At 36.0% G+C, this 230,686-nt stretch carries 208 protein-coding genes, 9 tRNA genes and 1 other RNA gene (2 of these 218 running past the window's edge); 90 read left to right on the top strand and 128 right to left on the bottom strand.

Annotated elements, in window-relative coordinates; all coding sequences use genetic code 11:
• Window positions 1-860 carry the 3' portion of a DNA polymerase IV gene (gene dinB, locus JOE44_RS20220; RefSeq protein WP_209786965.1) on the top strand. It extends 238 nt beyond the left edge of the window, so the window shows 860 of its 1,098 coding nt (coding positions 239-1,098); its start codon lies off the left edge, out of view; it ends in the stop codon at window positions 858-860.
• Between the two features lie 56 nt (window positions 861-916).
• A complete protein-coding gene (locus JOE44_RS20215) occupies window positions 917-2,377 on the top strand; it encodes an alpha-amylase (RefSeq protein WP_245169824.1) in 1,461 nt (486 codons plus the stop codon).
• Window positions 2,378-2,429: 52 nt separating this feature from the next.
• Here JOE44_RS20215 and JOE44_RS20210 read toward each other — a convergent pair whose 3' ends face one another.
• The 3 genes from JOE44_RS20210 to JOE44_RS20200 form a co-directional block, all read right to left on the bottom strand.
• Entirely contained in the window at window positions 2,430-2,597 is a 168-nt protein-coding gene (locus JOE44_RS20210; RefSeq protein ID WP_158521389.1) for a hypothetical protein, read from the bottom strand.
• Window positions 2,598-2,842: 245 nt separating this feature from the next.
• Entirely contained in the window at window positions 2,843-4,183 is a 1,341-nt protein-coding gene (locus tag JOE44_RS20205; RefSeq protein ID WP_209786963.1) for a carboxylesterase family protein, read from the bottom strand.
• A 293-nt stretch (window positions 4,184-4,476) separates the two neighbouring features.
• Complete coding sequence (locus tag JOE44_RS20200; RefSeq protein ID WP_105681590.1) at window positions 4,477-5,379, bottom strand: helix-turn-helix transcriptional regulator; 903 nt, start codon at window positions 5,377-5,379, stop codon at window positions 4,477-4,479.
• A gap of 105 nt (window positions 5,380-5,484) precedes the next feature.
• Here JOE44_RS20200 and JOE44_RS20195 point away from each other — a divergent pair, with 105 nt between their 5' ends.
• Window positions 5,485-5,664, top strand: a complete 180-nt coding sequence (locus JOE44_RS20195) for a hypothetical protein (protein ID WP_245169823.1) — start codon at window positions 5,485-5,487, stop codon at window positions 5,662-5,664.
• A gap of 16 nt (window positions 5,665-5,680) precedes the next feature.
• Window positions 5,681-6,733 carry an NAD(P)-dependent alcohol dehydrogenase gene (locus JOE44_RS20190; protein WP_209786962.1) on the top strand — a complete coding sequence of 351 codons (1,053 nt, stop codon included), beginning with the start codon at window positions 5,681-5,683 and terminating at the stop codon, window positions 6,731-6,733.
• Window positions 6,734-6,785: 52 nt separating this feature from the next.
• On the opposite strand, the gene JOE44_RS20185 is transcribed toward JOE44_RS20190, so the two are convergent.
• Window positions 6,786-7,214 (bottom strand): helix-turn-helix domain-containing protein, encoded by a 429-nt coding sequence (locus JOE44_RS20185; protein WP_209786961.1) that lies wholly within the window; start codon window positions 7,212-7,214, stop codon window positions 6,786-6,788.
• An 82-nt stretch (window positions 7,215-7,296) separates the two neighbouring features.
• On the opposite strand from JOE44_RS20185, the gene JOE44_RS20180 reads away from it, so the two are divergent.
• Complete coding sequence (locus tag JOE44_RS20180) at window positions 7,297-8,175, top strand: NAD(P)H-binding protein (RefSeq protein WP_209786960.1); 879 nt, start codon at window positions 7,297-7,299, stop codon at window positions 8,173-8,175.
• A gap of 92 nt (window positions 8,176-8,267) precedes the next feature.
• Here the strand turns inward: JOE44_RS20180 and JOE44_RS20175 are convergent, their stop codons facing one another.
• The 25 genes from JOE44_RS20175 to tuf form a co-directional block, all read right to left on the bottom strand.
• Window positions 8,268-9,551, bottom strand: coding sequence for an ectonucleotide pyrophosphatase/phosphodiesterase (locus tag JOE44_RS20175; RefSeq protein WP_209786959.1), 1,284 nt, complete (start codon window positions 9,549-9,551; stop codon window positions 8,268-8,270).
• A 110-nt stretch (window positions 9,552-9,661) separates the two neighbouring features.
• The gene (locus tag JOE44_RS20170) at window positions 9,662-10,507 is read right to left on the bottom strand and encodes a GNAT family N-acetyltransferase (RefSeq protein ID WP_209786958.1); all 846 of its coding nucleotides are present in this window, start codon (window positions 10,505-10,507) and stop codon (window positions 9,662-9,664) included.
• Between the two features lie 24 nt (window positions 10,508-10,531).
• The gene (locus JOE44_RS20165; RefSeq protein WP_209786957.1) at window positions 10,532-11,137 is read right to left on the bottom strand and encodes a GrpB family protein; all 606 of its coding nucleotides are present in this window, start codon (window positions 11,135-11,137) and stop codon (window positions 10,532-10,534) included.
• A gap of 132 nt (window positions 11,138-11,269) precedes the next feature.
• Complete coding sequence (locus JOE44_RS20160; RefSeq protein WP_209786956.1) at window positions 11,270-12,016, bottom strand: T9SS type A sorting domain-containing protein; 747 nt, start codon at window positions 12,014-12,016, stop codon at window positions 11,270-11,272.
• 1 nt (window position 12,017) lies between these two features.
• On the bottom strand, window positions 12,018-12,542 hold the full coding sequence (locus JOE44_RS20155; protein WP_209786955.1) for an ankyrin repeat domain-containing protein: 525 nt from the start codon (window positions 12,540-12,542) through the stop codon (window positions 12,018-12,020).
• A complete protein-coding gene (locus JOE44_RS20150) occupies window positions 12,539-13,084 on the bottom strand; it encodes a YceI family protein (protein WP_209786954.1) in 546 nt (181 codons plus the stop codon). The genes JOE44_RS20155 and JOE44_RS20150 overlap by 4 nt, the downstream gene beginning before the upstream one ends.
• Before the next feature lie 11 nt (window positions 13,085-13,095).
• A complete protein-coding gene (locus tag JOE44_RS20145; protein ID WP_245169822.1) occupies window positions 13,096-13,443 on the bottom strand; it encodes a hypothetical protein in 348 nt (115 codons plus the stop codon).
• A 1-nt stretch (window position 13,444) separates the two neighbouring features.
• Entirely contained in the window at window positions 13,445-14,287 is an 843-nt protein-coding gene (locus JOE44_RS20140; protein WP_209786952.1) for a DUF5777 family beta-barrel protein, read from the bottom strand.
• A 125-nt stretch (window positions 14,288-14,412) separates the two neighbouring features.
• A complete protein-coding gene (locus JOE44_RS20135; RefSeq protein ID WP_209786951.1) occupies window positions 14,413-15,063 on the bottom strand; it encodes a Crp/Fnr family transcriptional regulator in 651 nt (216 codons plus the stop codon).
• A 181-nt stretch (window positions 15,064-15,244) separates the two neighbouring features.
• Window positions 15,245-15,550 carry a DUF3467 domain-containing protein gene (locus JOE44_RS20130; protein ID WP_002976436.1) on the bottom strand — a complete coding sequence of 102 codons (306 nt, stop codon included), beginning with the start codon at window positions 15,548-15,550 and terminating at the stop codon, window positions 15,245-15,247.
• Window positions 15,551-15,637: 87 nt separating this feature from the next.
• The gene (rpoC, locus tag JOE44_RS20125) at window positions 15,638-19,903 is read right to left on the bottom strand and encodes a DNA-directed RNA polymerase subunit beta' (protein WP_105681603.1); all 4,266 of its coding nucleotides are present in this window, start codon (window positions 19,901-19,903) and stop codon (window positions 15,638-15,640) included.
• A gap of 122 nt (window positions 19,904-20,025) precedes the next feature.
• Entirely contained in the window at window positions 20,026-23,847 is a 3,822-nt protein-coding gene (rpoB, locus tag JOE44_RS20120) for a DNA-directed RNA polymerase subunit beta (RefSeq protein ID WP_105681604.1), read from the bottom strand.
• A 440-nt stretch (window positions 23,848-24,287) separates the two neighbouring features.
• Window positions 24,288-26,885 (bottom strand): T9SS type A sorting domain-containing protein, encoded by a 2,598-nt coding sequence (locus tag JOE44_RS20115; protein ID WP_209786950.1) that lies wholly within the window; start codon window positions 26,883-26,885, stop codon window positions 24,288-24,290.
• A gap of 31 nt (window positions 26,886-26,916) precedes the next feature.
• The gene (locus JOE44_RS20110; protein WP_209786949.1) at window positions 26,917-28,053 is read right to left on the bottom strand and encodes a hypothetical protein; all 1,137 of its coding nucleotides are present in this window, start codon (window positions 28,051-28,053) and stop codon (window positions 26,917-26,919) included.
• 904 nt (window positions 28,054-28,957) lie between these two features.
• A complete protein-coding gene (rplL, locus tag JOE44_RS20105; protein ID WP_076781873.1) occupies window positions 28,958-29,326 on the bottom strand; it encodes a 50S ribosomal protein L7/L12 in 369 nt (122 codons plus the stop codon).
• Window positions 29,327-29,372: 46 nt separating this feature from the next.
• The gene (gene rplJ, locus JOE44_RS20100) at window positions 29,373-29,969 is read right to left on the bottom strand and encodes a 50S ribosomal protein L10 (protein ID WP_105681608.1); all 597 of its coding nucleotides are present in this window, start codon (window positions 29,967-29,969) and stop codon (window positions 29,373-29,375) included.
• Between the two features lie 17 nt (window positions 29,970-29,986).
• A complete protein-coding gene (gene rplA, locus JOE44_RS20095) occupies window positions 29,987-30,679 on the bottom strand; it encodes a 50S ribosomal protein L1 (protein WP_076354938.1) in 693 nt (230 codons plus the stop codon).
• Between the two features lie 11 nt (window positions 30,680-30,690).
• The gene (gene rplK / locus JOE44_RS20090) at window positions 30,691-31,134 is read right to left on the bottom strand and encodes a 50S ribosomal protein L11 (protein ID WP_209786948.1); all 444 of its coding nucleotides are present in this window, start codon (window positions 31,132-31,134) and stop codon (window positions 30,691-30,693) included.
• 248 nt (window positions 31,135-31,382) lie between these two features.
• Complete coding sequence (locus JOE44_RS20085; protein ID WP_105681611.1) at window positions 31,383-32,051, bottom strand: hypothetical protein; 669 nt, start codon at window positions 32,049-32,051, stop codon at window positions 31,383-31,385.
• Window positions 32,052-32,058: 7 nt separating this feature from the next.
• Complete coding sequence (locus JOE44_RS20080; protein ID WP_209786947.1) at window positions 32,059-32,706, bottom strand: hypothetical protein; 648 nt, start codon at window positions 32,704-32,706, stop codon at window positions 32,059-32,061.
• 12 nt (window positions 32,707-32,718) lie between these two features.
• On the bottom strand, window positions 32,719-33,339 hold the full coding sequence (locus tag JOE44_RS20075; RefSeq protein WP_209786946.1) for a hypothetical protein: 621 nt from the start codon (window positions 33,337-33,339) through the stop codon (window positions 32,719-32,721).
• 426 nt (window positions 33,340-33,765) lie between these two features.
• Window positions 33,766-34,308 (bottom strand): transcription termination/antitermination protein NusG, encoded by a 543-nt coding sequence (gene nusG / locus JOE44_RS20070; protein WP_105681614.1) that lies wholly within the window; start codon window positions 34,306-34,308, stop codon window positions 33,766-33,768.
• A gap of 19 nt (window positions 34,309-34,327) precedes the next feature.
• Window positions 34,328-34,534: a preprotein translocase subunit SecE gene (gene secE, locus JOE44_RS20065; protein WP_002976410.1), complete on the bottom strand. Its 207-nt coding sequence runs from the start codon at window positions 34,532-34,534 to the stop codon at window positions 34,328-34,330.
• Window positions 34,535-34,546: 12 nt separating this feature from the next.
• Window positions 34,547-34,617 (bottom strand) — tRNA-Trp (locus JOE44_RS20060).
• 57 nt (window positions 34,618-34,674) lie between these two features.
• Window positions 34,675-35,886, bottom strand: coding sequence for an elongation factor Tu (gene tuf / locus JOE44_RS20055; protein ID WP_105681615.1), 1,212 nt, complete (start codon window positions 35,884-35,886; stop codon window positions 34,675-34,677).
• 325 nt (window positions 35,887-36,211) lie between these two features.
• Between tuf and JOE44_RS20050 the strand changes: the two genes are divergently transcribed.
• On the top strand, window positions 36,212-37,711 hold the full coding sequence (locus JOE44_RS20050; protein ID WP_209786945.1) for a DUF4394 domain-containing protein: 1,500 nt from the start codon (window positions 36,212-36,214) through the stop codon (window positions 37,709-37,711).
• 83 nt (window positions 37,712-37,794) lie between these two features.
• Here the strand turns inward: JOE44_RS20050 and JOE44_RS20045 are convergent, their stop codons facing one another.
• The 15 genes from JOE44_RS20045 to rpsU all read right to left on the bottom strand — a co-directional run bounded on the left by JOE44_RS20045 (window position 37,795) and on the right by rpsU (window position 48,240).
• Window positions 37,795-40,893: a CusA/CzcA family heavy metal efflux RND transporter gene (locus JOE44_RS20045; RefSeq protein WP_209786944.1), complete on the bottom strand. Its 3,099-nt coding sequence runs from the start codon at window positions 40,891-40,893 to the stop codon at window positions 37,795-37,797.
• Window positions 40,894-40,962: 69 nt separating this feature from the next.
• On the bottom strand, window positions 40,963-42,048 hold the full coding sequence (locus JOE44_RS20040) for an efflux RND transporter periplasmic adaptor subunit (protein WP_209786943.1): 1,086 nt from the start codon (window positions 42,046-42,048) through the stop codon (window positions 40,963-40,965).
• A 4-nt stretch (window positions 42,049-42,052) separates the two neighbouring features.
• Complete coding sequence (locus tag JOE44_RS20035; protein WP_105681619.1) at window positions 42,053-43,294, bottom strand: TolC family protein; 1,242 nt, start codon at window positions 43,292-43,294, stop codon at window positions 42,053-42,055.
• Between the two features lie 218 nt (window positions 43,295-43,512).
• A complete protein-coding gene (locus JOE44_RS20030; protein ID WP_209786942.1) occupies window positions 43,513-44,877 on the bottom strand; it encodes an ATP-binding protein in 1,365 nt (454 codons plus the stop codon).
• Entirely contained in the window at window positions 44,878-45,558 is a 681-nt protein-coding gene (locus JOE44_RS20025) for a response regulator transcription factor (protein WP_105681621.1), read from the bottom strand.
• 250 nt (window positions 45,559-45,808) lie between these two features.
• Window positions 45,809-45,880, bottom strand: a tRNA-Thr gene (locus JOE44_RS20020).
• A 42-nt stretch (window positions 45,881-45,922) separates the two neighbouring features.
• A tRNA-Gly gene (locus tag JOE44_RS20015) sits at window positions 45,923-45,995 on the bottom strand.
• Between the two features lie 86 nt (window positions 45,996-46,081).
• Window positions 46,082-46,162, bottom strand: a tRNA-Tyr gene (locus JOE44_RS20010).
• A 20-nt stretch (window positions 46,163-46,182) separates the two neighbouring features.
• Window positions 46,183-46,256, bottom strand: a tRNA-Thr gene (locus JOE44_RS20005).
• Between the two features lie 89 nt (window positions 46,257-46,345).
• Window positions 46,346-46,418: transfer RNA gene (locus JOE44_RS20000), tRNA-Gly, on the bottom strand.
• Window positions 46,419-46,506: 88 nt separating this feature from the next.
• Window positions 46,507-46,587: transfer RNA gene (locus JOE44_RS19995), tRNA-Tyr, on the bottom strand.
• A gap of 19 nt (window positions 46,588-46,606) precedes the next feature.
• Window positions 46,607-46,680: transfer RNA gene (locus JOE44_RS19990), tRNA-Thr, on the bottom strand.
• Between the two features lie 109 nt (window positions 46,681-46,789).
• Entirely contained in the window at window positions 46,790-47,080 is a 291-nt protein-coding gene (locus JOE44_RS19985) for an HPF/RaiA family ribosome-associated protein (protein ID WP_209786941.1), read from the bottom strand.
• Window positions 47,077-47,964, bottom strand: coding sequence for a tyrosine-type recombinase/integrase (locus JOE44_RS19980; RefSeq protein ID WP_209789263.1), 888 nt, complete (start codon window positions 47,962-47,964; stop codon window positions 47,077-47,079). Before JOE44_RS19980 ends, JOE44_RS19985 begins: the two co-directional genes overlap by 4 nt.
• 78 nt (window positions 47,965-48,042) lie before the next feature.
• Window positions 48,043-48,240 carry a 30S ribosomal protein S21 gene (rpsU, locus tag JOE44_RS19975; protein WP_045501128.1) on the bottom strand — a complete coding sequence of 66 codons (198 nt, stop codon included), beginning with the start codon at window positions 48,238-48,240 and terminating at the stop codon, window positions 48,043-48,045.
• Between the two features lie 269 nt (window positions 48,241-48,509).
• Here rpsU and ssrA point away from each other — a divergent pair.
• Window positions 48,510-48,911, top strand: a transfer-messenger RNA (tmRNA) gene (gene ssrA, locus JOE44_RS19970).
• Between the two features lie 164 nt (window positions 48,912-49,075).
• Here ssrA and JOE44_RS19965 read toward each other — a convergent pair.
• From JOE44_RS19965 to JOE44_RS19925, 9 genes are all read right to left on the bottom strand, one after another.
• Window positions 49,076-49,636: an HlyD family efflux transporter periplasmic adaptor subunit gene (locus tag JOE44_RS19965; RefSeq protein ID WP_209786940.1), complete on the bottom strand. Its 561-nt coding sequence runs from the start codon at window positions 49,634-49,636 to the stop codon at window positions 49,076-49,078.
• Window positions 49,626-51,833 (bottom strand): peptidase domain-containing ABC transporter, encoded by a 2,208-nt coding sequence (locus JOE44_RS19960; protein ID WP_209786939.1) that lies wholly within the window; start codon window positions 51,831-51,833, stop codon window positions 49,626-49,628. Before JOE44_RS19960 ends, JOE44_RS19965 begins: the two co-directional genes overlap by 11 nt.
• Window positions 51,834-51,842: 9 nt before the next feature.
• Window positions 51,843-53,072 (bottom strand): hypothetical protein, encoded by a 1,230-nt coding sequence (locus JOE44_RS19955; protein ID WP_209786938.1) that lies wholly within the window; start codon window positions 53,070-53,072, stop codon window positions 51,843-51,845.
• 285 nt (window positions 53,073-53,357) lie between these two features.
• Complete coding sequence (locus JOE44_RS19950) at window positions 53,358-54,191, bottom strand: GLPGLI family protein (protein ID WP_280895007.1); 834 nt, start codon at window positions 54,189-54,191, stop codon at window positions 53,358-53,360.
• Between the two features lie 216 nt (window positions 54,192-54,407).
• Window positions 54,408-55,592 carry a glycosyltransferase gene (locus tag JOE44_RS19945; RefSeq protein WP_209786936.1) on the bottom strand — a complete coding sequence of 395 codons (1,185 nt, stop codon included), beginning with the start codon at window positions 55,590-55,592 and terminating at the stop codon, window positions 54,408-54,410.
• Window positions 55,592-56,638 (bottom strand): grasp-with-spasm system SPASM domain peptide maturase, encoded by a 1,047-nt coding sequence (gwsS, locus tag JOE44_RS19940; protein WP_209786935.1) that lies wholly within the window; start codon window positions 56,636-56,638, stop codon window positions 55,592-55,594. Before gwsS ends, JOE44_RS19945 begins: the two co-directional genes overlap by 1 nt.
• Window positions 56,635-56,829 (bottom strand): hypothetical protein, encoded by a 195-nt coding sequence (locus tag JOE44_RS19935; RefSeq protein WP_105681630.1) that lies wholly within the window; start codon window positions 56,827-56,829, stop codon window positions 56,635-56,637. Before JOE44_RS19935 ends, gwsS begins: the two co-directional genes overlap by 4 nt.
• 7 nt (window positions 56,830-56,836) lie before the next feature.
• Window positions 56,837-57,823, bottom strand: coding sequence for a grasp-with-spasm system ATP-grasp peptide maturase (gwsG, locus tag JOE44_RS19930; RefSeq protein WP_209786934.1), 987 nt, complete (start codon window positions 57,821-57,823; stop codon window positions 56,837-56,839).
• Window positions 57,824-57,911: 88 nt separating this feature from the next.
• Entirely contained in the window at window positions 57,912-58,145 is a 234-nt protein-coding gene (locus tag JOE44_RS19925) for a hypothetical protein (protein ID WP_105681632.1), read from the bottom strand.
• A 1,290-nt stretch (window positions 58,146-59,435) separates the two neighbouring features.
• On the opposite strand from JOE44_RS19925, the gene JOE44_RS19920 reads away from it, so the two are divergent.
• Genes JOE44_RS19920 through pyk form a run of 5 tightly spaced genes read left to right on the top strand, consistent with a single transcriptional unit; the run spans window position 59,436 to window position 63,617 of the window.
• On the top strand, window positions 59,436-59,675 hold the full coding sequence (locus JOE44_RS19920) for an acyl carrier protein (RefSeq protein WP_002976354.1): 240 nt from the start codon (window positions 59,436-59,438) through the stop codon (window positions 59,673-59,675).
• A 34-nt stretch (window positions 59,676-59,709) separates the two neighbouring features.
• Window positions 59,710-60,954 carry a beta-ketoacyl-ACP synthase II gene (gene fabF / locus JOE44_RS19915; protein ID WP_209786933.1) on the top strand — a complete coding sequence of 415 codons (1,245 nt, stop codon included), beginning with the start codon at window positions 59,710-59,712 and terminating at the stop codon, window positions 60,952-60,954.
• A gap of 9 nt (window positions 60,955-60,963) precedes the next feature.
• Window positions 60,964-61,728 carry a ribonuclease III gene (gene rnc / locus JOE44_RS19910; protein ID WP_209786932.1) on the top strand — a complete coding sequence of 255 codons (765 nt, stop codon included), beginning with the start codon at window positions 60,964-60,966 and terminating at the stop codon, window positions 61,726-61,728.
• A complete protein-coding gene (locus tag JOE44_RS19905; RefSeq protein ID WP_209786931.1) occupies window positions 61,706-62,179 on the top strand; it encodes an IPExxxVDY family protein in 474 nt (157 codons plus the stop codon). Before rnc ends, JOE44_RS19905 begins: the two co-directional genes overlap by 23 nt.
• The gene (gene pyk, locus JOE44_RS19900; protein WP_105681637.1) at window positions 62,172-63,617 is read left to right on the top strand and encodes a pyruvate kinase; all 1,446 of its coding nucleotides are present in this window, start codon (window positions 62,172-62,174) and stop codon (window positions 63,615-63,617) included. The genes JOE44_RS19905 and pyk overlap by 8 nt, the downstream gene beginning before the upstream one ends.
• Window positions 63,618-63,737: 120 nt before the next feature.
• Here the strand turns inward: pyk and JOE44_RS19895 are convergent, their stop codons facing one another.
• The 3 genes from JOE44_RS19895 to hutI all read right to left on the bottom strand — a co-directional run bounded on the left by JOE44_RS19895 (window position 63,738) and on the right by hutI (window position 67,401).
• Window positions 63,738-65,030 carry an aldehyde dehydrogenase family protein gene (locus tag JOE44_RS19895; protein WP_209786930.1) on the bottom strand — a complete coding sequence of 431 codons (1,293 nt, stop codon included), beginning with the start codon at window positions 65,028-65,030 and terminating at the stop codon, window positions 63,738-63,740.
• Window positions 65,031-65,168: 138 nt separating this feature from the next.
• Window positions 65,169-66,089 (bottom strand): formimidoylglutamase, encoded by a 921-nt coding sequence (gene hutG, locus JOE44_RS19890; RefSeq protein ID WP_209786929.1) that lies wholly within the window; start codon window positions 66,087-66,089, stop codon window positions 65,169-65,171.
• Window positions 66,090-66,177: 88 nt separating this feature from the next.
• Complete coding sequence (gene hutI, locus JOE44_RS19885; protein WP_209786928.1) at window positions 66,178-67,401, bottom strand: imidazolonepropionase; 1,224 nt, start codon at window positions 67,399-67,401, stop codon at window positions 66,178-66,180.
• A 260-nt stretch (window positions 67,402-67,661) separates the two neighbouring features.
• Here hutI and ruvB point away from each other — a divergent pair, with 260 nt between their 5' ends.
• The 4 genes from ruvB (at window position 67,662) to coaE (ending at window position 70,877) form a co-directional block, all read left to right on the top strand.
• Window positions 67,662-68,684, top strand: a complete 1,023-nt coding sequence (gene ruvB, locus JOE44_RS19880; protein ID WP_105681642.1) for a Holliday junction branch migration DNA helicase RuvB — start codon at window positions 67,662-67,664, stop codon at window positions 68,682-68,684.
• Window positions 68,685-68,746: 62 nt separating this feature from the next.
• Entirely contained in the window at window positions 68,747-69,358 is a 612-nt protein-coding gene (locus JOE44_RS19875; RefSeq protein ID WP_209786927.1) for an FMN-binding negative transcriptional regulator, read from the top strand.
• A 13-nt stretch (window positions 69,359-69,371) separates the two neighbouring features.
• Complete coding sequence (locus JOE44_RS19870) at window positions 69,372-70,238, top strand: MBL fold metallo-hydrolase (RefSeq protein ID WP_209786926.1); 867 nt, start codon at window positions 69,372-69,374, stop codon at window positions 70,236-70,238.
• Window positions 70,239-70,247: 9 nt separating this feature from the next.
• A complete protein-coding gene (gene coaE / locus JOE44_RS19865) occupies window positions 70,248-70,877 on the top strand; it encodes a dephospho-CoA kinase (protein WP_209786925.1) in 630 nt (209 codons plus the stop codon).
• 138 nt (window positions 70,878-71,015) lie between these two features.
• On the opposite strand, the gene JOE44_RS19860 is transcribed toward coaE, so the two are convergent.
• From JOE44_RS19860 to lpxB, 12 genes are all read right to left on the bottom strand, one after another.
• Window positions 71,016-75,446: a GEVED domain-containing protein gene (locus JOE44_RS19860; RefSeq protein WP_209786924.1), complete on the bottom strand. Its 4,431-nt coding sequence runs from the start codon at window positions 75,444-75,446 to the stop codon at window positions 71,016-71,018.
• Between the two features lie 167 nt (window positions 75,447-75,613).
• Window positions 75,614-78,649, bottom strand: coding sequence for a reprolysin-like metallopeptidase (locus tag JOE44_RS19855; RefSeq protein ID WP_209786923.1), 3,036 nt, complete (start codon window positions 78,647-78,649; stop codon window positions 75,614-75,616).
• Window positions 78,650-78,829: 180 nt separating this feature from the next.
• A complete protein-coding gene (locus JOE44_RS19850; RefSeq protein ID WP_105681648.1) occupies window positions 78,830-79,495 on the bottom strand; it encodes a DUF6048 family protein in 666 nt (221 codons plus the stop codon).
• A complete protein-coding gene (locus JOE44_RS19845; protein WP_209786922.1) occupies window positions 79,461-79,937 on the bottom strand; it encodes a DUF6452 family protein in 477 nt (158 codons plus the stop codon). The genes JOE44_RS19850 and JOE44_RS19845 overlap by 35 nt, the downstream gene beginning before the upstream one ends.
• Before the next feature lie 31 nt (window positions 79,938-79,968).
• Entirely contained in the window at window positions 79,969-81,381 is a 1,413-nt protein-coding gene (rlmD, locus tag JOE44_RS19840; RefSeq protein WP_105681650.1) for a 23S rRNA (uracil(1939)-C(5))-methyltransferase RlmD, read from the bottom strand.
• A gap of 108 nt (window positions 81,382-81,489) precedes the next feature.
• Window positions 81,490-83,031, bottom strand: coding sequence for a TlpA disulfide reductase family protein (locus JOE44_RS19835; RefSeq protein ID WP_105681651.1), 1,542 nt, complete (start codon window positions 83,029-83,031; stop codon window positions 81,490-81,492).
• A 307-nt stretch (window positions 83,032-83,338) separates the two neighbouring features.
• Complete coding sequence (locus tag JOE44_RS19830) at window positions 83,339-84,106, bottom strand: succinate dehydrogenase/fumarate reductase iron-sulfur subunit (RefSeq protein WP_209786921.1); 768 nt, start codon at window positions 84,104-84,106, stop codon at window positions 83,339-83,341.
• Between the two features lie 24 nt (window positions 84,107-84,130).
• Window positions 84,131-86,143, bottom strand: coding sequence for a fumarate reductase/succinate dehydrogenase flavoprotein subunit (locus JOE44_RS19825; protein WP_209786920.1), 2,013 nt, complete (start codon window positions 86,141-86,143; stop codon window positions 84,131-84,133).
• A gap of 15 nt (window positions 86,144-86,158) precedes the next feature.
• Entirely contained in the window at window positions 86,159-86,821 is a 663-nt protein-coding gene (locus JOE44_RS19820; protein ID WP_105681654.1) for a succinate dehydrogenase cytochrome b subunit, read from the bottom strand.
• A 145-nt stretch (window positions 86,822-86,966) separates the two neighbouring features.
• Entirely contained in the window at window positions 86,967-88,739 is a 1,773-nt protein-coding gene (locus JOE44_RS19815; RefSeq protein WP_245169821.1) for a ComEC/Rec2 family competence protein, read from the bottom strand.
• 141 nt (window positions 88,740-88,880) lie between these two features.
• Window positions 88,881-89,972, bottom strand: a complete 1,092-nt coding sequence (locus JOE44_RS19810; RefSeq protein ID WP_209786918.1) for a glycoside hydrolase family 99 protein — start codon at window positions 89,970-89,972, stop codon at window positions 88,881-88,883.
• Between the two features lie 42 nt (window positions 89,973-90,014).
• Entirely contained in the window at window positions 90,015-91,118 is a 1,104-nt protein-coding gene (gene lpxB, locus JOE44_RS19805; RefSeq protein WP_209786917.1) for a lipid-A-disaccharide synthase, read from the bottom strand.
• A gap of 78 nt (window positions 91,119-91,196) precedes the next feature.
• Here lpxB and JOE44_RS19800 point away from each other — a divergent pair, with 78 nt between their 5' ends.
• The 3 genes from JOE44_RS19800 (at window position 91,197) to JOE44_RS19790 (ending at window position 92,840) form a co-directional block, all read left to right on the top strand.
• Entirely contained in the window at window positions 91,197-91,706 is a 510-nt protein-coding gene (locus tag JOE44_RS19800) for a DUF2480 family protein (RefSeq protein ID WP_209786916.1), read from the top strand.
• Window position 91,707: 1 nt separating this feature from the next.
• Window positions 91,708-92,088 (top strand): hypothetical protein, encoded by a 381-nt coding sequence (locus tag JOE44_RS19795; protein WP_209786915.1) that lies wholly within the window; start codon window positions 91,708-91,710, stop codon window positions 92,086-92,088.
• 95 nt (window positions 92,089-92,183) lie between these two features.
• Window positions 92,184-92,840, top strand: coding sequence for a DUF937 domain-containing protein (locus JOE44_RS19790; RefSeq protein WP_105681660.1), 657 nt, complete (start codon window positions 92,184-92,186; stop codon window positions 92,838-92,840).
• A 59-nt stretch (window positions 92,841-92,899) separates the two neighbouring features.
• On the opposite strand, the gene JOE44_RS19785 is transcribed toward JOE44_RS19790, so the two are convergent.
• Complete coding sequence (locus tag JOE44_RS19785; RefSeq protein WP_065119703.1) at window positions 92,900-93,019, bottom strand: 30S ribosomal protein THX; 120 nt, start codon at window positions 93,017-93,019, stop codon at window positions 92,900-92,902.
• Window positions 93,020-93,180: 161 nt separating this feature from the next.
• On the opposite strand from JOE44_RS19785, the gene JOE44_RS19780 reads away from it, so the two are divergent.
• Window positions 93,181-93,384, top strand: coding sequence for a hypothetical protein (locus tag JOE44_RS19780; protein ID WP_209786914.1), 204 nt, complete (start codon window positions 93,181-93,183; stop codon window positions 93,382-93,384).
• A gap of 121 nt (window positions 93,385-93,505) precedes the next feature.
• Here JOE44_RS19780 and JOE44_RS19775 read toward each other — a convergent pair whose 3' ends face one another.
• On the bottom strand, window positions 93,506-94,900 hold the full coding sequence (locus JOE44_RS19775) for an MATE family efflux transporter (protein WP_209786913.1): 1,395 nt from the start codon (window positions 94,898-94,900) through the stop codon (window positions 93,506-93,508).
• Between the two features lie 198 nt (window positions 94,901-95,098).
• Between JOE44_RS19775 and JOE44_RS19770 the strand changes: the two genes are divergently transcribed.
• From JOE44_RS19770 to JOE44_RS19745, 6 genes are all read left to right on the top strand, one after another.
• Entirely contained in the window at window positions 95,099-95,683 is a 585-nt protein-coding gene (locus tag JOE44_RS19770; protein WP_209786912.1) for a DUF2975 domain-containing protein, read from the top strand.
• 2 nt (window positions 95,684-95,685) lie between these two features.
• A complete protein-coding gene (locus tag JOE44_RS19765) occupies window positions 95,686-95,889 on the top strand; it encodes a helix-turn-helix transcriptional regulator (protein ID WP_077418859.1) in 204 nt (67 codons plus the stop codon).
• A 10-nt stretch (window positions 95,890-95,899) separates the two neighbouring features.
• Complete coding sequence (locus JOE44_RS19760; protein ID WP_209786911.1) at window positions 95,900-96,343, top strand: ankyrin repeat domain-containing protein; 444 nt, start codon at window positions 95,900-95,902, stop codon at window positions 96,341-96,343.
• Between the two features lie 144 nt (window positions 96,344-96,487).
• On the top strand, window positions 96,488-96,850 hold the full coding sequence (locus JOE44_RS19755; protein ID WP_123864430.1) for an ankyrin repeat domain-containing protein: 363 nt from the start codon (window positions 96,488-96,490) through the stop codon (window positions 96,848-96,850).
• Window positions 96,851-96,987: 137 nt separating this feature from the next.
• Window positions 96,988-98,742: an aspartate--tRNA ligase gene (gene aspS / locus JOE44_RS19750; protein WP_209786910.1), complete on the top strand. Its 1,755-nt coding sequence runs from the start codon at window positions 96,988-96,990 to the stop codon at window positions 98,740-98,742.
• Window positions 98,743-99,245: 503 nt separating this feature from the next.
• A complete protein-coding gene (locus JOE44_RS19745; protein WP_209786909.1) occupies window positions 99,246-100,577 on the top strand; it encodes a M12 family metallopeptidase in 1,332 nt (443 codons plus the stop codon).
• A gap of 73 nt (window positions 100,578-100,650) precedes the next feature.
• Here JOE44_RS19745 and JOE44_RS19740 read toward each other — a convergent pair whose 3' ends face one another.
• Together JOE44_RS19740 and JOE44_RS19735 are read right to left on the bottom strand one after the other, a co-directional pair.
• On the bottom strand, window positions 100,651-101,919 hold the full coding sequence (locus tag JOE44_RS19740) for an adenylosuccinate synthase (protein WP_209786908.1): 1,269 nt from the start codon (window positions 101,917-101,919) through the stop codon (window positions 100,651-100,653).
• Window positions 101,920-102,111: 192 nt separating this feature from the next.
• The gene (locus tag JOE44_RS19735; protein WP_209786907.1) at window positions 102,112-102,681 is read right to left on the bottom strand and encodes a Crp/Fnr family transcriptional regulator; all 570 of its coding nucleotides are present in this window, start codon (window positions 102,679-102,681) and stop codon (window positions 102,112-102,114) included.
• 146 nt (window positions 102,682-102,827) lie between these two features.
• Here JOE44_RS19735 and JOE44_RS19730 point away from each other — a divergent pair, with 146 nt between their 5' ends.
• The 4 genes from JOE44_RS19730 to JOE44_RS19715 all read left to right on the top strand — a co-directional run bounded on the left by JOE44_RS19730 (window position 102,828) and on the right by JOE44_RS19715 (window position 106,738).
• Window positions 102,828-103,613 carry a Ku protein gene (locus JOE44_RS19730; protein ID WP_209786906.1) on the top strand — a complete coding sequence of 262 codons (786 nt, stop codon included), beginning with the start codon at window positions 102,828-102,830 and terminating at the stop codon, window positions 103,611-103,613.
• Window positions 103,613-104,218, top strand: a complete 606-nt coding sequence (locus JOE44_RS19725; RefSeq protein ID WP_209786905.1) for a DNA polymerase ligase N-terminal domain-containing protein — start codon at window positions 103,613-103,615, stop codon at window positions 104,216-104,218. Before JOE44_RS19730 ends, JOE44_RS19725 begins: the two co-directional genes overlap by 1 nt.
• Before the next feature lie 71 nt (window positions 104,219-104,289).
• Complete coding sequence (ligD, locus tag JOE44_RS19720) at window positions 104,290-106,161, top strand: DNA ligase D (protein ID WP_209786904.1); 1,872 nt, start codon at window positions 104,290-104,292, stop codon at window positions 106,159-106,161.
• 31 nt (window positions 106,162-106,192) lie between these two features.
• Window positions 106,193-106,738 carry a hypothetical protein gene (locus tag JOE44_RS19715; protein WP_209786903.1) on the top strand — a complete coding sequence of 182 codons (546 nt, stop codon included), beginning with the start codon at window positions 106,193-106,195 and terminating at the stop codon, window positions 106,736-106,738.
• Between the two features lie 75 nt (window positions 106,739-106,813).
• Here JOE44_RS19715 and JOE44_RS19710 read toward each other — a convergent pair whose 3' ends face one another.
• The 5 genes from JOE44_RS19710 to JOE44_RS19690 all read right to left on the bottom strand — a co-directional run bounded on the left by JOE44_RS19710 (window position 106,814) and on the right by JOE44_RS19690 (window position 110,601).
• Complete coding sequence (locus JOE44_RS19710; protein WP_209786902.1) at window positions 106,814-107,659, bottom strand: mechanosensitive ion channel family protein; 846 nt, start codon at window positions 107,657-107,659, stop codon at window positions 106,814-106,816.
• Between the two features lie 306 nt (window positions 107,660-107,965).
• Window positions 107,966-108,700: an SDR family NAD(P)-dependent oxidoreductase gene (locus JOE44_RS19705; protein ID WP_209786901.1), complete on the bottom strand. Its 735-nt coding sequence runs from the start codon at window positions 108,698-108,700 to the stop codon at window positions 107,966-107,968.
• Window positions 108,701-108,814: 114 nt separating this feature from the next.
• Window positions 108,815-109,177 carry a preprotein translocase subunit YajC gene (gene yajC / locus JOE44_RS19700; RefSeq protein WP_209786900.1) on the bottom strand — a complete coding sequence of 121 codons (363 nt, stop codon included), beginning with the start codon at window positions 109,175-109,177 and terminating at the stop codon, window positions 108,815-108,817.
• A 10-nt stretch (window positions 109,178-109,187) separates the two neighbouring features.
• The gene (locus tag JOE44_RS19695) at window positions 109,188-109,694 is read right to left on the bottom strand and encodes a DUF1573 domain-containing protein (RefSeq protein ID WP_209786899.1); all 507 of its coding nucleotides are present in this window, start codon (window positions 109,692-109,694) and stop codon (window positions 109,188-109,190) included.
• Between the two features lies 1 nt (window position 109,695).
• The gene (locus tag JOE44_RS19690) at window positions 109,696-110,601 is read right to left on the bottom strand and encodes a transcription antitermination protein NusB (protein ID WP_209786898.1); all 906 of its coding nucleotides are present in this window, start codon (window positions 110,599-110,601) and stop codon (window positions 109,696-109,698) included.
• Window positions 110,602-110,692: 91 nt separating this feature from the next.
• Here JOE44_RS19690 and JOE44_RS19685 point away from each other — a divergent pair, with 91 nt between their 5' ends.
• Window positions 110,693-112,354, top strand: coding sequence for an ABC transporter ATP-binding protein (locus tag JOE44_RS19685; RefSeq protein WP_209786897.1), 1,662 nt, complete (start codon window positions 110,693-110,695; stop codon window positions 112,352-112,354).
• A 99-nt stretch (window positions 112,355-112,453) separates the two neighbouring features.
• Window positions 112,454-112,789 (top strand): DUF3276 family protein, encoded by a 336-nt coding sequence (locus tag JOE44_RS19680; RefSeq protein WP_034701927.1) that lies wholly within the window; start codon window positions 112,454-112,456, stop codon window positions 112,787-112,789.
• A gap of 219 nt (window positions 112,790-113,008) precedes the next feature.
• Here JOE44_RS19680 and JOE44_RS19675 read toward each other — a convergent pair whose 3' ends face one another.
• The 12 genes from JOE44_RS19675 to JOE44_RS19620 form a co-directional block, all read right to left on the bottom strand.
• Window positions 113,009-115,336, bottom strand: a complete 2,328-nt coding sequence (locus JOE44_RS19675; protein ID WP_209786896.1) for a VCBS repeat-containing protein — start codon at window positions 115,334-115,336, stop codon at window positions 113,009-113,011.
• A 256-nt stretch (window positions 115,337-115,592) separates the two neighbouring features.
• A tRNA-His gene (locus tag JOE44_RS19670) sits at window positions 115,593-115,668 on the bottom strand.
• A gap of 35 nt (window positions 115,669-115,703) precedes the next feature.
• Complete coding sequence (gene bshB1, locus JOE44_RS19665) at window positions 115,704-116,423, bottom strand: bacillithiol biosynthesis deacetylase BshB1 (RefSeq protein WP_209786895.1); 720 nt, start codon at window positions 116,421-116,423, stop codon at window positions 115,704-115,706.
• An 82-nt stretch (window positions 116,424-116,505) separates the two neighbouring features.
• Complete coding sequence (locus JOE44_RS19660; protein ID WP_209786894.1) at window positions 116,506-118,158, bottom strand: tetratricopeptide repeat protein; 1,653 nt, start codon at window positions 118,156-118,158, stop codon at window positions 116,506-116,508.
• Between the two features lie 89 nt (window positions 118,159-118,247).
• On the bottom strand, window positions 118,248-119,120 hold the full coding sequence (locus tag JOE44_RS19655) for a substrate-binding domain-containing protein (RefSeq protein ID WP_209786893.1): 873 nt from the start codon (window positions 119,118-119,120) through the stop codon (window positions 118,248-118,250).
• Complete coding sequence (locus JOE44_RS19650; RefSeq protein WP_209786892.1) at window positions 119,110-119,307, bottom strand: DUF308 domain-containing protein; 198 nt, start codon at window positions 119,305-119,307, stop codon at window positions 119,110-119,112. Before JOE44_RS19650 ends, JOE44_RS19655 begins: the two co-directional genes overlap by 11 nt.
• A 75-nt stretch (window positions 119,308-119,382) precedes the next feature.
• Complete coding sequence (locus JOE44_RS19645) at window positions 119,383-120,222, bottom strand: energy transducer TonB (protein ID WP_105681685.1); 840 nt, start codon at window positions 120,220-120,222, stop codon at window positions 119,383-119,385.
• A 28-nt stretch (window positions 120,223-120,250) separates the two neighbouring features.
• Entirely contained in the window at window positions 120,251-120,817 is a 567-nt protein-coding gene (locus JOE44_RS19640) for a biopolymer transporter ExbD (protein WP_209786891.1), read from the bottom strand.
• Between the two features lie 14 nt (window positions 120,818-120,831).
• Window positions 120,832-121,434 (bottom strand): biopolymer transporter ExbD, encoded by a 603-nt coding sequence (locus tag JOE44_RS19635; RefSeq protein ID WP_209786890.1) that lies wholly within the window; start codon window positions 121,432-121,434, stop codon window positions 120,832-120,834.
• A gap of 61 nt (window positions 121,435-121,495) precedes the next feature.
• A complete protein-coding gene (locus JOE44_RS19630) occupies window positions 121,496-122,359 on the bottom strand; it encodes a MotA/TolQ/ExbB proton channel family protein (protein ID WP_209786889.1) in 864 nt (287 codons plus the stop codon).
• 240 nt (window positions 122,360-122,599) lie between these two features.
• Complete coding sequence (gene leuS, locus JOE44_RS19625; RefSeq protein ID WP_209786888.1) at window positions 122,600-125,413, bottom strand: leucine--tRNA ligase; 2,814 nt, start codon at window positions 125,411-125,413, stop codon at window positions 122,600-122,602.
• Window positions 125,414-125,583: 170 nt separating this feature from the next.
• A complete protein-coding gene (locus JOE44_RS19620; protein ID WP_209786887.1) occupies window positions 125,584-126,060 on the bottom strand; it encodes a lipocalin family protein in 477 nt (158 codons plus the stop codon).
• Between the two features lie 145 nt (window positions 126,061-126,205).
• On the opposite strand from JOE44_RS19620, the gene JOE44_RS19615 reads away from it, so the two are divergent.
• The 3 genes from JOE44_RS19615 to JOE44_RS19605 are packed head-to-tail and all read left to right on the top strand — an operon-like array spanning window position 126,206 to window position 128,644.
• Window positions 126,206-127,237 carry an acyltransferase gene (locus JOE44_RS19615; RefSeq protein ID WP_209786886.1) on the top strand — a complete coding sequence of 344 codons (1,032 nt, stop codon included), beginning with the start codon at window positions 126,206-126,208 and terminating at the stop codon, window positions 127,235-127,237.
• Between the two features lie 22 nt (window positions 127,238-127,259).
• Window positions 127,260-128,018 carry a glycosyltransferase gene (locus tag JOE44_RS19610; protein WP_209786885.1) on the top strand — a complete coding sequence of 253 codons (759 nt, stop codon included), beginning with the start codon at window positions 127,260-127,262 and terminating at the stop codon, window positions 128,016-128,018.
• Window positions 128,018-128,644: a deoxyuridine 5'-triphosphate nucleotidohydrolase gene (locus JOE44_RS19605; protein WP_105681691.1), complete on the top strand. Its 627-nt coding sequence runs from the start codon at window positions 128,018-128,020 to the stop codon at window positions 128,642-128,644. Before JOE44_RS19610 ends, JOE44_RS19605 begins: the two co-directional genes overlap by 1 nt.
• On the opposite strand, the gene JOE44_RS19600 is transcribed toward JOE44_RS19605, so the two are convergent.
• The 5 genes from JOE44_RS19600 to JOE44_RS19580 all read right to left on the bottom strand — a co-directional run bounded on the left by JOE44_RS19600 (window position 128,636) and on the right by JOE44_RS19580 (window position 132,162).
• Window positions 128,636-129,874, bottom strand: a complete 1,239-nt coding sequence (locus JOE44_RS19600; protein ID WP_209786884.1) for a glycosyltransferase N-terminal domain-containing protein — start codon at window positions 129,872-129,874, stop codon at window positions 128,636-128,638. The genes JOE44_RS19605 and JOE44_RS19600 overlap by 9 nt on opposite strands.
• 5 nt (window positions 129,875-129,879) lie before the next feature.
• On the bottom strand, window positions 129,880-130,224 hold the full coding sequence (locus JOE44_RS19595) for a cupin domain-containing protein (RefSeq protein ID WP_209786883.1): 345 nt from the start codon (window positions 130,222-130,224) through the stop codon (window positions 129,880-129,882).
• The gene (locus tag JOE44_RS19590; protein ID WP_209786882.1) at window positions 130,221-130,688 is read right to left on the bottom strand and encodes a DUF1648 domain-containing protein; all 468 of its coding nucleotides are present in this window, start codon (window positions 130,686-130,688) and stop codon (window positions 130,221-130,223) included. Before JOE44_RS19590 ends, JOE44_RS19595 begins: the two co-directional genes overlap by 4 nt.
• Window positions 130,689-130,710: 22 nt before the next feature.
• Window positions 130,711-131,427 carry a C40 family peptidase gene (locus tag JOE44_RS19585; protein WP_209786881.1) on the bottom strand — a complete coding sequence of 239 codons (717 nt, stop codon included), beginning with the start codon at window positions 131,425-131,427 and terminating at the stop codon, window positions 130,711-130,713.
• A gap of 87 nt (window positions 131,428-131,514) precedes the next feature.
• On the bottom strand, window positions 131,515-132,162 hold the full coding sequence (locus JOE44_RS19580; protein ID WP_209786880.1) for an O-methyltransferase: 648 nt from the start codon (window positions 132,160-132,162) through the stop codon (window positions 131,515-131,517).
• 1,130 nt (window positions 132,163-133,292) lie between these two features.
• Between JOE44_RS19580 and JOE44_RS19575 the strand changes: the two genes are divergently transcribed.
• From JOE44_RS19575 to JOE44_RS19565, 3 genes are read left to right on the top strand one after another with little or no spacing between them, the layout of a single operon-like run.
• The gene (locus JOE44_RS19575) at window positions 133,293-133,886 is read left to right on the top strand and encodes a hypothetical protein (protein WP_209786879.1); all 594 of its coding nucleotides are present in this window, start codon (window positions 133,293-133,295) and stop codon (window positions 133,884-133,886) included.
• A 51-nt stretch (window positions 133,887-133,937) separates the two neighbouring features.
• Window positions 133,938-134,510 (top strand): hypothetical protein, encoded by a 573-nt coding sequence (locus JOE44_RS19570; RefSeq protein WP_209786878.1) that lies wholly within the window; start codon window positions 133,938-133,940, stop codon window positions 134,508-134,510.
• Between the two features lie 4 nt (window positions 134,511-134,514).
• On the top strand, window positions 134,515-135,468 hold the full coding sequence (locus tag JOE44_RS19565; protein WP_209786877.1) for an HTTM domain-containing protein: 954 nt from the start codon (window positions 134,515-134,517) through the stop codon (window positions 135,466-135,468).
• Between the two features lie 52 nt (window positions 135,469-135,520).
• Here the strand turns inward: JOE44_RS19565 and JOE44_RS19560 are convergent, their stop codons facing one another.
• Window positions 135,521-136,354, bottom strand: a complete 834-nt coding sequence (locus tag JOE44_RS19560; protein ID WP_105681698.1) for an OmpA family protein — start codon at window positions 136,352-136,354, stop codon at window positions 135,521-135,523.
• A gap of 87 nt (window positions 136,355-136,441) precedes the next feature.
• Between JOE44_RS19560 and tilS the strand changes: the two genes are divergently transcribed.
• The 8 genes from tilS to JOE44_RS19520 all read left to right on the top strand — a co-directional run bounded on the left by tilS (window position 136,442) and on the right by JOE44_RS19520 (window position 145,933).
• A complete protein-coding gene (gene tilS / locus JOE44_RS19555; protein WP_209786876.1) occupies window positions 136,442-137,794 on the top strand; it encodes a tRNA lysidine(34) synthetase TilS in 1,353 nt (450 codons plus the stop codon).
• Window positions 137,767-138,327, top strand: a complete 561-nt coding sequence (locus JOE44_RS19550) for a sigma-70 family RNA polymerase sigma factor (protein WP_209786875.1) — start codon at window positions 137,767-137,769, stop codon at window positions 138,325-138,327. The genes tilS and JOE44_RS19550 overlap by 28 nt, the downstream gene beginning before the upstream one ends.
• Before the next feature lie 79 nt (window positions 138,328-138,406).
• Window positions 138,407-139,366 (top strand): redoxin domain-containing protein, encoded by a 960-nt coding sequence (locus JOE44_RS19545; RefSeq protein WP_209786874.1) that lies wholly within the window; start codon window positions 138,407-138,409, stop codon window positions 139,364-139,366.
• Window positions 139,367-139,709: 343 nt separating this feature from the next.
• On the top strand, window positions 139,710-141,776 hold the full coding sequence (locus JOE44_RS19540; RefSeq protein WP_209789261.1) for a thioredoxin family protein: 2,067 nt from the start codon (window positions 139,710-139,712) through the stop codon (window positions 141,774-141,776).
• Window positions 141,777-141,912: 136 nt separating this feature from the next.
• Window positions 141,913-143,448, top strand: a complete 1,536-nt coding sequence (locus JOE44_RS19535) for a T9SS type A sorting domain-containing protein (protein WP_209786873.1) — start codon at window positions 141,913-141,915, stop codon at window positions 143,446-143,448.
• Window positions 143,449-143,638: 190 nt separating this feature from the next.
• Complete coding sequence (locus tag JOE44_RS19530) at window positions 143,639-144,163, top strand: biopolymer transporter ExbD (protein ID WP_209786872.1); 525 nt, start codon at window positions 143,639-143,641, stop codon at window positions 144,161-144,163.
• A 111-nt stretch (window positions 144,164-144,274) separates the two neighbouring features.
• Window positions 144,275-145,057, top strand: a complete 783-nt coding sequence (locus JOE44_RS19525; RefSeq protein WP_209786871.1) for an alpha/beta hydrolase — start codon at window positions 144,275-144,277, stop codon at window positions 145,055-145,057.
• Window positions 145,058-145,129: 72 nt separating this feature from the next.
• Window positions 145,130-145,933, top strand: a complete 804-nt coding sequence (locus tag JOE44_RS19520) for a patatin-like phospholipase family protein (protein ID WP_209786870.1) — start codon at window positions 145,130-145,132, stop codon at window positions 145,931-145,933.
• Between the two features lie 49 nt (window positions 145,934-145,982).
• On the opposite strand, the gene JOE44_RS19515 is transcribed toward JOE44_RS19520, so the two are convergent.
• Entirely contained in the window at window positions 145,983-146,987 is a 1,005-nt protein-coding gene (locus JOE44_RS19515) for a bifunctional oligoribonuclease/PAP phosphatase NrnA (protein ID WP_209786869.1), read from the bottom strand.
• Window positions 146,988-147,222: 235 nt separating this feature from the next.
• On the opposite strand from JOE44_RS19515, the gene rpmH reads away from it, so the two are divergent.
• Complete coding sequence (gene rpmH / locus JOE44_RS19510) at window positions 147,223-147,381, top strand: 50S ribosomal protein L34 (RefSeq protein WP_040997588.1); 159 nt, start codon at window positions 147,223-147,225, stop codon at window positions 147,379-147,381.
• 152 nt (window positions 147,382-147,533) lie between these two features.
• Complete coding sequence (locus JOE44_RS19505; RefSeq protein ID WP_105681706.1) at window positions 147,534-148,244, top strand: ATP-binding cassette domain-containing protein; 711 nt, start codon at window positions 147,534-147,536, stop codon at window positions 148,242-148,244.
• A 58-nt stretch (window positions 148,245-148,302) separates the two neighbouring features.
• Here JOE44_RS19505 and JOE44_RS19500 read toward each other — a convergent pair whose 3' ends face one another.
• The 3 genes from JOE44_RS19500 to JOE44_RS19490 are packed head-to-tail and all read right to left on the bottom strand — an operon-like array spanning window position 148,303 to window position 151,035.
• A complete protein-coding gene (locus JOE44_RS19500) occupies window positions 148,303-148,995 on the bottom strand; it encodes a methyltransferase (protein ID WP_209786868.1) in 693 nt (230 codons plus the stop codon).
• Complete coding sequence (locus JOE44_RS19495) at window positions 148,995-150,449, bottom strand: HAMP domain-containing sensor histidine kinase (RefSeq protein ID WP_209786867.1); 1,455 nt, start codon at window positions 150,447-150,449, stop codon at window positions 148,995-148,997. Before JOE44_RS19495 ends, JOE44_RS19500 begins: the two co-directional genes overlap by 1 nt.
• 1 nt (window position 150,450) lies before the next feature.
• The gene (locus tag JOE44_RS19490) at window positions 150,451-151,035 is read right to left on the bottom strand and encodes a riboflavin synthase (RefSeq protein ID WP_209786866.1); all 585 of its coding nucleotides are present in this window, start codon (window positions 151,033-151,035) and stop codon (window positions 150,451-150,453) included.
• A gap of 48 nt (window positions 151,036-151,083) precedes the next feature.
• On the opposite strand from JOE44_RS19490, the gene pdxA reads away from it, so the two are divergent.
• The 12 genes from pdxA to JOE44_RS19430 all read left to right on the top strand — a co-directional run bounded on the left by pdxA (window position 151,084) and on the right by JOE44_RS19430 (window position 162,474).
• A complete protein-coding gene (gene pdxA, locus JOE44_RS19485) occupies window positions 151,084-152,175 on the top strand; it encodes a 4-hydroxythreonine-4-phosphate dehydrogenase PdxA (protein ID WP_209786865.1) in 1,092 nt (363 codons plus the stop codon).
• 84 nt (window positions 152,176-152,259) lie between these two features.
• Window positions 152,260-152,790 carry a DUF177 domain-containing protein gene (locus tag JOE44_RS19480; RefSeq protein ID WP_209786864.1) on the top strand — a complete coding sequence of 177 codons (531 nt, stop codon included), beginning with the start codon at window positions 152,260-152,262 and terminating at the stop codon, window positions 152,788-152,790.
• Between the two features lie 67 nt (window positions 152,791-152,857).
• Window positions 152,858-153,061 (top strand): 50S ribosomal protein L32, encoded by a 204-nt coding sequence (gene rpmF, locus JOE44_RS19475; protein ID WP_002976251.1) that lies wholly within the window; start codon window positions 152,858-152,860, stop codon window positions 153,059-153,061.
• Between the two features lie 127 nt (window positions 153,062-153,188).
• Window positions 153,189-153,674 carry an acetyl-CoA carboxylase biotin carboxyl carrier protein gene (gene accB, locus JOE44_RS19470; RefSeq protein ID WP_209786863.1) on the top strand — a complete coding sequence of 162 codons (486 nt, stop codon included), beginning with the start codon at window positions 153,189-153,191 and terminating at the stop codon, window positions 153,672-153,674.
• Between the two features lie 94 nt (window positions 153,675-153,768).
• Entirely contained in the window at window positions 153,769-155,124 is a 1,356-nt protein-coding gene (gene accC / locus JOE44_RS19465; RefSeq protein ID WP_047385963.1) for an acetyl-CoA carboxylase biotin carboxylase subunit, read from the top strand.
• 326 nt (window positions 155,125-155,450) lie between these two features.
• Window positions 155,451-156,698: an ornithine--oxo-acid transaminase gene (gene rocD / locus JOE44_RS19460; protein ID WP_209786862.1), complete on the top strand. Its 1,248-nt coding sequence runs from the start codon at window positions 155,451-155,453 to the stop codon at window positions 156,696-156,698.
• A complete protein-coding gene (locus JOE44_RS19455; protein WP_209786861.1) occupies window positions 156,699-157,481 on the top strand; it encodes a glycosyltransferase family 2 protein in 783 nt (260 codons plus the stop codon).
• Window position 157,482: 1 nt separating this feature from the next.
• Complete coding sequence (locus JOE44_RS19450) at window positions 157,483-158,247, top strand: polysaccharide deacetylase family protein (protein ID WP_209786860.1); 765 nt, start codon at window positions 157,483-157,485, stop codon at window positions 158,245-158,247.
• 53 nt (window positions 158,248-158,300) lie between these two features.
• Window positions 158,301-159,047 (top strand): glycosyltransferase family 2 protein, encoded by a 747-nt coding sequence (locus JOE44_RS19445; RefSeq protein WP_105681716.1) that lies wholly within the window; start codon window positions 158,301-158,303, stop codon window positions 159,045-159,047.
• 4 nt (window positions 159,048-159,051) lie between these two features.
• Window positions 159,052-160,038 (top strand): hypothetical protein, encoded by a 987-nt coding sequence (locus tag JOE44_RS19440; protein WP_209786859.1) that lies wholly within the window; start codon window positions 159,052-159,054, stop codon window positions 160,036-160,038.
• A gap of 3 nt (window positions 160,039-160,041) precedes the next feature.
• Window positions 160,042-161,229, top strand: a complete 1,188-nt coding sequence (locus tag JOE44_RS19435; protein WP_209786858.1) for a glycosyltransferase — start codon at window positions 160,042-160,044, stop codon at window positions 161,227-161,229.
• Window positions 161,230-161,232: 3 nt separating this feature from the next.
• Window positions 161,233-162,474: a glycosyltransferase gene (locus JOE44_RS19430; RefSeq protein WP_209786857.1), complete on the top strand. Its 1,242-nt coding sequence runs from the start codon at window positions 161,233-161,235 to the stop codon at window positions 162,472-162,474.
• Between the two features lie 50 nt (window positions 162,475-162,524).
• Here the strand turns inward: JOE44_RS19430 and JOE44_RS19425 are convergent, their stop codons facing one another.
• From JOE44_RS19425 to JOE44_RS19405, 5 genes are all read right to left on the bottom strand, one after another.
• Window positions 162,525-163,790, bottom strand: a complete 1,266-nt coding sequence (locus tag JOE44_RS19425) for a glycosyltransferase (RefSeq protein ID WP_209786856.1) — start codon at window positions 163,788-163,790, stop codon at window positions 162,525-162,527.
• Between the two features lie 25 nt (window positions 163,791-163,815).
• On the bottom strand, window positions 163,816-164,469 hold the full coding sequence (locus tag JOE44_RS19420; RefSeq protein WP_209786855.1) for a glycosyltransferase: 654 nt from the start codon (window positions 164,467-164,469) through the stop codon (window positions 163,816-163,818).
• A 3-nt stretch (window positions 164,470-164,472) separates the two neighbouring features.
• Window positions 164,473-165,270, bottom strand: coding sequence for a hypothetical protein (locus tag JOE44_RS19415; RefSeq protein ID WP_209786854.1), 798 nt, complete (start codon window positions 165,268-165,270; stop codon window positions 164,473-164,475).
• 178 nt (window positions 165,271-165,448) lie between these two features.
• Window positions 165,449-166,846 carry an MAC/perforin domain-containing protein gene (locus tag JOE44_RS19410; RefSeq protein ID WP_209786853.1) on the bottom strand — a complete coding sequence of 466 codons (1,398 nt, stop codon included), beginning with the start codon at window positions 166,844-166,846 and terminating at the stop codon, window positions 165,449-165,451.
• A gap of 282 nt (window positions 166,847-167,128) precedes the next feature.
• Entirely contained in the window at window positions 167,129-168,559 is a 1,431-nt protein-coding gene (locus tag JOE44_RS19405; protein ID WP_209786852.1) for an MAC/perforin domain-containing protein, read from the bottom strand.
• Window positions 168,560-168,997: 438 nt separating this feature from the next.
• Between JOE44_RS19405 and gltX the strand changes: the two genes are divergently transcribed.
• Together gltX and JOE44_RS19395 are read left to right on the top strand one after the other, a co-directional pair.
• Window positions 168,998-170,506: a glutamate--tRNA ligase gene (gene gltX, locus JOE44_RS19400; RefSeq protein ID WP_209786851.1), complete on the top strand. Its 1,509-nt coding sequence runs from the start codon at window positions 168,998-169,000 to the stop codon at window positions 170,504-170,506.
• 49 nt (window positions 170,507-170,555) lie between these two features.
• Window positions 170,556-171,512, top strand: a complete 957-nt coding sequence (locus JOE44_RS19395; protein ID WP_105681726.1) for an acetyl-CoA carboxylase carboxyltransferase subunit alpha — start codon at window positions 170,556-170,558, stop codon at window positions 171,510-171,512.
• Window positions 171,513-171,573: 61 nt separating this feature from the next.
• On the opposite strand, the gene JOE44_RS19390 is transcribed toward JOE44_RS19395, so the two are convergent.
• Window positions 171,574-172,347: a DUF6759 domain-containing protein gene (locus tag JOE44_RS19390; protein WP_209786850.1), complete on the bottom strand. Its 774-nt coding sequence runs from the start codon at window positions 172,345-172,347 to the stop codon at window positions 171,574-171,576.
• A 144-nt stretch (window positions 172,348-172,491) separates the two neighbouring features.
• Here JOE44_RS19390 and tsf point away from each other — a divergent pair, with 144 nt between their 5' ends.
• The 8 genes from tsf to JOE44_RS19350 all read left to right on the top strand — a co-directional run bounded on the left by tsf (window position 172,492) and on the right by JOE44_RS19350 (window position 184,047).
• On the top strand, window positions 172,492-173,316 hold the full coding sequence (tsf, locus tag JOE44_RS19385; RefSeq protein WP_047385945.1) for a translation elongation factor Ts: 825 nt from the start codon (window positions 172,492-172,494) through the stop codon (window positions 173,314-173,316).
• A 314-nt stretch (window positions 173,317-173,630) separates the two neighbouring features.
• Complete coding sequence (locus JOE44_RS19380) at window positions 173,631-176,459, top strand: gliding motility-associated C-terminal domain-containing protein (RefSeq protein WP_209786849.1); 2,829 nt, start codon at window positions 173,631-173,633, stop codon at window positions 176,457-176,459.
• 250 nt (window positions 176,460-176,709) lie between these two features.
• The gene (locus JOE44_RS19375) at window positions 176,710-180,081 is read left to right on the top strand and encodes a T9SS type B sorting domain-containing protein (RefSeq protein ID WP_245169820.1); all 3,372 of its coding nucleotides are present in this window, start codon (window positions 176,710-176,712) and stop codon (window positions 180,079-180,081) included.
• A 190-nt stretch (window positions 180,082-180,271) separates the two neighbouring features.
• Complete coding sequence (locus JOE44_RS19370; protein ID WP_209786847.1) at window positions 180,272-181,066, top strand: hypothetical protein; 795 nt, start codon at window positions 180,272-180,274, stop codon at window positions 181,064-181,066.
• A 289-nt stretch (window positions 181,067-181,355) separates the two neighbouring features.
• Window positions 181,356-182,120 (top strand): DUF6759 domain-containing protein, encoded by a 765-nt coding sequence (locus JOE44_RS19365; protein WP_209786846.1) that lies wholly within the window; start codon window positions 181,356-181,358, stop codon window positions 182,118-182,120.
• Between the two features lie 96 nt (window positions 182,121-182,216).
• Window positions 182,217-182,894 (top strand): tRNA (guanosine(46)-N7)-methyltransferase TrmB, encoded by a 678-nt coding sequence (trmB, locus tag JOE44_RS19360; protein ID WP_209786845.1) that lies wholly within the window; start codon window positions 182,217-182,219, stop codon window positions 182,892-182,894.
• A 17-nt stretch (window positions 182,895-182,911) separates the two neighbouring features.
• Entirely contained in the window at window positions 182,912-183,610 is a 699-nt protein-coding gene (locus JOE44_RS19355) for a DUF6759 domain-containing protein (protein WP_245169819.1), read from the top strand.
• The gene (locus JOE44_RS19350; RefSeq protein WP_209786844.1) at window positions 183,607-184,047 is read left to right on the top strand and encodes a DUF6759 domain-containing protein; all 441 of its coding nucleotides are present in this window, start codon (window positions 183,607-183,609) and stop codon (window positions 184,045-184,047) included. The genes JOE44_RS19355 and JOE44_RS19350 overlap by 4 nt, the downstream gene beginning before the upstream one ends.
• A gap of 132 nt (window positions 184,048-184,179) precedes the next feature.
• Here the strand turns inward: JOE44_RS19350 and rpsB are convergent, their stop codons facing one another.
• From rpsB to rplM, 3 genes are all read right to left on the bottom strand, one after another.
• The gene (gene rpsB, locus JOE44_RS19345) at window positions 184,180-184,941 is read right to left on the bottom strand and encodes a 30S ribosomal protein S2 (protein WP_062675707.1); all 762 of its coding nucleotides are present in this window, start codon (window positions 184,939-184,941) and stop codon (window positions 184,180-184,182) included.
• A 187-nt stretch (window positions 184,942-185,128) separates the two neighbouring features.
• Complete coding sequence (gene rpsI / locus JOE44_RS19340) at window positions 185,129-185,515, bottom strand: 30S ribosomal protein S9 (RefSeq protein ID WP_002976218.1); 387 nt, start codon at window positions 185,513-185,515, stop codon at window positions 185,129-185,131.
• 6 nt (window positions 185,516-185,521) lie between these two features.
• The gene (rplM, locus tag JOE44_RS19335; protein WP_105681733.1) at window positions 185,522-185,977 is read right to left on the bottom strand and encodes a 50S ribosomal protein L13; all 456 of its coding nucleotides are present in this window, start codon (window positions 185,975-185,977) and stop codon (window positions 185,522-185,524) included.
• Between the two features lie 349 nt (window positions 185,978-186,326).
• On the opposite strand from rplM, the gene JOE44_RS19330 reads away from it, so the two are divergent.
• The gene (locus tag JOE44_RS19330; RefSeq protein WP_209786843.1) at window positions 186,327-187,439 is read left to right on the top strand and encodes a DUF3667 domain-containing protein; all 1,113 of its coding nucleotides are present in this window, start codon (window positions 186,327-186,329) and stop codon (window positions 187,437-187,439) included.
• Here JOE44_RS19330 and JOE44_RS19325 read toward each other — a convergent pair.
• The gene (locus tag JOE44_RS19325; protein WP_209789259.1) at window positions 187,436-187,768 is read right to left on the bottom strand and encodes a hypothetical protein; all 333 of its coding nucleotides are present in this window, start codon (window positions 187,766-187,768) and stop codon (window positions 187,436-187,438) included. The two genes, JOE44_RS19330 and JOE44_RS19325, sit on opposite strands and share 4 nt — an antisense overlap.
• A gap of 294 nt (window positions 187,769-188,062) precedes the next feature.
• Between JOE44_RS19325 and JOE44_RS19320 the strand changes: the two genes are divergently transcribed.
• The 4 genes from JOE44_RS19320 (at window position 188,063) to JOE44_RS19305 (ending at window position 194,179) form a co-directional block, all read left to right on the top strand.
• The gene (locus JOE44_RS19320) at window positions 188,063-188,461 is read left to right on the top strand and encodes a hypothetical protein (protein WP_209786842.1); all 399 of its coding nucleotides are present in this window, start codon (window positions 188,063-188,065) and stop codon (window positions 188,459-188,461) included.
• Entirely contained in the window at window positions 188,458-189,705 is a 1,248-nt protein-coding gene (locus tag JOE44_RS19315; protein WP_209786841.1) for a hypothetical protein, read from the top strand. The genes JOE44_RS19320 and JOE44_RS19315 overlap by 4 nt, the downstream gene beginning before the upstream one ends.
• A 258-nt stretch (window positions 189,706-189,963) precedes the next feature.
• A complete protein-coding gene (locus JOE44_RS19310) occupies window positions 189,964-193,311 on the top strand; it encodes a methylmalonyl-CoA mutase family protein (RefSeq protein ID WP_105681738.1) in 3,348 nt (1,115 codons plus the stop codon).
• Between the two features lie 157 nt (window positions 193,312-193,468).
• Window positions 193,469-194,179, top strand: coding sequence for a diphthine--ammonia ligase (locus JOE44_RS19305; RefSeq protein ID WP_209786840.1), 711 nt, complete (start codon window positions 193,469-193,471; stop codon window positions 194,177-194,179).
• Between the two features lie 38 nt (window positions 194,180-194,217).
• On the opposite strand, the gene JOE44_RS19300 is transcribed toward JOE44_RS19305, so the two are convergent.
• Window positions 194,218-195,627, bottom strand: a complete 1,410-nt coding sequence (locus JOE44_RS19300; protein WP_209786839.1) for a pyridoxal-dependent decarboxylase — start codon at window positions 195,625-195,627, stop codon at window positions 194,218-194,220.
• A gap of 173 nt (window positions 195,628-195,800) precedes the next feature.
• Between JOE44_RS19300 and JOE44_RS19295 the strand changes: the two genes are divergently transcribed.
• On the top strand, window positions 195,801-196,913 hold the full coding sequence (locus tag JOE44_RS19295; protein WP_209786838.1) for a serine hydrolase domain-containing protein: 1,113 nt from the start codon (window positions 195,801-195,803) through the stop codon (window positions 196,911-196,913).
• Between the two features lie 6 nt (window positions 196,914-196,919).
• Here the strand turns inward: JOE44_RS19295 and JOE44_RS19290 are convergent, their stop codons facing one another.
• Together JOE44_RS19290 and JOE44_RS19285 are read right to left on the bottom strand one after the other, a co-directional pair.
• On the bottom strand, window positions 196,920-197,639 hold the full coding sequence (locus JOE44_RS19290) for a hypothetical protein (protein ID WP_209786837.1): 720 nt from the start codon (window positions 197,637-197,639) through the stop codon (window positions 196,920-196,922).
• Window positions 197,636-197,959: a PadR family transcriptional regulator gene (locus JOE44_RS19285; RefSeq protein ID WP_209786836.1), complete on the bottom strand. Its 324-nt coding sequence runs from the start codon at window positions 197,957-197,959 to the stop codon at window positions 197,636-197,638. The genes JOE44_RS19290 and JOE44_RS19285 overlap by 4 nt, the downstream gene beginning before the upstream one ends.
• 82 nt (window positions 197,960-198,041) lie before the next feature.
• Between JOE44_RS19285 and JOE44_RS19280 the strand changes: the two genes are divergently transcribed.
• Window positions 198,042-198,566 carry a 2'-5' RNA ligase family protein gene (locus tag JOE44_RS19280; RefSeq protein ID WP_209786835.1) on the top strand — a complete coding sequence of 175 codons (525 nt, stop codon included), beginning with the start codon at window positions 198,042-198,044 and terminating at the stop codon, window positions 198,564-198,566.
• Between the two features lie 34 nt (window positions 198,567-198,600).
• On the opposite strand, the gene JOE44_RS19275 is transcribed toward JOE44_RS19280, so the two are convergent.
• A complete protein-coding gene (locus JOE44_RS19275; protein ID WP_209786834.1) occupies window positions 198,601-199,959 on the bottom strand; it encodes a M64 family metallopeptidase in 1,359 nt (452 codons plus the stop codon).
• A gap of 2 nt (window positions 199,960-199,961) precedes the next feature.
• Window positions 199,962-200,447: a hypothetical protein gene (locus JOE44_RS19270; protein ID WP_209786833.1), complete on the bottom strand. Its 486-nt coding sequence runs from the start codon at window positions 200,445-200,447 to the stop codon at window positions 199,962-199,964.
• A 100-nt stretch (window positions 200,448-200,547) separates the two neighbouring features.
• Here JOE44_RS19270 and ruvC point away from each other — a divergent pair, with 100 nt between their 5' ends.
• The 5 genes from ruvC (at window position 200,548) to JOE44_RS19245 (ending at window position 204,086) form a co-directional block, all read left to right on the top strand.
• Window positions 200,548-201,102 (top strand): crossover junction endodeoxyribonuclease RuvC, encoded by a 555-nt coding sequence (gene ruvC / locus JOE44_RS19265; RefSeq protein WP_209786832.1) that lies wholly within the window; start codon window positions 200,548-200,550, stop codon window positions 201,100-201,102.
• A 151-nt stretch (window positions 201,103-201,253) separates the two neighbouring features.
• Window positions 201,254-202,324 carry a DUF4407 domain-containing protein gene (locus JOE44_RS19260; protein WP_209786831.1) on the top strand — a complete coding sequence of 357 codons (1,071 nt, stop codon included), beginning with the start codon at window positions 201,254-201,256 and terminating at the stop codon, window positions 202,322-202,324.
• Window positions 202,325-202,497: 173 nt separating this feature from the next.
• Window positions 202,498-203,091 carry a tail fiber protein gene (locus JOE44_RS19255; RefSeq protein WP_209786830.1) on the top strand — a complete coding sequence of 198 codons (594 nt, stop codon included), beginning with the start codon at window positions 202,498-202,500 and terminating at the stop codon, window positions 203,089-203,091.
• 5 nt (window positions 203,092-203,096) lie between these two features.
• Window positions 203,097-203,789, top strand: a complete 693-nt coding sequence (locus JOE44_RS19250) for a T9SS type A sorting domain-containing protein (RefSeq protein ID WP_209786829.1) — start codon at window positions 203,097-203,099, stop codon at window positions 203,787-203,789.
• A gap of 99 nt (window positions 203,790-203,888) precedes the next feature.
• Window positions 203,889-204,086, top strand: a complete 198-nt coding sequence (locus JOE44_RS19245; protein ID WP_209786828.1) for a KTSC domain-containing protein — start codon at window positions 203,889-203,891, stop codon at window positions 204,084-204,086.
• Between the two features lie 53 nt (window positions 204,087-204,139).
• Here JOE44_RS19245 and JOE44_RS19240 read toward each other — a convergent pair whose 3' ends face one another.
• The 9 genes from JOE44_RS19240 to JOE44_RS19200 form a co-directional block, all read right to left on the bottom strand.
• Window positions 204,140-206,005: a GEVED domain-containing protein gene (locus JOE44_RS19240; protein WP_209786827.1), complete on the bottom strand. Its 1,866-nt coding sequence runs from the start codon at window positions 206,003-206,005 to the stop codon at window positions 204,140-204,142.
• Between the two features lie 332 nt (window positions 206,006-206,337).
• On the bottom strand, window positions 206,338-207,798 hold the full coding sequence (gene guaB / locus JOE44_RS19235) for an IMP dehydrogenase (RefSeq protein WP_105681751.1): 1,461 nt from the start codon (window positions 207,796-207,798) through the stop codon (window positions 206,338-206,340).
• Window positions 207,799-207,986: 188 nt separating this feature from the next.
• Window positions 207,987-208,160, bottom strand: a complete 174-nt coding sequence (locus tag JOE44_RS19230; protein WP_209786826.1) for a hypothetical protein — start codon at window positions 208,158-208,160, stop codon at window positions 207,987-207,989.
• Window positions 208,161-208,185: 25 nt separating this feature from the next.
• On the bottom strand, window positions 208,186-208,689 hold the full coding sequence (locus JOE44_RS19225; protein WP_209786825.1) for a DUF4252 domain-containing protein: 504 nt from the start codon (window positions 208,687-208,689) through the stop codon (window positions 208,186-208,188).
• A 12-nt stretch (window positions 208,690-208,701) separates the two neighbouring features.
• A complete protein-coding gene (locus JOE44_RS19220; protein WP_245169818.1) occupies window positions 208,702-210,030 on the bottom strand; it encodes a DUF4252 domain-containing protein in 1,329 nt (442 codons plus the stop codon).
• Window positions 210,005-210,688, bottom strand: a complete 684-nt coding sequence (locus JOE44_RS19215) for a hypothetical protein (RefSeq protein WP_209786824.1) — start codon at window positions 210,686-210,688, stop codon at window positions 210,005-210,007. The genes JOE44_RS19220 and JOE44_RS19215 overlap by 26 nt, the downstream gene beginning before the upstream one ends.
• The gene (locus JOE44_RS19210; RefSeq protein WP_209786823.1) at window positions 210,663-211,172 is read right to left on the bottom strand and encodes a sigma-70 family RNA polymerase sigma factor; all 510 of its coding nucleotides are present in this window, start codon (window positions 211,170-211,172) and stop codon (window positions 210,663-210,665) included. Before JOE44_RS19210 ends, JOE44_RS19215 begins: the two co-directional genes overlap by 26 nt.
• Window positions 211,173-211,272: 100 nt before the next feature.
• Complete coding sequence (locus JOE44_RS19205; RefSeq protein WP_209789256.1) at window positions 211,273-212,433, bottom strand: GlmU family protein; 1,161 nt, start codon at window positions 212,431-212,433, stop codon at window positions 211,273-211,275.
• A gap of 103 nt (window positions 212,434-212,536) precedes the next feature.
• The gene (locus tag JOE44_RS19200) at window positions 212,537-212,788 is read right to left on the bottom strand and encodes a type B 50S ribosomal protein L31 (protein ID WP_002976190.1); all 252 of its coding nucleotides are present in this window, start codon (window positions 212,786-212,788) and stop codon (window positions 212,537-212,539) included.
• A gap of 184 nt (window positions 212,789-212,972) precedes the next feature.
• On the opposite strand from JOE44_RS19200, the gene JOE44_RS19195 reads away from it, so the two are divergent.
• The 5 genes from JOE44_RS19195 to JOE44_RS19175 all read left to right on the top strand — a co-directional run bounded on the left by JOE44_RS19195 (window position 212,973) and on the right by JOE44_RS19175 (window position 218,155).
• Window positions 212,973-214,382 carry a hypothetical protein gene (locus JOE44_RS19195; protein WP_209786822.1) on the top strand — a complete coding sequence of 470 codons (1,410 nt, stop codon included), beginning with the start codon at window positions 212,973-212,975 and terminating at the stop codon, window positions 214,380-214,382.
• On the top strand, window positions 214,382-214,708 hold the full coding sequence (locus tag JOE44_RS19190; RefSeq protein ID WP_034692883.1) for a nucleotide pyrophosphohydrolase: 327 nt from the start codon (window positions 214,382-214,384) through the stop codon (window positions 214,706-214,708). The genes JOE44_RS19195 and JOE44_RS19190 overlap by 1 nt, the downstream gene beginning before the upstream one ends.
• Window positions 214,709-214,779: 71 nt before the next feature.
• Window positions 214,780-216,003, top strand: a complete 1,224-nt coding sequence (locus JOE44_RS19185) for a 3-phosphoshikimate 1-carboxyvinyltransferase (RefSeq protein WP_209786821.1) — start codon at window positions 214,780-214,782, stop codon at window positions 216,001-216,003.
• A 247-nt stretch (window positions 216,004-216,250) separates the two neighbouring features.
• Entirely contained in the window at window positions 216,251-216,931 is a 681-nt protein-coding gene (locus JOE44_RS19180; protein WP_245169817.1) for a hypothetical protein, read from the top strand.
• A 228-nt stretch (window positions 216,932-217,159) separates the two neighbouring features.
• Window positions 217,160-218,155, top strand: coding sequence for a phosphatidylinositol-specific phospholipase C (locus tag JOE44_RS19175; RefSeq protein WP_209786819.1), 996 nt, complete (start codon window positions 217,160-217,162; stop codon window positions 218,153-218,155).
• Between the two features lie 220 nt (window positions 218,156-218,375).
• Here the strand turns inward: JOE44_RS19175 and JOE44_RS19170 are convergent, their stop codons facing one another.
• The 5 genes from JOE44_RS19170 to JOE44_RS19150 form a co-directional block, all read right to left on the bottom strand.
• A complete protein-coding gene (locus JOE44_RS19170) occupies window positions 218,376-220,202 on the bottom strand; it encodes an alkaline phosphatase (RefSeq protein ID WP_209786818.1) in 1,827 nt (608 codons plus the stop codon).
• Window positions 220,203-220,326: 124 nt separating this feature from the next.
• Entirely contained in the window at window positions 220,327-221,835 is a 1,509-nt protein-coding gene (locus JOE44_RS19165; RefSeq protein ID WP_209786817.1) for a RagB/SusD family nutrient uptake outer membrane protein, read from the bottom strand.
• 25 nt (window positions 221,836-221,860) lie between these two features.
• Window positions 221,861-224,749: a TonB-dependent receptor gene (locus JOE44_RS19160; RefSeq protein ID WP_209786816.1), complete on the bottom strand. Its 2,889-nt coding sequence runs from the start codon at window positions 224,747-224,749 to the stop codon at window positions 221,861-221,863.
• Between the two features lie 294 nt (window positions 224,750-225,043).
• Entirely contained in the window at window positions 225,044-225,520 is a 477-nt protein-coding gene (locus tag JOE44_RS19155) for a hypothetical protein (RefSeq protein ID WP_209786815.1), read from the bottom strand.
• A gap of 1 nt (window position 225,521) precedes the next feature.
• Window positions 225,522-225,743 (bottom strand): hypothetical protein, encoded by a 222-nt coding sequence (locus tag JOE44_RS19150; protein WP_209786814.1) that lies wholly within the window; start codon window positions 225,741-225,743, stop codon window positions 225,522-225,524.
• A 254-nt stretch (window positions 225,744-225,997) separates the two neighbouring features.
• Here JOE44_RS19150 and JOE44_RS19145 point away from each other — a divergent pair, with 254 nt between their 5' ends.
• The 3 genes from JOE44_RS19145 to JOE44_RS19135 form a co-directional block, all read left to right on the top strand.
• Window positions 225,998-226,786 (top strand): SDR family oxidoreductase, encoded by a 789-nt coding sequence (locus tag JOE44_RS19145; protein ID WP_209786813.1) that lies wholly within the window; start codon window positions 225,998-226,000, stop codon window positions 226,784-226,786.
• A 145-nt stretch (window positions 226,787-226,931) separates the two neighbouring features.
• Window positions 226,932-228,536 (top strand): hypothetical protein, encoded by a 1,605-nt coding sequence (locus JOE44_RS19140; protein WP_245169816.1) that lies wholly within the window; start codon window positions 226,932-226,934, stop codon window positions 228,534-228,536.
• Window positions 228,537-228,844: 308 nt separating this feature from the next.
• Window positions 228,845-230,686 carry the 5' portion of a SusC/RagA family TonB-linked outer membrane protein gene (locus JOE44_RS19135; RefSeq protein WP_209786811.1) on the top strand. It continues 1,317 nt past the right edge of the window, so 1,842 of the gene's 3,159 nt are visible here — the first part of the coding sequence; the start codon lies at window positions 228,845-228,847; its stop codon lies beyond the right edge, outside the window.

The following is a 230,686-nucleotide window of genomic DNA, read 5'->3' as shown; positions in this document are numbered from 1 at the left end:
TTGCCCGATATAAAGAAATTTCAAAAAAAATCCGGGAAATTTTCTATGAGTATACAGATCTGGTAGAACCTTTATCTCTGGACGAGGCCTATCTGGATGTCACTGAAAATAAAAAAGGTATGGAATCTGCCAATCTGATTGCCAAAGAAATTCGTCAGAAAATTTTTGAACAGACGGGACTTACCGCTTCTGCAGGAATTTCAGTCAATAAATTTTTAGCTAAAGTAGCTTCTGATATTAATAAACCGAATGGCCAGAAAACCATTCATCCTGACAAAATGGAGCATTTTCTGGAAGAACTTCCGGTGGAAAAATTTTATGGTGTTGGGAAAGTTACGGCTAACAAAATGTTTAGTTTAGGTATTTATAAAGGAAAAGATTTAAAGAAGAGATCACTTGAAGATCTGGTAAGAATCTTTGGAAAATCTGGTCAGCATTATTATAATGTAGTACGTGGGATTCATACTTCTGAAGTAAAACCTCATCGGATCCAAAAAAGTGTGGCTGTGGAAAGAACTTTTTTTGAGGATCTTTTAGATGAGCAGCAGATCAATGAAAAGCTAGAAAGCCTTGCAGAGGAAATCCATCAAAGATTACAGAAAAATAATATTCTCGGAAGAACTTTAACCTTAAAAATAAAATATAAAGATTTCTCTCTTTTTACAAGAAGTATAACGAGAGAAGATTATTTTTCATCTCCGGAACAGTATTTCAATACCGGAAAAAAGCTCTGGGAACTTCGTCCCTTCGATAAGGCTGTACGCCTGCTCGGATTGTCTCTCTCTCAACTGAATACGGAAGAAAAAAAGCAGGTTTCCGTTCAACTAAAAATCCCGTTTGAAGAATTTGAAAATGAATAGGTCATATTTTTTTGCTAACTTGTATTGATCAAATCAGCAAATCTATGAACCCAACCATGATCCAATTTTTTCACTGGTATTCTGAAGGAGACGGAAAATTGTGGAAAGAAGCCGAAAAACAGGCCAAATATTTAGCAAAACTTGGGATTACTTCTGTATGGTTTCCTCCTGCCTACAAAGGAACAAATGGCGGTTACTCCATCGGATATGATGCCTATGACCTCTATGATCTTGGAGAGTTTGATCAAAAAGGAATTATTCCTACCAAATACGGGACTAAAAACGATTATACAAAAGCCATTAAAGCCTTAAAGAAACAAAATATACAGATTATTGTAGACATTGTTCTGGGACATAAAGCTGGAGGTGATGAACTGGAAAAATTCAAGGTCGTAAAAGTAGATGAGGAAAACAGAGAAAAAGTAATTTCTGATGTTATCGAAATAGAATCATATACCAAATTCACCTTTCCCGGAAGAGGAAAAAAATATTCTGATTTTGAATGGAACTTTACCTGCTTCAGCGGTGTGGATTATGCTGAAGGCATGGATTCTCATATCTATAAAATACAGTCAGAATATGGAAATGACTGGGAAGAAATGATTGATGATGAAAAAGGAAATTACGATTACCTGATGTATAATGACATTGAACATCGGAATCCTTTTGTACGGGAAGAGCTCAACAATTGGGCAAAATGGTATTTTGATCAGACAGATTTTGATGGGGTGAGACTGGATGCTTTAAAACATATTTCTTTTGATTTTTATAAAGAGTGGCTTTCTCTGCTTCGTTCCAATTCCGGAAAAAATATTTTCGCTGTAGGAGAATACTGGGCTCCGGGATATCTTCATCTGCTTCAAAAATATATTGAAGTGACGGAAGGCTGCATGAGTCTTTTTGACAGCTCCCTGCAGAACAACTTCCACAATGCCTCAAAAGAAGGCGGTTCTTATGATCTTCGAAGAATTTTTGATGAAACCCTTACTCAGGCAGATCCTATGCATGCTGTAAGTTTAGTTGCAAATCATGACACACAACCTCTGCAGGATCTTGAAGCTCCTGTAGAACCCTGGTTCAAACCTATTGCTTACGCCCTTATTTTGTTGAGAAAAGACGGCTATCCATGTGTATTTTATCCCGATCTCTATGGAGCTCATTATGTGGATAAAGACAGAGAAGGTAATGATCAGGAAATTTTCATGCCTAAAGTAGATGGCATTGAGGCGCTATTAAAAGCAAGAAAAGATCATGCGTATGGTGAGCAACATGATTATTTTGAAGATGCCAACTGCCTTGGCTGGGTACGTACAGGAGATGATCAACATACCGGATGTGCTGTTGTTCTAAGCAATAAAGAGTCTTACCATAAACCTATGGAAATGGGAACACTGTATGCCGGAAAAAAATTTAAAGACCTTTTGAAAAGATGTAAAGATAAAGTGATCATTGATGAAAACGGCTGGGGAAATTTCCCTGTTCCGGCAGGAAATGTAAGCGTCTGGATTTCTGAGTAAGAGCCTTGTCAAGGTTTAAAAAACCTTGACAAGGCTTTCTTTCAATAGAAAATTAACAATAAATATATCGGCAATTCCAGATATCTATGGCCCACTCGCAACATTGTCCGTCTTCGTTGGAAGTACAGCACACTTTGCCCCAGTTTAAGTCTCCGGCTTTTAAAGTCTTCAATTCCTCACGGTTAAGTTTTCTTACTTTGAACTCTTTTTTCGTTTTCATAGTGATTATTTTTTATGGTTTAGTTATTAAATATACATTAAAATTTACAATTATGAATAAATAATACACATCAATCACACGAATAAGCATACATAATTCATATAAAACAAACAGATATTAAAAGAGTGATAACCACCCCGTCAAAAATTCTTTGAATTTTTGCCACCCCTCCAAAGGATGGGAATGTTTATGCCTCCAGTTGGGATAATTGTTAAGATTAGAGATGTTATAAGCTTGCTGTATAACTACAATTTTCTGAGTTCCAGAATTTCCGGTCTTTCGGAGGTGTCAGCTATTTTTCCGGTACGGGCAAATTCCGCCCAGAGAGCTCTTAATTTTTTACCATGCTCATGAATACGGCTCCATGGAATATCTTTCAGCAGTTCGGATGATTTCCAGGCTGATTCATTTCCAAAAATCAAAGGAAGATCAATACAATGTGGTGCTCCGATAGGGTTGTCTTTCAATTTTGAATGAATTCTGAAGAGATAAACATTTCCTCCGGCATCAGAAATATTCTGAGCAAACTGTTTTGCCGGAGTTCCGTAAATCAATTCCGTAGTTTTCTCAACCGTTTTATCCATGATTTTTAAGCCCAATCCTTTTCCAAAATATTTGTTTAAAGCCTCGGAAGTTTTAAGGTAAAATGCAGTTTCATCATTATTAAACCCTATCAGTATATCATATTTTGGAGCATTCTTTTTCCACATGTCCAACGACTCTTCTTCTTTACATAAAGGGAAAAATCCATATTGGGTACCAAAGGGCATTGCTGCTTTCAAACCATACTTCATCACAGACGGTAAAAATTTTCCGTACTCATCCATCATTTTTAGAACATCGGTTTCATCTTTCAATACTTCTGTTTTTTTCAGAAATTCCGCAGACATTTTCTGTCTTTTATGACGAAGCCCTAACGGAGCACTCTGAATAATCACCCGCTGAAATAAATCTTCTATTCCTTCTGAAATCATAAGATGGGCAATGGCATCACCTCCTGAAGACTGGCCGAGAAGGGTAATATTATTTTCATCACCTCCTACCTCTTCGATATATTTTTTAATCCATCTCAATGCTTCAATCATATCCAGCAGTCCAAGATTAGCAGGTCTTTTTTCATTTCCTCCCAGAAAGCCAAAAAGCCCCAAACGATAGGAAACCGTAACTACGATGATATGTTGCTCTTTCACCCATTCGGCAGGATCGGCAGTAGCAAGATCACCACAGCCAATTTCATGAGAGCCTCCATGAATCCAGACTACAACAGGTAATTTTTCATTTTCAGATATGATTTCCGGACGGGTTATGGAAAGGTATTGCGTAGCTTCATCAGCCTCGAAACTTTCAACAGGAGTTGCTCCTATCATTTTTTCCACAAGCGGACTTAAAGACTGTGGACAGACCGGAGTTTTTTCAGGAGAGGTAATAAGTGATGATGAAGAATATTCTACAGGAACAGGTTTTTGAAACCTCTCAGAATAGGCATAGCGAATACTTTTAATTCTGATTATTCCATCATCTTTTAATGCAATAATTCTCCCGAAACGAGTCTCGAAAATAGTGGTGTTCTGCTGATTTGGTGTCATCTTTAGAATGGTGAAAACTTTTCTCTCTAAATTTAATTATTTAAACACAAATTTCACAATTAATATGGTCTTATTCATGTTAAGAATCTAAAAAAAGTTTAAACACAAATTGCACTAATGAAAACGCTAATGTCCACTAATTATTATAGTGTTATTTGTGAAATAATTGGTGTTATTCGTGTTAAGAATCCAAAAATAATTTAAACACAAATTGCACTAATGAAAACGCTAATGCCCACTAATTATTATAGTGTTATTTGTGACATAATTAGTGTTATTCGTGTTAAAAAAATTTAGTTCAGGATTTTATACTCACTCGGAGAAATTCCCACTTTGGTTTTAAAAAGTCTTGTAAAATGTTGTGGATATTTAAAGCCTAAATCATAAGAAATTTCGCTGATTGTTTTTGCCTGATCCAGAATCTGTTCTTTGGCGATATCAATAAGTTTGTTGTGAATAAATTCCTGAGCGGAAATTCCCAGTTCTTTTTTTATCAGATCTCCGAAATAATTGGCAGAAAGATTTAGTTTTTCTGCAAAGTAATTCACCATAGGAAAACCAATATTTTTGGGATTTTCAGATTTTAAATAATCATCTACAAGATTTTCAAATTTCCCAATAACTCCCTGGTTGATATGGTCTCTTGTAATAAACTGGCGGTCATAAAAACGCATGCAGTAATTCAGGAACAGTTCAATATTATTAACAATTAAAGATTTGCTGTGTTTATCAATAGCCTGCTCCAGTTCCAGTTTAATATTTTTAAAACAATCCAGGACAACTTCTCGTTCTTTTTCAGAGAGGTGGAGCGCTTCATGTACATCATAAGAGAAAAATGAATAGTCTTTCATATTCTTTCCTAAGTTGGTTCCTTTTATTAAATCCGGATGAAAAATTAATGCAAATCCTGCAGGCTGAACATGTCTGTCTTTATTATAAATTCCATAGGTCTGCCCCGGAGCAATAAAAACCAATGTCCCTTCCTGGTAGTCATAGCTATGTTTTCCATACTGCATGTCTCCGCACATTACATCTTTCAGGAAAACGGTATAAAACCCAAATTTTCTTTTATACTGACAGATAGGATCGGATTTGGAAAAATCAATCACACTCACCAAAGGGTGCAGCGTTTCATGATTGGCCATTTTATTATATTCCGAGACCGTATTATAGATTTCAACCTCCTGATTTTCCATGAAGTATATTTTTATTACTATTCAAAATTACCACTTTCATTTGTAATTAAAATGAGGTCTGTAAAATTGGTAAGTAATTCGGTAATCTGTATAAGTCTGGTTTAAGTGAAAGTTTCGACTTTTGTACCGTTATGGAAACTTTTAATACCAACATTTTTCAAAAGGCATGGAGCAGCTCCTGATAGTGCGTTTGCCCATATTGCCATCAATCCTAATACCCAAAGCGGAATCGTAGAATGGCTGCAGCCTGTAACAGATGAAGAATATAATAATTTATCAACCTAAATAAACTGAATATAAAATGAGTACAATCACAGTAAAAGCTTATGGTGCAGAGTCTACCACAGCAGATCTGAAAGAAATGAATATTGAAAGAAGAGAAGTAACCTCAAAGGATGTAGAGATTGAAATTCTATACTGCGGGGTATGCCACTCTGACCTTCATACAGCAAGAAACGACTGGGGCGGATCTTTGTACCCTGTAGTTCCGGGACATGAAATCGTGGGAAGAATCACAAAAGTAGGAAGCGAGGTTTCCAAATTTAAAGTGGGTGATCTTGCAGGAGTGGGATGTATCGTAGATTCGTGCGGGCATTGTGACAGCTGCCAGCATGATCTTGAACAATATTGCTTAAATGGTTTCACAGGAACATACAATGGAAAAGACAAGCATTTGGGAGGTCATACTTTTGGCGGATATTCTCAAAAAGTAGTTGTTGATTCCCACCACGTTTTAAAAGTACCTGAAAATCTTGACCTTGCTGGTGTAGCACCTCTCCTTTGTGCAGGTATCACGACATGGTCGCCTTTGAAACACTGGAATGTAGGTCCTGGTTCTAAAGTAGCTGTTGTAGGTTTGGGAGGTCTGGGCCACATGGCTATTAAATTAGCAAAAGGACTGGGAGCTGAAGTTACTTTATTCTCCAGAACTCCGGGAAAAACCGATGATGCTAAACAACTGGGAGCTGATCATGTTATTATTTCTACTGATGACGCACAAATGGATTCTGTAAAAGGAAAATTCGATGTGATCATTGATACGGTTCCTTATGTACATGATGTAAATCCGTATGTAGCCACTTTAAATATCAACGGAACGCATGTTCTTGTGGGATATCTTGGAGGTTTAGAACCTATCCTTAATACGGTTCCTATGATTATGGGAAGAAAATCTGTAGCAGGTTCAGTGATCGGTGGTATTGCTGAAACTCAGGAATTACTGGATTTCTGTGGGGAGCACAATATCGTTTCAGAAATTGAAATGATCAAAATGCAGGACATCAACGAGGCATATGAAAGAATGTTGAAAAGTGATGTGAGATACCGTTTCGTGATTGATATGCAGTCTTTATAATTCTTCTATAGAATAGTAACGGAAACAGGCTCTTCAGATCGAAGAGCCTGTTTTATTTTTTCAGATTTTGGCTAAAAGCATTCTGATCCTGATTCGTTATATATCTGTTTCCTTCGGCACATTGGTTATCATTTCTTTCCATGTCCTGAAAAGCCCATGCTGCCATGGCATCAATAACGGGAGCCAGTTCATTACCCGCTTCACTCAGTGTATAAGTTACATGAGGCGGTACTACAGGTTTTGCTGTCCTGATAATTAACCCGTCAGCTTCAAGCTGTTTTAGATGCTGGATGAGCATTTTTTCCGTTACGGCAGGAATTGCTTTCTTTAATTCACTGTATCTTTTTTCTCCTGTGGAAAGATTAAACAGGATGATTGGTTTCCAGAACCCGCCAATTCTTTCCATAACATACATTACAGGACAATCCTGCACTGTTTTTTTATTCTCCTGAATGGTTGAACTTTCTTTGATCGCTGTCATATCTACATACTTTAGGGTAAGTACTTGTATAAAAGTAAGTACAAATATAACTTTGTTCTCAGAAATAAAAAAATATTTACATATGAAAATTATAATCACAGGATCACTGGGAAACGTAGCTAAACCATTAGCACAACAATTAATTGCCGAAGGACACAATATTACAGTAGTAAGCAGCAGCGATGCCAGAAAACAGGATATTGAATCTCTGGGAGCAACGCCAGCTATAGGATCTATTACAGACGTCAATTTTTTAACGCAAACATTTGATGGAGCTGATGCTGTTTTTGTCATGACGCCTCCTGCAATAAGCCCGGATAAGATTGTAGAAAACACGACCAATGCAGGAAAAAATTATGCTGAAGCTTTAAAAAATGCCAATGTAAAAAAAGCTGTAATGCTAAGCAGTGTAGGAGCAGAATCGCCGGTAGAAAATGGCCCTATAGCAGGTCTTCATAATATTGAAAAATTATATAATGAAGTGGAAAATACCTCTTTTACTTTTTTAAGAGCCGGATATTTTTATAATAATTTTTTCAATGATATTCCTTTAATTCAAAATGCAGGAATTATTGGAGGGAATTATCCTGCAGGTATTGAAGTGCCTGTGGTACATCCCAATGATATTGCCAAAGCAGCCGCTGAAGAACTGGTAAAAGACGGAAATACCAATACAATCAGATATATTGTAAGTGATGTAAGAAAAGCTTCTGATTTTGCGAAGGTTCTGGGAACTTCTGTTAATAAGCCTGAACTTCCATGGGTAGAATTCTCTGATGAAGAGTCTTTAAACGGAATGCTTCAGGCAGGTTTACCTGAAGATATGGCCAAACTGTATGTTGAAATGGGACGGGGAATAAGAACTGGTGTGGTACAAAAAGATTTTATTGATCATGGTTCTCCCGTAACAGGAAACATCAAGCTAGAAGATTTTGCGAAGGAGTTTTCTTCTAAATTCTAATTTCTTTTGTCTTTTCAAGATTGATAAAAATAGAATCGGCGCACCTTTGGTGCGCCGATTCTATTTTTTAATATGATATCTTAAGTTTAAGATTATTTTTTATCCTTCAGGGTTTCTTTTAAAACTTTCAATTTTCCGTCAATGGGCTGATCTATTTTTAATCCTAAAACCTCAGCAACCAAAGGATAAACATTGATATTGGCAAATTCGTCGATCACCAGATTATTTTTAAATTCCGGTCCCCATGCAAAGAAAGTAGCTTTCATTTCCGGAACTACTTTAGAATTGTAACCGTGCTTTCCAACAGATGTTTTCTTTCCTTTTTCCAGGAAGATTTTTGGAGCTTTTGGAATCAGAAGAATCTGCCCTATTCTGTGGTACTGATCATCTCTTGTGGCAAAGTGCAGATATCTAGGCAGTTTTTTATCCAGATATACTTCGTAATCATCTGTTTTGTTAGCTTTCAGTTCTTTATAAACCGCTTTTACCTCTTCCGGATTTTTAACGTAAACTCTCAGTAAAGTCTGGGAATTGTAAATATCAAACCTGTTTTTATCCAAAAGAACAGCCGGAATTTCCAAAGGTGTACCTCCATCTACTTTGATCATTCCGTGGTCTGAAACAAAAATAAAGTTGACATTTTTTAATCCTAAATCATTTACTTTCTGAACAAGATCACCAATGGCCTGATCTATCAGATGAACAGCATTTTCCGTTTCTTTGGTATCCGGGCCATAATGATGCCCGCTTCCATCCACTTCCGGAAAATATAATGAAATAAAGTGAGGTCTTTTATCTTCCGGTAATTTCAGCCAGTTTACAACTTTTCCTACTTTTTCAGAAGGAGTAAATTTCTCGTGATACGGATAATAGTAAGTAGGTCTTATTCCTCCTGCATCGCTGGCAGATCCTACCCACATTAAAGAAGCAGAGATCATTCCCTGTTTTTCAGCAAGTCCCCAAAGCGGAGTTCCTCCATACCAGCTTCCGTCCTCAGCATTTTTTTTGTTGCTCATTGCATAGCCTTCCTTTCTCTTGTAATCGTAGAAAAAGTTATCAATCAGGCCATGGTGAGAAGGATAAAGTCCGGTGATTAAACTCCAGTGATTGGGGAAAGTAATACTGGGATAGCTTGGAATCATTGCTTCAGCCTTTACACCTCCATTAGCCAGCTTCAAAAGATTTTCAGCCTTGTATTTTTGGGCATAGTCATAACGGAAACCATCCGTAGAGATCATAATTACGTAAGGTTTTGCCTGGGCTTCCGTACTGTTTTGTCTTCCCGGTATAACAACCTGGGCTGTATCAATATTGACCTGTTGTGCAAAAGCTGTAAAGGAAATTAGCAGCAGTAAAAAATGGATTCCTCGCTTCATTATTTAAAAATTTTCGGCAAAGTTACATCCTATACTTCTCCCTGAAAAGTTTAAGAGATTAAAAGTATATTAAAACCTTCTTATTTTTTCTGAGTCAAAATTATACTCATTTAAATTGGACGTTTCATTTCAAATTGTGAAAGCCAGTTATTAAGACCTATTTTTTCGCTAAGGAATTTACTGGTGTTTTCTGAGGAGTCATCTACATTATTCAAGGCTATTGTCTGTCCGTTATTTTTTTCTCTAATAGCATTAAAAAGCATTGTCCCAATTCCACGGTTTCTATACTTCTTATCTACGGCAAACTGATATATTTTTTTTGCAGCAGGACCATAAACGATATATCCAGCCAGCTGATCTCCATCATAAGCTCCTAAAGTGATATAGTTTTCCGGTATTGGCTCTAATACGAATACAGATCCCTGCCAGGAAGGTTCAATATCCCAAAAAGAACATAACACATCCCATTGAAAGTCTTTGAGATCTTTTATCAATATTCCGGCATTTTCTTCTCCAGGCTTGATGTTTCCATTAAAGCAAAGCAGCCTTCTGACAATGCTGAATCCTAAGTTTTCATAGGCTCTGATTGCAGGCTGATTTCCTTCAATCACTTCAAGCAGTAATGTATTGGCATTTCTTTCTTTTAAAATGGGAATAATAAAATCATACATTTTTCTCACCAGCCCTTTCCCTCTGTTTTCCGGAACGACTCCTGTTCCGCCATTGTAAATAATCTTCTCCCCATTTTCCATTTTTTCAGCCTGAAGAATAAAGCCTACCAATTTTCCATTTTCAAATGATCCGGCAGAAAGATTCATATCCAATTTTTCGGCAGCTATTTTAGCAACAAGCACGTCTTTGGTTAAATGAAATGGGACTACATAATCAGAAAATGAATGGTTGAATACTGATAAAAGCTCATCAATTGTAATATTGGTTAAGGTTTTAAATTCCATAAATATTTAAAATTTATATAGTAATTACGCTTTGCTCTGTTGATTCAAATACCATTGAATGGCGTTACGTTCTTCTCTTTTTATAAATGGGTCTTTTTCCTGATTATAATCATTCCCGTCAAACCATTCTTTTTTACTCAATTCCTCTTTCAGTTTTTGATATTCTTCCTTTACCTCCGGATGAGTACGAAGATAATCCCTGAAAGCCAAATGGCGAAGCCAGTGTTCTGAAGAAGTTGGAATAACGTGAATATGAGCAATACGGAGATGATGATTGTGAATTCTCTCAGGAATTTCATCCTTTGAATAAATTACATCAGGAAATCCTAATGCATGGGCATTATCTGTAAGTTTAATAAAGAAACGGCGATATGGCATATCTTGATTATACTTTTCGTAATAGACATAATCTTTTCCTTCCAGTAAAGGAGGAACTTTATCAAGTTCTTTTTCATCCTTTACCCCAATCATAATATCAATAATTGGTTTTGCAGATAAACCTTCCACAGATGTGCTGCCAATATGTTCAATTTCCGGATTCAAAAAACCGATACAGTTCTCGAGTTCTTTTTTGATGGTTTCAAACTGTTTTTTCCAGAAAGGATTATATTTTTCAAAAGTAACTTTCATAGGTATCCAGATATTACACAAATATAAAAATTTTCTCAGCAAACTCCCTAGAATTAATACTTAACAAAAAATGACACCTCTGAAAAATCAGAGGTATCATTGCTAAATATTTAGGTGTGCTTTTTCTAAAAATTATTCTTTAATCAGTTTTTCGTAAGATGTGGTTCCATCTTTAAGCTGAATTTCAAGATAATAACTTCCTGATTTAAGGTCTTCAATATTGATACTTTCACCCTCCGGTTGTACTGATTTTATCTTTCTTCCGGTTGCTTCATAGATATCAACACTTCTAATTTTATCAAAGTTTTTGAAGTTTACCGTTGATTTCGCAGGATTCGGGTAAAGATTTACCTTCTTGCTATTGGAAGTAATTTCGTTAGTAGATAAACTCGCTGCTGTCATGGTTAAAGAAGCATATCCTCTTCCTGCATCATGATATCCTAAAGAAGTTCCGGTACTTTTACGGGAATAAAAGATATTGATTGTTCCGGCAGCATTGGCAATAGCAAAATCTCCTGCCCCACCTGAAAGGGATCTTGTTGCCACTACAGTTCTTGTACTTCCGGAAATGGTATTGGAAGTTTCCGTCCAGTCCTGAGAAGCATCTGCATTAGGTGTTGTCATCCCAATAAATGTATAATCTCTGTTCGCCGATGTATTATAAATAAACCCGTCTGATCCTGGAGCCATTCCTACAGTTCCAAAACCTATTCCCAACATAGAGTTGCTGTCACCTGTTACCGTAATAGTTACTCCGGTTGGAGTCGTATCTAATTTCACCGTCATAGCTGTACTGGGTAGATTTACAACGCCTGACGAAAACTGTGCCCATGCAAAATTAGCAAGAGCTAAACTAAGTACTAGTAAAGTTTTTTTCATATCAATTTTTAAAAAGGTTAATAATTTCTTTGTTGTTGGTTTGCAATGCATATTCAAAAGGAGTCATTCCCATTGAATCTTTTTTTGTTTTATCTGCTTTATATCTAAGCAGCTGTTCTATCAGTTCTTTATTTCCGGATTTTACAGCCCAGAATAAAGGAGTGTATCCCGTAGCATCCGCAATATTGGGATCCGCTTTTTTCTTTAACAGGTGTTCTACCAGATCTTTGTTGTATTTAATAGCAAGACCGGCAAGTGCTGTTCCTTCACGGCTTTTGTAGTTGACATCTTTTACGTTATCAATCAGAAAATCTGCAACGCCTGTATTTCCTCTGTAACATGCTAAAATAAGGGGTGAAAATCCGTTCTCATTAGTTTGATTAATGATATCCGGATTTTGTTTCATCAACTCCTGAACTTCAGTTACGGTTCCGCTTCTGGCAATATCAAATATTGATTTTGCCTTTTCCTGGGCAGAGATCAATGAACTCAGGAATAGTCCAAATAGTAAGATTAGCGGTCTCATTGTTTCACCATTACGTAGTTGTATTCAATATTGACATTTTCGGCCACTTTCTTAGTCACCATTTTAGGAATCGTAACTTTATAATCAGCAGGTCTGGCCATAAATCCACCCTGCATATAGATTTTTCCGTCTTTTGCATATAGAGTGGCTGCTGAAGCAACCGCTTTGTCTACACCGTGAAAGTTTAACGTTCCCTGAACGGTATATTTCTGAGGACTTGCCGTAAGTTTTGTTTTATCAAAGTTGACTATTTTCCCTTTGAAAGTTGTTTTCGGATATTTTGCAGATTCTGCATAGCTTTCATTGAAATGCTCTTCCATTAATTTGGTTTTAAAATGAAAGTTTTTAACGGTAGAAACGGATGCCATTTCGCCGTTATCTGCGTTCAGAATCACAATATTATTGTCATCCTGGGCAAAAATATCATCAAACAAAGGAACCGAAGCTTCAAAAGTCACTTTTCCTGTTTTAGAACTGTATTTTTGTGCTGAAGCATACCCTGCAGAAAAGAGTAATACGCTTAATAATGCTAATTTTTTCATATCAATTTTTTTTAATTTTCATTTAATCCGTCAGCTTTCCACTTGATGAAAATATTGATCTGGGTAGCAGACAAAGATCCTCCCTGTGGCATTTTTCCGGGATCACCGTTAGGTCTTTGGATACGGTCCAGAATTCCGTCTATATTATTTTTGACCTGATCATAAGTAACTAAGGGTTTAAAGCTTCCTGCAGAATGACAGCCTATGCAGCTGTTATCCACAATGGGTTTTACATCTGCTGTATATTTTACCGGAGCAGTGATTGGTGTGTTGTCAGAAATCTCTTCATAAGTTCTGCTGTCACAAGCCATCAGTATGATTGCTGATGACAATATCAATAAGGATGTTAGCTTTTTCATATTAAAAAACTCTATAAAGATTAAACCCAAAGAAAATATGTCCCTTTCCCCATGCTCCTGTGGCATTGGTAAGATATCCGATATCTGAATTTATCTGGGAGTTTGTTAGTAAAAGCTGGAACACGTGTCCTCCTGTTTCTATATCCACCCCTAATGATAAAGGATTTTTATAAAAACTGTGATCGTCAAAATTCACAAAGTACTCTGCATTCAGAGAAACTCTTTTTGAGATTTTGTAGCGTCCTCCCAAACCTGCCAGAAACTGGTTTTTGTTTTCAATAGTAGGTTCGTAAAGATTTTTGTGAACGAAGGAAGGGGTAAGCTGTACGGAAAGCTTATCACTGAACCTTCTCGAGATTAATGCCTGTGTAAGATAAGAAAGCCTGTCATTGAACTTCAGGTGTGGATACGTATCTTTATCCAGTTCAGTATTGGCACCCATTACATTGTACCCCACAATATCCACCGGAAAGTTTTCACTTTGTTTTATCAGTCTGTATTTCACTGCTCCTTCAAACGTTTTCATATTCGTTTCTCTGGAAAGGCTTACAGATACTGCATCCGAGATGCCATAGATAACACCTAATTTGGTGGAAGCATGATCCAGGCCAAAAAAGTCTTTAAATCCTGCGCTTATGTCTCCAAATCTGTGGGCAACAATAATGTACCATTCTTTTTTGGCAGCCAGTTTTGTAGATTGCCCTGTAACAATCTGAAGAGCTTTGAAGGCGGGTTGTGAGGTTTCTGTGTTGGTTTTCACCGTGTCAATATCTTTCAACAGATCTTCCTGTGCAAAGACAAGACCTGAAGAAAATACCGACAAAAATAAGAGAGTTTTTGTCATATACAATTTGAATTAAATTATGATATAACAAACTTATCGAGTTCTCAATTCAAAAATAGGTGATAAAAGTCACCACTCAAATTGTTTTTATCAATGATAGGAATAAACAATTCAAACAAATAAAATTAGATCATCCTAACATTTTCATTTACAGGAACTTTTATTCCTTCTTTGGTCTGAGCGATTTCACCTTCGCTTTCAATTTTTTTCAAAACTCTGCTCACAACTTCTCTTGAAGTTCCCAAACTGTTGGCAATTTCGCGATGGGTGATCTTAATAGGGTTGCTTCCTGTGGTTGAAATCTGTTGTTTAATATAATTCAGCACTCTCTTGTCAAGCCTGTGAAAAACGGCATCATTTACCATATTCATAACTTCTGAAAATCTGCGGTCATATTCATGATAAAACAGTTTATTGATTTCCGGAAATTTAATCAGCCATTCATGCATTATAGAAACAGGGATGAGAATAGCTTTTGAGTCTTCTTCTGCTACGGCATATACTCTGCTGATATAATCCGTCAAAATAGAAGAAAAGGTCATAAGGCAACTATCTTTAGGTTTAATATAATAGTAGATGAGTTCTCTTCCATCATTAAGGGTAAAAACCTTGATAGATCCTTTTATTAAGAAAGGGACAAACTTATTCTTCTGTCCTTCTCTTATAATTTCAGTTTTTGCTTTTATATCAATGGCAACAGCATGCTTTTCGAGCTCGGATAAAAAATCAGTGCCCAGAAAGCCAAATTTACTTACAGCGAACGAGTTATCAATCATATCTTATATTTTCTGCTTTTTCTTAAACAAAGATATAAAATTGCTATATCGTTACTATATATTTTTACCTTATTAAAGAAAATTAACAATTAAAAAGATTTTAATCTCCTTTACTTAGGGTGTAGAATAAAAAAATGCCCTGGAAAACCAGGGCATTCTTTATATTATTGTAAAAGAAATCTTACGCTTGAACGTTGTTTCCTCCTAATACGAAAGGCTCAACTTCTTTGATTTCTCCGAACTGCTGCTCGTAGTTAGCGATGTTCTGTTGAAGAGCGTTTAATACTCTTTTAGCGTGAAGTGGAGCAAGAATTACTCTTGATCTTACTTTAGCTTGCTGAACACCTGGCATCAACTGAATAAAGTCTACTACAAATTCAGATGGAGAGTGGTTTACTAAAGCTAGGTTAGCATAGATACCAGCAGCTACCATTTCGTTTAATTCGATGTTGATGTTTCCGTCTTGTGGATTTTGATTGTTGTCCATTGTTATAAATTATGTTTTTAAAATTCGAAATTTGAGATTGTGAAAATATAAAAATAATTTCAAATCCCAAATTTCAAATCATTAATTTTAGTTAAGGTCTTCGAATTCTTTCTTAGAACCAACAATAACGTTCTGGTACTCTTTAAGACCTGTACCTGCAGGGATTCTGTGTCCTACAATTACATTTTCTTTAAGACCTCCAAGATTATCTACCTTACCAGCAACTGCTGCTTCGTTAAGAACCTTAGTGGTTTCCTGGAACGATGCTGCAGACATGAATGACTTAGTCTGAAGGGCTGCTCTGGTAATACCTTGTAATACAGGTGTTGCTGTAGCAGGAAGAGCTTCTCTTACTTCTACCAAGTTTTGATCTTCACGTCTTAATTTAGAGTTTTCGTCTCTTAATTCTCTTGCGTTAATCATCTGACCTGGGCTGAATTCTTTAGAATCACCAGCATCTACAACTACTTTAAGACCGAATACTCTGTTGTTTTCTTCCAAGAAATCATACTTGTGCTCAAGAGCTCCTTCAAGGAACTGAGTATCACCTCCATCAACGATAGATACTTTCGTCATCATCTGTCTTACGATAATTTCGAAGTGCTTGTCGTCGATTTTTACCCCCTGTAGACGGTAAACTTCCTGAATTTCGTTTACTAAGTATTCCTGAACGGCAGTTGGACCTTTAATTCTTAAGATATCTTCTGGTGTAATAGAACCGTCAGAAAGTGGAGAACCTGCTCTTACGAAGTCATTCTCCTGAACAAGAATCTGGTTAGAAAGTTTTACCAAATAGATTTTTCTTTCTCCAGTTTTAGCCTCAACAATAAGTTCACGGTTACCTCTCTTGATTTTTCCGTAAGAAACTACCCCGTCGATTTCAGTAACAACCGCTGGGTTTGAAGGGTTTCTTGCTTCGAATAATTCGGTAACTCTCGGAAGACCTCCGGTGATATCCCCTGCTTTTGCAGATTTTCTTGGGATCTTGATTAAGACTTTACCCGCCTTAATTTTTTCACCATCGTTAACCATTAAGTGGGCTCCTACCGGTAAGTTGTAAGCTTTTTGCTCAATACCTTTAGAGTCTACCACTTTCAAGGTAGGTACGGCTTTCTTATTTCTAGATTCAGAGATTACTTTCTCTTCAAATCCTGTTTGTTCGTCAATTTCAAGCTGGAATGAAATACCCTGGATGATATCCTCGTATTCTACCTTACCTGAAGTTTCAGCAATGATAACCGCGTTATATGGATCCCATCTACAGATTGTATCTCCTTTCTTCACTTTATCACCTGGTTTCACAGATAATATAGATCCGTAAGGTACGTTAGCTACCATTAATGGAGTTCTTGACTCATTATCAGCAACTAATCTGAATTCTGTTGAACGAGAAACTACAACCTCAGCTGTATTACCGTTTTCATCTTCAGAAGTAATTGTTCTTACTTCGTCCATTTCAACGATACCATCTCTTCTTGCAACAATAGATGGGTTTTCTGATACGTTTCCGGCAGTACCCCCTTGGTGGAAAGTTCTCAACGTAAGCTGAGTACCTGGTTCCCCAATTGACTGTGCTGCAATTACACCTACCGCTTCACCCATGTGAATTACTTTACCTGTTGCCAGGTTTCTACCATAACATTTTGCACAGATACCTTTCTTAGCTTCACAAGTTAATGGTGAACGAACTTCAACAGCTTCTAATCCTGCTTCTTCAATTCTCTTAGCTAATTCTTCGATGATTACCTGATCTGCACTCGCAATAAGCTCGTCAGATTCCGGATCATAGATATTATGAAGGGATACTCTACCTAAGATTCTTTCAGAGATTCTTTCAACGATCTCGTCATTTTTCTTAAGTGCAGTAACTTCTGTACCTCTCAGCGTTCCACAGTCATCTTCTGTAACGATAACATCCTGTGCAACGTCTACCAATCTTCTCGTTAAGTAACCAGCATCGGCTGTCTTAAGAGCGGTATCCGCAAGACCCTTACGAGCACCGTGGGTAGAGATAAAGTACTCTAGAATCGAAAGACCTTCCTTAAAGTTTGCAAGGATCGGGTTTTCGATGATCTCCGCTCCGGTAGATCCGGCTTTCTGCGGTTTTGCCATCAAACCTCTCATCCCTGATAACTGACGGATCTGTTCTTTAGAACCCCTCGCTCCAGAGTCAAGCATCATGTATACAGAGTTAAATCCACCTTGGTCAACTTTCATTCTGCTCATGATCATTTCAGTTAATCCAGCGTTGGTATTTGTCCAAACGTCGATTACCTGGTTATAACGTTCTGTATCTGTAATTAGACCCATGTTATAGTTAGCTCTAATTTCGTCTACAGTTTCAATAGAAGTAGCAATCATCTGCTTTTTCTCAACAGGAACTACAATATCCCCTAGTGAGAAAGAAAGACCTCCTTTGAATGCATTTGAATACCCTAAGTCTTTCATTGCATCCAGGAACTTCACAGTTGTAGGGAAATCTGTATCAGCAAGAATCTTACCGATAACGTTTCTCAATGATTTCTTCGTAAGAAGTTCATTGATATATCCTACCTGCTTAGGTACAATCTGGTTGAATAGGATTCTACCTACAGAAGTTTCGATCAATCTTGTAACGATTTCACCATCTTCTTTGATAGGCAGTCTACATCTTACTTTAGCATTTAAAGATACTCTACCTTCAGCATAAGCGATTTCCGCTTCTTCAGGAGAATAGAATGCAAGACCTTCTCCTTTTACTTTCATCGTCTCAGTAGAGCTTAATTCTTTAGTCATGAAATAAAGACCAAGAACCATGTCCTGAGATGGTACTGTAATTGGAGAACCGTTTGCAGGGTTCAAGATGTTTTGAGAACCTAACATCAATAACTGAGCTTCAAGGATCGCTTCTGGTCCTAACGGCAAGTGTACTGCCATCTGGTCACCATCGAAATCGGCATTGAAGGCCGTAGTTACTAACGGGTGTAGCTGGATTGCTTTACCTTCGATCATCTTAGGTTGGAAAGCCTGAATACCCAATCTGTGAAGAGTAGGTGCTCTGTTCAATAGAACAGGGTGACCTTTCATCACGTTTTCAAGGATATCATAAACTACTGGTTCTTTTCTGTCGATAATTCTCTTTGCAGATTTTACTGTTTTTACAATACCTCTTTCAATTAGTTTTCTAATGATGAATGGTTTGTAAAGTTCAGCTGCCATATCTTTAGGAATACCACATTCGTGAAGCTGTAAGTTTGGACCTACAACAATTACCGAACGCGCAGAGTAGTCAACCCTTTTCCCTAGTAGGTTCTGACGGAAACGACCTTGCTTACCTTTCAATGAATCAGAAAGTGATTTCAATGGTCTGTTTGATTCAGATTTTACTGCAGAAGATTTTCTTGTGTTATCGAATAATGAATCTACTGATTCCTGAAGCATACGCTTCTCGTTTCTCAAGATTACTTCAGGAGCTTTGATCTCCAATAATCTTTTCAAACGGTTATTTCTGATAATAACTCTTCTATAAAGGTCATTCAAGTCAGAAGTTGCGAAACGTCCTCCATCCAATGGAACTAATGGTCTTAATTCTGGTGGGATAACAGGAAGTACACGCATGATCATCCACTCTGGTCTGTTGATCATTCTTGTATTAGCACCTCTTAATGCTTCTACAACGTTCAATCTTTTCAGCGCTTCAGTTCTTCTTTGTTTTGAACCTTCGTTGTGAGCTTTGTGTCTCAAGTCGAAAGACAATGCATCAAGATCAATTCTTTTTAATAGATCTTCAACAGCTTCAGCACCCATTCTGGCGATGAATTTGTTTGGATCAGAATCATCAAGATACTGGTTTTCTACAGGAAGAGTTTCCATGATATCAAGGTACTCTTCTTCTGTAAGGAATTCCATATTTTCAAAATCAGAACCGTCTAATTTTTTAGCAATACCCTGCTGAATCACTACATATCTTTCGTAGTAGATGATCATGTCTAATTTCTTAGAAGGAATTCCTAAAAGGTATCCGATTTTGTTTGGTAATGAACGGAAATACCAGATGTGTGCAATTGGAACTACAAGGTTGATGTGCCCGATTCTCTCTCTTCTTACTTTTTTCTCAGTAACTTCTACTCCACAACGGTCACACACAATCCCTTTGTAACGAATTCTCTTGTATTTACCACAAGCACATTCGTAATCCTTTACAGGACCAAAGATTTTCTCACAGAATAGCCCGTCTCTTTCAGGCTTGTGAGTTCTGTAGTTAATAGTTTCCGGCTTTAGAACCTCTCCTCTTGAGTCTTGCAAAATAGACTCTGGTGAAGCTAAACCGATGGTTATTTTATTAAATCTACTTGATTTATTTTTATTTGACATAATTTTTTTTAGATTTTAGATTTCAGATTTCAGATTTCAGACGAAATCATCATTCCAAATTCAAGGATTATAAAATTTTTAGAGTGCCATAGTCTGACATCTTGTGTCTGACATCTGATATCTTACTCCTCCAATCTTACGTCTAATCCAAGACCTTGTAACTCGTGAAGTAATACGTTGAATGATTCTGGAATACCTGGTTCAGGCATAGATTCACCTTTCGCAATGGCTTCATAAGTTTTTGCTCTACCAATCACGTCATCCGACTTCACAGTAAGGATCTCTCTCAGGATGTTAGATGCACCGAATGCTTCAAGTGCCCAAACCTCCATCTCTCCGAATCTCTGACCTCCGAACTGAGCTTTACCTCCTAACGGCTGCTGAGTAATCAATGAGTAAGGACCAATAGAACGTGCGTGCATCTTATCATCTACCATGTGTCCTAGTTTCAACATGTAAATGATACCTACTGTCGCAGCCTGAGTAAATCTTTCTCCGGTACCACCATCATAAAGGTGAGTGTGACCGAATTTAGGAAGACCTGCTTTCTCAGTATATTCAGTAATCTGATCAAGACTTGCTCCATCGAAGATTGGCGTAGCGAACTTCAATCCTAATTTTCTACCAGCCCATCCAAGAACGGTTTCGTAGATCTGACCGATGTTCATACGAGAAGGTACCCCTAGTGGATTCAATACGATATCTACTGGTGTTCCATCTTCCAGGAATGGCATATCTTCTTCACGAACGATTCTTGAAACGATACCTTTGTTACCGTGACGTCCTGCCATCTTATCTCCTACATTCAGTTTACGTTTCTTAGCGATGTAAACTTTAGCCAACTTCATGATCCCTGCCGGAAGCTCATCTCCGATTGAAATTGCAAATTTCTCACGGTTTTTAACTCCCTGGATGTCGTTATATTTGATTTTGTAATTGTGAATTAATTGTTTGATCAATTCATTCTTGTCAGCGTCAACTGTCCAGTCTGCACCGCTAACATTTACATAATCTTCAACTGAAGTTAATAACTTGTGAGTAAATTTCACACCTTTACCGATGATTTCTTCGTCAAGGTCATTTTGTACCCCTTGAGAAGTTTTACCGCTTACCAGTGTATTTAATTTTTCAATTAAAGTATTTCTCAACTCGTCAAATTTAGCCTTGTAAGTGTTTTCAATTTCTTCAAGTCTAAGTTTTTCTTCAGTTCTTTTCTTTTTGTCTTTAATGTTTCTAGAGAACAATTTCTTGTTGATAACAACTCCTCTTAATGAAGAGTCAGCTTTCAATGAAGCATCCTTCACATCACCAGCTTTATCACCGAAGATTGCTCTAAGAAGTTTTTCTTCAGGAGTAGGGTCAGATTCACCTTTTGGAGTAATTTTACCAATCATGATATCTCCAGGCTTCACTTCAGCACCGATTCTGATCATACCGTTCTCGTCAAGATCTTTAGTAGCTTCTTCAGATACGTTTGGAATATCTGCTGTAAGCTCTTCCATACCTAGTTTGGTATCACGAACTTCAAGAGAGTACTCATCTACGTGGATTGAAGTAAACCAGTCTTCACGTACAACTTTTTCGTTGATTACGATTGCATCCTCAAAGTTGTATCCTTTCCAAGGCATGAACGCTACCACTAAGTTTCTACCAAGAGCTAATTCTCCTTTTTCAGTAGCATAACCGTCGCAAAGTACCTGTCCTTTCTCCACTACATCACCTACTCTTACGTTTGGTCTTAGGGTAATGGTTGTACTCTGGTTAGTTTTTCTGAACTTAGTCAGTTTGTATGTTTTAGTAGCAGACTCAAATTGTACTAAATCTTCGTCTTCGCTTCTTTCGTATTTGATGGTAATCTTGTCAGCATCTACATACTCTACAGTACCTGTACCTTCAGCATTAATTAAGATTCTTGAATCTCTTGCAACTTGTTGCTCAAGCCCTGTACCCACGATTGGAGCCTGTGGCTTCAATAGAGGAACGGCCTGACGCATCATGTTAGATCCCATCAATGCACGGTTCGCATCATCATGTTCCAAGAATGGAATTAATGAAGCAGAAATACCAGAAATCTGGTTTGGTGCTACATCGATAAGGTTCACCTGAGCTGGTTCAACTACCGGGTAGTCACCATCTAATCTTGCAATAATTCTGTCTGTTAAGAAATCACCGTTATCGCTCAATTCAACGTTTGCCTGAGCAATTACCTTGTCTTCTTCGTCTTCTGCATTTAGATAGATAGGATCAGCGTTAAGATCAATCTTACCACCGTCTACTTTTCTATACGGAGTTTCAATGAAACCTAGGTTGTTGATTTTTGCATAGATCCCTAGAGATGAAATCAAACCGATGTTTGGTCCTTCCGGAGTTTCAATCGGACAAATTCTTCCGTAGTGAGTATGGTGAACGTCACGAACCTCGAAACCTGCTCTTTCTCTTGATAAACCACCAGGCCCTAGTGCAGATAATCTTCTCTTGTGAGTGATCTCTGATAGAGGGTTGGTTTGGTCCATGAACTGAGATAGCTGGTTGGTACCGAAGAATGAGTTGATTACAGATGTTAATGTCTTAGCATTTACAAGATCAAGCGGAGTAAAGATTTCATTATCTCTAACGTTCATTCTTTCCTTGATTGTTCTTGCAATTCTTGAAAGACCTACACCGAATTGTCCTGCCAATTGCTCACCAACAGTTTTAATTCTTCTGTTTGATAAGTGGTCAATATCATCCACATCCGTTTTTGAGTTTACTAACTCAATTAAGTGTCTTACGATTGCAATGATATCTTCCTTTGTAAGAACTTCAGTTGTAGTTGGGATGTTTAGACTTAACTTTTTGTTTAGTCTGTAACGTCCTACTTCACCTAAAGAGTATCTCTGCTCAGAGAAGAATAATTTTTCAATGATTCCTCTTGCCGTTTCCTCATCTGGTGGATCTGCGTTTCTTAACTGACGATAAATATACTCTACCGCTTCTTTTTCAGAGTTAGTAGGGTCTTTTTGTAATGTATTCTGAATGATTGAGAATTCGTTGCTGTTTTCTTTGTGAATCAAGATAGATTTCACTCCAGCATCCAGGATAAGATCTAAGTGTTCTTTTTCAAGGATTGTTTCTCTATCCAAGATGATCTCGTTTCTTTCGATAGAAACTACTTCACCTGTATCTTCGTCTACGAAATCTTCGAACCAAGTGTTCAATACTCTCGCAGCCAATGTTCTCCCTTCCACTTTTTTAAGGGCAGCTTTAGAAACTTTCACTTCTTCAGCAAGGTCGAAGATTTGAAGGATATCTTTATCAGATTCGTATCCGATAGCTCTTAATAAAGTTGTTAATGGTAATTTTTTCTTACGGTCGATATACGCGTACATTACGCTGTTGATATCTGTTGTAAATTCCATCCAAGATCCTTTGAAAGGGATAATTCTTGAATAGTAAAGTTTGGTCCCGTTCGCGTGGTAAGTCTGTCCGAAGAATACACCAGGTGAACGGTGAAGCTGCGTAACGATAACTCTTTCAGCACCATTGATGATGAAAGACCCACTTGGCGTCATATAAGGAACCGGACCTAAATATACATCCTGAACCACAGTTTGGAAATCTTCGTGTTCCGGGTCAGTACAATACAATTTAAGTCTAGCTTTTAGAGGAACTGAATAAGTAAGTCCTCTTTCCACACACTCATCAATTGAATAACGTGGAGAATCTACCAGATAGTCTAAGAATTCTAATACGAATTGGTTTCTTGAATCCGTAATTGGGAAATTCTCTTGGAAAGTCTTGTAAAGAGCTTCTGTCTTTCTGGCTTCAGGAAGTGTATCAAGCTGGAAAAATTCTCTGAAAGACTCAATTTGGATATCCAAAAAGTCTGGAGTGATAATTTTTCCTTTCGCTGATGAGAAATTAATTCTCGGATTTCCTTGAGTTGTTGATTTTGTTTTACTCATAAAACTTTTAAGAAAGGGTTAAAAAATATTTTGATTCATTAAAAAATATCAGAAAAGAACAAGAAACAAGGTAAAAGCAAAAGGTAAAAGTGTTTTTGGCGCTCACGAAGGACCTTAGAACTCTTTTAACGCTGTACTTGGCTCTTTCTAACTGCAACACTGGTATATCTTTTCACAGCGTAATGCAAAATATTTTTATTACTTTTGAGGCTATATTACCGCAATATCTATACACACGAAATCCCCTTCATGTTTTACACAATGAAAGATTTGATTTTCAGTATTTTATAAATTTACAAACAATTTTTCGCGCCAAAAGAGGGGCAAAGATACAAAAAGTTATCCACAATAACAAATAAATCCTCTCATTTTGAGACTCTTAAAATAAGAGAGACTGCCCAAAATGAGCAGTCCCTCCACAACACAAGCTAATCTTATGATTATTTCACAATAACCTTATAAGATTTTATTTTCGATTTAGTTTCTATTTTTATCATATACAGCCCTGTTGGAAGTGAATAGGTATCAATACCAGTACCGGCATTGAATTTACCTGTCTTAACAACCTGACCCTGTGCTGAGAATAAAGTATACGTTCCTTCTTCCACTGATGTAATGCTAAGGGTTTCTCCTGCTTTTACAGGGTTTGGATATACTTTCACATCATTGGCAGCTTCAGTGATTTCAGCAGTAGTGATCTTAGCAGCGGTGTTGGACGCATTTTTCAGCAACGAAGCATAAGGTGAAAGTGGTGAGCCCGGAGATCCTCTTTTCACAAGATCTGTATCTACCACAGCCTGAATTCCGTCTTTATCTTTGTCGTTGATCGTAGAGATAAATCCTCCTCCTAACGTATCAAGGTTTGCTTTTCCGATCTGATAAAGGTCCGGATCTGAACCATTGGACGTAATATCCAGGAAGTCCGGTTTATCATCACCATCTGTATTTTTGATTGGATATTTCAGTACGCCTGAATCAGGTGACGTTTCCAGAATATCAGCAATTCCGTTTTTACCTACCGGAACATTCGCATCAATAACGCCGTTTCGATCTGCATCGATCTGATTGATTACAGATGTTGGAATTCCAGATTCAAATAAATCTAAGATACCATCATTATCGGAATCCAGATCAAGATAATTAGGAACAGAATCTCCTAATACTGGTGTCAAAAGGATATCTCCTTCGTTATCATCATCCTGAAACTTACCATTGTTATCAAAATCCTCTACCGCATCCGGAATTCCGTCATTATCAGAATCCAAATCACAGGCATCTACAATACCATCTCCATCTGTATCCAGTGCAGGAGATTTGTCATTTACCGCCGTACAGCCTTCTGCACAATCAGGAATTCCGTTTCCGTTATTATCTATGCTGTCATCTCCTCCCTGGCACTGATCAAAGCAGTTCGGAACACCATCATTATCATCATCTCTGCTCGCAAAAGCATTGTAGATATAATAATTTTGAGGAATACGAATCGCTGTTCCGCTATTGAACGTAATCTTGATACGGTTGAAAGGTTTTGTAGCCTTTCCTCCAACATAGAATTTTTTTGAGTTGGTAGTGAAGAAGTTCCCGCTGATAAGGCTTCCCGAACTTGTAAAGGTATCAGTCAAAGTATTTCCGTTATACAATGTCACGGTGATATTTTCCAGAACACTTACTCCAAGAAGATTTCCTGCTTTTTCTACCGTAAATCCAGCCATTGTGTTGACAGGAAGTATTGAATTACTGCTTACTGTTGCAAATGCAGAGAAAAGACTGAATATAGACGCTGCCGGAACAGTAGCTGTTGCATAATTGGATGGATTATTATCTACAATCGCTTCCGGATTGGTCATTTTAGCTAAAATAAGGCCAAGGAATCCCGGACCTGATGTCCATGCAGCACCTGTAATCAAATTCCCAGGTACAGCAGAACCGCTTGTCTGGATTTTATCATCACAATCACAGGAAACAGGTTCTTCAAAAGCATAATATACTTTCATCGCTCCTAAATTAAACCCTAGTGTTTGGGTAATTTTCAATCTTACTTCATTGAAAGGTTTAGTACTGGTTAATGTAACTTTCTGTTTTCCTGAACCATACCCCAACACTTTAATATTAATCAGGCCTCCTCCGTCAGACAGTTGTTTTGAATCCTGAAGCTGACCGAAAAGATACGTTTCTATGGTAATATTTTTTAAAAACTCAGCACTTAGGAGTTTTCCCTGATCATCAGGCTCTATTACAAAACCGGTTCTGTTCCCTGCAGGATATACCTGATTTTTATCGAGAACTCCCACTGAATAAGATCCTAGCAACCCTATCGGCAATACGATTGATCCATAAGAGTTTTTATTTCCATCTCCAATTCTTTCTTTATTCTGAACATAAGAAAGCGGAGCCAGGAAACTGCTGCTTCCGGATACATTTCCATCAACACCACTTCCGGCAATAATGTCATCGCAAATACCATTATTATCCGTTGGCACTTTTGCAGGGTCAAATGCAAATGCATAATATACATTCATTGCGCTGAATACAGAAAGAACATTGGTTTGGTATAACCTCACTTCATCAAATTCTTTTGAAGTCTTGAAGTGCAGGAATATCCTATTCTTACTTCCTCCAAATGCAGGAACTGATAAAAGAGTACTGCTGGTGGTTGTTTCCTGAAGAACTCCATTTTTATAGGTACTGATCCTCAAAGAGCTCAAAAGATCCACCGTAATAAAACTTGTTCCCAGGTCTACATTGAATCCGGTAATATATCCCGCAGGATATGTTGTATTTTTATTTTTTACAGATATTCCGTTTCCACTTAACAGAGAAGCGAAATTTCCCATACTTACACTGTTATCAAGACTGGCATCTACTACAGGATTCATACTTCCGTTATAGCACGCAAGACAAATCCCTGAATTGTTGACAGGCTTTGCCTCTACACCCATTCCTCGGATTGGTTCATAGCCCTGCTGCGCAAACAGTACTGCCGACATCATCAATGTCATGAGCATCGCAGCTAGCTTTTCGAATAATTTTCTGGTCATTTTTTATTTTTTTAAGGTTTGTGTTTTTTTATTAATTGTAAAGGGCTTTCCAATTGCTACCATTACAGCCTTCATGTACTTTAGCCGTTGTATTATAACGGATTGCGCCTTCTTCAGCCGTAGTACACGTAGCATTAGCACTGGAAGCAATTCCCTTCATCTGAATCGCAGCACCTGTAGAAGTTGCTGCAGTAGGAGTCATATTGATTCCTAGTATGGTATCTGTTCCATTTCCTTTATTGAAGAAAACGTGTACTTTGTTGGCATAAACCATTTGTCCCGCAGCTGCCTGTCCTGAAAATCCTATCGCAAAAGCTTCTGTACCGCTTGCTGTATTGGCAGAACCAACAGCTACATTGTTTGTTGATGTTGTGTTTCCGCTCCCAATGGCAATTCCGCCATTATTTGTATGATTATTCCCAACAGTCAGCCCCGTCAATCCCGTTACAGTATTCAGGTTTCCAAAGACTAAATTATTGGCTCCTGTTGCACTGTTATTATTCCCTATTACTTTAGCACCATTATTTGCTGTATTGCTTAATCCAATGGCTACAGCCGGAAAATTACCCTGTGCAGAGACTACATTATCTTTTCCCAGTGCCACATTTGAAGAGGTACTGTTTGTAAGGGTATTATTTGAGCCCCAAGTAACTGAGGCATAAGGGCCTGTGGCAGAATTAGAATTACCTCCCTGTAGAGTTCCGTTTATATCCAGAATTCCTTTTACATTTTTCTGGGTAGCCAGGACTAAGTTCTGACCGTCATTTGTCCCTAAGTAATTTCCACTCCCAATGTCTCTTCCTAAGGCAGCAGTTGCTGCTGTTGTTCCGGTATTTCCTACTGTTCGCCAGCTTCCGCTTAAGCTATTCCATTTGGCACCGTCAAAATAATAGTAACCTGGAGAAACGACATCTACAGTTTGTCCTGTAGGTGCTGTTTCGGCTGATGAAACATATACTATGGCTCCTGTTTGAGCTGTCGTATAATTTTTAGCTTTTAATTGTACCCCTGTAAGCCTTGGAGCAATAACGCCGTCAAACTTACTGATATTGGAAGGTGATCCTACGATATCAAAGGTTGCCTGAGCTTGATTGGTATTAATCCCTACCTGAGCGAATGTGGACAAGCCAACTGATAAAAGAGCGATGGTTAATAATTTGTTTTTCATTTGTAATGATGTTTGCTGTTTTTTATGTGTATGTGTTTTTTTGAAAGGGCAATTTTCGGGCGTTCTCATTTAAATACTAAATGAAATGACAGATTGTACTGTAAGAAAGCGTTAAAAATTGTAAGAAATAGTATCAGATAAGGGAATGGATTGGTTTATCAGGAATTTTTATGATAAACTTAAAACCGTCTACAAGTTTAATGGAATTACTGTAGAACTTTTTAACTTCTTTAAATGCCAGAAAAATATTCTCTTTATAGTTCCGGTATGAATGACTCCATGTATTTGATATGGTTATAAGTTTTATGTTGCCGGGGAAAGATATATGAAGATGGGTGTTTTTAAAGAAACAAAGATTATATTGGAAATCTTTGTCATAGAATACATAAGCTTCCTTTTGATAGACAGGCAATTTACCGGTAGCTGCCAATTGATTTTCTGTTTCAGCACACAAATGAATTGAAACATCAGCTAAGCAGGGCTGCAGGTAGGTATTAATATCTGTACGGTATGATAACTCAGGTTTTATCATCTTAACAGATATAAACTTAGCGTTTATTTTTCCTACAGCCGCCAAAAGCAACAAAAGAGTAATCTTATGGCCGTAGGAAAGAAAGTAATTTCTATCCAATTATGTTGTGTTTTTTTCGATACAAATATAATATTTTTTCAACCAAAACAATGTTTTATTAATAAAAATTCACACAAAATAAATAAATCACTAAATTAACGTAAAATATTATGTTAATTTTTTAAAAAATAATCAATCATAATAATATATATACAAACAAGAGCTAACAATATTAAAATACAATTATGAAATAAGACATGAATTTACAAAGACTTACATACAAAAAAAGCCCGGGCAAATGCCCGGGCTTCTATATTTATAATAAAATTGAAATTATTTCAATTCTACTTCAGCACCAGCTTCTTCTAATTGCTTCTTAAGAGCTTCAGCTTCGTCTTTAGAAACACCTTGCTTGATTGGAGCAGGAGCACCATCTACGATATCTTTAGCTTCTTTAAGACCAGCACCAGTTAAATCTTTTACTAATTTAACGATAGCTAATTTAGAAGCACCTGCAGACTTAAGAATTACGTCGAATTCAGTCTTTTCTTCAGCAGCTTCACCTGCACCACCTGCAGCAACAACTACAGCAGCAGCAGCTGGCTCAATTCCGTACTCATCCTTAAGGATAGCAGCTAATTCGTTTACGTCTTTTACAGTTAGGTTTACTAGCGTTTCAGCTAAATTTTTTAAATCTGACATTGTTGTAATGTTTTTGTTGATTATTTATTTAATTTTTTGAGAGTAATTATTCAGCAGCTGGCGTTTCGTCAGTGCTTTCTGCAGCAGGAGCTTCTGGAGCTTCAGCAGCAGGAGTTTCTTCTACCACAGGAGCAGCAGCTTCTTCAGCTTGAGCTTCTACAGTTTCAGATTTGTTTTGAAGAGCAGAAACAACTCTTTGGATTGGAGACTGAAGTAATCCGATGATTTCACCGATCATTTCTTCTCTAGACTTGATGCTTACTAGAGTATCAAGGTTGTTGTCACCAACATAGAAAGTTTCTTGAACAAAAGCAGACTTCAAAGCCGGCTTCTCGTCTTTCTTTCTAAAATCTTTGATTAATTTCGCAGGAGCGTTAGCTGTCTCAGCAATCATTAAAGCAGAGTTACCTTTGAAAGTTTCAAACATTTCAGAGTAGTCTACTCCTTCAATTTGCTCCATTGCTTTTTGTAAAAGTGTATTTTTTACCACTTTCACTTTGATATTTTGCTTGAAAGCCTGTCTTCTGAAATCTGAAGATTTAGCAGCGTTCAAACCATTTAGATCTGCTACGTATACTACTTTTGCATCCTGAAGCAAGTCTTTGATCTCTTGTATTGCTACAACTTTTTGGTCTTTTGTCATTGTCTTAGGATTAAATATTAGTTAACAGATTTTGTATCAATTGCAATACCAGGGCTCATTGTAGAAGACAAATAAATGCTTTTTACATAAGTTCCTTTAGCAGCAGTTGGCTTCATTTTGATCAATGTAGAGATCAATTCCTGCGCATTTTCTTTGATCTTAGCAGCATCGAAAGATACTTTACCAATACCAGCGTGGATGATACCATACTTGTCTACTTTGAAATCAATTTTACCTGCTTTTACTTCAGTTACTGCTTTACCAATTTCCATTGTTACAGTTCCTGATTTAGGGTTTGGCATTAAACCTCTTGGACCTAATACTCTACCTAATGGACCTAATTTACCCATTACAGCTGGCATAGTAACGATAACGTCAACATCTGTCCAACCGTCTTTGATTTTTTGTAAATATTCGTCTAGACCTACATAGTCAGCACCAGCAGCTTTAGCTTCTGCTTCTTTATCTGGAGTTACAAGAGCTAATACTTTAACATCTTTACCAGTACCGTGAGGAAGAGATACAACACCTCTTACCATTTGGTTTGCTTTTCTTGGGTCTACACCTAATCTTACAGCGATATCTACTGAAGCATCAAACTTTGTAGTGTTCACTTCTTTTACAAGAGCTGAACCTTCTTCAAGGTTATAGATTCTTCCTTTTTCTACTTTGCTTAAAGCTTCCTTTTGCTTTTTAGTTAATTTTGCCATTTCTTTAGGTTTTAAGCGTTAGTTGGTTTAGTTCCTGTTACTCTTAATCCCATAGATCTAGCAGTACCTGCAACCATAGAAAGAGCAGAGTCCAATGTAAAACAGTTAAGATCCGCCATTTTATCTTCAGCGATTTTCTTTACTTGTTCCCAAGTTACAGAACCTACTTTGTTTCTGTTTGGTTCACCAGAACCTCCCTTGATTTTAGCTGCATCCATTAACTGGATTGCTGCAGGTGGAGTTTTAATAACGAATTCAAAAGATTTGTCTTCGTATACTGTAATTACTACAGGTAAAACTTGCCCTGGCTTATCTTGGGTTCTTCCGTTAAATTGCTTACAAAACTCCATGATGTTCACACCTGCAGAACCCAATGCTGGACCTACTGGTGGAGAAGGGTTAGCTGCGCCACCTTTCACCTGAAGCTTTACCATTTTAAAGACTTTCTTAGCCATTGTTTGTTTTTTAAATTTGAATAATTAATGAGTTTGGAAGCATTTATTATTCAGCAGGTTATCCTACTCACTTATGATAAACCTACTTTTTGGACTGCAAAAGTATAAAATATTTTTGAAATAGCAAACGGAAATTGCTGATTTTTAAAAAGTTTTAAAGAAAAAAAAATAAATCATGACCATCAGCAAAACAAAAACGGTCAGGGAATCCCAATGACCGTTTCATATATTTTAACAGGAAATATTAATTAAAAACCTGCGGGTTTGTTAATCGTCTGGGTAGAACCATCATTTCCTCCCAGGTCAGCATTGATGTCGCTGATATTCTGTTTTTCTATCAGTCTTCTATAGGCCATCAGATAAAGATCAACCGTAAAGTTGTTATAAGTTCTGGATGGAGTGGATGAACTCACTGCAAGAATTCTGCTGTCTGTAAACCTTGCTCTTACATGCCATGTCCCGTTACTTTTGAAAGCAACAACATCTGGTGATCCCTGTTTGTTATCATTCACACCATTGTCCCCATAATCAAGCATTACGTTGGTAGTTCCATCATTCAGTTTGAATGAGTAGTTGTGAAGGATAACCAAAAAATTGTTTGCATCAATTTTGGTATCATAATCCGCAATTCCTGTTCCCGATACTCCTGTTAGCGTAAGCTTAAGGTAATTGAAAAGTCCGCTGCTTTCCAAAGAAGGATCATACAATTGCAAACCATTTTGTGAAGTTGCTAAAAAGCTACCTCCCGTCATGGTAGGTTCTCCCGGATTTCTTAGATATAGAGAATTCGTATATGTTTTTCCGTTAACATCAAGTGTTTCCGTAGGGTTTGCTGTATTCACTCCTACTTTTCCTTTCTGGGCATTCAAAAATATCCCCAGACACATGATTATTGTGATATAAATTTTTCTTTTCATAGTATTTTTATTGAAGTCCTAGAGGTGTAGTGTTTGAAACTCCTGAATAAGCAGGTGAAGCGGATGCTGAAACAGAACCATTGAAAGTTCCCCAGTCTTTAACCAATGATTTTTCAAAGACATTTAAGGTAAGTGTCCAGGTACCATTTTGGGAAGAAACAGTTCCTGCTCCTTTAAAAGCCAAATTAATAGCATGATATTTTATACCACCGCTGGTTACCTGAGTAATTTCAGTTGCATAAGAACCATATGATTTGGGATTAGTGGTGGTATTCGCTGCTGAAACCGCTCCTGTAAAAACAGCACCTGTAATAGCCACAACATATTTACCCGCATCTAATCCTGTATTGAGGTTTACCACTTCATCTTGTCTTACATTTTTCAATACAACATTATACATGTTTACAGGTGCTACATTACGGAGCGTTATATCCAACAGCTTCACCTTACCTACCGGTGAAGTATCTTTTGAACGGGTAAGAAGAAGATAATTTCCGCTTGCCTTTGTATTTTCAGTATCTATTAAATAGGATTCTACCAATGTTTCTCCTTCAACATCCAGGGTACCTTTAGGTGTTTTAGTATTGATTCCTACTTGGGCATGCATGCTTAAAGCGGCAAAACCCGTAAAGAGTATCGCAATAATTTTTTTCATATAGTTTATGTTTTATTGAATTAAAGGAGCTGCTGCAGCACCCGTAGTTGAAGCATTAAGGTTTTGTGTAGTAGTAAAATCTTTGGCATATGATCTGTCAAATACCAATAAATTCAGTGTCCAGACTCCTGTTGGAAAAGAGTTATCAGGAGCAAATCCCTGGTAATCTGCCTTAAGCTTCCATGTTCCTCCTGAAGAATACGCAAAGATCTGAGGCATTGGGGTCACCCAGTCTGCTGTATAAGTTCTTGTAGGCTGTGTAAATCCAAAAGAAGAGATCACGACCAAAAACTTGTTGGAATTGATCTTTGTGTCAAACTGATTTACCCAATCCTTGTCTGAAGGATCGCAGGTAATTTTAAACTGAATAAGATTAATCGGAGCCGGTGAATTAGGTACAAAAGAATCATTGTACGCTGTAATTTTGTTTTCCGGAGCCGGAGATTTAATAATGAAAGTGTAATTCTCGTCCGCTTTCAGTTTCTCCATGGGCTGCTTGAAAACAATTCCTGATGTCTTCATTGTACCGTTCACGGTAAGTTCCTTTTCCGGTGTAGCAGTATTGATACCAACCTGCGCACTCGTGAGCATTGATACACTCACTAGAATGATCATCGAAATAATTTTTGTCATTGGGTTATGTGTTTATATAAGACTTGTGTTTTACTAATTCAGGTTTTACTTTTTTTATTAAAAGCATAAATGCTCCATACAACTGCAAGCAGTGTATAAAATAAAAAAATATAAAATTTTTGGATTAGTTACCATGTTGTTGCAAGAAGTATGCCATCCGAAAGTGAATTAAGCATAAGGAAAGGACTTCGATCTGCAAAAACAAATCTATTCCCAATATAGTGATTATTAAATTAAAGGGAAGCTCTTTGCAGGCGTAACTAACAGATATTGAGAATTAAAGAATAGAAGAAAAATAATTATGAAAAATTATACAGAAATACATTTCTTCATAATCGTTAATTTACATCGGTCTAAATTAACAGAAATGGTGTAAAGCAAAAAGACCGCTTAATAGCAGTCTTTTTTATATTTTATAAGTAATTATTATACTTTTTCTACTTGCATGTAGCTTAGTTCCATTGGAGTTTTTCTACCGAAGATCAATACAGAAACTTCAATTTTCTTTTTGTCTTCAAGAATCTTCTCAACTGTACCATTGAATCCGTTGAAAGGACCATCGATCACTTTAACGTTTTCACCTACTACATAAGGAATCTCAACATCGCTTGCAAATTCTGAAAGTTCATCCATTCTTCCAAGCATTCTGTTAACCTCTGATTTTCTCATTGGAACAGGATCACCACCTTTTGTCAAACTTAAGAAAGAAATAACTCCAGGAATATTCTTAATAGCGTGAGGAATCTCTCCCATCAGGTCAGCTTCAATCATCAAGTAGCCAGGATAGTAAGGTCTCTCTTTAGGAACTTTTTTACCGTTTCTAATTTGGATCACCTTTTCCATAGGAATAACCACTTGAGTAACGTACTGCTCAAACCCTAGACGTTTGATTTCTGTCTCAATATAGTTTTTCACTTTATTTTCCTGTCCGCTGATAGCTTTCAGCACATACCATTTCAATTCGCTCATTATGGAAAATACTTAATTATTAATTGAACAAGTTGATTAGCATTCCTATTATGTTGCTGATTGCTTTTGAAAACAATTCATCAACTCCAAAGGTAAATAAAGCCAGAATAACTGTCGCAATAGTCACTACAATTGTAGAAGACTGTAGGTCAGCCCATTTTGGCCATTCAACTTTATGTCTGAATTCGTTATAAGAACCTTTTAAAAAATCGACAAATGAACTCATAATTTATATTTGCACGGGCACAAGGATTCGAACCCTGATCAACGGTTTTGGAGACCGGTATCCTACCATTGGACGATGCCCGTAGATTAAAAGCTCCGTAAAGAAATTCCTTACGGAAGCTTTTTATATTTTTAAGATGATTAGTCTATGATTTCAGTAACCTGACCTGAACCAACTGTTCTACCTCCTTCTCTGATCGCAAATCTAAGACCTACGTTAAGAGCGATTGGTTGTAACAATTCTACAGTGATCTCTAAGTTATCACCAGGCATTACCATTTCTACACCTTCTGGTAAGAAGATCTCACCTGTAACGTCAGTAGTTCTTACGTAGAACTGAGGACGGTACTTGTTGTGGAATGGAGTGTGACGTCCACCTTCTTCTTTAGAAAGGATATAAACAGAAGCTTTGAATTTCTTGTGTGGCTTAACTGAATCTTTCTTAGCGATAACCATACCTCTCTTGATGTCAGTTTTTTCAATACCTCTCAACAATAGACCTACGTTATCTCCAGCTTCACCTCTATCTAGGATCTTTCTGAACATCTCAACTCCTGTAATAGTAGAAGTTAATTTCTCATCACCCATACCTACGATATCAACTGGATCACCAGTGTTGATAACACCAGCCTCGATTCTACCAGTTGCTACAGTACCTCTACCTGTAATAGAGAATACGTCTTCGATTGGCATCAAGAACGGCTTATCAGTATCTCTTGGTGGTTGCTCGATCCAAGTATCAACAGCATCCATTAATTCTTCTACGCTTTTGAACCACTTATCTTCTGTGTTAGCAGGAGATGCAGTAGCAGCTGTAAGAGCACCTAGAGCAGAACCTTGAATTACTGGAGAGTTATCTCCGTCAAATTCGTAAGTAGACAATAAGTCTCTAAGTTCCATTTCAACAAGCTCTAACAACTCAGGATCGTCTACCATGTCAACTTTGTTCATGAAAACAACGATTCTAGGTACGTTTACCTGACGGCAAAGTAGGATATGTTCTCTAGTCTGAGGCATTGGACCGTCAGTTGCAGCACATACTACGATAGCTCCATCCATCTGAGCAGCACCTGTTACCATGTTCTTAACATAGTCGGCGTGACCTGGACAGTCAACGTGAGCATAATGTCTTTTTTCAGTTTCGTATTCGATGTGAGCAGTATTGATAGTAATACCTCTTTCTTTTTCTTCTGGAGCAGAGTCAATTGCAGAGAAGTCTTTTTTCTCAGCAAGACCTTTGCTAGCTAATACAGCAGAAATAGCAGCTGTAAGAGTAGTTTTACCATGGTCAACGTGACCAATAGTACCAATGTTCAAGTGTGGTTTGTTACGATTAAACGTTTCCTTTGCCATGATTTAAAATTATTTATTTATTGTTTTTCAAATTTTCGGTGTGCAAATATAATGAATTTTTAAATACCAAAAACTTTTTATTAAAAAAACTTTCAATATTCTCATCCAGTGAAGGACAAACCTTATATTTCAACGTATTGAGACTGCAAATTTACACATTTTTCCGGATTGAAAAAAATCATTAGAAACGTTTTATTAAAAAATATAAACTATCTAGCTAATTATGAATATAATAAGCGATAAAAAAATATTCAGACAATCATTATATTCTTAAATCCATCTTACTTTTTTTCTCGTAGATATAGTAACAACTAAAATTAATATTATGAGAAAACTATTACACATGTGTTTGGCTTTATTTACAATTGCAGCACTATTTTCATGTGACAATTCAGATGAAAACCCTATGTCAGAGAACATACCTCAGGGTCCGGATCTTATGGTATATGGAATAACAGCCATGAATGAACTTGTTTATTTTAATTCCAACAATCCGAAAACCTTCACTTCAAAAACGACTGTAACAGGTGTTCCTTCAGGAGAAAAATTATTAAGTATAGATTTCAGACCTGCCACAGGAGAATTGTATGCAGTATCAAATGCCAGTAAATTATATATAATCAATACCACCAATGCTTCAGCAAGAGCTGTAAGCACAACAGCGTTTGCTCCTTTGATTTCCGGAACAATTGCTTCTATTGATTTCAATCCTACCGTTGATAGAATCCGTTTGGTGAGCAATACTGGTCAAAATCTACGTCTGCATCCGGAAACAGGTGCTGTTGCAGCTACTGATTCTAATATTAATGGAACAGGGAATCCTTCTATAACAGGATTAGCTTATACCAACAGTAAAGCAGGTGCTACTACAACTATTTTATATGACATTGATCCGGCATTAGGAAAATTATATAAACAAGATCCTCCCAATAATGGCAGTTTAATAGAGGTAGGGAACCTGGGAACTACTTTTACCGGACAAGCTTCTTTTGATATTAAATTTGATAACAATACAGCATTGTTAGCTTTCAATGATAAACTACATATTCTGGATCTGAATAATGGAAAAGCAACTTCAATAGGTTCTCTTCAACAGGCAATTATTGATCTGGCGATTCCTACAGAACCGGTAGCCTATGCTATTGACAATTCAAATAATCTTCAGATTTTCAATCCTAACAGCCCGATGCCTGTTTCCAAAATAATAGCAGGGTTACAAAGCGGTGAAAATATTTTAGGAATAGATTTCCGTCCTGTAAATGGACAATTGTATGCATTGGGAAGTTCAAGCAGAATCTACACAATTAACTTAGGCACAGGCGCCGCTACTGCTGTGGGAGCATCTCCATTTTCTACCTTGCTTTCCGGCACGGATTTCGGATTTGACTTCAATCCAACAGTTGACAGAATAAGAGTAGTAAGCAATACAGGACAAAATCTCCGTCTCAATCCTAATGATGGAACAATTGCTGCTGCAGATCTTACACTGAATCCGGGAACTCCCATGATAAGCGCAGCTGCCTATACCAACAACTTTGCCGGAGCTACCTCAACAACCTTATTTGTGATTGATCATAATACGGATAAATTATATCAGCAAAACCCTCCTAACAATGGAACTTTAGTAGAAACAGGTTCTTTAGGAATTAATATTACAAATACTAATGGTTTTGATATTGGAAGTATGAGCCAAAAAGCATATTTAATGGCATCTGTAGGTTCCTCTACAAAAATTTATACCATTAATACAACAACAGGAGCTGCTACATCAGTCTCTAATTACCCTAATTCTGTAAAAGCTTTTACAGTAGGGCTAGGATTTTAAACTCATCCTATTTTATTTTAATAATGGAGCAGCGCGGAAAACTTTGTTTTCCGCGCTGCTGACTAATATAAATGAAAGATTAATTAAATTTGACTGAGCTTTTTTGCTCTGTTGAAGATCCAGAAGATAATTGGAAAAATAAGCAGGGTAAGCACTGTTGCAGTAATCAGTCCTCCGATAATGACAATTGCCAGAGGTTTCTGGGATTCTGATCCGATCCCTGTAGACAATGCCGCCGGCATAAGCCCGATGGAAGCCATGAGTGCTGTCATAATAACAGGTCTGGTTCTGGATTTCACTCCATTTAGTATCGCGGTGTCTATATCCATCCCATCTTTGACATTCTGATGGAATTCTGTAATAAGAATCACCCCGTTCTGGATACAAATTCCCAGAAGGGCAATCATCCCTACCCCGGCAGAGATTCCAAAGTTGATTCCGGTAACATGCAATGCAATAATTCCTCCTATTAAAGCAAAAGGGACATTCGCTAATACCAGAAGAGAATCTTTCATATTTCCAAACAGAATAAATAAAAGGAAGAAAATCATCAGGATACTCACCGGCACTACCTGCGCTAATCGGTGGGAGGCGCGCTGCTGATTTTCAAACTGGCCTGTCCATCCTACAGAATAGCCGTCCGGAAGTTCAATCATTTCTACCTTTTTCTGAGCATCCGCAATAGTACTTCCCAAATCTCTGTCACGAATTGAAAATTTAACGCCAATATATCGTTTGATATTGTCTCTGTAAATAAATGCGGCTCCGTTATCTTTAACGATGGTACTTATTTCTTTTAAAGGAATTTTTGCTCCATCCTGTGTAGGCACCATCAGAGCTGCAATATCATTTTCATTTGTTCTGTATTCCTGAGAATAACGAAGACGGATCGGAAACTTCCTTTCTCCATCAAACATTTCTGAAGCCGTTTTTCCACCAAAAGCCATTTCCAGTACTGCCTGTGCATCTGCCGGCATTACTCCGTAAGCTGCCATTTTATCTCTGTCAAGTACTACGCTCACTTCTGGCTGCCCTATATTTTTAATAATTCCGGGATCTTTTACTCCGTTTACATCTTTAATCTTCAATAAAACCTCATTGGCTAACTTGTCCAGGGTTTCCAGATTATCACCATAAATTTTAATTCCATTTTCTGCTTTAAAACCTGCTACGGCTTCTGCTACGTTATCCGAAATCGGCTGGGAATAGTTAAATGTAATTCCCTGATAACTTCTGAGTTTTTTGTCTATTTCGTTGATTAATTCGTCATAAGTAATCTTACGTTTCCATTCTTCTCTTGGTTTAAGATTCACAGCAAACTGTACGAATCCAAATCCATTAGGATCTGTTCCGTCATTACTTCTTCCTGTCTGTGCGAGAACATCCGTTACTTCGGAAAAGCTCATAATATCTTTTTTTAAAAGATCTGCTGTTTTCAAAGATTCTTTTAACGAGGAACTCATTGGCATTTCTGCGGTGATCCATAATGAACCTTCATTCAACTGTGGCAGGAATTCTGTTCCTAAAAATTTACCGGAGAATAAAGTCAAAGCCAGAAAGGAAATCGCCACGATCATACTCGTTTTTTTATGCTTAAATGTTAAATTAAAGCCTTTCAAAACAATTCTGTCCCAGAAATTAACAAACGGGTTATTTTTTTCTCTTACATTTTTATTCAAAAGAATATGGGAAAGAACAGGAACCAGTGTCAGCGTAAATATCAAGGCTCCTATTAGTGCAAATCCCAACGTAAAAGCCAAAGGAGAGAACATTTTCCCTTCCACTTTCTGGAATGAGAAAATAGGAATCAGGGACGTAATGATAATTAATTTTGAAAAGAATATTGCTTTTCCTAATCCGGTACCGGTTTGTTTGATCCAGCCTCCTTTTGCCAGCTTATTAAACTTCTCCGTTCCGTACCGTTTCGCTTTATGATCCAGCATCACGAAGAGGCCTTCTACCATGACGACGGCTCCGTCAATGATGATCCCAAAGTCTACGGCTCCCAGCGAAAGCAGGTTGGCACTCATTCCAGCCAGTTTTAAACATAAAAATGCAAACAGTAAAGATAGAGGAATGATGATGGAAACAATCAAAGTTGTCCTCCAGTCTGCCATAAAGATGAGTACAATTACGGTTACCAATACAATTCCTTCAATAAGGTTGTGCATTACGGTATGAGTAGTAAAGTCCATCAGATTATCACGGTCGTAGAAAGTAACCATTTTGACATCTTTTGGAAGTATTTTTTCGTTAAGCTCTTTAATTTTTGCCTTTACTCCCACCAAAACTTCTCTTGGATTCTCTCCTTTTCTCATGACAACGATTCCTTCCACGGTATCATCATGATGATTCAGGGCAGCCTGTCCTACCCTGGGCATGGAGCTTTCATGAACTTCTGCCACATTTTTTACCAGGACCGGGTTTCCACTGTCATTCTGGATGGTAATATTTCCGATATCAGCTACTGATTTTACGAGGCCAATTCCTCTTACTACATAAGCCTGGCCATTTTTTTCAATAACATCCCCTCCTACATTCAGGTTACTCTTGGTAACGGCATCATATACCTGAAGCGGTGTCAGATTATATTTATCCAAAGCTCTCGGATCGATACTCAGTTCAAAAACTTTATCCTGCCCTCCAAAGACATTGATATCAGCAACACCGGGAACTCCTCTTAAAGAACGGTCTATCACCCAGTTTTGCAGGGTAAGCAATGCCCGGGAATCTTTTGTTTTACTTTCCAGCGTATATCTGAAAATCTCTCCGGTAGGCCCGTAGGGTGGCTGTACTTCAGGGTCTACCTCATCAGGAAGGCTAATGGTTCTTAATTGGTTATTAACCTGATTTCTGGCAAAAGTATCATCCACCCCGTCGTCAAACAGAATCTTAACAATGGAAAGCCCAAACATGGTGGTACTTCTCACACTTGTTTTCTTCTGAACCGGGCTCATCGCCAATTCGATGGGTGTAGTGACAAAACGTTCTACTTCTTCTGCACTACGCCCATTCCATTGGGTAATGATGACAATCTGGGTATTGGTTACATCCGGAAAAGCTTCAATAGGCATATTTTTGAAACTTATAAAACCGGAGATGGCTAAAATCGCTACCCAGATAAAGGTAAATGCTTTATTTTTTAATGAAAAAGCAATTATATTTTTAATGAATTTATTCATGATAGATAAATTGATGACCTAAAAAAGCCGTTAAAGAAAAACATAGATATTCTTAATGGTTTAATAAGACTAGCTGTTCAGCGACCGGTATATCAGCAGCTGGTTGTTGGTTATCACTTCTTCCCCTTCTTTCAAACCGTCTGCAATATAGGTAACGTCACCTACCTGTTTTAATACTTTTATCTCTCGGATTTTCACATCTGTTCTGGATTTAAAAATCACAACAAAGCTTTTATTATCATCAAAAATCACAGCTTTGGAAGGGATCGCCAAGGTAGTACTGCTTTCAAGGCTGGAAACTTTTATAGTGGCTTTACTGTCGGGAATTAACAATCCGTTGGCATTATCCAGGACAACTCTTGCCTGCATGGCATTGGTCTGCGGATCAATAATTTTGAATATTTTATCAATTTTCCCGTCAAAAACTTTATCCGGATAAGAGAGAGTGGATACCTGGGCTTTCATTCCAAGACTGATCTTATCAATATCAGATTCGTTCACATTCATGATTGCCCAAACATTGGTGGTATTGGCAACATCAAAAATATTATCACTTCTGTCACTTCTCAGCTGCATGTCTTTATTGATACTTTTCTGAACAATATAACCGTTGATGGGTGCTACTACACTGTATATATTTCCGGTTTTCACATTATAAACCGTACTTACTGCAGCAGCTCTCTGCAATTGGTCTTCGGCTTTTTGAAGTTGGCTTTTAGCTTCCAAAACATCTCTTTCTGTATTGAGTTTTCCTTCGTACAACTCTTTGGCAACGCGAAGATTATTTTTTGCTACTACCAGATCTGTTTTGGCATCGCTTACATCCTTTTGAATTTCTGCAAGCTCAGTACTTCTGATCGTTGCCAGCACCTGCCCTTTTCTTACGTAGTCTCCCAGTTCAACATTTACACTCATCACATTTCCTCCTACCAGCGGGTAAACATCTATATAACTATTTTTGTCGGCAGAGATTTTTCCGTAAAAGCTATATTCATCTTCTATATTCTTTCTCTCAACTTTTGCCAGGGAAATAGAACTCAACATCGTGTTGCTAAGCTCAAATCCTTTTTTAGCGTGAATATTTTTCTCTTCCTCTTTTTTTGAACAGGCCAATAATGAAACGACCATCAATGCGGGGATAATATATGTTTTCATGATTTTAATAGAAGATTTTCGTTTGTATGAGTTGATTAAGCTGCTCCGCAGACTGCATGATTTCATTTTTCATATCATAGATCTGAAGAGCTGTTTCTCGGTAACTATCCATAAAGTCCGTGAATTCAATCAGGTTGACATTTCCTTTTCTGAAATTGTTCAGCATTCCGTTGTAGACAAGTTCCATATTCTGAAGATCCGTAGTTTTCACATCCAGAAGCTGATCATACTGAGCTTTCCATGTTTTATAAGCAGACTGAACTTTCGTTTCAAGAGTCAGTTTCTGAAAATCTGCATTTTTCTGGTTCTGCTGAATGGCATAATTTGCTTTTACCACATTACCCTGATTTGCTTTCCATAATGGCAAAGGAATTCCCAACGTCAGATTCGCTTCATTATTAAAAGTTCCGCCTGCCTGGTCCCATGCAGCACCTACAGTAACATCCGGTACATTCATTGATTTCTGCCACTGGGCATACAGCTTACTGTTATCAATAAGTTTTAAATTGTATCTGTAATCTGCATTATTTTCCAGAGCTTTACTTTTCAGTTCTTCTTCATCACCAAAAGGCTGGGCTGCCAGCGCATCTTTAGCTTCAGTTTCAGACATCACAGGCTCTATCTCTTCCGAAGTTCCTGTCAAAACTTTTAGATTCTGTTCAAAATCAAGGATATTTTTATTGATTTCCAGTTTATCATGATTCAGCTGGATCACAATACTCTGTAGTCTTACAGCATCTTTAAGGGAAACATTTCCTTTTGCTGATTGTGCACGATAGGCATTTAAAAGATCATTCATATACCCCAGCTGCCTGTTGGTATTCTCCAGTTTCAGTTTTTCATAGTAAAGGTTGAAATAGGCAGAACGGAGCTGAGATCTTAAATCCACCAGCAATTGTGAAAACTGAAGCTGGGCAAGTTCTTTATTGGATTTGGCAAAAGCAATTTCGTTTTTCTTTTTGCCTCCCATATAAATCAATTGAGTAATACCTGCTCCTTTGGAATGTCCTACATCAAAAAACTTTTTATCCTGAGGGTTGTAAGCATTAAACTGTCCGCTTAATTGAGGTAATTCCCAGATTTTAGCCTGCAGAATATCCGCATCAGCCATATTGATGTTATATTGTTCGGCGAGCAGCTGGAGGTTGTTCTTCTGAAAGGCTTCTTCGCATTCCAAAAGAGACATCTGCTGTTGTGCTGCCATGAATGAGGAAATGGCGAGGCACAGCACTGCAATTCTGTTCATTATTTTTCTTTTTAAAATACAAAATTGCTTTGATGCGATTAAAAGAAACTTAAATGACGCTTAAAAAAATATTAAAATGGGCTTAAACAGGACGTTTATGGTAAAAATCGGCAGATGAAAATAATATATTTTTCTCCAATCATTGAATTTTATAGTAAAAAACTCAATCCAGAGTTTAACAAAAAAGCAACCGTTTTCGTAACCAGTTGCCTTTAATTTTATTTTTTAAAAAATAATGTAAACTTATTCATGCAATCCTCAGGTGAAGAGTACTTAATATCTGCATCGTGGTATTCCAGGATTCTTTTGACAATTCTAAGACCTAACCCGGATCCTGCTATATTCTGAGCATTATTTCCTCTTGTAAAAGCTTCGAACAATTTAGCTTGTTCTTCTTCGGGAATTGTATTTCCATGGGAAATGACTTCTACAAAAAGATTGTCATTCGTTTCAGTTATTAATACGTTTACTTCAGTATTGTCCGAATATACAGCCGCATTTTTAAAGAGATTAATAAAGACAATCACCAATAGTGATTGAATTCCTTTGATCATCAGAAAAGCATTCTCAGAATTATCTTCATTAATCAGGAAGTCCAGCTTAAGTTGTGGATAACTTTTCTCTACCGCTTCAAAGGCTTCGAAAATAACTTCATCAATCCTTACTTCCTCATAAATACTCTGAATATTTTCTTTATCAAATTTCGTAAGCAGTAAAAGTGAGTTCGTAAGATCCGACAGCTGGTATACATCCCGCTGAATCTGTTTTAGAGAAGAAAGGGTTTCCGGGGAATGCTCCTCAAATTTAATCAGGTTCTCCAGCTGAAACGCCATTCTTGTTATAGGTGTTCTGATCTCATGGGAAGCACTTGCCGTAAAATCCTTTTGCGACTGAAATACATCATCCAGCCTTCCGATCATCGTATTAAAAGATTTTGCTAGAACACTTACTTCATCATTGGATTGTTCCACAGGAATCTGTGTGGTTAGTTTATGAGCCGTAACTTCAGAAATTTCTTTATTCAGGTCTTCCAGCGGACGTAGAAACTTTTCTACAAAATAATAACTGAAAAAACCAATAAGCATAGTACTCATCACATAAGCCGTGATCAAAAGATATTTAAGATATCCCAACTTGGATTTCCCGTTGGTATCAAAGGCACTCGTAAGAATATAATAGTTTTCTCCATTAATGTTTCTGAGCGCAGCATAGATCTCCGGAACCGTCTTTTCTGTATAGATAATCTTTTTCTTATCCAGCTCTTTAAGCATTGCACTGTCCCAGATGACATTCCGGTCTTTGATGGTACTGTAGATCAATTCTTTTTTTTCGTTGAAAATTAAAATCTTTTCATTCAAAAGAATATTGTCAGAGTTTTCATTGAAAAAAACGGGAGCTTCCTCTTCAAAGTCTTTAGATTTTGAGATGAAATGAGACGTAAACTCAAGCCTCTGCCTGAATCGTTCTTTAAACTCATCCCTTCTGAAATCATTAAAAGATAAATAAATGACCGCCATCACCATTCCAAAAAGCAATGAAAAGGCGATACTGATCGTTAAAGCTATCTTTCTTTTTAAAGACATTTATAATGGGCTTAGGTAGTATCCGAAACCTGAACGGGTATGGATGAGTTTTATTTTAAAATCCTTATCAATCTTTTTCCTCAGGAAATTGATATAAACTTCTACCGTGTTGGTATTGGTATTAAAATTGTGTTCCCAGACATGTTCTGTGATCTGCTGCTTGGAAACGGTTCTTCCCTGCGCTTCCGCAAGATAAACCAGCAGCTGAAATTCTTTTAGGGTAAGGGTGATTTCATTTCCTCCACGATACACTTTTTGTTCTGTTTTATTGATGATAAGATCATCAATTCTGAGAATATCCTGATCTGAATTATCAGAAGGAGCTTTTCGTCTCAGCAGTGAATTGATTCTTAAAAGAAGTTCTTCAAACTGGAAAGGCTTTACAAGATAATCATCTGCCAGCCTGGTGAAGGCATCTTTTTTATCAGAGATATCTCCGTAGGCCGAAATGATAATGATTGGGGTATTTTTATCAAAAGAACGGATCGTCTGGCATACATCAAGTCCATTTATTTTAGGAACATTAATATCCAGCAGATACAAATCGTAAGTATTGTTTTTTATCTGGCGGAGAAAAGTCTCTCCGTCATAGATCTTATCACAGTTAAAATTATTTGATTCTAAAAATCTGCAAAGTTCTGCAGACAGAATGAGATCATCTTCCAATAAAAGAATATTCATCAAAAATTTATTTTACACGAATTTAACGAAAATTTTACGATTGTGATTCTAAAGGTGAAGTAAAAGTTTTCATGACCCCCAATACATATTCCTTACAGATCAAAAAACCTTATGAAAGATTAGAGTCACATTATTTGGGAAGTTATCTAAACAGATGCTTAACGGTAAAATACCCAGATCAACAAATGAATTTCTTTTGAGTGTAAAAATTGGGTAAAAAAAAATCCCGAAGAAATTCGGGAAAATCGAGAGCCAACTACGGGACTTGAACCCGTGACCTCTTCCTTACCAAGGAAGCACTCTACCGCTGAGCTAAGTCGGCATCAACTAAAAAAATCACACTGAGTAGCATGATTTTTTGTTGAGCGGAAGACGGGGGTCGAACCCGCGACATTCAGCTTGGAAGGCTGACGCTCTACCAACTGAGCTACTTCCGCAATTTTGTTTCCAAAATTATTGGTAAACGCTGTGCAAAACTAAGAAAACTTATTTAATCTTGCAAGTTTTTTATTAATATAAAATGTGGGGAGAGCAGGATTCGAACCTACGAAGCCGAAGCAACTGAGTTACAGTCAGTCCCATTTAGCCACTCTGGAATCTCCCCAGATATTTTATATTAAAATGAGCCTCCAGAGGGATTCGAACCCACGACCCCGAGATTACAAATCACGTGCTCTGGCCAACTGAGCTATGGAGGCATTTTAATAAAAGACTGAAAGTGATTGAGAAACTCTACTCTACACGTTTCAGTGTTAAAAAAAATCACTTTTATTGTGTGATTTTATTGAGCGGAAGACGGGGGTCGAACCCGCGACATTCAGCTTGGAAGGCTGACGCTCTACCAACTGAGCTACTTCCGCAATTTTGTTTCCAAAACTATTGGTAAACGCTGTGCAAAACTAAGAAAACTTATTTAATCTTGCAAGTTTTTTTTATAAAAATATAAAGTGGGGAGAGCAGGATTCGAACCTACGAAGCCGAAGCAACTGAGTTACAGTCAGTCCCATTTAGCCACTCTGGAATCTCCCCAAAAAGTTTATATTTTATGAGCCTCCAGAGGGATTCGAACCCACGACCCCGAGATTACAAATCACGTGCTCTGGCCAACTGAGCTATGGAGGCAAATATAAAAAAGAATTCAAAAGATCGCTGTTCCTTTTTTGCGAGTGCAAATATAGAACGGATTTTTTGAATTCTCAAATATTTTATAAACTTTTTTTAACTTTTTTTCCTATGCCATTTCTTTTTTCTTGATTAATAGCTTTTTAGCTGTATCAACACAAAGGTCCAAACTTTCTTCAAAACTCGCAGATGTCTTCTTTACTACGATATCATCTCCTGGAACCGCCAAAATAATCTCAGCTGTTTTATTCGCTTTATCAGCGTTATTTTCTACTTTTAAAAATACCTTACAATCTTGAATTTTGTCATAAAAGGTATCCAATTTGCTTACTTTTTTGTCGATGTGTGACTCTAGTGGTTCGTGTGGTGTTAAACCAATTGATTGAACTGAAATCTTCATAATTCTTCTTTTTTTGATGCTCGAGGGTGAGCCTGATTAAACACTTTTTTCAATTGTTCAATATTAGCATTCGTATAGACTTGAGTACTGGCAAGACTGGAATGCCCTAATATTTTTTTCACTTTGGAGATCTCCGCCCCATTATCCAAAACGTGTGTAGCAAAGCTATGCCGAAGGATATGAGGACTTCTTTTTTCTTTCGTTGTTACAAGACTAAGGTACTTATTAACTACCACATAAACAAATTTTTCGTTGAGTTTTTTCCCTTTCTTATTGACGAAAAAATATGATTTAAATTCTGTCTGTGGATTTCTTATTTCCAGATAACTTTTAAGGAGTTCAGACAATTCGTTGGAAATAGGGATTACTCTTTCTTTATTCCCCTTTCCTATTACTTTTAATTCATTTTCATATAAGTCAACATTCTCAAATATCAGGCCACAAAGTTCGGCTTTACGCATTCCGGTCTGATAAAGAACCTCCATAATGCATTCTTCAAGCAGATCATGCACCTGTTGGAAGATTCTTTCATTAAGGTCTGTCATTTCCTCTTTAGATATAGGAATCTGTTTTTCAGCATAAAACTTCAGAGAAGAGATTCCTTCTGTTGGGGAAACTTTAATTTCTCCTATTTTTAAAAGAAAAAGATAAAAACTGCGGAGAGAAGATAGTTTTCGATTGATACTTCTTTTGGAAATATTATTTTCGCTTAGTTCAACAATAAAATTTCTGATAATTTTCTTGTCTGCTTTGGCTAAATTGTCGGAAGATTCTGTTCGGAGAAAGAAATGGGAAAAGTCTTCAAGGTCTTTTTTGTAGCTTGTAATAGTATGAGGAGAATATCTTTTTTCGAATTGTAAGTATTCTAAAAACTTTTCCAGCATCATAGGTATAAAAATAAAAATTCACTCCTCAAATATAAGAATTTAAGAAGTGAATTAATATATGGTTAAGAAAAAATCTTAAGCCTGCTCTTCTTTGCTAAGCGCTCTTTGTTTGTAAGCAGCTTTTAGCTTAGATTGTCTCAAAGTTACAGAAGGCTTGATAAAAGCTTGTCTAGATCTTAATTGACGAACAGTTCCTGTTTTATCAAATTTTCTCTTGTATTTTTTTAAAGCTCTGTCGATGGATTCACCATCTTTTACTGGAATTATTAACATATTTTACATCTCATTTTGGATTGCAAAACTAGGCAATTTTTCTTACAACACAAAATATATTACCATAAACAATCACTCCATTATCTAAAGTCATCTTAAAAACCTAGTATTAAAAGCCATTAACACATAATATTTTTTTATCCACAATGATTCAATATTTAAATCTTAATGGCTTCAAATTGGTCATCATAACCCCTAATTTTCATTAAAATCGTTCATATTAATGAAATATAAACAAAAAGCATTATCTTTGCATTCACTTTATTCATGGGGTTGACTGGTTTCGACAGCAAGACCAATGGGTAAGTAAGCATGCAGAGAACCGTAGCGCGATCTCTATAATCCCTTGCTACAAAATTTTAACTGGCAACGAAGAGTTCGCTCTTGCAGCTTAATATCGAAGTATAGTAGATCAAGCGTTTTCCCGAAGATTTCAGTAGGGAAGCAAGATATTCCACAAATGCTCTGTTCTGCGGCGTTTGATTCTGGGATATAGGAATGCGGAAATAAGGCTTTAGAAGCTTTGGCTAAAGCTCGAAAAATTTAGAAGATAAGTTGGAAGTTGAGTGTCTATCCTCTGCTTTCAATCGAAAACCAATGGTAGAATAAGCATGTAGAAAGCTTATGTATTGCTTGTTTGGACGAGGGTTCGAATCCCTCCAACTCCACAAAAACAAAACCTTAAATTATTCAACATAAATAATTTAAGGTTTTTTTGTTTTCACTTACTGTATAAAAAGTTTTTAACGGCGCCAATCTTCTACTTCCCTACTCCTCAAAATAGTCTGAAATAGATTGATCTTTTGACAATATAATGAGGATAAGCACTGACTTACTATCTGATTTTATGAAAGAATCTTTCAATTAACCTGACATCTTTTGTTATAATTTCAGCATCTCCTTTCAGTTCCTGATCAAAGTGAAAGTTTTTGTCATTAGAAATTGTTAAGCCTTTAGGTAGCATAACATTTACATAATACTTTCCAGTTTTACCAGAAGCCTCAGTTATCTTTTGCACCTTTCCCTCTACTACTCCATATTCCTGCTGGGGATAATTGTCAAATTTTATCAAAACTTTTTGACCCGATGTAACCTTAAGAGAATCTTCTATTGGGATATCCATCTTCCCTACAAACCTCTCTTCTTTTGGTAAAGTAGGTACTGCAGTGTCTCCTTCCATTATTTTTTCAGGACGATTTTGTGAGGTAACAATAATAGGCGCCCGGATATATTCGGGATATTTGATAAAATAACTCATCAATATAATAAGGAGTAAAACAATAAAAACTATAGTATTTCCCCATCGAATCATCCAATGAGGCGATGTAGAAAGTATCTTTTGTACACTTTCTGAATGAAGTTTAAGCTTGTCTGATATATTTTTTTTAGCTTCCAAGTTCTAATTGGTTTTTTACAAGTCTATAATATTCGCCTCTCTTAGCAACTAATTCAGCATGATTCCCTTCTTCTACCACACATCCTTTATCCAAAACAATAATTTTGTCAGCATTTTTCACTGTAGAAAGCCGATGTGCAATAACGATTGCTGTCCTACCCTTGAAAAACTGTTCCAGATTTCTCATTATTATTCTTTCATTATTGGCATCCAGTGCTGAAGTAGCTTCATCAAAGAAAATATATTCGGGAGATTTATAAATAGCTCTTGCAATAAAGAGTCTTTGCTTTTGCCCTCCGCTTATTCCTATTCCTTCATTGCCTATGCGAGTATTATAGCCGAGAGGTAGTTCATCAATAAAGTCTTTAATATTAGCAATCTCTACTGCTTTCAACAATTTTTTCTGATCTATATTTTCTTCTCCTACAGCAATATTTTCTTCAATTGAATCGTTAAAAACATATCCATCTTGCATAACAACTCCACAATGCTCCCGCCAAAATCTGGGCGAAATGTTTTTCAAATCGGTATTATCAATTTTTATTTCTCCTGTTTCTGGTTCATAAAATTTCATAATCAGTTTCAAAAGAGTAGTTTTCCCGCTCCCACTAGCCCCAACGATTGCAGTTGTTTTTTGATAAGGGATAACCAGATTTAAATTTTTGAAAACATATTGTTTCGTGCCAACATACCTAAAAGATATGTCTTTAATTTCAATGTCCTTTTTCGGAATTTCTGTAACATATTTCTCGTCGGCAATTTCCTCATCTTCTTTTTCATGTATTTCCCCTAATCTCTCTAAAGAAATTTTAGCATCCTGACTTTGCTTAATAAAATCGATTAGCTGCAATAACGGACTATTTAACTGTCCTACAATATACTGTACTGACAGCATCATACCCAAAGTAAGACTGCCATCCAAAACTAATTTTGCAGATAAAAAACTTACTAAAATATCTTTCATTTGATTGATGAAATTCCCACCAACAGATTGCCATTGTTCCAATGAAAGAGACTCAATTCTTATATCGAATAATTTGGCCTGCAAACCTTCCCAATCCCAACGCTTTTTCTTTTCGGCATTGTGCATTTTTATTTCCTGCATGCCATTAATGAGTTCAATTACTTTACTTTGTTCATGAGAAATCTGGGAAAATCTTTTATAGTCTAGCTTTTCTCTTTTATTAAGGAAAAAAGTGATCCAGGTAACATATAAGACGGCACCTATCAGATACACGATAAAAAGTCTGTAATCGTAATACAGTAAAACAATACTGAAAATTATCAGATTGACTAATGAGAACAATGTATTTAATGAAGAAGTCGTGAGAAGCTGTTCTATTCTGTGGTGATCATTAATCCTCTGCATAATATCTCCTGTCATCCTTGTATCAAAGAAACTGATAGGCAGCTTCATCAGCTTAATGAAGAATTCGGAAATTATAGAAATATTGATTCGTGTAGAAAGATGGAGAAGAATCCAACTGCGGGTAATTTCTATTCCCGTTTTCCCTAAAAAAAGCATAATCTGCGCAAGCAAAACGATATAAATAAAGTTTAAATCGCGGTTTTGTATCCCCACATCTACAATGCTTTGGGTAAGAAACGGAAAAATAAGTGAGAGCAAACTCCCTGCTAAAAGCCCTATAACTAATTGCCCTACCAGCAGTTTGTATTCAAACAGGTATTGAGACAGAAACTTAAGACTGGCTTTATTTTCTTGTTTATCGAGATGTTTTTTTAAAAAATCAGGCGTGGTTTCTAAAAATAAGACAACCCCTTCCTCAGTTTTTTCAGTGGCGTCTTCATCAATCCAACGCTTGAGAAATTCTGCTTGTTCATATTTAAGAATGCCAAATCCCGGGTCCGAGATATGGAAATAATATTTTTTATTTTTTTCTTCTATTTTGTATAAAACAACAAAATGATTTTTATCCCAATGGAGAATGCATGGTAATGGAGGATCATCAACCAACATATCGCAGCTGATTTTCACTGCCATAGTTTTAAAACCAATCTGTTCTGCAGCTGTACTTATGCCCTTGAGGCTGCTTCCTTCCCGGGTCGTCTCTGAAAGAAGACGTATCTGTTCTATGGAGAGTGTTTTGCCGAAGTATTTGGCTATTATCCGCAAACAAGTAGGGCCACAGTCTTTTGCATCAGGCTGCCTGTAGAAGGGAAAGGTAGTTTTAAACATTTTTCTAATCTACTTTTTCATTTCCAGCAAATGTTTTTTAATAAAATTTACCAGAAGATTGTTATTACTAATTTTCTTTTCATTCTTAATCAACTCAAGAAGTTTAATTATTTTTTTTTCTCTATCAGCATTGTTTGCAGTAGTAATATAAATATCTAAAAATTTGTCATAATATACTATCATTGGATATGTATAGTTATACTCATCAGTTTCTTTAGTTATATATTTTTTTGCCAGAGTTATATTTTCTTTGGCTTTTGAGATATCTTCAATTTCAAAATAATATAAAGCTCTATTAAAATAAATCTTATAATAATCAGAATCTTTTGGCGAGGTACCAGCCAGAGCCTCATCAGTCACCGATATAGCTCTACTAAAATCTTCGATACCATAATACAGATTGGCTATATACACATATTCATTGGGAGATATTTCGTGGCTTACATTAGTGATATGCTCTAATACATGATACTTTGTTTTTAAATTTTTTAAAATATCGTACTTATTATTTACCATAAACTCAGTTTCCAAACTGCTTATAATCCACGGATCAAAAGCGTAATTTATTGAATTATAAATAGACATAGGAATTATTGTATTATGATTTGCCGTTGGAAAATAATCATATTTCAACTTAAACTTAGGGCTATTTATGCTATCAATCTTCCCTTTATAGGCAACAGTTTCCTCTTTAAACGAATTTTCATATTGTCCGATACCACCATGTGATAAATATAAGTTTACATCTTGTGATGGGATATTTAATTTATCAACAGTTTTAGATGGAGAATACGCAATATACACCTGAAACAACTTACTCAAATTGATATCGTTTGCAAGGTCTAAAACAAATGATGCGGAATTAGAATGACCTAGAATTACATTATAATTCAATGCATTATATTTGTTAAGATGAATAATCGTTTTTTGGAGCATCTCTGCCAGCTCGTTTACCCCTTCACCAAAATACAACTTAGACCGATCATATACCTCCACCCTTACGAATATGACTTCAGGTATTTCTTTACCAAAGTTCTGCAAATAAGATATATTTGATTTCACTATATCAACAATGTTCTTTTCCTGAGAATCTAAAATGAAAAACACCGGATATTTTTTATTCTTTGCCGAAGAATTTTTAGCAACAGGCAGATCAACAATTATTTTAGCATTCTTTGTATTTACTAAAGTATCACTTAACACAGATCCATTTTGCGAAGACAAAAGATTAGACATCATAGCCGTAATAATTAAAAAACATTTAAAAAAAAATTTCATTTAGTATTTATTACAAATTAATAATTTGGCTAACAATAAATCATGAAAATGAAACGCGGATTGCTTGATCAGCATGACTTATTGGGTCCAATTTGTCTATTATATTTTGAAAAATTAATTTCACATTGAAGAATGGCTTTACTGCCCAATAAATCTTTATTGCATTGTCTGGAATTTTACTGAAATAAAGTAAATAGCCCGTAACACAATTCCCTTTAGACAGGACATAAATTCTTTATGTCTAAATTATTTTTTAGAGTAATGAATGACTTTGTTAACTTCAATAGGATTATTTTCTTTCATCATTGTTTCTTGCGCTTGCTTCTCAAATGTTTTCAACTGGTCTTTACTTGTAATTTGTGTACCTCTGTAAAAATACTGGGCATCCGGCTGCTTATCAAACTGTAACATAAAATCCTTGAAAGGCTCATTAAATCTTTCTAATTTTTTTTTCTGAACCATTTCCTCACTTACTTCTAAAGGTTTAGTACCTGCATAGCCTTCTATGAAACCTGTTGTATCATAGGTCACATCCAATGACTTCGACTGCAGCATGTTATACTTGAACTGACTTTTTGAATCATAAATTTGAAATATTAATCCTGGCAACCCTCTAAATTTATAAGGTCCTTCATTGTAAGGAATCTCTTTACAAAACCATGCCGTCCACTGTCTTCCTCCAAAAAATGTCGTGGCTTTTTGCAGAAGATATTTATCCGCCATTTTGGTTTCATTGCTTAAATTCCACTTCATTGAATTATCTGTTTGATACACAAACAAGTCATCCAGATTTTCGAAATTTTTGTTTTTGAAGGAATTTCGTTCCCTCGTAATAATATTTTGAAAACCCCAGGTTCGAAAGCGGTAGTTCTGATTAGCCTTATTAATGGAATCCATTCTAAGAAATTTATATTCATAGAATTTGACGTCCTTAGGGTTAATATCCAATACCATATTGGTTTTAATATAATCAGTGGAGGTTGAGTCTATTTTGAATTGTAATTCATAAATAAAACGATGAGTTTGTGCTGAAGTAAAAAAACAGCTCATCAGGAGAAGAAAAAATATTCGGTTTAACATAATGATTTGGTGGTTTTTAAGAAATAATTTTAAAGTAGGAGAAATCGTTTTCACATTTTATGTATCATAATACAAATCAAAACCTTATATCTCGCTACCGTATAATAAATCTGTGGAATTTCATTTATAATCTAAATATAATACAAACTGGAATAAATTGATTTTTAAAATAGATGCCAGCACTCTTTTATGGGGTTTGACGTAACATCGGCAGCACTAAAAATACGTGAGAAATTGATTAACTTCTCTGATATCGTTAAGGTCTTCCGAATTAAACCATTCCGGACTTTCATCTACAAGATTATTGAGCTCTTCAACAGTAATCTTTGCTTCATCTATGTGGTTTATTTTTACACAAATTTTCAAATGCTTGTATAACAATTTCCAATTATATAATTCGAGTTCAACAAATAATAACCTTTGAGGAAATGGATTTTTACCATGATACAGCTTTAAAGACTTTTTCGAATATTCATAAGCCGAAGTATAATTATCGTTGTCATAATAATGACAAATGATTTTGTAAGTAGTCTCAGCTCTTATCGGATCAATATCATCTGCTTTTGTATATTCGTTTAGAACAACATCCCAATCCTTCTCTAATAAGTATGAAATGCGTCCTATGATATATTGAGAATAAAATATTTCTTCACTGTACCCATCGGCTGTCATTGCAACCCTTTCTCTATATACTTTTAATGCCTTGTTTAATTTGTAGATACGGTCGTCATTATTAAATGTAAACAAAGCTGAAAAATAGTAGCTTTGCGCCAGATAAAAAAGCCATCTGGCAGCATCTGTTATATCATTTTTTTGCAGATGCTTTTCTAAAATATTTGCGTGATTTAAGTATTTTTCTGTTAAATTATTTTGCCACGAGTTACCATCGTTATAAACATTGATTTCAAAGTTTTCAATCACGGCACACGTAAACTTCGGTTCACATTTTAAATATTCGTGTACAGGTCCATACCAAAAGAAGGGTAAATCTAACCTGAAAAAGGTTAATCTTGAAAATATATCCCCATTCAGATGTACTTTACACAGATACGAATCTTCTGTCAGCGTATTCTTATCAAAGCCTTTATCCGTTACAACTTCATCACAATCCAGCCAATATCCATAAGTTTTTTTTTCATCCCAGCCCAGTGTACGAACAACCTCTTTTAATTTATTTAAAGCAAAATTCCGGCTATTATCAAAATAATCAAAAGTTCTATAAAATATAAATAATTGTTTTTTATTGATTTCTGCCCATTTCTTAATGACATCTACGGTATTATCTGTGGACCCTGTATCGACACACACTATCAAATCAGCAAAGTGTAAGTTGCTGTTTAACATCCGTTCGATAACATGCTCTTCATCTTTAAAAATAAAATTAAGTACAACTCTTTTCATTATTCCTGCCAGACATTATTGTAAGGATCATAACCACATAAAACCGGCTTTGCATTATGAATCTGGCTTTCATCTAAAAAGCCTCTACAATCGCTGCATACGTTTCTATATTCACAATCTTTACAAACACTCAGTTGATTTTTATTAATATTCCAAATGTCAGTAAATGATTCTTTAATTACAATTTCAGTTAATCTGTCTTGCTTTATATTACCAAAAGAAGAGGCTAATGTTGGACAGTTTTTAATATTTCCATTCGTATCAACACCAATTTTCTTATACAGGCACGAATTGTATTTTAATGATTCATTAAACATTCTAAAGTTTGTGGTAAAATATTCCGGAGAGATTTTCCCGCAATGAGTCTCATCTTTAATTTCCTGCATAATAAAAACCACATTCCCCATGTAAGAAAAATATTCAGCGTTAATAATTTCTATCCTGCTAAAGGGTGTAGAGTGAACAAAAACACTTTTAATTCTCAAGTTTTGCTTGGTTAATTCTATTAAAAAATCAACATTATATGATTCATCATACTTGATTATAAAATCTAAAGAAGTAATCCTTGAGTTGCCAAGAAGGGTTACAATTTTAATTATTTCTGCTTTTGAAGGAGAATGAAAAAATCTGAATTGACAATTTTTACATCCCAGCAATTCCAGATCAGAAAAGATTTCCTCAAGATGCTGTAAATTTTGTGATGTACTATCAAAATCAATAATAGCACTTTCAATGATTGAAGGACTTTCAATATAATCACCCAACGGCGGAAAACAATCAGCTGACTCAGAATAAAATATCAGATCATTTTCATATAAAAAATCCAAGTACTCCATTAAAACCTCTTCTTCCCCTTTGAAATCTCCGAACAGCTTTTCTAATTTTTGATTATTATAGTTGAGAAGAATTGTATGTAAAGAATTTGGGATATGATACCATTCTTCTCTTTGAGTGTCTACTATCACGGATCTTTTCACCCCTTTTGTCATAAGACACACTGAATACAGTTGTAAAAATTTATCCTTTAAAATTGTATAATCCATCATTTAGTTTTCTGGTTTATGTCTTCATTTAATTTTTTTAAATCAATAATTTTACTGATCGGTTTGTTGGCACCTCCTTCAGGCACACAATATGTGCTGTCATAAGCATCCACGGGAAATGCCTCCTGTCTTTTCTTGTCAATATTTAATTTTATTTTAGTTAAATATTTATATATGTATGGTAGTTTTGTCATTTTCAAATTAGTTAGATAGATATTCTGCTATTTTTGATTCAAGATTGTATGAACACGCTTGGGAAACCGCTCCAAACTGCCCCACAGGATTAACTTCTAAAAAATAATACTGTCCCTTTGTATATATTAAATCCAGTGAACCACAATTCAAATTAATCTTATGCATGAATGAAACTATTTTTTCTTCTACATCAACAGGTAATTTGTAGGGAACATTCCGGTTAGGTCTATCGAAATTATATTTTCGGAAATCAGTTTGAGTCTTAGTATCTGCCTGACTAAAAATAGCCATGCTATAACAAGTTCCGTGGAGATAAAAAATTCTAATTTCATATTCTTTTTCAATCTTATGCTGGAATAAACTAGGATAAAATTGAATAGAATCATTGATATCATCCGCAGGAACATCTTCAGTAAAATACATATATCTGTTTATGTCATCCTGAGCATGAAGAATATCTTGGATACTTTTTGTGATAAGTGTAGCTTTGGAAGTATTTTTAAAATTTGTTAAAATCTTAGTTTCAGGTATGGGCAGCCCGCAGCTATTAGCAACGGTAAGCTGTTTCAGTTTATTGATATGGGCACTTGACTGGCTTCCAATAGTCTTCTCAATATGGGTCTCCAGATACCAATGGATATATTCATGTAATTCACGGGACTCTGCGTACAGATGTTCTCTTGATTTAAGCGATATCTTTTCACTTTTAAATAGCTCGTATATATCTTTCATTTCCGGTAAAGGAAACATGGGAATGCCTCCTCTCCTATACCAGCATGAATAAACATCATTTAAATCCAGAGGTGCTTTGTTTTCAAAATAAAGTATGAATTTTGTAACCTCTCCTTCTTCAAAATCTAAGCGCACATCAACAAGCCTGTCAGAATCTACATTTACCCTGTAAAAATCTTTTTGGGAAGCGATCAGATAATCAATCACTCTATTGGTAGAGATATCAGATTTCTGACTTAATATTAAAATAGTTTTTTTCAACTTGAATTTTTTTACTATTAGAAATAAAAAGCCTTAAATACTAACTGTATTAAATAAGTTAAATATTTAAGGCTGGATAATTTAAAAATTATTTTGCTGATCTACCAAGACCAAAGCCTGGCTCTAAGCCAACACTTGTTCCTCCATTTGGATCTTTTTCACAATCTGGACATGCGCTATCAGTATCAAAAGTACTTTCGTTTGTCACAGAACTTGATGTGCTTGTATTACCAGCTAGACCTCCTTTAATTAATTCAGTGATTTCCAAAGTGTTTTTTGAATATTTACCAAATTTCTCGCTTTTTAAACTTTCTAATTTCATAGTGTAAAAAATTAATATTTTGTAATGTTTGTTTAGTTTCCTTTAACTCCCATTTCTAATTTAAACTGCGTGCACTCAATCATGGTTAAAAATTTGTCTAAAGCAAAACTTTTTTAAAAGTATTAAAAAAAAATCAAACTTATCAACGCTTTGTGAGTTTTTTTTTAATAAAAAACACAATAATATGAATATATAATAAACATACTCTCATTTATGTGAATTAAAATTTAATCCCATGATGGATCAATGAAGGTATCGGGAATAGTATGCTTAACTGAAAATTATTTTTAATAAAAAAAATTACAGAAACATAAAATAATTATATCAATGCTCATAGAAATAATTTATAAAATCAGGGGTAAAAACGAGTAAAAACAAAAGTAAAATGGCAACTACGGAACATTACACATGAACATTAAAGGCAGGAGCCCACAAGATTAAAGTAAAGACTTAGGTAAAATAAAAACGGACTTATTCATTTGAAATCCGAACCCTGGCAGAATAGCTATTATAATAAATATCGATTTTGTTTTGAAAACAAGTTTATCTGCAAAAGATGAAAAACACTTATCAAATGTGTTACTAAACAAAATTTTCAGCATTATTAATTCTATAGTAAATTGTCCTTTCTAGTAACAATCTCAATATTTCAAACTTATTGATCAGAAATCATCTATCCTCAAATCTAAATTAGAATATCTAATCAACAAATTAATATATTTCCACTACTTATTCCTAAAAAAGAGAATAGTATTTTATCAACAAACTAATACTACCATCTTATCAAAACTAAAAAGCACATTTTATTAATCCTCTTTTAGCATTGTCATTTTAACAATAGCAACGAATATATTGGACTCAATGAGTTTAGGGTACAAAGAAAGAATGATAGAGTAATGGTAAGAGTTCCCGATTTTTCTGTACCTATTTACTATACTAAAGAAAAGGATTAATCAAACTCAAGAAGGTTAGGCTTCTATTCATTCCTCATCAAAAAGATTGGAAAGTAGAGATTGGGTTATAAAAATTCTCAATCAAAAGTCAATTTTAAAGTTCATACATCAGTTTTATTGATAAGAAAGGAGAATTCTGCTTGATCTCAAACTTTCTTAATTTGAAGCACTTTATCCTTTTACCGTTTCATCAAAATATAACCCACTGAAAACTAAAAGACTAAAGCTAAACAATCTAAAATGAAAGCTTCCGGTCCACAAAAAAGACTAAAAAAATGTTTTATCGTAAAGAATTTTATATATTTGCACCATCTAACAATTAAAAAAATAATTTACTATGTCAGACATTGCATCAAGAGTAAAAGCTATCATCGCTGATAAGCTTGACGTTGAAGAAACAGAAGTAACTCCTGAAGCTAGCTTCACTAACGATTTAGGAGCTGATTCACTAGATACAGTTGAGTTAATCATGGAATTTGAAAAAGAATTTAACATTCAGATCCCTGATGACCAAGCTGAAAAAATTACTACTGTAGGACACGCTATCGCTTACATCGAAGAAGTAGTAAATAAATAATATTCTTCAACAAAAAAGAAATTAAACAAAGTTTATGGAATTAAAAAGAGTAGTTGTAACCGGATTTGGAGCAATAACGCCAATAGGAAATAATGCAAAAGAATACTGGGAAAATCTTGTGAAAGGTGAGAGCGGTGCCGCTCCGATTACTCTTTTTGATGCCACAAACTTTAAAACAAAGTTCGCTTGCGAGGTGAAAAATTTCGATCCGTTACAGCATTTCGATAAGAAAGAGGCTAAAAAAATGGACCGAAACACTCAATTGGGACTTGTTGCTGCAAGAGAAGCAGTAGCGCATTCCGGAATTATTGAAGGCAATGTAGATAAAAACAGAGTTGGTGTAATCTGGGGATCCGGAATCGGAGGATTAGAGACTTTTGAAACTGAAGTGTTAGGATGGGCCAATACGGAAATTCCGAGATTTAACCCTTTCTTTATCCCAAAAATGATTGCGGATATCACTCCTGGACATATCTCAATTGAATACGGTTTCCACGGACCTAACTACACGACTGTATCTGCATGTGCATCTTCAGCAAATGCTATAATTGATTCCAAAATGCTGATCCAATTAGGAAAAGCAGATGTTATTGTGTGCGGAGGCTCTGAAGCTGCCGTTACAGCAAGTGGTGTCGGTGGATTCAACGCAATGATGGCACTTTCTACAAGAAATGATGACCCTAAAACTGCTTCAAGACCTTTTGATAAAGACAGAGATGGATTTGTATTGGGTGAAGGAGCCGGCTGTATCATTCTTGAAGAATATGAGCACGCTGTAAAACGTGGTGCTACAATTTATGCAGAATTATTAGGAGGTGGTTTAAGTGCTGATGCACATCACATGACCGCTCCGCATCCTGAAGGCCTTGGTGCTTATCTGGTAATGAAGAGCTGCCTGGAAGATGCAGGTTTAACTGCTGATGAAGTAGATCATATCAATATGCATGGTACTTCTACTCCATTAGGAGACATCGCAGAATCCAATGCTATCTCAAGATTATTAGGCGAGCACGCTTATGACATTCAGATTAATTCTACAAAATCAATGACTGGACACCTTTTAGGAGCTGCCGGAGTTATTGAAGCTATCGCTGCATTGGGAACTATTATTCATGGTACTGTTCCTCCTACCATCAACCATTTTACTGATGATGAAAATATTGACAGCAGACTAAACTTTACGTTTAATACGGCTGTGAAGAAAGATGTAAAAGTAGCCATGAGCAATACTTTTGGATTTGGCGGGCATAACGCTTGCGTTCTATTTAAGAAAATCTAAATTCAATGAATGGAGTTACAGAAATACTTTTCTAAATTCCTTCTCAAAAAAAGAAAAAGACAATTAACGGAGAGAGAATATTTTCTCAGTACCGAGCTTAGTAAAGTATTGGGTACCGAGGTTCAAAATATAGCTCTTTACCGCGAAGCTTTTTCTTTAAAAAATTCTTCTAAAAATCAAGACAGCAATTACGAAAGGCTTGAATTTTTGGGAGATTCTGTTTTGGGTACAATTATTTCTTGTCATTTGTTCCAGACGTATCCTCAGGCTAATGAGGGATATCTGACACAAATGAAATCTAAGATTGTTAATAGGAAAAATCTCAATAAATTAGGAGAAGATCTCAAGCTTACCAACCTTTTGCAAAAGCAAAACAGTTCTTCCGCTTTGGGAGAGAATATCTCCGGAAATTTATTCGAGGCCTTAATCGGTGCCGTTTATTTAGACTTCCATTATGATGCCTGCAAAAGGATCATCTTGGAAAAATTGCTGACCCCTTCTGAGATCAATAAGCTTGAAAACAAAATTGTAAGCTACAAAGGTCTCCTTCTTGAATGGAGCCAAAAGAAGAAGGTTAACATAAAGTACGAAACCTGCGAGGAAATACAGGCAAATAAAGCTGTCGTATTCAGATGTCATGTATGGCTGGGAGATGAAAAGATTGCGAATGCAACTGAGACTTCTAAGAAGAAAGCAGAGGAAAAAGCAGCACATAGGGCATTTTATATTTTAAATAAAAAAGAAAATATACTTGGAAATTCAAAAACTTTATGATCTTGATGATATAGAATTTGAAGATATTGCCATAGGATTGGTAAGATTAGCCAAAGATGTACCTGCTCACGAGTTTTTCTATAAAATAAATCAAACAAACGACCTCAATTTTTCAAGAAAGAAAGATCTTGTCTTTCATGGGGGATATTATGATTATCTTTTTCCAAGATTTGAAGCCTACCACAAGTTTTCAAAGACCTGTTTCACCTTCATTTCAAATAAATCTTCTGAAAGTAAGCAAAAAAAAATTCAGACAGAACTCTTTACAGAAGAAGAAAACATTAAATTTTTATTAAATAATCAGGTAGATGTGGAATATATTCTGCATAGTTCGGAACAGTTTCCTGATTTTTCCGTAATTTTGCTCCCTGAAAATCTTGTGTTTCCAATTCAAGATTACACACTGAGTTCTGATGAAGAACTTTATCAAATTATCCAGTATTATGAATAAGTATTTAAAGAAGACAAAAATTATCGCAACACTAGGGCCTGCTTCATCGTCGAAGGAGGTAATGTTAGATTTAATGAAAGCGGGTGTTGATATTTTCAGAATAAATTTTTCCCATGCAGATTACGACTTAGTTCGAAAAAATATTGAAATAATTAGAGAGCTAAACAGCGAGTATGGTTATTCAGTGGGAATCTTGGGAGATCTTCAGGGTCCTAAGCTGAGAGTAGGAGTTGTAAAGGAAGGATCTTATCTGAACCCAGGTGATATTCTTACCTTCACCAATGAAAAGATGGAGGGAGATTCCACGAAAGTGTACATGACTTACCAACAGTTTCCACAAGACGTAAAAGTAGGAGAAAGAATCCTTATTGACGATGGGAAGCTGATGTTGGAGGTTACTGAAACCAATGAAATAGATACGGTAAAAGCAAAAACCATTCAAGGAGGGCCGTTAAGCTCTAAAAAAGGAGTTAATTTACCTAATACAAATGTTTCTCTTCCTGCATTGACAGAAAAGGATATTCAGGATGCTAATTTCATGCTTGACATGGAAGTTGACTGGATTGCCTTATCATTTGTTCGTCATGCCCAGGATATTATCGACTTGAAGGAGCTTATCAAGGCGCATCCAAATGGTAAATTCAAGACTCCGATTATTGCAAAGATTGAAAAGCCTGAAGGGGTTAAAAATATTGAAGAAATCCTTCTTGAATGTGATGGATTAATGGTAGCTCGTGGAGACCTTGGAGTAGAAGTTCCAATGGAAGAAGTTCCTGCAATTCAAAAAAACCTGGTAGAAAAAGCAAGATTCTATTCTAAGCCGGTGATTATCGCTACCCAGATGATGGAAACGATGATCAACAGCTTAACACCAACCAGAGCGGAAGTAAATGACGTTGCCAACTCTGTATTGGATGGTGCAGATGCCGTAATGCTTTCGGGAGAAACTTCTGTAGGGAGATATCCGGTACAGGTTGTGGAAAACATGGCCAAAATTGTAAAGAATATCGAAACCACTCATTTTTACCAACATAAAAATGAGCCTATCGAAAAAGATTATAACTGTATTGATGAGAGATTCATTACCAACAGGGTTTGCCTTGCCGCGGTAAGAATTGCTAAAACAACAAACGTTTCTGCTATTGTAACGCTTACTCACTCTGGATACACTGCTTTCCAGCTTGCAGCCCACAGACCAAACTCTCACATCATTGTATATAGTGGTAACAAAAGGGTTATTACCATGCTGAACCTTCTTTGGGGTGTTCACGCATACTATTATGATATGAAGAAATCTACTGATGAAACGATTATCCAGGTAAATATGTTAACGCATAATTATGGCTATATCGAAACAGGAGATTTCGTAATCAATATCAATGCAACTCCATCCTATGAAGGTGGAAAAACCAATACATTGAGATTGACTACTGTATAAGCAATAAGCAAAATTACTTTTTGTCAAAACATAAAAAACTCCTGGAAATTGATTTCCGGGAGTTTTTTTATATTATAAAATTGGCTCATGAATACATTGTACAATATACTACGGTACAATCTAATTACCTACAATAGTCTTAGCTGTCACGAATTCTTTTAAAGCCAACAGAGACAATTCTGTTCCATATCCTGAAGCTTTTGTTCCTCCAAATGGAAAACGCGGATCAGAACTCGTCATACGATTGATATTGACAGTTCCTGACTCAAGGTTTTCAATGAAGAATAACTGGCGTTCTTTATTTTTCGTCCAAACAGAATTAGAAAGTCCGAAAGGAATATCATTCGCCATCTGCAAAGCTTCTTCCTGATTTTTTGCTATCATAATCATTCCAAGAGGTCCGAAAAGTTCTTCTTTCAAAATTGGATTTCCTTCCTGAACTCTGATTAAACCAGGTTTAAATTCATTTTCAGAAACCCTTTCCAAAGGAATGATAATTTCGGCACCATTTTCCAGCGCTCTGTTGAACTGCGCTTCCAACTCATCAGCAAGATCAGGTCTAGCCATTCCTGCTAATTTCGTTTCTTTATTTAAAGGATCTCCAATTTCATATTTTTTATATTCTTCAATAAATATTGGTAAAAACTGATCCTCAATCTTTTCATCAATAATAAATCTTTTGGCTGCAGTACAGGTTTGTCCACAGTTTTGAAGTCTTGATTTCACTCCCGCTTTTGCTGCATCTTCCAGGTCTGCATCATCAAAAATGATAAAAGAATCACTACCACCCAGTTCAAGCAAAGATTTTTTGATATTTAATCCGGCTATTGAAGCCACTTCTCCACCTGCTTTTCCACTTCCTGTTAAGCTCACTCCTCTTACAGCATCGTGTTCAAGGATTTCTTTTACAGCTTTGTGTCCTACTTCAAGATTTTGAAAAATACCTTCAGGAAAACCTGCTTCCAGAAGAACATCTACAATGGCATTTCCACTTCCGAAACAAATTGATGCATGCTTTAAAACCACTGTATTTCCAGCCAAAATTGCAGGAGTAGCAAATCTTAATACCTGCCAAAAAGGAAAATTCCAAGGCATTACGCCTAAAATTACTCCTTTGGGAGCATAGTGAACTTCAGAATAAGCAAATTCTGATTCTACTTTCTCAGGTTTTAAAATATTCTCAGCGTTTACATAATAATTCATCATTAAAGCACACTTTTCTACTTCAGCAATAGATTCTGAAATAGGTTTGTTCATTTCTGTTGTAATTATTCTCCCAAATTTCTCCGAATTATTCTTTAAAATTTCCGCTGCTTTTGCAATTAACTTCTGCCTTTCCTCAAACGGCACTTTTCTCCATACTGAAAACGCTTTATCTGCTTTAATAAGCTTGCTTTCAATTAATTGTTCCATAATATAAATTTCTGTTTTAAATTCAGCTAATGAATTTATGAGCGCTTTTATTTTAAAAGCACGGTGAAATCAGCAAATTCCATTCCTTAAGGGTTAATAAAATAATGATTTTCTCTATCGGAAGAATATAGCTTTATCTTAAATCATTAGCCATTCATTCACAAGACATGCTGCAAGTCTTGCTGTTCTGTCCTGAATATCGAAAGAAGGATTCACTTCTGCTACATCCAGTGCCAGCAATTTTTTATTTTTTAAGATATGTCTGTAAAAATGCATAAAAGCAGTATCCGCAAAGATACCATTATATGCTGCTGCCGATACTCCGGGAGCAACGGATGCATTAAAGACGTCCATACAAATGGTAAGATAGGCATAATCTACACTGTCCAGCAATTCATCGATACGCTGATAGATGGATGTAAGATTTTCAAAAAATAATTCGTCAGCAAGGATATATTTCATCCCATACTGATGAGCGGTATCAAAAAGCTTTAATGTATTGGAGTTTCTCTGAATTCCAATATGCAAAGAATTGATGGGTCCTTCCTGGGCAATCTGCCAGAATCCGGTGCCAGAACTTGGTCCTACTCCTTTTTCCGGCTGCCTGTTATCAAAATGGGCATCAATATTAATAATACCAATTTTTTGTTCAGGGAAAGCTGTTTTAACCCCTAAATAATGGGCATATGTCACCTCGTGGCCTCCACCCAGCACAAGGGATTTTCCTCCTTTTAAAAGTACTTTTGAAACATTTTTGGCAAGATTATTCTGAGTATTTTCCAGATTGCCGTCCTCACAGGTAACGTTTCCAAAATCCAGCATTGAAAAGTCAGGAAGGATCACCGGAAAATTAGACATATTTTTTCGGATCACATCAGGAGCATCTTTCGCTCCCTGACGGCCTTTATTTCTTCTTACTCCTTCATCTACAGCAAATCCATGCAACGCAAAGTCACCTGTAGAGATGTTGTCGTAATTATGTTCTTCTTTTACTCTTTGAAATAATCTGTGATAGAGAAGTTCTTCTCCGTCCAATCTGCCTTGCCAAATATTACTCATTATTCAGTCATTTGCCTATTGTCTGCCCTTCCATCAGCTCATATTGCAAACACGCTGATGGAAGAACAAATATGGTTAATTTATAATTTTACATCAGATTTCCGTCAATGTACACATTTTCTGCTTTTAAGCTTCCCTGATTATACAGTACATTCTGGAAATTATTGGTTTTGAAAGTCACAAAATCTGCCTTTTTTCCTTCCTGTAGCTGTCCTCTATCCTCAAGATTAAGGGCATAAGCAGCACGGAAAGTCATTCCTGCCAATACTTCAGCTGTAGTCAGTTTCTGGAAAGTGGCTAAAATAGACGCCTGGGTAATTAAATTTCCCATAGGGGCTGATCCCGGATTCCAGTCACTTGCAATGGCTACAATAGCTCCTGCATCCAGTAACTTTCTTGCCGGAGTAAATTTCTCACCCAAACCTAGGCTCGCTCCCGGAAGAGCTGTTGCCACAGTATCAGATTCAGCCAGAAATTGAATATCTTCATCAATGGTTGCTTCTAAATGGTCTGCAGACTTCGCTCCCACTTCTACTGCAATTCTTGAACTTCCAGGGGTAAACTGATCTGCATGAACGGTAATTTCAAAACCTAGTGCTTTTGCTTTAAGTAAGAAATCCTTACTTTCCTCAGGCTGAAAGGCAGACTTTTCAATAAAAATATCTACTCTGTTCGCCAATCCTTCTTCTTTTACTTTTGGTAAAATTTCGGTGATGATATATTGCAGATATTCAGGATTGCTTCCTTCAAAATCTCTTGGTTTCAAGTGAGCTGAAAGACAGGTAGGAACTAAAGTTGCCTTAGTTTCGTGCTGGGCTTTTTTAATAATTCTAAGCATTTTCAGCTCATTTTCCACATCCAGTCCGTAACCACTTTTCACCTCAATCGTCGTAATTCCCAGCTCAACCAAAAAGTTGATTCTTTCCACTAAAGTTTTCAGTAATTCTTCTTCTGAAGCATTTCTTGTGTGCTGTACAGAACTCCAGATTCCACCACCACTCTCGGCGATTTCCAGATAAGTTTTCCCTGCGTTACGCATGGCAAAATCATTCGCACGGTTTCCTCCGAAACAGATATGGGTATGTGAATCTACAAAAGCAGGAAGAGCAATCTGTTCTCCCTCGATCTGTTCAATTTCTATGGTAGGATTTTCTGTTTTTAATGTTTCGAAATTTCCAACTTTCCGGATGGTATTCTGATCTACTACAATCCCTCCGTCTACAATAATTTCCAGCTGCTCATCGGAAAGTTTTCCTCTTAAGGGTAAGTTAGCAAGGGTCACCACCTGCTTAAATGGTCCTATTAATTTCATTAGTCTAAAGTTAATGCAATGTTTAGATTCAGGCTGATTAGTTCTTCAATCAGCACCTGTCTGCTAAACAGTCAAAATTTTATTAATTTTTATTAATAATTTCTCCTCTCAAAAATACTTAAAATATCCCAATTATTTAAATCTTAGGTGTTCTCATTTTCAACCCTGGCTAAAACCTCTGTATCAATCTTAACGTTTTCTCAATCTGCCCTTCAACCTTAGTCGAAATTTGCTATCTTTGAAGTAAATGAAATGAATTAATGCCAGATTTTTTACATCCAGATAAGGAAAACTACTCACGAGAGGAGCTGATGCAGGAAGAACAGATCCGTCCCCAAAGCTTTAAAGATTTTGCAGGACAGAGAAAAACGCTGGAGAACCTTGAAGTTTTTGTTACCGCTGCAAAAAGACGTGGCGGAGCACTAGATCATGTTTTATTACACGGTCCGCCAGGGCTTGGTAAAACTACGTTGGCCAATATTATCGCTAATGAGCTTGGAGTAAACTGTAAGATTACTTCTGGTCCTGTATTGGACAAACCTGGTAGCTTGGCTGGTTTATTGACCAATCTGGAAGAAAATGATGTTCTTTTCATTGATGAAATTCACCGTCTTTCTCCTGTTGTAGAGGAATATTTGTATTCTGCAATGGAAGATTACAAGATTGACATCATGCTGGAAACAGGTCCCAATGCCAGAAGTGTACAGATCGGACTGAATCCGTTTACCCTGGTGGGAGCCACTACAAGAAGTGGTATGCTTACCAAACCAATGCTTGCCCGATTCGGGATTCAAAGCAGGCTGGAGTATTACTCTGTTGAATTGTTATCAATGATTATTCAGAGAAGTGCAAGGGTTTTGGGAGTTGTTATTTATGAAGATGCCGCCATAGAAATTGCAAGAAGAAGCCGTGGAACACCAAGGATTGCCAATGCATTATTGAGAAGGGTACGTGATTTTGCTGAGATCAAAGGAAATGGTGAAATTGAGATTAAGATCACAAAATATGCCCTGGATTCTTTGAATGTGGATGAATTTGGTCTGGATGAAATGGACAATAAGATCATGCGCGTCATGATTGAAAACTTTAAGGGAAAACCAGTAGGTATTTCTGCGCTTGCCACATCCATTGCTGAAAATCCGGAAACACTGGAAGAAGTGTATGAGCCGTTTCTGATTCAGGAAGGATTTATTATCAGAACCCCGAGAGGAAGAGAAGTTACAGATAAGGCTTACAAGCATTTGAATATTACAAGACCTAAAAATCCGGGAGAGCTATTTTAATTCAAAGTTTTGAGTTTAAAGTTCAAGGATTTTAGGGTAAGGTTAACAAGAATTTTTAGTTTATGTTTATTCCCAAATTATATAAAAGCGAAGATTACCATTTGATGAGAGAGATCATCAAAGAAAATTCTTTTGCTTTACTGATCTCTTCTGTTGATAAGATAAGAGCGACCCATTCTATGATGATGCTTAATGAGGATGATCCGGAAAATGCTTATATTGAAACTCATATTTCGAGAGCTAACCCACAGGCAAAAACCTTACAAAACGGGGATGAAGTTCTTTGTGATTTTCTAGGTGCCCACACCTACATATCCAGCAGCTGGTATGATCATATTAATGTTTCCACCTGGAATTATGAAGCGGTACAGATTCACGGAAAAGTTGAAGTAATGGATCATGATGAGCTGTATGCCCATTTGGATAAATTAACATCCAAATATGAAAGCTTCCAGCAATGTCCAATGATGGTGAAAGATATGGGAAATGCCTTTGTGGAAAAAGAAATGAAGGGGGCTTTTGGAATTAAAGTTATTCCAACCGAAATATTTATCAAACAAAAGCTTTCTCAGAACAGAAAAGAGACGGATTTCAACAACATTATCAGCCAACTTGAACAAGCTGATGATAACGCAAGAAAGATTGCGGAGAAAATGAAACAAATAAAAAAATAATCAAAATATACATATGAAGTTATATCCAATACAATGTGGAAAATTTAAACTGGACGGCGGTGCTATGTTCGGAGTCGTCCCGAAGAGTCTGTGGGAAAAAACGAACCCGGCAGACGAAAAAAACCTGATCGAATTGGGAACCCGCTCCCTGCTTATTGAAGACGGGAAAAAACTGATCCTGGTAGACTGTGGCCTTGGTAACAAACAGGATGATAAATTTTTCGGACACTACTCTCTTTGGGGAGACGATACTCTAGATAAAAATCTTAAAAAATACGGCTTTGTAAAGGAGGATATTACGGATGTATTCCTTACGCATCTTCACTTCGACCACTGTGGTGGTGCTATAGAATGGAATGATGACAGAACCGGATACAGACCAGCCTTCAAAAATGCCCATTTCTGGACTAATGAAAATCACTGGCAGTGGGCAACAGAACCTAATGCAAGAGAAAAAGCAAGCTTCCTGAAGGAAAATATTATGCCTATGCAGGAAAGCGGACAACTTAACTTTTTGCCTCTTCCTACCACCGGAAATTACGGCTTTGCTCCGGACCTGAAAATGGATGTCATCTTTGTAGACGGACATACCGAAAAACAGATGCTACCGGTCATTCAATACCAGGAAAAAACAGTTGTCTTTGCCGCCGACCTTATTCCTACTGCAGGACATATCAACCCGGTGTATGTGATGGGATATGATACCAGACCTCTTTTAACAATGGAAGAAAAAGGAAAATTCCTTAAGCAATGTGTAGACAACGAATATTTACTGTTCTTTGAGCATGATGCGCATAACGAGCTTGCAAGTCTTAAAATGACTGACAAAGGAGTAAGGCTTGATGAAACGTTTAGCTTTAATGATGTTTTTGGATATTAATTTTGAATCATGGAAGAATTACATTCAGAAACACAACAGACAGAACCGGAACCAGCACCCAAGATCATTGGTTTAACCGGAGGAATAGGCTCAGGAAAAACCACAGTAGCACGCTTTATAGAGGAATTCGGTTTTCCGGTCTATTATTCCGATGATAGAGCTAAGGCCATCGTTAATGAAAGCGAAGATCTGAAAATAAAAATCAAAGAACTTCTTGGTGAAGAATCTTATGATGAAAATGGATTGTATGACAGAAAATTTGTTGCTGATAAAGTTTTTAATAACAGAGATCTGCTTCAGCAATTAAACGAAATCATACACCCTGCCGTAAGGGTTGATTTTGAAGACTGGGTAAAGAAACAAAGCAAATATTTAGTTTTCAAAGAAACAGCACTATTGTTTGAGCTGAAGCTCAACAGACAATGTTACAAATCTCTTTTGGTAACCGCTGAGGATAATATCAGGATCAAAAGGGTAATGGATAGAGATCAGAAAACCTACCGCGAGGTAGAAACTGTCATGGAAAAACAAATGCCTGAAAGGGATAAAATTAAAATGGCAGATTGTATCATCTACAACAATACCAATCTGGAAGAATTAAAAGAACAGACTGAGAAAGTGATCTTCAGTATTGAATAAATAAGAACTCGTTAGAAGCTTTTCTAACGAGTTTTTTTTCTGCTAAAAAATATTTCTTAGGGAAGATTCAACCAAGATTCTTTTGCAAAAAATAAGCCTCCATTTCTGGAGGCTTATTCTATCTGAAATTTAAATGATTTATTCTTTGATAAATTTCTTTTGGGCAGTATTACCGTTATCATCGATATCAATCACATAAACACCGTTAATCAATCTGCTTACGTTGATCTGGTTGTTTAATAAGATACCGTCAGCGATTACCTGTCCTGCAGCATTGTAGATCTTATATTTAGCTCTCTTGCTAACATTTTTCACAAACAATACTGAGCTTACCGGGTTAGGATAAATCATGACACTTGTCTGATCAATCGGATTAGCAACGATCGGTTTAGAGATTCTTACCGTGTAATCCTCTACTTCTCCGTTTTTGAAGTCAGTACAGTTTACAGGGATACCGTCTCTTGACATCGCTACTCTCATCACTACATACTTATAGTCTGTCATACTTACAAAAGCATCTGCAGGGACATTGAATTTACCAGATACAGGGCTGTTTGAATTCGGTGAAGAAGTGAATACTCTTTCGTTGATATCAAACTCTCCATTTCTGTTGAAGTCAATCCATACTGCGATTCCTTCGTTGTAAGTAGTTCCTGTCCATTTCTTCTCGATGATGATCTCATTGTCAGTTGATCCCTGAATCATTTCGATGAATGTCTTAGGTACTCCTGTATAATCTGTATAGGTAGAAGCTCCGGATTCATTTTCCATTGTTTTCTTACCTGTAGGCTTCACAGTAACTTTAGAAATATGCTCTCCTGTAGAACTTTCTGCTTTCATTTTACAGTAAATTACTGTAGGTGTTGTAAAGTAATATGGAGGAGTATAGTTTCCTGGTGTACCGTTACAGATATTGACTACCTGCATCTCATATTTCGTTAATTCTGTAAGTCCTGTTAATACAAGATTATTAACTAATGAAGGTACTTCTGTCCAGCTTGGAATTCCTACTTTTCTATATCTAAGAACGTATGTCGCTCCTGGGAAAGGATCCCACTGAATCGCTGCCGATGTAGGAAGCAATTGAGTAATTGTTAATCCTGGAGGAGGAATTTCACATATTCTTTCTGTAGTAAATACTTTAGGGTTAGAATATGGATTCAATGTTGTTTCTCCGTTACACTGGTTCGCAATCTGAACTTCATATGTAGTATATGGATCTAAAGGAGTTGCACTTCCTAATACATAAGTATTTGCAGGAGCTGCTGGTAAACTCACAATATTCCAAGTAGTAGTCCCTACTTTTCTCCATCTCATCGTATACGTAGAGCTTGCTGCTAGCGGAGCCCATGTAATCAATGCTGTTGTTGGAGTAATGTTACTTACCGTTACATTTGGAGGAGTAGGATCACATCTCGTAGTAAATGTTTTGATAGGAGTTGCAGTTCCCACGATATCTCCACAAATTGCTGCTACCTCTACTTCATAAGTAGTAGCTGGTGTCAATCCATTAATAACTAACGGAAGGTTACCCAATTGTGCTGAAGCATATACTTCTGTCCAGGCTGTTGTTCCCTGAACTCTGTATCTTACTACATAGCTCACTCCTGCTCCTGTGATGGTAACAGTAGCTGTTGTATGCGTTGTAGTAAATGTTGGTGCGTTAGGAGTTGCATTGCTACAAGGTCTGATTCTGACTCTGTAATCTTCAACTTCTCCATCCACTGCATTCTGGCACATTGTAGGAGCACTTGTACGCTTCAGTACAACTCTCATTGTAGTTGTCAATGGTCCTGTATAAGCAGTTGAAGGAACAGCAAAAGTAGCTGTAACCGGAGTAGTTGTGTTAGCTGGAGAAATTAAGATTCTCTCAGCATCTGTAAACTGTCCGTTTCTGTCAAAGTCAATCCAAGCTGTTACAGCGTCATTACCTGTTGCGCCTGTCCATCCTTTTGCTACAGAGATTTTATTATTTTGAGAATTTACATCTAAAGTAATAAGAGTCTCCGGAGTAGTATAGCTGATATAATTTGTCTGTACTGAAGTATTATTCATTGGTGGAACTCCAAGATTCGAAGAGGTAATTGTTACATTCGAAATATGGTCATTCGTTCCTGTACCTGTCATTTGACAGTAAGACAATGGTGGTGTTGTAAATGTTACTGATCCTGAATAAGCTCCTGTAGAACCGTTACAAGTTGTTGAAACCTGAACTTCATAATTAGTCTGCTCATTAAGACCTGTAATTCCATAGTAGTTCTGACCTGCAGGAACAGTTGCTGTTTGCCAAACACCTCCAGGAGTTGTTCTCCATCTAATGTTATAAGTAGCTCCAGCAGTAGCAACCCATGATACTGTTGCCGTAGTTGCCCCAATATTATTTACGGTAATATTTGTCGGAGGAGCCGTTGTACAGTTTTGAGGATCTACAAATTTTACTGCATAATCTTCTACTTCTCCCTGAGTGAATGTGCCACAAGGATTAGCATTATCAAAATATCTCATCACTACACGCATACGGGTAGGAAGAGTTCCTGTATATACATTACCACTTGCAACGGTAGGCACTGCAAAAGTAGCCGTTACCGGAGTAGTTGTGTTATAGGTAGTATTAAGAATTCTCTCACTGGTTTCAAATGTTCCGTTTCTGTTAAAGTCTACCCAAGCTGAAACTCCGTATGAAGTAGGAGAACCTGGCCAGTATTTGTTGACAGAAATTTTATTATTTGCTGAACCTCTTTCAAAGATAACTACTCTTGTAGCATCTGTTGTATAATCTTTATAATTGTCAGATCCGGAATTACTCAACATGATAGGAGTATTCGTAGGAGTAACAGTTACATTATTAATATATCCACTTGTTGCGGTATTACCTGTAGGACCTGCTGTACAATAAGTAAGAGCTGGCGTTGTAAAAGTAACACTTGATGAGAATGCTCCAGTTGTTCCTCCACAAACAGTAGCTACCTGTACCTCATATGTAGTCTGCTCCAATAATCCTGCAAGTATTTGATTACTGATTAATGGGGTATTGACTGCAATCTGCTGCCATGCTCCGGAAGGAGAAACTCTGTATCTTACAATATAAGTAGCTCCTGTAGCTGATGTCCAAGTAACATTAGCAGAAGAAGGAGTTACGTTATTTACCATAATATTAGAAGGCGGTGCTGTAGAACAAGGTGATAAGTCTATAAACTTAACAGCATAGTCTTCAGTTTCACCATAAGAGTATGTTCCACAAGCATTAATAGGGCTGTATTCGTTTAATACAACACGCATTTTTGTAGTCAGGTTTCCAGTGTAAACACCACCGGCAACATTTGGTACTGTAAATGTAGCGGTAACCGGAGTTGTTGTATTACTTGGTGAAGTAAGTACTCTTTCATTTGTTTCAAAAACACCATTACGGTTAAAATCAATCCAAACTCCTGTTAAGAAGCTATATTGATAACCTGGCCAGGTCTTTGAAACAGAAACAGTAGCACTACCTCCTCTTACCAAAGTAACTACTCTTGTAGGATCTGTACTGTAATCTGTATAACCACTCTGATCAGAGTTGCTGGTCATGGACGGAGCGCCTTGTGCATTAACAGAAACCTGGTTGATATATCCATCAATAAAAGTACTCGTAGCACCGGACGCACAATAACTAAGTGCCGGCGTTGTAAAGTTTACGCTGGAAGAGAATGCTCCCTGAGTACCACCGCAAATCGTAGCTACCTGAACTTCATACTGTGTCTGTTCGGTTAATCCCGTAATAAGCTGATTTCCCACCAAAGGAGTTGTAACATTGATTGTTGTCCAGGCGCCTCCTGATACAGGTCTGTACCTTACCACATAAGTAGCTCCTGCAGAAAGATACCAACCTACATTAGCTGAAGTTGTTGTCAGGTTTGAAACCGTGATATTTGTAGGTGGAGCTGTTGAACAAGCCGGTAGCGGGTGGCTTTCCAATTGTATTCTAGGAATATCTGCAAGTCTGTCTTTTGCAGAAGGGGGTGCAGCAGGATCCGGGTTTGTAGTATCTTCATAATAGATGATACCTCGGTTTGCCCCTGCATTATAAGATCCCCAAGCCGTACCTGGCGAAGATGAATAGCCTGGAGTTTTTTCATTTACAGCAACTACCAGGTTGTCTGTTCCGTTCCATAAAAACGGTGTAGCCAATTGAAGAGTTACCCAGTTTCCGTTTGTTAAGTTAGGTAAAGTTCCGGCAAACACCTGAGTTAAAGAACCTAACGGAACCCAGTTTGTATTGGACGTAAAGGCATTCTGGGTTGTATTACCCATATATACCACCCAATCCTTATACACATCCTGAGAAGTTGAAACGGTAGTGGAATAAAACTTTATGGCTGTGATATAGTTCGACGTACCTATGGCCGTCGTAAGCTCCGCAGCAGTATAAATCTGCTGAGAATAACTATACCCATAATAGGAACGTATGGGGAGATACACAGAGGTACCCGTTCCTGTCCCGATCTGCCCTGCCTGAGCCGAGACTTTGGATACAAAGCCTGTACAAATCAAACAGAGAAACAGAATTAAAGAGGTAAAGAGTTTCTTCATAATGTTTTCATTATAATATTAATCACACAAATCTAATCATTTTTTATTATTAATTTATAAGTGCATTTGGGTTTTTTCTGAAAAAAAACAATATTTTTTCCACTTATGCTCTAAATAAAGAAATCCCCGGGACTTCCCGGGGATTTACTAATATTTAAATGTTATCTTTATTTCTTGATAAATTTAGATTTGAATTGTTCAATTCCTTTATCATCTATTGTAATTACGTATCCACCTTTAACTAAAGTTGAAACATTTACCTTTCCACTATTGATATTTCCTCTATCTACTAATTGTCCGGCAGCACTATAAATTTTATAAGTTGCTTTATCTGAAACTTTAGTAACGTTTAGAACATCCGTTGCAGGATTTGGATAAATCTGAATACCATTATTTTTAACAGCATTTTCAGAAGTAGCAAGGTTACCTGTAATAACTACGTTATAGTCTTCAACTTCTCCGTAATCGAAAAGATCTCCACATACATAATCTGAAGGTAATGATAAACCAACATTTCCGTTTCCAGTACCAGCTCCAACATAGAATGCTACCACTCTCATTCTTAATGGCTGTCCTTCTACAGCATTACTTGGAATTGCAACATTTGCATTGATCACCGTTGATGGCTGCGTTAATGTCACAGGATAATTCAATACTCTTTCTGAATCACTGAAAACACCATCCTTGTTAAAGTCAATAAATGCTGCTACAGCATCATAATCTGCAATATCAGGATTACCTACAGTAACAGACATAGGATAAGTATTTCCTTTTGTTAAGTTAATCTGAAGAGCTGAATTCGTAGTATAGTTTGTATATGTACTGTTTGCAGAAGTATTATTTACATTGGCAAGAGTTACATTGGCAATATACTCATAGTTTGCACTTCCTGTAGAAGCTGTACAATAAGTAAGTGCAGGTGTACTGAAGTTTACAGAAGTTGAATATGTTCCTACCGTAGTACCACAAACTAAAGCTACCTGAACTTCATAAGTTGTACCATCAATTAAGTTACTTAAGTTGATTGAAGGAACTGTTGTATCCGCCTCAGTCCATACAGTTGAACCTACTTTTCTGTAACGTACTTTATAAGTAGCTCCAGTATAAGACATCCATGATACACTTCCTGAAGATACCGTGATGTTGCTCACCACTACGTTAGTTGGCGCCGCACTGCTACATGCAGATAGAGGAGCGATACTAACAGGACCTACAGCATAGAAAACATTTCCTATTGAAGAAATTCTTACTTTAATAGTCTGACCGTTCAATGAAGAAGGGAAAGTAAAGTTTTCAGATCCGTCGTTAGGAGTTGAAGCTGATAATACAGTCCAAGTTGTTCCGTTATCTGTAGTATAGTCAATCTTTACGTTAGCAACATTATAAGGAGCTGCGTTAGTATTTGCAACAATCCACTGAACCGGAGTTGGAGTATTCACATCAGCATATTGATTAGCTAATCTGAAAGGACCATTATCTCCTACAACAATTGTCTGAACTTTAAAAGCTGACTGCTGTTGAGCTACGTTAGAATTGTTATCTCTTACAGTTAATGCAAAATTTGTAGTTCTTGCTATAGTAGATACAGCCTCCCAAGTATTGTTTGCATTATTTAGTACTCCACTCATTACAGAAGCAAATTTCGGGAAGTATCTTGTTGGGCTTGCGTTTGGAGCTGCAGATCTGAAAGAAGCTCCAGACATTGTATTTCCTAAGTTATACTTATCAATAGAAACTGAAGCGTCATCCACCTCTTCCCAAGAATAAGTCATTGGATCATTTTCAGGATCTGTAGCACTACCTGTTAAAGCAAAAGCAGTCCCTTTTGGTATTGTATATGTTGGAAGATCAGCAATTACCGGAGGGTTATTGGTAATTGTAGTTTCTACGTCACAAGTTTTTGCAATTAAGTTAGCTTGTACCTGACCGATACTTGCTTTATGGAAATAAGGATCAGAATTAGCCTGAACATCTGTATCAGGACCTGTAATACCTGCGTATCCCATGATGGTAGTTCCTGAACCTGGTTCCATATTCACACCACTTCCTTCAAGATTGTGAGAGAAAGTATGGTTAGCTCCTAACTGGTGACCCATCTCATGGGCAACGTAGTCGATATCAAAGCTATCTCCTGATGGAATTCCGTTCGCTGGAGAAGTAAATCCTGAACCTTTTCCTTTAGGAACTGAAGTGGTAGGATTAATACATACACACCCGATACATCCGGCGTTTCCTCCACCTCCTGATTTACCGAATAAGTGTCCGATATCGTAGTTGACATCTCCTACATTGGCCGTCAAAGCAGCCTGAAGTTGTCCATTCCATGCTCCCCCTGCTCCTGTTGCAGCAGCAGAATATGGATCTGTAGCAGGGTCAATATAAATTACATTAGGAAAATTCTGCAAATTCAAATGCAATGCAAAATCTTTTTCAAAAACTCCATTTACTCTGGTTAAAGTATTGTTGATGGCAACAAGTGCAGGAGCTCTTTTTTGGTCATCTGTAGCTGTAGCAGGTACACCAGCAAGTCCCATAAAGTATTGGGTATACTCACCAGTAACAGACATTGCCAATCTCATTGTTCTGTATTTCTTATCAGAACTTTTGTTAAAAGTTGTTGCCTGATTAGAGAAGGACTGCCCATTTTTTAATAAAGCATCTATTTCCTTTTTAGCAGCAGGAGATTCTTCTGTAGAACATAAGAAACCATTCTTTTCCTTTTTTGTTTTAGGATGAACAGCATACACTGTTTTATCTGCAGAGGCAGGGTCAATAAATTCATACTTATCTCCATGAATGATCATCGACTGAAAATCATTAGGAGCGATACTGAATCTTAAAAATTTGGTAGGGTCATCGACACTTGATCCAACATAAGATCCCAATTCATACTTGTCTGCCAGTTCTTTTACAACTACTGGAAAACTGTACACATTAAACCTTTCAATCTTCCCGCTCATCGTAGGAAGAGAAATTACTACAGGAGTGGAATTAGATCCCATTTCCTGTGCATTCTTCAGCTGAGATCTCAGTAAGTTCAGGTCTAACTTATAGTACCCATTACCTCTTACATTGGATTGATCTACTCTAAATCCTGTACTTCTTTTGTTATCGTCTCCTTTTTTAAGAGAAGTGGGTGTCCATTGGCCGAACACCGCGCCTCCTATAAAAGTAAACATTAAAGCAGTAAATACTCTTTTCATAAATTAAAACACAATTATAATTTCCGCCAAATATAGCTATTTTATAACTCACACAGATAAAATAAGTTAATATTTTTTAATATTATACATCTAATAAGCATATCTATTAAAAAAAATACAAACTTTAGAACATTCTAAAGTTTGTATTTTATATATTTTAAAGATAAAGGATTGATATTTCTAGAACTTATAAGCAATATTCCATGCAAATCCCATATTGAATTTTGAAGAACTTCTTCCAAAACCGGGAACAATCATTGGAGAGATATCATCCTGCTTAGAAGTATATACCATGTATCTTGGCTGAAGATTCACATCGATATAGAAGTTGGAACTGAATAACTGCACCCTGCCTCCTATTGTTCCTTCCAGCCAAAAAGAAGTTTGTGAGGACGAAGGAAACGCTTCAGAGGAATTACTTCCCCCAAATCCGCGAACGGGGACAGCCATATATTCCTGATTATAGAATGATCCGGCCGCTTTTCCACCGGCATAAAATCCGTTGAATTCATTTTCAGAATCTTTTGCCAGCATATAAAATGCACCCAACTTAACGAAAGGGCCGCTTGCCTTAGCATCATACCCATTCTTCTGATATATGTTTTTTTCAAAACCGGCTTCTGCAATAGCATGAATATTTCCTCTGATTTTTGAGGAAATAAATCCCTGGTACAATTTTCTGTCCGAAAAAAATCCGGCTCCTGTATTCAATACATCAAGGCCAACCATAAAATTGGGTTCATATTTTTCGTGAACCTTCTTCTCTGCTTCCTTTTTTTTATCCTGTGCCCAGCTTATTATTCCAAATAAACTAAAAAGAAAGGTAAAGATTAGTCTTGTCTTCATTCTCTATCTGATTTTGTCCGGCTTCCAGTTTCAGAACTGGATTAGGAGTTAATAATTCTGAACTTAAATTCTCATAAGTTTTTTTGATCCCACATCCTGGAGATACATAAGTTGACTTCGTAGTATAATTAATCCTTACTTTAGACTCTACCCCTTTATTGGTAAGTTTAAAATAAACATCTGTATAGGGCGAATTGTCTACCCGAAGAGGAATCAACCTTGAATCAATCTTTGCAAGTCCTCCCAGATCTACTTTTCCTGCACCATAATCTACTGCAACATAGAGTGAATCCAGAGTTCTATCTTTTCCAGAATCCAGTGATCTGAAAGCGATCTTCATTCTTGGAGTTCCCTCTCCGCTTTCGCAAATATCATCATCTCCTCCACAGGAAAAAAGCATTCCTAAAAGACAGATTGCTATGAGAAATTTAAAATACTTCATATTAAGATTTGAAATTCAAATTTAAATAAATTTATTTTTTAATCAACAACGCAATGTTCTCAACATGGTGTGTCTGCGGGAACATATCTACCGGCAAGATCTTTACTAAAGTATAGTGATCTTTCATCAAAGCAAGGTCTCTTGCCTGAGTAGCAGAATTACAGCTTACGTAAACTACTTTTTCAGGTGAAAGTTTTAAGATTTGCTCTACTACCTTCTGGTGCATTCCGTCTCTTGGTGGATCTGTGATCAATACATCTGCTTTAGGGTGGTTTGCCATGAATTCATCATTGAAAATATCTTTCATATCTCCACAATAGAACGTTGTATTTGTTAAACCATTCAATGCAGCATGTTCTATTGCCGCATCTATTGCTTCCTGTACAGATTCTATTCCAATAACCTGTTTTGCATTTCTTGCTACATATTGTGCAATTGTTCCTGTTCCTGTATAAAGGTCATATACCACTTCATCTCCTTTCAGATCAGCAAATTCAAGTGTTTTTCTGTATAATTCCAATGCCTGTTTGTAGTTGGTCTGGAAGAATGATTTCGGTCCTATCTTAAACTTCAGTCCGTCCATTTCTTCCATAAGGTAACCTTCTCCGAAATACACATTAATATTTAAATCATAAATAGAATCATTCTGCTTAGGATTAATGGCGTATACCAATGTCTTAATCTGCGGGAATTTTTCCAATAAGAATTCAAAAAGCTTCTCTCTGTTTTCTTTTTCTTCTCTGTAAAGCTGGAAAAGGACCATCCATTCTCCTTTAGAGTTCTGTCTCATCATCAAGGTTCTTAAAAACCCTTCCTGATTTCTTACATCAAAGAAGTCCAGACCATTATTTACTCCATATTCTTTTACAGCAAGTCTTATTGCATTGGAAGGATCTTCCTGAAGAAAGCACTCTTTCAGATCAAGAATCTTACTCCACATTCCCGGGATATGGAATCCTAAGGCATCTCTGCTTCCGAAATTCTCTTCGGAACTGATTTCATACTGAGTAAGCCATCTTGCATTGGAGAAGGAAAACTCCATTTTGTTTCTATAAAAATACTGTTCTTCAGATCCTAGAATTGACACGGTTTCAAAGTCATCAATTCCTCCGATTCTTTTGATATTATTATATACTTCTTCCTGTTTAAAATCGAGCTGTTTTTCATAGCTCATATTCTGCCATTTGCATCCTCCGCAGGTTCCGAAATGGACGCATTTAGGATCAACCCTGTAGGGCGATTTTTCAAGTACTTCAATAGCTTCGCCTTCATAATATTTTGACTTCGCTTTCTTCACTTTTACATTCACAATATCACCTGGAATTGCTCCTGAAACCATCACAGCTTTTCCTTCTTCTGTTCTTCCGATTGCCACGCCTTTTGCTCCGGCAGTCAATAGCTTTATATTTTCAAGAATTAAATCTCTTTTTTTCTTCCTACTCATTCTAAAATTTTCTATTTTCCTAATTGAAACTTTTACGTTCCAGTTTGCAAAAATACAATAAAAAAAACCTTATCCGAAGATAAGGTTTCTATACTGTGTTAAAGTTTATTATTTTGTTGGAGCTGGCTGTGGATTTGCGGGCTGTGGAGCTTGCTGCATTGCAGAAGGATCAAGCTGTAATTGCGGCTGCGTTTGCATATTCGGCTCTACTTTTGGAGCTGAAAGACCTGTTTGTTTATCAAGAATCGTTACTAATTCCTGCTCACCCAGGTTTACAAAAGATCTGCTGGCAATTTTACCATCTTTATCAATGATTACAAAGCAAGGTAACTTGAATCCATATACACCATATTTCTTAGCAATATCTGAGTTCAATCCTCCTTCTCCATAAACATTTACTCCCTGAATTCCTTTTAATAAGGAGTTACTTGTTTTAATGAACTGGTCTTTTGTATCATCAACGTTTACAAATACAAAATTCATTTTAGACTTGTAGAAGTTTACTACTTCCTTTAGTACAGGTACCGTAGCTTCGCTGATGTAAGGATTCCATGAAGCATAGAAGAATAACATATAAGGTTTTCCTTTGTTTTCAGAAAGTTTATAAGCTTTTCCGTCTTGTTTTGCTAAAGCTGCTTCAGGAGCTGCATCTCCGATTTTAAGACCTGTAATCGCTACCTGCATTTTTAAAAGATCACTTTTAATGGTAGCATCTTTAATATCTGAATCGATAATCTTTTTAATCTTGTCGATATTGGCAACCGGAGTCGTTGGATGAATATCAGCCTGAGCCATTACAAAAGCAAGAAGATAATCTTTTGCAGTCTGAGATAAGTCTTTCTTTGTTTTTAAATACTGAGCAAACATCTCAGAAGTTGTAATTCCTGTTTTTCCTTTGCTGTTTGCTTCAGCATACTTCTGGAAATCAGGAGTCATTTTTACAAGAAGATATTGTCTGTAAAGAGGAATCGTTTTCACCATTGCATCTTTATCTGTCTCTAACTGAGTTTCATAATCTTTAAAAGCCTTAGAAGCTTTGTAAGAAGGGTTTCCAGACATTGGACCGTGACCCATTTCATAATTGGCAAGCAAGTTAAGAATAGTTACTTTCACGTCGTTTTTCTTCCACTCTAATAATCCTTTGCTTGGGTTATTTTTCTTGGCAAGATCATCTACATTTTTATTAATATCTGCTTCAATTTTATGCATTCCTTTCAAAAATGCAGCTTCATCTCCACCCATTAATACAGGTAAATTAACTTTGCTGCCATAGTCTGCTAAAAACTTCATACTTGCCGTAAGGAAATCATTATTCTTTTTAGCATCTCCGGTAATTACATATTCATTTGGGAAAGTAGTTCCGTTTCCAGAAATATTCACAGTTTGTCCTCCTTCAAGATAGATCAGGCTTTGTCTGCCTGCATAGTTAATTACGTACATCCCATCTTTAGGAGCATCAAAATTTCCTGAAAAGTTTCCGTCTTTATCCAGACCTATATTAATTAAAGGCAGGGTTCCTACTCCTGAAGCTTCTACAAATTCAATTCTTTCTAATGGTGAGCTTCCTGTAATTTTTCCTTTTACTTCTACTTTTTTTGAACAAGACATCACAAAGAATGTGATGATAAACAATAAAAGATATTTTTTCATTTCAATTTTTAATATTACACAAAAATACGCTTTTTAGGGCTTGCTAATTCACACTAATTATTTTTTTTAAAAATTTTATTATTACCGTTCAAAAGGGATATTCTAATTATTGAACCCTATCTTTTTACCGGTAAAAAGTATTGGAAAGTTTTTTAAAAAACCATTCTATTACCCTTCAAATATATACTTAATAAATAAAGAATAACGAAGATCTATCAATAAGTTAACAAACTTTAACAGGGTCATCCCTTTCATAAAAAAATCGCCTCCAAAAATGAAGGCGATTTTTTATGTATTTGAATCAATTCTATCCTCGATCAGCAAGAGCAGCCATGTACTCTCTGTTCATTCTTGCAATGTTTTCAAGAGAAATACCTTTTGGACATTCTACTTCACATGCTCCGGTGTTTGAACAGTTTCCGAATCCTTCTTCGTCCATAGCTTTCACCATGTTCAGAACTCTTCTCTTAGCTTCTACTCTACCTTGTGGAAGTAATGCATACTGAGAAACCTTAGCTCCTACGAATAGCATTGCAGATCCGTTTTTACATGTTGCCACACAAGCTCCACATCCGATACAAGCTGCAGCATCCATTGCTTTATCTGCATCTTCTTTAGGAACCGGAATAGCATTAGCATCCAAGGTATTACCTGAAGTATTCACAGAAATGAATCCTCCGGCTGCCATTACTCTGTCGAATGCGCTTCTGTCTACCATCAAGTCTTTGATAACAGGGAAAGCGGCACTTCTCCAAGGTTCAATAACGATCGTTTCACCGTCTTTGAACATTCTCATGTGAAGCTGACAAGTGGTAATACCAGTATCAGGCCCGTGAGCTCTACCATTGATATAAAGAGAACACATACCGCAAATTCCTTCACGACAATCGTGGTCGAAAGCGATAGGCTCTTTACCTTCGTTAATTAAGTTTTCGTTCAGAATATCCAGCATCTCCAAAAATGAAGAGTCTGTAGATACATCTGATATTTTATAGGTCTCAAACTGACCTTTAGTTTTACTATTTTTTTGTCTCCAAATTTTCAGCGTAAGATGTAAGCCTTTTTTTGCACTCATAATGTTATATTTATAGGTTGGAGATTATTTATAACTTCTAGTTTTAACCTCGATGTTGTCGTATATCAATTCTTCTTTATGCAACACTTCCGCGTTGATATCGTTTCCTTGATATTCCCAAGCTCCGACGTATTTGTAGTTTACGTCATCTCTTTCCGCTTCTCCGTCCGGAGTTGAATGGTCTTCACGGAAATGTCCACCACAAGATTCATTTCTATGTAGTGCATCGATAGCCATTAATTGTCCAAGTTCAAGGAAATCTGCTACTCTGAATGCTTTTTCAAGCTCAGTGTTCATTCCTTCTCCTTCTCCTGGTACTTTTACATTTTTCCAGAAATCGTTTCTTACTTCTTCAATTTCCTTGATTGCTTCTCTCAATCCTTCAGGCGTTCTTCCCATTCCAACTTTGTTCCACATAATGTTTCCTAATTGCTTATGGAAGTGGTCTACAGAATGAGTTCCTTTGTTATTCAAGAAGAAATCAATTTTTTCTTTAATTCCTTTTTCAGCTTCGTCAAACGCTCCTGAATTGGTAGGAATAGCTCCTGTTCTGATGTCTGCAGAAAGGTAATCTGCAATCGTGTAAGGAAGTACGAAATATCCGTCAGCAAGACCCTGCATCAATGCAGAAGCTCCAAGTCTGTTAGCTCCATGGTCAGAGAAGTTAGCTTCACCGATTACGAAACATCCAGGAATGGTAGACTGAAGGTTATAATCAACCCATACACCACCCATTGTATAGTGAACTGCAGGATAAATCTTCATTGGAGTTTTGTAAGGATCATCAGCAGTAATTTTTTCGTACATAACGAATAAGTTACCGTATTTCTCCTCTACCCAGCTCTTACCTAAATCATAGATCTGCTGATCTGTAGGATTATGAATATGTTTTTCGATAGCGGATTCTTTACCTTTTTTCATGATCTCTGTAGAGAAATCCAGGTAAACACCTTCCTGAGTATCATTATTTTCAATACCGAATCCAGCATCACATCTTTCCTTAGCTGCTCTGGAAGCAACGTCTCTAGGCACAAGGTTACCGAATGCAGGATATCTTCTTTCTAAATAATAATCTCTATCTTCTTCTTTAATATTTTCCGGTCTTAATTTACCTTCTCTGATGGCTATTGAATCTTCAATTTTCTTAGGAACCCAGATTCTTCCTGAGTTTCTTAATGATTCAGACATCAAAGTCAGTTTAGACTGTTGTGTTCCGTGAACAGGAATACAAGTCGGGTGAATCTGTACGTAGCAAGGGTTTGCAAAGTACGCTCCTTTCTTATGAATCTTCCAGGCTGCAGAAACGTTTGATCCCATTGCGTTGGTAGAAAGGAAATATACGTTTCCGTATCCTCCTGAAGCTATTACTACAGCGTGAGCAGAGTGTCTTTCGATCTCACCTGTTACAAGGTTTCTTGCGATGATTCCTCTTGCTTTTCCATCTACAATTACAAGGTCAAGCATTTCATGACGGTTGTACATTTTGATTCTTCCTTTACCGATCTGGCGGCTCATTGAAGAGTATGCACCTAATAATAACTGCTGTCCTGTTTGTCCTTTTGCATAGAAAGTTCTTTTTACCTGAACTCCACCAAATGAACGGTTATCTAGCTGACCGCCGTAATCTCTCCCGAAAGGAACCCCTTGGGAAACACACTGGTCAATAATATTTGCAGAAACTTCAGCAAGTCTGTAAACGTTAGCCTCTCTTGCTCTATAGTCACCACCTTTGATGGTATCATAGAATAATCTGTAAGTAGAGTCACCGTCTCCCTGATAGTTTTTAGCAGCGTTGATCCCTCCCTGAGCTGCAATAGAGTGTGCTCTTCTTGGAGAATCCTGGTAGCAGAATGCTTTTACATTATATCCTTGCTCAGCCAGTGTAGCTGCTGCTGAACCTCCTGCCAAACCTGTACCTACAACAATAATATCAATCTTATCTCTGTTGTTTGGTGCAACAAGGTTCATATGGTCTTTATGATTTTTCCACTTGTCTTTAAGAGGACCCGCTGGAATTCTTGAATCTAATTTACTCATACTAGTATATTGATATTATTGAGTTATAAAATGGAAAACTGCTACGATGATGAATCCTGCAGGGATAAGGATTGAATACCATGTCCCGAAAGCTTTGATCACCGGCGTGTATTTTGGATGTCTTGCTCCAATAGACTGGAATGAAGACTGGAATCCGTGAGCTAAGTGTAATCCTAGTAGAACAAAAGAAATTACATATAGAGCCACCCTCCAAAGATCAGCAAACTTCTCATGAAGTTCAGGCCAGAAACGTTCTGCATCAGGAGTTAATCCTTCTACATACTTGTAATTAATTTCATGCAACCAGAAATCATATAAGTGAAGCGCTAAGAAAGCTAAGATAACAGCTCCGGAAATAATCATATTTCTGGACATCCATGAAGAATTCACTGATGCGTTGTTTGCTGCGTACTTTACCGGACGCGCTTTATTATTCTTGATTTCAAGCACAAATCCCATTACGAAATGGAAAATTACTGCAAAACCAAGAATAGGCTGCATTAAGAACTGCACAAAAGGATTATAGCCCATGAAGTCAGATGCTGTATTGAATGCATCTTTGTTCAGAACTGATAACAAATTGGTCGTCAAATGCAGTATAAGAAAAATCAGCAAAAATAGAGCTGATAATGCCATAGCATATTTTCTACCTATCGTAGAACTCGTTAAACCTGCCATATAAGTTTAAATTTGAATTTCTACAAAATTAAGAAAGTTTAACAATATCGAAAAGTGAGAAATCTCACAATTAGGCAGTTTGTAATGTTTCTAAATAAGAATTCCACCCTTTATAAATACAGGAAAACGCCTAAATTAAGAACCATCATTTCAGATCGTAAATCTTATCTCTGAAAACTACTTTTTGAACGGAGGATGACAAGGTTTTTACCTCAAAATGATCTACTCTCCTGGAGGCACAATAGGGATTTATTATATACTGTAAAATCTCTGCCATATTTTCCATATCCGAAATCCAGAAACATACTCTATCCCCATTTTTTACTGAAAAGATTTTGTTTTTATTAAAATGATGAACCAATATCTCTTCTTTCTGATGTTCAAAAGCTGTGCTTCCTGTTCTTATTATCAAAAAAATGATGGCCGCCATTATCAGCCTCATAAGATTTTTAAAATTGAACTTTAAGATAACCGGCCTTAATAAATAAACTACAGCAGACACCGAAAGAACTTCCAGGATATTCATTGGAATATTTTCAAAGAATAAAAGGTCAATCTCAGCAAAACTGTGGATTATTTTCAATAGAACCAGGATAATACAATCATATAGTCCATTCAGAAATTCAAAATCAATTCCAAAAGAAATCAGGGCAGTCATTATAAAGGAGAAAACAATAATGAGTTCGGAAAAAGGAACAACAACAAAATTGGCAATGATTGATATGAATGAAAACTGATGAAAATAATACAAGACCAAAGGAAGGGTTGCCAACTGTGCTGATAAAGATATTGTGATGGTATTAAACAGGAGTTTTTTAATATAGTTATCCTGTTTTGGAAAATGTTTCAACAAAGGCTGATTCAACCAATAAATCCCCAAAACAGCCAAAAAGCTAAGCTGAAAACCCACGTCAAAAAGTTGCTGGGTATCACCAATTAAAATAAAGAAAGCAGATAAAGCCAATGAATGAAGCAAATCCGGTTTCCGCTGAAGCAATACAAAAACAAAATAAACACTGAGCATGATACAGGATCGCAACACTGAATTTCCAAATCCAATAAAAGCAGCAAACAGCCAGATAAAAACCAAGCTTGCAATCACCGTATATTTTCTGAATGGTAAGGGAGTAAAACGGATCAGCAAAAAATAAAATATCCCGAAGATAACCACAATATGGGTTCCGGAAATAGCCAAAAAATGAACCAGCCCGGATTTATTGAAATCTTTTACAGTATCTGCATCAATCCCTGTACGGTCTGCCAGAATAATCCCTTTTAAAAATTCTTTGGTCTTTCCTGACATTCCGGTTGTATCAATTTTATGAAGAACCATAAGTCTATATTGCCGCATTTTATCCGCCAGCGTTACCTCACTCCATTCTGCAGATACAATTTCTTTTGAAATATAAATTTGATAATCAATATGTTTCCGCTTCAGATATCTGGCATAATCAAACTGAAAATCATATTGGGCCGTCTTTGCTTGTGTTACATACGCTTCAGCTTTATAATAATGAATAAAATCCAGCTCTTTTCTGTCTTTTGGAACATAAAAAATGGAATTGAAACGTGTATTTCCCACCTGTGCCGCACCTTCGTATTTTCTATATTTTCCAGAAGAATTTAATTTCTGAGCGATCTTAAAAGTAACCGTTTCTTTTTTCCCTACCAGAACTTTATCATCCGGAGAATAAGCATTATAAAAATGAAGGATAATCCCAGCACCAAAGAACAAAAGCACAAGCCCGATAAATTTGGTTTTGTGCAGAAAGTAAGAATGAAAACAGATTAAAACAAGCAGAACTAAACAGATTGCAGCAATCCCATAAACGAAAGATTTCGTCAACACTATTTTATCCTGAAAAAGAATCCCAAGAATAAAACATACGGCCAGAATAAGAAGAGGCTGCTTGTGCAATTTCAATTAATTATCAGGGTAAAGTAGATAATTAATTCATGAGATATGATCTCTAAACTGACTAAAAAACGCCCCGTTATGCATCAAAAACATCAACGGGGCACTTAATTTTTTATGGTAAAATTCAGGATTGAAAGTATACTATTTCTTTTTCAAAAATTTATCCGTCAAACGCTTAGTTTCTTTGATATAAAACAACGGATCTTTCCCATAATCTTCATATTTAAAATCTCCCGATTTTTTAGGAACAGCAGGTTCTATCTGGGTTCCTTCATGCCATTCATTGAATGAGGTGATCCCGATGAAATCAGGGTTTACTTTTATGGCAGCATCAAACATGTTTTCATAATACTTCCCATTGTTTCGGCTTTTGAAATTTGCTTCGTTCCATGGGCGGATTCTTGTATCTGAATACCCAGGCCCTACACAAGGAATAAAAATCAGATGATGATCTTTAGCATATTGGGCCATAAAATTCCAATTGGCAATTGTGCTTCCATATACAAAACCTTCGCTGGCAAAATAGGTATAGAAACCGTCAAAACCTGATGATTCAAAAAATTTCGCATCATCTTTTTCAACCCAAAGTCCTATATAAAGAGCATCTAATTCTGTATTTCGGATTGTTTTTTCGCCATTTTCAGACAGCATTTTTGCCCATTCTTCTTTAGGGATTTTATAGCTGTCATATACATACAACAGAGGTTTTCCGTCTTTTTTATAGAAAGCATGGTGATTGGAATATGTTTTTATAAGGTAGGAAAGCTGCTCCTTTAATTCTGATGTATTTTTATAAAACGGTTCAATGTGAAATGCAATTTTCAAATCAAAACGATCTGCAATATCCAGATAATTGATAAGACTTTTATCCGTGTATGAATCTTTTCCCAGCCAGCTTACCACCACAACTCCTACTCCGGATTCTTTGATCATTTTCATATGTTTTTCAATGATCTCCTTGTCGTTGGAACTATAATTTCCAAGTGCCGGATAAAAATTAGCCCCGATATCATCTCCTCCCTGGTGATGTCCCATATTGTTCCACTTCGGATTGCTCCAGTGAGGAAGAATTTCATGATTCCAGTGTTGATAACTTCCGTCTGTTGATGGATTTCCATACCAGCCGTAATAAAATATCTGAGCTTTATCTCTTATATTGTTCTGCTGGGCAAAACTATGGGAGAAAAATAAGGTAAATATCAGTAATAACAGGAAACGGGTACAATAATTCATAGGTAAAAGGTAGATTAATTTTTCAAAAGATTTGGGATGAGGCTATACGTTTAATATTACCTCAGCGGCATGGTCGCTGGCTCCTTTTCCGCCAAGCTTTTCTCTCAGAAGGCTATAGTCATTCAGAACCTGTTGTCTTTTTTCTCCTGTTAAAATCTTGTTGAGTTCTTCTACCAGGTTTTTGGTGTTCAGATCATTTTGAATCAATTCTTTTACCACTTCTCTATCCATAATCAGATTAACAAGGGAAATATAATTGATGTTTTTCACTAATCTTTTAGCAATAGCATAAGAAATTTTACTTCCGCGATAACAGACTACTTCAGGGATATCCAGTAATGCTGTTTCCAGAGTAGCTGTTCCTGACGTAACAAGAGCTGCTTTTGAGCATCTGAGCAGGTCATAGGTTTTATTGGAAACAAAATGAACATTATCATCCACATATTTCTCGTAAAATTCTTTTGGAAGACTGGGTGCTCCGGCAATTACAAACTGATAATTTTTAAAGTGTGGTCTTACAGAAAGCATTATTTCAAGCATTTTTTCTACCTCCTGTTCTCTGGAACCCGGTAATAATGCAATGATTTCCTTTTCGTTCAGTCCATGCTCAGATTTGAATTTTTCAATACTGATTTCCTGCAGATCCGAAATAGCATCCAGCAAAGGATGACCTACAAAATGGGAATGAACTCCATGTTTCCTGTAAAAATCTTCTTCGAAAGGAAGAATCACCATCATTTCATCCACATATTTTTTGATAATTTCTACGCGGCCTTCTTTCCAGGCCCAAAGTTGTGGTGAAATATAATACACCACCTTGATTCCAAGCTCTTTGGCAAATCTGGCAATTCTCAGGTTGAAACCCGGATAATCTACCAAAATCAAAACGTCAGGTCTGTTCTTTTGAATATCCTCTTTACAGAATTTAATATTATTGAGAATGGTACGAAGGTTCATCACCACTTCCAGGAATCCCATAAAGGCAAGGTCACGGTAATGTTTTACCAATGTTCCGCCCTGGGCTTTCATAAGGTCGCCACCCCAAAATCTGAATTCTGCATTGGAATCCTTTTGTTTTAAGGCTTTCATCAGGTTACTTCCATGTAAATCTCCAGAAGCTTCTCCTGCAATAATATAATACTTCATTTCTATAGTAAGGATAGAGAACAAATTAAGATTGATATGATCTTAATTCGTAAATTTGTTCAAAGATAATGATAAAAAATGTCAGAAGAATTTGAAATCCGGAATAAAGTTGCAGAAAGCGGCCTTATCAATTTTGACCTTACCACTTTACTTCCAAAAGGGGAAAGAAAAGGTATTGACCTTAAAGATTTTCTTTTTCAGGAAATGATCCTTAAAGAAAAAGATTTCCGTGAAAAGGTTGACGCCATCGATACGGAACAATATAGAGACACCTATATATACATTTACAATTCTGTAGATACTATTATTCCGCTTTGGGCTTATTTTGTTTTAACAGCGAAGCTTACAGAAGTAGCAAAGAAAATCGTTTTTGGAAACCGCGAAGACCTGGACGTTATTTTAATGCACAATGCCATCCAGACTCATGATTTTGAGGAAATGAGAGGAAAAAGAGTACTCGTAAAAGGCTGTTCCGATAAAGAAATCCCTGAAAATGCCTATATTGAATTGGTAGAACAATTAAAACCCATTGTAAAATCTCTGATGTTCGGAGAAGCTTGTTCGAATGTTCCTATTATAAAGAACTAATATGAACAAATATTTATTTTTGTTTATTATTTTTCTTGGAATCTATTATTTCGGAAGTTTTTCAAAAATTTCTTTGCCGATTGTGTTGGGTTTAGCTTATACCAGTCTACGAAAATTTTCATGGGTATGCCTGTTGATTCCTGTGGGATATCTTCTAGTCTATAAAGTCATATTATTGACGGAAAAAGGAAAAGAATTTCACACGTTTAAGGAGTATAAAGGAGGGCTGAATTATTATGCACTTCCATGGATGAATAACAATATTGGTATTTTGGAGTTCACCATTGATAAGAAGCAGGCATCTGAACCTATTGACTGGATGACCATCAGTGCGATAGAATATATAAAGCTTTTAAAGAGCAAAGGTTACACGGAAGAATAGATCAGAAAACTTTAACAATAATTATGAAAGACGGTCATTTTATGAGGCATATTTTTTGATAACTTTGGTTTACTTAATACTAACAAACACAAAAAATGAGTTTAATTGACCTACTTACAGGGAACACAGGCAACCAGGTTGCAGAACAGGCTGAAAACAAATTCGGAATCAGCAAAAACCAGGTAATTGCCCTATTAGCAGTAGCTACTCCTCTTATCATTTCTTATCTTAGAAATAAATCTCAGGATGCTAAAGAAGCAGAAGCTTTAAATAGTGCTTTAGATAAAGACCATAACGGAAGTATTTTAGATGATGCCTCACAAATTGAAGCAAGGCAGGCTGAAGGAGGATCTATTCTTGATCATATTTTCGGCGGACAAAAAAGTACTGTTGAAAACCAGCTGTCACAAAACACAGGAATTTCAATAGACAAAATAGGTCCTATTCTTGCGATGCTTGCCCCTGTTGTAATGGGTTATATCGGCCAGCAAAAACAACAAAATAATGTAGGCGCAGGCGGTTTGGGTGATCTTTTAGGAGGAATTCTTGGAAATGCTTCTAATCAGGCTCAGGCTCAGCAGTCTAATCCTTTAAATGACATTCTTGGAAGTGTTTTGGGAGGTGGCGGACAAGCCCAATCATCAGGAAATCCTCTGAACGATATACTGGGAAGTGTATTGGGTGGTGGAAACCAACAACAAGGCGGTGGCGGCTTAGGCAGCATCCTTGGTAATATTCTTGGAGGTAAATAATTAATTTAATTTTCATAAAAAAAGACCGGAGACATGATCTTCGGTCTTTTTTATTTTGATTACTTCTTAGATTTTTCTTCAGAAGCTGCAAAAGATTTTGAAGCCTTTTTAGGTCTTCTTTTTCCATAACTTCCGGAATTAATTTTTCCTCTTCTTGATTTTTTGTCTCCTTTTCCCATAGTATTATGTATTTGTTGTACTACGAATTTATAAAACCCAACGCTAAAATCCAATTAATAAAGCTGTTAAAGTTTTATTAATAGCTGGGAGAGGGAGGCTGGAAGTTACACCAGATTGCTGTTTTCAATTTCTCTTTTATCTGATCAAAATCTATACTATAATGATCGCTGTTAAAAACCGTTTTAGAGATCTCATGCCTTCATTACTTCCATCATCCATCATCCAGCTTCCAGCTCCCAGCCTTCTAAACCTTTCATTATCCTTAAAAAAAATTTACACTCCAATGTTTGCTAATAAAAACCGTTTTAGATATTTAAGACCTTCATTACTTCCATCATCCAGCTTCCAGCTCCCAGCCTTTTAAACCCTGATTGTTTTCCATTTTCCTTTAAAAAAATCTACACTCCAATGTTTGCTAATAAAAACCATTTTAGATATTTCAAACCTTCATTACTTCCATCATCCAGCTTCCAGCTTCCAGCTTTCTAAACCTTTATCGTTTTCCATTTTCCTTTTTTAAACAAGATAAAAGCAACAATGGTGATTAAAGTTTCTGCCGCCGGAATTGAAATGAAAACACCTTTCGGCCCCATGTCAAAATATTTGGATAAAAAATAGGCTAAAGGAATCTGAAACAGCCAGAATCCAAAAAGATTAACCCAAGTAGGAGTCCAGGTATCTCCTGCCCCATTGAATGCATTGATCATTACCATACCGATTCCATAAAAGATAAATCCAGTGCTCATAATCTGAAGAGCATTTTTAGCAAAATCTTTAATGGCCATTTCCTGCGTGAAAAAGCCCACTAAAAAATTCCCCATAAAAAGGAAGATCAGACTGACCACCAGCATAAAGATGACATTATATTTCACGGTTTTCATTACAGACTGTTCTGCTCTCAGCATTTCATTGGCTCCCATATTTTGTCCTACCAGCGTAGAAGCGGCATTACTCAGTCCCCATGCAGGAAGCATAAAAAACATCATAAGTCTTAAAGCGGTCTGATAACCTGCTGATGCATTCTCACCACCTGTTGTTGCCACGAGTTCTGCTAGGAAGATCCAGCTGCATGATGCAATAACAAACTGAAAAATTCCGGGAGTTGCAATTTTTATTACGGATTGGATAAGTTCATAATTCGGTTTAAAATAAGGAATCTTTATACGAATCTGCGTATCGGCTACTAAGAGATGATACAACTGATAAATCACCCCTATGCTACGGCCTATCGTTGTGGCCAAAGCAGCACCCGTTAATCCCAGAGCCGGAACTGGTCCTAAGCCTTTTATCAAAATCGGACAGAGAATAATATTGGCAATATTGGCTATCCATAAACTTTTCATCGCAATCATCGCATTTCCTGCTCCTCTGAAAATACCATTGATTAAAAATAAAAGCATAATAATGGTACTGCTTCCCATCATAATTCTGGTGAAATTCTTTCCATAAGCTGCCGCTTCAGGTTTTGAGCCCATCAGAATCAAAATTTCTTCAGCATAGATCACTCCGAGTAAGCTTAAAACAAAAGTAATAGCAAAGGAAACGAGCAGTACCTGTGCTGCACTTCTGGAAGCCTGTTCCGGGTTTTTCTCCCCAATTCTTCGTGCCACTAAAGCAGTTGCCGCCATACTCATACCGATCGCAATAGAATACATCACTGAAAGTACAGATTCGGTAAGACCTACCGTCTGAATGGCAAAGCCACTTTCTTTCAGGTGACCAACAAAATAGAGATCAACAAGAGCAAATACAGATTCCATAGCCATCTCCAACATCATGGGAATTGCTAAAAGCAGTACAGCGCTTCTGATATTCACTTTTGTAAAATCTGTTTCTTCGCCGCTGAATGCCTTTTTCAAAAACTGAATATATTTTGTCATGACTCTCCTGGTTTATTAGCAAAAGTATTCATTCAAAAGCAATTAAAAGTTGGCATATGAAAAGTTTTAATCATTTTTTGAATCATGACCGTTGCTATCAAAATTCAGTTAAAAATATTGTAAAATTAATTTTACAATAAAAATTTATCGTAATACGATAAATTTTTATACATTTACAACAACTAAAAATAATATCGCATGAAATTAATTGGTGAAAAATCTGTTTCTACTCTGCTAAGTAAAATTCTATTGGCAGGCTCCGTCGCTCAGCTTCTATACCTGGGATATATCATTTTGGGATTTCTCATTGTTTACAGTAATTTACATCAGGGAACACAGTTTTTCTCAGAAACTTTTAAAACCGAAAATTTCGATAATGAAATAAGAAAAACTGCAACTGATTCTTTAACGTTCCAATTCGGAATGCCATTAACGGGTGCTATAATCAAAGGAAGTTATACCCTGTATACCTTTATTTCCATTATTTTTTTTGTTGGATTTTACAGTGTTTTTACTTTTTATTTGTTCAGAATATTCAAAGGAATGAGTACTGATCTTATTTTTAATATAAAAGTGATCCATGATTTAAAGATATTCGCTACACTTAACATCGTCTTTATCCCTATCTATAGTATTGTTTTATATTGTATGGATCAATCTATCTATAGCATAGATCCTCTATTCATCGTGCTTCACTTCACATTGGGAATCATTATATTTTTTATTATAGAATTTTTCAAAAAGGGATATGAATTACAAACAGAAAACGAATTAACTATATAATCATGCCGATCATTATCAACATTGATGTAATGCTTGCCAAACGGAAAATGCAGTCCCAGGAATTAGCCGAAAAAATAGGAATTACCCAAGCAAATCTCTCCATTTTAAAAAACGGAAAAGCCAAGGCTTTGAAAATTTCCACCTTAGAAGCAATCTGCACTGCACTGGATTGTCAACCCGGAGATATCTTAGAATTTAAACCATAAAAACTACAATATGCAATTACACCAAACCCTTAAAACAATCATTCTTGCATTAGGAATGTTATGCGTGACCTCTGTAACCGCTCAGGAATTAACTAATGAGCATAAGCAAATGCTAAAATATGACAACACTGCCTACTTTGCAGGTTTAATCAATAAGGAAAACATCAATGCATGTTATCAAATCGAAAATAACGCTTATACTTTATTAGCGCTGGCCATTAAAATGAACAGCAAGGAGATTTTCCAAAAACTGATTGATGAAAAAGCTGATCTAAACAAAATCTGTGATGGAAAAACACCATTAATGTTTGCGGCAAAATATGGCAATACAGAGTTAGCAAAAAAACTTCTGGCCAACGGAGCAAAAAAAGACACGAAAACCTCAGCAGGCTACACTGCTTTAGATTATGCCCGAAAGTATGAAAAACCCGAAATGATTAAGCTTTTAGAATAAGTTCCCCTTATTTCCCAAAACCAGTTTTACGATTTTACAATAATTAAAAGAATAGACCGCTTAATCAAATAACATTTATTGCCAAAACTTATCAATTGGTAATAAAATTTAATTTAGATTTGTATATTCTTAAAAATTATTCTTATGAAAAAAATAATCTCTACTACCTTTCTATTTGGAATGTTACTGTCTGGCAGTATGTTATCTGCTCAGAAAATGACTCAGGAAAAGATGAAAGCCATTTATTCTGATGATATAGCAACATTTAAAAAACAGTTTGCCCCGGGAGATTACAACAAATGTTTCCTTGTTGGAGATATACTTTATTCACCTCTTGGCTTCAGTGTTATGTCTGATAGAAAGAACATTATCAACTTCCTTTTGGACAACAAAGCCAACGTCAACAAAAAATGTCAGAACAAAACACCTCTTGAAGTAGCTGATGAAACAAAAGGTACTGAAGAAATAAAGAGAATTCTGATCGCAAAAGGTGGTAATAGAAATTAAAAAATCTAAAAACAATATATGAAACTTCCGAAAGGAAGTTTTTTTTATTTATAAAACCTGCAAAAATCTTATCTTTGCCAACGAAAAATTCAAGGTTCAAAAATGAACCTTAAACATTGAACTTTAAACAAATAATTATGTTTCGATCACACACCAACGGAGAGCTATCTCTGAAAAATCTGAATGAAGAAGTTACACTATCAGGATGGGTACAGACTATCCGTGATAAAGGATTTATGATTTGGGTAGATCTACGAGATCGTTACGGAATTACCCAGCTGGTTTTTGACCAGGAGCGCTCTTCTGCACAATTGATGGAAGAAGCTAAAAAACTGGGCCGTGAATTTGTGATTCAGGCTACCGGAAGAGTTATTGAAAGAGTAAGTAAAAACCCTAATATTCCAACCGGGGAAATTGAAATTCTGGTAGAAAAACTGACTATTCTGAACGACTCTCAGCTTCCTCCTTTTACTATTGAGGATGAAACAGACGGTGGTGAAGAATTAAGAATGAAATACCGTTACCTGGATATCAGAAGAAATCCGGTAAAAGATAAACTGATCTTCCGTCATAAAATGGCACAGAAAGTAAGAAATTATTTATCTGAAGAAGGTTTCATTGAAGTGGAAACCCCTGTTTTGATCAAGTCCACTCCGGAAGGCGCAAGAGACTTCGTGGTACCAAGCAGAATGAATCCGGGGCAGTTTTATGCATTACCACAGTCTCCACAGACTTTCAAGCAGCTTTTGATGGTAGGTGGAATGGATAAATATTTCCAGATTGTAAAATGTTTCCGTGATGAGGATTTGAGAGCTGACAGACAGCCGGAATTTACACAGATCGACTGTGAAATGGCTTTTGTAGAGCAGGAAGATGTGATGAACGTATTCGAAGGAATGACTAAAACTCTTTTAAAAGATATTACAGGCCAGGAATTCGGAAACTTCCCAAGAATGACTTTCGCGGATGCAATGAGAAAATACGGAAATGACAAACCGGATATTCGTTTCGGGATGGAGTTCGTAGAACTGAATGAGCTGGTAAAAGGGAAAGACTTTAAAATATTTGATGACGCAGAACTGGTTGTCGGAATCAATGTAGAAGGTTGTGCAGAATATACAAGAAAGCAAATTGACGAACTTGTTGATTGGGTAAAACGTCCTCAGATTGGAGCTTCAGGAATGGTTTGGGCAAAATTCCAGAATGATGGAGTGAAAACCTCATCGGTGAACAAATTCTACAACGAAGAAGATTTAGCAAAAATCATCGAAAAATTCGGAGCTAAAGAAGGAGACTTAATGTTGATTCTTTCCGGAAATGAGAATAAAGTAAGAGCTCAGCTTTCTGCATTAAGAATGGAGCTTGGAAACCGTTTGGGATTAAGAAAAGGAAATGAGTTTGCTCCACTTTGGGTAGTTGACTTCCCTCTATTGGAATGGGATGAAGATACTGAAAGATACCATGCAATGCACCACCCTTTCACCTCTCCAAAACCAGAAGATATTCACTTATTGGAAACGGATCCTGGAAAAGCAAGAGCCAACGCTTACGATATGGTTCTTAACGGAAATGAAATCGGAGGAGGATCTATCAGAATTTTTGACAGAGATCTTCAGTCTAAAATGTTTGATTTATTAGGATTCACCAGAGAAGAAGCAGAAGCTCAGTTTGGATTCCTAATGAATGCGTTCAAATATGGAGCTCCGCCACATGGTGGTTTAGCATTCGGATTTGACCGTTTGGTAGCCATTCTTGATGGAAATGAAGTAATCAGAGATTATATCGCATTCCCTAAGAACAATTCAGGACGAGATGTAATGATTGACGCGCCGGCCTCGATTGCTGATGCACAGCTCGACGAATTAGAATTACAATTGAATTTAAAAGCATAAATGTAAAGCGGGGTTTTTGCCCCGCTTTTTTTATATCATCAATTACAGGGATCTTCAATTTACCTACAATTTCCATGCTCTATATCGACAATATTACTTAAAAAAAAAGAAGATCACATTTTGGCTGCCATGGCTGTATAAATTTAATCATGTCTTATTAATTTGTTAATAGAATAAACTTTACGTGAGTGTAATGTGCAGTTTCAATCACTATATCAAATATTTGTGAAATAATTAGATTTGAAAATAAGTAGTAAAAATTAAATCAAAATAAATTATTTAACGAAACAAATACATTTTTCGAATAAAAACACAACAAAACAATCAATATATTATGTTATATTTAAATAATAACTTTTATTGATATATTTACCACACACAGCTGAATTATAATGAAGACTTAATCAAACTTAGGGATTGATGTGTTTTAACCATCTTTTGCGCATGATGATAATATAGCTGTTCATATTTAAAACCTGATCACCAAACCAATATTAAATAATATGAAAAGCAAACTATTACTATTATCAGGATGCCTTATTTTGGCACTGAATTCATGTAGGTCGGATATTGAAAATGCACAGGCAGATTCAATGGATCAAACCACGACAAAGCTAGACAATGCAAAGATTCACAAATTCTTAATCAACGGAAATTACACGTATGTCAATGAAGTAAACGGTGAATATTTTTACGCCGATGACATTACGATTAGCCCTGAGCAGTTTGACAAGTTAAAGATGCAGGCCAGTTCTGAAATGTCAACCGTTGAAAAAAGTACCATTGTAAGCTCCTTTATTAAGACATGGCCGAATGCAACCGTTTATTATACATTACCCAGCCAGGGAAGTATGAGTACTCAGAATTACAATACCTTCCTTACCAATATCAACAAAGCGTTTGATATGATTTCTTCTCAAACCAGTGTTCAGTTTGTTGAACGCACCAATCAAACAGAATATATTACTTTTACTTATACAACCTCCAATAGCTCTCCCCTTGGATGGCAAAAAAACAGGGTTAATGGCATTAAAATTTATAATATTACTTATCCCGCCATTATCGCTCACGAAATAATGCACTCAATGGGAATCATGCATGAGCAGTGCCGCCCAGATAGAGATCAGTACATCATTGTAGATGTTAACAAAGCTGTGGAAGGAAGCCGTCATAACTTCAATCTTTATAATGATTATGCAGGACATGGGGCATTTGATTTCGGGTCAGTCATGATGTATCAGTCTACAGACTTTGCTATAGATGCAAGCCAGCCTGTAATGACCAAGCTGGACGGATCTACATTTACCAAGCAAAGGACAGGATTGTCTGCAGGTGACTATGCCGGAATAAATCATTTGTACGGACCTGTTAATGCCTCTTCTGCAGTCAACGGAACTTATACCATGACAACGGCTTTAGCGAGTGATAAAAATTTAGACATTTCCGGAAGTTCCACTGCAGACGGCACCAGCATCATTCTGTATTCAGCTTCTACAGGAAATAACCAGAGATTTACTTTCAGCAAATCAGATCATGGATATTATATCATCAAATCTATATTGGATCCTGCAAAGGTTTTAACCGTAAAAAGTAACGGAACAACGAATGGAACAGCTGTTGAATTAAGAACCAATTCTAATGCAGATTCTCAGAAATGGTTATTATTCAATCTGGGAAATAATGGTTTTGGATTCGCTCCTAAGAATGCGCCAGCACTGAGATTAGAAGTAAAGAATGGAGCAACTACTAATCTTACTCCTATTGTAATCGGTACTACGGATCAAACGGTTCAACCTTCTACAAAGCAGCGTTTTGTGCTTACAAAAGTTAACTAAACTTCTTTATACAAATAAAAAAGAGGTTAGGAAATACACTTCCTAACCTCTTTCTCTATTTGATAACTATTTATTAGATTAATTTCAACATCTCATTTCTTCCCGGACCTGTTGAAAGATAAGCCACCGGAATCCCCAATTCAGCTTCCAAAAATGATAAAAATTCAATTAACTCCTGTGGTAATTCTGAAGGATTTTTCATTGTAGAAAAATCAGCATTCCAGCCGTTCATCCATTTCAGTACAGGCTTTCCATTTTCCGGAAGTATCCCTGAAGCCGCTACTGTTTTTCCATCTTCCAGTTCATAGTGGGTACAAACAGCTACAGATTTCAATCCGCTTAAAACATCTGCCTTCGTCAGAACCAGCTGCGTCACTCCGTTGATCATTACGGCGTATTTTAAAGCAGGTAAATCCAGCCAGCCTGTTCTTCTCGGACGTCCTGTATTGGAACCAAACTCATTCCCTTTAGTTCTGATCTCTTCTCCTAATTCATCAAACAACTCTGTTGGAAATACTCCGTTCCCTACTCTCGTACAATATGCTTTAGCAATTCCAAATATTTCACCGATCTTTTTCGGTGAAACACCTAACCCACTGCTCGCTCCTGAAGCTGTTGTGGAAGAAGAAGTTACATAAGGATAGGTTCCGTGGTCAATATCAAGCATGGCTGCCTGAGATCCTTCAGCCAATATTGTTTTTCCTTCAGCCAAAGCATTGTTTAAATACATTTCGGTTTCTGTACACTTAAATCTCTTCAGAAAATCGACTGCTTCAAAAAACTCATTACTGATATCTTCTAAAGATGGCAGCTCTATATTTCCCTCAGCAAGCATTTTGTAATCTCTTGCTAAAATATGTTTTACCCTGCTTTCAAAGTCCGGAGCAAACATATCTCCTATTCTTACATTCTGTCTTAAAATTTTATTTGAATAGGCCTGAGCAATCCCATTTTTAGTTGTTCCAATGGTAGTATAATCAGAACTCTCCTCCATAAAAATATCCAGAAGCTTATGGGTAGGAAGTACAAAGTGAGATTTCAATGAAATAACGATATTATTTTCCGGCTGAACAGTCTCATCAAATGCCTGAAGGTTTATAATCTCTTTTTTAAAGCTCACCGGATCCAGAACCGTTCCCGTACCGATAACGTTCTGCACTCCTTTCATAAAGATTCCCGAAGGGATCATTTTAAGCGTAATTCTGCGGCCATTTCTTTCTATGCTGTGCCCAGCGTTAGATCCGCCGTTAAAACGCGCTGTAATGTCATAACTTTCACTGATAAGATCAATAAACTTTCCTTTTCCTTCATCACCCCATTGTAATCCTAATACAATATCCATATTCGTACTTTAATTTTTATAGGGCAAAGCTATGACAGTCAAATAGAAAGACCATTGCCATTTGACAAAAAGGGTTTAATAAGAAATTAGATGTTAGATGTTAGATGTTAGATGTTAGCCAAATTTACAAAGTCTGTTGTTCCTGCACACTCATTAGTATCATCTATCAATGATCATTCATCATTGATCATTCTAGACTATATTTCTTCTGATCCGGCTTAATGAAGAAGGAGTAACCCCAAGATAGGAAGCCAGCATGGACTGTGGAACTCTATTGGCAAGTCCGGGATAATGGTTTAAAAAATGAATGTACCGTGATTTCGCATCCTGATTCAGCATGATACTTGCCACCTTTAACTTGTTCTCCACCACAAAGGCATGAATTCTGGCAAATAAAACCGGCCACACCGCAATTTTCTGTTCCAGGATTTTAAAATATTGAAGATCCATCACCAAAAGTACAGCATCGGTAATAGCTTCAATATCTTCATGCGCAGGCAGCTGATCTGTAAACCCTTGAAAATCTCCGATAAATCTCCCTTCATAGATGAAATACCTGGTAAAATCATCACCTTGTTTATTATAATACAAAGACCGGAATACTCCTTTTTTTACAAAAGCAATTCTTTGGCTCACCTTTCCTGCTTCTACAAAAGGTTCTCCTTTTTTTACAGTGACTTCCTGAATGCCATCAGCAATTAAAAGCTCATCCTGAGGATTCAGTGACCCGAATTTTTTGATATAATTAAAAAGTTCTTCCATGTTGTATTGTATCCACAGATTGCGGAAAGATAAAGATATAAAAGTCAGCGCTAAAAACAATTGTCATTTGACAACAAAGCCATCTAAAGGTACCACACGGGTGTTCAACGGCATATTAATTGCTTGATTTTTAAAAACGTAAGACAATGAAAGCAATTTGGAATGGCGCCATTGGCTTCGGTTTAGTGAACATTCCTGTTAAAATTTATTCGGCAACGGAAACCACAAAATTGGATCTTGATATGCTTGACAAATCTGATTTTTCCAATATACGGTTCAAAAGAGTGAATGAAAACACAGGAAAAGAAGTTAAATGGGAAAACATCGTCAAAGGTTATCTCATGGACGACAAATATATCGTTCTTGATGAGGAAGATTACGAAGCTGCAAGCCCTGAAAAGTCAAAAATACTCTCTATTGACCAGTTTGTAAAAGAGGTTGAAGTAGACAGTGTGTATTTTGAAAACCCCTACTATCTGGAGCCTCAGAAAAATGGAGAAAATGCCTACAGGCTTTTACTGAAAGCTCTTGAAAAAACAGCTATGGTGGGAATCGGAACATTTGTACTCCGTGAAACGGAAGCCATTGGAATGATCCGTCCGTACAAAGATGACATCCTCGTCCTCAACCGTTTGAGGTTTGATCAGGAAATAAGGGATTATAAAGATTTAAAAATTCCCGCTCAAAAAGCCCCGAAACCGGCAGAACTTAAAATGGCGGTTAACCTCATCGAGCAACTTTCTCAGGAATTTGATCCTGCAATGTACAAAGACACCTATTCTGATGAACTGATGAAGATCATTAAGCAGAAAGCAAAAGGCAAAAATATAAAAGCTAAAAAAGCACAGCCTGCAAAAGAAGGTAAAGTGATTGACCTCATGGCACAGTTAAAAGCCAGCCTGAATACTTCTAAATCCAAATCCGCATCATAATGGCTCTTAAAGATTATAATAGTAAAAGGAAGTTCGATGAAACCAGCGAACCAAAAGGAAAAACCAAGAAAAGTAAAGACAAACTTATTTTTGTGATTCAGAGACATGCTGCTTCCAGACTTCATTATGACTTCCGGCTTGAAATGGAAGGTGTACTGAAAAGCTGGGCAGTTCCAAAAGGTCCGTCATTAGATCCAAAAGACAAACGTCTGGCCATGATGGTAGAAGATCATCCTTACGATTATAAAGATTTTGAAGGAAATATTCCTGAAGGAAATTACGGAGCCGGACAAGTGGAAATCTGGGATAGCGGAACTTATGAACCTCTGGAAGAAAATTCTAAACTTACAGATGAAAAAGAACTTCTGAAGGAGTTACATGCAGGTTCTTTAAAGTTTATTTTACATGGTAAGAAACTCAAAGGAGAATTTGCTTTGGTGAAAATGAAAAATAGTGAAGATAACGCATGGCTTCTAATTAAACATAAGGATGAATTTGCAGAAGCCCCTTACGATGCTGAAGAAAATACTTCCCAAAAATCTCTGGTCACAAAATTTTTAGAGGAAAAAAAAAGCCTAAAAATAAAAGAAAAAAAGAACTCATAACATCTGACAGTCCTTTCAGAAGTGTTAATTCTTTAACCAACGAAAAAAAACTGAAGTCTTTCATCAAACCTATGCTGGCTAAGCTTTCAGAGGAAGCCTTCAATGATAAAGACTGGATCTTTGAAATAAAATGGGACGGTTACAGAGCAATTGCAGACCTCAGTAAAGATACTCCACTCTTCTATTCCCGAAACGGAATTTCATTTTTATCCAAATTCGAAAAAATAGCCTTGGAGCTCGAAAAACAGAAACACCATATGATTCTGGACGGCGAAGTTGTAGCCTATGACAAACAGGGAAAGCCTAATTTCCAGCTTTTACAACAAATCGGGGATAATCCCAGCACAGCTCTTGTTTATCAAGTTTTTGATCTTCTTTGGCTTAATGGCCATTCTACAGAAGACCTTCCTCTTATCCAGCGGAAAGAACTCTTAAAGGAAGCTCTTACAGAAACTGGCAGTATTACATATTGTGATCATATTCCGGAAAAGGGTATTGAATTTTTTGGTCAGATGAAAAAAATGCAGCTGGAAGGTATGATTGCGAAACGGGCAGACAGCACCTACAGTGAAAATCACAGAACTGCTGACTGGCTTAAAATAAAATTCTCCAATACTGATGAGGTTATTATTTGTGGTTTTACTGAACCCAGAGGCACACGGGAAAGTTTCGGAGCATTGATTTTAGGAAAATATATCAATTCCCAACTTACTTACTGTGGCCATACAGGTACAGGATTTAATAATAATTCTTTGAAAGAGCTCTATAAAAGGTTTCAGAAATTAATTGTAAAATCTTCACCTTTCGAAACAGTTCCAAAAACCAATATGCCGGTAACATGGGTAAAACCTGAACTGGTTTGTGAAATAAAATATTCTGAAATTACCCGTGACGGAATCTTCAGGCATCCGGTTTTCATGCAAATCAGAGAAGACAAAAGTCCGGAAGATCTTAAAGAATCATCCTTCACCGAAAAACCTAAAGAAATGAAAACAAAAACTGCATCAAAAAAAACGGAGGTTACTGAGAAAGAAAAAGAGATCACTTTAGATAAGCATCTTGTAAAACTTACGAATCAGAATAAGGTTTATTTTCCTGAAGAAAATATTACGAAAGGAGATGTCATAGACTATTATCAATCTATAGCACGTTATATTCTGCCTTATTTAAAAAACCGTCCCCTTTCTCTCAATCGATTTCCCAATGGAATTGAGGAACAAAGTTTTTATCAGAAAGATGCAGGAGATCATATTCCTGAATGGATAAAAACCACACAGGTATATTCTGAATCGAATGATAAATATATTGATTATATTTATTGTAATGACAAAGCAACATTAGCGTATCTCAATAATTTAGGCTGTATTGACCTCAATCCATGGAACAGTTCTTTACCCGATCTTGAACATCCTGATTATCTGGTTTTAGACCTGGATCCTTCTTCAAAGAATACATTTGATGAAGTAATCGAAACGGCTCTTCAGGTGAATGAAGTTTTAAAATCAATTAAAATAAAAGGCTATTGCAAAACTTCAGGGAGTACGGGAATTCACATTTATATCCCGATGGGTGGCAAATATGATTTTGACCAGGTAAAAGATTTTGCTCATATCCTCATGAAGCAGGTGAATGATAAGCTGCCTAAGATTACAACGTTAGAAAGAAGCCTTCAAAAAAGGGATAACAAAAAAATTTATCTCGATTATCTGCAAAACAGAACGGGCCAGACTCTGGCAAGTGCTTACAGTCTGAGACCTAAACAAGGTGCTGCCGTTTCTATGCCTTTGGATTGGGATGAATTAAAATTTGGGCTGAAACCAACAGATTTTACAATTACCAATGCACTTGACAGAATTAAAGAGAAAGGAGACCTGTTCAAACCGGTTTTGGGTAAGGGAATTGATATGATAAAGGCTTTGGAACTGCTTCAGAATATTGATTAATTTCAATATTTTTGCACCCAAAACTTTTATCATGGAGGAAGCAGTCAAATTACCATTATATTTCAATGAAGATACTGAAAGGGAAAATCAGAAATTTTTCTTTCGGTATATATGGAAAAAGCAATTCGTTGAACTAAAAAAAGCAGTCATATATGCTCTGCTATTTCTTGCACTGGGATTTCTCCCTTTAAAATCTCTTAATCTAGGTCCGGTTTCCATCATTTTTAAATATGGAAGTTTTTTATTTATAGGATATATTTTCTTGCTTTTATATCAATATTTCACTACTAAAAATAAAACCTTCAACTTAATAGAAGAACAAATTGAAAACCTCAGAAGAAAAGATGATGAAATCAGTTTTGTAACGCTTAATAAGGAGAGTATCACTGTTAAAAACCCATTCCATACCATCAACTGTGTCTGGAACAAAACTCATTACAAAATTATTGATCAATATCTTATTTTAAATATGGTTAATAATAAGATCAATTTCATTTTTACAGAACCAGAGTTTAAGGAAAATGAATATAAAATTCTCTTAGATTTTCTTCATCAATATTCTAAAAAAGAGAAGTAAAAATCTGTATCGATATTTTAAAACAAAAGCTCCTACATTAATACAATGCAGGAGCTTTAAAAAAATTAAATATAATTATTGATTATAAACATGAATATCTCGTTGTGGAAAAGGAATTCCTATTCCCGCTTTATCGAGAGCTTCTTTACAACCGATGATTAATTCTTCATTCATTGCCCAGAAGTTTTCAGTGGAAGCGCTCACTCTTATGGATAAATTGACAGCGCTATCTCCCAGCTGGGTCACCACTACTTGCGGCGCAGGTGTTTCAAGAGCATATTGATTACTTTTAATAACATTCATTAAAATATCTTTGGTTTGTCTTAGATCTGCATCATAGGCAACCCCTATATCCAATGATGTTCTTCTTGTTCCTAATTGCGTAAAATTGGTAATACTATTATTTGAAACTACTCCGTTTGGAATAACGATGAGTTGGTTTTGCGGAGTGATTAGTTTTGTATGAAAAATATCTATTGCATCTACCGTCCCTGAAACTCCGGAATTGGTAGAAATAAAATCCCCGATTTTAAAAGGTTTTAATAGTAAAATTAATATTCCACCTGCAAAATTTGTTAGAGATCCCTGCAAAGCTAAACCTATAGCCAAACCTGCAGCACCAATCATTGCGACAAATGCAGAAGTCTGTACTCCCAACTGTGTCACCACAACAATAAACAACAGAATATTAAGTCCCCAGTTGATAATATTTAAAAGAAAATGCTGTAGAGAAGCTTCCATATTTCTTTTTTTGAAAGCTTTCTCCACCAGTTTCTTAATCATTCTGATCATCCATGACCCGATAAGATAAATTAATAATGCAGAAATAATTGCAGTAAAAATTCTCGGTGCCCATGAAATGGCTGAAGAAATTAAGGTATCCCAGTGTTGTTGAATGTTGTTCAGTTCTAAATCGTCCATTTTTGTACGTATGTATGTGTTTTATTATTTATGTCAATAGATATTAACATCTTCTGCAAGACTTAAAATGAAATTGAACAAAAGTATATTCCGGTTCAAAAAGAAATTCACTTTACACCAGCCTAGTGAAAGTAAAAATATGATAGATTAAAATAGATTGACAGCAGAACAGATTGTTTCTGCTTTACTCAATAATCATTCAGAAATTGAATCTTGCAGGAAGAAATAATTTTCAGGTCATAGAATTACAAAAACGATACCGAAGTGTGGTATTCATCAAAGAAAAATAATGTTAATGAACATTACTTAAGGTAATTTTGCGGCCAGGCTTTCCGGTAAAAGTCTAAGAATATGGTAGATAATCTTCCATTTAAAATTTGGAACAATGGTAAAGGAGTTTCCTGCATTAACAATAAATTTGGCCACATAATCCGGTTCCATAATCAAGGATTCATTCAATTCCAATCCTTTATTAATCTTTGTTCTGATATAACCAATAACCAAAGCATTGACAATGATGTTACGGGAAGCTAACTCCTGTCTTAATCCAGCCAAAAACTGGGTAAATGCGGCTTTTGTACTTCCATACACAAAATTACTTTTTCTTCCTCTTACTCCGGACAGTGAAGAGAGCCCAATGATTCTTTCCAGGTTTGAATTGGTTTTATCCATTGCCATAATGCTCAGGATTGACACCCCACCCATATAATTGACTTCCATCATTTGTTTGGCACCTTTAAAATCAGTTAAAGCTTTTTGATTGTCTACTAAAAAGCCTGCAGCATACACTACAATATGAGGTTTTACAGAAAGGCTGGAATAAAATTCATGATGAGAATCAAAATCTGCGGCATCAAAGTATAAAACAGAAATTAGTGAGCGGTTCAGATTGTTTGAATCAATAAAATCGTCCAAAGATGTTGTATTTCGGGAAGCTGCAATGACTGAAAACCCTTTTTCAGTATATTGTATCATACATTGTTTTGCTACATCTGAATTAGCGCCAAGAATAAGAACGGTTTTATTTGTGTTTTGATTCATTGGACAAAGATAAATTTTATTAGCCACTAATTCCACCGATATATAAAAACCCTATAAAAAAGCTGCGGCGGGTGAACGAAGTTCACCCGCCGCAGCAAATATTTTCAGACTGAATTATTTTTTTTCTTCAGTTGCTGTTTCTTTTTTGTCTTCTGCCTTCTCAGCAGTTTTTGCTTTATCTCCAAAACGAGCTTCTGTCATTTCTCTTGAAACTGCTGCTTTTTCGAATTTCAGTTTTCCGGATAATGTTTCGATAACAAAACCGTCATCCTGAACCTGAGCAATTCTTCCGTGAAGACCTGATGTAAGAACTACTCTTGTTCCTACTTTAAGGTTTTCCTGAAAGTTTTTCTCCTGCTTCTGTTTTCTCATCTGAGGTCTGATCATCAGGAAATAAAATCCTACAAACATCACCCCCATCATGATCAGCATCATTGGTGATGATCCACCTGCTGCCTGTAAAAATAGTGTCAACATATTGTAAATATTATGGTTGAATGTTTGCTGTGAAAGTTAATCTGATTGGAGCTTTTTCTACGTTTGCAAAAACATCTGCATACTTCTGAACGTTTCCGTCAAAGCTTGAAGAATCGAAATGCAAAGTAACTTTTCCTTTTTTACCCGGCATAATCGGTTCTTTTGTAAAGTCTGGCGCTGTACATCCGCATCCTGGCTTCACTTCAGAAATGATCAATGGGTTTTTCCCTGTGTTGGTAATTTCATATACGTGCTCTACTTTATCTCCTTTTTTGATTTTTCCAAAATCGAAGCTGTTTTCAGATAAAGCTACAGAAGTAGATGGTTCATTAGAAACCGGAGCAGCTGCTTCACCCGATACAGGCGCTGCCGCAGAATCAGTGGTTACCGGAGCCGCAACAGCTGCAGAATCAGTAGTTGCAGTTTCAGTGCTTTGAGTTTCTTTGTTCTCCTTTTTACATGAAATTAACCCAAAGCCTATAATAGACAAGGCGATAATTGATAACGTCTTTTTCATTTTATATTCTATTTTGATCTTTACAATATTTATCTAAAATACCATTGATGAAGATATTGGAACGGTCTGTAGCAAATACTTTTGCAATTTCAATATATTCATTAATGATCACTCTTGAAGGGGTAAAAGCAAAGTTATCAAGCTCTGCAATGGCTGTAGACAAAATTACTTTATCCATTAAAGAAACTCTTTCCAGATCCCAGTTTTCCAATCTTTCTTCCAGCTTCTTTTCGTTGTTTTCCCAGTTGTTCAGAGTATCTCTCAACAATTTTGCAGCGAATGTTTTATCTTCTTCATCTTTAATCATTTTGATCAAAGTTCTGCTTTCTTCATCTTCTCTCAGGAAACCGATCGTTTTTTGTACCATGGAGTTGGCAATGTGAATATCATCATACCATGAAAGTTCTTTATCTCCAAGATAATCATGAAAATCTTCATTTTCAGCAATATATCTTAAAAATAATTTTCCGATAAACTTCTGATCTTCTTCAAAAGAGTATCCATCTTCTTTCATGAAATCCTGATAACGCTTTCCAGCAGTAATTCTTTGGAAAGTTTTTACCAATAGATCATCATGCATATCCCATTTCAACTGCTTATGCTGACCTGTAAAAAACAATCTTTCAGGATTTTCTTCCAGTTTAAGCAATACCTGGTTGTTGATGAATTTTTGGTTAGGATTAATGTCAGAATCAGTTTTAAGATATTTGTTCTTCCCAATTTCGATCTGGTGTTCTGCCAATTCTTTAAGAGCCACCAAAAAATTGAGCTGGTAAATGTATAGATAATAGATTTTCTCTATACCAGCAAACATGTTTTTCTCTAAAACATCAAACTTTACAGGATTTTGGTAGTATGAATACACTGTCTGTACTACTTTTTCACGGATTTGTCGTCTTCCTAACATTCAAAGAGCTTTTTTATGGGGGCAAAGATACAAAATTTAAAATTGATGAAATTCGTAGTGTGATGACATTTTTGTAATTTTGTACAACTATATGAAAGCGCTTAAAACCTTAAACCCCTATTTTTGGAAACACAAAATACTGTTGTTTTGGGGAGTACTATTTATTATTGCCAGTAATTTCTTCAATATATATAAAGTACAGTTTGTAGGAAAATCTGTGGATGAGCTTACAAAAAACGGAAACCTTGGCTTTAACAATCAGGTTTTGATCTATGTTGGAATTATTGTAGGCTGTTCACTTCTGACCGGATTCTTCACTTTCATGATGAGGCAGACCATTATTGTAGCTTCCAGAAGAATAGAATACGAGCTTAAAAATAAGATCTACAGACATTATCAGGATTTATCTTTAACGGATTATAAGCAGACCACCATCGGAGATCTGATGAACAGATTGAGTGAAGATGTTGTGGCAGTAAGAATGTACCTTGGTCCCGGAGTGATGTATGTAGCTAATTTGATCGTCCTGGTATTGATTACAGCTATTTACATGGTAAAAACAGATGCTTCTATGACGATGTGGACTTTACTTCCGCTTCCGATTTTATCTTATGCCATTTATAAAGTAAGTTCGATCATTAACAAAAAGTCGAAGATCATGCAGAAAAGCCAGTCTGCGATTTCCACTTTTGTACAGGACAGCTTTTCCGGAATTCGGGTGGTGAAATTTTTCGCGAGAGAAAAATATATTGAGAAAAACTACGGGGTAAAAGTCACAGATTATCAAAATAAAGCATTAGATCTTGCCAAAACAGAAGCGTATTTCTTTACTATTATTCTTTTTGTCATCGGATTATTAAACGTAGCGGTCATCTGGATTGGAGGATCCAAATATATTGCAGGGGAATTGAGTATCGGTAAAATTGCAGATTTCTTTATGTATATCAACACCCTGATTTTCCCTTTCTCTATGGTAGGATGGGTAACTTCCGTCAATCAGAGAGCTGAAGCATCGATGCAGAGGATCAATGAATTTATGGATAAAAAGTCTGAGATTGTTAATACCAATTTTGAAAATTATCCTATCAAAGGAGATATAGAATTCAGAAACGTTTCTTATATATATCCTAATACAGGAATCAAAGCGCTGGATAATTTAAGTTTTACTGTAAAAGCCGGAGAATCATTAGCTATTATGGGTAAAACCGGAAGCGGAAAATCAACGATTGCCTTGCTTTTATGCAGACTGATTGATCCTAGTGAAGGAGAGATCCTGATTGATGGCAAAAATCTGAAAGATCATAATCTGTACAACTACAGAAACTTTATCGGATATATTCCTCAGGAGAGCTATCTATTCTCTGATTCTATCGAAAATAATATTGGTTTTGCGATTGATAATCCTTCTCATGAGAAAGTGGTAGAGTACGCAAATATTGCCGATGTTCACAAAAATATTGTGGAGTTTAAAGATGAATATAAAACACTTGTAGGTGAACGGGGAGTTATGCTTTCCGGGGGACAAAAGCAAAGAATTTGTATCGCAAGAGCCTTAATTAAGGATCCTAATATCATTATTTTTGATGATTCCTTGTCTGCATTAGACACTGAAACGGAGCAGAATATTCTGGAAAATATTGATAAAAAAATCAGTAATGCGACTTCCATAATTATCACACACAGAGAGTCTAGCGCTCAAAAAGCCCATCAAATTATCAACCTTACCGAAATTGCCAATTCTGTAACTGCTTAGCCATTTCGTTCTCAATTGTTAAATAAATCATAAAAAAAATTTTGTGATTAAAAGAATTCTTTTATATTTGTTCTTAACAAGATTAAAAAATATCTAACAATGAGTGAATACAAGGAACGCCATGAAAATGAGATTTTCACGAAGGTGTTAAAAGCAGGGAGAAGAACTTATTTCTTTGATGTGCGCGAGACGAAAGCAGGAGATTATTATCTTACAATCACTGAGAGTAAGAAGAATTTCGGAGAGAATGGGGAAGCTACATTCGAGAAGCATAAAATTTACCTTTACAAGGAAGATTTTAAGAGTTTCCAGGAGATGTTTAATGAGTCCACAGATTTCATCATTAATGAAAAGGGTGAGGATGTAATTTCAGAAAAACATGATAAAGACTTCAAAAGCAAATCATTCACAATTGATTCTGACGACGAAGTTTAAAAAAAGAATATCTAAAAACACAAGCATCTGAAAAAGATGCTTTTTTTATGCGCTGCCATCAGGGAGTCTATCCAGGATTTTATTGTTACAACACATATCATAATAGAGTTTGGCTAAAGCCATTGGTTATTTATATATAAAAAAACGGGCTAAAGCCCGTTTCTATTGATAATTATGATGAATATTTATATTTGAAATTCGTCATTACTGATTCTCCAATCATCTTACAGATATCATTTCTTTTAATTCGTCCTTATCAGATTCTGATTTCAGGAAACTGAATAATTCGGTTGGCAATCCGTCTTTACAAGGATCTGCACTTCTGTTGTTCATGTTATTCACACTGTTTGTAACTTGCGCAGCAGAAAACATAACAATGCCTCCATCTTTTCTGAGAGTAACCAATTCTTCATTCTTAGTACTTGAATCAAAATTTCCGAAACACATTACATTATTTTGGGTTTGCAGAAGCGGAAACTTTTCAGAGGTAACACCTAATAAAGTATTTCCATTCAATTTAAATAATTTATAATCGCCATCAAAGTTTCTGTGAGCAATAATTTCAGCAGCACCATCAGCATCAATGTCTCCAACAGCCAAACCTTTCCAGTCTGAAGCTGAACCCCAGTTTGTAAATTCAGTGATTTCTGTGAGAACACCACTATCATTGACACGGTAAACATGGAGACCATTATGTATTAAATTATTATCGTCAGCATCAACAAGCAGTACGATTTCATCTTTACCATCTTTATCAAGATCACCTGACGCAACTGCTTTGATTTTAGAATTCGCAGGCAGATTAAGTGTATTTAAATACACTGATTGCATATCTGTGCCAACAAATCTATACACCTTGACTTCTTTATTAAAATTTCTTACTGTAATCACATCATCCTTTCCGCCGCTGATAAAGTTTCCGGCTGTAACGCCCACCCATTCTGATTGTGCTCCCCAGCCTGTATACTTTGTATGCTCAACAATATTACCGTTTTCAACTTTTAAAACATATAAACCATTTTTGTCGGCATCTGCATGATCACTTAAAGCTATCATTTCACTTTTATTATCTCCAAAAAAATCACCGGCAGCTAATCCTTTCCAGTTATATGAAGCACCCAATACCTTACTGCTGGTAACTTGTTGAAATGCTCTATCATGGGGCTCCAAAGTCTGCATCAATCCATCAAAATTTCTTAAGACAACGAATTCATCATCGCTGTCTCCATCAAAATTACCGCTGGCAACTCCTCTCCAGTCAGAATCTTCACCATACTCGTGATCTGTATTGACAGGTACAATTAAATTTTCAAAATTTGATAAAAGTGCCCAGGTGATAGACGAATCAAATACAGTTATGTTACTATAATAATTCTTGGCAGCCTGTAAATCAGAAACTATCTGATATAATGTTTTATCATCATATTGAGATAAATACAACCATAAATATGCCGTATAAGTTCCATATCGAGGAGTTAAAGTAGGATCAGAGGTATTAATATTATACTTGATATTCCAATTCTCACCATTATAATTGACCCCATTTTTTATATGTAAAGGAGAGATATAAATATCTTTCGTCAACGTTTTAGTATACGCATTTATATCTGCAGTGGTATAAATAAGGCTTCCATTGATTGAAATACCATACTTATTACATTCATAAGGAAACGCTGCTGTCAAATCAGCGTGGGAAATATCTTCACGTAAGTCATCGTGTTTCCAATAGGTCCAGACATTTGATCCCAAAGTGGAATTAAGTTGGGTATTTGCTTTTATAAAATTAGCGATTTGATTGAGCTGGACAAGATAATCGTTCTCATCCGTTGCCCTGTACATCTGTACCAGCACTCTTCCAACAGAACTTTGCATGTTAAAAGGTAAGATTTCATCTGCATAATTTACTGGTGGATTATCATTCCGTTCTTTATAGTAACCTATACTAGCGCTGGTGCTAGGACCAGGCTCCAAGTACCATTGATCTCCATGATAATCAAGTGTTTCTTTTATTTTTTGTACAAGATCAGCAGCAATTGTCATATAATTTTGACCTGCATAACGACCCGTTGAATTATATACTAAATTTTGAATAGTAGTGTCATTCTTGACTATTGCCGCGAACTTAGCCATAGGATATGTAATATTAGCACTATGTACCAAGTGAGAATAAGGCAAGCCTGAATCCATTGTTGCATTGTAGTGGTTAGTAGACCAGGTAGGTCCTGAATATCCCCGGTAATCATATATCTTACTTAATCCCTGCACCTGATCTCTCAGATCGTCCCTTCTATCAATTGTATTTCCAATACACTTGATCAAAGTATTAGCATATTTTGGATCATGTGTTTTTTCATACATAAGAACCAATGCTTCCATATGAGCAGGAACTCCCCAGGCAAATTCAAGCTGGTCCGAACTTGTAGAATTACCATTCCACTGGTCGAGTCCTCTGGTATCAAACAGGCGTTTATAATAAGATTGAGGATTTGATTGGGAGTATGATAACATGGAGAAGAGCCCAATAGCAATAATAAAGAGTTTTTTCATATTAATAGTTTTGATTTGATATCATTTCAAAGAGAATTTCTTCCCATGATTCTGATTAAACAAATATAAAAGTTTCAATACTAATCTTTACATTTATTTTAAAGAACTTAATAAGAACCATTTTTGTACACTGGCTTAAGAATTATATACGTATGACGGAGAAAAGATTTTGGAAAGGGGATGAAAAAGAAGTGTCTGTATTTTTTGAAACAGACATAAAATAAAAAAGTACACTTGTAAAAAGTGTACTTTCTTTGGGTGAATGAGGGGTCTCGAACCCCCGACCTTCGGAACCACAATCCGACGCTCTAACCAACTGAGCTACAATCACCGTTTTGTGAGTGCAAATATAGAACATTTTCCTCAACTACCAAACAATTCCATCAAAATTTTTCAAAGAAATTAATTTCTCAGACGTAAAGCCCTCAGCATAAGTAACTCCCGATAACCGGCCTAAATCCTGTGCTCGGTATGTTAAGCTCTCATAAAAGTCTTTTGTGGTAATCGGAGTCTCGGGTTCTTTAGAAGTCGGGTCATAAAACTGAGTTTTGTAGGCCATGCAAGCTTCTAGTTTTGTATTAAGATGTTCTGAAATGTCAATTACAAATTCCGGTTTGATATCTTTCCATTGAATATAGTGAAAAACATGTTTAGGTCTCCATACTTCCTGATTCTCTCCATCCAATACCGTTTCAATTTTTCTCAGTCCGGACAAAAAGCACGCATCCGATACTAATTTCGCTCCTTTTGCATGGTCTGGATGTCTATCATCAATGGCGTTGGCTAACACGATTTCCGGACGGTATTTGCGAATCATTTTTACGATCCTCATTTGGTACTCTTCAGAATTTACCAAGAAACCATCTTTCATTCCCAGATTCTCTCTGGCTGAAAGTCCTAAGATTTTAGCAGCATCTGCGGCTTCTGACTTTCTGGTTTCATCAGTCCCTCTTGTTCCCAGTTCTCCTCTTGTAAGATCTACAACCACACATTTTTTTCCTTCAGAAACCATTTTAGCAATAGTTCCTCCGCATCCCAGCTCTACATCATCAGGATGGGCTCCAAAAGCAAGTATATCAGTTTTCATAGATTCAAAGATAGGATTTAAAATAAAAACTTCCCAAACATTACGAATGGGAAGTTTTAATATCTATAATTTAAAATTTAAATTACTTATTGATTTCTGCATTTAATTTTACAGCATCCTGATAAGTAGGATCTAGCTGTAAAGATTTAGCTACATAATCTTTTGCTTTTGCCGCATCAGAATCTTTGCTCATATAAGCTACCGCGAAGTAAGCGTAAGCAAGAGTCTGCTTGTTAGCCTCCTGATCAGCTGGTTTTACTGTACTGATGAATTTTTCATAAGCCAATTTTGCCGCATCATTGTTTCCAGCTTGCTGGTAAGAATACCCCTGGCTGTAATATGCAGGAGCCCAGTCAGGAAGAAGAGCTGACATTTTTTGCCATGTAAGAATTGCTCCATTCCAGTTTTTAATATCCTGGTAAGCTGTTGCCAATTTAAATAGAGCATCAGAATCCTGGTTGTTTGCCGCTACCTGCTTTTTCAATGCTTCAATTGCAGGGTTAGTAGGTCCTTTATCAACTTCTGATTGAGATACACCACCGCCACCTGCGATGTTAGCTAATTCAAGATCCCATTTCATGGTCTCATCTTTAGCAGCTTTTGCAATAGCAACTTTCTGCTGAGCTTCCGTCATTAAAGCTGTTTTTTTAGCAGCATCCTTTTCATCTTTTGCTAAACCTGCAGCGATAAGTCCTTGTAAACCTTGGTCAGCAGGCTGTACTCTTGTTTTTTCAGCCTGAGAAACGAAAGTATCCATATTCTGCTTGGCATCAGTATAGTTTTTATCTGCATACGCCTGGTAAGCTCTTAATTTGAACTTAATAGGATCATCGATTTTATCAAAGATTTTATCCAAAACCATTTTAGAGTTTGCATAATCTTCATTCGTGAAGTATAACTTAGCAATTTCTAATTGAGTATATGGATCTTCGTCAGCATATTTTGTATAGTTGATAAGATCCTGCGTTGCTTTTGCATTTTGTTGGTATCTGATATCATAACCAGCCAACGCTTTATATGCAGGAGCATAAGTAGCATCTACCCCAATAGCTTTATCAATGTTTTGTTTAGCTTGCTGCCATTGTTGTGCTGCCATCCATAAAGTTGCCATTCTTGTATAAACGGACGCTTTATTTTTAGCACTAGGTAATGCTTTATCATAAGCAGACATAGCCTCTCCCGGCATTCTCTTTAATCTGTAAGCATCTCCTAATGTATAGTAATAGTGTGCAGGAACACCTTTTTTCTGAGCTTTCTCAATCGCTTTAGTCAAAAACTGGATAGCTAGATCTGGTGAACTGTTTTTCTCAAATAAAGTTAAAGCTTCTGCCGCTCTGAACAGCACTTCAGCATCCTTTTCTCTTGAATCAGTAACTACTTTTTGAATTTCAGCAATGGCATTTTTATCTCCTTTACCTAATTTAACAGCAGCTAAACCAATTTTGTTTAGATAGCTTTTACTGTCAGCAGCTAAACCTTTGTTGAAATTTTCAGTTGCTTTAGCATAGTCTGGCTCTCCTTGTCTTAAGAAAGTATTTCCTAAATAGAAGTAGTTATCAGCTGTAGGCTCTTTAGCGATCATTTCAGTGAAATTTGTTTTTGCCTGCGCAAATTTATCACTGTCTATACTGTTAATACCATCCTGCAATGTCTGTGCAGAGGCAAAACCGGTAAAAAATACCACGGCTGCTCCAAAAGCAATCTTCTTTACATTCATATTCATTATATCTTTCATTTTATATTTTCTAATAATTGAGTTATATTCTACACAATTTTCAGACCAAATCAATATTTTATTAGGGATAAATTGTGAATTTAATTTTTTTAACGCATTTGTACCTCTCTCTTATATATGTTATAAGGCTGCAGACCTTCTTTCTGTACAATCTTTTGGCCTAAATGGGTACATGAAAACCTTATAAATCCATTAGCAATATTAAAATTGCCTTCGTTAATAAGGAAATAAAGGACTCTTGTAAACGGATATTCCATGGTACGAAGTCCATCGAAATCTGCCGTGTATGATTTTCCTTTCTCAACCACAGGAAGAACTTTCACCATATTTCTCAACCTTTCTGAAGTTTTATCATAAGGACGGCTAAAAGTATTAAGTCCAACAACGCCAATTTTGTTCGGATATTTTCCTAATTCCTCGATAATCTGTTGATTTCCCGGAATAATGGAAAATTTAAGGTCTTTTGGTTGTTTTTTAAGTTTTTCCGCAACAAAATTCAAATTACTTGAATTGGTTCCGTCGAAGATAAATTCTTTTTTATCAGACATCAGCCCACTGTTGATTTCCTCCATAGAAATACTTTCTTTCGGAGAATCTTTAGGAACAACAAATACGACTGCATCTGCAGCAAATTTGGAAGGAAGAAACTTCAAGTCTGTTCTTTCCTCATATGTTTTTATTTCTTCTGGGTTAAGATTTCTGGACATTACCACTGCTTTAGCACTTCCTTTAAGAAGATCAAGAAGTCCTAAATCTTCTTTCTTGGTTTCTACTTTGATGTGAGTGTCAGGATAGTTGATCATATAGCCTTCAGCTAATGCCTCTGTAACGCTTTGAAAAGATTCGTCAGTGAAAATTGTAAGATCACCTTTGTGATAGGAAGGAGCGTTTTTCTCCTTTTTGCAGCCTGCAAGCATTATGCTCAAAGCAAAAACTACTGCAAGCTTAAAACTATTCTTCATTTCTCGATTTTTTAATTCTTGAGATCGCCCTGTAAATTCTGAAAATACCATAAATAACAAGCACTACTCCCAATGGATAAGCAATAGCAGGTTCTAAATTAGTAAAGAAGAATTTGTAGACAATCACTACAATTCCTAAAACGATATAAAACAATCCCGTAACCAGGGATAACCAATTGAACATCATGTAACAAAAATACCAAAAAAAATAAAAAGAGAAGCATATGCTTCTCTTTTTATTTATATTTTGAATAAATAAGTCTTATTCAAAGTTCATAGTAAATGGTACGCTATAGTAAGATCTAACGCTCTCCCCGTTTCTCTTCGCAGGAGTCCATTTTTTAAGTTTCTTAACTACACGCATAGCTTCACTGTTGAAGTCGCCATTTGGAGATTTCTCTTCAATAGTAACATTTGAAACAGTTCCGTCTTTTTCTACAACGAACTTAAGCTTAGTTTTAAGCGTTCCTTCACCTCCTTCCATTAGAGAAGTATCAAAGTTATCCCCTAAGAATTTTCTTAATGCTCCCATACCTCCAGGATATTCTGCAGACTGGTCAACATCTTTATAGATCTCGTTAGGGTTATTTGCTTTTACCTCTGCTGTACTAGCTTTAGTACCTGTAGATGGTGGTGGTGGCGGTGGCGTATAAGCTGGAGCCTTTACCCCCTCCTGATTGTTCAAACCAGTTGTAGTTTCCAACTGCTTAGAAATTGGAGGTGGTGGAGTTTCAATTTTCGGAGCTTTTACAGGCTCAGGAACTACGTTCTGAATCACCTCAATTTTCTCTTCTTCTTTTGGAGGAGGTGGTGGTGGTGGTTCTTCGTCTTTAGGCTGCTCGATAATTGGTTCTTCTTCGATAATATCTACAAGGTCTGCCTTTACTTCTTGTTTAGGCGGAGCTGTAAGATTTTTAATCGTAAGATAGATGAACGGAGACAAAGCTGCCAAAAGGAATAAAGCTGTTCCGATGATAAAAGACTTTGTTAAAAGTCTCGGATACTGATGTCTAATATCATAGGCACCATATTCCTTGTTTCTATTTTCAAATACGATCTCGTCTAAAGTAAGATTCTGACCGTATACATTTTCATCTGCCATAGATTAGATATACAATTTTATGGTTAAATTACTTTGTAGCAGCTGGTGCAGCAGCACCTCCTACTTTCTTATCATAAATAGCTTTTTCCCAAGGCTTCACATCAGTAACACCGTACTGCTCACTTTTGGTAATTGCCATTTCGTCAAGAATATCAACAAAGTTCTTATATATAGCATCATCAGTTGGCTTAATGATCACGGTAAATTTCGTTTGATCTGCAGCTCTAGATTTTGCCTGCTGAATTACTTTTCTAATTCCTTCTCTATCAAGAGTAGTTTCCATAAGAGTCTGATCATTCAAGGAAGTAGCATCCTGTTGGTGCCAAAAAACTCTGTTATTTTTTCCTAATAAAATAGAAATTGAGTTAGAAAGTTTAATTTCTGTTGGAGGTGGTTTTTGTTTTTCATCTTTCGGTTTAGCCGGAAGACCCAAATCCATCACATTCGGTTTACTGAATGTAGTTGTGAACATAAAGAAGGTAATCAATAGAAAACCCAAGTCCACCATAGGAGTCATATCGACTCTGGTATTTTGCTTCTTGGAGCGAACCTTGCCGCCCTTTCCGCCTTTTTCTTGTACTTGTACTTCTGCCATTTCTAATGATATTATTATGGTTTACCTTCTTGTGATGTAATCAACCAAAATTTAAGAAAATCAATATCTCTTAAACCCTCAAATAGACTTTTAACTTTAGGGTATTGAGTTGTAACGTCACCTTTAATAGCTAACTTGTAGTCAGGGTTAACGCTCAAACTTTCTTTTACCCAATCAATTAATTGTTTATTTGTACTGTCCATAGGAATACCTGATGGACTCTTATAATTTTTCTGCTCATCTGCAGGCATATCCAAGTACCCTTTAAGCTGGTTCATTGGAACTCCAATTGCCTGAACTTTCTGGAAAGCTGCTTTTTGATTGTTGTCAAAAGTAATACCATACTTTTGTCCCATTTTATCCAAAAGAGCAAGTCTTTCTGATGCATTGTCTACTGGTTGGAAATAGAATTTCCCATCCGGAGTAGCGTTGATAGTCATTAAACTAGCATCAGGAAGCAATTTTTCCGAAATTGAAGATGGCGGTTTGATCTGCTCCACGTCAGGTTTTTTAAACTGAGTGGTCAAGATAAAGAACGTAAGAAGTAGGAACGCAACGTCACACATTGCGGTCATGTCCGTTACGACTCCATGTCTTTTAGGTTTGACTCTCGCCATTATTATAAAATATTTTTAATTAAACTTCTTTTAATTGCTAATGCAAATATCCTGCTAATTCTTAGTTGAATTCAGCAAAAGATTGTTGGATACTCATAGAGATCTCGTCGATCTTGTAAGTTAATCCATCAATTTTAGATGTAAAGAAGTTATAAAGGATAATAGCGATTGCTGAAGTACCAATACCTAATGCCGTGTTAATCAAGGCTTCAGAGATACCTGTAGATAGAGCAGCAGCATCTGGAGTACCACCTCCTGAACCTAATGCAAAGAACGCTTTGATCATCCCGATTACAGTACCAAGAAGTGCGATTAGCGTTGCAACAGTACCTAAAGTAGAAAGGATCATCATGTTTTTCTCAAGCATTGGCATCTCAAGAGTAGTAGCTTCTTCGATAGCTTTGTTAAGAGCTACCATTTTCTGCTCTTTATTTAATGTAGTATCGTGAGAAAGTGCTTTGTAAGTAGTAAGACCTTCTTTTACTACGTTACCAACAGAACCTTGTTGTCTGTCACACTCTTCGATAGCTTCGTCAATTTTGTTTTGGTTTAGTAAGCTTCTTACTTGAACAACGAAGTTGTCTAAGTTTCCTTTTCCAGCTGCTTTACCAAGAACGAAATATCTTTCAAAAGAGAAAACGATTACAGTAATCATGAAAGTAATCAAGATTGGTACGATAACCCCTCCTTTGTAGATAATACCTAAGAACGATTCTGGGTGAATGTCTTTTCCTTCAACACTTGAAAAAGCTACAGAACCACTTCCTAGTTTATCTGCATCTTTAAAGTTTCCTGGGCTACCAAGAACGAATAAATAAATACATATTCCTATAGCAAATAGAATAGGAATAATAACAGCTGGATTTAAACCTCCTGCCTTTCTAGCAACTACTTGCTCATCATTTTTTGAAACATTCATTTCCATATTTAACTAAATTATATTGTTTTAAAATTTTACAGGGTGTAAATTAAAGGCAAAATTAATTAAAATGCAAGAGTCTTAATTAAACATTTTGCTTTTTTTTGATAAAGAAAATTTAATACGATTTCGAAATAGTAATTATTTTAAATTATTTTATTTATTTTTTCCAAATTTAACATTTGAATTAAAAAATCAAAAAAATAAGACACCCATTTTTTTTAATTTCCCAATGTTAATTTTTTTTTAAATTACGATATTCACAATACGGTGAGGGACTACAATGATTTTTTTAGGGGTTTTACCCTCCAAAATCTGTTGCATTTTCTCGTTCGAAATCACCAAATCTTCCACTTCCTTGGCAGATAATTGAGCTGAAAGTGAAATTTTGAACTTCATTTTACCATTTACGCTTACCGGATACTCAATTTCGTCTTCAACCAGATAATCTTCATTTAATGCCGGGAATCTTTCAAATTCTATCGATGTATCGTGTCCTAATAAACTCCATAGTTCTTCACAGATGTGAGGAGCATACGGAGAAATGATAACGGCTAGTGGTTCTAAAATATTGCGCTTGTTGCATTTTATTTTCTGAAGCTCGTTCACCGCAATCATAAATGAAGATACAGAGGTATTGAAAGAGAAATTTTCAATATCATATACGACCTTCTTTATTAAGGTATGTAAAACTTTGTATTCTGCTTTTGAAGGTTCTTCGTCTGAAACTTCAAATACTTCGCCGTTGAAATACAGGTTCCAGAATTTTTTAAGGAAACCATATACTCCGCTTAGCCCTTGTGTATTCCAAGGCTTGGATTGCTCCAATGGTCCTAAGAACATTTCATATAATCTTAGCCCATCCGCTCCGTATTCTTCACAGATATCATCAGGATTTACTACGTTATATTTTGACTTGGACATTTTTTCTACTTCACGGTCTGTGATGTATTTTCCATCTTCAAGAATAAATTCTGCATTAGCATAATCCGGTCTCCATGCTTTGAAAGCTTCAGTATCCAATTCATCAGAAGTACCTTTTAATAAGGATACGTCTACGTGAATCTGCTGAGTCTGGTAATCTTTAGCTAAATTTTTAGATACATATTGATTAGTTCCATCAATTCTGTATACAAATGCACTCATTCCTAAGATCATCCCCTGGTTGATCAATTTCTGGAATGGCTCATCATGATTAATATATCCTCTGTCTTTTAAGAACATGTTCCAGAAACGGGAATATAACAAGTGCCCGGTTGCATGTTCGCTTCCTCCTATATATAGGTCTACCTGTCCCCAATAATCTGAAAGATTCTTTGCACAGAATTCTCCGTCATTTTGCGGATCCATATACCTCAGGAAATACCATGAGCTTCCTGCCCAACCTGGCATGGTAGATAATTCTAACGGGAAAATTGTTTTATTATCCACCAGTTCTGTAGCAACTACCTTCTGGTTAGCTTCATCCCATGCAAATTCTTTTGCATTTCCTAATGGAGGATCTCCGTCTTCTGTAGGTAAATATTTTTCAACTTCAGGAAGTTCCAATGGTAAAGCAGAAGCCGGCAACGTGTAAGGCATCCCATCCTTATAATATATAGGAACCGGTTCTCCCCAATAACGCTGTCTTGAGAAAATAGCATCACGCTGTCTGTAATTTGTAGTTCCATGACCGATTCCTTTCGTTTCGATCTCTGAAATTATTTTTGACTTTGCCTCATTATAATTCAATCCGTTTAAGAAATCAGAGTTTACACAAACGGAGTCTTTGGAATCAAAAGATTTTTCCTGAACGTCTTCTTCAGTTTCTACAACTTTTTTAATTTCAAGGTTGAATTTCTTTGCAAATCTATGATCACGTTCGTCATGTGCCGGAACTGCCATCACAGCACCTGTTCCATATCCCATCAATACATAGTCTGAAATATAGATCGGCATTTTTTCGTTGCTGAACGGATTGATTGCATAACTTCCTGTGAAAGCACCGCTCACGTTTTTCACGTCAGACATTCTGTCTCTCTCTGTTTTTTTGGAAGTTTCTTCAATATAAGTATCTACTTCTACTTTTTGAGCATCCGTAGTAATGGTTTCTACCAAAGGATTTTCCGGAGCCAATACCATGAAAGTAGCTCCAAAGATGGTATCAGGTCTTGTAGTAAACACCTCAACAATTTCGTCATGACCTTCTACCTGAAACTGAACCTGTGCTCCCTGAGATTTTCCAATCCAGTATTCCTGAGAATCTTTCAATGGCTGTGGCCAGTCTAATGTACTTAATCCTTGTAATAATCTTTCAGAGTATGCAGAGATTCTCATGCTCCACTGCATCATTTTCTTTTGGAAAACAGGGAATCCTCCTCTTTCAGATTTACCGTCTTTCACTTCATCATTGGCCAATACTGTTCCTAATGCAGGACACCAGTTTACAGTGGTTTCAGCTCTGTAAGAAAGACGATAGTTTAACAGGATATCTTCTTTATCAAGATCAGAAGCAATTTTCCATTCTTCTGCTGTGAAATTTAATTCATCATTCTGATTAGCATGTAATCCTTCTGTTCCTTTTTCTTCAAAATGCTTAATCAAAGAATCAATAGCTTCTGCCTTGTCTGTATTTTTATTATACCATGAGTGATACAACTGGATAAAAATCCATTGCGTCCATTTATAATAAGAAGCATCTGAAGTTCTTACTTCTCTGCTCCAGTCGAATGAGAAACCGATTTTTCTCAGCTGCTCTTCGTATCTATTGATATTCTGTTCTGTAGTAATAGCCGGATGCTGTCCTGTCTGGATAGCATACTGTTCAGCAGGAAGTCCAAAGCTGTCATATCCTACCGGGTGAAGAACATTAAACCCCTGATGTCTTTTATATCTCGCATAGATATCCGAGGCAATATATCCCAGCGGGTGACCTACGTGAAGTCCTGCTCCGGATGGATACGGAAACATATCGAGTACATAAAACTTGGGTTTATCTGTATTATTAGAGGTTTTATAGGTTTGATTTTCCTCCCAGTATTTCTGCCACTTTTTTTCTATCTGCTGATGATCGTAAAACACTTTATATATATGTTATATGTTAGACTGAATTATTTTTCTTTTTAACAAGATTCACAAAATTAATGATTTTAAAGTAAATAGAAATTGAATTTATGATGAATTACCATTTACCCTCAACAAAAAAATCCCATCCTGGGATGAGATCTATTTTTATGTCCTGAAGTATATTATTATTGAGGAACTCTTTTAAATGTATAAGTTCTAGTTTGGAATATAGTAGGATCCTGAGTCTCTTCTCTTACTGCAAGATTGAGCGTATTGGCATCCAAAGTAATAACTTTTGCATTTTGCGGCTCTACTATTCCCTGAATTTTCATCTGAACGTCTTTTCCTTCCTTGTTATAGGTATAATTAAATTTTATATCTGAAAGAATAGCACACTGACCAGGGGTAGCAGTATCTCCCCAGTTTGTTTTCCCACCTTTGGAATCAGGGCTGAACCACCATCTTGTCTGTTTCTGACAGTCAGTATAAGTAATCGTGTTAGAAACCGGGTCTTCACCAACTTCTACAGTGGTAACTACTTCTTTTAACGGTTGCCATGTCCCAACAAGAGGAGCTTCCAGAACAGTATCATTGTTATCGCTACAGCCAGTAGCTGCAACAAACAAAGACAAACCTGCAAATAGTAATGCTAATTTCTTCATAGATCAATTTTTTCAAGCGCTAAAATTATAATTTTTTTGATTTATATTACTATTTTTTATGAAAAATTATTTCATTGACGTTTATTTATATATATTTTAAAACAGCCAGACCTCATTTCCCCTCTATTTAACAAATAATGAATACATGAGCACCATTCATTTTATTAAAAAAGTTATTTTTGCAAGAAAGAAAATACAAATGCAGGATATTACGAAAAACAATTTTGATTTTATACGCGTTCTCCTTGCCTTTATTGTCTTTCTCGGACATCTTGGCACCCTCAGTAATTCTCCTGATCTTAAAATTTTTGAGTACAGCCCTATAGAAATTGCTGTTTTCGGCTTCTTTGCAGTCAGCGGATTTCTAATAGCAAGGAGTTATGAAAGGTCTTCAAGCCTGAAAAGTTATTTAAAAAAGAGAATCAAAAGAATTGTTCCCGCATACTTATTGGTTATTTTTTTATGTGCTATTTTATTAAGTTTGGTAAGTACTTATTCTTTCACTGAATATTTTAGCAATACACAGGTTTACAAATACCTTTTCTGGAATTCATTATTTTTAAATTTCAAAGCACCCTGGCTTCCCGGAGTTTTTGGAAATCAAGCTGTAAATGGCGCTCTTTGGACACTAAAAATAGAAATGTGCTACTATTTCGCTGTCCCTTTGTTGTTTTTACTTTTCGGAAAAAATAATAAATACAGAAATATAAGTTTGGTTATTTTATACTTTTTGTCCCTTGTTTATTTAAATTATTTTGAGTCATTAAATAAAATTTCACTTGCCAAGCAGCTCCCCGGAACATTATCCTATTTTATCCCAGGAATGCTGATTTACTTTAATTTCGATCAATTTATCAAACATAAAAATCTCATTTTCATCATCGCTCTTTCTACCGTTTGGATTGATTTATACTTAAAAATTCAGCTTTTTTCCCCAATGATGATTGGTGTTATCGTTATGTATATTGCCTATTCATTCAAATTCTTAAATAATTTCGGAAAATATGGTGATTTCACCTATGGAATTTACATTTTCCACTTCCCAATTATCAGAACTTTCCAGACCTTAGGATTGTTTGAGGATTACAATCCGTTTGTAATGGCTCTGGTATGCATGTTGGTAGTTATTGCTGTAGGGGTAAGCTCGTGGCACCTTTATGAAAAAAGATTTTTATAATTTTACAATTCAAAAAGCATAAATGAAAGATCTTGTCTCCATTATCACTCCCTGTTATAATTCTGCAGAATTTATTGAGGAAACCATACAGTCTGTTCTTAACCAAACCTACGAAAACTGGGAATGGCTGATTACTGATGACCTTTCTAAAGATAATACGGTTGAGATCATTAGAAAATATAATGATCCCAGAATAAAACTACAGGTATTGGAGCAAAATGGAGGAGCAGGAAATGCCCGAAATAAAAGTCTTGAAAGAGCTAATGGAAGATATATTGCATTTCTCGACTCCGATGATTTGTGGTATCCCGAATATCTGGAAAGCATGATTACGTTTCTTCAGCAAAACAATGCAGAACTGGCGTATTGTAACTACTCAAGATGTGATGAATATACAATGGAACCGATTTTAAAAGATTTCAAAGCCGATAAAATTGTTACTTTTTCGAATTTACTTAAAACCTGCAGACTGGCACCGGTTTCTACCATTTATGATACCAAAAGAGTCGGAAAATTTTTCTTTCCGGTAAAAAGTAAGCGTGAAGATCATGTCATGTGGCTGAATTTGTTGAAAGTAATTCCTAAAGGCTACCCGGTAAAAAAGACGATGGCCAAATACAGAATGCGTGAAAACAGTGTTTCCAGAAATAAAAAAAACATCATCAAAGATCAATATCTTGTCTATAAAGATTTCATGGGATTCTCAGCAGTAAAATCCTTGTATTATACGGCTAACTGGGCATTAAACGGATTCCTGAAATATTCGAAAATTTTCAATTAATGGAATATTCAAAAGAGTTCAAAGCCGCTCTGAGTGCTTTTTCCGGTCCCGAAAAGGACAAACTAATTTTCAGACTCCTGAGAAAGGATAAATTATTATCTAAAAAACTCTACTTTGAACTTATTGATCCGGAAACTACGGATGATAAGAGAAATTCCATGGAAGATCATGTGGAAGAACAGGTTCTTTTAGCATCAAAATATGTGGGAAATGCCAAATATTTTCTGACGATCGTTCGAAAAATAAGTGCTGAAATTACAGAACATGTAAAAATTACCACGGATAAATTCGGGGAAGTTTCTTTGAACCTTCTTCTCATCAATAAGGTATTGGAAAACAACAGTGACCTCAGCAGACAAAGATTCGACAATGTTTACAAGCTTTATATTTATATCATCAATAAAGTATTTAAATCTCTGATTCTGATAAAGAAACTGGATGAAGATTACTGGATGGAAATTGATGAATATCTCCGTGATACTCAGAATAAACTTTTAGAAAATCACTATCTTCAGAAACTTTGTATTAACAATGGTCTTGACTTCAATTGGCTGGAATGCGACAGGATTCCAGATAACATTGATCAGATGATGAAAGACATTAAAAGCCAGGGATTCTTAAGATAAAATTTTCTGAAGAATCATCTTGGTAGAATCAGGTTTCTCATCAACAAATTTTCCGGCATTTTGAGACATCGAGATAAGTTCTTCTCTGTTCTCTTCATTGATAAGAAATAAAACGAATTCTGCTGCTGTATATTCGTCAGGAAAGGCCTTTCCACCATTGGCAGAGATCAGATCATCAGCCTCCGGATTCTTTTTGTAATGATTCCCAAAAATTACAGGAACGTTAAAGGTTGCGGCCTCCAGAATATTATGAAGTCCGGCATCATGAAATCCTCCTCCTACAACCGCTACATCTGCATAAGAGTATAGTTTTGACAATAGACCAATGCTGTCTATAATCATAATCTGAGCATTGAACATTGAAGGTTGGGAGCGTTGTATTTCGCTGTACAGTAAAGCATCCGGAAATATATTTTTCAAATGCTCTACTCTTTTCAGATCGTGAGGTGCTATAATAAGTTTCGCCGTGTTATTTTTCCGGGAAACGACTTCTGCGATTTTCTCTTCTGCCTGCCATGAACTACCAAAAACAACGACTTTACGCTCTCCTTTAAAGTCTGCAATGAAATCTACGTGATTATCTCTTTCGCGAAGCTGTTTCACTCTGTCAAACCTTGTATCTCCCGTTACAGAAGACTTTATCAACCCTACACTTTTCGCCAAAGCCAATGAAAACTGAGTCTGATGAAAAAACCAGTCTACATTTTTCTGAAGCTGTTTTACAAACCATTTCCCATAAGAAGTAAAGAAAGATTGTCGTTCATAAAACAGAGCGGAAATCACATAAACCTTCACTCCTTGATTTTTCAGTTCGGCAAGGAGATTGTACCAATAATCATACTTAACCGTAAAAAATAGTTCAGTATTAAACTGACCTGTAAATTCTCTTACCGTGCTTTTTTTATCGAAAGGTAAATAACAGATAACATCTGCAATATGTTTCTTTTTAACGACATTCTCATATCCTGAGGGTGAAAAGAAAGTCACCAGAACTTTGTGATTGGGGAAATTTTCTTTAAGCTTCTCCAGCACAGGTAATCCCTGTTCATATTCGCCCAGACTTGCAGCATGCATCCAAATCACTTGATCGGTCTTTGAAAATGCAGTTTTCACTTTACTTAAAGATTCTTTCCTTCCTTCAACGCCTTTTTTAGTTTTATCATTAATCAATGCAAAAACCTTCATTCCGAAAGTAAGGAAACTGATAAATATATTGTAGAGAAAAGCCATTTTTATTATTCTTTAATTTCAATTCTGTCATGATCCGTAGGAGGATTGGATATGACTAAAAACTCAATTTCTTCAGTGGATTCATTGGAGATAAAATGTTTTGATCCTGCTTCAATGGATATAGATTCTCCCTGACCAATCAAGAATTTTTCTTCATTAATGTAAAATGCCGCTTCTCCTTTCAGAATATAAAAAAACTGTTCTGCCACTTTATGAAAGTGCAATTTTTCTGAAGTTCCTGCAGGCATCTTCTCCTGCTTTACGGACAAACTTTGTGTATTTTTAAGGATCCAGCTGTCACATTGGTTTCCCCAGGTGTAATGTTCTGAATTATCTTTAGAGTGTATCATTTGAATAGATGGGCGATAAAAAGTAATGCAGGAGTAAATAAAACAACAGATAAAAAGATGGTAGCAAATGTAATTCTGGGCTTAGCTTTTTCATCCACAGCAGATCTGAACATATAGTCCTGAATATTCATAAAAATAACTGCCAGCAGCAAAAAAAGAATTCTCAATCCAATTTTCATAATTAAAAACTGAGCATTCATATTCTGAGCTGTAATTTCTACAGGGAAATTAGTGTCTTCAGGATGTCTTGTGCCATGGGTAAACACAGCATATAATCCTAAAGTCAGTACAGGCATCAGAAACGCATAGATCCGTCCTCCGAATCCATCCGCTTTCCCTTCCATATCAAAATGTACAGGAATTCTCTCCGGCAAAGTATTATAATTTTTCAGGGTAAACCACCACAGAAAAACAACTAATCCAAAATTAAAAATATCAAAAATTGTAAAAAGAATATTTTCCATTTCAGACGAGATTGAATTAGGATTAGATTACACTTTTCAGCACTCTCAGTTTATGAGTATGCTTATTCATTTCTTTATTAAAAATCCCTGTGGAATCCAGCGTATCAATTCTTACTTTCCCGGAAGCATGGATGATCTTTTGATTCTCCAGCATAATTCCTACGTGGATAATTTTTCCTTCTGCATTTTCAAAGAAAGCAAGATCTCCCGGCTGTGTTTCTTCTATGAAAGTAAGCGGTTCTCCCACCTCAGCCTGCTGTGATGCATCTCTCGGTATTTTAATATTATGGATTTTATACACCAGTTGGGTAAATCCGGAGCAGTCTACTGCAAAAAAGCTTTTGCCTCCCCACAGATAAGGTACATTAAGGAATTCTTTCGCCGTCAATGCAATACTTTCACGCACATCATGACTTCTTCTGGAAGCGACCACCGGAAACTCTACTTCTGATCCCATAGAAAGTAAAGTTTTCCCATCGTTCATGAGTACAGAAGAAAAATCTTCGGTAACAACAGTCACTTTTCTATGGGCTAGTTCTTCATCTGTCACTGGTTTCAGCTGTTTGGTATCCATCCATCCTTCATAGCCATCATAGTGCATTTTTATTTTGGTCCAGTTTTTATCTACTTCCAAAATATCTGCACTTTCACCAAACAATATTTCCGTAACAATTTCAGCTCTGTCAGAATTTTCTGCACGAACGGGTGCTACTGTAACAATACAAATTCCTTTATTCATTAACTCTCAATTTAAAGATTGAATAATTTAAAGATTAAAAATACCATCTGTACTTTCTTTAAATGTCGTAATCTTTGGATATTTTAATTACTTTCTGCGAAGAAAATTAACTCCATCACGCAAAGGTAAAATAAGATTTTCAAAATCTTCGTCTTTTGCCGCTAAATCATTTAATTCCTGAATAGACTGAGTAGATTTCAGCTTTGGGTTTTCCTCCAAAACTTTCCCATACCATAGCACATTATCAAAAAGGATTACGGTTCCGGATTTTGTATGGGGTTTAATCAGTCTGAAATATTCGGCGTAGTTTTCCTTATCGGCATCTACAAAAATCAGATCAAAAAATTCATCTGTTTCTTTTAAATATTCTTTGGCATCCTGAAGTTTAAAATCAATCTGACCGGCATATTCACTAGACTCGAAATATCTTCTGGGAAGATAGGCCAGGTCTTCGTTAACGTCCAGCGTAGTAATTTTTCCGTCTTTTGCTAATCCTGATGCCAGACATAAGGTAGCATATCCCGTGAATGTTCCTATTTCAAGAATACTTTTCGGCTGCAGCATCTGGGAAATAATAGTCAGTAATCTTCCCTGCTGATACCCGGAAATCATATGAGGCTGTGTCGTTTTCTGATAAGTCTCTCTTCTCAGCTTTTTCAGAATTTCGGATTCTGAAGAAGCGTGTGCTTCCAAATATCTATCCATTTCAGGATTCTTTTCTTCAAAAAAACTCATACCATTTTAATTTAAACAAATTTAAGGATTTTAAAGCTAGTTTTTAAATTCAACAAGAAGATACAAAAAAAGAGAGAAATTAATCCCTCTCTTTTCTTAGCTATATCTAAATTTTATGTAAAAAATCATTATACTGCTATACAATATTGTCTTATACCAGCACAAACCCATCCCGGGCAACACTCTGTTTGTGGGCTGGTACAAAATATCTGTGGATTACATCCTCTAATAGCACCTTGTACATTTTTCATTTCTTCTCTTGAAAGTTTTTTTGAATTTTTCATAATTATTTTGTTTAGTATTAATTCCTACTCTTTAAGATTTTCGGACACCTCTGTTTTTATTTCCTTTTAAAGGGATTTAAATATACACATTCTTTTGTTAACCAACTAATTATACGCTAATAATTGGTTAGAAATTAAAAAAATACATCATACCGGGAAAACCCCATATGAAATACCGGGAAAATACGGATGGTATTTTTGTGGTATCCGTTGTAAGTTTGCAATAAGAATAAGGGGTAAAAACACTAAGAGAAAACAAGATGATTGCAGGAGAGACACAAACTAACCATGAGAATCACAAAAAAGTTGTACTGAAAAGTAGAACTGATTCTTCTGCAGCAAAAACTAAGAAAGAAATATCCACTTCATTTTTGCAACGAATTATTTCGCTCTTGAAAAAAGAAGAATTAATTTGATTAAAAAATAAATCCCGGCCACCTTCGGGATTTATTTTTGCTTTACATCAAGATTGTTTCTTCTTCCATTACACCAATCATTCTGCCCGAGCTCCGGATTAACCTTCTTAATTTCCTTACGGGAGCCTATTTCACTACAGTTTATTCAACAGAACTTTGCTAAGTTCTATCTACACGTCTTTTTCAGAATTTATGTTTTAAGTAACATCACATTGCCTGAAATGCTCATGAATAGACATTATTCCTGAAAAACAATCTTCTTCAGATTCACTTCAAAAGTCAAAATCCTTATAAAAAACAGGAAAAACACCTGTATATTACTGCTGCTATGCCTCTACCTTTGATATAAGTTTTCCAACCATGAAACATTCAAATAAAGGAGGAACCCGAAAATCCTAAAACAGAGTAGGGATATTTTAAAAACAACCACATGAAAACAAAGACTTTATTTTTAATTGGAGCAATAGTGGGACTTGTTATTATATTTTCCCAGCTAAAACCTCAGGAAATGTCTTTTTACAAAGAGAAAGGCAATTACATTGTAGACAATAATTACATTCTGAAAGATGTCAAAAAAATTTCTGATGAAGACATGAAGAGTTTATTAAGCCTGCAAAAACTTCATCAGAATAGTTTGGGGACTAATTTTATTATCTACAAAATCAACAGACAGTATGTGATCCGTGGATGCTTAATGAAAGCCAATATCGACTGGAAAAAATATGGCGATTTAAGAGCTAAAGTGGAAGGAATTCTGAAAAAATACGGAGCTAAAGAACTGGGAGCAGATTATTATGCTATTCAAAACAATCAGGTTGCTACCAACGCTGCATTATTAAGTCAGAAGGACATTTCATCTTTAAGTAAATTAACGGTAAGAGGTGCCGAAGAATACACCATTTGCCCGCCAACTATGGGAAGAAAGAACCTAACCAATGTAATCATGAAATCTTACAAAGTCAATACAGCTATTGATCCCAGAATCAATGTAAAACTTAATAATGTATTGCTCAATTACAAATAACCTCAAAAGGCTGTTTTTAGCTTAAAGACAGCCTTTTCTAAATCTTTTACCATGAAAAGAAAACTTCAGTTATCCGGAATTTTCATCATTCTGTTGGTGGTCTTTGTTATTGGTCTGAAAGGAACATTTGATGGCTATTACGGTTTTTATTATGAAAACAAAAACTATGAAAAACCGCTGGCTTATAGTATTTCGGAAAACATTGCCCAGTCGAAACCCGTTAATATATTTACGTCTTATACGGGTTTTGATACAGGATATGGTTTCTATGCTCCTAATGTTGCCAGTGATTTTGTAATGAGCTTTGAATTGAAAGATCAGCAGGGAAATATCCTTGAACAAAAAAATCTGCCTTATTTCAAAAACAAAGAAAGCAGGGTAAGATATACCACTGTTTTTAATATGTTTCTTGATAAAATCTCTGACAAAAAAAGCTATGACAGCAAATATTATCAGTATCTGGATATTATTATCAGGCAGATCGCTGCACATGTCATGAAGGAAAATCCGAAAGCAGCAAGCGTCACAACGCGCCTCTATCTGTACGACTACCCTACCATTGCAGATTTCAAACAGGGAAAAACAAATGAAAATCTGATTCTTATTGATGAATTCAAACATTAGAGCCATGAAAAAACTGAATATACTCTATGCGAAAGTTGAAAACTTCTTTTTCAGACAGGATAATAAAACGGAATTCTTAAGCTTCTTCCGGGTTGCCATAGGAGCTGTTATCCTTTTACAATTTATTGCAGTGCTGCCGGATTTTGATACATTATTTTCAAGCAGCAGTATCATTCCACAAGATATCATGGGTGTTTTCACTCCAGACTGGCTGATTACATTCCCTAAAATGGTCAGCTTTTTACAAAACTATGGTATTGAAGAAAGCACAACAATTGTAATCACCAAAATATCATTCATCACATTATGCATTTTTATCATCACCGGGTTTTATTCCAGAATTTCTGCCTTTTTATTACTTATACTGCAGATAGCACTATTGAAAGGAAGTTCCTTCTTTGCGTATGGTGCAGATTTTTTCACAAGCATGTCTTTATTTTACCTGATTCTTTTTCCTGCTGATCAGCATTTCTCCCTTAGGAATCTTATATTCAGCAGAACAATCGGAGATATCAACATTATGCCGGTTAAAAGATTATTTCAGATTCATATTTCTATGGCCTATTTTTTTTCAGGATTGGACAAAGCTTTAGGTTTTAACTGGTGGAATGGAGAGTCTATCTGGAAAGCTATTCATCTTCCCTACTCCAACAGGGATCTGAATATTGATTTCAGCTGGCTTACAGAACATTCTTATATTTTAAGCTTCATCGGATGGAGTACGATTATCATTGAAATGTGCTATCCATTTTTCATCTGGTATAAACCAACACAAAAGACATGGCTTTTCCTTACAGTCTCCATGCATATAGGAATTGCACTTGTTCTCAATTTATATTATTTTTCAGCTATTATGATCGTCTGGAATATCACCAATTTTTATTTTGAACAGTATGAAGTCACCTCTTCAAAGAAAAAAATTTCTGTGGAGTATATTCCAAAACAGGTTAACTCATAAAAAAACAAATCCCGAATTGCTTCGGGATTTATTTTGATATATGGTTTAATCATTATTTCTTAGGAGCGATATCCATCAGTTTCATAAACTCATCAAGCTTAGGCATAATGATGATTTCTGTTCTTCTGTTTTCCGATCTTCCTGAAACGCTCATATTAGTAGCTTTCGGGTTGTATTCAGAACGTCCTCCAGCCGTAATTCTTGCCGGATCTACTCCAAACTGAGTCTGAAGAACTTTAGCCACAGAAGTACCTCTCAATGCAGAAAGATCCCAGTTGTCTCTTGGAAGATTTGGAGAGTTCAATGGAGCGTTATCGGTGTTACCTTCAATTAACACTGAGTATTTATCGTAATCGTTGATTACTTTTGCTACTTTACCTAACACTTCCTGAGCTGCAGGTAAAATATTGTAGTCTCCTGTTTTGTATAGCATTTTGTCTGAAAGAGAGATCATTACTACTCCTTTCAATACTTTTACCTGTACATCTTCATCCGATACATTATCCAAAGATCTTTTCAGTTTGTTAGACAATGCAAGGTTCAAGCTGTCATTCTTAGCATTGCTTGAGATTAATTGCTTGATATAAGAATTGGAAGCATTGATTTCACCTACCAGTTTATCAATGTTAGCAGAACTTTTTCCTGTATTGGATAAACATGCATCAAGAGATGATTTTAAAGCATCATGCTGGCTTTTCAACAAGTTATTTTCACCTGACAATGCAGAGTTCTGAGATTTCAAATCCTGAATTTCTCTTTGTCTTTCTCCAATATTTTCAATACACTGCTTATAGTTTGTGCTCAAAGCATCATACTGCTTTTTGCTGACACAAGATGTCATCCCCAGCGCCATTGCAGAAACTGCTAAAACTTTTAAAATCTTCATAAATAATCATTTTTAGACTACTCAAAGTTAGGAAAATTCAATTGAATTATATCGGTTATCTTTGCATAAAAGAAATTCTCAACATATATGTTGAAAAAATTAACCTTTATCAACCAATTAAAAAATCTCGTATACGAACCGGAAAACCACACGTTTCTTCTGGCGGTAAGCGGAGGTGCGGACTCTATGGTTTTAGCCTCTTTGTTCAGGGATTTCGGGCATGAAATTCAGGATTCAAAATTCCAGTTTCAGGTAGCTCATATCAATTATAAACTACGTGGTCATGATTCAGACCTGGATCAGAAAACAGTACAGGATTTTTGTGAGAAAAATCATATAAAATTTCATTTGTATGAAGTTTCAGCAAAAGATCAGAAACCGGAAAATTCTATCCAGCTTTGGGCAAGAGAGCTACGGTATACCTTTTTTAAAGAAATCCAGAAAAAAGAAAACCTGGAATTTCTTGTTACAGCCCATCACCTCAATGATCAGCTGGAAACTTTCATCATTAATCTTTCCAAAGCCGCGGGAATCAATGGACTAAGCGGAATTCCATCAAATGATAATGCCATACTTCGCCCTCTTTTAGACTTTTCCAAAAAAGAAATTTATCAGTTTGCTGAAGAGAATAGCATCAAATTCCGGGAAGATCTTTCTAATAAAAAGGATGATTATCTGAGAAATAAGATCAGGAATAAGATTGTTCCGATGCTTATGGAAACCAACGAGCACTTTCTGGAAAACTTCAGGAAAAGTTCTTTGTATCTCAATCAGACTAAAGATTTTGTCCATAAACAGATTCAGGAGATAGAAAATCAACTCACGATATTTAACCAAAACTATAAAATCCTATCAAAGGAAAAGCTGGATCAGGAGAGTGATTTCGTAAAATTTGAAATCTTAAAAAAATACGGGTTCAGTCAGGAGGAAGAAATCCCCAAAATTTTTACAGCAGAAAACAACAGTTCTTTCTTTTCAAAAGAATACCAGTTGATTGTCAACCGTGATGAACTTATTTTCATTGATAAAAGTGAAGAACAGGAAACTCCGGAAGAAATAGTACTGATCAAAAATTTTGATTTTTCCGAAAACCCAATCTGCATTGACCTCGTAAATGCTATTGAAAAGATTGACGGGATCGGTAAAAGATTTGAATGGAACTTTGATGCTGAAAAACTTCAATTCCCTCTCCTTCTGAGAAAACAACAGGATGGAGATGAATTTTATCCGGCAGGGTTTTCAGGGAAAAAGAAAGTTTCTAAATTTTTTAGGGACGAAAAATTATCTGCATTGATCAAGGAAAAGATCTGGTTACTCTGTGATTCAGGAAACCATATTTTGGGAGTCATCCCCCTTAGACAGGATCGCAGATATCAGGCAGACAGAACTACGCAAAAAAAGATAACTGTAAAGTGGACAGAAAAACAACTAATTCGTTAGCTGTTGATGATTTTAAGAAAGACAGCAATATAGCTTTTGGAATTTTATACCAACAGTATTTCGGTTATACTAAAAATTTTATTCTCAAGAATAAAGGTAATTTGGAAGATGCAGAAGATATTTTCCAGGATGCATTACTGATTCTTTACGAAAAACTCAATGCTGATGACTTCAAAGTTCAGACCTGTCTGGGAAATTATATTATCGGAATTGTAAAAAATCTCTGGTTTAAAAAACTAAAAAACAGAAACTTTTATGTAGAATCTCCGGAAAGCTATTTCATAGAACACCAGGAGGAAATCAGTGATGCCATTGAAAATGAAAGGTATTACTGGGAAAAACTGGTTGGTTATATTAAGTCAATCTCTTCCCATTGTCAGAATCTGATTCATGACATTTTTATTGAAAACAAAAGTATCGAAGAAATTCAGGATAAATATCAATATTCCAGCAAACATAATGCTCAGAATCAAAAGTATAAATGTGTAGAGCAAATTAAAAAGGTTAAAAACAAAAGCATTTTTTCTACCTGAAAATCAAATATTTACATAAAAACTTAGAGTTTGTGGGTGATTTTTTTCTTTTTCAGGGAACATCATAAGAAAAGAATATATGTTCAAAAAAATCGTATTGAGCCTTCTTATAATAGTAGGAATTTCATTGAGAGCACAAAGTGCAGGCATCAATTTTCAAAAAATTGATTTGGAGGCTGCGAAAAAAATCGCAGCAAAAGAAAATAAACTGATCTTCATTGATCTGTTCACCACATGGTGCGGACCTTGTAAGCTCATGGCAAAAAACACCTTTACCGATCCTAGAATTGGAGAGATGTTCAACAAAAATTTTGTTAATATTGCCCTGGATGCAGAAAAAGAAGGAATAAACCTGGCCAAAGAGTTTAAAGTAGTAAATTATCCTTCTTTTTTATTCCTGGATTCAAAAGGAAAACTGGTTCAATATGATTTCGGATATTATAATGCTGAACAGTTTTTAGGAGTGGGAGCTTCAGTGCTGGGGAAAAGGATGTCTCAATCCGGCAAGACTTTAGATCAGGTAAAAGGAAAAATGGTTGGAGATAAAATTGATAATTTCAATGCAAAAGACCATGTGGGAAATACATTTTCTTCATCCAAAGAAAATCAAAAACTGGTGATCGTTTTTATCCGTGGACAATGGTGCCCTTATTGTAACAAATACATTGAAACATTACAAAAGCTGTCTCCTGAACTGAAATCGAAAAATGCAAGACTTGTTATTATCTCTCCTGAAAAACCTGAATTTATAGAAAAGACCATTAACAAAACAAAGACAGACTATACTGTTCTGTATGATGAGGGATATAAAATTGCAGAAGCATTCGATGTTCTTTACACTCCTGACAGTGAAACACTTAACCTCTACAACTCAAAATTAAAGGAGGATTTTGCTGACAGCAGGTCAGATCATTCCGGAAGACTACCTGTTTCGGCAACCTTCATCCTTAATGAAAGTAAAGAAATTACATGGAGGCATTTTGAAACAGACTATAAAAAGAGAGCGTCTGTAGAAGATATTTTAAAGAACCTGAATTGATTTTAACAGAAAGTTTTTGTATTGGCAAAAGATGCTAATCATAATCCTCAATCAACAAAATTGATAAAATTGACAAAATCAATAATCATTTTGAAGGATAAAATAAGTGACACGTCTCTTGCCATCAAGGCGGAAGACAGAATATTTTAGACATCAGGCTTAAAAAAAGAAAGTTTCTAAGTTTTTTAGGGACGAAAAATTATCTATTTTAGCGAGGCAAAAAATCTGGATACTGACTGACAGCAATGATTCTCCATTGGGGATCATCCTTTCAGACAGGATAGAAGATATACAAAGAATGAGAAGACAAAGTGGAGTCTCAAAATTTTTAATGAAAGGAACAATGAAATTTAGAAATTGGTTTTTATTAATTCTACTCTTTTTAGCGACAGGAATTAATGCGCAGATAAAAAATCCCGTAAAGTTTAAATTTACCATCAACGATCTTGGAAACAATCAGTACGAAGCAGTATTGAATGCTACTATGGAAAGCGGATGGCATATTTACTCCAAAGATTTACCGGAAGATACAGGTATTCCTACCGAATATAAAGTTACCGGAAAAAACATTGAGCTGATTGGAAAATTTACCGAGGTCGGGAAAAAACATGAAGAATTTTCTGAAGCGTTTGGAGGAACAATTGTTTTCTACTCCAATTCTGCTGGATTTAAGCAAAAATTTAAATTAAAAGATCCGACAAAACCTGCAGATGTCACTTCTGAGATTACGTATCAGACCTGTGACGACAGAGTTTGTCTGGCTCCCAACACCTTAGAATTCAATCAAAAAGTTACTCCAAAAGGGGCAACGGAAGAGATGGCAACTGAGGAAGCGGTTCCTGCAAAAGATTCTGTAAAAACAGTTGAGACAATAACTGAAAATCCAGCAAAAACAGAAGCTACGATTACAGAAACTTCTAAATTGGATCCTAAACAACTGAAAATTGAAAGTATTGATTTCAAAAAACCATTGACGGATTGTGGTACAGCTTCTACCAAAGTGGATGAAAACTACTGGACGTATTTATTCCTTGGGTTTATCGGGGGATTAATCGCTTTGCTTACTCCATGCGTTTTCCCAATGATTCCACTGACCGTTTCATTCTTTACCAAAGGAAGCAAAAACAAAGCAAAAGGAAAAAGAGATGCTCTTATTTATGGGTTTTTCATCCTTCTTATTTTCGTTTTACTGAGTATTCCTTTCCACATTATTGATGGGATTGCCGGAAATGTCTTCAACGAGATTTCCACCAGTGTATGGCTGAATATTGCTTTCTTTATCATATTCATCTTCTTTGCCGGAAGTTTCTTCGGGTATTATGATATCACACTACCGAGTTCTATTGCCAACAAATCTTCTAAAGCGGAAGAGGCAGGAGGAATTATCGGTATTTTCTTCATGGCATTAACGCTGGTAATTGTTTCTTTCTCATGTACAGGACCTATTTTAGGAAGTTTACTGGGAAGTGCAGTAACAGGTTCCACAAATGTTCCTATGCTGCTAACCTTTGCTTTGGCAGGATTCGGGCTGGCATGGGCAATTATTTTTGGTTTACTGGCTTTATTCCCGCAGGCATTGCAAAGTCTTCCGAAATCAGGAGGATGGATGAATACCGTAAAAGTGGTGTTAGGGTTCGTAGAACTGGCATTAGCATTGAAATTTTTATCTAAAGCAGATCTTGTTTCTAAAACCTTCTTCTTAAAAAGAGAGCTTTTCATTGCAATCTGGATCATTATTGCCTTAGGATTAGCATTATATTTATTAGGATTGATCAGATTCCCACATGATGATAAAAAGCCTAAAATCTCAATCACAAGAAAGGTATTGGGTGTATTGGGAATCGGTTTTGTCATCTACCTGGTACAAGGTTTAATCCCGTCTGATCGTCCGAAGCTTCAGTTATTAAGCGGAATTTTACCTCCTCTGAATGTAAGTTATTTCCATGATGAAAAAGACGGAATTTTAGGAATGCATCCGGAACACGACTTCTTCAAAGCAATAGAACTGGCTAAAAAAGAAGATAAACCGATCTTAATTGACTTCACCGGGTACGGATGTGAAAACTGTAGAAAAATGGAGGAGTTTGTTTGGAGTGAACCAGACATCTTGCCTATCCTACAGAATGACGTAGTACTGGCTTCTCTTTATGTGGATGACAAGGAAGAGCTTCCTGAGGATCAGAAAACCAAAATTGACCTTGGAGACGGACAAATCAAAAAGGTAAAAACAATTGGGGACAGATGGAGTTTATTCCAACAGGTGAACTTTAACAATAATTCCCAGCCTCACTATGTTTTAATCACTCCTGACGGAAAAGTAATTAATACTCCTGTTTCAGGATACATGCCGAAAGAGGATTTCAAAAAATTCCTGGAATGCGGGGTGAACTTCTATAAAAAGAATAAATAATTTATTTACATATCATTTAAAAAACTCACACTTTACCGTGTGAGTTTTTTATTTTAATGAATTAAATAAACAATAAAACACCAAACGTAGTACAAAATTAATTACATTTGAATAACCATCACTTATTCAAATACATATGAAACATTTAACATCTACTCTTTTATTCTTTACTTTTTCAATAATAACAGCCCAAACTGCTCCTTCTATACAATGGCAGAAAGCATTGGGTGGCAGCCAGAGTGAATCCGCAAATGCTATCCAGCAAACCTCTGACGGAGGATATATTGTTGCAGGAAACTCTATGTCCAATGATGGAGATTTGAGCGGCCACCACGGACAAGGAGATTATTGGATCATAAAACTTGATTCGGCCGGAAATATAGTATGGCAAAAATCTCTCGGGGGAAGTAATCTGGATACTGCACAATCTATCCGACAGACTATAGACGGGGGATATATTGTTGCCGGATCATCCAACTCAAATGATGGAGATATTACCGGGTATCATGGAAACTATGACTTCTGGATTGTAAAAATGGATGCTAATGGAAATATACAATGGCAGAAGTCTTTAGGTGGGAGTAATCTCGATCAGGCTCTGTCTATTCAACAGACCGTTGAAGGCGGATATATTGCTGTCGGCTGGTCAAGCTCTAATGATGGAGATGTGAGTGGAAACCAGGGAGGACAGGATTACTGGGTTGTAAAATTAGACAATAGCGGAAATATAGAATGGCAAAAATCATTAGGGGGAAGCGGCAGCGACCAAGCCTCTTCTGTACAGCAAACGTTTGATGGTGGATATATTATTGCGGGATCTACAACTTCCAATAACGGTCATGTTACCGGAAACAATGGCGGTTACGACTTTTGGGTAGTAAAACTGAACTACGCAGGAAATATGCAGTGGCAAAAAACATTAGGAAATAATAGTAATAATATAGCTTCTTCTGTACAGCAGGCTTTTGATGGCGGATACATTGTTGCGGGAACTTCTTTTAATCCTTTGCATTCTGAAAACGGACTTCCTGATTATTGGGTGGTAAAATTAAATAGTAATGGTATTCCTCAGTGGGATAAATATTTTGGAGGAAGTGCTCATGATAATGGCATAGCAATCCGGCAGACAAGCGAATGGGATTACATTTTTGCGGGCTGGACTGCTTCCAATAACGGACAGGTAACCGGAAATCATGGAAATAATGATTGCTGGATCATAAAAATGGACAGTAACGGAAATCTGAAATGGGAAAAGACTCTAGGAGGGAGTAATTATGAAAACTTAACTGCTGTAGAGCTAACTGATGATAATGGTTATATTATTTCAGGAAGTACAGAATCTATAGACGGAGATGTTACAGGAAATCATGGTTTACTTGATGCCTGGGTAGTTAAGTTAAATCAGGAACAATTAGGAATTTCAGAAAGCCAGAAGACTGCTCAACCTAACCTCTACCCCAATCCGGCAAAAGATTTCTTTTATGCAGATCATCTGCCACAGGAAAGCAGTATTGATATTATCGATATGTCGGGAAGAAAAATATTCTCTCAAAAGTATAATGAGAAAAAAATAAAAATCAATACCAATACATTCTCTGAAGGAATTTACATGGTACAGATAAAAAATAAAAACGGAATCATTCTTTCAAAGAAAATAACAGTAAACAGGTAAGCCGTTTGTCAATATTTCAGCCATTCAAACTCAATATCATAAAAAGAGTAAAAGAAACAGGATTTTTTTTCAAATTCAGCACAAAAACAATCAATAAATTCATGAATCTATTGATTACTTCACAAACAAGGCATGTGTTTTGTAAGAATTATTCAAAAAAAATACCGTTTAACATTTAAAAACATTAATCATGGCAGAAGTAATTGCACAAGAAAAACAAGGCAGCAAACAAAAGAAAAAAATGATCAGAGTAGATATGACTCCTATGGTAGATTTGGGATTCCTGCTCATCACATTCTTTATGTTCACTACCAATTTTACAAAACCCAACGTAATGGATCTGGGATTACCGGCAAAAGATCCTAACCCTCACCCTAAGGATATTCCGGTAATAGGAGATAAAAATCAGATTACCTTTATCCTTGGAAAAGACAACCGTGTATTTTATCATCAAAGCAATGCTAAAGATTTAAATGCAGGAACCCTTAAAGAAACTGATTTCAGTGGAATAAAAATTTCAAAAATCATTGCTGAAGCCTATAAAAATGCTCCGGTTCCCAACAACTTCACTGTTATTGTAAAACCAACAGATGAAGCTAATTATAAGAATTTTGTAGACATGCTGGACAATCTTGCTATTTCCAAAAAGGAACGATATGGCGTAACAGATATCAAGCCTTGGGAAACAAAGATTTACAAGGAATTAACTCAATAAAAGACGAAGAGCATTGTAAAAATGCTCTTTTTTTGACTAAATTTGAAAGGAGAAACAGATCCGCAGCACGCAACCTGCTGTATTATTTTAACCTTCTATAACTTTGGAATTATGCTAAACTTTGAAAGAAAAGGAAACGGAAAAGAAACTTTAGTACTTCTGCACGGATTTATGGAAAACCTGACCATCTGGAGCGATATGGAGTCTCATCTTTCTAAAGATTTTTCACTGCTCAAAATTGACCTTCCCGGCCACGGACAGTCTGAAATTCAGGCTGAAGTTCACACCATGGAATTGATGGCTGAGGAAGTAAAAAAAGTTTTAGACCATCAGAATTTAGAAAAAGTTCACCTTCTGGGACATTCCATGGGAGGCTATACTTCGCTTGCCTTTGCTGAAAAATATCCCAGTTCTTTAAAAACTTTAACGTTATTTTTCTCTACTTACTTTCCGGATGATGAAGAGAAAAAACAACAGCGTATCAAAAGCTACAGAATTATAAAGGATGCATTTGCCCACTATGCCAGAGCCGGAATTCCCAACTTATTCAATCCGAATGAAAGAGATATCCTGGAAGGGAAAATTGAAACCGCTCTTGAAACCGCACTTTCCACCAACAATATGGGGGCACTTGCCTGTGTAAAAGGTATGGTAGAAAGAACCGACAAAAAACATGTTCTGGAAAATCTGGAAGCAAAAATCTTAGTATTGGCAGGGAAACATGACAATGCTGTAAAAACCGACATGATGATTAAACATCTTCCGGACAGAACCAATATCAAATCTTATATCCTGGACTGCGGACACAACGGGCATTGGGAAAAACCGGGTATCTGTGCTGAAATCATCAATACAGAACTTCTTCATAATCTTCCTAAGAAGCTGGTCTTATAACATTGTTTTCATCATATATTAAAGCCGTGTTTAATAAAAAATCCTGTATATTAGTAGAGGATAATTTTTGTAATGGCTTTATTCTCATTCAAAAAAAAGAAACCACCGGCACCACCGGTTATCGGACTTACACTTTCAGGCGGAGGAATGCGTGGAATTGCCCATATTGCCGTACTGAAAGCGCTGGAAGAATACAACCTGAAGCCGCACATTATCTCCGGAACAAGTGCGGGATCTATCATTGGCGCTTTTTATTCTTTTGGAAAAACACCGGATGAGATGATGGAAATTGTGAGACAAACCTCTTTTTTCTCCAGATCAGCTTTAAAATTATCAAAAAATGGAATTTTCAGTTCTAATTTTATTTTAAAACTTTTCAAAGATTATTTCCCGGAAGACAATTTCAGTATTTTAGAAATCCCTATGTATGTTGCAGCCACAGAGATGACTCATGGTATTGTTGACTTTTTTTCTGAAGGAGAACTTTTCGGTCCCTTGCTGGCTTCTTCCAGTGTTCCTTTCATCCTTCCTCCGGTAAGAATTGGTGAAAAAATTTATGTGGATGGCGGCGTTCTTGACAATCTTCCCATTGAGCCTATTATGGACAAATGCAACTTCCTGATTGCATCCCATGTGAACTCGATCAGCTATGATGAACTCAATAAAATGAGTCTTATGAAAGAATTTGACAGGATTCTCCATTTGGCCATCGCAAAATCCGTGTATTCTAAAGCGAAATACTGCAATATATTTTTAGATCCGCCTAAAATGACGAAGTACAGTCTTTTCAACAAAAGGTATATGGATGAAATGTTTCAGCAGGTCTACGAATATACCTGTCTGGAACTTGAAGAAAAAGGGTTTCGCAAAAGTTAATAAGTTTAAGAAACCGGGAATGGATAAGCTATTTCAGCTTTTCATCCCATTATAACCCTTCCTCTTTTACTTTAGCTTTAAAGTTCACGATAGTTCCGGCTAAAGAATCCAAAGATTTCCCTCCGGCAGCATTGATGTGCCCTCCACCATTAAAATATTTTCTTGAGAATTGGTTCACATCCACATCATCTTTACTTCTGAATGAAATTTTAACAAAATCCTCATACAGATCTTCCATAAAGAATGCAGACATTTTCACTCCGGCAATGCTTAAACCATAATTAACAAATCCTTCCGTATCTCCCTTCTGGAATCCAAATTCTTTAAGCTCGTTTCTTGTAAGGCTTAATACAGCTACTGTTCCCTCATTCACTACCTCAATTCTTCCCAGAACCAAAGCAAGTAAATGCAGTCGGGAAACTGTGTTGGTATCCCAGGTATTAGAGGTGATCATGGCAGGATCTGCTCCATGTTCAATAAGATTGGCAATAATTCTGTGCGTGGTAGCACTTGTAGAACGAAAACGGAAACCTCCAGTATCCGTCATAATTCCGGTATAAAGACATTCCGCCATATCCTGATTCACCAGTTTTTCATCATTCATTGCCTCAATGAAATGATAGATCATCTGTGAAGTGGCAGGAATTACCGTATCAGAATAAACGAAATCAAATTTTTCCGGCTGCTGATGGTGGTCAATAAGAATTTTCTTTCCCGGAGCTTTTACCAACCAGTCTCCCAACAATCCGATTCTTGAAGGAGAATTAAAATCCAGGCAGAAAATAACATCTGCTCCTGCAATCATATCAGAAGCCAGTTTTCTTTTGTACTCAGCAATGATAACTTTTTTAGATTCCGGCATCCATTTCAGAAACTTAGGAAAATCATTAGGTACGATAACTTCTGCATGAATTCCTTTGGCTTTCAGATAATGTTTCAATCCCAAGCTTGACCCAATAGCATCTCCATCCGGATTGTAATGGGTAAGGATAACTATTTTGCTCTCCTGGGTAAGTAATGTATTGATATCTAAAAGTTCTGCTGGTGTAAACATCCGGTGTTTATTTTTCGTTAAAATTAAAGTTTTCAAAGATAGAGCTTTTATATAAATCATTTAAATATTATTTTTGTACCGGAAAATGGTTTTTCCATGAGGGTTTGTCAATACCCGACTGAAAAACGCAACATTTAATTTTAAAAAAAGATATATAAAATTTGTAACTTATAAAAATTTATATATCTTTGCAACCTGAAAATTAATAGATTAATTACGATTTAAACATATAGTAATGAGTAAAAGAACATTCCAGCCATCAGAAAGAAAGAAAAGAAACAAACACGGTTTCAGAGAAAGAATGTCTACGCCAAATGGAAGAAGAGTTTTGGCTGCGAGAAGAGCTAAAGGCAGAAAGAGTTTAACTGTAAGTGCATCACGCGCTAAGAGATAATTCTACATTATCATATACAAAACATGCTTGAGAAGTTCCTTTTCAGGCATTTTTTGTTGTTAAAATTTACTAAAATTTAGGCTGTATCAACATCTTTTTCTATTTTTAAAAGTTGAAATATTTTTGTTAGAAATAGTCTTTAAAATTAAATTATGCCACATACAAATATCTCCGGAGAAAACATCATAAGTTTACAAAACGCAAAGATTGCCCAAAAAAACTTCACTGTGCTTTCTGATGTAAATCTTAACATTAAAAAAGGTAGATTCTGTTATCTTATTGGAAAAACAGGTTCCGGAAAAAGTTCTCTTCTGAAAACGCTTTACGGACACATTCCATTGGCATCAGGACACGGAGCTGTTGTAGGATTTGACCTGGCAAAACTAAAACCATCTGACATTCCCAATCTTAGAAGAAAGCTAGGAATCGTATTCCAGGATTTCCAGTTACTTTCTGACAGAACAGTTGAAAAGAACCTGAAGTTTGTTCTTGAAGCTACTGGATGGAATGACAAAGTAAAAATAGAAGACCGTATCAATGAGGTTTTAGGAAGCGTGAACATGAAAAGCAAAAAGCACAAAATGCCTCACGAACTTTCCGGAGGAGAGCAACAACGTATTGCCATCGCAAGAGCTCTTCTTAACCACCCTGATCTTATCTTAGCCGATGAGCCTACAGGAAACCTTGACCCTGAAACTTCCAACGAAATTATGACCCTGTTAAAGCAGGTAGCTCTTGAAAATGGCGCTGCAGTAGTAATGGCAACACATGATTATCATATGATTCAAAACTTCCCTGGTGAAGCCATCAGATGTGAAGACGGGAAAGTTTCTGTATTGGATACATCTGAGTTATTTGAATAAGAATAAAAAATAAAGAGTTCAGAAATAACTAACTTCTAAAATCTAATTTCTAACTTCTTCACTTAAAAACATGAAACTCTTTGGTGAGTTCAAGATATGGGTCCGAGTATTGTCTCGGACTTTTTTCTATAATAAAGTCCGATTCGTCAATGTCTTTTTCTTCTGATGAAAACTCCAGAATCAGCCTTTTTGCTTTTGAATTTTCAATTCCTTTGATATGCACTCTTCGGATCAGAAACAGATTATTTTCTTTCCCAATTGAAACAAAAAGTTCTCCAGCCTCAACAGGAATAATGACAGAAAAAATCCCACCTTTTGATAAAAGCTGAGATGCTTTGGATATCAGCTGCACGAAGTTTAACTCAATCGTCTGACGGGCAATTTTATCCTTTTCAGACCCCGACTCTTCGAAATATGGAGGATTGGAAACAATAAGATCAAACTGATCTTTCGTTTCAAAAGTTTTAAAATCCTGATGTCTGTTTTGCAACCTTGTATGAAAAGGAGAGTTTTCAAAATTAAGTCTGGTAAGCCTTGCTGCATCTTCATTAATATCAAGTCCCAAAAATTCAGCATGAAGATTTCTCTGGGCCAGCATAAGAGAAATTAAGCCTGTACCCGTTCCTACTTCCAAAACACTGGAAGCACTTTCAATACTAGCTAAAGCGCCAAGCAAAACCCCGTCTGTTCCTACACGGAAGACATCTTTAGACTGCTCAATTTTAAATTGCTTAAAGGTAAAAGGTTTCACTATAAATTGGTAGGCAGTGTAATAATGAAGGTAGACCCTTTTCCTATTTCAGATTTTACAGAGATCTCTCCTTTATAATCTTCAATCATTTTTCTCACCATAGACAACCCCAGCCCCATTCCACTGCTTTTAGAAGTAAAATTCGGTTCAAAGATTCTTTCGTACATATTTTCAGGAATTCCTATTCCGTTATCCTGAACAGAAATAATCACTCGTCTCTGGTGCTGTTCCACATCTACATTAATGATCAGTTTTCTTTCATCACTTTCCGCCTGTTTCGCATTGGTAACAAGGTTGGTTATAATCCTGGAAAGATAAATTCTGTCCATATTGATCATAATATTCGTCTTGTTGGCATGCATGAAAATACTGTCATCATTAAATACACGGAGAATGTCTTCAACTTCAGTATTCAGATTAATAACTTCATTATTTTTTTCAGGAAGTTTCGCAAATTCTGAGAATGCCGAGGCTACAGTAGCAATCAGGTCAATCTGATCTACAATCGTTTTACTCATCTGTTTTACTCTCTCTCTGATATTGGGATCTTCAGGATCAAATTTTCTTTCAAAATTTTGAATGGTCAGCTTCATTGGAGTCAATGGGTTCTTCACCTCATGAGCCACCTGCTTAGCCATCTCTCTCCACGCTTCTTCAGATGCCTTGAACCTAAGTCTTTCTTTCTGGTCCTGAATCTGCAGAATCATTCTGTTATAAGCTCTCGCCAAAGCATTAAGTTCATCATTTTTATAGTACCTGATGGGACGCATTTCATTTTCAAACAATGTAATACGGGTAATCATATCAGAAAATTTCGTAATGGTTTTTGCAAGGCTGTTAGACGTAACCCAACTGATCCATATACTAAAAAGAATAAGGAATATATCGACTAAAAGAATATATTTTACATACTGATGAAGAACTTCAAGATAAGCAGATTCATTGTGGTATAAAGGGATATAAACAATTCCGATGGGTTCAAGCTCATTGTTTTTCAACAAAAGATAAGAAGAAGTAAGCTTAGCATCTTTGGCAGCATCATAATTAATCATATCTACTCTTGCATCAGTAGACAGGATTTTATTGATAATCTCTATAGGAATTGTTTTCTGCTCAACTAAACCTTCATCTTTATTGGAAAGCAAATAGTGTCCTTTCAGATCATAAATAAAAATATCATGCTGGTTGATATCCGCTATTTCAAAGATTTTATTCCCTAAAACTTCCGGAAGGTCTTTTGTTTCTATAAGTGTCTGACTTACCGCATAGTCCAGATACCGCATTACCGCATTGGTCTTGTCCTGCATATCGATATTACTCTGCTGCAAAGAATGATTTCTCAGCACAAAGTAAGGGACAAGAGATGTAGCAACGACACTTAAAAAACATACCAGTAAGAAACCGAAGAACACCCGATTCCTTAAGCTATATCCTTTATACTTGTTTATTGACATTCTACTTTTTAATTAACCTAGCAATATACTTACCAATAATATCAAATTCCAGGTTTACTGTATCACCAATTTTCAAATGTTTCATATTCGTAAATTCCCAAGTATAAGGAATAATGGCTACGGAAAACTGATCGTCTTCGCTTTTAGCAACCGTAAGACTGATCCCGTTTACTGTAATTGACCCCTGAGGTACCGTCACAAAACTTCCGTCATTTTCATATTTCATGGTGATAAAATAACTTCCGTCTTTATTTTCAATACTCACCACTTCACCGGTTTTATCAACATGTCCCTGAACAATATGACCATCCAGTCTCCCATCCATCTTCATACAACGCTCAAGATTCACAACTGTTCCTAATTCCCATTTTCCAAGATTGGTCTTTTCCAGTGTTTCATTGATCGCTGTAACCACATAATGATGGTCTTTTATCTCCACAACTGTAAGGCAACAGCCGTTGTGTGCAAGGCTCTGATCAATTTTAAGTTCGTTTGTAAAGGGGCATGTCAGGGTGAAATCTATATTGCTTCCTTTTTCTTCAATCTTCTCAATAACACCAACTGCTTCAATAATTCCTGTGAACATATTATTTTTTGCTAAATTTGTAAATTATAATCTTCAAAGATAATCAAAATGAGCCCAAAAAACCATAAAGTACGAGTAGGAATTTCAATCGGTGATTTCAACGGCATCGGTCCGGAGATCATCATGAAGTCTCTGAAAGACAAAACTATTACAGATTTTTTCACTCCTGTAATTTTTGGTTCGGGAAAATTATTCACTTATCAGAAAAATATTTTTAAGCTGAATCTTAACTTCAACTATGTTAACGAGGCCTCACAGGCACAGGTAGGAAAACTCAATATGGTTAACCTTACCAAAGAAAACGTGAATGTAGAATTGGGAGTTCCTACTGAAGAATCCACAAAAATGGCGATTGATTCTTTAGAAGCGGCTACTGAAGCTTTGATGAAAGGAGATATTGATGTACTGGTAACCGCTCCTATCAACAAAGATGAGATGGTAAAAATGGGCTTTAAACACGCCGGACACACTGGATATTTTGAAGAGAAATTCAGCAAAAAGGGATTAATGTTCCTTGTCACTGAAGATCTTAAAGTAGCTGTTTCCACCCATCATATTCCTATTGCTCAGGTAGCTGAAAATATTTCCAAGGAAAAAATAAAGAAACAGATCAGGGTATTAAATCAGACTCTTATAGAGGATTTCTGTATTCAAAAGCCTAAAATTGCGGTATTGGGGTTAAATCCTCACGCAGGAGACGGCGGTGTTATCGGAAATGAAGAAATTGAAATTATCAGCCCCACTATTAAAGAACTTTCTGACAACGGAATATTGGCATTCGGACCTTTCCCTGCAGACAGCTTTTTCCAACCGAACAAATACAAAAATTTCGATGCCGTACTCGCAATGTATCATGATCAGGGGCTGGCTCCTTTCAAAACATTAGCGTACGAAGAAGGAGTAAATTATACCGCAGGACTTCCTTTTATCAGAACATCTCCCGATCACGGAGTTGCTTATGATATCGCAGGAAAAAACATCGCTGATGAACAAAGTTTCACAGAAGCGATCTTCACGGCTATCAAAGTTTTCAAAAACAGAAGTGAATACAGAGAACTGATGAGCGACCGCCTGCAGCCTAGAAAAATAACTGTAGACAACGGAATAGACGAAGATCTACCAGAGGAAACTGAAGCATAAATCTTTAAAACAAATTTTAAATTAATTTGTTTCAGATTTTATTTGTTATTATAAAAAAAATGCATATTTTTGCACACTCATTTTATGGACAAGTTAAGAAACTATGACGTAAGCTTTTCCGGACTTAAAAACGGAAGACACGAGTTCAAGTTTGAGATAGATAATACGTTCTTTCAATTATTTGACACTGAGCAGGAATTTACAAATCCTAGAATAGAAGTGAAGGTATCACTTGATAAACACACTACTTTTCTGGAATTTGAGATTAAAATTAATGGATGGGTTGAGTTAGTTTGTGATATCACAAATGAAGATTTCGACTATCCTATTGAAAATGAAATCAAAATTTTGGTGAATTTCGGGGAAGAATATGATGACAGCAATGAAGATGTTATTACTATTCCTACCGCAGAGCATGCTTTCAATGTAGCACATTTGATTTATGAAAATGTAATGCTTTCTATCCCGATGAAAAAGATTTCACCCAATGTAAGTGATGAAGATCTTAAAATTCTTGACCAGTTCAGTCCTAAAGATATTGAGGTAACTGAAGAAGAAGAACATGAAAGTGACCCTAGATGGGATGCTTTAAGAAAATTAAAAGACAATAATTAAATAGAATAATTTAAATATGATGAGATGATGAATCTCATCGCTCATCAATTAAAAAAGTTATTAGAAAATGGCACATCCAAAGAGAAGACAATCGTCCACAAGAAGAGATAAGAGAAGAACTCACTACAAAGCTGTAGTTCCTCAATTAGCTAAAGATGCAACAACAGGAGAGCTTCACCTATACCACAGAGCTCACTGGCATGAAGGAAAACTTTACTACAGAGGTAAAGTAGTATTGGAAAAAGAAGTAGCTGCTACTGAAGAAAACTAAGAGTCGCTTTTCATTGAAAAAGCCTCATTTTAATACAAAAACCGCCCAATTTTGATAAAATTTGGCGGTTTTTTGTTGTTTTTTACGTTTTTTTGGTATCTTTGACCCAAAATCAAATATCAAATTTATGGACATTAAAGACATACAAAATCTTATCAAGTTTGTATCTAAAGCTGAAGTTTCAGAAGTGAAGTACAAGACTAAAGATTTCGAAATCACTATTAAAACTCCATTAGCTGGAAGCGATACTGTTTACGCACAACCTGCAGTATACCACACTGCTCCACAAGCAGTAGCTGCTCCGGCACCTGTTGCAACTCAGGCTGCTGCACCTGCTGCTGAGAAAGCTGAAGCTGCATCTGATGACAGCAAATATGTAACGATCAAGTCTCCAATGATTGGTACTTTCTATAGAAAACCATCTCCTGATAAAGATGTATTTGTAAATGTAGGTGATGATGTTTCTGTTGGTAAAGTAGTTTGTGTTATTGAAGCAATGAAACTATTCAACCAGATTGAATCTGAAATCAGCGGAAAAATTGTTAAAATTTTAGTTGACGATGCTACTCCTGTAGAGTATGACCAACCTTTATTCTTAGTAGATCCATCTTAAGGAATTTTAGATTACAGATTATAAATTTTAGATGAATCTTTTTTCATTTAAAATAATTTAAAATTCAAAATTTATAATTTAAAATTTCGGAGAGATGTTCAAAAAAATATTAATAGCCAATCGTGGCGAAATTGCAATGCGTATTTTACGTACTTGTAAAGAAATGGGGATCAAAACTGTTGCGGTATACTCTACTGCTGATAAAGACAGTCTTCACGTAAGATTTGCTGATGAAGCGGTATGTATTGGCCCTGCAATGAGTAAAGACTCCTATCTTAAAATCCCTAACATTATTGCTGCAGCAGAGATTACCAATGCTGACGCTATTCACCCAGGTTACGGATTCTTATCTGAAAACGCTAACTTCTCAAGAATCTGCCAGAAAAACGGTATCAAATTTATCGGTGCTTCTCCTGAGCAGATTGAAAAAATGGGTGATAAAGCTAATGCTAAAGCAACCATGAAAGCAGCAGGTGTACCATGTGTACCTGGTTCTGACGGATTGATCGAATCTTACGAACATGCTGTAAAAGTAGCGGAAGAAACAGGATATCCGGTAATGATCAAAGCAACTGCCGGTGGTGGTGGAAAAGGGATGAGAGCGGTTTGGAAAGCTGAAGACCTTAAAGACCACTGGGAATCTGCTATTCAGGAAGCTGTAGCTGCCTTTGGAAACGGAGGTATGTATATGGAGAAACTGATTGAAGAGCCTAGACACATTGAAATTCAGGTTGCGGGTGACCAATTCGGTAAAGCTTGCCACCTTTCTGAAAGAGACTGTTCTGTACAGAGAAGAAATCAGAAATTAACTGAAGAAACGCCTTCTCCTTTCATGACAGACGAACTTCGTGAAAAAATGGGTGACGCTGCTGTAAAAGCTGCTGAATTCATTGGATATGAAGGTGTGGGGACTATTGAATTCCTTGTAGACAAGCACAGAAATTTCTATTTCATGGAAATGAATACAAGAATCCAGGTAGAGCACCCTATTACTGAACAGGTAATTGATTATGACCTGATCAGAGAACAAATTCTTCTTGCTGCAGGAACTCCTATTTCAGGAATCAATTATTACCCTAAATTACATTCAATCGAGTGTAGAATCAACGCAGAAGATCCTTATGCAGACTTCAGACCATCTCCAGGAAAAATCACAGGATTAAATATCCCTGGCGGACACGGAATCAGAGTAGACACTCACGTATATTCCGGATACAGTATTCCTTCTAACTACGATTCAATGATTGCTAAGCTTATCACTACGGCTCAGACCCGTGAAGAAGCCATTGCAAAAATGAGACGTGCTCTTGAGGAATTCTATATTGAAGGAGTGAAAACAACCATTCCTTTCCACAGACAACTGATGGATAATGAAGATTATCTTGCAGGAAACTATACTACAAAATTCATGGAGGATTTTGTAATGGACAGAAAATACGATAATCACTAAGATTATTTTAAAATAAAAATGAAACTGCCTCTTTTTGAGGCAGTTTTTGTTTTTAGCTGATCAGTTTAAAATTTTCCGTTAAAAATCTCAGAGAAGCCACTCCTGCATCTATTCCTCTTCATTCATAAAAATTGATACCCATACAGAAAATAAAATTTCATCACGATAAAGATATAATACCTATAACCGTCTGCGAACAGAGAAAATATTTTCCAATACCACATTATTCCGCCCTAAAATCTCCTTCAATTATACCCCAAAACGTCACTAGGCATTTGTTTATGCATATCATTAATATTGCGTAAATTTGTTGAAAACCAAAATATATGTCAACAGCAGAACAAACAAAAAACTCGCAGTATTTTATTGACCTTGAAGACAAACATGGAGCGCATAATTACCACCCACTTCCAGTAGTTCTGGATCGCGGAGAAGGTGTTTTCGTTTGGGATGTGGAAGGTAAAAGGTACTATGATTTTCTTTCAGCATATTCTGCTGTGAACCAAGGACATTCTCACCCTAAGATTGTAGGAGCATTGGTAGAACAGGCACAAAAACTAGCTCTAACTTCAAGAGCATTCTACAACTCTAAATTAGGAGAATATGAACAGAAAATAACAACTCTTTTTGGATTTGATAAGGTTTTACCTATGAACTCCGGAGCTGAAGCAGTAGAAACAGCTGTAAAACTAGCCCGAAAATGGAGTTATGAAGTAAAAGGAATTTCAGAAAATGCAGCGAAAATTATCGTTTGCGAAAACAATTTCCACGGAAGAACAACAACCATTGTTTCTTTCTCTAACGATCCGGATGCCAACCAAAATTATGGCCCTTTTACACCAGGATTTATCAAAATTCCTTACAACGATATTGCAGCACTGGAAGAAGTTCTTAGCAGAGAAGCAGCAAATATTGCAGCATTCCTTGTAGAACCAATTCAAGGGGAAGCCGGAGTATATGTTCCGGATGAAAACTTCCTTAAAAATGCTGCTGAACTATGTAAAAAGTACAACGTTTTATTCATTGCTGATGAAGTTCAGACCGGTATTGCAAGAACAGGAAAGCTTATTGCATGTCATCATGAAGATGTACAACCGGATATTTTAATCTTAGGAAAAGCCCTTTCCGGAGGAATGTATCCTGTATCTGCTGTTTTAGCGAATGACAACATCATGAATGTGATCAAACCTGGACAACACGGTTCTACATTTGGAGGAAACCCAATTGCATGTGCAGTTGCAGTAGCAGCACTAGATGTTGTAGCTGAAGAAAAATTATCTGAAAGAGCTGAAGAATTAGGAAAACTTTTCAGATCTGAAATTGAAAAGCTGATTGAAAAGTCAGACCTTATTACCAAAGTAAGAGGAAAAGGACTTTTAAATGCTATTCTGATCAACGATACTCCCGAAAGTTCTACTGCATGGAATCTTTGCCTGAAATTGAAAGAAAACGGATTGCTGGCAAAACCTACCCACGGTAACATCATCAGACTGGCACCACCATTGGTAATTACTGAAGAGCAGTTACTGGATTGCGTGAAGATTATTGAAAAGACTATTCTTGAGTATAAATAAATGGCTCTCTCCCTTGCAATCATCACTTATAATGAAGAAGAAAATATCGTAAGACTTCTAGATTCATTAATAGATATAGCTGATGAAATTATCATTGTTGATAGCTTTTCAACAGATAGGACAAAAGAAATCTGCACTCAAAAATATCCGCAGGTACAATTCTTTGAGAAAAAATTTAACGGGTATGGTGAACAAAAAAACCATGCCCTTAATTTATGTTCCCATGAATGGGTACTGTTTCTGGATGCTGACGAAGTTCCTGATGAAAATCTGAAAAGATCTATACAGAAGATCGTTTCTTCAGCAAGCACAGAATTCAATGTGTATAAGGCTGCATTCAACAATCATTTAGGGACTCACCTGATCAAACATGGAGGTTGGGGAAATGTATGCCGTGAAAGGCTGTTCAGAAAAGAATATGCAGCATATTCTCATGATAAAGTTCATGAATTTTTGATTACCTATGAAAAAGTAGGGCTTCTCGAAGGAAAACTGAATCATTATACTTACAAAAGCATTCACCATCATGTCTTGAAAATCAATAAATATTCTGATATGATGGCTGAAAAAATGTTTGAAAGAGGAAAAAAAATCAATAGATTTAAAATCATTGTAAGCCCAATGTTTGAATTTATCAAGGTTTTTATTTTCAAACTGGGTTTTCTGGATGGATTTCCAGGGTATTATATTGCTAAAACGATGTCCTATTACACTTTTTTGAAATATATTAAATTGCGTGAAAAAATAAGACTCCAGGAACTTGAAAAAAATACGGTAAAATAGTATGATCATGTATATTATTCCTGTTTTATTGGCGGTATTTATCGTCATATATTTCCGTCTTTATCTGTTTGCTTTTCCGCATAACAGACTTGTCATTCTCATGTACCATCAGGTTGAAAAAGAAAGCCATGAAGATCTTACAGTCAGTGTAAAGAACCTTGAACAGCAGTTTTCCTATCTAAGCCGTAAAAAATATACTCCTCATTTTTTTTCTGAGCTTACCATTTCATCAAAGAAAAATATTATCATTACTTTTGATGATGGGTACAAAAATAATCTTGAATATCTGCCGTCCTTACTGGAAAAGTATGATCTGAAAGCTACTATTTTTATTCCAACCGGATTTATTGAAAAGGGATATAACAATTATTCCATGATGACCTTTGACGAAATCAGAAGTCTGGATAAAAAATATTTTGAGATTGCCCTTCACAGTCATGCCCATGAAAACTTAAAAAACGTTTCTATTGATTTTATAGAAAAAGATCTAAAAAAAAATATGGAAATCCTCGATGTCCACAACATCAGGTATTCAAAGGTTTTGGCATATCCTTATGGAAAATATCCACAAAAAAAAGAAGACAAATTAACTTTTTTTTCCATTTTAAAAAAAATAGGAATTGAATTTGCAGTAAGAATTGGAAATAAAGTAAATTATTACCCTACCCAGCGCCCATACGAGCTGTGTAGAATTGATATAAAAGGCAAAGATTCGATTATAAAATTCAAATTAAAACTTATCTTTGGCAGATTAAAACTATTTTAAAAAACAATTATAAGGAAGTATTCACATACTCCTCTATCAAACAAATCGTTGTGATGAATATAAGTGGTTTAATCATAACATATAATGAAGAAAAAAATATACAGGATATCCTTGAGTCTTTTGATTTTTGTGATGAAATAATAGTAGTAGACTCTTTTAGTACGGATAAAACTGTAGAAATTGCGAAGAAATTCTCTAATGTAAAGGTGATTCAAAATAAATTTGAAGACTTTACAAAGCAAAGAAATCTGGCTCTGAAAGCTGCAACAAACGACTGGGTTTTATTTTTAGATGGTGATGAAAGAATTACACCGGCCCTGAAGCAGGAAATTATCGATGAGCTAAATAAACCCGAGCAAAAGGATGCCTATTATTTTTACAGGAAATTCTTTTTTGCCCAGAAACCGATTCATTTTTCAGGAACTCAGTCTGATAAAAATTTCAGACTCTTCAGAAAATCGAAGGCCATCTATATGGCAGGAAAAAAGGTACATGAAACTCTGGAGGTTAATGGAACCATTGGAATTTTAAAAAATAAATTACTCCATTACTCCGTTTCAGATTATGAATCTTACAAAAAGAAAATGATTCATTACGGAGTTTTAAAGGGGAAAGAAATGGCTGCTAAAGGAAAAAAGTACAATGTTTTAGTTCAATATCTTAAAACAGCTTTTAAATTCTTTAAAGCCTATATAATGAGACTTGGTATTTTAGACGGAAAAGAAGGCTATCAGTTATCTTATCTGCAGTCTTTAAGCGTCTACGAAACCTATGAATCATTAAAAAAAGAGCAAAATTAGTTGAATGAAGATTTGTATCATTAGTTATGATTTTTGGGATTATGATAAGTATATTGTTGAAACATTATGCAAACGTGGTATTGACGCTCATCATATAAAGATCAGTACTGTTACTCATTCCAACTTCAATGAAAGAGCTGTAAATGCTTTAAGCAAAACTTTTTTAAACAAAAATCTTAAGACTGAAAAAAGACAGAAATATGTACTGGATTCTCTTGAAAAACTAGGGCATCAGGATCAAATATTAGTGATGAATCCTGATACATTTGATCTTTCTACCCTTAAAAAAATCCGCAAGTATACAGACCGTCTGGTTACCTATCTTTATGATAATCTTGAAAGAGTTCCTGTAGAAGATAAACTCTATCTTTTTGACAAGGTATTTTCCTTTGACTATATTGATGTCAAAAAGCACGGATTTGAAAAATTAACGAATTACATTTACCTTCCGCACTGTTCAAAAGAAACTCAAAAGCCTGAAATGGACCTTTTTTATATCACATCTTATGATAACAGAAGGGTTTCACTAATAAAATTACTGGCTAAGAAACTGATTGAGCACGGATTAAAATTCCAGATTATGATCATTGGAAAAAAATCCTGGAAGCATCAGCTGACCAATATTTTCATGACAGTACCTAAGAATCTTTTCCTGATTTTCAGTATTAAAAAGATTCCGCACAATGATCTTCCAAAATATTATAAAAACTCAAAAGTTTTACTGGATCTCATGCGGGAAGGACAATATGGACTCAGCTTCAGAGTTTTTGAAGCCATGTCTCTGGAAAAGAAAATCATTACTGATAATGAAGCCATTAAAACCTATGATTTTTACAATCCCAATAATATTTTGATTTTAAACAAAAATATTAGTAATCTTGACAAATCTTTTTTTGAAAGACCTTACGAAAAAATTCCGGAAGAAATCTACTACAGATACACTTTGGATAGTTGGGTGAATAAAGTTTTTGAACTGGATACTAAAAACTGACAAATGGGAATCTTAAAAAAAATAAAAAAGCACTTCGAAAGAAAAGAAAAACTCAAAAACCTTCAGTCTAAGGATATAGTCAACCTCAACCAGTATGACGCTTCCCAAAAAACAATCCTGTTTGCATCCAGAGATTTCCCGGCCCATGATAAAGAATCCGGAGCCAACAGACTGAAAGAACTTATATTTATTTACAAAGCATTAGGATATAACTGCATATTATTTGCGCCCCATATTTTTGAAGATAATTCTTATGTAAAATTTTACCAGCAGCACAATGTTATCGTCTATATAGAAAACAATAAGTATAAGAATATTTATGACTTCCTGTCTTCTTTTAAAAAGGTAGATTATGTTTGGTTCAATGGCCCTCTGGCTCTGAATCTTTTTTATAAAAAAATGAAATCCGTTTTACCTTCTGCCAAATTTATTTATGACATGGTAGATATTCATTTTTTAAGGTTTAAAAGAGCGATCGAACTGGAGCCAACCCGTATTTCTTTGAAGAAAAATTACAAACACTTTTTCCGTCTGGAAACTGTTGTTGCCCCAAAACTGGATTATATTATTGCCATCTCTGATAAGGAAAAAGAGATTATGAGCCAGTATGCAGATAAAAATAAGATCATTACCATATCTAATATTCATTATCCTAAAATTGATATTTCTGAAAGAAAAAATTTCAGTGAAAGTAAAGGAATTACCTTTATCGGATCTATCCATGAACCGAATATTGATGCAGTAAAGTTTTTATACGAAAAAATAATGCCCATTGTCTGGAAAACCAATCCTGAGCTGGAAGTAAGCATCATCGGAAATGTTGCAGAAAAGCTGGATCTTAAACTATATCCTAAGTTTAAATTTTTAGGCTTTGTGGAAAGCATTGAGGAACATTTTATGAATTCGAAAATTATGGTAGCCCCTTTAAGATTTGGGGCTGGTGTTAAAGGAAAAATCGGACAGGCTTTTGAATACTTTTTCCCAGTGGTTACTACGGATATTGGTGCCGAAGGGATGAAGCTTACCGATAAAAAAAATGTTCTCATTGCCAACGATGAAAATAGTTTTGCAGAAGCAATTATTCAGCTGAATAATAATGAAGAGCTTTGGAATATTTTAAGTAAAAATTCCGTAGACAGTCTGAGAGCATTTTCACCCGAAGAAGTAAAAGAAAAACTTAAAACATTATAAAACATGTCATTAAGCGTAAACTATCACGGTTTTTTTGATGGAAATTTTGGCATTGCAGAGGCCACAAGGCTTAATGCTGCTGCCATGGAAAATGCAGGGATTAAAGTAAACCGCATCAGCTATTCAAGTGATACTCTTGAAAAATCTAAAAGCGACACCCCATCAGATGCCTTAATTAATATTTTTCACATTAACAGTAATGTGACTCACGAGTTTTTCTCAAAAAATCAGGATATCAATCTTGCAGGTCATTACAACATTGTATATTGGGCCTGGGAATTTCCCGAAGTTTCGGATAAAACGGTTGAGTTTCTGAATATTTTTGACGAGTTATGGGTTCCTAGTGACTTTTGTGTCAATATTTTCACAAAATATACGGGAATTCCTGTGATGAGATTTTCTCATCCTATTCAAAAGCTGGCTCCTTCTGATGAATTTAATTTTGAAGAATATAATATTAAGCCTGGCTCAAAGGTATATATTACTATTTTTGATTCCTTAAGTACAACGATCAGAAAAAACCCTGAAGCAACTATTGAAGCGTTTATTAATGTCTTTAAAGATGATCCTGAAAGTGTTTTAATTGTCAAGACCCATAATCTCGAAAGAAGTAAGGATGCACAAAAAGTAGTGGAAAAATATGCAGGAATTTCGAATATTATCATTATTAATGAACATTTCTCGAAAGAAAAGCTGCATTCCCTTATTCAGAAATCTGATGTTCTGATCTCGCTGCATGGCTCCGAAGGATTCGGCCTGACAATGGCTGAAGCGATGTCTTACGGGAAAATTGTTGTGGGAACAGGATACTCCGGAAATCTGGATTTTATGAATGTGAACAACAGCTTCCTTGTTCAGTATAGTTTTATTAAAACTTCCAATACAAAAGGATTAATTGCTGAAGGGCTCACTTTGGCAAAACCTGATTTGCAGGATGCCACCCAAAAGCTTTTGTATATAAAGAATAATTTCGGGTCTTTACACGCTGTTAAAGAAAGTGCAGAGGCTCAGATCAGAGATCATTTTTCTCTTGAATCTATAGGAAATCTGCTTCAAATACGACTGTCTTTTATCGACCAGATGGATAAAAAAGAAAGCAGCACAGAAAATAGTGCAGGAAATGTATTCTATCTTGCTGAAATAGACCGATTGAGTGGCAGAGTGAATTATCTGGAAAAAACACTCTACAATAAAATCAGGAAAAAAGTAAATATCTTTTTAAAGAAAGTAAAAGGTAAAAAATAAAAAGAGCGATGGATTTATCAAAATCCATCGCTCTTTCATTTTATTGTAAATTATTTCTTTTGTTTTCTATTTCTGAAATACATTTTCACTCCATATATCCACTGAATAGGTTTGCTTTTTTTATAAATTCTAAGGTCTTTTCTCAGAAATAAACTATCGGCATATAATTTTATTAATGCTGATCTGCTTTGCTGAATTTTACCTCCAGAAATAAGCTCTTCAGATCTTTCTCTGATCAATTTTCCTACTCCTTCGAGAGAGAAATCATGAGTAATTGTTTTGCGTGCATTCTCAGATTTCACTTTGACATCTTCTCCGCCCTGATATATTTTTTTCAGATATTCAGAAGCTTTTTCCAGTGAAGGTTCAGACCAGATGGTATTAGAATCATAATTAAGGTCGTCTGAACCGTAAGAAACTTTTTCTGCACTTACGAGAAAACTGTTTTCAGAATTCATAAATTCCAGATTTCCGGAATATGCAGTAGCAATAACAGGTTTCCCAAAATACATGGCCTCTGCCATAGTAAGTCCAAAACCTTCAGATCTGTGAAGAGAAATATAGCTGTCACAGTTACTGATCACATAGTTCAGTGCATTTTTATCAAAAATCTTTTCTACTACTTTAATCTTCGCCGAGTCACCGATTGCCTCGTTTATCTGTTGTTTTTCTAAAGAAAACTTATCTGATTTAGAGGTTTTAATGGTTAAAAAAGCATTATTGTCTTTTCCGTCAAATGTTTCTCTGAAAACCTTAATCAGGTTGAGAACATTCTTCCGCTGTATGGAACTGTTATAATCAAAGATGAATAAAAAATTAAAGTAATCTTCGTTATAAAAATTCAAAGCATCAGGATCTTGGGTCTCTTTCAGATGAATATCAATCGGGTGTGGAATTACTTTTACAGGAGATGCTATGTATTTTTCAATACATTTTTTACAATATTCTGAAGGCGTCCAGACCTCATCGAAAAGATTAATATTCAGAAGGTAATCCTCAGGAATAGTCTCTGATTCCCAGGCCATATAAAGAATATTATATTTTCTTTCAAAAAAAGAATAGTCAAAATATTCAAAGAAATTTGAAATTTCCGAAACAGATGGTGAAACCTGAATTAAATTAATGGGATATTCTGCTTTATGGGAAAACTGAGTAAACGTCTGGTCATTATTGTTATGATTGGTTCTCACATCATAGTTGATCAGACTGATAGGCATGCCTGCACTCTGTATGGCTTTACAATTGAGCCTTGTGGCTTCCGCAATACCAAATTCACCATTAATAAATCCAAAAACGTTAATTCCTAAATCTGCCATTTTTATTTTCTAATAATTCAAATAATTAATCTTCCAATGTTTCATAAAAACTATTCTGTTTTTTTTGCTTCTCGAAATTCTTTTTATGAATCAATGACAGTTCATATTTTGCAGGAATTTCCGTAAAGTTTTTATTTCCAAATAAAACTTCATGCACTTTATTTTTCCAGAAGATCTTTTTATTATTCTTTACAATTCTCGCCTGATAATCAGGGAAATTGATATAGCCTTCTTTATTCATATTCCAGCCCATTTGCTGTACATATTCTTCTGTAATTCCCTCTACAGTATTGATTCGGGGAACGTAGAATACCTCAACACTTCTTTCCTTTTTAAGATAGGGTTTCAATGTTTTGATAAAATGTTCAGTAGGATATTCATCTGCATCAATCTGGAACAGATACTGGCCGTTTGCCTTTTCAATTAATCTGTTTTTGAAGGTTGCAAAATCCCCATCCAGTCTTGCCTCAAGTTTTACAATATTATTATAATGAGCAAGCAGCTCCGTCACTTCTTTATTTTTATTGGTAATATCCTGGAGAACAATGATCTCATCATTCTGACCGATCAAAGGGATAAGAATATCTAATAATTTTTTAAGTTCCTGAGCTTCATCATTGACGGTGATTCCGTAAGAAACAGATATAAATTTACTGGAAAAGCGTGAAAGTAAGCTCATAATTTAATTGTAGATTATAGGATAGTTGCCGGAAAAATGGGTAAAGTAATTTTCGGCAATGATTTGTTTTACGTAATTTTTATACTTCCTTGTAGGATAAAAACAGCTTCCTGTTTTTTTATAATAATATTTCCTGAAAAATTCCGGAAGTTTTTTTTCATCAGATTCTACTTCCTTCCCTTTCTCTGTTCCCTTTATTTTATATAAAACCTGAACATTGAATGCAGGTGGTAGAGCTTCAAACCAATTATTAATCTGTGAAAAATACGCAAATGGTGTTTCTTCAAAGCTGTTCAGCTCCCCCTGGTTATGGCCTGAAAAATAGTATTCTTTAAAGATATCTGCTACTTTCTTCGGTCTGAAAATAAATACTCCTCCATTGATACTTCCCTGCAATAAGGGATTGGGTTCAAAATGTCGGTCAATAAAATACATTTCACTGGTCTCTTCCAGTATTCTTGGAATATGTCCCCAGGTTTTGTTGAATTCCTCAGTTCCTCTCGGATCCAGAATTGCCCCGAAATATTTGTCTTCCGGAAGATAATCAAAAACAGAGGGTGCACTATCTGAAATAATAATATCAAGGTCCATAAAAAGAACCATATCATAATCTCTTGTTTCTGCAGGAATCAGAAGTTTTTGAGCCAGAAGCGGACGATGAAACTGATCATCCATAGGTTTATCAATAATCTTTAAATCTGCCCCACATTTTTTAGCATAGTTTTCAAACCGTGCTCTATTTTTATTGTACATTTTCCAGTACTTATCTCCTACAATAAAAAGACATATTGCTTTTCTCATTGATCAACTCAATTTATAATCTACAAAAATACATTTTTAATAATAAGCCTGCCCGAAATATTCTTTCAGTGTTTCTCCTATCAACGGAAATATTTCCCAGATCCTCATTTTTACTCATGGGTATATAAAAAACCGCCTCACATCTGAGACGGCTTTGCTGTAAAAATATCAATATTTATTAGTAATAAGCATAGAAAGGAATACCCTCTGCAACATACTTATTAGGCGTTCCCGGATAGGTACTGTAGTAATGATCTCTTTCACTTCCGCTATAGAACTGATAAATAGGTCTCTGTGTACTATCCATCGTGGCATAGAACGCAATTCCTTCGTATACATAATTCCAAGGTGTACCCTGATAAGTAGAATAGTAATGATCCTTGTCATTTGCACTATAAAACTGATATACAGGGACTGTATTCGGTGCTTTATAGCTATATGCTTTAAACTGCTCTCCCTCCGCCTGATAGGTATTAGGAGTTCCAGACCATGTAGAAAGAAGATGATCTCTTTCTGAACCACTATAGAATCCATAAATCGGCACCGGGATATAATCCAACATTACTTTATTATCAATCAGGTACTGAATTACGTATGATTTAAGTTCTGCTTTTTTAACAGGGTCTTTTACAAGATCAAAAATAAATACCAATCCATTATTTCCAAAATCTACTAATACTGAATTATTTGGTGTAGAACTGTTTTGCCAGTTTGCGATATTGATCTTCGGAGTGTTTTGGTCAAGATTCAGCTCTCCAATAAGACCTTTGGAAGGATCTCCCCCTCTTGTTCTGTATGATAGTTTTTTAGAAAAGTTCATGGATGATTCTGAAGTATTGACATCATTCTGAACTTCAACATCAAAAATTTTAGACATTCCTAATTTTATTCCCACTCTTGCAGCACGGTCACGGCTTTCATTTCTTGTTTCTGACTGGAATATGATATCCATTTTTGCGCCCGTATAGATGTCAACCATTACGTGAGTTCCGTAGTCCTGTACAATTTGTTGTGATGATTTTGTTTGTAAATCCTGGGCAAACTCCGGGGTAATATAATCCGCTAACATATCTGTTGTGGCATTAAATCTTAATCTTTTCTGCTTGATTAAAAGATTGTAGCTGCCATAGATATATTTTGCATCAAATTTATGATTGGTGGTAATTGCAGAATTAAATCCTACTGAAAGCGTTTTTTTGAATAAAGGAATTCCTGCAGTAACATCTACTTTGTTAGATACCATTTTGGAATAAGTTTCCGCATTCTCTCCATATTCTTCAACGTACTCCTGAGTGTTGGTATTTTCAGAAACCAGCCTCGCCGTCTGCTCAGCTTTGAAACGATCAATATCAACAACTTTAAATCCTGCAGAATTGGCATTCGCATATTCGCCTGCAGCATTGTAGCCGTGTCCAAGCACATCATAAATTCCGTCTCCTGCAAATTTGGCTGCTGATAATCGGTTGTTTTTAGCAGAACTACCAGGAGTTCCTTCGCTATTCAGTTCTTCTGTAGAACATGAACTCATACAAAGCATCAGTAAACTACTGAAGCAAAATAACATTTGTTTTTTCATGGGTTATTTAAAAGTTTTTGCAAAGATAATATTCAACAGTGAGTGAAAAAAATAGTTTTACAATGACATATATCATTATAAAGTGAATTTAATAAACATTTAAAAGTCCATTAATAAATAACCCAATCATCACAGATCAGAGAATTAAATATTCATAAACAAATATCCATACCAACTTTTCAACATTTAGATCTACTGTATTTAATTTAAAATAAAAAGCGAAGCCAGAATACCTGACTTCACTTCAATGTATAACCAAATTGATTTATATAAATCCAAAAATTAATTAGCTGGAATATAGAAAGCGATACCTTCTCTGGTATTCCAATAGCTCACAGGCCCTAAATTAGGAGATACTGAAAGATAATGATCTGATCCGTTTTTAGCTTTATAGCTGTATACAGGAATTCTTCCGGCTCCAGGATCTTTATAAGCATAGAACGCTACCCCCATATAAATATTCCAATAAGAAGATGGTTGTAACGTGCTTGCCTGCGTAAAGTAATGATCTGCTCCTGAAGTACTTTTATAGCAGTAAATAGGAACTGTGTTTGGTGCTTTATACTGAAACACTTTAAATGTAGGCCCTTCATTTGTCCAGTAAGAAGATGGCTGAAGGTTTGTATTAAAGGTAAAGTAGTGATTACTGTCTGGTTGGTTTTGGTAACCATATAACATTGTTGTATTATACTCCAGTGAAATCTGGTTATCAATTAAATACTGATCTACGTAAGCCTTAAGCTGTGCTTTTTTTGCAGCATCTTTTACAAGGTTGTAGATAAGAACAAGGCCATTGTTTCCAAATTCTACCAACACTGAATTGTTAGGGGTAGAACTATTTTGCCAGTTTGCAATATTAACTTTTGAAGTAGTCTGATCAAGATTCACTTCTCCTACCAAACCTTTTGAAGGATCTCCTCCTCTTGTTCTGTAGGATAATTTTCTAGAGTAATTCATTGATGATTCTGATGTATTGACCTCATTCTGTACATCAACATCAAAAATTTTAAGCATTCCGATTTTTACCCCAATTCTTGCAGCACGGTCACGGCTTTCGTTAGTGGTTTCAGACTGGAACATAATATCCATTTTAGCTCCTGTATAAATATCAACCATTACGTGAGTTCCGTAGTCCTGTACAATCTGCTGTGGAGTTTTTGTCTGCAAGTCCTGTGCAAATTCCGGAGTTACATAATCTGCCAGCATATCTGTTGTAGCATTGAATCTTAATCTTTTCTGCTTGATTAAAAGGTTGTAGCTACCATAAATATATTTTGCATCAAATTTATGATTGGTCGTAACTGCTGAATTAAAACCTACTGATAATGTTTTTTTGAATAAAGGAATTCCTGCAGTAGCATCTACTTTGGTAGAAACCATTTTAGAATATGTTTCCGCATTCTCTCCATATTCTTCAATATACTGTTGGGTATTGGCATTTTCAGAGACCAACCTTGCTTCCTGCTCAGTCTTGAAACGATCGATATCAATCACTTTAAATCCTGCAGAATTAGCATTGGCATATTCCCCTGCTGCATCAAACCCATGCCCTAAGACATCGTAGATGCCATCTCCTGCAAATTTTGCTGCTGACAAACGACTAGCCTTTGCCTGACCATCAGGACTCACTTCATTATTCAGGTCTTCCGAAGAGCATGACCCCATGAAAAGCATCAGCGCTGTACTGAAGCAAAATACAATTTGTTTTTTCATAGTATTGTTTTAAAATTCTCAACAAATATAAACTTCAATACTATGTGAAATATAAAACAACAACTGACATATATCATTTATTAGTGAAATTAACAGTCAATTAAAACGCTTTTAACAAAAGCCTACATGATCACTAATTAGTGATTTAATAAAGAAAATAAATTACACGAACAAACTTAGCCAGACCACAAACAGAATACTGAAATCAATTTAATAATTCCCCTTTATGAACCCAATTTCCACAACAAGAATATTCACAGATTATAATTCTCTGATTAAAAATATTATTTGAAAATATAATACGAGGGAGTTGAAAGCGGTATTTGAAGAATATTTAAAGAAATAAATAAAAAAGTTAGACTCAAAAAACCAATACCAGGTCATAAATCATCTCTTAAACGCATAATTTTAAGTAAATTTGCAAAAATTAAAATTGAAATGGAGAAAGTAAGAGTACGTTTTGCTCCAAGTCCTACAGGGCCATTACATTTGGGAGGCGTAAGAACCGCATTATATGATTATCTTTTTGCTAAAAATCAAGCTGGAGAATTTGTATTGAGAATTGAAGATACAGATACTGCCAGATATGTAGAGGGTGCTGAAGAATATATTGAGGAAGCATTGGAATGGTGCGGAATTATCCCTGATGAGAGTCCTAAAAAAGGAGGAAAATTTGCTCCTTACAGACAGTCTGAAAGAAGAGATATCTACGACCGATATACTGAACAGATTCTAAAGACCGATTATGCTTATATTGCTTTTGATACGGCAGAAGAACTGGATGTAATTCGTGCAGAGTACGAAGCAAAAGGTGATGTTTTTTCATATGACAATAAAACCAGAAACCGTTTAAAAAACAGTCTTGCCCTTTCTGAAGAGGAAGTTCAAAAATTATTGGATGAAAAGACTCCTTATGTGGTAAGATTTAAAATGCCTGTTGACAGAGTCTTGAATCTTGAAGACATCATCCGTGGAAAGTTTTCAGTTAATACCAATACTTTAGATGATAAAGTACTGGTAAAGAATGACGGAATGCCAACCTATCATTTTGCTAATATTATTGATGACCATGAAATGGAAATCTCTCACGTAATTCGCGGAGAAGAATGGCTGCCTTCCCTAGGACTTCACACATTACTGTATGAAGCAATGCAATGGGAAGCACCACAGTTTGCCCACCTTTCTTTAATCTTAAAACCTGAAGGAAAAGGAAAACTGAGCAAAAGAGACGGAGATAAATTCGGTTTCCCGGTATTCCCGCTTGACTTCAAGGATCCAGCTACAGGAGTAGTTTCCAAAGGATATAGAGAAAACGGCTATCTTCCTGATGCTTTTATCAATATGGTTGCATTATTAGGATGGTCTCCTGCTGATGATAAAGAAATTCTTCCATTGGAAGAGATGATTAAAGAATTTGATCTTCATAAAGTACATAAGGCAGGCGCAAGATTCAGTAAAGAGAAGTCTGAGTGGTTCAACCATCAGTATATCCAGATGAAATCTGACCAGGAGCTACTTCATATCCTTAAAAATACAGATCTTGATCTTTCAGGTGCTTCTGATGAAAAACTTTTAAAGGTAATTCACCTTATGAAAGAAAGAGCAACTTTCCCGAAAGACATCTATGAAAACGGAAAATTTTTCTTCGAAGCTCCGGTTTCCTATGACGAAAAAGCTTCAAAAAAAGCCTGGAATGAAGAAACATCTGCAATTTTAGCAGAACTGGCAGCTGCATTTGAATCTACAGACTTTGTTGCTGAAACATTGAAACAAGCAATGCATGATTTCGCTGAAAGCAAAGGATTAGGTATGGGTAAGGTGATGATGCCGTTACGATTATCTTTAGTAGGAGAATTGAAAGGTCCGGATGTACCAGACATTCTGGAAACCCTTGGCAAAGAGGAAAGTACCTCCAGAATAAACAATGCTATAAATAATTTTAAATAGAATAACCATAATTTTTCATACATTTGAAAGATTTAATTTACTTCAAGAAATGGAATATTTAAGTTTCGAACTTCCTATCAAAGAATTGATGGACCAATACCAGACGTGTTCTTTAGTAGGAGAAGAAAGTGGTGTTGATGTAAAATTAGCATGCAGCCAGATTGAGGATAAGATTTTAGAAAAGAAAAAAGAAATCTATGGAAATCTTACACCTTGGCAAAGAGTACAACTGTCCCGTCACCCAGATCGTCCATACACATTGGACTACATCAACGGAATGGCAGACAAAGGTAGTTTCTTAGAACTTCATGGAGACAGAAATTTCGCTGATGATCCGGCAATGATTGGAGGATTGATTACCCTTGATGGTCAAAAAGTAATGATCATTGGTACTCAAAAAGGAAGAACGACAAAAGAAAGACAGCATAGAAGATTTGGAATGCCAAATCCGGAAGGATACAGAAAAGCTTTAAGACTAATGAAGCTTGCTGAAAAATTCAATATCCCTGTGGTAACTTTAGTAGATACACCGGGAGCTTATCCGGGTCTGGAAGCTGAAGAAAGAGGACAAGGAGAGGCAATTGCAAGAAATATTTTTGAAATGGTTCAGCTGAAAACCCCAATCTTCACTTACATTATCGGAGAAGGTGCCAGTGGTGGAGCATTAGGAATAGGTGTTGGAAATAAAGTATATATGTTGGAAAACACATGGTATACAGTAATTGCACCTGAAAGTTGCTCTTCTATCTTATGGAGAAACTGGGATCATAAAGAAGATGCAGCCAATGCATTAAATCTTACTCCGGCAGATGCCTTAAGAGAAAAGTTCATCGACGGAATCATTGAGGAACCCCTTGGTGGAGCTCAATATGACCAGGAAACCACCTATTTGAATTTGAAAAATTCAATTTTACAAAATATCAAAGCTTTCTCCAAATTTACAGGACAAGAGCTTGAAACCCAGAGACAGGATAAATTCATTGCGATGGGTCAGTTTAAAGGATAAAAAATAAAAAGGTTAAGAATTTCTTCTTAACCTTTTTTCTTTAGTTTTCTTCTATTGTATTCTATTCTGCAACATTCAGTGCAATTTCAATATCCTGGGTAATCTTTTTCAAAGAAGAATATTTTGCATCACACACGGATGTTGTCATTACGTACTCCCCTTTATCAACCAGAATAAAGTTCTCCCCTTTTGCCGGAACCGTCAAATTATAATATTTTTTGCCACTTATTTTTACGATAAGATTACATGCTGATCTGTTTTTAATATTAACATATGCTTCACTCTTGTTGATATCATTATTAAACAGATGGGTAAGCATGGCGGCTCTTCTTTTACCTTCCTCACTTGGTTCAGATTTAGACGCTGTGGATGTACCTGCACTTTTTGCCGCAGAACCTACCGAGGCAAAGGTGGTTCTTCTTTCTTCTTTTAACGCTTCAATAGCAGCCGCTGTATTATTAGAAACAGGCTTACCATTAGCAGTATAAGCTTTATTTGTGGCAACCGTTTTACCACTGTTCAGTTCATTATTTTTTACAATATTTTCAATTTTTTCTTTACTGATAGGTTTAATGGTAGGTTTTGCTTCTGGTGAATTATCTGCCATAATAATATCAATAAGTTTTCTTTTGAAATAGTCCGTTTTAGCATGTCCAGGATTCTGTTTCAAAAATCCGGCAATCACTCTGGCTTCTTTTGAAATCTCAGCTTCTTGTTCTGTATAGATAATTACGGTTTCTTTTTCAACAACAGCTTTAGATTTTGTTTTTTTCTTTTTTTGGGAAAAACCAAGTGAGAAAATGCATATAAATAGGAGAAAGAAGATTTTTTTCATTAATCAAATCTTTAAAATAGTATTAAATATATTAATAACGTGAAAAGTCATTTTTTAGTTTATCATTAAAATCATTATCTTTGCACTGCTCTAAATTTAAGCTAAAAATTAATACTAATCTTAAATAAAAAAATAATAGATATTATGTCTTATACACCAGCTGCTGCAGACGTAGCAAAATTGAGAAACCAAACAGGTGCAGGTATGATGGACTGCAAGAAAGCTCTAGTTGAAGCTGAAGGAGACTTCGAAAAAGCGGTAGATATCCTTAGAAAAAAAGGACAAAAAGTTGCTGCTAACAGAGCTGACAGAGAATCTGCTGAAGGTGCAGTAATCGCAAGAGTAAATGAAGACAACACTTTAGGTGTAGTAATCTCTCTAAACTGCGAAACTGACTTCGTTGCTAAAAATGAAGCTTTCATCGAGCTAGCTTACGAATTAGCTGAGATGGCAATCTTCGCTGCTACTAAAGAGGAGCTTTTAGCTACTGACTTCCACGGAATGACTGTTGCTGAGAAATTAGTAGAGCAAACAGGAGTTATCGGTGAGAAAATCGAAATCGGATCTTTCGAAAGAATCCAGGGAGATTTCTTAGGAGCTTACATCCACGCTGGAAACAAAATCGCTGCAATCTCTTCTCTTTCTGCTAAAGTAGATGGAGCTGATGAAGCTGCTAAAGCTGTTTCTATGCAGGTTGCTGCTATGAACCCAATCGCTTTGGACGAAACAAGAGTTTCTCAGGAGACTATTGATAAAGAATTAGAGATCGAAAGACACAAACTTACTGAAGAAGGTAAGCCTGCAAACATTATCGATAATATCCTTAAAGGTAAAATGCAGAGATTCTACAAAGACAACACTTTGGTACACCAGGACTTCATTAAAGACGGAAGTATCTCAGTTGCTGATTACGTAAAATCTGTAAATGCAGACCTAAAAGTAACAGGATTTGTAAGAGTAAGCCTATAAGCTAACTTTTTCAAAAAATATAGAATCCCGGTGAATTTCACCGGGATTTTTTATTAACATAAACCCGTAACCATCAACACTATTCACCAATAAGAGATAAAATAAGTGAAAACATTAACAATTCAAGCGGGCAAAATTTTCATGGCAAATATTGGCAAATAACTATACTGGCCGAGCTCAACATTAATTACCAGTTTCATACCCAGAATCACTTTTAATTAAAAATTGAAAACACTTTTTTAACATTTATTTAAATTTTATTAAAAGTATTTCATTTTTTATTTTATTTTTGTAGAAATCCTAATTCCATACACATGAAAAGATTTCTACTCAGTCTGGTATTAATTTTTTTGACAATTAATACACTCTTTGCACAAAGGGATACAGAGCATTGGATTGCTCCTTACTATGATAGTTATGGCGGTAACAGTTATACCAACATGATCTATCTGTCTACTGATTCAGACACCCCATTTGATGTAACCATTTACAATAACAATGCTGTAATAACTACGGTTACCATTAGTAAAGGTAATCCGCAAACCTATAAGGTTACCAATAGCCTTATTAGTGGAACGACCACTACAGAAGCATTCACTGTTGGTAATAAAGGACTGTATTTAAAAGCAGTAAAACCTTTTTACTGTAGTTTAAGACTTGCCCAAAGTGTTCACGGGGAAGTAATTACCAGTAAAGGAAAAGCTGGAATCGGAAAAACATTCTTCGTAGCAACTGCTCCCAATACCAATACCACCAGTATTCAGAACTTTACCGCAGGTATTATGGCAACTGAGGACAATACTACTGTAACAGCATCATGGAACCCTACTTCCGGAGTTGTTTTCATTAATGGTACTCCTACAGGTAATTCCCAGACCTTTACATTACAAAAAGGACAATCTGTAATTCTTGCCGGAGCAGGCACAGAATCTGCAAATAAAACAGGATTTATCGGTGCAAAAATAGTTTCTGATAAACCCGTAACCCTTACCAACGGAAGCTGTAATGGCAACTTCTCTACTTCTCCATCAGGAAGTGACCCGGTTCTGGATCAATCAGTACCGGTTGAAAGACTTGGAAATACATTTGCTATCGTTAAAACAAGATCTACAATTCCTAGCCAGAACATGGAAGGAGGTCTTATTATTGCTACAGAAGATAATACTGATGTTTATCTAAATGGTGTCGGAACTTCTGTTGCAACACTTGCTGCCGGAGAATGGTATAGAATTAATGAAACCAGTTATGTAGCACAAGGTACTAACGGGCATTCTAACATGTTTATTTCAACAACTAAAAACGTATACCTTTATCAGTTTGTAGGGGTAGGGAATAGTGAGGCAACTAATGGATTCAACTATATACCGCCATTGAACTGTTTCCTTCCAAGAAAGATTGATGAAATCGGAAAGATTAATGAAATGCCAATCGGTTCAGGTGGAGCCAGTGCAGTTCAGGATATCATCGTAAAATTAAATATCTTAACAGAGACCGGGGCTACTGTAATGGTAAATGATAACCCTGTCGCACCTACAGACGGTCCCTATCCATTGGCAGGAAATGCTAACTGGGTAACCTATGGAATCACCGGAGTTGTTGGAAACATTAAAATAACCTCTACAAAAGCTGTAACAGCTGGTATCAACGGAGGATTTAGTTCTGCCGGATATGGAGGTTACTTTGCCGGATTCTCATCAATTCCGGTAATTGCAAAAAAAACAGGTGAGTGTGTTCCGGGAATTATTCTTGAAGTAGATGACGGATATGAAACATACCAATGGTACCGTGACGGAGTTGCTATTCCTGGTGCTACAAGTTATACTTACACTCCTACACAATCAGGAAATTATACGGTAAGAGTAACCATGGGAACATGTCCTCCAGTGACTACTCCAATCTATAAAGTACAAAACTGTTTAAAAGAAACGACTCAAGCTCTTAATGCTTGTTCTACTAAAATAATTACACCTACTTTTACTTCTTCCACTCAAACAGTGGTTCCAAGTACAGTAGTAATTTTAACGCCTCCTACAAAAGGAACTGCTGTAGTGAATCCAAACGGAACAATCACTTATACACCAAATCCCGGATATTTAGGACCAGACAAAATCGTTTATAAATTCTGTGGAAATTCAGTTGAATTTACAGATTGTGAGCAGGTGACCTTAAACCTTACTGTAGTACCATTCATCGTAACGGATGCTTCTATTAAGGCTTGTTGGTATGATGTGGATCCTTACGCTTACTTTGACCTTACAAAAGCTAAGGTTACAGACTATAATGCTGTTACAAAAAAATATTACCGTACACTGAATGATCTTACTGCAGGAATCAATGAAATCACACAACCAGAAAACTTCCCTTCCACCGGAGGATTTGTATATGTGAAAGTAACGACTGCTGAAGGATGTACAGCAAATGCTAAAATTGAATTAATTGTACTTCCAATCAAAAAGTCACCTATCCTTGTAGATCAGTACATCTGTATGGATGCAAAAACTAACCTGGACGCTGGCCCTGGATATGATTCCTACCTATGGAGCACAGGAGCTACCACTTCAGGTATCAGAGATGTAGGTGTTGGAGAATATACAGTAGTTGTTGGTAAGAATGGATGTTTCCTTACACAGACTGTTAAAGTTAAAAAAGTTGAAGATCCGGTAATCCAAACCATTGAAATCAATAATAATACAGCAACAGTAATTGTAAGCGGTGGTAAAGCACCTTATAAATATGCTGTAGACGGAACTGCAAACTGGCAGGATTCAAGTACTTTTACAGGTTTAACAAGAGGGCAACACACTTTCTACGTAAAAGATGCCTATAACTGTACTCCTATTGCAGTAGAGGTTACTATTCCTAATCTATTAAATGCCATCACCCCTAATGGAGATAATGTAAATGATTATATCGATTACAGTGAACTGGCATATAAAGAAAACCTAAGCTTTGTAGTGTATGACAGATATGGAAATATGGTATTCACCGGAAACAGATTCAACAGCTACAGATGGGACGGAAAACACTTTGATAAAAAACTTGGAACAGGAACATACTGGTATCATATCAGCTGGAATGAGTCCAACAAAGAAAAGACTCCAATAAAATATACAGGTTGGATTCTTGTTAAAAACAGAGAGTAATAATTAGTTTAAAACTATATTTAATAAGCCACGATCAAATGATCGTGGCTTATTTTTTTTAGCTCTCTGATTAAATTTATTCATTATATTATGTTAAATACAGAAAAAAAATAATACAAACTTAATTTTTTTTTAACCATGATTTTGAAATCACAATTTTTTATTATGTTTTCAACCATACAATACTTTTTATCACTAAATTTGTGATAAAGACCACCGCTGAATGAAAAAAAATTTATGTTTTTTGTTTATGTTTTGTATTTTCACCTTTGCTTTTGCCCAGTTGGATCGAGAGCATTGGTTTGCTCCAATGATAGATAGAACAGGCGCTCCCAATCCTTATCAGAAACTTTATTTATCTACTAACAGAACAACTCCTTTTCCTGTAAGCATTTACAATAATAATGTTCTGATTGGAACAGTAAATATCAGTAAAAACAACCCTCAGAAATTTGATGTCTTAAGGACTTATATTATTACCAAACTGCAGGCGGATTTATTTACCCCTACAACAAAAGGATTATACCTTAAGGCTGAATTCCCTTTTTACGCCAATTTAAGATTCTCAGTGTTCAACCATGGAGAAATTATTACTTCCAAAGGAATTTCTTCCACAGGACTGAAGTTTTACGCAGCTGTCACTCCTATTACAGTGAGCAATTCTATTCTGAATTTCATGACCAGTGTACTGGCAACTGAAGATAATACCAGTGTTACTATTTCCGGGTACAGTCCTAACGTTCAGTTTTCAAATGGAACCACTGGGGCAACCAATCCTACAATGACTTTCACTTTAAATAAAGGGCAATCCTACATTATTGATGGAATTGGAAACATAACAGCAAACTTTGATGGTTTTATTGGGGCTAAAATTACTTCAACCAAACCCATCAATATCACCAATGGAAATTTTAATGGTCAATATGCAGGAAATCATCCAGCTGGTTCAGATATTTTAATGGATCAGGCAGTACCTGTCAACAGGCTTGGAAATGAATTTGCCCTTGTAAAAGGTAACGGTTCTATTGGCTCCCATATGGAAGGGGCTATTGTAATTGCTACTGAAGATAATACTCAAATTTTTGTAAACGATGAAATTCCACCTATTGCAACACTCAATGCAGGAAAATATTTTGTCATTCCTGACTCAAAATATATTCTTCAAGGCAACGGACATTATAACTTATATCTCAAAACATCAAAAAATGCTTATGTCTACCAAACTTTAGCAGGAGTTTCAAATCCAGGAAATGAAACGGCCACCGGTGGATTTAATTATATTCCTGCTTTGAACTGTTACCTGCCAAAGCAAATTAATGAACTTGGACTTATTGATGAAAATTTTGTTCATTCCATTGGTAATCCCGGAGGAGTGCTTAATATACCTACAAAACTTAACATCATTACAGAACGTGGCGCTATTATTACAGTAAATGGAGCTAATCCTCCTGCAATAACCGGCCCTTACAATATGACAGGTACAACGAATTGGGTTACCTATGGTATTCCCAATGTAACAGGTACGATTACTATAGCTTCAAATAGAGCCATTATGGCTGGTATCACTGCCGGCAGTGATGCTGTAGGATATGGGGGCTTTTTTGCAGGCTTTCCTACACAACCTGTTATTTTACAATCCGGAGGCGGCTGTATTCCAGGAATGAGTCTTACTGTAGATCCTTTTATTTATGATACCTATCAATGGTATAGAAACGGGGTTATTGTTCCGGGAGCCACCACTTCATCAATCACCCCTACATTATCAGGATATTACACATGCTCTGTAACAATGGGAAGCTGTGCACCTTTGGTTACTGAACAATTTAAAGTTCTGAACTGTACAAAACTTACCAATACATCATATAACGTATGTAATGTTAAAACCATAATTCCTGCATTCAGCAGTTCATCACAAACTCCTAGCCCAAGTACTGTAGCTGTTACCACAGCACCTTCATTGGGTACAGCTGTTGTAAACCCTGCAACCGGTATTATTACTTATACTGTAAATACTCTGGGTACAACGGGAACAGATACATTCACTTATACATTCTGCGGAGACGATCCTGACTTCCCGGATTGTGAAACAGTCACTGTTACCCTGAATATTCAGGCTCTAACGGTAATGAATGCAACATTATCTGCGTGTGATATCAATGGACAGGGAACCTTCAACCTGACGACAGCAAATGTTACCAGCAACTCTCCTGTTACCATTACTTATTATCCTACCCTATTGGATGCTCAGAATGAAAATGCAGCAGCATTGATTACTAACCCAACTGCCTATACTGCAACTAACGGAACAATCATATATGCGGTTGTTAATGACCATATTGGCTGTAAAAATATTGCACAAATAACGTTATCACTTTTTAACAAAGCTATTGTACTGGACAACTACAATGGTGTTTTCTGTGATGATAATCTGGATGGAACGGTTACCGTCCTACTCTCCAATATCACCCCTATTGTACTTAATAATCCAAATTATTTTACGAGTGTAAGATATTACGCAAACCTAGACGATGCTAACGCCGGAAATAACAATAATCTCCCTAACAACTGGAGCTATACAGGAACCACAACAATTTACATCAGAGTAGATTCTCCGGATGGCTGCCCTTCTGTAATCAAACCTTTACAATTCAGTATCGGAGCCAAAATAACATTAATTACAAAAACAGTTACAGAAACTACTTGTGACGATGACCTGGATGGAATAAAAAGTGTCAACTTGGCCCAGTTTATTCCTCAGTTTACATTAGATCCAAATGTTACTTTTACTTTTCATGCAACTTTAGCAGATGCTCAGAACAATGTAAATATCGTTGCCTCACCTGTTAACATTACAGGTTCACAGACTTATTATATCCGTTTTGAAAAAAATGGAGTTTGTCCGGAAGTAGGTACTCTTAAAATCAATATTAAAGTTCCTAAAAAATCGGACCTATTAAAAGATAAAACTATCTGTCCGAAAACCACTACCACACTGAATGCAGGACCCGGTTTTGAAAAATACTTGTGGAGTACAGGAGCTACAACACCTTCCATCACAAATATTGGCCCAGGAAGCTATTGGGTGGAACTAACCTTCAATGGTTGTGTTTACAAACAATATGTAAACGTAACAGAATTGCCTCTTCCTATCATTACGTCTATTGAAATTGATGGAACAACAGTAAAAATTGGGGCAAGCGGCGGTACACCTCCTTATGAATATTCTTTGGATGGTGTGGTATGGCAGAGTTCCAATATTTTCTACAATGTACCTAGAGGTGCACACAATATATTTGTAAGAGACTCTAAAATGTGTGAAGATGTTAAAAAGCCATTTGCTATTATTAATCTGATCAACACCATTACTCCAAATGGAGACGGTCATAATGAAGTGATAGATTATTCTGCTTTAATGAAAAATGAGAATCTTATATTCAGGATCTTTGACAGATATGGTGCAGAAGTCTTCAGGGGTACTCCTGAAAACAGATACACCTGGGATGGAAGAGTCGGTGGAAGATATGTTCCTACAGCTAATTATTGGTACTTCATCACGTGGACCGAATATGGTTCCAGCCTCGTGGTAAAATATACAAGCTGGCTGCTGGTAAAACATAGATAACAACAGAAAACCGGAAGAAAGAACCCTACTCTTTCTTCCGGTTTTTTATTTAAATTTTCGATTTTTTAAATGAATGGCAAGTTTCTAACACTCCTTAACAATTAAATCCCAAAGTTTAATATAACTTTAACCACTATTCTTCATCTAATTACACAGAATTGCTTTATTTCTATGTAATTTTGCGCATTATATGAAGAAACTGTTTACTCTGCTGCTATTGGTTTTTCTGGCAAAAATTAATGCACAAATATATTCCGGAGAGGTATTTCTGAGAGACAACTCAATTTTATATCTCAATCAGGTTTATGTCACTAACCTGAATACACAGAAAACCGTTCTTACGGACTACAATGGTAATTTTAATATTCCTGCCAATGTCGGGGATGTGATCCGTTTTACCTCTATCGTTACAGAAAGAAAAGATATTAAGCTGACTCCTCAATCCATGGAACAAAAAAATCTGGTTGAGCTGAAAATAGCATATTACGAAATCCAGGAAATTGTTCTTAGCAGATTTAAGCCTACCGGAAACCTTCGGTATGACGTGAACTCTCTAAGAAAGGAAGATAAAGCACATGCTCTTAAAAAAGTAATTGGTCTTCCTGAGCCAAAGGGTGACGGAACACCTCCGGAGCTTCCTGTTGCCGGACTGCGGGATGGAGGACTTACCTTTAGCCTTGAAAGTATCTATGATATTCTCTCCGGAGAACGAAAGAAAAAACAACGTTATCAGGCGTACGAAAGGATGAACAGTTCTGTAGCTCAGATTAAAAATTATCTGGGTAAAGATTATTTTACAAAATTTAAGATCCCTGAAAATTTAATTGATAACTTCCTTCAGTTTGTTTATACTTCAGAAAACATCCAGGCTTATGTATTGGCGGGCAACTTTGAAGCGGTAAAAATTCCTATTGAAAAATATCTTCCTATTTATCAGAAAAGACTTAGAAGCTCGCATCTTCAGGAAGTTGTAAGCAGTAATTAGAAATTTCGAAAAGAAATAACTTAAAATATTGAATAACTCGTGTACTTTACACGGGTTATTTTTTTGCTAAATGACCGAAAAATACCTGCTATAGTTTACCACAACATCTGCAATACGAATTATTCAACTTTTACAACATATTCTTCTTCAATATTCAAAAATATGTTTAATTTTATCTCACAAACAAGTGTTTAAAATAAAAACACGAGATATTCGTTATCAAATAAAAACTAAGCAACCTGAACGCAAATTAAGAGTAAAACACCAATTTCTAACTTAATATGAATTAATGAAAAAAGTACTTTTACTTCTTGGATGTATGTTATTTTTTACGGTCTCTGCACAAAAACAAGGTAAAGACTACAGTAATATTCTGAAAAGTAAGAATATCTACGAGATCAATGCCTTTTTGCGAGATGCCCATCCTGATGACCCCCGAAGATCCGTTCTGAAACCAAGGGTAATGGAAATGATGAAAGAATACATCAAAGATGCACACCCTGCCGATCAGAAGGTAAAAGATATGCAGGAAATGCTTGCCATGCTGAGAAGAAGACCTTCTACCAAGATTACTTTTGATGAAATGAATGCTATCATCAAACAAAAACAGATTGCAAAATATAAGGCTGAACTTGCTGCCAAACAATCTACCACAGTATATACCCCAAGTACTGCCCAAAATACATATGTTGTAAACGCCGCTGCTAATACCGCAGTTCCCAACGCTGAAGCAGAAGAATTCAACATGCTGATGGCAGTTTCTCCTGTAGAACATAAAAACAGGACCGTAAAAATCTTAAATTCCCTATTTGATAATGATCCTAATGCTAAAGAATGCATTGTCATGATTCAAAATAAATCAGACTGTAATATCATTGTCAGAATGGAAGGGGTGGGAATCACCAAATACAGACTCGCAGTTCCGGCTCAGGGAGAAGGTTCTATTGTGGTGGAAAAAGGTCAGTATCTTTTCTCGAGTTTAGTTTGCGGAGCACAGTATGCATCACAAAAAACAATAGAAAGACCCATTATGGTGGCCTTAGGAAGTCACTAAGCTCAATCAGAAACGAATTATCACTCTGTCTTTTACCTCCAAAAGACAGAGATTCTCCATAAATTTTTAGTATTTTTGCACTCATTTTATAATTCAATGGGCAAGAATAAATTAGCAAGATTTGCAGAAAACAAAATATTACCAAATGTAATCCAACCTACAAGAGAAGACGCTTTAAAAGGCTTTGAACTTAAAGGAAAATGGAGAGATAATTTCTTTAAAAATGACAATCCGGTTGTATTGGAATTAGGGTGTGGAAAGGGAGAATATTCTGTAGGACTCGCAAAAACATTTCCTGAAAAAAACTTTATCGGAGTAGATATTAAAGGGGCAAGATTCTGGTTTGGAGCGAAAGAAGCCGTAGAAAACAATATGAATAATGTAGCTTTTTTAAGAACTCAGATCGAACTTGTTGATTATTTCTTTGCTGAAAATGAAGTAGACGAAATATGGATTACATTCCCGGATCCCCAAATAAAATATAAAAGAACAAAACACAGATTAACACATCCGGACTTTTTAGACCGTTATAAAAAATTCCTGAAGCCAGGAGGCATCATTCACCTGAAAACAGATTCAGAGTTCCTCCATGGGTATACACTTGGATATTTACAGGGTGCAGGGTATGAAATCATTTCTGCTCACCATGATATTTATGGGGCACCAGAATACGATCCTAATACGGAACATTTGAGAGATATCAAAACGTATTATGAAGAGCTATTCTCAGCGAAAGGAAAAACTATTACTTACATCAAATTCCGGATAAGCTGATGAATTAAACAAACTTGATGAAAAAAAAATTTTTAACGATATTATTCTTCACATTTCTTATCCCCAGCTTTACACAAGCTCAAAAAAGCAGTAAAGACATCTTAAAAAGCACAAACATCAAAGAAATTGAAGAATACCTGAAGAACGCACACCCTGACGATCCTAAAAAGAGCGTGCTGAAACCTAAGCTCATTGCTTTAAAAAACTCCGAATGGACAAAAGGAGCCCGTACTGCCAAACCTATGGAAAGCAGACCTGTTATTACAGATATTCCTAAAGGGGCTATGAGAAATCCCTATTCGGATGATGCTGAAGAATTTAGGAAACTTATCACTGAAACAGCTGCTGAACATAAACAAAAAACAGTGAATGTACTGAATGCAATGTTTAATGAGGATATCAGCCGCAAGGAAGCAATTCTCTTGTTCAAAAATAATTCTGACTGTAATATTGTATTACGGATTGAAGGAAAAGAATTTTACAACCTTGCTGTTCCTGCTCATGCAGAAAATTTCATTGTTCTCAATAAGGATTCTTATACGCTTAACAGCAATATCTGTGATGTGAAATATTCGTCTCGGAAAGACATTAAAAAAAGTATATTTGTAACGATAGACAATCCAAAACCGGACGGCGCTGAGCTGAAATCAGCCCAAAAGGAACCGATAAAGGAAAAGTCGCTGAAAAAACAAAAGTCAAAAAATAAAATAGGATGAAAAAACTATTCGTTTTTATCGGAACTTCTTTGATTATTGCCAGCTGTAATGTAAACTACGGAGGCTATCCGGGAAGAACCTCCTACCCTTATCCTGCTAACAATACAGGGAACAGAGCGAATACAGAAAGAGAATACAATGAGCTTATAAAGACCTATAAGCCTGAAACAGCTGATGTACTTAATGATCTTCTAAACAGTGATGATCCTAAAAATCCCAAAACCTCTGTTTCCGTAGAAAACAAATCTCCATGCAATATGGTGCTTACAGTGAGCGGGAATAATTTTTTCAAGAAAATTCCCATTGGTGCCGGAAAAATAGGGTATACAATGGTACCGAAAAATCAAAATTACAGATTATCGGGTATGCTTTGTAATTCTACTTATCAGTCTACAAAGTTTGTCACAACTTCTTATTCTATAAAGCTTTCAAACTAAAATATAACCCGCAGATTTCTGTGGGTTTTTATTTTTAATAAACTACCCAATGACTTGCAGGCAACTGTATAAACAATAAAAAAACGCTGGATCGAAATCCAGCGTTTTTCCTATATTAAAGAAAATCTTTAATTATTCTGCATCGAAATCAGCATCTGTATCAGCAGATACTTTTTCTCCTTCTTCTTTAGATTTTTCTTTATCAGCTTTTCTTTGAGACTGACCTTCTTTGATAGATTCAGAAACTACGCTAAGGATCATATCAATAGACTTAGAAGCATCATCGTTTCCTGGGATAACGAAATCAACTTTTCTAGGGTCAGAGTTTGTATCAACGATACCGAAAACTGGAATACCTAGTTTCTTAGCTTCAGTTACCGCGATGTGTTCTCTTAATATATCAACTACAAATACAGCAGATGGAAGTCTCACCATGTCAGCGATAGAACCTAAGTTCTTCTCTAGGTTAGCTCTTTGTCTGTCAACTTGTAATCTTTCTTTTTTAGATAAAGTTTCGAATGTACCGTCTTTTTTCATTTTATCGATAGCATTCATCTTCTTTACAGCCTTTCTGATTGTAACGAAGTTCGTTAACATACCTCCTGGCCATCTTTCTGTAATATAAGGCATATTAAGTTCAGAAGCGTGTTTTGCAACTACTTCTTTCGCTTGCTTCTTAGTAGCTACGAAAAGAACTTTTTTACCTGCAGAAGTTAATTTCTCTAAAGCGCTGCAAGCTTCATCTAATTTAACTGCTGTTTTATGTAAGTCTACAATGTGAATACCGTTCTTCTCCATAAAAATGTATGGAGCCATATTTGGATTCCACTTTCTAGTCATGTGACCGAAGTGTACGCCAGCCTCTAAAAGGTCTTTTACATTTGCTTTTGCCATGTTTTCTGTTTTTGTTAGTTTACTTTCCGTCTTTTAAACAATCAACAACTTCTTTAGATGGGAGAAGCGTTTGGATGCTAAACGTAACGGGCAATTTTTTTGTTTAGATAAAATAGAACCAAGAACCAGGAGCCAAGATCTGAGAGCAAAGTCTTGCATCTTGTGTCTGATATCTTGAATCTTGATATTAACGTTTTGAGAATTGGAATCTCTTTCTTGCTTTTTTCTGACCTGGCTTCTTTCTTTCCACCATTCTTGCGTCTCTTGTAAGTAAACCAGCTGGCTTCAATGCTAACCTGAACTCAGCGTTGATTTCGCATAAAGCTCTTGAAATACCTAATCTGATAGCTTCTGCCTGACCTGTATTACCACCACCGAATACGTTCACGGTAACGTCATACTGACCAACAGTCTCAGAAAGGATAAACGGTTGGTTTAATTTGTAAACCATCACGTCTGTAGAGAAATATTCTTTAGCATCTTTACCGTTTACTGTAATAACACCAGAACCTGGTTTTACATAAACTCTCGCTACAGAAGTCTTTCTTCTTCCGATTTTGTGAACTATAGACATAATTAATTATTTAAATTCGTTAACATTAATTGTTTTTGGCTGTTGAGCTTCATGTTTGTGCTCAGTTCCTTCATATAAATAAAGGTTCTTAAGGATAGCAGATCCTAATCTGTTTTTAGGTAACATACCTTTTACAGATTTCTCTAATACCTTTAAAGAATCTTTCTTTTGAAGTTCAGCCGCAGTCATAGACTTCTGTCCACCAGGATATCCTGTATGCCAGATATAAGTCTTATCAGCCCACTTGTTTCCGGAAAGTGTAATTTTCCCAGCATTCAAAACGATTACGTTATCACCACAATCTACGTGAGGTGTGTAGTTCGTTTTGTGCTTACCTCTCAAAATCTTTGCAACCGTAGAAGCTAATCTACCTAACGGCTGTCCTTCAGCGTCTACCACAACCCATTCTTTATTAGCAGTAGCTTTGTTCGCTGAAACAGTTTTGTAACTTAATGTATTCACACGTTTTAGTTAAAGATTAAACATAATTTACCCCTAAAAGGGTGTGCAAAGGTACAAATTATTTTCGTAACCCAAAAACATATTTTATTTAATCTATATAATCTGGGTTGTACGGCCCTGTATCAATAGATTTTAACACTAATTACAATTTTGGCATAAATCTTGCGAACTCATGAGCCGATGAAAAAAACACTTCGAAGATTCTAAAAACACCAATGAAACAGCAAAGAGTTTATTCCCTCGACTCTTTCTTTTATTAAATTTACTTTAAAGATTTCCGTAAAAAACGTTAATATAATTATAATTTCATTGAAATAATTATATTTGCGTTAATCATATTCCATAATCCATGAGCCACGGAAAACTAAGAGAAGATAAGACCTGCCTGAACTGCGGGCATCAGGTTGAAGAAAGGTTCTGCCCACACTGTGGACAGGAAAATATTGAAAGCCGACAACCTTTTCATTTTCTCTTCACTCATTTCATTGAGGATTTCACCCATTATGACGGACAGTTCTGGAGAACTATACAGTATTTATTTACCCGCCCCGGATTACTTACCAAAGAATATCTGGCTGGTAAAAGACAATTGTATGTGGCTCCTGTAAAACTGTATATATTTATAAGTTTCCTTACATTTTTCCTTCCCAATATTTTGCCTCACGCCAAAGAAGAAGCCGAAAGGCCCAGCCACATTAAAAAGGAAACAAAAGCAAAAAATCCGAAAGAAATTTCAAAAGATATTGTAAAAGATTTACAAAAAGAAGGTGTGCTGTCACACGAAGCGGCAACAACCACCCAAAAAGCATTGGATACTTTAAAAGCGTTGGATACGACAAAAATTAAAGCCACTCAAGAAAAGACTGAAATTTTTGACAATACATTCGATGCTAAAGATGCATCCATTATGAATGCGAATACCATAAAACAGTATGATTCTATACTCGCAAAGGATAAAACAGGGATCTATTCATTAATGAGACCTCTGGCAAAAAAAGCGTTTTCATTAAAGGAAGAAGGATATAGCAAGCATCAGATCTGGGAAAAATATAAAGAGAACTTCATTCATACCATTCCCAAAGCACTCTTCGTTTATCTGCCCATATTCGCATTCTTTTTATGGCTGTTCCATAACAAGAAGAAATGGTGGTACTTTGACCATGGAATTTTTACCCTTCACTACTTTTCATTCCTTTTATTAGCAATACTTGTATTTATAGTAGGTGAAAGGATTACAAGCTTTCTGCCGGGCAACAATTTACTTACCTTATTATATGTTCTAGCCTGTATGGGACTGGGCCTCTACATGACAATCTATTTTTTTGTCGCCCATCACAGGGTGTATGAAACAAAAAAAAGAATAAGTATTCTGAAAGGCTCTTTATTATTTATTATAAATTATATCGGATTGATTCTGATGTTTATGATACTGATGTATCTCAGTTTTATTATGCTTCACTAATTTCTCAGGGATTTATTTCCTCTGAAGCTTGCAAATAAGTAATAGGCAACAAAAACTGTTGAAAATTTTAAGATAGATGGAATTGCCAGTTCAAGGTTAAAAATCAAAGCCCCAATAAGAACCAGAATGGCCATGGCTACAAATGAAAGACCCATTTTTTTAGGCAGTGTAAAATTGGGAGTATCCAGATAATAAGCAATTCCCCAGGCAGAACCAAAGGCAAAGGCATAGTAAATATCCAGTCCGATATTTTGTGAACTTAAAAAGAAATAATTAATCAGGAAGCTTACTACAGTTCCTAAAGCGAAATACATCAGAGCTTTTTGCATGTCTGTAAAAATATTCTGCAAAAATAGAGAATTTAATTGGGTGCAGAATCCTTACAAAGATTTAATTATTGAATTAAAGGCTGCTTTTCATGAGTGGATAAAGATTGGTTTCGGAAAAATCCACACAGCACCACTGAAACAATATCACCTAAAAAGGTAATTGACAACAAACATTGCAAATGATAAATTTGAAATAAAATCAAAAGCTGGAATTCCCTCATATCGTTTTACAGACATCCAATATGAGAGACCTGATTTTGAAGAAAAAAAATACACAAACCAAAATTAATAGACATGAAAAAGATTTCCCAAAAAACAGTAAAGCTTACTGACCTTCAAGAAAGTACTATTGAAGTAAATGTCATAATCAGTGCCAATACACAATTTGGAGACCCTCATTTTATCATCAATGGAATGAGAATCGATGACAACAATTTAAGTGACGGTAAATTTTCGTTTACCATTCCAAAAGCAGCTTTAATCTCTGATAATTTACTTTTCGCGACCTCTTTTAATATCAATATGCAGGAGAATCATCTGCAGATTTTAATCAATACCTGCAGAATAAAATTTGAATTTCCTCAAATTCCCGGCAAGAACTTTCATTTTAATCCTTTCGAAGGTAAAACGACTGAAGATTTAGCTGACAGATTTATCTATGGGGTTTATAAATACATAAAAATTGAGCTATGAAAAAGATATTATTAGCAGCTCTGACCGCTGGATCTACCCTACTATTTTCTCAAAACAAAGAAATTAGTGCAGAGTTAAACAAACTGGAGCTTTCCAATGCCCCCAGTGTGATGCTTCTTGGTTTAGCAAGTTCTGATTTGGAAACTCCAAAATCAAAAAAGGCTTTCATGACCAGTATTGTCAATTCATTCAGTGAAAATGAAGGTCTTCCCAATGCCTATGCAGTAGAACTTACTCCTACTCATTTATTTCCTCTGACGGAGATGGATGCATTGAAGTATGCCGGCATTAAAAGCATTAAAAAATCAGATAATACCTATGAGTATAAGAATAACATTTTCAGTGAAGCAAAAAACGTTTCTGTCTCATTTGCCTTTCTGAGAAATTATAAAATTGAAGACCTCGATACGGAAAATCCTTCGGTATCTTTTTCTTTACGAACCACCGTATTTAAAGTAAGAAATAAAAAAAATATAGAGGCTATCACAACCTCAAACACGAATATCTCAAAGGAATTAACCGATATCCAAAGGGAATTTGAAAAGTCAGAAAAATACAACAGCATCATTGCATCCAATGCCAAACCAGATGAAATACAAGAAAAACTTGCAAAAGCATTAGAGGAGTTTGCCACGGATTATTACAAAACCGAAACTGAAAAATATAAAAAATACCTTGACGAAAAACCTGCTTTTCAATTAGATGTGGCATCAGCCTACAGTACTTTCTTTTTAGATAACCAGTTCAAAAATAATCAATTTGGGAAATTGGGATTCTGGATGACCATGAGTTCCGGAATCAACCTTGAAAGAACAAGAGATCCTAAGAAAGGTGAAGGTCAAAATAATGATCAATCAAAAGTAACCATTAAAGAAACCTCCGCCACAGACGCTTCAAAAATTGAAAAAAGATTGAATTTCTATGCTGTTGCCAGATATATGCAGGATAAAACAGTTTATGATGTTGCCAACGGATTCAGCCAAACCAACAATTATGATTTTGGTGGAAAAATAGAACTCGTTTACAATAAATTCTCTATTGGCTATGAATTCATTTACAGAAGCAGTGATCTGGACAACACCTACCGTTCCAATGGAATCATCAACTATAAAGTGTCTGACAGTGTTTACATCAATGCTGCATTTGGAAAAAATTACGGGGATAAGAACAACCTCATTTCATTTCTAGGATTAAACTGGGGACTGGACAGCAAGAGAAAGACACTTTTTTCAGAAAAAAAATAAAACAGAACGCTTTATTGAAATAAAAACCAAACTTCAGTGTAAAACAATAAAAAAATGTCAGCAGATTTTGATCTGCTGACATTTACATTTTTACAGAATAGTGTAATAATCTGTAAAATACAGACCTGACCTCCAACAAAGTCTATCAGTCCAAAAAAATAATTATTATAAAACACTGTAAATCAAAACACTAATACACCATTCAGGGTTTTCATTTTATTACTATATTTGAGAACTTAGAAACTTTCTAGAATTTTTATGGAAACCCAAAAATATACTCCAACCAACAAGGTAAGAATCGTAACTGCTGCCTCATTATTTGATGGGCATGATGCTGCGATCAATATTATGCGTCGTGTTATTCAGGGAACAGGATGCGAAGTGATCCATTTAGGACACGATAAATCGGCAGAGGAAGTTGTAAATACAGCGATCCAGGAAGATGCAAATGCTATTGCATTAACTTCATATCAGGGAGGTCACAACGAATATTTCAAATATATCTATGACCTTTTGAGAGAAAAAAACTCACCGCAGATCAAAATTTTTGGTGGCGGTGGCGGGGTAATCCTTCCGGAAGAAATCAAAGACCTTATGTCTTACGGAATCGATAGAATTTATTCTCCGGATGACGGCCGTGAACTGGGGCTTCAGGGAATGATTGACGATTTGGTACACAGATCGGATTTTGCAACAGGAAAAGATGTTACCGCTAAAGATCTTGACGATATCAGTTTTGAAAACCCGTCCAGCATTGCACAAATCATCTCAGCCGTTGAAAACTTTTCAGAAGAAAAACCTGAGCTTGTAAAAGCTATTGACGAAAAATCTAAAGATTTAACAATTCCAATCATTGGTATTACAGGTACGGGAGGAGCTGGTAAATCTTCGTTAACAGACGAATTGGTAAGACGTTTCTTACGTTCAAATACGGATAAAAAAATCGCTATTATTTCCATTGACCCTTCGAAAAAGAAAACCGGAGGTGCTTTATTGGGAGACAGAATCCGTATGAACGCGATCAATGATCCTAGAGTTTATATGCGTTCTATGGCAACCAGAGAAAACAACGTTTCTGTTTCGCCGTTTATTCATTCTGCATTGAATGTACTGAAACTGGCTCATCCGGACGTAATTATCCTTGAAACTTCAGGAATTGGACAGTCTGGTTCAGAAGTTTCAGATTTTGCAGACGTTTCTATGTACGTAATGACTCCTGAATATGGAGCTTCTACCCAGTTGGAAAAAATTGACATGCTAGATTATGCAGATCTTGTAGCATTAAATAAATCTGACAAACGTGGTGCATTGGATGCTCTTCAGGCGGTAAGAAAACAGTTCCAGAGAAACCATTTATTATGGGAAAGCCCATTAGATGATATGCCTGTGTATGCAACGAAAGCATCTCAGTTTAATGATCATGGAACCACTGAATTATACAACAGACTCGTTTCAAAAGTAAATGATAAATTCTCTGAACTGAATCTAAAGACTTTTGTAGAACAGGAAATTACAGAAGAAGTAACCATTATTCCTCCGAAAAGAGTTCGTTACCTTTCTGAAATTGTTGAAAACAACAAGCAATACGATATCAATATTGAAAAGCAGGCTGAACTGGCCAGAAAAATGTATCATATTGAAGGCGTAAAAAATATCATTTCCAATGAAGTTTTAGAAGCTGAATATCAAAAGGCTGAAAAAGAACTTCAACAGGATAATATTGATTTCCTGAAAACATGGGATGACACGAAAAAAGCTTTCCATGCAGAGTTTTATTCTTATTATGTAAGAGGAAAAGAAATTAAAGTTGAAACTTCCACAGAATCTTTATCTCACTTAAGAATTCCAAAAATTGCATTACCAAAGTACAATGACTGGGGAGATCTGATCCAATGGAAAGGACAGGAAAATCTTCCGGGAAGCTTCCCTTATACAGCGGGTATTTATCCGTTTAAAAGAACCGGTGAAGATCCTACGAGGATGTTTGCAGGAGAAGGAGGCCCTGAAAGAACCAACAGAAGATTTCACTATGTTTCTGCAGAAATGCCTGCAAAACGTTTATCTACAGCATTTGACTCTGTAACATTATATGGTCAGGATCCTGCTTTACCACCAGATATTTATGGTAAAATTGGAAATGCAGGAGTTTCTATCGCTACACTGGATGATGCTAAAAAGCTATATTCAGGATTTGATCTTGTGAATGCTTTAACTTCAGTTTCAATGACTATCAACGGCCCTGCGCCGATGCTGCTGGCTTTCTTTATGAATGCAGCCATCGACCAGAATGTTGAAAAATATATCAAAGAAAATGGTTTAGAGGCTAAAGTAGAAGCTAAACTGAAGGAGAAATTTGACAACAAAGGTTTAGAAAGACCAAAATATAATGGTGAACTTCCTCCATCCAACAACGGTTTAGGGCTACAGCTTTTAGGATTAACAGGTGATGAAGTAATTCCGGCAGAGGTATATGCGGAAATCAAAGCTAAAACGATTGCTACTGTTCGTGGTACTGTTCAGGCTGATATCTTAAAAGAAGACCAGGCTCAGAATACATGTATTTTCTCTACAGAATTTGCATTGAGACTGATGGGTGATGTTCAGGAATATTTCATCAGAGAAAAAGTAAGAAACTTCTACTCTGTTTCCATTTCAGGATATCATATTGCTGAAGCAGGGGCTAATCCGGTTTCCCAATTGGCATTCACACTGGCAAATGGTTTCACTTATGTGGAATATTACTTAAGCCGTGGAATGGATATCAATGACTTTGCACCGAACTTATCTTTCTTCTTCTCCAATGGTATCGACCCTGAATATTCAGTAATCGGACGTGTGGCAAGAAGAATCTGGGCAAAAGCCATGAAATTAAAATACGGAGCAGACGAAAGAAGCCAGATGCTGAAATACCACATTCAGACTTCAGGACGTTCTCTCCACGCTCAGGAAATTGATTTCAATGATATCAGAACAACTCTTCAGGCGCTTTACGCAATCTATGACAACTGTAATTCACTTCACACCAATGCGTATGACGAAGCAATTACAACGCCTACTGAGCAATCTGTAAGAAGAGCAATGGCTATCCAGCTGATCATCAATAAAGAATTAGGTTTGGCTAAAAACGAGAATCCGCTTCAGGGATCATTCATCATTGAAGAATTAACGGATCTTGTAGAAGAAGCTGTTTATACAGAATTCGACAGAATCACGGAAAGAGGCGGTGTTCTTGGAGCGATGGAAACCATGTACCAGCGTTCAAAAATCCAGGAAGAGTCTATGCATTACGAATGGCTGAAACATACAGGTGAATATCCGATCATTGGAGTGAATACTTTCTTAGGAAAAGATGGTTCACCAACCGTTTTACCAGGAGAAGTTATCCGTTCTACAGAAGAGGAAAAACAGGCACAGATTGAATCTCTTCATAACTTCCAGCAGGCCAATGAAAATAAGTCTGAAGAAGCTTTAAGAGAACTTCAGCATGCAGCGATTAACCAGCAAAACTTATTTGAAGTAATGATGGATGCCGTAAAATACTGTTCTCTGGGACAGATCACCAATGCTTTATTTGAAGTGGGTGGTAAATACAGAAGAAATATGTAATCCTTAATTGGACCTACATTTTTTATAAATTAAACCTCAAAGAATTTCTTTGAGGTTTTTATTTTAATTGTCAATAAAACATGAAATACTATTTTCATCCTTCAATTTAATTTTTAACCTTCCTTAAATTCTTATTTTTGATGGATTTATTTTTACAATGAAACCAAAAGCTTTATTCAACTGGAGCAGCGGAAAAGATTCTGCCCTCGCTCTTTATAAAATATTACAGGAAGATCAATATGAGGTCACCACTCTGCTTACCAGTATCAATCAGGAGTTTCAGAGGATTTCCATGCATGGAGTTCACGTTTCTCTTTTAGAAAAGCAGGCAGAAAGTCTGGGAATCCCATTACTCACAATGGAACTTCCCAAAGAGCCATCCATGGAAGAATACCAGCAAATTATGAGTAAAACAATGGCTGAAATTAAAGCTCAGGGAATCACTCATTCGATTTTTGGTGATATCTTCCTGGAAGATCTGCGAAAATACAGAGAAGAACAATTAAACGCTATTGGTATGAAAGCCGTATTTCCCCTATGGGAACAAAATACGTCCAACCTCATCCATGAATTTTTAGAGCTTAGCTTTAAAACTATTGTTACCTGCGTTAACGGGTCTTACCTCGACAAAAGTTTCGCAGGACGAATTATTGATCAGAAATTCATTGATGATCTTCCTGAAAATGTAGATCCATGCGGAGAAAACGGAGAGTTTCATACTTTTACTTTTGATGGCCCGATTTTCAAAAATCCGGTTCATTTTGAAATCGGGGAAACAGTCAAAAAAACTTACCCTAAACCTAAAACAACTCCTGAAGAAGAAGATGGGGAATATATTTTCTGGTTCAGTGATCTGGTAGTAAAATAAGCTTGTGAATATTCTTTCACAGGCTCATTTTCAATCTATTATTTTATTTCAGCAATGACTTCATTCATGAGATCAAATACCTGTCTTATATCTTTTTCAATGGTCATCCAGTTTACAAAAGCAGCTCTTATTCCTTTATGCTGATTATAAAAAGTAGGTGTCATAAAAACTTTTCCTGTGTCATTAAGTTTTTCAAGAAATTGTTCTACCTCATTCTGTCTTGTATCATCTTTTAATGTAAAACAGACCGTATTCAATCTTACCGGAGCCAGCAGTTTAAAATCATGACTGTTCTCAATCATCTGGCCAAACTGTTGTGCCCATGTTATATTATTATCTACAATCTCCTGGTAACCTTTCTTCCCATAAGCCATGAGAGAGAACCATGCCGGAAGAGCCTTTAATCTCCTTGAGTTTTCAGGAAGGAAATTTAAATAGCTGAAATTCTCCAACGGATCGCCCAGATAAGGAGCATTGGAGTTTTGAAAAGTTTCTACCTGTAAAATTTTATATTGCTCTTTAATCAGAAATATTGCACTTTCATAAGGGACATTCAACCATTTGTGGCAATCTACTGTAATACTGTCGGCATATTCCCAGCCTTCCACAAGATGTTGATGCGTTTCCGAACAAGCTGCAAAACCACCGAAAGCAGCATCAATGTGCCACCAGAAATTGTATTTTTCTTTTAACCTGCTGATCGCTTTAAAATCATCAAAATCTACCGTATTTACTGTTCCTCCACTTGAAATTAATATAAATGGCTCACCATTAAGCTTCAGAATATTTTCTTCCAGATCTTTGATATGGATTGCTTCACGGTTTCCTTCTTCCGTTTTGATCTTAATGATATTACCGCTGCCAAGTCCCAATAGTGACAATGATTTTATTGAAGATGAGTGAGGTGTCGCCGTAAGTACCTTTACTGTTCCGGAAATGCCTTCTTTGGCAATATCTCTTCCCTGCTCTTTTCCCAGCCATTGACGACCAACAGCCAAACAGGTAAAATTAGACATTGTAGCTCCCGATACAAAACCTCCCAGAAAGCTTTCCGGAAGCTGAAGAAGTTTCAGTAAAAGCTGTATGGTTTCCATCTCTATTTTTGCAGAAGCATCTCCCTGCTCTGTTACTGACTGGGGATTCTGATCATAAACCGTCGTCAGCCAGTCACCTGCTATCGATGCCGGTGTAGCTCCTCCTGTTACAAATCCCCAATATCTCGGCCCTCCCGATCCAACCATGATCGGTTCAAATTTTTCATTAAAAACCCTTAAAGCTTCTTCTGTTCCAAATCCTGATTCCGGAAGATCCTGCCTCTCCGATATAGTATTATTGATTACTGATGTTAATCTTTCTTCAATAGAATTCAGGTAATCTGTTCCCTGTTCTTTGATGATATTCAGCAGATTACCGATGTTTACTGAATCGTTTTTCAAGTGTTCATTCATATTTTGTGATATATTTTCTCTATCAAATGTATTAAAATACCCGGTAAAGAATCATTAAATTCAATATTAAATTGATCCCAAGCCTGTCCTAGCACGTAATTTGCATCCCTTAATGCTCTTGGATATTTTAGTATCTTTAAGAATATCAATCATCATAAAAAAATACAACACCTGTGATCAAAAATTTAGTATTCCTAACCCTATTCTGCTTTTTATTTTCCTGTACAACAACTGAAGTTCCAAAAGCTGCTCCTGTTGATAAAAAAGCAATTGTTGATTCTACCATTGCTGCATTTCAGAAGACCCTTTTAGAGCAACAGATTGATTCCGCTTTCAAGAAGTATCATTTCAATGGAAGTATTGCCGTTTTTAAAGATTCCCTTCCTCTTTACAGAAGAGAAAACGGATATTCAGATTTTAAAAGAAAAACTAAGATTGACAGCAATACCATTTTTGCGATAGGATCTGTAAGCAAGCAGTTCACCGCTGTTTTAGTCTTACTCCAGATGGAACAGGGAAAGCTTAATGTAACGGATAAAGCATCAAAATACCTGAAGGAATTTCAGATCAGAGAATATGAAAATATTACAATTCACCAGTTGTTAAATCATACTTCAGGACTGAATCTAATGGGTGGGAAGCTTATGTTTAAAAGTGGTTCAGATTTTTTCTACTCTAATGACGGATTCAATACCCTTGGAAAGATTGTAGAAAAAGTTTCCGGAAAATCATATCATGAAAATGTTCAGGAACTCTTTAAAAAAGCGGGAATGAGACATTCTTCTACAGGAGACACTTTTAAAGGAACTCATTTTGCCAGCGCTTATCTGGGTACACCTGCTAAATTTCAAGAAGTTCCCAATATGCCGAAAAGATTAGGCGGACAAGAAATCGGAACACCTGCCGGTGGAATATTATCTACCATTCAGGATCTTCATTTGTGGAACAATGCATTGTACGGTGGAAAAATTTTAAAACCGGAAACCCTGAAACTCTTTATGGCAAAAAGTGCAGAAAGACGTCATGCTATCTTTGGAAAAATGGGTTACGCATACGGAATTATGCTTAATATCGGCCAGCCTAATTCTTATTTCCACAGTGGTTACGTAAAAGGTTCCCCTTCATTAAATATCTATTATCCGGACACCAAAACGTCTGTGATTATTCTGTCTAATATTGCAGACGAAGAAAGAGGAAAAGGAGTGATCTTCAGGCCTCATATTGAAGTAAAAAAGATCACAGATCACCTTGAAAACACGCTTACACAGCTTAGATTAAAACAGTAGTTTTCACTATGCCGGCTTCAGGAATTCCTGCATTTTTATTAAATTCTTTTTATGCTCAAGAAAATTGAAGATGGCAAAAGAAAGAGCTACCTGTAATACAAAAGGAAGAATTAGAGTCATCAGAACCCCAACAATATCCGTATAGTTTTGTTGTCTGAAAAACTGATAGGCATAATCCCCGCTTTTCAATGCCACTTGCGTCATGGAACTGGCCCCAATAACCATTAATCCCAGATTCTGCTGATACATGGTGTAAAGGCATTTCCCTCTGTATTTAAAATCAGCCTTTATATATTTCCAGATTTTATAATTAAAAATCCATATCAATAGTGTTGTCAATACAAATGATCCATTAAGAAATCTGAAAAATATTTTATATACCTCTTGATTTCCTGCCATAAAAATCAGCAATAGATTAACAGCAAAAACCAGAACCCCTACCATCAAAGATTTTTTGAAAAGGCCACTATATTTCTCCTGGATAATTCTTTTAGCAATGAAAGGAATTTTAGTAGGGTAAAACAGCAGGTAATTAACCATTTTAAATTCTCCGTTCCAGGATGCTTTCACTTTTAGAAAGGCTTCTTCAAAACTGATATTTTCATTGAACTGAATATCTGAAATCTGACTCATCATATGATCTCTGATCTCTACTAAAATATCTAAGGAAAGCTCCTGAGCTACCAGATAATCTGTAATTTTATTTCCCTGTGCTTCGGTGATCATACATTGAATATTGTCTGTAGGTTGAGTAAATAGCTTTTCATCTCAGTTTCCTGTTCTGTCTGTTGTTTTGTTCCTTTTTCAGTCAGCAGGTAATATTTCCTATCTCTTCCATTAATCTTCTGAATTTCGGAAGTGATCATTCCATCATTTTCTAATTTGTGCAGCAATGGATAAAGTGCGCCTTCCGTCATTTCAAGTTCACCCTGAGTAAGTTCTTTCGCTCTTTGGATGATTTGATACCCATACATTTTAACTTCCTTTGAAAGAAGCTTCAAAATAATATTCTGCAGGGTACCTTTATAAAGACTATTCTTTTTCATAGTAGGGCTTATATACATTGCAAACTTATGCATAATTTTCTTATGTATAAAAATTTAATATAAAAACTTTTTAAATTGCTATATGAAAAAAATGTACTTCATCGCTGTTTATCCTCCTCAGGAGATTATTGAAGAAATAAAAATCTTTAAAAATGATATGGCAACGAATTATGCCAATTCCAAGGCTTTGAAAAATGAAGCCCACATTACCCTATTTCCTCCCTTTTCAAGAGAAATTGAAATGGAGGAAGATATTCATATTGCTTTTCAGAAGATTAATACAGAAATAGCCCCTTTTGAAGTAGAACTGGATGGCTTTGGAAGTTTTCCTAATCCTAAAAATCCTGTACTCTATATTCAGCCGAAAGAAAATATTCATTTAACCAAGCTTTATCATAGGGTAAAAGAATATTTTAATTTTGCCCCGTATTCTTTTAATCCTCACTTGACTGTAGGATTCAGAGATCTGACCTGGGAAAATTATCTTAAAGCCTGGGAAAAGTATGAAACAAAGGAATACAAAACTAGATTCTTAGTTGACAAAATACTGCTTCTTCGCCATGATGGACAATGGGTACCTATAGCAGAGAAAAAACTGGAAAAATAGAAAACCCGGCTGCTGGAGCCGGGTTTTGTTCAATTTATTCTTTTATGATCTTCTGAGAAATAATCAGGTTTTTATTTTCTTTTACATTCAACAGGTAAGTACCTGCCGGATAGTTTTTAATATCAACCTTTATCGCAGAATCATTCAGTTCAAATCTGGATGGAATAAGTTTTCCGGAAGCATCATACACTTCCACATTTATATTCTTTGAAAACTCCTGTTTCCCTTTAATGAAAAATTCTCCATTTGTCGGATTAGGATAAATACTGAAACGACGCTCTTCAGCTTTTACTTCTGAAAGTTTAAGCGTGGATTTACTCAGAGTCCAGGAAACATTGGTAACATGGAGCGTACTATGGTTATCCACTTTCAAGAGTGGATTGTTATCTACTACTGAAAATGTCAACGTATTATTTCCATTATTGAGTTGTGCCGGAGTAATCGTAACACTATTTCCTGTTTCCCCTAAAGCGGTTCCGTTCAGACTCCAGGAATTAACCAGTGTATTGGGAATAGGAAGAATTTCATTGACTGTGAAAGTAACATTTGATGTAGCATCCACTGAAGTATTATTGGCAGGAGTATACGAATCTACAGGAGAAACTAAACTATGAATTCTCTCAATAATTGCCTCCTTACATACAGAACAGAATTGTTGGTTAAGATATCTCATCTCACAACTCTGGTGTGGACGAAACCAGGTTGGGCTTTCAGCATGGGCATATACCCCTACTCCATTCAATCCTACCCAGTTTTTCCATTTGATTGTTGCAGGATTGGAATTTTGGGTTTTATTTGCGGATTCCAATGTACCTGAGAACCAGTATTCATCGGCTAATTTTCCAAAGGAATGGCCTAACTCATGTACTACGATTTCATTGGAAGAACCATTTAATGAAGCAAAAGCATAGGTTCCACCGCAGCCTCCATATTCTGTAGAATTCCCCAGTACATAGGTGATATCATAATCAGGAATATTCGCTGCCAGCACCTGTCCTACTTTATTGGTCGTATTACTGTATATACATCTGTGAACTCCTACATCGAAAGTAGAGCCAAGATAATTATCAGGATTGGTTACAGGGATTACAGGCTCAGTAACATCCGTTGCAGTCCCGGGATGCTTTACTCCCGATTCTGTTGAAATTACTTTTACAGCATAAGCATTAAAGTAATTCTTATATTCTGTATAAGGACTTTTTGTGAAAAGATAATTGATTGTATTCTGGGCTGATGTCGTAAAAGCAGTTTGCTGTGCAGAGGTAAATCCGTCTCCTAAAACGGCTATCACAACTCTTTTACTGTTGTCTCCGTTCTGTAAAAGAGGAACGGTCTCGAATGTCTGTGCAAAACAACTGCTTCCTATTAAAAGGGATAATAAAGTTTTTTTCATAATTAAAGTTTTTGTGTTAATAATACTTGCACACCATCATCTGTTGCTTTTTCTATTTTTACTGACTGAACATTTTCAGAATAAGAAAAACGGGTACTGAACTCTGTATTTTGAAGGGCGGCCTGATGTCTGGAAATTCCTTCTTTTTCATACACTTCCAGTTCAGGATTAAAAGGATCTTTCACAAGTTGTTTTCCCACTTCTTTCCCATCAGATCCAGTCAGTGTGATAATAAGATCTCCCTTACGAATGTCATCTCTTTCAAAAGAAGGCATATGTTTCAATCTGCCGTCTGCAATTTTAGTACTCTGGAGCGTGATTTTTGCATTTCCTGCCTGATCTTTATCTGCCTTGAAAAACAAATAAATAATCCGGTCACTCTTTTTTGTGACAATCTCCGAATGCTTACTTTGAATTAAACTACTTTCCTTTTGGAAGCTGCATAACAGAAAAGCAGGAACAATAAGTACACTAAATACATTTTTCATAATCATTTTTGCTTAAAGGTACTAAACTTTTAAATAAAAATAAAAATCATTGCCAATACTTTTTTATACTTAAAACTTAGAAAGTCCTATCTTTGGAGCAATGACTTCAGAGAAAATAATTTTAGGAATTGACCCGGGAACAGCGATAATGGGATTTGGTATCATCTCCGTAAAGAAAGGAAAAATGGAGATGGTTTCTATTCATGAACTGATCTTAAAAAAATATCCCAATCACGAAACTAAGCTTAAATATATTTTTGAAAGAACCCTTTCTCTTATCGACGAATTTCATCCTGATGAGGTGGCTCTTGAGGCTCCTTTCTATGGAAAAAATGTGCAAAGTATGCTGAAGCTTGGACGAGCTCAGGGAGTTGCAATGGCTGCCAGTCTTTACAGAAACATTCCTATTACTGAATATTCTCCGAAAAAAATTAAGATGGCCATCACCGGAAACGGAAATGCCAGCAAGGAACAGGTAGCAGGTATGCTTCAAAACCTTCTTAAATTAAAAGAATTCCCTACAAAATATTTAGATGCTTCTGATGGTCTTGCCGTTGCAGTATGCCATCATTTTAATTCCGGAACCATCACGGATACCAAATCGTATTCCGGCTGGGAGAGTTTTCTGAAGCAGAATCCGGATAGATTGAAGTAATTTCTATCTTTTCTTTGAAAATTTTCAAAAGAAATTTTAACCTTCTTAAAAACAGCATTTTATACAAATGCACACAGTTACTTGGTAAAACATAATACTATCTTTTACATTGGTATGATTTTTAGTACTACCTTTGTATAAATTTTCAGTTATGAAAACAAACCAACAAACTATAAATCAAGGGACTCATAAAATAAACTGGTTCCAAAAATTTCTGATGGTATGTTCAGGCGGGAACATCCATATTTTAAGAAAGACTCCCAGTGAATGGAATAAATTTTCCGGGATTGGAGGGATTGTACTTTTCACTGCAGTGTTCGCCACTTTGTCTGCAGGCTACGCCATGTATACGGTATTCGACAACATTTGGGCATCAGTAGGATTTGGAATTCTGTGGGGATTGATGATTTTCAATCTTGACCGCTATATTGTTTCTTCCATCAAAAAAACGGGAACATGGTGGAATCAGATTCTGATGGCTATTCCTCGTCTTATCCTTGCTACCTTTCTAGGAATTATTATTTCTAAGCCTTTAGAACTTAAAATTTTTGAAAAGGAAGTCAACAAACAGCTGAATACCATTATCCAAAGGAACAAAAAACAGCTCCAGGGAGAAATGAACGGAAGAATCCTTCAGCAGAGCGGACCTTTTGAGACAGAAAAGCAACAGATCTCAGGAAAAATAGCTCAATATCAGAAAGCATATGACTCTGCTTCTGTAGAACTTGAAAAAGAAATTCTGGGAAAACAATCTGGCCTCACCAGTGGAAAAGAGGGTTATGGGCCAAATGCAAAACGTAAACAGGAACTGAAAGAGCAGCGTAAACAGGATCTTGAAAACTTCCAAAAACAGGCTTCTCCAAGACTGGAATATTTAGATAAAGAAATATCCAAGGTATATACCAACCTGGAAACTGAAAGAAAATCTACAGAAACTTTTGAAGATAAGTTCAATGGTTTTGCAGCAAGACTTCAGGCATTGGATGAACTGGGTAAGAATTCTGCAATCATTGGCCTCGCAGCAGCTTTTATCATGGGATTGTTTATCTGTCTTGAGATTTCTCCGGTTCTGGTAAAATTAATCTCCCATATAGGACCTTATGACTATCTTTTAGAAAAAACAGAAAATGATTTCAGATTGTATTCTAAAGAAAAAATTGAAAAAGGAAATGCTCTGACTGATTTTAGGATCGATGATTTTAAAGATAATTTGAAAAAATAAAATGATAGCTCAATATTCTAACCGATCTTAAACATTAGAGAAAAAATCTATAATAATATATTTTTCAATAAATAAAATCTAACCTTTTACATAATTGTGAAAGGTTTTTCTTTTAATAAAGAATTTTATGCGAAATATTTTCTAATTTTATATTACATAAAATCCTTATTATCATGAAAAACTTACTTTTTGCATGTATGCTGCTGATATGCAGTGTATCTGCTCCTGCTCTAAAAGCTCAGGCATCAGAACCATTTTTAGGGCAAATAGCCTTTGTACCGTATAATTTTGCACCAAAATATTGGGCAGAATGTAATGGGCAGCTCCTGCCTATCGCTCAAAACCAAGCACTTTTTTCATTGCTAGGAACCACTTATGGAGGGAATGGAACCACTACATTTGCCTTACCTGATATGAGAGGAAGAGTACTCGTTCATAACGGACAAGCTCCTGGAGGGGCAACGAACTATACTATGGGAGAAACCGGCGGAGCTGAAAGTGTAACATTACTGATAACACAAATGCCAGCCCATAATCACACAATAAATGCAGTAACAGCGGAAGGGAATCAAAACTCACCTACCAACAGCCTTCCGGCGGACACCAAAGTTCTTGACAAAGAATATTCCGATGCAGCGGCTAATACTACGATGAAAAACACAATGGTAGGAAACACCGGCGGAAATCAGCCTCATGAAAACAGACCTCCTTTTATTACCCTGAAATGCATCATTGCCTTAGCAGGAGTCTTTCCATCACAAAACTAATCGTTATGAAAATTCTTTACTTAGTATGTCTTGCTATGGGAAGCTCAGCTTTTACGCAGACAATAACTTTCAGTGGATGTCCAAATCTGTTTGACAGCCCGCCTAATACTTACGTCTTTAACAAAACCGGAGTAGATGCCTTTAGCAAGAACATTTATATGACTACTCCTATTGATGGCGGGCAGGATTGTAGTGGATTAGGCACCTGTGAATTTAAAATTCAATGGAACAACACTCTTACAAGATGGGAATTTCTTGGTGATGAAGGAAACGGAACTTTTACGACTCCCTATCTGATTTATTACAACTCCACAGGTAATAATTCCTTACCGATTCCTCCTGGTAATAGTGTTGGAACCTGGGTTGAAAATACCACAATGACTAACGGCCAATGTGGAGGAAGCCTTACTGCGGTAAATTCTACCATGACGGGTGATGTACAGAACACAACACTAGGAACTTCGGATCTTTCGAAAAATAAAATTCAGATCTTTCCTAATCCGGTGGCTGATTTCATAAGAATTTCCGGCATTGATGACGGGTTGTCCATCCAAATTTATAATATTGACGGGCGTCTTGTAAAATCAGAAATGTTTGATTCAAAGATTGATGTATCACAGCTTGTTTCTGGAGGATATATATTAAAAATAACTACCAGAAATTTTCAGACCCATCAATTTAAATTCGTGAAAAAATAGAACAGTATTTTATTTTAAGAAATTAATTACTAAAGCTTTCGGAATTTCCGGAAGCTTTACTTTTTCATGGCAAGGAACATTTTTTGTATCCATTAGAATATGCCATCAAGTGTTGTAAATCATTTCATCTATTTTCCGGATACTGAAATATTGAGAATTATATATCAGTCGGGAGCGGTTTATGATTATTTTAAAGTACCTCCTGTTATTATTGAAAAGTTTGGAAAGGCAAAATCCAAGGGGCAATTTCTTAACAAAGTGATTAAGCCCAGATTTAAATACAAAAGGATTGAATAAAAAAATGTCCCCATTGAAATGGAGACATTTGATTTATTTAAATGATGATCTGTTTATTTAATGATCAGTTTAGAAGACTTAGTGTCTTTTCCATTAGAAACCTGAATCATATAAACTCCTTTTTCCAATTGCTGGTCTACTTTGAAAACACCACTTCCTTCTTCAGTTACAGATGGGCTTGATACCAATCTTCCGGACATATCAGAAATAGATACTTTTAGGTTTTTACCATTTTTAGCTTTAATGAAGATTTTATCTCCGGTAGCTACCGGGTTAGGATAAATAGTTAAATCGCCACTATCAGCTTTCACTTCACTTGTTGCTAAATTGGTAACAAATTTTACCGTATAATCTTCAACCTGTCCGTACTTTAATTGTCCACAAGGAGTCATGTTAGAATTCTCATCATCTACAAGGACTCTCATTCTTAGAGGAGTATTCAATACTACTGAAGCCGGTGCTGTAATGGTAGTACTGTAAGTACCTACTAAAGTAACAGGATCTGCAATAATATTATCAGCCGAACCTACAAGTTCAGAAGCTTCAAACGTTCCGTTATTATTATAATCAATCCATATTCTTATATCATTATTTGAATCTGATACATTCACTTGAAGATTATGAGTTCCCGTTGCAGAAAGTTCAGTTGATGTTGCTCTTAAGCAGCTTGCTCCTGTATAATCTTCATAGAAATTAGCAGCACTCTGCCAATATCCTGTTGATGCATTATTGATATTTCCCAGTTTCACTAAAGTAGGTCCTACGAAATAATTACTTGGCGTAGTAATACCTGTTGGATTACATGCAGCAGCAATAGGAGTTCCAATAGCTGCTCCTACAGAAGGTGCTGTTGCTCCTAATGAAGTACTTAACCCTCCTTTCATCAAGAAGAAATAAAGAGCTGCTCTATCATGTTGCCCATTAGTAAATTTAAATGCAATTGGATTGGTATAGTTCATCATGTTATACTGTACTCCCTGATAGTTCACCCCTGAACAATAATTCATATCGTTATTGGTAGGTGCCGGATCGTTCAGCAAGCTTCTTGATCTTTCGGTATCACAAACCTGATCATCATCATTCTCACAGTTACCAGTAGTGGGTGGACAGAAAGTAGTAGTTGTATCTCCTTGTGGTGCATCCGGGTTTACATTTCCAAAAGTATGAAGTAATCCCATACTATGTCCAAATTCGTGTGCCAGAGTAATATCATCCGGTAGTGTAACTACAAAAGATTTCATAAAGGATTCATAAGAAGAATCAGGATTTTGAGGTAATCCTGCCCATCCCATGATACCATAAGTACCACCGCCATCTACTTTATTCATAATATAAATATTGAAGTAAGATGCTTCCGGCCAGTGAGGAGCAATTGTTTTTACCTGTGCTGTTGTAACTCCATTAGCTCCGTTACGCTTTACTCCATAAGTATCGTATCCTGCAAGAGTTCCCCCGTTATATCTAACAATACCTGTAGTAGCATTACAACTTGGGTCTCTTTTAGCTAATACCAATTTAATCGGCATTGTAGCCGCATTACCAAAATCTGCAGGAATTCCCTGAGCCCACTGATAAGTCCCTGCATACATTTGATTACAATGATCCAACCACGCCTGAATTTGTGCATCACTTTTATTGTAAGCTGTACCAATAGCAGCTCCTGTAGGCGCTATTACGTGCACTACTACAGGAATCTCGTAAACTCCATTTACAATTTTGTATGCACTTCCATTTTTAGCAGCCGCATTTTGATTACTGCTAATAATTTTGTTACGGATATTACGAACCATTTCATCAATTTCCGCATTCTGCTTTTGGTGTACTCTCTGTTCATTATCAAAGTCACACCAATCTTTTTTTTGCTGTGCTGATACTGAAAGGGATAGTAGTAATGTCCCACAAAGGATAGTTTTCTTCATTTCAATAATTTAAATAGGTTGTAAATTTTTCAATCTTATGTTTCAATCAGCTAAAACTATAACTGAAAATCCTCACAAAATTTAAAATTTTATTACAGTTAGTAGAAAAAAAACCATTATTGTTACATTTTAAACGAAAATAAAATTAACATCATTATAAATAGAACCTATTTTATTTATATTATCACAAATAAATAACCATAAAAACAAACAATACAACAAAACAAAAACACAAGATTATCACTCTATCAATCAAAACATTAAAGCAATATCATAGAATAAAAAAAACCGCACGAATTGTGCGGTTTTTCTATTTTTAATTCCATATCATTCTATAAAGAATAATTTGGAGCTTCTTGTGTGATAATTACATCATGCGGGTGAGATTCCTTCAATCCGCTTCCTGTAATCATTACCAGTTTGGAATCTTTTTGAAGTGTTTCAATATCTTTTGCCCCACAATATCCCATACCAGCTCTCAAACCTCCTGTCAACTGGAAAATAACGTCTTCCAGTTTTCCTTTGTGTGGAACTCTTCCTTCAATTCCTTCCGGAACGAATTTTTTAGCTTCACTTTGGAAATATCTCTCTTTACCCCCTCTCTTCATTGCGGAAAGGCTTCCCATTCCCTGGTAAGATTTGAATTTTCTTCCCTGGAAGATAATTTCCTCTCCCGGAGCTTCATCTGTACCGGCTAAAAGAGAACCTAACATTACGGCTCCTGCTCCACTAGCGATTGCTTTAACGATATCTCCGGAAAGTTTAATTCCTCCGTCACCAATTACGGTTACATTTTGAGATTTTGCATATTCGTACACGTTATAGATAGCAGATAGCTGAGGAACTCCTACTCCGGCAACTACTCTGGTTGTACAGATAGATCCAGGTCCTACACCTACTTTTAATACGTTTGCTCCTGCTGCAATAAGATCTTTAGCAGCATCTGCAGTTACGATATTTCCTCCTACAATATCAAGGTCCGGATATGCTTTTCTGATTTCTGAAATTTTATCTAAAACTCCTTTAGAATGACCGTGTGCAGAATCGATGGCTACGATATCAACTCCTGCCTGTACCAAAGCCTCAATTCTTGTCAATGTATCTTCTCCTACTCCTACTCCTGCTCCAACGATAAGACGGCCATTTTCATCTTTATTAGCATTAGGATACTCTAACTGATTGTCGATATCCTTAATAGTAATTAAGCCTACAAGTTTATTATCTTTATCTACGATAGGAAGTTTTTCAACTCTGTTCTTAAGAAGGATTTCTTTTGCCTTTTCAAGGTTGGTATCTTTGTCTGAAGTGATAAGATTATCTTTGGTCATAATCTCCTCTACTTTCATACCAAGATTTTCCTGATATTTTACATCTCTGTTGGTAATAATTCCAATTAGAACATTATTATCATCTACTACCGGAAGACCTGAAATCTTATATCTTGACATAAGATCTTTGGCTTCTCCTAAAGTATGATCTTTAGATAAGGTAACCGGATCAGAGATCATTCCGTTTTCTGAACGTTTTACACGATTTACCTGAGCAGCCTGCTCAGCGATCGTCATGTTTTTGTGGATAAAGCCCAACCCTCCAACTCTTGCCAAAGCAATTGCCAGATCAGCTTCAGTAACAGTGTCCATCGCAGCGGAAACTATCGGAACATTCAGCGTGATTTTGTCGGTAAGTCTTGATTTTAATGAAACCTGGTTAGGTAAAACTTCTGAATAAGAAGGGACTAGAAGAACGTCATCGAAAGTGATGGCTGTCTCTACAATTTTGTTATGAATAGACATCTTTACTTTCTTTGCAAAATTAGGTTATTTTAGTGAGATATGAAAATCCTTTTTAATAGTTTAAATAAAAATTAATAATCAATAACTTAAATCGAAAAAACCGTTCTTTATCAGAACGGTTACTGTACAAAATAATTGAATAAGTATGAAACTACTTTGGTTATATGTTAAATAGTGAACACAAAGGTCTATTTTAAAGGGTTTCCATTTTCGTGCAGATTCTCAATATGAGTCTGATTATTTTTATATACGTATAATTTGGAAGACTGGTTTTTTAAAGGCATGAAAAAAAAGCCACACAGTATGGTAAATACAACGGCATAGATTTTAAGGATATGGACTTCTCTTATTAATTTTTCCATGCTTTGAATGTTTGAGATAGTATGATTATTTATCAGAAACAGAATTAATCATTTTTGAAATATCATTCGCGGTAAAATTTCCTTTCACATCTACAAAGACCATTTCATTCTTACCCGAACCTACCGTGATCAGCATATTTTTGATAGCATCCCCATCTTGTTTTACCCTTATGTTAATATGCTCTCCATCATGTTTTATGGTTGCCCATTCTTCGTAATGATTATCATTCAAAAACTGGGCATAATCGTTTAGCATTTCATTACTTCCGTTAGTTACGGTAAGTACTTTTATTTTAGAAGCCTTCTTTACCAGATCAATGGTCTCTTCACTTTCTCCATCTTCTCTCAAGGCCTTCTTAATATAAGATTTAGCCAGAACCATGGGTACATTAATACTTGCAAACTGAGCTCCCTTGAAATCATATTTTGAATTCTGGAAAAAATCTATATTTGGTTTTTCTGAAACAATGCATGACTGAAGCCATCCTATTGTCAAAACAATGAGAAAAATGGGTTTAAGAGCCTTCATAGTTTAGTTTTTTTATTTGATTTGTCTGAAGCTTCCTCCCGAGATTTTATCTACTTTAGCGTCCACTTCGGGATTTCCTTTTAGTTTTACAGAGGCTCCTGACGAAACACTTACTTTCAGTTTATCAGTAACCAGCAAAGAAAGGCTTGCTCCTGAAGTAGATTCTGCCACCGCAGTTGCAATTTTAAGATCATCAGCCTTACAAGACGCTCCACTGCTTATATCAATTACTGCGGAAACAGCTTCTCCTGATAAGCTCACACTTGCTCCGCTTGAAGTATCCAATGCTAGTTTTTCTGTATTAAGTTCAGCATTCAAAACAGCACCAGAGCTCACTGTAACAGCGGCAGCTTGTTTTATATTGAAAGCACCTTTAATAATAGAACCAGATTCCGCATCGATCTCCATACTATTCTCATTAACAGGATTCACAGCTGTGAAGACACTTCCTGATGAAGTTTTTATGCTATGAAGATTAGGAGCAGAGACATTGACATTCAGATTTTTAAATCTCAGGTTTCTTACCCCTTTATTGTCAACATATATTTTCAGCACCCCGCCTTCCACTTTCGTGATCACGTATTGAAGTTTATCTGCATCAGCAATTACTTTTACGCTTCTTGTATTTTCCTGTTTGAAGGTAACGTTTACGCCTACACTGGCATCAATTTTTGAGAATTCTCCTACATTTCTGTTGTCCCCATTCAGATAAGAAGATGTATTGTCTGAAGTAAGGCTGTTTCTTACAGAAGTTGTAACGGAAGAAGTTGTTGTTTCACCGGAATTAATGATCTTATTAACATCTGATAGTTTCATTTTTCCGTTAAGAATAAAAATGATATTTTCTTCTTTGGAATCAACATTGAAAACCAGATTTTCCAAATAATTATCTTTTTCTTCTTCAGCAAGGAATTTCATGGAAGTGCCATCACTGCTCATTGACATCAGCTCATTAAAGTTTAAAGATTTCAATGCATTGTTTACTCTTGCCGTTTTATCTTCGTTCATTTTTATATTGGCAAGATTCTCATCTTTTAAACGATCCGGAAAGGTAATTTTAGGGATTATCAAAATTTTAAGCCCATCTACTTCATTCAATATAGGTTTTATTTTTCCTATATAGGCATCATCAACATCAATGGTATTCAATAGTTTGAACATTGGCTTCTTAATGTTGATTGATGTTACTCTTCCATTTTTTTCAAAATCCTGAAAAAGCTTGTCCAATTTCTCAGTCTGTGCAGAATAGTTTGCAAAACTGGTTAGCATAATGGCTATTATAAAAAATATTTTTTTCATGGGATTGATCTGATTTTTAATATTCGCTGTCAAGATTTTCATTTTTTTGAGAAGACGCTACTGTTTTTTTAAACTCACTTCCTAATTTCATAAAGGAGTATTTGGCAACATCAATCGCTTCTTTTTCACTGGTGATTCTTTTTCCGTTCACAATGACATAGGAGTCATTATAGGTTGCAGCAGAATCATTTATATTTCTGTTGTTCTGGTAGGAAGAGTTGTCTACATATTTAGGTCTTCTTTCTTTTTTAAGTCGTCCTCTTTTTGGCAGAATCTCATCCAGTACATCTTTTTCTGCTACCTGATTATCCTGAAAAACAGAATCTTTTTTCACACCGGAAATAGAGTCGGTATGATTAACGGCTACCTGTTCCTGATGATCACTGTTTTCTTCAATAAACCCGGACTTTTGCTTTAAGATTTCATCTTTTACCAGTTTTTCTCTGTCCTGAACATCGGTATTATACCGATTCAGGAAAAATCCAGCCCCGAAAATCAGCATTACACTGGCGGCCATCCAGAACCATTTAGGAAAGGAGGGCTTTTTCTTTTCTTCCAACGGAATAACAGGCGCAGTATTCTGTTCAGGTTCCGCACCTTCTGCAGTCTGAAGAAAGTCTTCAAAACTCCAGTCCATTTTTTCTTCCTTAATATCCCGGAAGACTTCGTTGTATTTATCTTGTAATTGATCTTTGTTCATAGCTCATCAGTTGTGAGATTTGTTCTTTTACTTTTTGTCTCGCACGCATCAGGTTTACCCTTACTGCATTTTCCTCCATTTCCAGCATTTCAGAAATTTCGGAAACATCATATTCTTCTACATCTTTCAAGTGGATGACCAACTTTTGTTTTTCGGGGAGCTGATTGATAAATCCTACAATATGTTCCTTAAGGTTATCAACTTCCATACTGTAAAGCTCCGATCGATGAAGCTGCATATCCGCAAAACCGATCTTTACATCATGATGCTTCAGGCGGTTCAGGCATTCATTCCGGACGGATTTCAGCGCATAGGATTTAAAATTCCCGAATTGCTCAAGCTCATCCCTCTTCTGCCAAAACTTCATCATGAGATCCTGTACTACATCTTCTGCTTCATCACTGCTCATGACAAACCGCTTCGCAAAACGATACATCTCGTCTTTGAGAATAAACACCGTATTCTTGAAAGTTTCTTGGGTCATGAGTTTTGTTTCTTATAGGTAAGACAATTGCCGTTACAGATCTATTACATCAAAAATAAAAAAACTTCAAAAAAGATTGAAGTTTTTTATTATCATCGAATTAATACGTATCAAAAATATGTTTCAGAATCGCTTTATCCTCCTCTGTCAAAGGAACTTTTCTCCTTGCCATGGCTCTCTCTGCCACTTCATATACTTTATCCAGCCTGAATCTTTCATCATCTTTCAATCCGCCCCATGAAAAATTTTCCACAAGATTGGGCGGAAAGCCTGGTTTGAAAATATTGGAAGCCACTCCAATCACAGTTCCGGTATTCAACTGAGTGTTGATTGCTGTTTTGGAATGATCTCCCATAATCAGCCCTGCAAACTGCAAACCTGTATCTTCAAAAGCTTTTGTTCGGTAGTTCCAGAGTTTTACGTGGCTGTAGTTATTTTTAAGATTGGAAGAATTGGTATCAGCACCAAAATTACACCATTCTCCTATGACGGAATTTCCGATGAAACCTTCATGTCCTTTACTCGTATATCCAAAGATGATAATGTTGTTCACTTCTCCTCCTACTTTACAGTGAGGACCGATAGTGGTAGCACCATAAATTTTAGCTCCCAGATTGAACTTAGAATCTTCTCCAAGCGTGATAGGCCCGCGGAGGTGGCAGCCTTCCATTACTTCTGCATTTTTCCCGATATAAATTTTTCCGGTTTTTGTATTCAGGGTTGAGAATTCTATTTCCGCACCTTCTTCAATAAACAGGTCTTTTTTATCACCCAGGAAACCATTGGTTGAAGATAATTCCTGTGAAGTTCTTCCTTTAGTAAGCAAATCAAAATCGAAATCAATCGCGTGATGATTATAGGTAAATAAATCTTTTGGTCTTTTAAAGAAAATAAGATCTTCCTTAATATCCGTCATTTTTTCAATCTGATTCAGGGAAAAACCTTTCATATTGATTTTTGCGGCGATTAATTCGTCCTCATACACTAAAGCTTCCCCTAGCTTAAGATCCTTTATCTGTTGAATTACAGTTTCTGTTGGAAGGAAATTCGGAACTAAAAAGAGACTTTCTTTTTCCTCAGGACTTTTAAATTTATCCTGAAGATACATTTCTGTGAAGTAGCTTACTTCAGTATTTTCGAGGATTTTCTGCCATCTTTCAGAAAATGTAAGGATTCCGCATCGCATTGTCGCAACCGGACGTGTAAAAGTAAGCGGAAGAAAGTCTTCCCAATATTGTGCGTCTGAAAATACTAATTGCATCATTCAGTTTTAAGTTTAAGGTTTAAAATTCAAGGTTAACAAATTTACAATAAAAAAAGTCTCCCAAAAATTGGAAGACTTTAATATTTTAATTGTACAAAAATTACTTAGCGAATTTTTTGTATTTGTTCATGAACTTATCAACTCTACCTGCAGTGTCAACTAGTTTTACTTTACCAGTGTAGAAAGGGTGAGAAGTTGAAGAGATTTCCATTTTGATTAATGGGTATTCTTGTCCTTCGTACTCGATAGTGTCTTTTGTTTCTGCAGTAGACTTGCAAAGAAACACCTCGTCGTTACTCATATCTTTGAAAACAACAAGTCTATAATTTTCTGGGTGGATTCCGTTTTTCATAATACTATTTTTAAAAAAATTAAGTTTGCTTTCGAAATAGTAATGGATATTTCTCTGCTAAATTTTAGGTTGCAAAAATACAACATTTTTTCTAAATTCCAAATACTGAATTCAATATTTTTTTATTGATAAGAAATTCAAAGTATTTTCGTTAAATTTGGAACTTACTTAAACTTTAATTTCAATGAAATTCAAATTATTACTGGCTTTTTCCTTCTGGATGTTACTTGTAGCTGTATCATGTAATAAGGATGACATTACGTTTGACAGCCCAACACAGGAACTTCGTTTTTCAAGAGACACGGTATTCTGCGATACAGTATATCATCAGGTACGTTCAGAAACCTATGTTGTAAAAGTATATAATAATGAAGATAAGGATATCCTGATCCCAAGAGTAAATCTTGAAAAAGGAGCTGCATCATTATATAGAATCAATGTGGATGGAAAACCGGGATATGATTTTAAAAATGTGCCTTTGAGAAAAAAGGACAGTCTTTACATTTTTGTTGAAATTGCCCCTGAAGCTACCGGACCTGAAGCTATTGCAGAAGACAAAGTTCTTTTCACCAGTCCTGGCGGGCAGCAGCACGTAACATTATTCTCTGTGGTTCAGGATGCTGAATTTTTTATCCAGACACCCGGCAATCCGAATGTGATTACCAATTCTACCACGTGGAATAATAATAAAGCAAAGATCATCTACGGAAATCTTACGGTTAATCCTAATATAACCCTTGATATAAATGCCGGAACTAAAGTATACTTCCATAAAAACAGCGGAATGAAGATTTCTTCCGGAGCGGTTTTAAATATCAACGGAACTCAGACCGATCAGGTTATTCTTCGTGGTGACAGAAACGATCCTTATTATGATACAATTCCTAAAAACTGGAATTCTATTAAAATGGAAGCCAATTCTATCCTTAAGATGAACCATGCCAGGCTTTTCGGAGGTACAAGAGGGCTTGATATGAAGCAAACCAACGCTACAATTACCAATTCATTTATTCATACTTTCTTTGAATATGGAATTTATGCAGTGGGTTCTACCGTGAATGCCAACAATCTGGTGATGAACAATTGTGGTTTATCCTGTGTAGGAATCTTCCTTGGAGGAAAGCATAGCTATACCCATGCTACGATTGCCAATTATTCTAAAACGATGAGTTCTTTTGACAGAGCGGGAATTTTTGCTGCCAATGAATGGAAAAATGATGCCGGACAGACCCAACAGGGAGCTTTGCAGCTGCTTGATATAAAAAACAGTATTGTATATTCTGACAGGGATGATGCTGTACATTTTGAACAAACTCCCGGACAGCAATTTGAATTCTTACTTCAGAATTCATTAATCAAATATACCAGTGCCACCGGAGCCGGTTTCACGTTTGATAACAATCCCAATGTAATTCAAACGGTAAAGAATGCTGAGCCTCAGTTTGTCAATTATTTTATGGCTAAAATGAATCTAAGAGTAAAAACCGGTTCTCCAGCTATTGGAAAAGGAAATACAGCTGTAGCTGCAACCGTACCTACTGATATTGTAGGTGTATCCAGAACCACTAATCCCACTTTAGGAGCTTATCAATAATGGAAATTACGCAATTGCAACAGCAGGTAGATGAATGGATCAAAACCATTGGGGTAAGATATTTTAATGAGCTGACCAATATGGCGATGCTGACAGAAGAGGTAGGTGAAGTAGCCCGAATTATTGCCAGAAGATATGGTGAACAAAGCGAAAAGGAAAGCGATAAAAATAAAGATCTCGGTGAAGAACTGGCAGATGTACTTTTTGTAACGCTGTGTCTGGCCAATCAAACCGGAGTTAATCTGCAGGATGCTTTCGACAGAAAAATGAAAATCAAAACTGACCGGGATAAAGACCGGCATCAGAATAACGAAAAATTGAAATAATTATCAATGATGAGTTATGAATTACCCATGGATTTGTAACTCATCATTTTTTAAATATCATGTAGATCATAATGAAGAAGCTAGAAAAATCAAAATTATTAGAAAATAAAACGGTACAGATCAGCGGTTCGAAAAGTATTTCGAATCGTTTATTGATTCTGGAAAGCCTGTTTAGCAATATAAAAATTGGAAATCTATCCAATTCTCAGGATACGCAATTGTTGAAAAAAGCATTATCTGAGGATACAGAGACGGTAGACATCCATCATGCGGGAACGGCAATGCGTTTCCTTACTTCTTATTATTCTATTCAGGAAGGTAAAACAACAATACTTACCGGCTCAGGCAGAATGAAAGAAAGACCCATCAAGAATCTTGTCAGTGCTTTGAGGGATCTTGGAGTAGAAATTGAATACATGGAGAATGAAGGATTTCCGCCTTTAAAAATTAAAGGAAGAAAGATTACCCAGACTTCAGTAAATGTTCCTGCCAATATTTCAAGCCAGTTTATCACCTCCCTGCTTCTTGTTGCCGGAAAACTGGAAAACGGACTGATGATTAATCTCGTAGGAGATGTTACTTCAAGGTCTTATATTGAAATGACTCTTGACATTCTTACAAAATTTGGTATCCAAAGCAGTTTTGAAGGGAACACAATTAAAGTAGAGCCTTTCACTCCTAATGATTCTGCTGCAGTGCATTATGAAGTGGAAAGTGACTGGAGTTCGGCTTCTTACTTCTATTCGATCTGTGCGCTGGGAAGAAAAACGATTCACCTGAAAAGTTTTTACAAAGCGTCAACACAGGGAGATTCAGCCATTGCCAATATCTATGAAAAGTTCTTCGGAATCAAAACTACATTCTCTGAAGATCAACATCAACTCACGCTGGAACCTCAGCCTGATTTTGCTTTCCCAGAAAAAATTATCCTGGATATGAATAACTGTCCGGATATTGCACAAACGCTTTGTGTAACAGCCGCTGCTTTAAAAATTCCTTTTGACATTTCCGGATTAGGAACATTAAGAGTAAAGGAAACAGACAGACTTCTTGCTTTATATAATGAGCTTAAAAAACTGGGTACTGAAACAGAAATTACAGATCTAACCATTAAATCTATCAGTTTCGGAGAACCGGAAAACGATATTTCAATTAAAACCTATCAGGATCACAGAATGGCAATGAGTTTTGCGCCGTTCTGCCTGATTAAAGAACTCAATATAGAGGATGAAGATGTTGTAGAAAAATCTTATCCGGTGTTTTGGGAAGACCTTGAAAGTATCCTGACTCATTAATTTAATACTGTAAAGTGTGGTAATTTGAAAATTATTTTAATTTCGGGTTACCACATTTTCACAATGAAGTTGTTTAGACAAATGAAAAAAAATTCACTTTATATTAAAACCATTAAGAAGGATTTAAGAAATAAAGTATAGTTAAGATGAATCATTCTGATTTTAAGCTTATCTTAATACTCTTAACGCCTTACTACAATCTTAATGTTTCAAAAACAAAAGTTTAAACAGATTAAATATAATAATGATGAAACATTTCTTTTCCTTTTTGGTTGTTTTATCTGCGACAAGCTTATATGCTCAGAATCTGAAAGATTTTTCAGTTCTGAAAGGATATACAAAGATTACTGAAACCAAAGGTGATCTTGACAAAGATGGAAAAGAGGAAACAGTCCTGATATTTAATACAAATATAAAAGCATCAGACACGCAAAACGCGGAAGGTACAAATGACTATAGAAGGGTTTTCTATATTCTGAAAAAGGGAAACAACGGGCTAAAGGTATGGAAAGAAAATTCTGTCATCCTTTTTTCAAGCGGATTTGGATTTTATCCTTCTGACAATACTCTTACAATCAATATAAAAAATAACTGTCTTATTATTGAACAGCTGTTTTTTACCAATTCAAGGCATACCCAGAAATACAAACATACTTTCCGGTTTCAAAACGGAGATTTTTATCTGATAGGATCTCATGATCATTTTGAAGACACCTGTGATTTCAGTTTTACGAATGAAATCAATTTTTCTACAGGCCAAGTGATTGTTGACAGAGAATATTCATCCTGTGATGACGATACCAAAGTACCTGAAAACTCACACAAAGAGTTTTCTCATAAATTCCCGACTCTTATTAAAATGAATGATTTCTTTATCGGAGACCACAAATTCAAAATTCCCGGATCAAAGGAGGATTTTGTATTTTAGGATGGAAGCATGAAGCTGGGTGCTGGAGGTTACTGCTGGACGGTTGATCTATCATAGCCGCTTTATTGTAAATCCATTACTATTTAACTATTAACGATTTCTCTTCTTCCATCATCCATCCCCGAGCTTCCAAACTTTAAATCAACTTAATCATCTCTTAAAGTTAAATTAACTCCTCATGTTTTGATATATTCTTATTTTTAAGCTACCTTAAAAAATAAAAAAACTATGTTCAAACAAAACATGAAGCGTTTCACAGCCATTACTCTTGGGCTTGTTACTGCATCCATCTTTTTTTCCTGTTCAAACGACAGTATGCTGGAAAGAGACTCTAATGAAAACAATTTAGCTTCTTTCGCAAAAGCGGGCAGGACTTCTTTAGCTCCTATCGAAATGAATAGCTGGATGTCTGGTCTTCAGGACAATATTTCAATTTCAAAAATCTCCATTCCCGGAACTCATGATTCCGGAGCACGTGTAGATGCTCCTGTGGTATCAGGTACGGCTAAAACCCAAGACCTCAGCATTGCAGAACAACTTAATGCAGGAGTCCGTTTTCTGGATATCCGTTGCAGACATATTGACAATTCTTTCGCCATTCATCACGGAGCAATTTACCAAAACCTGAATTTTGATGATGTATTGAATGCGTGTTATGCCTTCCTTAACAGCCATCCATCTGAAACAATCATTATGTCTGTAAAAGAAGAATATGATGCTTCCAATACCACCAGAAGTTTTGAACAGACTTTTGATGCTTATGTACAGAAAAATCCTTCTAAATGGGATCTTGGAGCAAACATTCCTACATTAGGTTCTGTAAGAGGAAAGATCAAATTATTAAGAAGGTTCTCTGCGGGAACAACTAAAGGGATTAATGCTTCTCCATGGGCAGACAATACCACTTTTGACATCAACAATTCCGGAGTGCAGCTAAAAGTTCAGGATTATTATAAAGTAACCAACAATGATGATAAGTGGAATGGAATTTCAAGTCTTCTTAATGAAGCAAAAAATGATACGAATGGTAAACTTTTCGTGAATTTCACCAGCGGTTATAAACCAGGAATCTTCGGAATCCCTAGTATTCCTACAGTATCCAACAATATCAATCCAAGGCTTAAAACATTCTTTCAAACGAACACTAAGGGATCATTTGGGGTAATGCCAATTGATTTTGTGAATGCTGAATTGTCTGAATTGATTGTTAAGACCAATTTCTAATTTATTATTTGTTAGATATATTCATAGGCTGTCTCTCTTTTTGGGGCAGCCTTTTTGAATTTTTCTCTGCTTCTATTTCCCTCAGATAACACAGATTATCCACAAACATCTGCTTAATCTGTGAAATCTGTGGGATTTCTAAATTAAACACGCAAAAAAAAGACTGCTTCGAAAACGAAACAGTCTCTCTTTGTAAAAGTAAAAGTATTAAAATCAAAAGTTATTTCTGTATTCCGTAGGCTGCCATGATTTTATTGAAAATCTCAGTATTTTCAAACAACCCTGTGAATTCTTTGGAATTGGGTCCGTAAGCAAAAACACTTGACGGAATAGAAGTATGATCATTGGTACTGAAATTTCCAAATACCCAGCCATCCTTCAGACTGCCGTCCAATAGCGTCAATCCTCCTGTTTCATGATCTCCCACTACAATTACTAAGGTTTCTTTATTTTCATCGGCAAATTTCATGGCCTTACCAACCACATGATCAAAATCCAGTAATTCTGTAACTAACTGTTCGATGTTATTACTATGACCACCTCCGTCAGTCTGTGAAGCTTCCACCATCATAAAGAATCCGTTTTTATTATTCTTTAAATCATTTAAAGTAAGATCAAATGCATCGGCAAGCCAGTTTCCTCTTCCGTTGGTTATTCTTTGTGAAGCCAAAGGATCAATAATGAGGGTACGATTATTAATTTTAGTTACAGATTTCAGATCCTGATACAAATCGATTTTTGCTTCTTTGAATTTCTGCAGATTTTCCTGAGACAATCCACTTGTAGGACCACCGATCAGGATTTTTGTTTTTGAAACCGCAAAATCTTTCAAAATAGGCTCTGAACTGTTTCTGTTGTCCGAGTGGGCATAAAAATCTGCGGGAGTGGCATCTGTAACATCTCCTGTAGAAATTAATCCGGAAACCATTCCTTTCTCAGCAATAATATCAGGAATCTGTGCAAGTGCTCTTCCCATATTATCAACTCCTACAAATGTATTTTTGGTTTTTACTCCTGTTGCAAATGCCGTAGATCCCGGCGCCGAATCCGTAATATAAGCGTTGGATGAATTGGTTTTGGACAGCCCTGTGGATTTCATGTTGAAAACATTCAGTTTTCCTTTGTTGGCCGTAAAGGCAGCGTAATATTGTGGCAAAGAAGTTCCGTCCGGAATAAGAAGGATCACATTCTTCACTTTCTTTGCAACACCGTCTGATTGATAAGTCGGAGTATAAGTAGTGTATTCCTTTGTATTCTTATAAAAGTTCTTTGGAATAGTATTCATGAATTTTTTAAGATCCGGAATATGATCGGTATTGATATAATCCACCCCTAAATCCATAAGGTTTACCCATGAATTAGGAAAATCCGGAGCACCGTAAAAACGAACCGGTTTCTGTTGAGCATGCGCTTTCTCAACCGCACTTTTGATTTTCTGGGTTTCTTCATCCCTTGGAATTCCTTTTCCATTCCATTTTACCAATCCCGGAAGATCTGCACTGAACATTCCGATTCTTTTCAGTTGATCTGAAGAATAGCTTTTATCAAGATCTCCATCGAAGTAAAGATAATTGGGATAGTTGTTAAAATCTGCCGGTTGAGGTCTTCCTCCGGTAATTACAATTTTAATTCCCGGATTTCCTGTAATCTCAGGATATTTATTTAATGTAGTAATCAAAGCAGCCAATGATGTTTTATAATCCTGCTTAATATCAATCAGCAACTGAAGCTTTTTATTGGCATCAGTATAAATATTCCCTTTGTTCAGTTTAATCTGTTTTGAAATAGGATCGAGATAAAGATTTTCCAGCGTTCGGTCTGCAGAAAGTTCTTTTTCAGTATGGGCTACCCAAAGTTTGTCCTTTACCAGAAAAACATCAGCTTCGATAGATCCAAATTGAGCATAGTAAGCCTGCCAAAAAGGGATTTCCTGCATATAGTCATTATGTGAATGTGCATTTCCTACATTGTAATGTAAATAATTCTGTGCCTGATTTTCAGAAAAAACAGCCAGGGCTAATACAGCCCATATTTTTGATAGTTTCATCGTATATCCTTATTATTTTTTTATAGACCATGGAGCGATCTATCTCTGTACCTGTGAAAAAAAACTATATCATCACAGAAGCATCTGCAATGATATAGTGGCTTATATATAAAAGATTAAAATTTTACCAGCCTTCATTTTGTTTAATGATTCCATGACTGTTTACGATTTCAGACTGCGGAACTGCCCAAACATTATGTACAGCTGGATTAAAGTTTCTTGCTGCCCAGACTACCTGTCCATTGATCCCGTGCAGAGGTTTAGCATACGCTGCCTGCGCATCTCCCCAACGTACAAGGTCTCTGTGTCTGTCTGCCCATTCACCTGCCAGTTCACAACGTCTTTCATGTTTCAGATCAGCCATGGTACATCCGTTTTTCGGAGTTAAGCCTGCACGTACTCTGATCATATTGATTTCCTGATCCGCAGATTTCCCCTGCATCAGCATTGCTTCCGCTTTGATAAGGATTACCTCAGCATAACGCATGATCGGAACGGCAAGGTCTGTACATGGATAATCTCCGTTGGCACTTACATGGCCACTGTTTAACTGATATTTGAAGGCATCCATATATTTATTAAACTGATATCCGGTAAGGGAATTAGAAGAAGCATATGTTCTTTCTTTTCCATTGAAGGTAAACTTGTCGCCTATTTTCAGAATGGTAGCACTTCTTCTAAGATCTCCGGTTTCGTATTCGTCAAAAAGTTCCTTAGTCGGTTGGAAATATCCCCATCCGTTATATTCTCCCCAACCTTTGTTTTCAAGCATTACCCCCGGAAGGATACTTCCCCAGGAAGTAAACTTAGGAGTTCCCGGAATAGACCAGATGTATTCTGAGCTGTAGTTATTTTCTGCTTTGAAAACATCAGCAAAATTTCCTAACAAAGCTCTGTTTCCTTTCGTCATTACTTCATTAGCCCAGAATTCTGCATTCTTCCAGTCTTTCATAAAAAGATATACTTTTGCCAAAAGCGCCCATGCAGCTGCTTTATGAGGTCTTCCGTAGTCTTTTGCTGGAAGTTCAGCCTGTGTAGGTAATAATTCTGCTGCTCTTTTCAGATCATTTACGATGTAGGTGTAATTTTCCATCACATTTGCTGCTCTTGGAATTGGGTTGGGATCCGGATCTTTTGAGCGGTCAATAATAGGAATTCCCGCTTTTTCATTTCCGTAAGAATAGGCCAGTTCAAAATACATTCTGCTGCTCATGAACAAAGCCTCTCCAAGATATTTATTTTTGGTAGCTTGTGAAGTTTGAATATTATCAACGTTACGGATCACACGATTAGCCACTCCAATCACATTAAATCTTTTGTTCCATTGGGTTTCAAGGTCACCTGCTGCGATATAATTGCTGCTGAAGTTTTTCGCATTATCAGCCTCACTTTTCGCTCTCCCGGTTACCATATCATCGCTGGCATTGATAAACCAGAAAAGCCCTCTTCCATAAAATTCACCGTCAAATAATGGTTTATACATCGCATTTGCTCCGGTAATAAGGTCGTTTTCCGTTTTCCAGAAACTGGCTTCCGTAGGAGTTCCTTCCGGCTGAACATCCAGCTCTCCTGTACACGATAAAAGCATTACGGATATTCCTGAGATTAAAAATATTTTATTGAAAAATTTCATTTCTTTACTTTTTGTTGGTTAAAAATTATAATCCGATCTCCACTCCAAAGATGAATGAGCGTGCCTGAGGATATCTTCCGGTATCTACACCATAAGAATTCATTCCTACTTCAGGATCAAACCCTGTATATTTCGTTATTGTAAACAGGTTATTGGAAGTCACATAAACTCTTACTTTGTTTACATCCAGCCTGCTGTACAATTCTTTTGGTAATGAATAACCGATGGTAAGGTTCTTCAGTCTTAAGTAAGATCCGTCTTCCACATAGAAATCTGATACTTTGGAATAATTACCACTCGGGTCTCCGTGTACCAGTCTTGGAATATCAGTATTGGTATTCTGAGGAGTCCATGCATTCAGGATATCTCTGTCCATATTGTAGTTCTGCCCTGTTCCACCCGGATTCAAGGAAATGAACTTCATTCCATTGAATATTTTATTTCCGTATACTCCCTGGAAGAATAAGTTAAGATCAAAATTTTTCCATGTCATGTTATAAGAAAAACCATAAGAAAACTTAGGATATGGACTTCCCAGATTGACAAAATCATTATTATTAAGCACTCCTGTGTTACCTTCTTTCTTCAGGAATTTAATATCTCCAGGTTTTGCATTGGGCTGAATAAGATTACCGTTGGCATCTTTATAATTATTGATTTCTTCCTGGGTCTGGAAAATTCCTCCCGTCTTGTAACCATAGAAAGAATAGAGAGGATCACCTACTTTCACACGGGTTGGTTTCAAAACGCCTCTTACTCCATTATCATTGATAAAGATCTCATCTACATTAGCTAATTGCTTCACCGTATTTTTTAGTTGACTCATAGTAGCTCCGACTGAGAAAGTAAAATCACCAGAAACTACCTTATTATAATTAATCCCCAGTTCATACCCTTTATCCTGGAATAATCCTGCATTTACATACTGATTATTATAAGTTGCCGTACTTGGTAAGCTTACATTGAAGATCTGATCTTTAGAATTCTTTACGAAGTAATCGAACTGCAAGGAAAGGCTGTTATGAAGGAATGAAGCATCTACTCCGAAGTTGGTCTGCTCAGATTTTCCCCATTTCAGATCAGGATTCGGACGTGTAGTAGCATAATAAGCAATATTCTGAGAAGGATCCTGTCCAAAAATAACATTATTATCTCTGGTCATTAATGGATTTACCGCCTGAGGAGAAATCCCTCCAAGGTTACCCAGAATACCATAACTTCCTCTCAATTTCAGACTTGAAAGCCATGAAATATCCTGCATAAAATTTTCTTTCGAAACTACCCAAGCACCGGAAACCGCATAGTAATTAGCAAATCTGTTTTGTTTTGCTACGAGTGAAGAACCATCACGTCTTCCCAATACACTTACGATATACTTTCCTGCATAATCATAGTTTACTCTCGCCAGATAAGAAACCAAAGATTGCTTGAATCTGTAACTCGAAACATCTTTATTGGTATCTGCAGCATTCTGAAGATGCTGGAAAACCTCAGCTTCACTTCGGAAGTCATAAGATTTTGCTACAAAACCATCATCAATTGTTTTCTGGAAAGTAAATCCTCCAAGGAAATCAAAATTGTGCTGTCCTGCAGTGATTTTATAGGTAAGCAACTGCTCTGCAAGTGCTGTAGATGAATTATTGGACTGATATTCCAGATTGTTGGTATCAAAAATTTTCCCAACCTCCAGTACCCTGTAGGTAAAGTTTTTTACAGTACCCAATTTAAAAGTCTGTGAAAAATTGGAACGGAATTTTAAATTTTTTGCTAAAGTAATCTCTGCATAAGGATTAATTAAAATCTCATGGGTAGGATTCCTGATACTGATTCTTTGAAGATAAGCAACCGGGTTGATCATATCTCCATATCCTCCTGCCACATCAATGGGTAATCCGGAAAAAGCACCGCTTGGAGTATATACCGGAACATTCGGTGGATAATACATGGCAGCCACTAAAGCACCTGTATACCCACTTTTGGTATCGGCTGTATTTCCGTCTGAGTAATTATAATACATATTTTCTCCGATGGTCAGCCAGTCTTTTACTTTATGTTCAGAATTCACTCTGAAGTTGTATCGTTTTGCCTGCGTATTCAATAAAATTCCTTCCAGGCTTCTGTGGTTCATTCCCACAAAATATCTGGATTTTTCACTTCCTCCACTCAGATTAACGTTATATTCCTGAATCGTTCCTGTTCTGAAAATTTCTTTCATCCAGTCTGTTCTCGTTATTCTTCCGTCCGGATATTGATTAGGATTAAAAGCTATCGGTAGGCTTCCCAGTTTACCTGCATTTTCATAGGCTTTGTACATTACATCCTGGAATTCAGCTGCATTCAAAGATTCTTTCAGTCTCCATGCTTCGTTCACCCCGTATTTAACATCAAAATCTACCGTAAGATTTCCTTTTTTCCCTCTCTTAGTGGTAATAAGAATAACCCCTCCTGAAGATCTTGCTCCGTAAATAGCTGCAGAAGCATCTTTAAGGACAGAGATATCCTGAATATCATTTGGATTAATAGATGGTGTTCCGTTGAAAACTACTCCATCTACTACATAAAGAGGAGTTTCTCCATTGATTCCTCCCAGCCCACGAATATTTACCTTAGGCGCTCCGTTAGGATCTCCACCTTCGTTCACTACAGTTACCCCGGGAGCTTTCCCCTGAAGAACTTCTCCTACTCCAGATAATGATCTGGAAGTTAGCTTATCCAGTGAAGCCTCCGAAACGGCACCGGAAACTTTACTTTTTTTCTGAGTTCCGTATCCAACAACAACAATCTCGTCGATGGATTTTTCTTTTAAGCTGTCTTTTTTCTGTGTGAGGAACATCGGTGAAGCTGATATTGCACCAATAAGTAATACCCTTCCCGTGAAATAAGTTACGGACACAGGGATTTTAAATACATTCATGATCTCCTTTTTGATTAGGTGCAAAATTAGAACAGCACGCTCCCACCAATCATTAAGGTTTTCTTATGTTTTTATTAAGAAATTTTAGCTTTTTTCAGGTACCATCTACCACACGACAAAATTAAATACTTGTTTATCAGAAATATATGTAATTAAAAGTAATCATTCTTCCAATGATGAATGATGAATTAATATTAAGTTTGTCTTAAATTTATTACATAGTAGGAATAAAAAAACCACATACAGCGGTTTGAGCGAAAAATATTTTTAAGAATCTAATTCTTAAAACACAAACTATATTTCTTTTTCTGTATAAAAGTTAACTGTTTTTTTCACAAGATTCAACTTAACAATTCCACTTCGTATTCCCATAAAAATATTCTCCTCATCGAATACCACTACAGAGTTTGGATACAGTCCTTCCCAAAACTGTTTCCTGAAAAGGAGTGTCGCTTTTTGATCCACTACTTTATAAAAGCCATGAAAAGAAGCAATATAAATACTGTCATTGAATATCGTTAAAGCTTCCAAGGCATCCCCAAAGGATTCGATTTTATTATAAGTGAAAGCTGAATCTTTTTTTAATTCATACAAACTTCCCCATATACCTGAGCCTTCTGTGAAATAGATCTTATTCTGAAATCTGAAAATATCAACAATGTTTCCAAATTTTATTTCAATTTTTTCTCTATCTTCTTTAGGCTGGAAGTATAGTGCTCCCCCAAATTCTCCTTTATTTTCTCCAATCAATGTTCCATCTTCAATTTCCAATTCAGACTCTTTTTTTATAATAGCTGGTTTTTTCCACAATCAATCTCCCATTATCTTTTTTGACAGCATAACAGTCTTTAGAATGAATAAGAACGAACCATTCCGGAGATTCTACTTTTGGAATAGAATGTTCAATGAAATTCTCCGGAATTTTAATTTCTTGTCCTGTACAATAAAAGCTAAAATTGAGTATGAATAATATTAGCAGTTCTTTTTTCATCATTAATTTAAACGTAATTAATTACTAAATTTTACCGGAGTTAAAATATAATAACTTTTCCAAGATTGATGGATTATTTCTAAATATTTTAAATCAGTTAGGGAATACATCCAACTTTAAAGCTTTATCCATATCAAAGTTCATTTTTCTTTTTTTACATTTGCTGAAAATAGATTTTACTTTTGAGCCCAGACCATTAAAAACATTCTGGTGAGTATCAGAAGGGAAATTAAAACATTAAAAATCATACGAATTCAATGACCATCATTATTACAGGAACCTCATCAGGAATCGGGTTTGCATTGGCCGAATATTTTGGTAAAAAAGGACATCAAGTATACGGATTAAGCAGAAAACATACGGAAAGTGAGTACTTCAGATCCATCCCTACAGATGTTACTGATAACACAGCTGTTCAGAATGCCATCGCTGAGGTTTTAAAAACAGAAACCAGAATTGATGTTTTAATTAATAATGCCGGAATGGGTATGGTAGGAGCAGTAGAAGACTCTACGAAGGAAGACATTCTGAAGCTTTTTAGCCTTAATCTTGCCGGACCTGTCCAGATGATGAGTGCTGTTCTTCCGAAAATGCGTGAGCACAAATTTGGAAAAATCATCAATGTTTCCAGTATCGGAAGTGAAATGGGACTGCCTTTCCGCGGATTTTACTCAGCATCAAAATCAGCACTGGATAAAGTGACAGAAGCAATGAGATATGAAGTTTATCCATGGAATATTGAGGTATGCTCTCTGCATTTGGGAGATATTAAAACCAATATTGCAGACAACAGAGTGATAGCACAGGTTTCCCAACCTTATAAAAATATTTTTGACAAAGTATATGCGTTGATGAATTCTCATGTGAATGACGGAACTGATCCATTGGAAGTAGCAGAATATATTGAAAAGCTTTTAGCAAAAAATAAATGGAAAGCTCATTATTATTTTGGTAAATTCGGGCAGAAAATAGGGGTTCCGTTGAAATGGATTCTTCCGCAGGGAACTTATGAGAATTTAATGAAGAAGTATAATAAACTGGATTAGTTTCAGTTGTATAGAAAGTTATTTAATAATATAAAATTTTAAACCATTAAGAAAAATTAAGTTGTAAAGAATCACTAAGATAAGCTTTGCTTTAAGTTTTACTACACTTAATTCTATCGTTTGCCTGGTATAGATACATTTGGGATTGAAACTGTTTTTAAAAATATTTTTTGTACTGTTCTGCGTTTTTACACAAGCGCAGAAGAAACAATATTGGCTGATTGATACGGAAACTAAAATCAGAAAAAAAGTAAAAGATTCAACCTCTGCAGTCAAATTTCTGGATTCATTAGCCCAAAGCAATTATTTCTTCACCCAACTGAAAGACGTAAAAATAAAGGGTGACAGCACTGAAATTTTCTATGACAAAGGGAAGAATTTTAATCAAACCTATGTCAATCTTACGGATTCTCTTGTTCAGAAACTGAAAATTCAGAAGGATTTTTTTACTAAGAACTTAGATTCTACCAAGAAAAGTATCAACAAAGCCTATATTGATGAAGGTTATTCTTTCAGCAGAATCAAATCTAAATATAAAGGGCAGAAGAATGGTTATCCTATTGTAGAACTTGACATCAATAAAAATGATAAAAGATCGATCAACGGATTTGTCGTTAAAGGATATGAAAAAGTTCCTAAAAGGTTCATCAAAAATCTTGAAAAGGAATTTAAAGGTAAAAATTATGATGACAAAAACCTTTTAGCTATTAATAAAACCTTTCAGAGCCATCCTTTTCTAACGCTTGAACGGCAGCCACAAACATTATTTACGAAAGATTCTACCAGTATTTACCTGTTTTTGGAAAAGAAGAAAACCAATACTTTTGACGGGGTCATCGGATTTGGAAATGACAAAACTTCCAAGTTTACCTTAAACGGAACGATGAATGTCAATTTCAGGAATATGTTCAATGGTTTTGAAACCGTCAATTTATACTGGCAGAGAAACCCGGATAAAGGACAGAATTTTGATCTTCGGGTGGACATTCCGTACCTGTTCAAATCGAATGTCGGAATGGATACAAAAGTAAATATCTATCGTCAGGATTCTACTTTTGCCAATGTAAAATTCCTTCCAGCCTTTTATTATCACATCAACAACCGGAACAAAATAGGTCTAAGAGCAACCCTGGAAAGCTCAACAATTATTGATACCTTATACGTTCAGGGAAAAGACTACAACAAAAAGGGAATCGGGATATGGTATGAAATGACAGAGCCCACCGATATTGATCTTTTCCTTTATAAGACAAGGATCAATGCCGGATATGATTTTTTAACAACCACCTACTCTAAGGATAATATTAAAGCCAATCAAAACCAGTTTTATTTCTTTGGAGAACATAACTACCACATTTCAGGAAACCACTTTCTGAACATCAAGGGAGAAGGAGCAATGATGGATTCTAAAATAGAATTCTCTGCGAATGAATTATACCGTTTTGGAGGCTGGAATTCCATGCGGGGATTTAATGAAAACTCTCTTGCTGCCGACTTCTACTACTACGGAAGCCTGGAATACCGCTATCTGATCGGCAATCAGGCATTCTTCGATTTCTTTGGACAATATGGACAGCTCAATAATAAATCCCTCAAGGTAAAACCTAAGCTCTACAGTGTCGGGCTCGGTTTCAATTTCTTCATTCCTATCGGTTTGATGAGTTTCCAGCTGTCTAATGGTAACGAATTTGGAAATCCTTTTAAATTTAATGATATCAAAATTCATTGGGGAATTCTGAGCAGGTTCTAAAAAAAGAAAGGAAGAGGGAAGCTGGAAGATCGAAGTTATTGATGTCCCGGTTTTACTATCCTGTTATTTTTATTGTAAAGATTAACATTGACTGCTCAGAAATTTATAACACGATAGCGACTTCCAGCTTCCTCTCCCAGCTTCCTACCTTATATAGTATAATAAAACAAAAATCCATACACAAAGGATATTTCCCATTTTACTTTTCTATTAATTCTTCATGTTAAAAAATATTAAATCGTATTTTTATTTTAATACATCATTAAAGTACAGGTAACAGTGCTCTCCTAAATTTGCCTTCAAAAAAAATGAAGAAGACTCTAGCTACTTTTGCCGTTTTTTTACTTCCTCTATATTTTTCCGCACAGGAAATCAATATTTCCGGAAATGTAAAATCAGAAAATGGCTCTAGTGTTTCCGGTGTAAACATCACTGATAAAAATACAGGAAAGACTGCTACTACAGATCAAAATGGTAATTTCACCATTTCTGCAAACCCCAAAGACATTCTTGAGTTTTTTGCTCCTGATTTTTCTGTTTATACCGTTGAGGTTTCTTCAAAAAAACAGTATTCTGTTGTCTTAAAAAAGCCAAACGAAAAGCAGATTGAAGGCGTTGTCATTACCGCATTAGGTATTGCCAAGAAGAAAGAAAAAATCGGGTATTCCACTCAGGAAGTAGGAACAAAACAGTTTGAAACAATCACCACTCCAAGTATTGGAAATCTATTCTCCGGACAGGTAGCTGGTTTGAATGTTTCCAATCCGACGGGAATGCAGCAGGCACCACAGTTTACATTGAGAGGAAACTCCAATCTGGTTTTTGTTATTGACGGCGTGATTGTAGAAAAGGAAGTTTTCCAGAATTTAGATCCTAACAATATTGAAAATATTAACGTACTGAAGGGAGCTACTGCTTCGGCTCTGTATGGTTCCAGAGGACGTTACGGAGCAGTGTTAATTACAACGAAAACCGCTAAGAAGAAAGGCTTCTCTGTAGAATTTTCTCAGAATACCATGATTACGGCAGGATTTACGAATCTTCCAAAAACCCAGACTGAATATGGTAACGGTTCTCACGGAAAATATGAATTCTGGGACGGAGCTGATGGTGGAGTTAATGACGGAGATATGATCTGGGGACCAAAATTTGTTCCCGGTTTACAGATAGCCCAATGGAACAGCCCAATCAGAGATAAAGTAACAGGACAGGTAGTTCCATGGTACGGAGCTGTGACAGGAACTCAGTATGACGACAAATCAAGATATGAAAGAGTTCCGATCGACTGGAAATATCATGACAATTTAAATACTTTCTTAAAACCTGCGGTGATCAATAATAACAACTTTGCGATCAGCTACAGAAATAACAAAGATGTATACAGATTCTCCGGAAATTTCATGAATTATGATGACAGAGTTCCGAATTCCTATCTTCAGAAGTATGGAATTAATTTCTCCTCTGAAAATCATCTTGGAGATAAATTAATTTTTGATACGAAATTCAATTTCAACCAGGCTTTCACCCCTAATATTCCCAACTACGATTACAACCCAAGCGGACACATGTACACCATTTTGATATGGATGGGAGGTGACGTAGACGGCAATGCACTGAAAAACCACATGTGGATTCCCGGAAGAGAAGGAAGGGCACAGGCCAACTGGAACTATGCATGGTACAATAACCCATGGTTCGGAGCGGAATATTATAAGAATCAGAACAGAACCAATATCATCAATGCACAGACAGGTTTAGAATATAAAGCTACACAGGATCTTTCGGTAAAAGGGAAAATATCTCTTGTGGAAAACCACAGCAAAACGGAAGTATTGAGTCCTTATTCCTATTTCAATTACAGTGCGCCAAGAAGTGGAGGTTATATTTTGAAAGATAATAAAACATGGAACCTCAACTATGATGTACTGGCAACTTATAAGAAAAAAATATCCGAAAACTTTGATTTTACAATCAATGCCGGAGCTTCAGCTTTTTATTATAAAAACAATAACAATGAAAGGTCTACAGATGGATTGAAAATTCCTGAAGTATACACCTTTGAAAATTCAATCGGAGCGCTTAAAAATTACACTTATCTGAAGGAAAAACTGATTTACAGTGCCTATTCAACGATTGATATCGGGTTGTAT

Origin of the sequence: Chryseobacterium sp. PvR013 (assembly GCF_017833095.1) — a bacterium.
Classification (GTDB): domain Bacteria; phylum Bacteroidota; class Bacteroidia; order Flavobacteriales; family Weeksellaceae; genus Chryseobacterium; species Chryseobacterium culicis_A.
The sequence above is the reverse complement of the archived record's forward strand: the minus strand, read 5'-3'. Positions and strand labels throughout refer to the sequence as shown.

Bases quoted from the DNA above. Each gene is read 5' to 3' on its own strand.
- JOE44_RS19220 (WP_245169818.1), bottom strand. From the start codon at position 210,030: ATGAAAATCTTGACAGCGAATATTAAAAATCAGATCAATCCCATGAAA.
- JOE44_RS19230 (WP_209786826.1), bottom strand. From the start codon at position 208,160: ATGGAAAAATTAATAAGAGAAGTCCATATCCTTAAAATCTATGCCGTT.
- rpsB (WP_062675707.1), bottom strand. From the start codon at position 184,941: ATGGCAAAAGCAAATGTAAAAGACCTTTTAGAGGCTGGCGTACACTTC.
- JOE44_RS20185 (WP_209786961.1), bottom strand. From the start codon at position 7,214: ATGACAGCGATCAAAGAAAGTTCAACCATTCAGGAGAATAAAAAAACA.
- JOE44_RS19745 (WP_209786909.1), top strand. From the start codon at position 99,246: ATGAAAAGCAAACTATTACTATTATCAGGATGCCTTATTTTGGCACTG.
- JOE44_RS19145 (WP_209786813.1), top strand. From the start codon at position 225,998: ATGACCATCATTATTACAGGAACCTCATCAGGAATCGGGTTTGCATTG.
- JOE44_RS19585 (WP_209786881.1), bottom strand. From the start codon at position 131,427: ATGAATAAAGGAATTTGTATTGTTACAGTAGCACCCGTTCGTGCAGAA.
- JOE44_RS19300 (WP_209786839.1), bottom strand. From the start codon at position 195,627: ATGAATGAACACTTGAAAAACGATTCAGTAAACATCGGTAATCTGCTG.
- JOE44_RS19725 (WP_209786905.1), top strand. From the start codon at position 103,613: ATGGCTCTTAAAGATTATAATAGTAAAAGGAAGTTCGATGAAACCAGC.
- JOE44_RS19350 (WP_209786844.1), top strand. From the start codon at position 183,607: ATGAAAAAACTATTCGTTTTTATCGGAACTTCTTTGATTATTGCCAGC.
- JOE44_RS19605 (WP_105681691.1), top strand. From the start codon at position 128,018: ATGGAATATTCAAAAGAGTTCAAAGCCGCTCTGAGTGCTTTTTCCGGT.
- JOE44_RS19595 (WP_209786883.1), bottom strand. From the start codon at position 130,224: ATGATACACTCTAAAGATAATTCAGAACATTACACCTGGGGAAACCAA.
- fabF (WP_209786933.1), top strand. From the start codon at position 59,710: ATGGAATTAAAAAGAGTAGTTGTAACCGGATTTGGAGCAATAACGCCA.
- JOE44_RS20190 (WP_209786962.1), top strand. From the start codon at position 5,681: ATGAGTACAATCACAGTAAAAGCTTATGGTGCAGAGTCTACCACAGCA.
- JOE44_RS19255 (WP_209786830.1), top strand. From the start codon at position 202,498: ATGAAAAACTTACTTTTTGCATGTATGCTGCTGATATGCAGTGTATCT.
- JOE44_RS19390 (WP_209786850.1), bottom strand. From the start codon at position 172,347: ATGAAAAAAATCTTCTTTCTCCTATTTATATGCATTTTCTCACTTGGT.
- rlmD (WP_105681650.1), bottom strand. From the start codon at position 81,381: ATGAGTAGGAAGAAAAAAAGAGATTTAATTCTTGAAAATATAAAGCTA.
- JOE44_RS19180 (WP_245169817.1), top strand. From the start codon at position 216,251: ATGAAACATTTCTTTTCCTTTTTGGTTGTTTTATCTGCGACAAGCTTA.
- tuf (WP_105681615.1), bottom strand. From the start codon at position 35,886: ATGGCAAAGGAAACGTTTAATCGTAACAAACCACACTTGAACATTGGT.
- JOE44_RS19540 (WP_209789261.1), top strand. From the start codon at position 139,710: ATGAAATTTAGAAATTGGTTTTTATTAATTCTACTCTTTTTAGCGACA.
- tsf (WP_047385945.1), top strand. From the start codon at position 172,492: ATGTCTTATACACCAGCTGCTGCAGACGTAGCAAAATTGAGAAACCAA.
- JOE44_RS19480 (WP_209786864.1), top strand. From the start codon at position 152,260: ATGGACAAGTTAAGAAACTATGACGTAAGCTTTTCCGGACTTAAAAAC.
- JOE44_RS20205 (WP_209786963.1), bottom strand. From the start codon at position 4,183: ATGACACCAAATCAGCAGAACACCACTATTTTCGAGACTCGTTTCGGG.
- JOE44_RS19380 (WP_209786849.1), top strand. From the start codon at position 173,631: ATGAAAAGATTTCTACTCAGTCTGGTATTAATTTTTTTGACAATTAAT.
- JOE44_RS19315 (WP_209786841.1), top strand. From the start codon at position 188,458: ATGAAAAAGATATTATTAGCAGCTCTGACCGCTGGATCTACCCTACTA.
- JOE44_RS19185 (WP_209786821.1), top strand. From the start codon at position 214,780: ATGAAGAAGCTAGAAAAATCAAAATTATTAGAAAATAAAACGGTACAG.
- JOE44_RS19875 (WP_209786927.1), top strand. From the start codon at position 68,747: ATGTTTATTCCCAAATTATATAAAAGCGAAGATTACCATTTGATGAGA.
- JOE44_RS20170 (WP_209786958.1), bottom strand. From the start codon at position 10,507: ATGGAATTTAAAACCTTAACCAATATTACAATTGATGAGCTTTTATCA.
- JOE44_RS20215 (WP_245169824.1), top strand. From the start codon at position 917: ATGATCCAATTTTTTCACTGGTATTCTGAAGGAGACGGAAAATTGTGG.
- JOE44_RS19715 (WP_209786903.1), top strand. From the start codon at position 106,193: ATGGAGGAAGCAGTCAAATTACCATTATATTTCAATGAAGATACTGAA.
- JOE44_RS19280 (WP_209786835.1), top strand. From the start codon at position 198,042: ATGAAAAAAATGTACTTCATCGCTGTTTATCCTCCTCAGGAGATTATT.
- JOE44_RS19820 (WP_105681654.1), bottom strand. From the start codon at position 86,821: ATGGCAGGTTTAACGAGTTCTACGATAGGTAGAAAATATGCTATGGCA.
- JOE44_RS19565 (WP_209786877.1), top strand. From the start codon at position 134,515: ATGAAAAAACTGAATATACTCTATGCGAAAGTTGAAAACTTCTTTTTC.
- rpoC (WP_105681603.1), bottom strand. From the start codon at position 19,903: ATGTCAAATAAAAATAAATCAAGTAGATTTAATAAAATAACCATCGGT.
- JOE44_RS20025 (WP_105681621.1), bottom strand. From the start codon at position 45,558: ATGAATATTCTTTTATTGGAAGATGATCTCATTCTGTCTGCAGAACTT.
- JOE44_RS19205 (WP_209789256.1), bottom strand. From the start codon at position 212,433: ATGCAATTAGTATTTTCAGACGCACAATATTGGGAAGACTTTCTTCCG.
- JOE44_RS19445 (WP_105681716.1), top strand. From the start codon at position 158,301: ATGAATATAAGTGGTTTAATCATAACATATAATGAAGAAAAAAATATA.
- JOE44_RS20155 (WP_209786955.1), bottom strand. From the start codon at position 12,542: ATGAGACCGCTAATCTTACTATTTGGACTATTCCTGAGTTCATTGATC.
- JOE44_RS19845 (WP_209786922.1), bottom strand. From the start codon at position 79,937: ATGAAGTATTTTAAATTTCTCATAGCAATCTGTCTTTTAGGAATGCTT.
- JOE44_RS19850 (WP_105681648.1), bottom strand. From the start codon at position 79,495: ATGAAGACAAGACTAATCTTTACCTTTCTTTTTAGTTTATTTGGAATA.
- JOE44_RS19765 (WP_077418859.1), top strand. From the start codon at position 95,686: ATGCCGATCATTATCAACATTGATGTAATGCTTGCCAAACGGAAAATG.
- JOE44_RS19355 (WP_245169819.1), top strand. From the start codon at position 182,912: ATGAAAAAAAAATTTTTAACGATATTATTCTTCACATTTCTTATCCCC.
- rplK (WP_209786948.1), bottom strand. From the start codon at position 31,134: ATGGCTAAGAAAGTCTTTAAAATGGTAAAGCTTCAGGTGAAAGGTGGC.
- JOE44_RS19190 (WP_034692883.1), top strand. From the start codon at position 214,382: ATGGAAATTACGCAATTGCAACAGCAGGTAGATGAATGGATCAAAACC.
- JOE44_RS19655 (WP_209786893.1), bottom strand. From the start codon at position 119,120: ATGAAGAATAGTTTTAAGCTTGCAGTAGTTTTTGCTTTGAGCATAATG.
- JOE44_RS19260 (WP_209786831.1), top strand. From the start codon at position 201,254: ATGAAAACAAACCAACAAACTATAAATCAAGGGACTCATAAAATAAAC.
- JOE44_RS19545 (WP_209786874.1), top strand. From the start codon at position 138,407: ATGTTCAAAAAAATCGTATTGAGCCTTCTTATAATAGTAGGAATTTCA.
- JOE44_RS19790 (WP_105681660.1), top strand. From the start codon at position 92,184: ATGAGTTTAATTGACCTACTTACAGGGAACACAGGCAACCAGGTTGCA.
- JOE44_RS19870 (WP_209786926.1), top strand. From the start codon at position 69,372: ATGAAGTTATATCCAATACAATGTGGAAAATTTAAACTGGACGGCGGT.
- JOE44_RS19635 (WP_209786890.1), bottom strand. From the start codon at position 121,434: ATGGCGAGAGTCAAACCTAAAAGACATGGAGTCGTAACGGACATGACC.
- JOE44_RS19305 (WP_209786840.1), top strand. From the start codon at position 193,469: ATGAAACCAAAAGCTTTATTCAACTGGAGCAGCGGAAAAGATTCTGCC.
- JOE44_RS19610 (WP_209786885.1), top strand. From the start codon at position 127,260: ATGAAAGATCTTGTCTCCATTATCACTCCCTGTTATAATTCTGCAGAA.
- JOE44_RS19825 (WP_209786920.1), bottom strand. From the start codon at position 86,143: ATGAGTAAATTAGATTCAAGAATTCCAGCGGGTCCTCTTAAAGACAAG.
- ruvB (WP_105681642.1), top strand. From the start codon at position 67,662: ATGCCAGATTTTTTACATCCAGATAAGGAAAACTACTCACGAGAGGAG.
- JOE44_RS20130 (WP_002976436.1), bottom strand. From the start codon at position 15,550: ATGGACAACAATCAAAATCCACAAGACGGAAACATCAACATCGAATTA.
- guaB (WP_105681751.1), bottom strand. From the start codon at position 207,798: ATGTCTATTCATAACAAAATTGTAGAGACAGCCATCACTTTCGATGAC.
- JOE44_RS19680 (WP_034701927.1), top strand. From the start codon at position 112,454: ATGAGTGAATACAAGGAACGCCATGAAAATGAGATTTTCACGAAGGTG.
- gwsS (WP_209786935.1), bottom strand. From the start codon at position 56,638: ATGATGGATTATACAATTTTAAAGGATAAATTTTTACAACTGTATTCA.
- JOE44_RS19330 (WP_209786843.1), top strand. From the start codon at position 186,327: ATGAGCCACGGAAAACTAAGAGAAGATAAGACCTGCCTGAACTGCGGG.
- JOE44_RS19225 (WP_209786825.1), bottom strand. From the start codon at position 208,689: ATGAAGGCTCTTAAACCCATTTTTCTCATTGTTTTGACAATAGGATGG.
- pyk (WP_105681637.1), top strand. From the start codon at position 62,172: ATGAATAAGTATTTAAAGAAGACAAAAATTATCGCAACACTAGGGCCT.
- JOE44_RS19580 (WP_209786880.1), bottom strand. From the start codon at position 132,162: ATGAGTTTTTTTGAAGAAAAGAATCCTGAAATGGATAGATATTTGGAA.
- JOE44_RS19410 (WP_209786853.1), bottom strand. From the start codon at position 166,846: ATGAAAAAACAAATGTTATTTTGCTTCAGTAGTTTACTGATGCTTTGT.
- secE (WP_002976410.1), bottom strand. From the start codon at position 34,534: ATGAGTTCATTTGTCGATTTTTTAAAAGGTTCTTATAACGAATTCAGA.
- JOE44_RS20035 (WP_105681619.1), bottom strand. From the start codon at position 43,294: ATGAACAGAATTGCAGTGCTGTGCCTCGCCATTTCCTCATTCATGGCA.
- JOE44_RS19165 (WP_209786817.1), bottom strand. From the start codon at position 221,835: ATGAAATTTTTCAATAAAATATTTTTAATCTCAGGAATATCCGTAATG.
- hutI (WP_209786928.1), bottom strand. From the start codon at position 67,401: ATGAAATTAATAGGACCATTTAAGCAGGTGGTGACCCTTGCTAACTTA.
- JOE44_RS19320 (WP_209786842.1), top strand. From the start codon at position 188,063: ATGAAAAAGATTTCCCAAAAAACAGTAAAGCTTACTGACCTTCAAGAA.
- JOE44_RS19645 (WP_105681685.1), bottom strand. From the start codon at position 120,222: ATGGCAGATGAAAATGTATACGGTCAGAATCTTACTTTAGACGAGATC.
- JOE44_RS19955 (WP_209786938.1), bottom strand. From the start codon at position 53,072: ATGATGTCTAATCTTTTGTCTTCGCAAAATGGATCTGTGTTAAGTGAT.
- JOE44_RS20045 (WP_209786944.1), bottom strand. From the start codon at position 40,893: ATGAATAAATTCATTAAAAATATAATTGCTTTTTCATTAAAAAATAAA.
- JOE44_RS19170 (WP_209786818.1), bottom strand. From the start codon at position 220,202: ATGAAACTATCAAAAATATGGGCTGTATTAGCCCTGGCTGTTTTTTCT.
- JOE44_RS19775 (WP_209786913.1), bottom strand. From the start codon at position 94,900: ATGACAAAATATATTCAGTTTTTGAAAAAGGCATTCAGCGGCGAAGAA.
- JOE44_RS19285 (WP_209786836.1), bottom strand. From the start codon at position 197,959: ATGAAAAAGAATAGTCTTTATAAAGGTACCCTGCAGAATATTATTTTG.
- JOE44_RS19490 (WP_209786866.1), bottom strand. From the start codon at position 151,035: ATGTTCACAGGAATTATTGAAGCAGTTGGTGTTATTGAGAAGATTGAA.
- JOE44_RS19835 (WP_105681651.1), bottom strand. From the start codon at position 83,031: ATGAAAAAATATCTTTTATTGTTTATCATCACATTCTTTGTGATGTCT.
- JOE44_RS19200 (WP_002976190.1), bottom strand. From the start codon at position 212,788: ATGAAAAACGGAATCCACCCAGAAAATTATAGACTTGTTGTTTTCAAA.
- JOE44_RS19160 (WP_209786816.1), bottom strand. From the start codon at position 224,749: ATGAATGTATTTAAAATCCCTGTGTCCGTAACTTATTTCACGGGAAGG.
- JOE44_RS19420 (WP_209786855.1), bottom strand. From the start codon at position 164,469: ATGAGCTTACTTTCACGCTTTTCCAGTAAATTTATATCTGTTTCTTAC.
- JOE44_RS19310 (WP_105681738.1), top strand. From the start codon at position 189,964: ATGGAAACCCAAAAATATACTCCAACCAACAAGGTAAGAATCGTAACT.
- lpxB (WP_209786917.1), bottom strand. From the start codon at position 91,118: ATGAAGTATTATATTATTGCAGGAGAAGCTTCTGGAGATTTACATGGA.
- JOE44_RS19435 (WP_209786858.1), top strand. From the start codon at position 160,042: ATGGGAATCTTAAAAAAAATAAAAAAGCACTTCGAAAGAAAAGAAAAA.
- JOE44_RS19560 (WP_105681698.1), bottom strand. From the start codon at position 136,354: ATGAAGATTTTAAAAGTTTTAGCAGTTTCTGCAATGGCGCTGGGGATG.
- nusG (WP_105681614.1), bottom strand. From the start codon at position 34,308: ATGAGCGAATTGAAATGGTATGTGCTGAAAGCTATCAGCGGACAGGAA.
- JOE44_RS19375 (WP_245169820.1), top strand. From the start codon at position 176,710: ATGTTTTGTATTTTCACCTTTGCTTTTGCCCAGTTGGATCGAGAGCAT.
- rpsI (WP_002976218.1), bottom strand. From the start codon at position 185,515: ATGTCTATAGTTCACAAAATCGGAAGAAGAAAGACTTCTGTAGCGAGA.
- JOE44_RS20030 (WP_209786942.1), bottom strand. From the start codon at position 44,877: ATGTCTTTAAAAAGAAAGATAGCTTTAACGATCAGTATCGCCTTTTCA.
- JOE44_RS19405 (WP_209786852.1), bottom strand. From the start codon at position 168,559: ATGAAAAAACAAATTGTATTTTGCTTCAGTACAGCGCTGATGCTTTTC.
- JOE44_RS19920 (WP_002976354.1), top strand. From the start codon at position 59,436: ATGTCAGACATTGCATCAAGAGTAAAAGCTATCATCGCTGATAAGCTT.
- JOE44_RS19860 (WP_209786924.1), bottom strand. From the start codon at position 75,446: ATGAAGAAACTCTTTACCTCTTTAATTCTGTTTCTCTGTTTGATTTGT.
- JOE44_RS19785 (WP_065119703.1), bottom strand. From the start codon at position 93,019: ATGGGAAAAGGAGACAAAAAATCAAGAAGAGGAAAAATTAATTCCGGA.
- JOE44_RS19675 (WP_209786896.1), bottom strand. From the start codon at position 115,336: ATGAAAAAACTCTTTATTATTGCTATTGGGCTCTTCTCCATGTTATCA.
- JOE44_RS19195 (WP_209786822.1), top strand. From the start codon at position 212,973: ATGAAATTCAAATTATTACTGGCTTTTTCCTTCTGGATGTTACTTGTA.
- JOE44_RS19395 (WP_105681726.1), top strand. From the start codon at position 170,556: ATGGAATATTTAAGTTTCGAACTTCCTATCAAAGAATTGATGGACCAA.
- JOE44_RS19365 (WP_209786846.1), top strand. From the start codon at position 181,356: ATGAAAAAAGTACTTTTACTTCTTGGATGTATGTTATTTTTTACGGTC.
- JOE44_RS19755 (WP_123864430.1), top strand. From the start codon at position 96,488: ATGAAAAAAATAATCTCTACTACCTTTCTATTTGGAATGTTACTGTCT.
- JOE44_RS19495 (WP_209786867.1), bottom strand. From the start codon at position 150,449: ATGTCAATAAACAAGTATAAAGGATATAGCTTAAGGAATCGGGTGTTC.
- JOE44_RS19650 (WP_209786892.1), bottom strand. From the start codon at position 119,307: ATGATGTTCAATTGGTTATCCCTGGTTACGGGATTGTTTTATATCGTT.
- JOE44_RS19210 (WP_209786823.1), bottom strand. From the start codon at position 211,172: ATGACCCAAGAAACTTTCAAGAATACGGTGTTTATTCTCAAAGACGAG.
- JOE44_RS19685 (WP_209786897.1), top strand. From the start codon at position 110,693: ATGAAAGCGCTTAAAACCTTAAACCCCTATTTTTGGAAACACAAAATA.
- JOE44_RS20075 (WP_209786946.1), bottom strand. From the start codon at position 33,339: ATGACAAAAATTATTTCGATGATCATTCTAGTGAGTGTATCAATGCTC.
- JOE44_RS19425 (WP_209786856.1), bottom strand. From the start codon at position 163,790: ATGGCAGATTTAGGAATTAACGTTTTTGGATTTATTAATGGTGAATTT.
- JOE44_RS19710 (WP_209786902.1), bottom strand. From the start codon at position 107,659: ATGGACGATTTAGAACTGAACAACATTCAACAACACTGGGATACCTTA.
- trmB (WP_209786845.1), top strand. From the start codon at position 182,217: ATGGGCAAGAATAAATTAGCAAGATTTGCAGAAAACAAAATATTACCA.
- hutG (WP_209786929.1), bottom strand. From the start codon at position 66,089: ATGAGTAATATTTGGCAAGGCAGATTGGACGGAGAAGAACTTCTCTAT.
- JOE44_RS19570 (WP_209786878.1), top strand. From the start codon at position 133,938: ATGAAAAGAAAACTTCAGTTATCCGGAATTTTCATCATTCTGTTGGTG.
- JOE44_RS19515 (WP_209786869.1), bottom strand. From the start codon at position 146,987: ATGTTTACACCAGCAGAACTTTTAGATATCAATACATTACTTACCCAG.
- JOE44_RS19925 (WP_105681632.1), bottom strand. From the start codon at position 58,145: ATGAAATTAGAAAGTTTAAAAAGCGAGAAATTTGGTAAATATTCAAAA.
- JOE44_RS20160 (WP_209786956.1), bottom strand. From the start codon at position 12,016: ATGAAAAAAACTTTACTAGTACTTAGTTTAGCTCTTGCTAATTTTGCA.
- rpoB (WP_105681604.1), bottom strand. From the start codon at position 23,847: ATGAGTAAAACAAAATCAACAACTCAAGGAAATCCGAGAATTAATTTC.
- JOE44_RS19800 (WP_209786916.1), top strand. From the start codon at position 91,197: ATGTCAGAAGAATTTGAAATCCGGAATAAAGTTGCAGAAAGCGGCCTT.
- JOE44_RS19935 (WP_105681630.1), bottom strand. From the start codon at position 56,829: ATGACAAAACTACCATACATATATAAATATTTAACTAAAATAAAATTA.
- yajC (WP_209786900.1), bottom strand. From the start codon at position 109,177: ATGTTGACACTATTTTTACAGGCAGCAGGTGGATCATCACCAATGATG.
- JOE44_RS19575 (WP_209786879.1), top strand. From the start codon at position 133,293: ATGAAAACAAAGACTTTATTTTTAATTGGAGCAATAGTGGGACTTGTT.
- JOE44_RS19640 (WP_209786891.1), bottom strand. From the start codon at position 120,817: ATGGCAGAAGTACAAGTACAAGAAAAAGGCGGAAAGGGCGGCAAGGTT.
- JOE44_RS19325 (WP_209789259.1), bottom strand. From the start codon at position 187,768: ATGCAAAAAGCTCTGATGTATTTCGCTTTAGGAACTGTAGTAAGCTTC.
- JOE44_RS19245 (WP_209786828.1), top strand. From the start codon at position 203,889: ATGCCATCAAGTGTTGTAAATCATTTCATCTATTTTCCGGATACTGAA.
- accB (WP_209786863.1), top strand. From the start codon at position 153,189: ATGGACATTAAAGACATACAAAATCTTATCAAGTTTGTATCTAAAGCT.
- JOE44_RS19810 (WP_209786918.1), bottom strand. From the start codon at position 89,972: ATGAATTATTGTACCCGTTTCCTGTTATTACTGATATTTACCTTATTT.
- rpsU (WP_045501128.1), bottom strand. From the start codon at position 48,240: ATGTTAATAATTCCAGTAAAAGATGGTGAATCCATCGACAGAGCTTTA.
- JOE44_RS19660 (WP_209786894.1), bottom strand. From the start codon at position 118,158: ATGAAAGATATAATGAATATGAATGTAAAGAAGATTGCTTTTGGAGCA.
- JOE44_RS19730 (WP_209786906.1), top strand. From the start codon at position 102,828: ATGAAAGCAATTTGGAATGGCGCCATTGGCTTCGGTTTAGTGAACATT.
- rplL (WP_076781873.1), bottom strand. From the start codon at position 29,326: ATGTCAGATTTAAAAAATTTAGCTGAAACGCTAGTAAACCTAACTGTA.
- JOE44_RS20180 (WP_209786960.1), top strand. From the start codon at position 7,297: ATGAAAATTATAATCACAGGATCACTGGGAAACGTAGCTAAACCATTA.
- coaE (WP_209786925.1), top strand. From the start codon at position 70,248: ATGGAAGAATTACATTCAGAAACACAACAGACAGAACCGGAACCAGCA.
- JOE44_RS19985 (WP_209786941.1), bottom strand. From the start codon at position 47,080: ATGAAGATTTCAGTTCAATCAATTGGTTTAACACCACACGAACCACTA.
- JOE44_RS19450 (WP_209786860.1), top strand. From the start codon at position 157,483: ATGATCATGTATATTATTCCTGTTTTATTGGCGGTATTTATCGTCATA.
- rplA (WP_076354938.1), bottom strand. From the start codon at position 30,679: ATGGCAAAATTAACTAAAAAGCAAAAGGAAGCTTTAAGCAAAGTAGAA.
- JOE44_RS20085 (WP_105681611.1), bottom strand. From the start codon at position 32,051: ATGAAAAGAAAAATTTATATCACAATAATCATGTGTCTGGGGATATTT.
- JOE44_RS19215 (WP_209786824.1), bottom strand. From the start codon at position 210,688: ATGAACAAAGATCAATTACAAGATAAATACAACGAAGTCTTCCGGGAT.
- JOE44_RS19830 (WP_209786921.1), bottom strand. From the start codon at position 84,106: ATGAGTGCAAAAAAAGGCTTACATCTTACGCTGAAAATTTGGAGACAA.
- JOE44_RS19735 (WP_209786907.1), bottom strand. From the start codon at position 102,681: ATGGAAGAACTTTTTAATTATATCAAAAAATTCGGGTCACTGAATCCT.
- JOE44_RS19290 (WP_209786837.1), bottom strand. From the start codon at position 197,639: ATGATCACCGAAGCACAGGGAAATAAAATTACAGATTATCTGGTAGCT.
- JOE44_RS19695 (WP_209786899.1), bottom strand. From the start codon at position 109,694: ATGAAAAAGACGTTATCAATTATCGCCTTGTCTATTATAGGCTTTGGG.
- rplJ (WP_105681608.1), bottom strand. From the start codon at position 29,969: ATGACAAAAGACCAAAAAGTTGTAGCAATACAAGAGATCAAAGACTTG.
- JOE44_RS19370 (WP_209786847.1), top strand. From the start codon at position 180,272: ATGAAGAAACTGTTTACTCTGCTGCTATTGGTTTTTCTGGCAAAAATT.
- JOE44_RS20110 (WP_209786949.1), bottom strand. From the start codon at position 28,053: ATGAAAAACAAATTATTAACCATCGCTCTTTTATCAGTTGGCTTGTCC.
- bshB1 (WP_209786895.1), bottom strand. From the start codon at position 116,423: ATGAAAACTGATATACTTGCTTTTGGAGCCCATCCTGATGATGTAGAG.
- JOE44_RS20135 (WP_209786951.1), bottom strand. From the start codon at position 15,063: ATGATTGATAACTCGTTCGCTGTAAGTAAATTTGGCTTTCTGGGCACT.
- JOE44_RS19505 (WP_105681706.1), top strand. From the start codon at position 147,534: ATGCCACATACAAATATCTCCGGAGAAAACATCATAAGTTTACAAAAC.
- JOE44_RS19795 (WP_209786915.1), top strand. From the start codon at position 91,708: ATGAACAAATATTTATTTTTGTTTATTATTTTTCTTGGAATCTATTAT.
- JOE44_RS20080 (WP_209786947.1), bottom strand. From the start codon at position 32,706: ATGAAAAAAATTATTGCGATACTCTTTACGGGTTTTGCCGCTTTAAGC.
- tilS (WP_209786876.1), top strand. From the start codon at position 136,442: ATGTTGAAAAAATTAACCTTTATCAACCAATTAAAAAATCTCGTATAC.
- JOE44_RS20040 (WP_209786943.1), bottom strand. From the start codon at position 42,048: ATGAAAACATATATTATCCCCGCATTGATGGTCGTTTCATTATTGGCC.
- JOE44_RS19275 (WP_209786834.1), bottom strand. From the start codon at position 199,959: ATGAAAAAAACTTTATTATCCCTTTTAATAGGAAGCAGTTGTTTTGCA.
- JOE44_RS19250 (WP_209786829.1), top strand. From the start codon at position 203,097: ATGAAAATTCTTTACTTAGTATGTCTTGCTATGGGAAGCTCAGCTTTT.
- JOE44_RS19690 (WP_209786898.1), bottom strand. From the start codon at position 110,601: ATGTTAGGAAGACGACAAATCCGTGAAAAAGTAGTACAGACAGTGTAT.
- JOE44_RS19270 (WP_209786833.1), bottom strand. From the start codon at position 200,447: ATGAAAAATGTATTTAGTGTACTTATTGTTCCTGCTTTTCTGTTATGC.
- JOE44_RS19530 (WP_209786872.1), top strand. From the start codon at position 143,639: ATGGCAGAAGTAATTGCACAAGAAAAACAAGGCAGCAAACAAAAGAAA.
- JOE44_RS19945 (WP_209786936.1), bottom strand. From the start codon at position 55,592: ATGAAAAGAGTTGTACTTAATTTTATTTTTAAAGATGAAGAGCATGTT.
- ligD (WP_209786904.1), top strand. From the start codon at position 104,290: ATGCTGGCTAAGCTTTCAGAGGAAGCCTTCAATGATAAAGACTGGATC.
- JOE44_RS19770 (WP_209786912.1), top strand. From the start codon at position 95,099: ATGAAATTAATTGGTGAAAAATCTGTTTCTACTCTGCTAAGTAAAATT.
- JOE44_RS19590 (WP_209786882.1), bottom strand. From the start codon at position 130,688: ATGGAAAATATTCTTTTTACAATTTTTGATATTTTTAATTTTGGATTA.
- JOE44_RS19455 (WP_209786861.1), top strand. From the start codon at position 156,699: ATGGCTCTCTCCCTTGCAATCATCACTTATAATGAAGAAGAAAATATC.
- JOE44_RS20210 (WP_158521389.1), bottom strand. From the start codon at position 2,597: ATGAAAACGAAAAAAGAGTTCAAAGTAAGAAAACTTAACCGTGAGGAA.
- JOE44_RS19740 (WP_209786908.1), bottom strand. From the start codon at position 101,919: ATGGATATTGTATTAGGATTACAATGGGGTGATGAAGGAAAAGGAAAG.
- JOE44_RS19615 (WP_209786886.1), top strand. From the start codon at position 126,206: ATGAGCACCATTCATTTTATTAAAAAAGTTATTTTTGCAAGAAAGAAA.
- JOE44_RS19150 (WP_209786814.1), bottom strand. From the start codon at position 225,743: ATGATGAAAAAAGAACTGCTAATATTATTCATACTCAATTTTAGCTTT.
- JOE44_RS19950 (WP_280895007.1), bottom strand. From the start codon at position 54,191: ATGTTAAACCGAATATTTTTTCTTCTCCTGATGAGCTGTTTTTTTACT.
- rnc (WP_209786932.1), top strand. From the start codon at position 60,964: ATGGAGTTACAGAAATACTTTTCTAAATTCCTTCTCAAAAAAAGAAAA.
- JOE44_RS19620 (WP_209786887.1), bottom strand. From the start codon at position 126,060: ATGAAGAAATTAGCATTACTATTTGCAGGTTTGTCTTTGTTTGTTGCA.
- JOE44_RS19960 (WP_209786939.1), bottom strand. From the start codon at position 51,833: ATGTTTAAAACTACCTTTCCCTTCTACAGGCAGCCTGATGCAAAAGAC.
- JOE44_RS19780 (WP_209786914.1), top strand. From the start codon at position 93,181: ATGATCGCTGTTAAAAACCGTTTTAGAGATCTCATGCCTTCATTACTT.
- JOE44_RS19520 (WP_209786870.1), top strand. From the start codon at position 145,130: ATGGCTTTATTCTCATTCAAAAAAAAGAAACCACCGGCACCACCGGTT.
- JOE44_RS19175 (WP_209786819.1), top strand. From the start codon at position 217,160: ATGTTCAAACAAAACATGAAGCGTTTCACAGCCATTACTCTTGGGCTT.
- JOE44_RS20150 (WP_209786954.1), bottom strand. From the start codon at position 13,084: ATGAAAAAATTAGCATTATTAAGCGTATTACTCTTTTCTGCAGGGTAT.
- JOE44_RS20115 (WP_209786950.1), bottom strand. From the start codon at position 26,885: ATGACCAGAAAATTATTCGAAAAGCTAGCTGCGATGCTCATGACATTG.
- accC (WP_047385963.1), top strand. From the start codon at position 153,769: ATGTTCAAAAAAATATTAATAGCCAATCGTGGCGAAATTGCAATGCGT.
- pdxA (WP_209786865.1), top strand. From the start codon at position 151,084: ATGAGCCCAAAAAACCATAAAGTACGAGTAGGAATTTCAATCGGTGAT.
- JOE44_RS19440 (WP_209786859.1), top strand. From the start codon at position 159,052: ATGAAGATTTGTATCATTAGTTATGATTTTTGGGATTATGATAAGTAT.
- ruvC (WP_209786832.1), top strand. From the start codon at position 200,548: ATGACTTCAGAGAAAATAATTTTAGGAATTGACCCGGGAACAGCGATA.
- JOE44_RS19895 (WP_209786930.1), bottom strand. From the start codon at position 65,030: ATGGAACAATTAATTGAAAGCAAGCTTATTAAAGCAGATAAAGCGTTT.
- JOE44_RS19430 (WP_209786857.1), top strand. From the start codon at position 161,233: ATGTCATTAAGCGTAAACTATCACGGTTTTTTTGATGGAAATTTTGGC.
- JOE44_RS19240 (WP_209786827.1), bottom strand. From the start codon at position 206,005: ATGAAGAAAACTATCCTTTGTGGGACATTACTACTATCCCTTTCAGTA.
- JOE44_RS19600 (WP_209786884.1), bottom strand. From the start codon at position 129,874: ATGGCTTTTCTCTACAATATATTTATCAGTTTCCTTACTTTCGGAATG.
- JOE44_RS20050 (WP_209786945.1), top strand. From the start codon at position 36,212: ATGAGAAAACTATTACACATGTGTTTGGCTTTATTTACAATTGCAGCA.
- JOE44_RS20175 (WP_209786959.1), bottom strand. From the start codon at position 9,551: ATGAAGCGAGGAATCCATTTTTTACTGCTGCTAATTTCCTTTACAGCT.
- JOE44_RS19630 (WP_209786889.1), bottom strand. From the start codon at position 122,359: ATGGAAATGAATGTTTCAAAAAATGATGAGCAAGTAGTTGCTAGAAAG.
- rocD (WP_209786862.1), top strand. From the start codon at position 155,451: ATGTCAACAGCAGAACAAACAAAAAACTCGCAGTATTTTATTGACCTT.
- rpmF (WP_002976251.1), top strand. From the start codon at position 152,858: ATGGCACATCCAAAGAGAAGACAATCGTCCACAAGAAGAGATAAGAGA.
- JOE44_RS20140 (WP_209786952.1), bottom strand. From the start codon at position 14,287: ATGACAAAAACTCTCTTATTTTTGTCGGTATTTTCTTCAGGTCTTGTC.
- JOE44_RS19980 (WP_209789263.1), bottom strand. From the start codon at position 47,964: ATGCTGGAAAAGTTTTTAGAATACTTACAATTCGAAAAAAGATATTCT.
- aspS (WP_209786910.1), top strand. From the start codon at position 96,988: ATGTTTCGATCACACACCAACGGAGAGCTATCTCTGAAAAATCTGAAT.
- JOE44_RS19525 (WP_209786871.1), top strand. From the start codon at position 144,275: ATGCTAAACTTTGAAAGAAAAGGAAACGGAAAAGAAACTTTAGTACTT.
- JOE44_RS19855 (WP_209786923.1), bottom strand. From the start codon at position 78,649: ATGAAAAGAGTATTTACTGCTTTAATGTTTACTTTTATAGGAGGCGCG.
- JOE44_RS19760 (WP_209786911.1), top strand. From the start codon at position 95,900: ATGCAATTACACCAAACCCTTAAAACAATCATTCTTGCATTAGGAATG.
- gltX (WP_209786851.1), top strand. From the start codon at position 168,998: ATGGAGAAAGTAAGAGTACGTTTTGCTCCAAGTCCTACAGGGCCATTA.
- JOE44_RS19705 (WP_209786901.1), bottom strand. From the start codon at position 108,700: ATGAATCAAAACACAAATAAAACCGTTCTTATTCTTGGCGCTAATTCA.
- JOE44_RS20145 (WP_245169822.1), bottom strand. From the start codon at position 13,443: ATGAAAAAGCTAACATCCTTATTGATATTGTCATCAGCAATCATACTG.
- rpmH (WP_040997588.1), top strand. From the start codon at position 147,223: ATGAGTAAAAGAACATTCCAGCCATCAGAAAGAAAGAAAAGAAACAAA.
- JOE44_RS20200 (WP_105681590.1), bottom strand. From the start codon at position 5,379: ATGGAAAATCAGGAGGTTGAAATCTATAATACGGTCTCGGAATATAAT.
- JOE44_RS19415 (WP_209786854.1), bottom strand. From the start codon at position 165,270: ATGAGAAAAGCAATATGTCTTTTTATTGTAGGAGATAAGTACTGGAAA.
- JOE44_RS20165 (WP_209786957.1), bottom strand. From the start codon at position 11,137: ATGAAAGTTACTTTTGAAAAATATAATCCTTTCTGGAAAAAACAGTTT.
- JOE44_RS19535 (WP_209786873.1), top strand. From the start codon at position 141,913: ATGAAACATTTAACATCTACTCTTTTATTCTTTACTTTTTCAATAATA.